The sequence below is a fragment of the Candidatus Comchoanobacter bicostacola genome, assembly GCF_024172705.1.
GTDB lineage: Bacteria > Pseudomonadota > Gammaproteobacteria > Comchoanobacterales > Comchoanobacteraceae > Comchoanobacter > Comchoanobacter bicostacola.
Map to the genome: position 1 here is coordinate 344,449 of NZ_CP092900.1, position 230,686 is coordinate 575,134.

The 230,686-nt window shown below is 38.5% G+C and carries 210 protein-coding genes and 13 tRNA genes (2 of these 223 running past the window's edge); 108 read left to right on the plus strand and 115 right to left on the minus strand.

From position 1 onward, the window contains the following. The 4 genes from MMH89_RS01670 to MMH89_RS01685 form a co-directional block, all read left to right on the plus strand. On the plus strand, window positions 1-17 hold the final stretch of the coding sequence (locus MMH89_RS01670; RefSeq protein ID WP_258568646.1) for a queuosine precursor transporter. The gene continues 661 nt to the left of window position 1, outside the view; only the last 17 of its 678 coding nucleotides appear in the window; its start codon lies beyond the left edge, outside the window; its stop codon occupies window positions 15-17. Further along, window positions 7-1,134: a tRNA guanosine(34) transglycosylase Tgt gene (gene tgt, locus MMH89_RS01675; RefSeq protein WP_258568788.1), complete on the plus strand. Its 1,128-nt coding sequence runs from the start codon at window positions 7-9 to the stop codon at window positions 1,132-1,134. The genes MMH89_RS01670 and tgt overlap by 11 nt, the downstream gene beginning before the upstream one ends. A gap of 11 nt (window positions 1,135-1,145) precedes the next feature. Further along, window positions 1,146-1,520, plus strand: a complete 375-nt coding sequence (locus tag MMH89_RS01680; protein ID WP_258568647.1) for a MazG nucleotide pyrophosphohydrolase domain-containing protein — start codon at window positions 1,146-1,148, stop codon at window positions 1,518-1,520. A 149-nt stretch (window positions 1,521-1,669) separates the two neighbouring features. Continuing rightward, complete coding sequence (locus MMH89_RS01685; RefSeq protein WP_258568648.1) at window positions 1,670-2,494, plus strand: hypothetical protein; 825 nt, start codon at window positions 1,670-1,672, stop codon at window positions 2,492-2,494. On the opposite strand, the gene mutM is transcribed toward MMH89_RS01685, so the two are convergent. Beyond that, window positions 2,491-3,291, minus strand: a complete 801-nt coding sequence (mutM, locus tag MMH89_RS01690; RefSeq protein WP_258568649.1) for a bifunctional DNA-formamidopyrimidine glycosylase/DNA-(apurinic or apyrimidinic site) lyase — start codon at window positions 3,289-3,291, stop codon at window positions 2,491-2,493. The genes MMH89_RS01685 and mutM overlap by 4 nt on opposite strands. 145 nt (window positions 3,292-3,436) lie before the next feature. Between mutM and MMH89_RS01695 the strand changes: the two genes are divergently transcribed. The 3 genes from MMH89_RS01695 to MMH89_RS01705 all read left to right on the plus strand — a co-directional run bounded on the left by MMH89_RS01695 (window position 3,437) and on the right by MMH89_RS01705 (window position 8,134). Continuing rightward, window positions 3,437-4,966, plus strand: coding sequence for a cryptochrome/photolyase family protein (locus tag MMH89_RS01695; protein WP_258568650.1), 1,530 nt, complete (start codon window positions 3,437-3,439; stop codon window positions 4,964-4,966). After that, the gene (locus MMH89_RS01700; RefSeq protein ID WP_258568651.1) at window positions 4,963-5,106 is read left to right on the plus strand and encodes a DUF2256 domain-containing protein; all 144 of its coding nucleotides are present in this window, start codon (window positions 4,963-4,965) and stop codon (window positions 5,104-5,106) included. The genes MMH89_RS01695 and MMH89_RS01700 overlap by 4 nt, the downstream gene beginning before the upstream one ends. Window positions 5,107-5,473: 367 nt before the next feature. Next, window positions 5,474-8,134 carry a hypothetical protein gene (locus MMH89_RS01705; protein ID WP_258568652.1) on the plus strand — a complete coding sequence of 887 codons (2,661 nt, stop codon included), beginning with the start codon at window positions 5,474-5,476 and terminating at the stop codon, window positions 8,132-8,134. Window positions 8,135-8,168: 34 nt separating this feature from the next. On the opposite strand, the gene MMH89_RS01710 is transcribed toward MMH89_RS01705, so the two are convergent. The 3 genes from MMH89_RS01710 to MMH89_RS01720 all read right to left on the minus strand — a co-directional run bounded on the left by MMH89_RS01710 (window position 8,169) and on the right by MMH89_RS01720 (window position 14,271). Next, on the minus strand, window positions 8,169-10,802 hold the full coding sequence (locus tag MMH89_RS01710) for an ankyrin repeat domain-containing protein (RefSeq protein ID WP_258568653.1): 2,634 nt from the start codon (window positions 10,800-10,802) through the stop codon (window positions 8,169-8,171). A 305-nt stretch (window positions 10,803-11,107) separates the two neighbouring features. Beyond that, on the minus strand, window positions 11,108-12,883 hold the full coding sequence (locus tag MMH89_RS01715; protein WP_258568654.1) for an ankyrin repeat domain-containing RING finger protein: 1,776 nt from the start codon (window positions 12,881-12,883) through the stop codon (window positions 11,108-11,110). A 305-nt stretch (window positions 12,884-13,188) separates the two neighbouring features. Beyond that, window positions 13,189-14,271, minus strand: coding sequence for an ankyrin repeat domain-containing RING finger protein (locus MMH89_RS01720; RefSeq protein ID WP_258568655.1), 1,083 nt, complete (start codon window positions 14,269-14,271; stop codon window positions 13,189-13,191). A gap of 510 nt (window positions 14,272-14,781) precedes the next feature. On the opposite strand from MMH89_RS01720, the gene MMH89_RS01725 reads away from it, so the two are divergent. The 3 genes from MMH89_RS01725 (at window position 14,782) to MMH89_RS01735 (ending at window position 19,451) form a co-directional block, all read left to right on the plus strand. Next, window positions 14,782-16,593, plus strand: coding sequence for an ankyrin repeat domain-containing protein (locus MMH89_RS01725; RefSeq protein WP_258568656.1), 1,812 nt, complete (start codon window positions 14,782-14,784; stop codon window positions 16,591-16,593). A gap of 371 nt (window positions 16,594-16,964) precedes the next feature. Beyond that, a complete protein-coding gene (locus tag MMH89_RS01730; protein WP_258568657.1) occupies window positions 16,965-18,848 on the plus strand; it encodes a ComEC/Rec2 family competence protein in 1,884 nt (627 codons plus the stop codon). An 84-nt stretch (window positions 18,849-18,932) separates the two neighbouring features. After that, the gene (locus MMH89_RS01735; protein ID WP_258568658.1) at window positions 18,933-19,451 is read left to right on the plus strand and encodes a hypothetical protein; all 519 of its coding nucleotides are present in this window, start codon (window positions 18,933-18,935) and stop codon (window positions 19,449-19,451) included. A gap of 43 nt (window positions 19,452-19,494) precedes the next feature. Here the strand turns inward: MMH89_RS01735 and MMH89_RS01740 are convergent, their stop codons facing one another. The 3 genes from MMH89_RS01740 to MMH89_RS01750 all read right to left on the minus strand — a co-directional run bounded on the left by MMH89_RS01740 (window position 19,495) and on the right by MMH89_RS01750 (window position 23,448). Then, window positions 19,495-20,301 carry a thymidylate synthase gene (locus MMH89_RS01740; RefSeq protein ID WP_258568659.1) on the minus strand — a complete coding sequence of 269 codons (807 nt, stop codon included), beginning with the start codon at window positions 20,299-20,301 and terminating at the stop codon, window positions 19,495-19,497. A gap of 108 nt (window positions 20,302-20,409) precedes the next feature. Next, window positions 20,410-22,107, minus strand: coding sequence for a hypothetical protein (locus tag MMH89_RS01745; protein WP_258568660.1), 1,698 nt, complete (start codon window positions 22,105-22,107; stop codon window positions 20,410-20,412). 12 nt (window positions 22,108-22,119) lie between these two features. Further along, complete coding sequence (locus tag MMH89_RS01750) at window positions 22,120-23,448, minus strand: coiled-coil domain-containing protein (RefSeq protein ID WP_258568661.1); 1,329 nt, start codon at window positions 23,446-23,448, stop codon at window positions 22,120-22,122. Window positions 23,449-23,751: 303 nt separating this feature from the next. Between MMH89_RS01750 and MMH89_RS01755 the strand changes: the two genes are divergently transcribed. The 3 genes from MMH89_RS01755 (at window position 23,752) to trhO (ending at window position 25,930) form a co-directional block, all read left to right on the plus strand. After that, on the plus strand, window positions 23,752-24,138 hold the full coding sequence (locus MMH89_RS01755) for a hypothetical protein (RefSeq protein ID WP_258568662.1): 387 nt from the start codon (window positions 23,752-23,754) through the stop codon (window positions 24,136-24,138). Window positions 24,139-24,188: 50 nt separating this feature from the next. Beyond that, a complete protein-coding gene (locus tag MMH89_RS01760; RefSeq protein ID WP_258568663.1) occupies window positions 24,189-24,965 on the plus strand; it encodes a hypothetical protein in 777 nt (258 codons plus the stop codon). Window positions 24,966-25,042: 77 nt separating this feature from the next. Further along, on the plus strand, window positions 25,043-25,930 hold the full coding sequence (gene trhO / locus MMH89_RS01765) for an oxygen-dependent tRNA uridine(34) hydroxylase TrhO (RefSeq protein ID WP_258568664.1): 888 nt from the start codon (window positions 25,043-25,045) through the stop codon (window positions 25,928-25,930). Here the strand turns inward: trhO and MMH89_RS01770 are convergent. Further along, window positions 25,927-26,307 (minus strand): hypothetical protein, encoded by a 381-nt coding sequence (locus MMH89_RS01770; RefSeq protein ID WP_258568665.1) that lies wholly within the window; start codon window positions 26,305-26,307, stop codon window positions 25,927-25,929. The genes trhO and MMH89_RS01770 overlap by 4 nt on opposite strands. Window positions 26,308-26,436: 129 nt before the next feature. Between MMH89_RS01770 and sdhC the strand changes: the two genes are divergently transcribed. The 8 genes from sdhC to sucD are packed head-to-tail and all read left to right on the plus strand — an operon-like array spanning window position 26,437 to window position 35,424. Then, on the plus strand, window positions 26,437-26,808 hold the full coding sequence (sdhC, locus tag MMH89_RS01775) for a succinate dehydrogenase, cytochrome b556 subunit (RefSeq protein ID WP_258568666.1): 372 nt from the start codon (window positions 26,437-26,439) through the stop codon (window positions 26,806-26,808). Beyond that, window positions 26,796-27,128 carry a succinate dehydrogenase, hydrophobic membrane anchor protein gene (gene sdhD, locus MMH89_RS01780; protein ID WP_258568667.1) on the plus strand — a complete coding sequence of 111 codons (333 nt, stop codon included), beginning with the start codon at window positions 26,796-26,798 and terminating at the stop codon, window positions 27,126-27,128. The genes sdhC and sdhD overlap by 13 nt, the downstream gene beginning before the upstream one ends. Further along, window positions 27,128-28,879: a succinate dehydrogenase flavoprotein subunit gene (gene sdhA, locus MMH89_RS01785; RefSeq protein ID WP_258568668.1), complete on the plus strand. Its 1,752-nt coding sequence runs from the start codon at window positions 27,128-27,130 to the stop codon at window positions 28,877-28,879. Before sdhD ends, sdhA begins: the two co-directional genes overlap by 1 nt. Beyond that, on the plus strand, window positions 28,879-29,574 hold the full coding sequence (locus MMH89_RS01790) for a succinate dehydrogenase iron-sulfur subunit (protein WP_258568669.1): 696 nt from the start codon (window positions 28,879-28,881) through the stop codon (window positions 29,572-29,574). The genes sdhA and MMH89_RS01790 overlap by 1 nt, the downstream gene beginning before the upstream one ends. Beyond that, the gene (locus MMH89_RS01795) at window positions 29,574-32,240 is read left to right on the plus strand and encodes a 2-oxoglutarate dehydrogenase E1 component (RefSeq protein WP_258568670.1); all 2,667 of its coding nucleotides are present in this window, start codon (window positions 29,574-29,576) and stop codon (window positions 32,238-32,240) included. The genes MMH89_RS01790 and MMH89_RS01795 overlap by 1 nt, the downstream gene beginning before the upstream one ends. Next, window positions 32,237-33,388 carry a 2-oxoglutarate dehydrogenase complex dihydrolipoyllysine-residue succinyltransferase gene (gene odhB / locus MMH89_RS01800; RefSeq protein WP_258568671.1) on the plus strand — a complete coding sequence of 384 codons (1,152 nt, stop codon included), beginning with the start codon at window positions 32,237-32,239 and terminating at the stop codon, window positions 33,386-33,388. The genes MMH89_RS01795 and odhB overlap by 4 nt, the downstream gene beginning before the upstream one ends. Before the next feature lie 9 nt (window positions 33,389-33,397). Beyond that, a complete protein-coding gene (gene sucC / locus MMH89_RS01805; RefSeq protein ID WP_258568672.1) occupies window positions 33,398-34,555 on the plus strand; it encodes an ADP-forming succinate--CoA ligase subunit beta in 1,158 nt (385 codons plus the stop codon). Continuing rightward, window positions 34,555-35,424 carry a succinate--CoA ligase subunit alpha gene (sucD, locus tag MMH89_RS01810; protein WP_258568673.1) on the plus strand — a complete coding sequence of 290 codons (870 nt, stop codon included), beginning with the start codon at window positions 34,555-34,557 and terminating at the stop codon, window positions 35,422-35,424. The genes sucC and sucD overlap by 1 nt, the downstream gene beginning before the upstream one ends. Here the strand turns inward: sucD and der are convergent. The 10 genes from der to MMH89_RS01860 all read right to left on the minus strand — a co-directional run bounded on the left by der (window position 35,421) and on the right by MMH89_RS01860 (window position 41,913). Further along, window positions 35,421-36,731: a ribosome biogenesis GTPase Der gene (gene der / locus MMH89_RS01815; protein WP_258568674.1), complete on the minus strand. Its 1,311-nt coding sequence runs from the start codon at window positions 36,729-36,731 to the stop codon at window positions 35,421-35,423. The genes sucD and der overlap by 4 nt on opposite strands. Further along, entirely contained in the window at window positions 36,728-37,300 is a 573-nt protein-coding gene (locus tag MMH89_RS01820) for a tetratricopeptide repeat protein (RefSeq protein WP_258568675.1), read from the minus strand. Before MMH89_RS01820 ends, der begins: the two co-directional genes overlap by 4 nt. Then, on the minus strand, window positions 37,297-38,529 hold the full coding sequence (gene hisS, locus MMH89_RS01825; protein ID WP_258568676.1) for a histidine--tRNA ligase: 1,233 nt from the start codon (window positions 38,527-38,529) through the stop codon (window positions 37,297-37,299). Before hisS ends, MMH89_RS01820 begins: the two co-directional genes overlap by 4 nt. Window positions 38,530-38,538: 9 nt before the next feature. Further along, window positions 38,539-38,946, minus strand: a complete 408-nt coding sequence (locus MMH89_RS01830) for a helix-turn-helix domain-containing protein (RefSeq protein WP_258568677.1) — start codon at window positions 38,944-38,946, stop codon at window positions 38,539-38,541. Between the two features lie 54 nt (window positions 38,947-39,000). Then, window positions 39,001-39,699 (minus strand): hypothetical protein, encoded by a 699-nt coding sequence (locus MMH89_RS01835; RefSeq protein WP_258568678.1) that lies wholly within the window; start codon window positions 39,697-39,699, stop codon window positions 39,001-39,003. Between the two features lie 73 nt (window positions 39,700-39,772). Continuing rightward, the gene (locus MMH89_RS01840; protein WP_258568679.1) at window positions 39,773-40,231 is read right to left on the minus strand and encodes a L,D-transpeptidase family protein; all 459 of its coding nucleotides are present in this window, start codon (window positions 40,229-40,231) and stop codon (window positions 39,773-39,775) included. Then, entirely contained in the window at window positions 40,231-41,421 is a 1,191-nt protein-coding gene (locus MMH89_RS01845; protein ID WP_258568680.1) for a hypothetical protein, read from the minus strand. The genes MMH89_RS01840 and MMH89_RS01845 overlap by 1 nt, the downstream gene beginning before the upstream one ends. A 28-nt stretch (window positions 41,422-41,449) precedes the next feature. Further along, a tRNA-Asp gene (locus MMH89_RS01850) sits at window positions 41,450-41,527 on the minus strand. A 10-nt stretch (window positions 41,528-41,537) separates the two neighbouring features. Beyond that, window positions 41,538-41,610, minus strand: a tRNA-Val gene (locus MMH89_RS01855). 51 nt (window positions 41,611-41,661) lie between these two features. After that, entirely contained in the window at window positions 41,662-41,913 is a 252-nt protein-coding gene (locus MMH89_RS01860; RefSeq protein ID WP_425491982.1) for an HU family DNA-binding protein, read from the minus strand. A gap of 193 nt (window positions 41,914-42,106) precedes the next feature. Between MMH89_RS01860 and MMH89_RS01865 the strand changes: the two genes are divergently transcribed. Beyond that, window positions 42,107-42,970: a hypothetical protein gene (locus tag MMH89_RS01865; protein ID WP_258568682.1), complete on the plus strand. Its 864-nt coding sequence runs from the start codon at window positions 42,107-42,109 to the stop codon at window positions 42,968-42,970. Here the strand turns inward: MMH89_RS01865 and MMH89_RS01870 are convergent. Next, window positions 42,956-43,843 (minus strand): TIGR01777 family oxidoreductase, encoded by an 888-nt coding sequence (locus MMH89_RS01870; RefSeq protein WP_258568683.1) that lies wholly within the window; start codon window positions 43,841-43,843, stop codon window positions 42,956-42,958. The two genes, MMH89_RS01865 and MMH89_RS01870, sit on opposite strands and share 15 nt — an antisense overlap. Before the next feature lie 486 nt (window positions 43,844-44,329). Further along, entirely contained in the window at window positions 44,330-46,225 is a 1,896-nt protein-coding gene (locus MMH89_RS01875) for a DEAD/DEAH box helicase (RefSeq protein WP_258568684.1), read from the minus strand. A 153-nt stretch (window positions 46,226-46,378) separates the two neighbouring features. Between MMH89_RS01875 and MMH89_RS01880 the strand changes: the two genes are divergently transcribed. The 3 genes from MMH89_RS01880 (at window position 46,379) to MMH89_RS01890 (ending at window position 49,334) form a co-directional block, all read left to right on the plus strand. Continuing rightward, the gene (locus MMH89_RS01880) at window positions 46,379-47,671 is read left to right on the plus strand and encodes an alanine/glycine:cation symporter family protein (RefSeq protein ID WP_258568685.1); all 1,293 of its coding nucleotides are present in this window, start codon (window positions 46,379-46,381) and stop codon (window positions 47,669-47,671) included. A 246-nt stretch (window positions 47,672-47,917) separates the two neighbouring features. Then, window positions 47,918-48,667, plus strand: a complete 750-nt coding sequence (locus tag MMH89_RS01885; protein ID WP_258568686.1) for a hypothetical protein — start codon at window positions 47,918-47,920, stop codon at window positions 48,665-48,667. A gap of 4 nt (window positions 48,668-48,671) precedes the next feature. Further along, window positions 48,672-49,334, plus strand: a complete 663-nt coding sequence (locus MMH89_RS01890) for a hypothetical protein (RefSeq protein ID WP_258568687.1) — start codon at window positions 48,672-48,674, stop codon at window positions 49,332-49,334. On the opposite strand, the gene hemW is transcribed toward MMH89_RS01890, so the two are convergent. The 4 genes from hemW to MMH89_RS01910 are packed head-to-tail and all read right to left on the minus strand — an operon-like array spanning window position 49,318 to window position 52,546. Then, complete coding sequence (hemW, locus tag MMH89_RS01895) at window positions 49,318-50,460, minus strand: radical SAM family heme chaperone HemW (protein WP_258568688.1); 1,143 nt, start codon at window positions 50,458-50,460, stop codon at window positions 49,318-49,320. The genes MMH89_RS01890 and hemW overlap by 17 nt on opposite strands. Continuing rightward, window positions 50,444-50,992 carry a GNAT family N-acetyltransferase gene (locus MMH89_RS01900; RefSeq protein WP_258568689.1) on the minus strand — a complete coding sequence of 183 codons (549 nt, stop codon included), beginning with the start codon at window positions 50,990-50,992 and terminating at the stop codon, window positions 50,444-50,446. The genes hemW and MMH89_RS01900 overlap by 17 nt, the downstream gene beginning before the upstream one ends. Window position 50,993: 1 nt before the next feature. After that, window positions 50,994-51,989 (minus strand): tRNA (adenosine(37)-N6)-threonylcarbamoyltransferase complex transferase subunit TsaD, encoded by a 996-nt coding sequence (tsaD, locus tag MMH89_RS01905; RefSeq protein ID WP_258568690.1) that lies wholly within the window; start codon window positions 51,987-51,989, stop codon window positions 50,994-50,996. Then, the gene (locus tag MMH89_RS01910; protein WP_258568691.1) at window positions 51,971-52,546 is read right to left on the minus strand and encodes a glycerol-3-phosphate acyltransferase; all 576 of its coding nucleotides are present in this window, start codon (window positions 52,544-52,546) and stop codon (window positions 51,971-51,973) included. The genes tsaD and MMH89_RS01910 overlap by 19 nt, the downstream gene beginning before the upstream one ends. 87 nt (window positions 52,547-52,633) lie before the next feature. On the opposite strand from MMH89_RS01910, the gene MMH89_RS01915 reads away from it, so the two are divergent. Beyond that, window positions 52,634-53,851, plus strand: coding sequence for an MFS transporter (locus MMH89_RS01915; protein WP_258568692.1), 1,218 nt, complete (start codon window positions 52,634-52,636; stop codon window positions 53,849-53,851). A gap of 62 nt (window positions 53,852-53,913) precedes the next feature. Then, window positions 53,914-53,987, plus strand: a tRNA-Arg gene (locus tag MMH89_RS01920). A 1-nt stretch (window position 53,988) separates the two neighbouring features. Here the strand turns inward: MMH89_RS01920 and MMH89_RS01925 are convergent. The 6 genes from MMH89_RS01925 to MMH89_RS01950 form a co-directional block, all read right to left on the minus strand. Further along, window positions 53,989-54,612 carry a phosphoribosyltransferase gene (locus MMH89_RS01925; protein WP_258568693.1) on the minus strand — a complete coding sequence of 208 codons (624 nt, stop codon included), beginning with the start codon at window positions 54,610-54,612 and terminating at the stop codon, window positions 53,989-53,991. Then, window positions 54,539-55,426 (minus strand): hypothetical protein, encoded by an 888-nt coding sequence (locus tag MMH89_RS01930; RefSeq protein WP_258568694.1) that lies wholly within the window; start codon window positions 55,424-55,426, stop codon window positions 54,539-54,541. The genes MMH89_RS01925 and MMH89_RS01930 overlap by 74 nt, the downstream gene beginning before the upstream one ends. Window positions 55,427-55,499: 73 nt before the next feature. After that, entirely contained in the window at window positions 55,500-56,444 is a 945-nt protein-coding gene (locus MMH89_RS01935) for a hypothetical protein (protein WP_258568695.1), read from the minus strand. A gap of 30 nt (window positions 56,445-56,474) precedes the next feature. Further along, on the minus strand, window positions 56,475-57,614 hold the full coding sequence (locus MMH89_RS01940; protein WP_258568696.1) for a DNA recombination protein RmuC: 1,140 nt from the start codon (window positions 57,612-57,614) through the stop codon (window positions 56,475-56,477). Window positions 57,615-57,649: 35 nt separating this feature from the next. Then, the gene (locus MMH89_RS01945; protein WP_258568697.1) at window positions 57,650-58,303 is read right to left on the minus strand and encodes a glutathione S-transferase N-terminal domain-containing protein; all 654 of its coding nucleotides are present in this window, start codon (window positions 58,301-58,303) and stop codon (window positions 57,650-57,652) included. A gap of 18 nt (window positions 58,304-58,321) precedes the next feature. Further along, window positions 58,322-58,981 (minus strand): GDSL-type esterase/lipase family protein, encoded by a 660-nt coding sequence (locus MMH89_RS01950; protein ID WP_258568698.1) that lies wholly within the window; start codon window positions 58,979-58,981, stop codon window positions 58,322-58,324. On the opposite strand from MMH89_RS01950, the gene MMH89_RS01955 reads away from it, so the two are divergent. From MMH89_RS01955 to MMH89_RS01970, 4 genes are read left to right on the plus strand one after another with little or no spacing between them, the layout of a single operon-like run. Then, on the plus strand, window positions 58,956-59,606 hold the full coding sequence (locus tag MMH89_RS01955; protein ID WP_258568699.1) for an ABC transporter ATP-binding protein: 651 nt from the start codon (window positions 58,956-58,958) through the stop codon (window positions 59,604-59,606). The two genes, MMH89_RS01950 and MMH89_RS01955, sit on opposite strands and share 26 nt — an antisense overlap. Then, window positions 59,603-61,903: an ABC transporter permease gene (locus tag MMH89_RS01960; protein ID WP_258568700.1), complete on the plus strand. Its 2,301-nt coding sequence runs from the start codon at window positions 59,603-59,605 to the stop codon at window positions 61,901-61,903. Before MMH89_RS01955 ends, MMH89_RS01960 begins: the two co-directional genes overlap by 4 nt. 5 nt (window positions 61,904-61,908) lie before the next feature. Continuing rightward, the gene (locus MMH89_RS01965; RefSeq protein WP_258568701.1) at window positions 61,909-62,184 is read left to right on the plus strand and encodes a hypothetical protein; all 276 of its coding nucleotides are present in this window, start codon (window positions 61,909-61,911) and stop codon (window positions 62,182-62,184) included. Between the two features lies 1 nt (window position 62,185). Further along, the gene (locus tag MMH89_RS01970; protein WP_258568702.1) at window positions 62,186-62,764 is read left to right on the plus strand and encodes a cytochrome b; all 579 of its coding nucleotides are present in this window, start codon (window positions 62,186-62,188) and stop codon (window positions 62,762-62,764) included. On the opposite strand, the gene MMH89_RS01975 is transcribed toward MMH89_RS01970, so the two are convergent. From MMH89_RS01975 to MMH89_RS01995, 5 genes are all read right to left on the minus strand, one after another. Beyond that, window positions 62,765-66,520, minus strand: coding sequence for a hypothetical protein (locus tag MMH89_RS01975; protein WP_258568703.1), 3,756 nt, complete (start codon window positions 66,518-66,520; stop codon window positions 62,765-62,767). A gap of 386 nt (window positions 66,521-66,906) precedes the next feature. Further along, on the minus strand, window positions 66,907-70,605 hold the full coding sequence (locus tag MMH89_RS01980; protein ID WP_258568704.1) for a hypothetical protein: 3,699 nt from the start codon (window positions 70,603-70,605) through the stop codon (window positions 66,907-66,909). 591 nt (window positions 70,606-71,196) lie between these two features. Next, window positions 71,197-71,739 (minus strand): hypothetical protein, encoded by a 543-nt coding sequence (locus MMH89_RS01985; RefSeq protein WP_258568705.1) that lies wholly within the window; start codon window positions 71,737-71,739, stop codon window positions 71,197-71,199. 2 nt (window positions 71,740-71,741) lie between these two features. Next, window positions 71,742-71,984, minus strand: a complete 243-nt coding sequence (locus tag MMH89_RS01990; protein ID WP_258568706.1) for a BolA family protein — start codon at window positions 71,982-71,984, stop codon at window positions 71,742-71,744. After that, entirely contained in the window at window positions 71,965-72,504 is a 540-nt protein-coding gene (locus MMH89_RS01995; RefSeq protein WP_258568707.1) for a septation protein IspZ, read from the minus strand. Before MMH89_RS01995 ends, MMH89_RS01990 begins: the two co-directional genes overlap by 20 nt. A gap of 141 nt (window positions 72,505-72,645) precedes the next feature. On the opposite strand from MMH89_RS01995, the gene MMH89_RS02000 reads away from it, so the two are divergent. The 7 genes from MMH89_RS02000 to MMH89_RS02030 are packed head-to-tail and all read left to right on the plus strand — an operon-like array spanning window position 72,646 to window position 78,008. Then, window positions 72,646-73,455: an alpha/beta fold hydrolase gene (locus MMH89_RS02000; RefSeq protein ID WP_258568708.1), complete on the plus strand. Its 810-nt coding sequence runs from the start codon at window positions 72,646-72,648 to the stop codon at window positions 73,453-73,455. Between the two features lie 21 nt (window positions 73,456-73,476). Beyond that, window positions 73,477-74,190, plus strand: coding sequence for a pseudouridine synthase (locus MMH89_RS02005; RefSeq protein WP_258568709.1), 714 nt, complete (start codon window positions 73,477-73,479; stop codon window positions 74,188-74,190). Beyond that, window positions 74,166-74,777 carry a hypothetical protein gene (locus tag MMH89_RS02010; protein WP_258568710.1) on the plus strand — a complete coding sequence of 204 codons (612 nt, stop codon included), beginning with the start codon at window positions 74,166-74,168 and terminating at the stop codon, window positions 74,775-74,777. Before MMH89_RS02005 ends, MMH89_RS02010 begins: the two co-directional genes overlap by 25 nt. After that, window positions 74,774-75,466, plus strand: coding sequence for a cytochrome c biogenesis protein CcsA (gene ccsA, locus MMH89_RS02015; RefSeq protein WP_258568711.1), 693 nt, complete (start codon window positions 74,774-74,776; stop codon window positions 75,464-75,466). Before MMH89_RS02010 ends, ccsA (MMH89_RS02015) begins: the two co-directional genes overlap by 4 nt. Next, a complete protein-coding gene (locus MMH89_RS02020) occupies window positions 75,459-75,845 on the plus strand; it encodes a cytochrome c maturation protein CcmE domain-containing protein (RefSeq protein ID WP_258568712.1) in 387 nt (128 codons plus the stop codon). Before ccsA (MMH89_RS02015) ends, MMH89_RS02020 begins: the two co-directional genes overlap by 8 nt. Then, complete coding sequence (ccsA, locus tag MMH89_RS02025) at window positions 75,842-77,539, plus strand: cytochrome c biogenesis protein CcsA (protein WP_258568713.1); 1,698 nt, start codon at window positions 75,842-75,844, stop codon at window positions 77,537-77,539. Before MMH89_RS02020 ends, ccsA (MMH89_RS02025) begins: the two co-directional genes overlap by 4 nt. Then, on the plus strand, window positions 77,529-78,008 hold the full coding sequence (locus tag MMH89_RS02030; RefSeq protein WP_258568714.1) for a TlpA family protein disulfide reductase: 480 nt from the start codon (window positions 77,529-77,531) through the stop codon (window positions 78,006-78,008). Before ccsA (MMH89_RS02025) ends, MMH89_RS02030 begins: the two co-directional genes overlap by 11 nt. Here the strand turns inward: MMH89_RS02030 and MMH89_RS02035 are convergent, their stop codons facing one another. The 3 genes from MMH89_RS02035 to MMH89_RS02045 form a co-directional block, all read right to left on the minus strand. Then, window positions 78,009-79,352 (minus strand): citrate/2-methylcitrate synthase, encoded by a 1,344-nt coding sequence (locus MMH89_RS02035; RefSeq protein ID WP_258568715.1) that lies wholly within the window; start codon window positions 79,350-79,352, stop codon window positions 78,009-78,011. 79 nt (window positions 79,353-79,431) lie between these two features. Continuing rightward, window positions 79,432-80,391, minus strand: coding sequence for a hypothetical protein (locus MMH89_RS02040; protein WP_258568716.1), 960 nt, complete (start codon window positions 80,389-80,391; stop codon window positions 79,432-79,434). Window positions 80,392-80,729: 338 nt separating this feature from the next. Next, the gene (locus tag MMH89_RS02045; protein WP_258568717.1) at window positions 80,730-81,356 is read right to left on the minus strand and encodes a rhomboid family intramembrane serine protease; all 627 of its coding nucleotides are present in this window, start codon (window positions 81,354-81,356) and stop codon (window positions 80,730-80,732) included. Between the two features lie 72 nt (window positions 81,357-81,428). Between MMH89_RS02045 and tilS the strand changes: the two genes are divergently transcribed. After that, window positions 81,429-82,622 carry a tRNA lysidine(34) synthetase TilS gene (gene tilS, locus MMH89_RS02050; protein WP_258568718.1) on the plus strand — a complete coding sequence of 398 codons (1,194 nt, stop codon included), beginning with the start codon at window positions 81,429-81,431 and terminating at the stop codon, window positions 82,620-82,622. A gap of 34 nt (window positions 82,623-82,656) precedes the next feature. On the opposite strand, the gene MMH89_RS02055 is transcribed toward tilS, so the two are convergent. Both MMH89_RS02055 and MMH89_RS02060 read right to left on the minus strand, forming a co-directional pair. Further along, on the minus strand, window positions 82,657-84,870 hold the full coding sequence (locus MMH89_RS02055; RefSeq protein WP_258568719.1) for a hypothetical protein: 2,214 nt from the start codon (window positions 84,868-84,870) through the stop codon (window positions 82,657-82,659). Window positions 84,871-84,967: 97 nt separating this feature from the next. Further along, window positions 84,968-86,368 carry a hypothetical protein gene (locus tag MMH89_RS02060; protein WP_258568720.1) on the minus strand — a complete coding sequence of 467 codons (1,401 nt, stop codon included), beginning with the start codon at window positions 86,366-86,368 and terminating at the stop codon, window positions 84,968-84,970. Window positions 86,369-86,549: 181 nt separating this feature from the next. On the opposite strand from MMH89_RS02060, the gene MMH89_RS02065 reads away from it, so the two are divergent. Then, entirely contained in the window at window positions 86,550-86,984 is a 435-nt protein-coding gene (locus tag MMH89_RS02065; RefSeq protein ID WP_258568721.1) for a hypothetical protein, read from the plus strand. On the opposite strand, the gene MMH89_RS02070 is transcribed toward MMH89_RS02065, so the two are convergent. Then, complete coding sequence (locus MMH89_RS02070) at window positions 86,985-88,382, minus strand: ATP-binding protein (protein ID WP_258568722.1); 1,398 nt, start codon at window positions 88,380-88,382, stop codon at window positions 86,985-86,987. 2 nt (window positions 88,383-88,384) lie between these two features. Next, the gene (locus MMH89_RS02075) at window positions 88,385-89,050 is read right to left on the minus strand and encodes a response regulator transcription factor (RefSeq protein WP_258568723.1); all 666 of its coding nucleotides are present in this window, start codon (window positions 89,048-89,050) and stop codon (window positions 88,385-88,387) included. Between the two features lie 139 nt (window positions 89,051-89,189). On the opposite strand from MMH89_RS02075, the gene MMH89_RS02080 reads away from it, so the two are divergent. Continuing rightward, the gene (locus MMH89_RS02080) at window positions 89,190-93,917 is read left to right on the plus strand and encodes an NAD-glutamate dehydrogenase (RefSeq protein ID WP_258568724.1); all 4,728 of its coding nucleotides are present in this window, start codon (window positions 89,190-89,192) and stop codon (window positions 93,915-93,917) included. On the opposite strand, the gene MMH89_RS02085 is transcribed toward MMH89_RS02080, so the two are convergent. The 3 genes from MMH89_RS02085 to MMH89_RS02095 all read right to left on the minus strand — a co-directional run bounded on the left by MMH89_RS02085 (window position 93,907) and on the right by MMH89_RS02095 (window position 96,286). Beyond that, entirely contained in the window at window positions 93,907-94,365 is a 459-nt protein-coding gene (locus MMH89_RS02085; RefSeq protein ID WP_258568725.1) for a thioredoxin domain-containing protein, read from the minus strand. The genes MMH89_RS02080 and MMH89_RS02085 overlap by 11 nt on opposite strands. A gap of 547 nt (window positions 94,366-94,912) precedes the next feature. Continuing rightward, window positions 94,913-94,985, minus strand: a tRNA-Ala gene (locus MMH89_RS02090). A 56-nt stretch (window positions 94,986-95,041) separates the two neighbouring features. Further along, window positions 95,042-96,286, minus strand: a complete 1,245-nt coding sequence (locus tag MMH89_RS02095) for a cation:proton antiporter (protein ID WP_258568726.1) — start codon at window positions 96,284-96,286, stop codon at window positions 95,042-95,044. Between the two features lie 65 nt (window positions 96,287-96,351). On the opposite strand from MMH89_RS02095, the gene nhaA reads away from it, so the two are divergent. The 8 genes from nhaA (at window position 96,352) to MMH89_RS02135 (ending at window position 103,458) form a co-directional block, all read left to right on the plus strand. Continuing rightward, window positions 96,352-97,494 carry a Na+/H+ antiporter NhaA gene (gene nhaA, locus MMH89_RS02100; protein WP_258568727.1) on the plus strand — a complete coding sequence of 381 codons (1,143 nt, stop codon included), beginning with the start codon at window positions 96,352-96,354 and terminating at the stop codon, window positions 97,492-97,494. Between the two features lie 37 nt (window positions 97,495-97,531). Further along, complete coding sequence (locus MMH89_RS02105) at window positions 97,532-98,305, plus strand: hypothetical protein (RefSeq protein ID WP_258568728.1); 774 nt, start codon at window positions 97,532-97,534, stop codon at window positions 98,303-98,305. Window positions 98,306-98,318: 13 nt separating this feature from the next. Then, window positions 98,319-98,777: a peroxiredoxin gene (locus tag MMH89_RS02110; RefSeq protein ID WP_258568729.1), complete on the plus strand. Its 459-nt coding sequence runs from the start codon at window positions 98,319-98,321 to the stop codon at window positions 98,775-98,777. A 43-nt stretch (window positions 98,778-98,820) separates the two neighbouring features. Beyond that, window positions 98,821-99,741 carry a tRNA (adenosine(37)-N6)-dimethylallyltransferase MiaA gene (gene miaA / locus MMH89_RS02115; protein ID WP_258568730.1) on the plus strand — a complete coding sequence of 307 codons (921 nt, stop codon included), beginning with the start codon at window positions 98,821-98,823 and terminating at the stop codon, window positions 99,739-99,741. A gap of 92 nt (window positions 99,742-99,833) precedes the next feature. Next, window positions 99,834-100,142, plus strand: a complete 309-nt coding sequence (gene hfq / locus MMH89_RS02120; protein ID WP_258568731.1) for an RNA chaperone Hfq — start codon at window positions 99,834-99,836, stop codon at window positions 100,140-100,142. A gap of 21 nt (window positions 100,143-100,163) precedes the next feature. Further along, window positions 100,164-101,177 carry an FtsH protease activity modulator HflK gene (gene hflK / locus MMH89_RS02125; RefSeq protein WP_258568732.1) on the plus strand — a complete coding sequence of 338 codons (1,014 nt, stop codon included), beginning with the start codon at window positions 100,164-100,166 and terminating at the stop codon, window positions 101,175-101,177. After that, window positions 101,174-102,049, plus strand: coding sequence for a protease modulator HflC (hflC, locus tag MMH89_RS02130; protein WP_258568733.1), 876 nt, complete (start codon window positions 101,174-101,176; stop codon window positions 102,047-102,049). The genes hflK and hflC overlap by 4 nt, the downstream gene beginning before the upstream one ends. 107 nt (window positions 102,050-102,156) lie before the next feature. After that, complete coding sequence (locus tag MMH89_RS02135; RefSeq protein WP_258568734.1) at window positions 102,157-103,458, plus strand: hypothetical protein; 1,302 nt, start codon at window positions 102,157-102,159, stop codon at window positions 103,456-103,458. Window positions 103,459-103,477: 19 nt separating this feature from the next. Here MMH89_RS02135 and MMH89_RS02140 read toward each other — a convergent pair. Next, window positions 103,478-103,554, minus strand: a tRNA-Glu gene (locus tag MMH89_RS02140). Window positions 103,555-103,694: 140 nt separating this feature from the next. On the opposite strand from MMH89_RS02140, the gene MMH89_RS02145 reads away from it, so the two are divergent. After that, entirely contained in the window at window positions 103,695-104,051 is a 357-nt protein-coding gene (locus MMH89_RS02145) for a hypothetical protein (RefSeq protein ID WP_258568735.1), read from the plus strand. A gap of 308 nt (window positions 104,052-104,359) precedes the next feature. Further along, the gene (locus tag MMH89_RS02150) at window positions 104,360-106,243 is read left to right on the plus strand and encodes a hypothetical protein (RefSeq protein WP_258568736.1); all 1,884 of its coding nucleotides are present in this window, start codon (window positions 104,360-104,362) and stop codon (window positions 106,241-106,243) included. A gap of 92 nt (window positions 106,244-106,335) precedes the next feature. On the opposite strand, the gene MMH89_RS02155 is transcribed toward MMH89_RS02150, so the two are convergent. Further along, window positions 106,336-107,724, minus strand: coding sequence for a leucyl aminopeptidase (locus tag MMH89_RS02155; RefSeq protein ID WP_258568737.1), 1,389 nt, complete (start codon window positions 107,722-107,724; stop codon window positions 106,336-106,338). A 91-nt stretch (window positions 107,725-107,815) separates the two neighbouring features. Between MMH89_RS02155 and rnr the strand changes: the two genes are divergently transcribed. Next, window positions 107,816-109,900, plus strand: a complete 2,085-nt coding sequence (rnr, locus tag MMH89_RS02160; RefSeq protein ID WP_258568738.1) for a ribonuclease R — start codon at window positions 107,816-107,818, stop codon at window positions 109,898-109,900. Here rnr and MMH89_RS02165 read toward each other — a convergent pair. Genes MMH89_RS02165 through rsfS form a run of 6 tightly spaced genes read right to left on the minus strand, consistent with a single transcriptional unit; the run spans window position 109,897 to window position 116,105 of the window. Beyond that, window positions 109,897-111,567, minus strand: a complete 1,671-nt coding sequence (locus MMH89_RS02165; RefSeq protein WP_258568739.1) for a tetratricopeptide repeat protein — start codon at window positions 111,565-111,567, stop codon at window positions 109,897-109,899. The genes rnr and MMH89_RS02165 overlap by 4 nt on opposite strands. Then, window positions 111,564-112,526 (minus strand): lytic murein transglycosylase, encoded by a 963-nt coding sequence (locus MMH89_RS02170; RefSeq protein ID WP_258568740.1) that lies wholly within the window; start codon window positions 112,524-112,526, stop codon window positions 111,564-111,566. Before MMH89_RS02170 ends, MMH89_RS02165 begins: the two co-directional genes overlap by 4 nt. After that, complete coding sequence (gene rodA, locus MMH89_RS02175) at window positions 112,526-113,623, minus strand: rod shape-determining protein RodA (RefSeq protein ID WP_258568741.1); 1,098 nt, start codon at window positions 113,621-113,623, stop codon at window positions 112,526-112,528. The genes MMH89_RS02170 and rodA overlap by 1 nt, the downstream gene beginning before the upstream one ends. Further along, a complete protein-coding gene (locus tag MMH89_RS02180; protein ID WP_258568742.1) occupies window positions 113,620-115,293 on the minus strand; it encodes a penicillin-binding transpeptidase domain-containing protein in 1,674 nt (557 codons plus the stop codon). Before MMH89_RS02180 ends, rodA begins: the two co-directional genes overlap by 4 nt. A gap of 54 nt (window positions 115,294-115,347) precedes the next feature. Then, entirely contained in the window at window positions 115,348-115,800 is a 453-nt protein-coding gene (locus MMH89_RS02185; protein WP_258568743.1) for a 23S rRNA (pseudouridine(1915)-N(3))-methyltransferase RlmH, read from the minus strand. Then, complete coding sequence (gene rsfS / locus MMH89_RS02190; RefSeq protein WP_258568744.1) at window positions 115,797-116,105, minus strand: ribosome silencing factor; 309 nt, start codon at window positions 116,103-116,105, stop codon at window positions 115,797-115,799. The genes MMH89_RS02185 and rsfS overlap by 4 nt, the downstream gene beginning before the upstream one ends. Window positions 116,106-116,405: 300 nt before the next feature. Here rsfS and MMH89_RS02195 point away from each other — a divergent pair, with 300 nt between their 5' ends. The 6 genes from MMH89_RS02195 to tsaE all read left to right on the plus strand — a co-directional run bounded on the left by MMH89_RS02195 (window position 116,406) and on the right by tsaE (window position 120,204). Further along, window positions 116,406-116,855, plus strand: coding sequence for a hypothetical protein (locus MMH89_RS02195; RefSeq protein WP_258568745.1), 450 nt, complete (start codon window positions 116,406-116,408; stop codon window positions 116,853-116,855). Window positions 116,856-116,917: 62 nt separating this feature from the next. Next, window positions 116,918-117,598, plus strand: coding sequence for a hypothetical protein (locus MMH89_RS02200; protein ID WP_258568746.1), 681 nt, complete (start codon window positions 116,918-116,920; stop codon window positions 117,596-117,598). 3 nt (window positions 117,599-117,601) lie between these two features. Further along, window positions 117,602-118,078, plus strand: a complete 477-nt coding sequence (locus MMH89_RS02205) for a hypothetical protein (RefSeq protein WP_258568747.1) — start codon at window positions 117,602-117,604, stop codon at window positions 118,076-118,078. A 98-nt stretch (window positions 118,079-118,176) separates the two neighbouring features. Next, window positions 118,177-118,854 (plus strand): hypothetical protein, encoded by a 678-nt coding sequence (locus MMH89_RS02210; protein WP_258568748.1) that lies wholly within the window; start codon window positions 118,177-118,179, stop codon window positions 118,852-118,854. A 410-nt stretch (window positions 118,855-119,264) separates the two neighbouring features. After that, a complete protein-coding gene (gene orn, locus MMH89_RS02215; RefSeq protein WP_258568749.1) occupies window positions 119,265-119,807 on the plus strand; it encodes an oligoribonuclease in 543 nt (180 codons plus the stop codon). Beyond that, window positions 119,797-120,204, plus strand: a complete 408-nt coding sequence (gene tsaE, locus MMH89_RS02220) for a tRNA (adenosine(37)-N6)-threonylcarbamoyltransferase complex ATPase subunit type 1 TsaE (protein ID WP_258568750.1) — start codon at window positions 119,797-119,799, stop codon at window positions 120,202-120,204. Before orn ends, tsaE begins: the two co-directional genes overlap by 11 nt. Here tsaE and MMH89_RS02225 read toward each other — a convergent pair. Beyond that, window positions 120,201-122,057 carry an Rne/Rng family ribonuclease gene (locus MMH89_RS02225; RefSeq protein WP_258568751.1) on the minus strand — a complete coding sequence of 619 codons (1,857 nt, stop codon included), beginning with the start codon at window positions 122,055-122,057 and terminating at the stop codon, window positions 120,201-120,203. The genes tsaE and MMH89_RS02225 overlap by 4 nt on opposite strands. A 215-nt stretch (window positions 122,058-122,272) precedes the next feature. Here MMH89_RS02225 and MMH89_RS02230 point away from each other — a divergent pair, with 215 nt between their 5' ends. The 3 genes from MMH89_RS02230 to MMH89_RS02240 all read left to right on the plus strand — a co-directional run bounded on the left by MMH89_RS02230 (window position 122,273) and on the right by MMH89_RS02240 (window position 125,134). Beyond that, the gene (locus MMH89_RS02230; protein ID WP_258568752.1) at window positions 122,273-123,154 is read left to right on the plus strand and encodes an RluA family pseudouridine synthase; all 882 of its coding nucleotides are present in this window, start codon (window positions 122,273-122,275) and stop codon (window positions 123,152-123,154) included. A gap of 146 nt (window positions 123,155-123,300) precedes the next feature. Then, window positions 123,301-124,569, plus strand: coding sequence for an MFS transporter (locus MMH89_RS02235; RefSeq protein ID WP_258568753.1), 1,269 nt, complete (start codon window positions 123,301-123,303; stop codon window positions 124,567-124,569). Next, window positions 124,559-125,134: a transglycosylase SLT domain-containing protein gene (locus MMH89_RS02240; protein WP_258568754.1), complete on the plus strand. Its 576-nt coding sequence runs from the start codon at window positions 124,559-124,561 to the stop codon at window positions 125,132-125,134. The genes MMH89_RS02235 and MMH89_RS02240 overlap by 11 nt, the downstream gene beginning before the upstream one ends. Before the next feature lie 4 nt (window positions 125,135-125,138). Here the strand turns inward: MMH89_RS02240 and MMH89_RS02245 are convergent, their stop codons facing one another. The 4 genes from MMH89_RS02245 to MMH89_RS02260 all read right to left on the minus strand — a co-directional run bounded on the left by MMH89_RS02245 (window position 125,139) and on the right by MMH89_RS02260 (window position 128,027). Then, window positions 125,139-125,369, minus strand: coding sequence for a hypothetical protein (locus tag MMH89_RS02245; protein WP_258568755.1), 231 nt, complete (start codon window positions 125,367-125,369; stop codon window positions 125,139-125,141). Then, window positions 125,369-126,199 (minus strand): septum site-determining protein MinD, encoded by an 831-nt coding sequence (gene minD / locus MMH89_RS02250; protein WP_258568756.1) that lies wholly within the window; start codon window positions 126,197-126,199, stop codon window positions 125,369-125,371. Before minD ends, MMH89_RS02245 begins: the two co-directional genes overlap by 1 nt. 31 nt (window positions 126,200-126,230) lie before the next feature. Further along, the gene (gene minC, locus MMH89_RS02255) at window positions 126,231-126,908 is read right to left on the minus strand and encodes a septum site-determining protein MinC (protein WP_258568757.1); all 678 of its coding nucleotides are present in this window, start codon (window positions 126,906-126,908) and stop codon (window positions 126,231-126,233) included. 591 nt (window positions 126,909-127,499) lie between these two features. After that, the gene (locus MMH89_RS02260) at window positions 127,500-128,027 is read right to left on the minus strand and encodes a hypothetical protein (protein ID WP_258568758.1); all 528 of its coding nucleotides are present in this window, start codon (window positions 128,025-128,027) and stop codon (window positions 127,500-127,502) included. A gap of 148 nt (window positions 128,028-128,175) precedes the next feature. Between MMH89_RS02260 and MMH89_RS02265 the strand changes: the two genes are divergently transcribed. The 10 genes from MMH89_RS02265 to dapA all read left to right on the plus strand — a co-directional run bounded on the left by MMH89_RS02265 (window position 128,176) and on the right by dapA (window position 134,272). Continuing rightward, window positions 128,176-128,260 (plus strand) — tRNA-Ser (locus MMH89_RS02265). A gap of 26 nt (window positions 128,261-128,286) precedes the next feature. Beyond that, window positions 128,287-128,949, plus strand: coding sequence for a response regulator (locus MMH89_RS02270; RefSeq protein WP_258568759.1), 663 nt, complete (start codon window positions 128,287-128,289; stop codon window positions 128,947-128,949). Then, on the plus strand, window positions 128,949-130,712 hold the full coding sequence (gene uvrC, locus MMH89_RS02275; RefSeq protein ID WP_258568760.1) for an excinuclease ABC subunit UvrC: 1,764 nt from the start codon (window positions 128,949-128,951) through the stop codon (window positions 130,710-130,712). Before MMH89_RS02270 ends, uvrC begins: the two co-directional genes overlap by 1 nt. Window positions 130,713-130,721: 9 nt before the next feature. Further along, window positions 130,722-131,294: a CDP-diacylglycerol--glycerol-3-phosphate 3-phosphatidyltransferase gene (gene pgsA / locus MMH89_RS02280; RefSeq protein WP_258568761.1), complete on the plus strand. Its 573-nt coding sequence runs from the start codon at window positions 130,722-130,724 to the stop codon at window positions 131,292-131,294. A gap of 12 nt (window positions 131,295-131,306) precedes the next feature. Next, window positions 131,307-131,379, plus strand: a tRNA-Gly gene (locus MMH89_RS02285). A 12-nt stretch (window positions 131,380-131,391) separates the two neighbouring features. Beyond that, window positions 131,392-131,462: transfer RNA gene (locus tag MMH89_RS02290), tRNA-Cys, on the plus strand. Between the two features lie 11 nt (window positions 131,463-131,473). Then, window positions 131,474-131,557 (plus strand) — tRNA-Leu (locus MMH89_RS02295). 18 nt (window positions 131,558-131,575) lie between these two features. Then, the gene (locus MMH89_RS02300; protein WP_258568762.1) at window positions 131,576-132,730 is read left to right on the plus strand and encodes an ABC transporter permease; all 1,155 of its coding nucleotides are present in this window, start codon (window positions 131,576-131,578) and stop codon (window positions 132,728-132,730) included. Next, on the plus strand, window positions 132,723-133,391 hold the full coding sequence (locus tag MMH89_RS02305) for an ABC transporter ATP-binding protein (RefSeq protein WP_258568763.1): 669 nt from the start codon (window positions 132,723-132,725) through the stop codon (window positions 133,389-133,391). Before MMH89_RS02300 ends, MMH89_RS02305 begins: the two co-directional genes overlap by 8 nt. After that, complete coding sequence (gene dapA / locus MMH89_RS02310) at window positions 133,388-134,272, plus strand: 4-hydroxy-tetrahydrodipicolinate synthase (RefSeq protein ID WP_258568764.1); 885 nt, start codon at window positions 133,388-133,390, stop codon at window positions 134,270-134,272. Before MMH89_RS02305 ends, dapA begins: the two co-directional genes overlap by 4 nt. A 4-nt stretch (window positions 134,273-134,276) precedes the next feature. Here the strand turns inward: dapA and MMH89_RS02315 are convergent, their stop codons facing one another. Beyond that, complete coding sequence (locus MMH89_RS02315; RefSeq protein WP_258568765.1) at window positions 134,277-137,297, minus strand: UvrD-helicase domain-containing protein; 3,021 nt, start codon at window positions 137,295-137,297, stop codon at window positions 134,277-134,279. Further along, window positions 137,284-139,416: a PD-(D/E)XK nuclease family protein gene (locus MMH89_RS02320; RefSeq protein ID WP_258568766.1), complete on the minus strand. Its 2,133-nt coding sequence runs from the start codon at window positions 139,414-139,416 to the stop codon at window positions 137,284-137,286. Before MMH89_RS02320 ends, MMH89_RS02315 begins: the two co-directional genes overlap by 14 nt. Window positions 139,417-139,556: 140 nt before the next feature. Between MMH89_RS02320 and MMH89_RS02325 the strand changes: the two genes are divergently transcribed. After that, entirely contained in the window at window positions 139,557-140,087 is a 531-nt protein-coding gene (locus MMH89_RS02325) for an RsmD family RNA methyltransferase (protein ID WP_258568767.1), read from the plus strand. 13 nt (window positions 140,088-140,100) lie between these two features. On the opposite strand, the gene rsmG is transcribed toward MMH89_RS02325, so the two are convergent. Beyond that, a complete protein-coding gene (gene rsmG / locus MMH89_RS02330; RefSeq protein ID WP_258568768.1) occupies window positions 140,101-140,691 on the minus strand; it encodes a 16S rRNA (guanine(527)-N(7))-methyltransferase RsmG in 591 nt (196 codons plus the stop codon). Between the two features lie 230 nt (window positions 140,692-140,921). Here rsmG and MMH89_RS02335 point away from each other — a divergent pair, with 230 nt between their 5' ends. From MMH89_RS02335 to MMH89_RS02345, 3 genes are all read left to right on the plus strand, one after another. Further along, entirely contained in the window at window positions 140,922-141,128 is a 207-nt protein-coding gene (locus tag MMH89_RS02335; protein ID WP_258568769.1) for a hypothetical protein, read from the plus strand. A 140-nt stretch (window positions 141,129-141,268) separates the two neighbouring features. Continuing rightward, window positions 141,269-142,354, plus strand: coding sequence for a hypothetical protein (locus MMH89_RS02340; RefSeq protein WP_258568770.1), 1,086 nt, complete (start codon window positions 141,269-141,271; stop codon window positions 142,352-142,354). A 41-nt stretch (window positions 142,355-142,395) separates the two neighbouring features. Next, entirely contained in the window at window positions 142,396-142,638 is a 243-nt protein-coding gene (locus MMH89_RS02345) for a hypothetical protein (protein WP_258568771.1), read from the plus strand. A gap of 33 nt (window positions 142,639-142,671) precedes the next feature. On the opposite strand, the gene recD2 is transcribed toward MMH89_RS02345, so the two are convergent. Then, entirely contained in the window at window positions 142,672-144,786 is a 2,115-nt protein-coding gene (gene recD2, locus MMH89_RS02350) for an SF1B family DNA helicase RecD2 (RefSeq protein WP_258568772.1), read from the minus strand. 122 nt (window positions 144,787-144,908) lie between these two features. On the opposite strand from recD2, the gene MMH89_RS02355 reads away from it, so the two are divergent. Then, window positions 144,909-145,337: a SixA phosphatase family protein gene (locus MMH89_RS02355; RefSeq protein ID WP_258568773.1), complete on the plus strand. Its 429-nt coding sequence runs from the start codon at window positions 144,909-144,911 to the stop codon at window positions 145,335-145,337. Window positions 145,338-145,351: 14 nt separating this feature from the next. On the opposite strand, the gene MMH89_RS02360 is transcribed toward MMH89_RS02355, so the two are convergent. From MMH89_RS02360 to MMH89_RS02370, 3 genes are all read right to left on the minus strand, one after another. Next, complete coding sequence (locus tag MMH89_RS02360; protein ID WP_258568774.1) at window positions 145,352-146,752, minus strand: hypothetical protein; 1,401 nt, start codon at window positions 146,750-146,752, stop codon at window positions 145,352-145,354. A gap of 23 nt (window positions 146,753-146,775) precedes the next feature. Further along, a complete protein-coding gene (locus tag MMH89_RS02365) occupies window positions 146,776-148,338 on the minus strand; it encodes an APC family permease (RefSeq protein ID WP_258568775.1) in 1,563 nt (520 codons plus the stop codon). Between the two features lie 344 nt (window positions 148,339-148,682). Then, a complete protein-coding gene (locus MMH89_RS02370) occupies window positions 148,683-149,654 on the minus strand; it encodes a hypothetical protein (protein WP_258568776.1) in 972 nt (323 codons plus the stop codon). A 1,380-nt stretch (window positions 149,655-151,034) separates the two neighbouring features. Here MMH89_RS02370 and MMH89_RS02375 point away from each other — a divergent pair. Genes MMH89_RS02375 through MMH89_RS02390 form a run of 4 tightly spaced genes read left to right on the plus strand, consistent with a single transcriptional unit; the run spans window position 151,035 to window position 156,095 of the window. After that, the gene (locus tag MMH89_RS02375; protein ID WP_425491987.1) at window positions 151,035-153,860 is read left to right on the plus strand and encodes a ribonucleoside-diphosphate reductase subunit alpha; all 2,826 of its coding nucleotides are present in this window, start codon (window positions 151,035-151,037) and stop codon (window positions 153,858-153,860) included. A gap of 19 nt (window positions 153,861-153,879) precedes the next feature. After that, complete coding sequence (locus MMH89_RS02380) at window positions 153,880-154,965, plus strand: ribonucleotide-diphosphate reductase subunit beta (RefSeq protein ID WP_258568778.1); 1,086 nt, start codon at window positions 153,880-153,882, stop codon at window positions 154,963-154,965. A gap of 12 nt (window positions 154,966-154,977) precedes the next feature. Next, window positions 154,978-155,550: an ABC transporter ATP-binding protein gene (locus tag MMH89_RS02385; RefSeq protein ID WP_258568779.1), complete on the plus strand. Its 573-nt coding sequence runs from the start codon at window positions 154,978-154,980 to the stop codon at window positions 155,548-155,550. Then, entirely contained in the window at window positions 155,523-156,095 is a 573-nt protein-coding gene (locus MMH89_RS02390) for a hypothetical protein (protein ID WP_258568780.1), read from the plus strand. The genes MMH89_RS02385 and MMH89_RS02390 overlap by 28 nt, the downstream gene beginning before the upstream one ends. Before the next feature lie 258 nt (window positions 156,096-156,353). On the opposite strand, the gene MMH89_RS02395 is transcribed toward MMH89_RS02390, so the two are convergent. After that, window positions 156,354-157,412, minus strand: coding sequence for an ATP-grasp domain-containing protein (locus MMH89_RS02395; RefSeq protein ID WP_258568781.1), 1,059 nt, complete (start codon window positions 157,410-157,412; stop codon window positions 156,354-156,356). Window positions 157,413-157,634: 222 nt separating this feature from the next. Here MMH89_RS02395 and MMH89_RS02400 point away from each other — a divergent pair, with 222 nt between their 5' ends. The 3 genes from MMH89_RS02400 (at window position 157,635) to MMH89_RS02410 (ending at window position 158,867) form a co-directional block, all read left to right on the plus strand. Beyond that, a complete protein-coding gene (locus MMH89_RS02400) occupies window positions 157,635-157,757 on the plus strand; it encodes a hypothetical protein (RefSeq protein WP_258568782.1) in 123 nt (40 codons plus the stop codon). Between the two features lie 533 nt (window positions 157,758-158,290). After that, a complete protein-coding gene (locus tag MMH89_RS02405) occupies window positions 158,291-158,557 on the plus strand; it encodes an ankyrin repeat domain-containing protein (protein ID WP_258568783.1) in 267 nt (88 codons plus the stop codon). Window positions 158,558-158,564: 7 nt separating this feature from the next. Continuing rightward, window positions 158,565-158,867 carry a hypothetical protein gene (locus MMH89_RS02410; protein WP_258568784.1) on the plus strand — a complete coding sequence of 101 codons (303 nt, stop codon included), beginning with the start codon at window positions 158,565-158,567 and terminating at the stop codon, window positions 158,865-158,867. A 166-nt stretch (window positions 158,868-159,033) separates the two neighbouring features. Here MMH89_RS02410 and MMH89_RS02415 read toward each other — a convergent pair whose 3' ends face one another. Then, the gene (locus tag MMH89_RS02415) at window positions 159,034-159,429 is read right to left on the minus strand and encodes a hypothetical protein (protein WP_258568785.1); all 396 of its coding nucleotides are present in this window, start codon (window positions 159,427-159,429) and stop codon (window positions 159,034-159,036) included. A gap of 276 nt (window positions 159,430-159,705) precedes the next feature. Beyond that, complete coding sequence (locus tag MMH89_RS02420) at window positions 159,706-159,966, minus strand: hypothetical protein (protein WP_258567862.1); 261 nt, start codon at window positions 159,964-159,966, stop codon at window positions 159,706-159,708. Between the two features lie 747 nt (window positions 159,967-160,713). On the opposite strand from MMH89_RS02420, the gene MMH89_RS02425 reads away from it, so the two are divergent. From MMH89_RS02425 to MMH89_RS02435, 3 genes are all read left to right on the plus strand, one after another. Further along, on the plus strand, window positions 160,714-161,721 hold the full coding sequence (locus tag MMH89_RS02425; RefSeq protein WP_258567863.1) for a hypothetical protein: 1,008 nt from the start codon (window positions 160,714-160,716) through the stop codon (window positions 161,719-161,721). Between the two features lie 151 nt (window positions 161,722-161,872). Further along, window positions 161,873-162,373 carry a hypothetical protein gene (locus tag MMH89_RS02430; RefSeq protein WP_258567864.1) on the plus strand — a complete coding sequence of 167 codons (501 nt, stop codon included), beginning with the start codon at window positions 161,873-161,875 and terminating at the stop codon, window positions 162,371-162,373. Between the two features lie 292 nt (window positions 162,374-162,665). Further along, a complete protein-coding gene (locus MMH89_RS02435; RefSeq protein WP_258567865.1) occupies window positions 162,666-163,481 on the plus strand; it encodes a hypothetical protein in 816 nt (271 codons plus the stop codon). Window positions 163,482-163,511: 30 nt separating this feature from the next. Here MMH89_RS02435 and MMH89_RS02440 read toward each other — a convergent pair whose 3' ends face one another. Further along, window positions 163,512-164,408, minus strand: a complete 897-nt coding sequence (locus tag MMH89_RS02440) for a hypothetical protein (protein WP_258567866.1) — start codon at window positions 164,406-164,408, stop codon at window positions 163,512-163,514. 205 nt (window positions 164,409-164,613) lie between these two features. On the opposite strand from MMH89_RS02440, the gene MMH89_RS02445 reads away from it, so the two are divergent. From MMH89_RS02445 to MMH89_RS02455, 3 genes are all read left to right on the plus strand, one after another. Beyond that, complete coding sequence (locus tag MMH89_RS02445; RefSeq protein WP_258567867.1) at window positions 164,614-164,892, plus strand: hypothetical protein; 279 nt, start codon at window positions 164,614-164,616, stop codon at window positions 164,890-164,892. A gap of 191 nt (window positions 164,893-165,083) precedes the next feature. Further along, entirely contained in the window at window positions 165,084-166,370 is a 1,287-nt protein-coding gene (locus MMH89_RS02450) for a hypothetical protein (RefSeq protein WP_258567868.1), read from the plus strand. A gap of 148 nt (window positions 166,371-166,518) precedes the next feature. Next, window positions 166,519-167,205 carry an outer membrane protein gene (locus MMH89_RS02455; protein WP_258567869.1) on the plus strand — a complete coding sequence of 229 codons (687 nt, stop codon included), beginning with the start codon at window positions 166,519-166,521 and terminating at the stop codon, window positions 167,203-167,205. A gap of 111 nt (window positions 167,206-167,316) precedes the next feature. On the opposite strand, the gene MMH89_RS02460 is transcribed toward MMH89_RS02455, so the two are convergent. Continuing rightward, window positions 167,317-168,798, minus strand: a complete 1,482-nt coding sequence (locus MMH89_RS02460) for a hypothetical protein (RefSeq protein ID WP_258567870.1) — start codon at window positions 168,796-168,798, stop codon at window positions 167,317-167,319. A gap of 211 nt (window positions 168,799-169,009) precedes the next feature. Here MMH89_RS02460 and MMH89_RS02465 point away from each other — a divergent pair, with 211 nt between their 5' ends. Together MMH89_RS02465 and MMH89_RS02470 are read left to right on the plus strand one after the other, a co-directional pair. Next, a complete protein-coding gene (locus tag MMH89_RS02465) occupies window positions 169,010-170,347 on the plus strand; it encodes a hypothetical protein (RefSeq protein WP_258567871.1) in 1,338 nt (445 codons plus the stop codon). A 251-nt stretch (window positions 170,348-170,598) separates the two neighbouring features. Beyond that, window positions 170,599-171,294, plus strand: coding sequence for a bacteriorhodopsin-like (locus MMH89_RS02470; protein WP_258567872.1), 696 nt, complete (start codon window positions 170,599-170,601; stop codon window positions 171,292-171,294). A gap of 2 nt (window positions 171,295-171,296) precedes the next feature. On the opposite strand, the gene MMH89_RS02475 is transcribed toward MMH89_RS02470, so the two are convergent. From MMH89_RS02475 to MMH89_RS02550, 16 genes are all read right to left on the minus strand, one after another. After that, window positions 171,297-172,730 (minus strand): hypothetical protein, encoded by a 1,434-nt coding sequence (locus MMH89_RS02475; protein WP_258567873.1) that lies wholly within the window; start codon window positions 172,728-172,730, stop codon window positions 171,297-171,299. 239 nt (window positions 172,731-172,969) lie between these two features. After that, a complete protein-coding gene (locus MMH89_RS02480) occupies window positions 172,970-174,127 on the minus strand; it encodes a hypothetical protein (RefSeq protein WP_258567874.1) in 1,158 nt (385 codons plus the stop codon). Window positions 174,128-174,207: 80 nt separating this feature from the next. Beyond that, the gene (locus tag MMH89_RS02485; protein WP_258567875.1) at window positions 174,208-174,924 is read right to left on the minus strand and encodes a hypothetical protein; all 717 of its coding nucleotides are present in this window, start codon (window positions 174,922-174,924) and stop codon (window positions 174,208-174,210) included. A 182-nt stretch (window positions 174,925-175,106) separates the two neighbouring features. Beyond that, on the minus strand, window positions 175,107-175,355 hold the full coding sequence (locus MMH89_RS02490; RefSeq protein ID WP_258567876.1) for a hypothetical protein: 249 nt from the start codon (window positions 175,353-175,355) through the stop codon (window positions 175,107-175,109). 69 nt (window positions 175,356-175,424) lie between these two features. Next, window positions 175,425-175,589 carry a hypothetical protein gene (locus MMH89_RS02495; RefSeq protein ID WP_258567877.1) on the minus strand — a complete coding sequence of 55 codons (165 nt, stop codon included), beginning with the start codon at window positions 175,587-175,589 and terminating at the stop codon, window positions 175,425-175,427. A 72-nt stretch (window positions 175,590-175,661) separates the two neighbouring features. Beyond that, window positions 175,662-176,096 (minus strand): protein-export chaperone SecB, encoded by a 435-nt coding sequence (locus MMH89_RS02500; protein WP_258567878.1) that lies wholly within the window; start codon window positions 176,094-176,096, stop codon window positions 175,662-175,664. A 77-nt stretch (window positions 176,097-176,173) separates the two neighbouring features. After that, entirely contained in the window at window positions 176,174-176,428 is a 255-nt protein-coding gene (locus MMH89_RS02505) for a glutaredoxin domain-containing protein (protein WP_258567879.1), read from the minus strand. A gap of 3 nt (window positions 176,429-176,431) precedes the next feature. After that, a complete protein-coding gene (locus tag MMH89_RS02510; protein ID WP_258567880.1) occupies window positions 176,432-176,851 on the minus strand; it encodes a rhodanese-like domain-containing protein in 420 nt (139 codons plus the stop codon). Between the two features lie 142 nt (window positions 176,852-176,993). Continuing rightward, window positions 176,994-177,203 (minus strand): hypothetical protein, encoded by a 210-nt coding sequence (locus MMH89_RS02515; protein WP_258567881.1) that lies wholly within the window; start codon window positions 177,201-177,203, stop codon window positions 176,994-176,996. 41 nt (window positions 177,204-177,244) lie between these two features. Next, window positions 177,245-177,331, minus strand: a tRNA-Ser gene (locus MMH89_RS02520). A 47-nt stretch (window positions 177,332-177,378) separates the two neighbouring features. Then, on the minus strand, window positions 177,379-177,603 hold the full coding sequence (gene csrA / locus MMH89_RS02525) for a carbon storage regulator CsrA (RefSeq protein WP_258567882.1): 225 nt from the start codon (window positions 177,601-177,603) through the stop codon (window positions 177,379-177,381). Window positions 177,604-177,816: 213 nt separating this feature from the next. Further along, entirely contained in the window at window positions 177,817-178,737 is a 921-nt protein-coding gene (locus MMH89_RS02530) for a glycoside hydrolase family 3 N-terminal domain-containing protein (protein WP_258567883.1), read from the minus strand. A 2-nt stretch (window positions 178,738-178,739) separates the two neighbouring features. Then, window positions 178,740-179,393 (minus strand): 4-hydroxy-tetrahydrodipicolinate reductase, encoded by a 654-nt coding sequence (locus tag MMH89_RS02535; protein ID WP_258567884.1) that lies wholly within the window; start codon window positions 179,391-179,393, stop codon window positions 178,740-178,742. Then, complete coding sequence (locus MMH89_RS02540) at window positions 179,362-180,054, minus strand: amino acid kinase family protein (protein WP_258567885.1); 693 nt, start codon at window positions 180,052-180,054, stop codon at window positions 179,362-179,364. The genes MMH89_RS02535 and MMH89_RS02540 overlap by 32 nt, the downstream gene beginning before the upstream one ends. Then, a complete protein-coding gene (alaS, locus tag MMH89_RS02545; RefSeq protein WP_258567886.1) occupies window positions 180,041-182,611 on the minus strand; it encodes an alanine--tRNA ligase in 2,571 nt (856 codons plus the stop codon). Before alaS ends, MMH89_RS02540 begins: the two co-directional genes overlap by 14 nt. Window positions 182,612-182,814: 203 nt before the next feature. Further along, complete coding sequence (locus tag MMH89_RS02550) at window positions 182,815-185,832, minus strand: ankyrin repeat domain-containing protein (protein ID WP_258567887.1); 3,018 nt, start codon at window positions 185,830-185,832, stop codon at window positions 182,815-182,817. A 157-nt stretch (window positions 185,833-185,989) separates the two neighbouring features. Here MMH89_RS02550 and MMH89_RS02555 point away from each other — a divergent pair, with 157 nt between their 5' ends. Beyond that, on the plus strand, window positions 185,990-187,951 hold the full coding sequence (locus MMH89_RS02555; protein WP_258567888.1) for a hypothetical protein: 1,962 nt from the start codon (window positions 185,990-185,992) through the stop codon (window positions 187,949-187,951). Between the two features lie 371 nt (window positions 187,952-188,322). Here MMH89_RS02555 and MMH89_RS02560 read toward each other — a convergent pair whose 3' ends face one another. The 19 genes from MMH89_RS02560 to MMH89_RS02650 form a co-directional block, all read right to left on the minus strand. Continuing rightward, window positions 188,323-189,450: a hypothetical protein gene (locus MMH89_RS02560; RefSeq protein WP_258567889.1), complete on the minus strand. Its 1,128-nt coding sequence runs from the start codon at window positions 189,448-189,450 to the stop codon at window positions 188,323-188,325. A 143-nt stretch (window positions 189,451-189,593) separates the two neighbouring features. After that, window positions 189,594-190,499 (minus strand): N-acetylmuramoyl-L-alanine amidase family protein, encoded by a 906-nt coding sequence (locus tag MMH89_RS02565; RefSeq protein ID WP_258567890.1) that lies wholly within the window; start codon window positions 190,497-190,499, stop codon window positions 189,594-189,596. Between the two features lie 30 nt (window positions 190,500-190,529). Next, window positions 190,530-190,603: transfer RNA gene (locus MMH89_RS02570), tRNA-Pro, on the minus strand. A gap of 4 nt (window positions 190,604-190,607) precedes the next feature. Next, window positions 190,608-190,913, minus strand: coding sequence for a MerR family transcriptional regulator (locus MMH89_RS02575; protein WP_258567891.1), 306 nt, complete (start codon window positions 190,911-190,913; stop codon window positions 190,608-190,610). A gap of 1 nt (window position 190,914) precedes the next feature. Beyond that, window positions 190,915-191,313, minus strand: coding sequence for an integration host factor subunit alpha (locus MMH89_RS02580; RefSeq protein WP_258567892.1), 399 nt, complete (start codon window positions 191,311-191,313; stop codon window positions 190,915-190,917). A 344-nt stretch (window positions 191,314-191,657) separates the two neighbouring features. Then, entirely contained in the window at window positions 191,658-192,929 is a 1,272-nt protein-coding gene (locus tag MMH89_RS02585; RefSeq protein ID WP_258567893.1) for a leucine-rich repeat domain-containing protein, read from the minus strand. A 301-nt stretch (window positions 192,930-193,230) separates the two neighbouring features. Beyond that, a complete protein-coding gene (locus MMH89_RS02590; RefSeq protein WP_258567894.1) occupies window positions 193,231-195,441 on the minus strand; it encodes a leucine-rich repeat domain-containing protein in 2,211 nt (736 codons plus the stop codon). A 201-nt stretch (window positions 195,442-195,642) separates the two neighbouring features. Next, window positions 195,643-196,488 (minus strand): leucine-rich repeat protein, encoded by an 846-nt coding sequence (locus MMH89_RS02595; protein WP_258567895.1) that lies wholly within the window; start codon window positions 196,486-196,488, stop codon window positions 195,643-195,645. A gap of 276 nt (window positions 196,489-196,764) precedes the next feature. Then, entirely contained in the window at window positions 196,765-199,080 is a 2,316-nt protein-coding gene (gene pheT / locus MMH89_RS02600) for a phenylalanine--tRNA ligase subunit beta (protein WP_258567896.1), read from the minus strand. Then, window positions 199,077-200,072 (minus strand): phenylalanine--tRNA ligase subunit alpha, encoded by a 996-nt coding sequence (gene pheS / locus MMH89_RS02605; RefSeq protein WP_258567897.1) that lies wholly within the window; start codon window positions 200,070-200,072, stop codon window positions 199,077-199,079. Before pheS ends, pheT begins: the two co-directional genes overlap by 4 nt. 2 nt (window positions 200,073-200,074) lie before the next feature. Then, window positions 200,075-200,440 (minus strand): 50S ribosomal protein L20, encoded by a 366-nt coding sequence (gene rplT / locus MMH89_RS02610; RefSeq protein WP_258567898.1) that lies wholly within the window; start codon window positions 200,438-200,440, stop codon window positions 200,075-200,077. Window positions 200,441-200,452: 12 nt separating this feature from the next. After that, window positions 200,453-200,680, minus strand: a complete 228-nt coding sequence (gene rpmI, locus MMH89_RS02615; protein ID WP_258567899.1) for a 50S ribosomal protein L35 — start codon at window positions 200,678-200,680, stop codon at window positions 200,453-200,455. Window positions 200,681-200,833: 153 nt separating this feature from the next. Beyond that, window positions 200,834-201,343, minus strand: coding sequence for a translation initiation factor IF-3 (infC, locus tag MMH89_RS02620; RefSeq protein WP_258567900.1), 510 nt, complete (start codon window positions 201,341-201,343; stop codon window positions 200,834-200,836). Continuing rightward, window positions 201,343-203,202, minus strand: a complete 1,860-nt coding sequence (thrS, locus tag MMH89_RS02625; protein ID WP_258567901.1) for a threonine--tRNA ligase — start codon at window positions 203,200-203,202, stop codon at window positions 201,343-201,345. Before thrS ends, infC begins: the two co-directional genes overlap by 1 nt. Before the next feature lie 19 nt (window positions 203,203-203,221). Then, window positions 203,222-203,296 (minus strand) — tRNA-Val (locus MMH89_RS02630). A 190-nt stretch (window positions 203,297-203,486) separates the two neighbouring features. After that, on the minus strand, window positions 203,487-203,906 hold the full coding sequence (locus MMH89_RS02635) for a hypothetical protein (protein WP_258567902.1): 420 nt from the start codon (window positions 203,904-203,906) through the stop codon (window positions 203,487-203,489). A 33-nt stretch (window positions 203,907-203,939) separates the two neighbouring features. Next, window positions 203,940-204,212: a leucine-rich repeat domain-containing protein gene (locus MMH89_RS02640; RefSeq protein WP_258567903.1), complete on the minus strand. Its 273-nt coding sequence runs from the start codon at window positions 204,210-204,212 to the stop codon at window positions 203,940-203,942. Window positions 204,213-204,344: 132 nt separating this feature from the next. Then, window positions 204,345-205,142, minus strand: a complete 798-nt coding sequence (locus MMH89_RS02645; protein WP_258567904.1) for a leucine-rich repeat domain-containing protein — start codon at window positions 205,140-205,142, stop codon at window positions 204,345-204,347. Continuing rightward, complete coding sequence (locus MMH89_RS02650) at window positions 205,129-205,263, minus strand: leucine-rich repeat domain-containing protein (RefSeq protein ID WP_258567905.1); 135 nt, start codon at window positions 205,261-205,263, stop codon at window positions 205,129-205,131. The genes MMH89_RS02645 and MMH89_RS02650 overlap by 14 nt, the downstream gene beginning before the upstream one ends. 299 nt (window positions 205,264-205,562) lie before the next feature. Here MMH89_RS02650 and MMH89_RS02655 point away from each other — a divergent pair, with 299 nt between their 5' ends. Then, entirely contained in the window at window positions 205,563-206,654 is a 1,092-nt protein-coding gene (locus MMH89_RS02655; protein ID WP_258567906.1) for a S41 family peptidase, read from the plus strand. Window positions 206,655-206,857: 203 nt separating this feature from the next. Further along, window positions 206,858-207,118 (plus strand): NAD(P)-binding domain-containing protein, encoded by a 261-nt coding sequence (locus MMH89_RS02660; protein ID WP_258567907.1) that lies wholly within the window; start codon window positions 206,858-206,860, stop codon window positions 207,116-207,118. A gap of 35 nt (window positions 207,119-207,153) precedes the next feature. On the opposite strand, the gene MMH89_RS02665 is transcribed toward MMH89_RS02660, so the two are convergent. The 3 genes from MMH89_RS02665 to MMH89_RS02675 form a co-directional block, all read right to left on the minus strand. Then, a complete protein-coding gene (locus tag MMH89_RS02665) occupies window positions 207,154-208,416 on the minus strand; it encodes a leucine-rich repeat domain-containing protein (protein ID WP_258567908.1) in 1,263 nt (420 codons plus the stop codon). Window positions 208,417-208,806: 390 nt separating this feature from the next. After that, the gene (locus MMH89_RS02670) at window positions 208,807-209,445 is read right to left on the minus strand and encodes a leucine-rich repeat domain-containing protein (RefSeq protein WP_258567909.1); all 639 of its coding nucleotides are present in this window, start codon (window positions 209,443-209,445) and stop codon (window positions 208,807-208,809) included. A 259-nt stretch (window positions 209,446-209,704) separates the two neighbouring features. After that, a complete protein-coding gene (locus MMH89_RS02675) occupies window positions 209,705-210,406 on the minus strand; it encodes a leucine-rich repeat domain-containing protein (protein WP_425491972.1) in 702 nt (233 codons plus the stop codon). Window positions 210,407-210,741: 335 nt separating this feature from the next. On the opposite strand from MMH89_RS02675, the gene MMH89_RS02680 reads away from it, so the two are divergent. Beyond that, window positions 210,742-211,479, plus strand: a complete 738-nt coding sequence (locus MMH89_RS02680; protein WP_258567910.1) for a hypothetical protein — start codon at window positions 210,742-210,744, stop codon at window positions 211,477-211,479. Window positions 211,480-211,553: 74 nt separating this feature from the next. Here MMH89_RS02680 and MMH89_RS02685 read toward each other — a convergent pair whose 3' ends face one another. The 3 genes from MMH89_RS02685 to MMH89_RS02695 all read right to left on the minus strand — a co-directional run bounded on the left by MMH89_RS02685 (window position 211,554) and on the right by MMH89_RS02695 (window position 213,849). Beyond that, window positions 211,554-212,414, minus strand: coding sequence for a leucine-rich repeat domain-containing protein (locus MMH89_RS02685; RefSeq protein ID WP_258567911.1), 861 nt, complete (start codon window positions 212,412-212,414; stop codon window positions 211,554-211,556). 320 nt (window positions 212,415-212,734) lie between these two features. Beyond that, window positions 212,735-213,523: a leucine-rich repeat domain-containing protein gene (locus MMH89_RS02690; RefSeq protein WP_258567912.1), complete on the minus strand. Its 789-nt coding sequence runs from the start codon at window positions 213,521-213,523 to the stop codon at window positions 212,735-212,737. Continuing rightward, window positions 213,496-213,849 (minus strand): leucine-rich repeat domain-containing protein, encoded by a 354-nt coding sequence (locus MMH89_RS02695; RefSeq protein WP_258567913.1) that lies wholly within the window; start codon window positions 213,847-213,849, stop codon window positions 213,496-213,498. The genes MMH89_RS02690 and MMH89_RS02695 overlap by 28 nt, the downstream gene beginning before the upstream one ends. A 259-nt stretch (window positions 213,850-214,108) precedes the next feature. Between MMH89_RS02695 and rsmI the strand changes: the two genes are divergently transcribed. After that, on the plus strand, window positions 214,109-214,912 hold the full coding sequence (gene rsmI / locus MMH89_RS02700; protein WP_258567914.1) for a 16S rRNA (cytidine(1402)-2'-O)-methyltransferase: 804 nt from the start codon (window positions 214,109-214,111) through the stop codon (window positions 214,910-214,912). Between the two features lie 59 nt (window positions 214,913-214,971). Beyond that, on the plus strand, window positions 214,972-216,987 hold the full coding sequence (locus MMH89_RS02705; RefSeq protein WP_258567915.1) for a lipase family protein: 2,016 nt from the start codon (window positions 214,972-214,974) through the stop codon (window positions 216,985-216,987). 13 nt (window positions 216,988-217,000) lie between these two features. Here the strand turns inward: MMH89_RS02705 and MMH89_RS02710 are convergent, their stop codons facing one another. After that, on the minus strand, window positions 217,001-217,123 hold the full coding sequence (locus MMH89_RS02710; RefSeq protein WP_258567916.1) for a hypothetical protein: 123 nt from the start codon (window positions 217,121-217,123) through the stop codon (window positions 217,001-217,003). Window positions 217,124-217,189: 66 nt separating this feature from the next. On the opposite strand from MMH89_RS02710, the gene MMH89_RS02715 reads away from it, so the two are divergent. From MMH89_RS02715 to MMH89_RS02750, 8 genes are all read left to right on the plus strand, one after another. After that, complete coding sequence (locus MMH89_RS02715) at window positions 217,190-217,459, plus strand: hypothetical protein (RefSeq protein ID WP_258567917.1); 270 nt, start codon at window positions 217,190-217,192, stop codon at window positions 217,457-217,459. A gap of 3 nt (window positions 217,460-217,462) precedes the next feature. Continuing rightward, window positions 217,463-219,127 (plus strand): DNA primase, encoded by a 1,665-nt coding sequence (gene dnaG, locus MMH89_RS02720; protein WP_258567918.1) that lies wholly within the window; start codon window positions 217,463-217,465, stop codon window positions 219,125-219,127. 32 nt (window positions 219,128-219,159) lie between these two features. Continuing rightward, window positions 219,160-220,857 (plus strand): RNA polymerase sigma factor RpoD, encoded by a 1,698-nt coding sequence (gene rpoD, locus MMH89_RS02725; RefSeq protein WP_258567919.1) that lies wholly within the window; start codon window positions 219,160-219,162, stop codon window positions 220,855-220,857. Between the two features lie 52 nt (window positions 220,858-220,909). Next, window positions 220,910-220,993 (plus strand) — tRNA-Leu (locus MMH89_RS02730). 25 nt (window positions 220,994-221,018) lie between these two features. Beyond that, the gene (gene secD / locus MMH89_RS02735; RefSeq protein WP_258567920.1) at window positions 221,019-223,670 is read left to right on the plus strand and encodes a protein translocase subunit SecD; all 2,652 of its coding nucleotides are present in this window, start codon (window positions 221,019-221,021) and stop codon (window positions 223,668-223,670) included. Next, entirely contained in the window at window positions 223,667-224,419 is a 753-nt protein-coding gene (locus tag MMH89_RS02740; RefSeq protein WP_258567921.1) for an inositol monophosphatase family protein, read from the plus strand. Before secD ends, MMH89_RS02740 begins: the two co-directional genes overlap by 4 nt. Further along, window positions 224,416-225,072: an RNA methyltransferase gene (locus MMH89_RS02745; protein ID WP_258567922.1), complete on the plus strand. Its 657-nt coding sequence runs from the start codon at window positions 224,416-224,418 to the stop codon at window positions 225,070-225,072. Before MMH89_RS02740 ends, MMH89_RS02745 begins: the two co-directional genes overlap by 4 nt. 48 nt (window positions 225,073-225,120) lie before the next feature. Continuing rightward, on the plus strand, window positions 225,121-226,389 hold the full coding sequence (locus tag MMH89_RS02750; RefSeq protein WP_258567923.1) for a hypothetical protein: 1,269 nt from the start codon (window positions 225,121-225,123) through the stop codon (window positions 226,387-226,389). A gap of 1 nt (window position 226,390) precedes the next feature. On the opposite strand, the gene ndk is transcribed toward MMH89_RS02750, so the two are convergent. From ndk to MMH89_RS02765, 3 genes are read right to left on the minus strand one after another with little or no spacing between them, the layout of a single operon-like run. Then, window positions 226,391-226,795, minus strand: coding sequence for a nucleoside-diphosphate kinase (ndk, locus tag MMH89_RS02755; protein ID WP_258567924.1), 405 nt, complete (start codon window positions 226,793-226,795; stop codon window positions 226,391-226,393). Between the two features lie 36 nt (window positions 226,796-226,831). Then, a complete protein-coding gene (locus MMH89_RS02760) occupies window positions 226,832-227,236 on the minus strand; it encodes a hypothetical protein (RefSeq protein WP_258567925.1) in 405 nt (134 codons plus the stop codon). Window positions 227,237-227,239: 3 nt separating this feature from the next. Next, window positions 227,240-228,292 (minus strand): rod shape-determining protein, encoded by a 1,053-nt coding sequence (locus tag MMH89_RS02765; protein WP_258567926.1) that lies wholly within the window; start codon window positions 228,290-228,292, stop codon window positions 227,240-227,242. Window positions 228,293-228,410: 118 nt separating this feature from the next. Here MMH89_RS02765 and MMH89_RS02770 point away from each other — a divergent pair, with 118 nt between their 5' ends. The 3 genes in view from MMH89_RS02770 to gatB are tightly spaced (at most 8 nt apart) and all read left to right on the plus strand, a layout consistent with a single transcriptional unit that may run on beyond the window. Then, complete coding sequence (locus MMH89_RS02770) at window positions 228,411-228,731, plus strand: Asp-tRNA(Asn)/Glu-tRNA(Gln) amidotransferase subunit GatC (protein ID WP_258567927.1); 321 nt, start codon at window positions 228,411-228,413, stop codon at window positions 228,729-228,731. Window positions 228,732-228,738: 7 nt separating this feature from the next. Continuing rightward, complete coding sequence (gene gatA / locus MMH89_RS02775; RefSeq protein WP_258568789.1) at window positions 228,739-230,196, plus strand: Asp-tRNA(Asn)/Glu-tRNA(Gln) amidotransferase subunit GatA; 1,458 nt, start codon at window positions 228,739-228,741, stop codon at window positions 230,194-230,196. A gap of 8 nt (window positions 230,197-230,204) precedes the next feature. Further along, window positions 230,205-230,686, plus strand: the start of a protein-coding gene (gene gatB, locus MMH89_RS02780) for an Asp-tRNA(Asn)/Glu-tRNA(Gln) amidotransferase subunit GatB (RefSeq protein WP_258567928.1). 961 nt of this gene lie beyond the right edge of the window; 482 of the gene's 1,443 nt are visible here — the first part of the coding sequence; its start codon is at window positions 230,205-230,207; its stop codon lies off the right edge, out of view.

Here is a 230,686-nt window from a genome sequence, read left to right on the forward strand (position 1 = left end):
GAAGAGATAATGTTTGAATTTGAATTGATTCATCAATCCAAAAAATCTAAAGCGCGTGTTGGACGTATTCATACGCCTAATGGGTCTTTTATGACGCCTGCATTTGTAGCAGTTGGAACCAATGGAACGTTAAAGTCGGTTGATCATGTTCAAATTAGTGATTTAAATTTACCCCTTGTTTTTGCAAATACCTATCATTTATTGCTGCATCCTGGACCTGAGGTGGTACAAAAAGCAGGAGGATTGCATCAATTTAGTGGGCGTAAAGGGCCAATTATTACAGACTCTGGTGGATTTCAGGTGTTTTCACTTGCTTATGGATCTGTTGCTGATGAGATCAAAGGTAAGGGGCGAAAAAAGCATGGCAATAGTGTTTTAAAAATAAACGAAGAGGGGGTTATCTTCAGGTCTTACCGTGATGGATCGGCTGTACATTTGACGCCAGAATCCACCGTTAATGTTCAAAAAAAGCTCGGGGCAGATATTATTATTCCACTCGATGAGTTACCTCCTTATCATATGGGAGAGCGGGCACTTGTTAAAGCATTAGAGCGTACACATCGTTGGGAAAAACGTTCACTGGATACGCATCTAGCAAACCCAAAAAATCAGGCGATGTATGCTGTTTGTCATGGTGGGTTGTCTAAAGAACTTAGGGAGAAAAGTGCACGCTATTTAGATAGCTTACCTTTTAATGGATTTGGGATCGGTGGTAGCTTGGGTAAAAATACTGAAGATTTATGCCGAGTGTTAGACTATACCGTGGGATTTTTGAGTCCAGATCGCCCGAGACATTTATTGGGGATCGGTGATACACCATCGATCGATGCAACGGTTTCTTATGGTATTGATACTTTTGATAGTTCATATCCGACTAAAGCTGCTAGGCATGCCGTTGCACTCACAGCAAATGGACCGGTTCGTTTGCGTCAAACGGCTCATAGAGAATCATTTGTTCCTATTGAAAAGGGTTGTCCTTGTTATACCTGCAAGCACTATACGCGTTCTTGGCTGCATCACTTATTTAAAGCACATGAGGCTTCTGCGCATACATTAACAACGATTCATAACTTAAGTTATATGATGCGTCATATGAATACGATTCAGCAGCATATTTTGGAAGATAGAATTTAGGAGTCATTACTGTGTCTGATTTGATTGAAGAAATGGTAAAGGTTGAAGCAGATGCTCGCTCATTTGGTTTTTCATACCCTGATTATAAAGAAATTATTAAACAGATTCAGAGTGAATGTGCTGAGGTAGCTGCTTCTATTGAACAGGGGGAGTCTCTTGCAAGACAGCAAGAGGAAATTGGGGACTTAATTCATGCAGTTATCGCTCTGTGTTACCATCAAGGATTTGACGTAGCGCAAACCATGGAGCAGGCTACCCATAAGTTCTCAAACAGAATGACGGCTTTAAAGCAAGTAGCAAAAAAAAGAGGGCTAAGCAACTTAGAGCATCTATCGCTAAGTGAGTTGTTGGAGTTATGGCAAGAAGCTAAGACTAGCTCAAATTAATTAGCTTTAGGTTTTAACGCCCGTATCGCTTGTATTGATTTTAATTGAGGTAGTTACTTTAAATTCTTTATAAAGTCTTCTTTGCATTTGCACAAGTATGGGTTTATCGGTAATCTGAATGTTGTAATCAGTCAATACAGGGAAGTAAGATGGATCATTTATTTTTAACTCAGTTTCAGCAATGTGTTGCTACTATAAATAATATACTTGATGATTCTGACCAGGGTAGCGAGCAACGGAAAAAAAGTATTGCGGCTAACGAAGGATTAATTCAGGAAGAAATAAAAGCCTTGCATGAATTGGATCAAAAAAGTTGGAAGTCTTGGTTTTGTTATTTGGTCTTGCTTAAACCAAAATTAATTCATGAGCTGAGCCTTTCAATGTTGGCTTTAATTGACTATCGGGCGACATTCTCTGAGTTACCAGCCGATACTGATTCTGGTCTAGGTGTATTAGATCCTGTTCTAAATGATAGGGTGGGAAAACAGTGCCATAGGCATATGCAATGTTTTATGGATGTCATTCATGGATATGTAAAACCCCATGTATCCAGAGGCTTGGGTGAAGAGGTTACTTGTTCAGGATTATTAGAGAGCATGCATAATCATATGGGTGATATTTTTGAGAAGGAAAAAGCTAAATCTATGCGTGTGCATATTATCATTCAGATAGTGGCTTTAACCTTTGCTGTGGCTGGATTATCGGTGATGGGCTCATTATACTTTTTGCATGCTAAGTATTTTGCAGAGTACTTTATTGCGTGCTTGAGTGTTGTTGCTGTTTCATTATTAACCATGACTATAGATTATTTTTGTATTTATAAGCGTGTTAAAAAAGATTTTAACATTATGGAGGGAGCTAGCCGTGTGCGAGCGCCGTCAGAAAGTTCTCAAGATGGTTTTGATGAAGTTTCATTATTTGATGGGGCTAATTTGCCAGGTAATAATGCGGTATTACAGGCTCATCGTTTCTAAAGGGATTGGCATTCAGGGCAGTAAAATGTGGAACGGCCCGATAACTTTAGGTTGATGATTGGGGTTGTGCATTTTAAGCAAGGTTGACCTTCACGCCCATAGACATAAAGCCGTTGCTGGAAATACCCCATGGTATCACTTGCTGTGCGATAATCTTTTAGTGTGGTTCCCCCTTGTTGAATAGCTTGATCTAATACTTGTTTGATGCAAGTGACCAGTTGTTTACACTGTTCTTTTGAAAGAGAGTGAGCAGGCAAATCAGGCTTTATATGAGCATGAAATAATGCTTCACATACATAGATGTTGCCAACGCCAACAACACATCTTTGATCCATGATTAGGTTTTTAATTGGAGTCGTTTTCTTGTGGGTGTAGTTTTTTAAATATTCAGCATTAAATGCTTTAGAGAGTGGTTCAATGCCATAGTGTGCGAGTAAGTCAGTTGTACAGGTATGCCAAGAAACCATGCCAAAGCGCCTTGGATCATTGTATACCAATAGCTTATCAGCTAGGTGGAAGATAACATGGTCATGTTTAATCGGTTGGTAATTAAGTTCTTGGAGGGTTAATTTACCACTCATGCCTAAATGGATGATCAAATCTACATGGGTTTTAATCACTATAAACTTAGCACGCCGCGTGATACTGATGATTTTAGCACCACTAAGCTCGGAGGCTAAATCTTTTTGCAGGGGTTTTCTTAACTTAGGGAAATTAACAGTAACATCGGTGATCGTTGACCCAACAATGGGTTGTATTCCGCTAACAACAGTTTGTACTTCAGGTAATTCAGGCATCATATCATTTATAAAAAGTATCTTTATTATAGTCTGTTATGGGTAAATTGAAATGGCTGTGCGTATCTTTTAATCTTTTGAGCTCGCTCACATTGCAATATTTGTGAGAACATGATTTATTAATCCAAGGTAGTAGGATAGGCAGATGGATCACAAAGTATTACATATTATATTATGGGATCAGTTGACTCAGCACAACGCTGCGTTAGCTAACTTTAATAAAGATTCTGATCATATTCTGATGTGTGAGTCTTTAGAGGAGCTTACTTACGTTAAGCATCATAAAAAAAAGTTGGTTTTTTTAATCTCTGCTATGCGTCATTTTGCGCAGCATCTACAAGATACTAAGTACCCGATGACATACATTCATTTGGATGATCAGGATCACTTAGGCTCATATAGTGCTCATATTCAGCAACTTGTGGGTGCACATAATTTTACAAAAATAAAGATCATGCAACCCAGTGATTATTTTCAAAAGGAGATGGTTGAGCAATGGGAAAGAGAGTTAAATATTCCTATTGAACAGGTCGAGGATAATCGATTTTTGTGTACGCGGGCTTCATTTGCTCACTGGGCATCAAATCGAAAGCAACTTAGAATGGAATACTTTTACCGGGAAATGCGTAAGCGGTATAAAATTTTGATGGATGGTGATCAACCAGAGGGGGGAAAGTGGAACTATGATGCTGAAAATAGAAAGCCACCTAAAGATGGGTTATTGGTTCCTAAGCCATACCATGGAGTAGTTGACGTTATTACCAATGAGGTTATGCGGTTGGTTGAAGCTAGGTTTTCGGATCATTTTGGAGACTTATTACCTTTTTATTTTGCGGTGACTCGCACACAGGCGTTATCAGTATTAAATAAGTTTATTAAAGAGCGTTTATCGGTGTTTGGGGATTATCAAGATGCGATGATAGAAGGAGAGCCTTGGATGTATCATGCACATATTGGCTTCTATTTGAACTGTGGGCTTCTGGATCCTTTAGAGTGTATCAAAGCGGCTGAGAAGGCTTATTACTCAGGCAACGCACCATTGAATGCGGTTGAGGGTTTTATTCGTCAGGTTCTGGGATGGCGAGAGTATATATGTGGTATTTATTGGTTAAAAATGCCTGAGTATAAACAGCTAAATTATTTTAAAGCAAAAAGGTCTTTGCCAGAGTTTTACTGGACTGCAAATACTAAAATGAACTGTTTAAAGCAGTGTGTCACTGAAACCAAGCAGCATGCTTATGCACATCATATCCAAAGGTTGATGGTTCTGGGTAATTTTGCATTGATTGCTGGTATAAACCCGGATGAGGTTAACGAGTGGTATCACATTGTCTATGCTGATGCTCATGAGTGGGTTGAGCTACCAAATGTGTCAGGGATGGTATTATTTGCCGATGGGGGTTACCTTGCGAGCAAGCCTTATGCTGCAGGGGGAAGTTATATCAATAAAATGTCTAATTATTGTAAAGGCTGTACCTATTCACCAACTAAAAAAAACGGGGAGGGTGCATGTCCCTTTAATTACTTGTATTGGGATTTCTTAGTGCGTAATCGTGAAAAGTTAGCAGACAATCATCGTATTGGAATGATGTATCGTACTTACGATAGAATGGATGATGAGAAAAAAGAAGCCATTGCTCAGGATAGTATTAAGTTTTTAAAGGGGATTGAATGAAAAAGAAGGATCAGTTGCCGACTAAAATTTGTCCAGTTTGTAAGCGCCCCTTTGTTTGGAGGAAGAAGTGGGCGCGTGACTGGGATCAGGTTAAGTATTGTTCCAAGCGATGTGCACGGTTGGCTAAGTCGCTTGACTAGAGAACTACCTATCCAATTATTAGGCTTGTAATAGGGTTGATAGGATTTTCCTTATTGCTTGGTTGGTATTGATTATTTAGTTCAATAGCTCGGTATATTATTTTAATACACTAAAGCATACATTATCTTGATTCATATAGGGGTATGGTGTGCTGGTAGCACTTTTTATATATCTACTGACAGTTATGCTTGGGGCTATCTCACTCTATTTAATAGTTATGCTTGTTCCTTTTTTTTCTATCAAATACTCTAGCCATTAAGTCTAGAATGCCGTGAAAAAGATATATATATCAGTCATTAATTAGGTTTCTTGACACAAGGGGCGATGATGCAATATAATTTTAAATAATCAATAAGGATATTAAGAGTGATTTTAGGAAGTATTATAATTGGAAGTGGAGCATTCTATGCTGGGTATTGCATACAGCAAAATCTCTCCGACTATGCTACCATGTCTGTTGGCAACTCACCTGACCCAAACCGTAGATTAGGTAGCTTAATTGCTGTTATGACGGTCTTTAAACTGATGTTTGGTGGACTGATTTGGGTTTATATGCTTCCGATACTTTGTATTGTGGGTATGGTTACTTTACATAGCTATATGAGCTATGGGAAAACACCTGACATACTGATGACAATCTATAACATTGTCGAAAGATTTCAAATTAAATTGCTATCCTTTCTTATGGCGCTAGTTACATACAACCTTAGGGTTAAAAAGTTATCTGCAGCGGTAGACTATACACACTGGGAAGGTGTACAAAGTAAATACCCGAGAATTAAAAAAGGACTAGGTGTATTTTTGAACCACTTGCACTGGATTTGGTATATAATTCTTGTAGTTGCTTTGGCCCAATGTATTGTGGCTAATATAGTAAGCGTACAGCTGATTACGTTCTTTAGTGCGATATTTCTCTTTGAGTTGAGCGCACATCCAGGACTGCTTGGTGACTATACCAGAAGTGGGCTTGCTCAGATGAGCATCTTAGCCAACAGCATTGGGTTTCCCATCCTGGCATTGGTTAACTATGCCCTCAATGACAAGCTACCTAATATTAGTGCTTTCCTGCAATCTATTATCAAGGCGTTTGCCATACCTTCTTTTAATTTTTTAGAAAAAGTTGATGCATTCTCCTCACGTAAAACCAAAAATGCTGAAAGCAAAAGCTCATCTATTTCTGAGGCCCTATCCTCAATCCATGAAATCAAAAATAAAGCCAGTCAAGATACAGCACCATTCACTCAGCATAAAACATTCACCCAGAAAGCTTATGATAAATTTGCTAAAAAATCACCTAGAGCAGCTAATTTTCTTCAGAAAAAAAAACTCATCTTTGCCGTGGCTTTTGGCGCTTCTATTCTTTATATACCATTGATATCAGCAGGCTTGTTGCTTAGTTGTTTTATTTTTAAAGAAATTTTAAACAAAGCACTCTCAAGCACTCCGCTCTTTAGTAGACAACAGCAAGATCCGCGTACTTACTTCAATCAACCCACTGGCTATACCAATCAACATGATCAAAAAAACTATGCCTGGAATCTTGATAAGCTTCGAAAAGTTGCTAAAACAACCATGGATAGAACTAGATTTCCAGAAATTAGTCAAATGAGTCAGAATGAACTTTGTAAAGTTATTGATGAAGACCTCACCCGATATGTAGATCCTAATAATAGTTATTACCTGGGTAAAACTGAAGATGCAATAAAGGATGATTTAATATCAATATCTCAAAATTTACATCAATTAAAAAAAGGCAACCGAGGGGTGAAAGGTAGTCAATTACCAGTTAGAATCATTAAAGATGTTTTTTCTCGTATTGATGATGTCGATACGATCAGCAAAGCTCACCAAAATGTACTCAAAGCAATTGCAACACTCTTAAAGGAACCAACATGCAGTGCTGGGCTTGACCATCACTATAATGCAATACAAAGAGTATGTGCCAGTATAGACCCAAATGATGCCCGCCAACAGCATTTTGAGTTTGCTGCTGAAAGTTACCTAGCAACCTATTGGGCAAATGAAAACCATGCTATTAGTTATTTTTCAGCAGAATCTAATAAGACATATAGTGCAGAAAGACGTCGCTGGCGTGGTGTAATGCGTGCGGTAATCGGTATCAACTATAACAACCAGGATGTACATGGGTCTAATGAGTTTCACCTGATGTCTGCTAGGAAGCTACCTTCTACTAGAACACTGCTTGCAACAAATGAGATTTGCTCCACAGACAGTGAACTTATCTCAAACTTAGCAAATGCTCTGAGTGTTCCAGTCTTAGATCATGCATATGACAATGATTGGCGTAAACTATATGAGCACATTGATCCTACTTATCTATATCACTATTTCCTCAAGCTGAAAAAAGGTCCTATAGATATTTCAGATTTTGAAGCAATACAATTTTTAGACACGAATCGTAGTTTACCATTCCACCCCCCTGAGTTCTTAAATGAACTGGTACAAAATAGCTTGATCAATGCTGCACTGAAAAAGCTGGGATATGACGGCACTGGCAAAGCACCGACTCCTGATGAAGTACGCAACTATTTAAAAGAACATCTGCCCAATTTCCAGCCAGTATGCTGCCTTACCGATGAGAGTATTATAGAAAGTATTAAGCTTGTGTCAGAAAATTATGAGGAATATCAAAAGGAAAGCCTTGATAATGCGTTCTTTCATTGCATAAAAGAGTATGTAGAACAAGCAAGTCTTGATGATGCGTTATTCACGCATATCATGCTAGAAGCTCAGCTCATCGTACCTATAGAGAACGTAAAAGAATTTAAAGGCTCTAGCTTCTTACAAGGTTTGTTACAATGCATAAAGCTACTTCCCCGCATCATACTTGATTTACCAACCATTATATATAATACGATCAAGCTAAGTGCTTATCTGAGTTATGATCTCATCTGCCTACCAGTGAGCTCTGCTAAGCTTGCATATCAATCCTTCAAGCCTAGAAAACAGCCTAAGCCTGCTAAATCTGAATCTGGGAAAACAACTAAGACTGTATTTGCAGCCTAATCCATTGATGAGTATGCGTAGGGAAGCATTTAAGCTAAGTTAGTCTTATCCATATCGAGTTTGTTATGTCTACAAGTGCAGACCCATCATTATTAATTGCCGCCATAACCACATCTTCATCAGCCCTCAGTAAGTCAGATGCAAACTCAAGTGCAGACCCATCATTATTAATTGCCGCCATAACCACATCTTTATCAGCCCTCAGTAAGTCAGATGCAAACTCAAGTGCAGACCCATCATTATTAATTGCCGCCATAACCACATCTTTATCAGCCCTCAGTGAGTCGGATGCAAACCTAAGTGCAGACCCTTCATTTTTAATTGCCGCCATGACCACCTCTTTATCATCCCTCAGTGCGTTAGATGCAAACTTAAGCGAGTAGCTACTATACGCTAGTGCAGCGATCACAATTCCCTTATCTCCTTGAAGCTCATTAGATACAAATTCTAGGAAACCTAAAGCACTTCTGTCATGTATTAGCTCAGACATGACAAAATCACGGTCTGTGTTGAGTTTTGCTGTTTTTTTATCTGATAAACGAAGATTATGTCTTTGAGACATTAATAATAAATTGAAAATATTGCGATAATTTGGTGAAAATGATTTCACTGAGCTTTTACCATACAGCTCAAACGCTAGTATTTTATCCGCAACGGCTGAAAGCATTGACGGTATTGTCGTCCCAGTCCCCGCCTTTTTTATAAGACTCTCAAAATAAACTTTATCAAACTGTGCGTACCTCAGTATTGTTTTTAGCAAATCAATTCGATTGCTGGCATTCTCTAGGTATTTGCGAAGATCACTTTCCTTATAAAAGCAGAAATCAAGGGCCCTAGATAAAGGTATTTTCTTTAATAATGTTTGCACGCTGATGGCTAAATTATGAATACCTTCTCTGGATATAGGTATTTTCTTTAACCCTTTTTTCACGCTGATGGTGGGCCGTTCCAAACCCCCTATATAAACGCATTTCTTAATAAGAATGGTATAAAATTCCCGGTTATCCCAATATGTTCTAATAAGAGCTCTCTCTCGTGTTTCCTTTTCCTCATTATATAATGCCAGAAATCTCTCAACTGCTGTGGCCACATCCCCTTCAGATATGCGAATATCTAGCTGCGATCTCAGTGGAAAAATTGGCGCTGGATAAACACTTGCTTGTAGCGCAAATATACAGCATATATCATTTATATTACTAGATATTATTTTGTGCATCAGCTCAGGATCGCTGGCATTTTCTATCTCTATCTGCAGTCTATCCTTTAGCGATCCTAATGAGACTCTTATATTGACAGCTGCATATTTTATAAAAGATATTCGGTGAAGAAGGCACCGTTGCATTCCCTTTTCGGTCGTCTCAAATTCCACCAATAAATTTACATTACATACATAAGGAGAAATCGAATAAGTTGAATCAAGCTCTTGAAATAGTGAGGGCATGATGTCTGATATTGCTATATTAAGATCATCCATAAACCTTTTTTTAAAATTGCGACTAAATACCCCACCGGCCATAATGATTAGTTCGCCAATAAGCATCAATTCTCTTTTTTCCGCTGCATCTAAAAGGCTTTCCCCGGCGGCACGGCCATCCCATGCCGAAGATTCAATACACTTAATAATGGCCATTAGTAATCTAGTATTACTCATTATTGCAGTAAAAATTTGTTCTAAAGCGGATTTATCTTGACAAAGAAGAATTGTGAAATCGCCACCTGCCTCAATCAGCGCCGCTATAACCCCCATGTGCCCCATTGTTGCAGCGATAAAGAGCGGGCTTATGCCACTTCCAGTCGCTTGATTAACATCAACACCTGCAGCAATTAGTGCATCAACAGCCTCTATGTTACCATGTAGTGCAGCCATATATAGTGGGGTTATGCCATTATTTGTAGTCGCTTGATTAATATCAAAACCTGCAGCAGAAAGGACACTAACAATATTTGCATGTCCCTTTTTTGCAGCGACTAAGAGCGGGGTGCTACCATCATCTGTGGCAGCATGATTAACATCAGCACCTTCAGAAAGAAGTGCATGAACAACATTTAGGCGTCCTTGTAGTGCAGCAGCTAATAGCGGGGTTTCACCATTATCCATAGCCTGATTGATTTTAGCACCTGCAGAAAGAAGTGCATTAACAACATTTAAATGTCCATTTAGTGCAGCGTCAAAGAGTGGGGTTTGGCCATTACTCATAGCCTGATTAACATCAGCATCTGCAGAAAGAAGTGCATGAACAACATTTAGGCGTCCTTGTTGTGCAGCGATAAAGAGTGGGGTTGAGCCATCATCCCTAGCCTGATGAACAATGGCATCTGCAGCAAGAAGTGTCTTAACAACCTCAAGGTGTCCTTGTCCTGCAGCGATAAAGAGTGGGGCCATAGCCTGATTGATTTTAGCATCTGCAGCAAGAAGTGCCTCTACAGTATCTGCGTGTCCGTTTTGTGCAGCGACATAGAGAGGGGTTGCGCCAACAATATTAGCCTGATTAACAGAAGCACCTGCAGTAAGAAGTGCATTAACAACATCAAAGTGTCCATTGGCTGCAGCTATATAGAGTGGGGTTATGCCACTAATCACAGCCTGATTAACAGAAGCACCTGCAGTAAGCAGCGTCGCCACAACCTCAAGCTGTCCTTGTTGTGCAGCGATAAATAAACTATTCATTATGATATTAGATTATATTATTGATTATGAACTACTTTATCACAGCTGTTGCCATTTTGCAAATAATACAACATCAATGCTGTAGTGAGCCACAGGATCAACATACTCCCAACAACAAATATCTTTCATAACCGCTTATAAGACCAATCATTGCAATATAGGTGCTTAAATTAGGATCATTAGGCCTAAGAAAGTTACTTCAATCAACAAAACATAAACAGACAATTAAATACTATATTACTATAGATAACCTAGATGCTACTCGTGTGCAAACCCTCTCAGGACAACATGTTTTTTATCCCGCTTTATTGTTTTCCTAATCTACGTATTTTCCCAGGTGCTTCCCCCCCCGCTCCTCGGGGCTTTGGTTCTGATTGAAACATTGAGGCATCAGCCAATGGAGCGCTTCTGATCATCTCTTGATAGAGTGCTTCTATTTCCATCCATAATTTTTCATTTGCTTCTTTTAATGTATAGTTCGGACAAGCAGATGTAATCACCTTTCTAGTTTGCGGACATAGTGGGGCGGTATTTGATGCCATTGCTACGCTTTCTATGCTTCTCCAGCTTGATTCCTCGATTGAGTAACCACTTGGAACTAATACGAGGGGATTATATAACGGTTCAAGCATTACAGGGCATTTACTGATAAGTGATTCTATTTTTCGGTACCTATCTTGATAATCCGCATTAGCTTCTAAGCTTTGAGATATAAAAATATGCCATGATTGTCTAAGCTTAAGTTCGCACTCTTTTAGTCCTTTCTTTTCAGCATAGGCGCGTGCACTTTCATAATCCGCACCGTTGCTAAAGAGGCTCTCTATAATATTAACATGCCCATATTTTGAGGCAATATATAAAGGGGTTCTACCTTCTGCATCTTGATGGTTAATGTCTGCTCCATGCTCAATGAGTGCCTTAACAACCTCAAGGTGTCCGTTTCCTGCAGCGGTAAATAGTGGGGTTGCGCCATCAGTCCTAGCCTGATTGATTTCAGCACCTGCAGTAAGAAGTGCCTTAACAGCCTCATGGTGTCCTTCTTCTGCAACTGTATAGAGTGGGGTTTCGCCAGTATCTGTTCTGGCCTGATTAACATCAATACCAGGAGCCGCAATAAGCACCTTAACAACCTCATGGAATCCTTCTTCTGCAGCGGTATAGAGTGGGGTTTCGCCAGTTTCTGTAGTCGATGGATTAATCACAACACCGGGACTTGCAATCAGCGCCGCCACAATATCATCGTGCCCTTGTTGTGCAGCAATAAAAAGTGCAGTTACGCCATAAGCTGTGGCCTGATTAACCTCAATGCCCTCTTTCTGTAAAAGTGTCTTAACAACCTCTAGGCATCCCTGTCGTGCTGCGACCATGAGTGGGGTTTCGCCCTCAAAGCCCGCCCGATTAATTTCAGCACCTGCAGTATAAAGTGCATTAACAACATCAATGCTTCCCTGTATTGCAGCGCCAAGCAGCGGGGCCGAGCCAGGATTATCCGGATTAACCTCAATGCCCTCACTCTGTAAAAGTGCATTAACAACATCAATGTGGGCACTTTGTGCTGCGAGATAGAGTGGGGTTAGGCCATCATTCGTAGCCTGATTAACATCGGCACCTTTAGTAATAAGTGCATTAACAAGCTCAAGGTGTCCATTTTGTGCCGCGATGTGGAGTGGGGCTCTTCCATATTTCGTAGCCTGCTCAACAGAGGCACCTGCAGTAAGAAGTGCATTAACAACATCTAGGTGTCCATTTATTGCTGCGGTAAGGAGTGGGGTTAGTGGGGTTGCGCCATTATTCATAGCCTGATTGACAGCGGCATCTGCAGTAAGAAGTGCATTAACAACCTCAAGGTGTCCTTGGCTTGCAGCGATAAGGAGTGGGGTTGAGCCATCATCCCTAGCCTGATGAACAATGGCATCTGCAGCAAGAAGTGTCTTAACAACCTCAAGGTGTCCTTGTCCTGCAGCGATAAAGAGTGGGGCTCTGCCATCATTCATAGCCTGATTAACATCGGCACCTTTAGTAATAAGTGCATTAACAACATCAATGTGGCCATTTTGTGCAGCGATAAATAAACCATTCATTATAATTTCCAGCTATATTATTGATTATGAAAAACTTTACCACAACCGCTGCTATTTTGCAAATAATACAACATCAATGCTGTAGTGAGCCACAGGATCAACATACTCCCAACAATAAATATCTTTCATAGCCGCTTATAAGACCAATCATTGCAATATAGGTGCTTAAATTAGGATCATTAGGCCTAAGAAAGTTACTTCAATCAACAAAACATAAACAGACAATTAAATACTATATTACTATAGATAACCTAGATGCTACTCGTGTGCAAACCCTCTCAGGACAACATGTTTTTTATCCCGCTTTATTGTTTTCCTAATCTACGTATTTTCCCAGGTGCTTCCCCCCCCGCTCCTCGGGGCTTTGGTTCTGATTGAAACATTGAGGCATCAGCCAATGGAGCGCTTCTGATCATCTCTTGATAGAGTGCTTCTATTTCCATCCATAATTTTTCATTTGCTTCTTTTAATGTATAGTTCGGACAAGCAGATGTAATCACCTTTCTAGTTTGCGGACATAGTGGGGCGGTATTTGATGCCATTGCTACGCTTTCTATGCTTCTCCAGCTTGATTCCTCGATTGAGTAACCACTTGGAACTAATACGAGGGGATTATATAACGGTTCAAGCATTACAGGGCATTTACTGATAAGTGATTCTATTTTTCGGTACCTATCTTGATAATCCGCATTAGCTTCTAAGCTTTGAGATATAAAAATATGCCATGATTGTCTAAGCTTAAGTTCGCACTCTTTTAGTCCTTTCTTTTCAGCATAGGCGCGCGCACTTTCATAATCTATACCTATGCTAAAAAAATACTCCATAATGTCTGTATGCTCCATTTTTGCAGCTAACAAGAGTGGGGTTTCGCCCTCATTATTTGATTGATTAAGGTCAGCACTAACCTCAATTAATGCAGTTACAACCTCAAGATGCCCATATCCCGCTGCAACCAGGAGCGGGGTTAGGCCCTGAGTATCAATTTGGTTTACATCAGCTTCAGCTTCAATTAATGTACTCACAGCTTCTAGCTTTCCATTTGCAGCTGCTATACAAAGTGCTGTAGTACCATTGCTTGATTGGTTAACATGAGCTCCAGCTTCGATTAATGCATGAACAACCTCTTGGTGTCCTCCTTTTGCTGCTGTACAGAGTGGAAGCCAAGCACGATTATCATCTAATGGGTTAACCTCAGCTCCAGCTTTAATTAATGTGCTCACAGCTTCTAGCTTTCCATTTATTGCTGCCAGAGAGAGTGGGCTCAAACCATCCTTATTTGGTTTATTGACATCAGCCCCTGCCTCAATTGATGCACCCACAGCTTCTATATTTCCAGCTACTACTGCAGCATACAGGTCACTATTTAGGTCATCATTTAAGGTATTCATAACTGTCTCTTGTTTTACATTACTCTCTTTATAGCCACTTATTAAAGGAAAACAGATTTTCATTATTAAACAAGGCGTAATTTAATGTTTGATTAAAAACCCTCTAGAGGTGATAACTCAAAATAATAGCACAGATCGCATGCTAGTGGCTGCAGAAATAGCGAAGATGTCTATCAATGTTATAGGAATATAATCATGGACCGTCTGTGCTCATGTATAGAAGCGACATGGAGTAGGTAAGGCCATCATTCGTCTGGTGGACTAGTGATGAGAAAACTTCAAAACATACTTTCTCATATCATAACTATTCCACTCGAAATCTTAGATCACAGAGAATAACTAAGCGGTATACCTTATGATGGCGTACTATATTTTGCGTGTCGTGAGCATCTAACACTTTTCCATAATGCTTAACGCCATCGACCCTAGAGCTAACACTTGAACACCTCTATCCAGTTTGCTATTAACCTGTTTTTCTATATAGTCAATGCATATATATGGAGTAAAAAAATGAAAAACAGCGCTATGTTGCTAAAGAGCGAATCTGAAAACCCTGGATTTATTGCTGGTTTAGAATATGAGGAATTAACTAACTGGGCAGAATCTGGTGCTTTTAGCGCTTTAACGCCCGAAGAGTTTTCAACTATCGTAATCGCATCACCATGGACGATTAGCTATTTAGCAGATGCTACAGAAGCTGGTCACCCTGAGGCATTAAACCAACTGGTAGCATCAAATGCTTTTAGTGGTATTACACCCGAGGACTTTGCCAGAATCGCAAATGAATCATTCACTACGATTATCAATTTAACGTATGCTGCAGTCAAGGGTCACCCTGAGGCATTAAACCAACTTGCAGCATCAAATGCTTTTAGCAGTATTACACCGGAGGCCTTTGCCAGTATCGCAAGTGAATCATTCCATACAATTAACTATTTAACGTATGCTGCAGTCAAGGGTCACCCTGAGGCATTAAACCAACTTGCAGCATCAAATGCTTTTAGCAGCATTACACCCGAAGACTTTGCCGGTATCGCAAGTGATTCACTATTTACGATTCACCATTTAGCAGATGCTGCAGTCGAGGGTCACCCTGAGGCATTAAACCAACTTACAGCATCAGGTGCTTTTAGCAGTATTACACCTGAGGCCTTTGCCAGTATCGCAAGTGAATCAGAAGATACGATTAGCTCTTTAACGCGTGCTGCGCGCAAGGGGCACTCTGAGGCACTCGAAAAACTCATGCAAACAGGGGCAATCACACTTTCAAGCACCCGTATCAATTGGCTGGATATCTTCAGAGAATCATTGAAAAGTGATACCGGCAAAGGGCTAGCACTTCTAAATGCAGCTTACCATCAAGGCTACAGCGTTGGGGAGGTATGTGATAATCTTGATATTCTTAAGTTTGTAGGAATAGAAAAAACAATCAAAATAGCCAACTATCGACGACAAATGCATTGGACTACTCCCGCATTAAACCCTGTAGTTGCAGAAGATGACCTTCGTAACATTCATCTGTCCATAATTCCAAGTCAATTACTGCTGGCAAAAGTACTGTTGGGGCGTTCTATCCCTAATGAAATAGCGATGAAAGTTGCACAAATGTGCCGCTTCCAGGAGAAGGCTACCTTAGACACTCCCACCTTTACACAATACTTCCAAGAAACGCTTCCCCTCCATCATATCGCCCACTCAATTGAAGTTGTCGCAGCAGGTGTGGTACAGCAATTATACTTTTCTATTCCTTACATAAAGTACAAAGCAGTAACCCAGTATCGAAAAAAATTATTTACCGCACTAAAAGCATTCTTACGCGGCATCAATGCATTAGATAGTAAGACAGACAACTTAACCATTAAAGGGGGTATAACAAGTAGTTCTACCCCAGTATCTCGTAGTAATGCAGTCTCCTATATACATAAAAAACTGATAGTTCAAGATATCGCAGATATTAACCTTTCCTTACTTTGGAAATTATTGGGAAGTTACTTATTTAATGCTTATACACTGACAGACACAAAGCTACTTGATGTGGATGCTAGGTATATTTTCCCGGACTATTCTGAGTTAAAGCATAGCTCAGCCGCAGGGGATATTATTAAGTGCTGGGCGTTTAATGTCAATCAATCTAACTCCTGCATCATTTCTGAGAAAACCCATTTACTTCAATTAGCACTCACGAACCATACGCATAGTGCTAAGGCATTCAATAGCGCGCTAATAGAAAGCCCTGAAGAATCCATGCAATTCATGGAGTGTGATATGACACAACAAGGCCTTCGTGAGTTTGTTGGAAAAATGTCCTTGACGAGAAAATAGGAACCACTACTCGTCAAAGGACTAACAATGGTGTAACCTCAAATCATATTTTCACAGACGATCACCAAGCCACTTATAAATTGTGATATGAGCAAGTATACTGAGTGATATATTTTATGTTGAGGTACTACACACTTTGTGTAACGCGAGCATCTAGCCCTTTTTCACAATGCTTAACGCAATTGACCTCACAGTTTTTTTAGTGGTTAGCTATTTAAAAAACCAAGATGGCATACAGCAAAAAGCCTCCTAGTATGAGATGTAGGATTTTCCTTATTACTTGGTTGGCATTGATTATTTAGTTCGATAGCTCTGTATATTATTATAATGCACTAAAGCATACATTATCTTGATTCATATATGGGTATGGTGTGCTGGTAGCACTTTTTATATATCTACTGACAGTTACGCTTGGGGTTATCTCACTCTATTTAATAGTTATTCTTATTCCTTTTTTTTTTCTATCAAATGCTCGTATGGGTGTCTTGTGTGGGTTAGTGACATTGATCTTAACTTTTTGGCCTAAGACGTTATTAGATGGAAATGAAGATTTTTATATTCAAGAACGGTATGGTGACCGGGTACTGGCAAAAACAAGATCAAATGTAATGGTATCTGGTGTCCTTCCAGGGCGAGAAAAATATTGTTGGGTGAATCTTGATTTCCATATTAAAAACCAAAAAAAAGGTAGGTATCACTGGTTGTATGGTATTGACTATGATGTTGATTTTGAGCATAAGGAGTGTGTAGCGTGCTCCTTGAGTATAGCAGATAGATATCAAAGGTGGGTGAGTGGCTATATTACTAAGTTGGATTATGATCATGCTGATTTAATCACTACATTATTATTTTCAGAAAGCTCGGGAACGCTATGGTACTTCTGGGGTGTGTCATATTTACTCAGTCTACATCAAGTGCATGTAAAGTATATATTTTGGGTGACACGCAAAAATACCTATTGGGCTTTACAGAGTTTGGTAATTGTAATTGGTGGATTATATTACGTATTATCGGGGTATAGCGGGAGTATTCGTCGGGTATTATTTATTTATATATTACCATTAATATTTAGTTGTTTGGGTCGATCGATTAACTCCATAAGCACTTTTTTGTTAGCCACTGCCGTTGAGGTTGCGCTGGATCCATTTTGGGTAAGACGTCTTGGTTTTTGGCTAACGAGTGCTATGGCGCTTTTATCGATGCAGACGTTTAAGCACAAAGGGTTTAGAGGGATAGTTGTCAGATCAACGGTAGCCACAACAATACTCAGTTTATTTAATTACAAGACGCATATATTGAGTTTGGTTATGAGTTTTTTATTATGGCCGATATTTAGACATATCATTTATCCTATGCTCACTCTTGGGTTAATGTTGCTCGCTTTTTTACCAAAGGTTTCATTATTTTTATGGGGTAAAGCATTATCAGTGTTGCTCATTATAGAGCAGTTCATGGACTATTGTGCCCAATACCCAATTCAAGTACTGGTTCCTATCAGTAAGATCCATACAGTCATATATGCATTGTGGGTAATGATTGATTGGCGAGTATTTGCGCTTCAGTTATTATGGTTGATCCCGCAAACAACGGATATAAGTCCTGGTGAGGTAGAAGTTCAGGTGCTAAATGCAGGGCATGGGCTATGTGTTTTTCTAAGAACCAAGCATTATACAATGTTATATGATGCAGGGTCCATGCGTAAAGATTTTATATCTAAAACCTTACAGCCATTTTTGCATAAGGAAAAAGTCAGCAAGTTTGATGCGATTGTTTACAGCCATGCAGATTTAGACCATTACTCAGCAAGTGATTTTTTAAAGCTACATTATCCGGTTGAAACGGTGTGGGTTTCGGAGCCACTGTATTTACGCAAACAGCAGTTGTGCAGGGAGGGGGGAGCATGGGAATGGGATGGTGTTCGATTTTCTTTTTTGCATCCAGATAACCAATCATTATACAAAGGGAATAAAGCATCCTGTGTATTATATGTTGAATCAAATCATCAGAGCGCTCTATTTCCTGGGGATATTGATAAAAAAATAGAGCACGAGATTTTAAAAAGATATCCAAGCTTGGAGACTTCACTGTTAGTTGCTGGACATCATGGATCCGCTACTAGCTCATCGATTGAGTGGGTGGAGCAGTTAAAACCATTGTATGTAGTTGTTAGTGGCTATAAGTCTCAAGTAAAAGCACCAGCTTTACTGGGTTTGAATAAGCTGAAATATCCTCCTTTTAAATTATTTTTGAGATGAGATCTTACAGCTTAATATTTCTTTAACTTGACGATATGTGCGTTCAGTATGGTATATTCCTAACAAAATAAATAGGAAACAAGTATGAAATTTAGAAGTTTATTATTATTGGGTGTAGTTTCTCAACTAGCTTTAGCATCAACTGTTGAAATAAGTGCTGGTTTAGCACAAACAAGTCAAGCAAGAAATGCAGTAAAGCTAGGTGTAAGTCTAGTTAATGATACCTCTGAATCAGCACAGGTATACGGATCATTAAGTACATATTTAGATACATCGGAGACACACGAAGCGACTGATGTTATCGAAGCTTCTGTTGGTGGATTGTTTAACTCTGCTTCTGAGAGCTATAAGTATAAGTTAGGTGTTGCAGCTACCAGTGTTCAGTCTAACAATCTAAACAATAGGTATGATTACAATGAAGGTTGCTATGATTGCAGATATTCACCATCAGCAAGATATGCATTAGGATTCCAGTTGGGTGCACGATATGAGTTTGACTCAGCTACCCACTTAGATCTAGATTGTATACTAACACATTCGGATGAAGATGTGTTTGCTTCATTATCACTGGGTTTTGTAAAAAGTATGAGTGAGTCATGCTAGTTATTTAACGCTAATCATTAAAGCCTCCTTATGGGGGCTTTTTTTATATGGCTACGGTTGCTTTAATGGTGGGGTGATGTTGATAATTGTGAAGCTGAACATGCTCATAGGTATAATGATCGATTGATGCTGCATGATTCAGGCTTAAAGTAGGCGGTTGATAAGGATTACGAGTAAGTTGCTCTTCTACTGCATGAAGATGATTTTCATAAATATGGCAGTCGGTACCAGACCATACGAACTCTCCTGGCTTGAGGTCACACTGAGCAGCAATCATATAGACGAGTAGACTGTAGGAAGCAATATTAAAGGGTACACCTAAGAAAAGATCAGCAGAACGTTGGAATAGTTTACAGTTCAGCTTTTGGTCATTGGTTACATAGAACTGAAAAAGAAGGTGGCAGGGGGGGAGTGCCATTTCATCGATTGCACCTACGTTCCATGCATTGATGATATGTCGGCGTGAGTATGGATTGTTTTTGAGGTTCTCAATGAGGTTGGCAATTTGATCAATATGCTTACCATCTGAGGTTGGCCACTTACGCCATTGATGACCGTATACAGGACCTAGATTACCGTTAGCATCTGCCCATTCATCCCATATTCTGACTCCATGTTGTTTCAGGTATTTGATGTTGGTATTACCTGATAAAAGCCAGATAAGCTCGTGCACTACTGCAGGCCAATAAATCCTCTTGGTTGTGAGTGCTGGGAAGTCCTGAGAGATATCAGCACGCATTTCTCTGCTGAATGTGGATATTGTTCCTACACCTGTACGGTTTGAACGCATCGATCCATTAGACAGGACGTCTTTGAGTAGATCTAGGTATTGTGACTCAAATGATTGCATGGTATTTACTCAAGCTACTTAGTTACTATGGCACAATATGTGTTTAGAGTCGATAAAAAAATGGCGCATCCGTACGCCATTTTTTGGGTTATATAATACTATCTAGGGCTAAAGGCCAGCGGCTGGACTGGTAGAAGGAGCACTGGTAAAGCCCCCTAGCATTTTAATTGCTGGATGACTTTTGGTTCCTATAATCTTACATACAGCGTTTCTATAAGCTTCTTCCTTGCATTCAGCGTAGCACTCCTCTAGACCTTTTTTAATTTCAGCTCTAAGGAGTTTGAGACATTCAGCTTTGAGGTGTTCTTCAAACTCTGGTGAATGCATAGCTTTAAATTTGTGGCTGTCTTCCACTATTTCGTCTAACTGATCATTAGTTGGGTTATTCGTAAAGAGGCTGACAGCTTTATCACTAACTGAGGCTATGCAGTTAGCCTTGATATCAGGACTAAGGCCATTTTCAATTATGCTTGAATACCTTTGGCAACTTTTAACTAATTGAGTAAGCTGATCTTTAGTGCATTCTTGTGCTAATACCGTGGAGTATAACCAGCGACTGTTTGTTGCTGCTGCTGCAATAGATCTGACTGCAGTAGCATCATCATAGCCAGCTATTTGATAAACGGAGTTTTCACTAAATTTAGTTTCATTACCAAAACCTAGGTCGTCTAAGTCCTGACTCGGATTACTTGCGCTATCAAATGCTGAAAGAGCGTCTGCTGTTAGGGGTGTAACACTTGGGAATGTTTCTGCTTTACACCAGTTATCGAGATCATCTTTGTAGGCATCACCCCAAAGTGTTGTTACAATCTTGTGTATATCAAATGTCGATGGGGTAGTTAGAGACTCACTAGGCTCAGCTGTACTCATACGATCAAGTGCATCCAAGACAATCTGATGGTCTTTGTAGCTAATAACGTTAGCTTTAAATTGAGCTTTAGTGACATCGCCGGAAAATTCGTCCTCGGGAAGCGTGTATTCTTCTATTTTCACAGCTGATCGGTTGCTAATATCTGCAGTTTCATTGATGACTCTTTGGTAAAAGTTACATTGTGCGTAATGTAGTAGATGCATTGCTGGGGTAAAAGCCCATCGCCCTGGGTTCCAAGGACTTTCAACATCATTAAATGCCTTTGTTAGATCTTGTGCTGATATGTCAGTTAACTCATTAAAGTCTAGCCCTAGCACATCAGTAGTGATAGCATATGGTTGGTCACTGTTTGCAACCATATCTATGAAATCACGAGAGGCTTTGCTAATACACTCGTAAGCATTTTGATTTCTATCAAATAATGCACGATCAAAGGGGAGTTCATTCTTGAACTTAAAACCGATAGCTGCATCCCAGTAAAACTTATTTAATTTTAATGGTTTTTCGAAAGCGATATTATAACTATCTTGGCTAATTGCAATGGGTCCTGGATTTGCGCCGTCTGTTTTAACTATATCAACTACTTGAGGAGCTTCTTCTTTCGCGAGTTTAAGTGCTGAGTCAGCTTTCCGTCCACTTTGTAATCCATCGGTCACAGCTTTTTGGATCTCCTCTAGTAAATGAGAATGCTCAGGGTCAACTGGTGCAAGTGTTTTTGGAAGCACTTTACTTTTTGTGGTGCTGATTTTTTTCTCTAGGCGTCTAATCTCTTTTCTGTTTTTTGATATTTTAACAGCGTAAACAATCATTTGAGTTATTGATAAAACAATTAGCATGCAGAGAGCTGCTAAAATGGCTGTAAGAGGTGTAATTGCTGAAATAAGCGTGCCAATCCCTGCTGTGGCACGCGCTATGTAGTTTAGTATTATATTCATTTTTTTCTCCGGTTAAATAGTTTGACTATGGGTTTCGAGAGCGGGAGCACCTTGTCCTTGGGTTGAGCTAGTACGAGGAGTTGGCGCTACAGAATCAGTGGTTAAACCTAAACCAAAAGAGAGTTCAGAGCCAATTTCAGAACCAATTTCAGAACCAAAATTTGATTGAGTAAAGCCACTCTGTTGTAATTTTTTAATGTAGCTCTTAACTCTTAATTTATATTTCGAATATTTTGCTAGCAATAAACTTTGTCCTTCTGTTTTTGCAAATACTTCGTTCCTTAGGTTTTCAATTGTACTTGTTTGCGTAGATATTATAGTCTTTAGTCTTAATACTTCCTCAGACCTCACCACTGTTACTGGTGTTGCTGGCATGCTATCAGCTCGAGCCCTAGTAGGAGTAGCTGGTTGGTCGCTAGCTTCTGTAGTCGCTCCAGCAGATTCTTGGAGAGTAGCAATCTGCATTTTAGCTTCTACTAACTCTTTTGATAGTTTAAGGATGCGCTCGTCTCTTAGCTGAGAGAACGCTTGTCTCTGTGCTAAGGTGTGCGCTGCAACCCTTGGGTTTGCGTAAGCTGCTTGCAATTCTTCTACATTTCTTTTGTCACTGAGCTGTTCGGCTATTAAGTGTTTCAAGACGCAAGCTGGCGTTGTTGCCGCCTCAGGGATTGTTGTTGCAAGCGCTTCAGCTTCTTTATCGAGCACCGCCTTGAGTTCTTCTTCTGATAGAGGCTCCACCTTGACTCTTTGTGCGTCAAGCTGCTCTTTTAAACTGTAGTTTTCTTCATATGCCTTTAGCTCAGCCTCATAGCTAGTAGGTTGTTGCAATGACAGATACTTATTCTGTGCTGTTTCTTTAAGTAATACAAGTGTGCGATAGGGCTTTTCAGCACTTTTTGGGTGCTTCGCTATATCTGTTTCTAGCGTCTCTATTTCTGCTTCCAAACGTCTAATCTCTGAGCTTAACTTGCCTTTTATTTCACCAGGCATGACTGGATGCGCTGGGGGTTTTGGGGCTCCACCAGTAACATCTGCTGCCCCAGAGCCTCTAGTATCTTTTGCCTCAGCGCCTAGAATATCTTTTTCCTTAAGTCTTTTTGCTTCAGCCTCGAACCACGTTTGTCCTGCCGACTCAGCCATTACCAGAGTTCCTGTTCCCTTCTGCTTTTTAAGACGGGTATTTCGAGCACGTAACATATTATTTTTTACATGAAGCACATCCTTCATCTGTGACTTAGTCGCGTCTGGCATACTAAGATATTTACGCATCTCTTCATCGGAGTACTGAGTAAAAGGTTTTCTTACTTCAGCGCTGCTCATTTTGGAACCATTTCCACCCATAATTATTCTCTCTGTTTTATTACTCAATTTGAATTAAACATTAAGACAATATTAATGTCAATGAGCGGCTTAATGTTAAATTAACTTTTCATTAAAATATAGGTTCTTAGTTTGTCTATTGATGAGCTAGATTATTAGGATTCATAGTTTATGGGGCTGATTTGTGAATAAAAAATGCTTTGTTTTTATCAGTAGGGTTGAGTTTTTTTTGAAAGGTATTAGATTCTTTACAACAAAAAAATCTGACAAGATAGTTAGACTGTTTATAAAAACGATTATGTAGAGAGAAAGGAGAACAAAAATATGTTGGTTTTAAGTCAAATATTTGCACTGTTTTTAACAGTGGTAGGGTTAGGCATGATCATCAATGCCAAGCTATTTGTGGATGCGTTTAACGAGATTAAGTCTAATCCAGGGTTGCGTCTTATTACGGGGTTGATGCCAATATTGCTGGGCTCTGTAGTTATTGCTATGCATTCAGTATGGGTAATGGCATGGCCAGTGCTAGTAACATTAATTGGTTATACACTATTTATTCTTGGGTCATTGCGTTATCTATTTTGGAAGCAGTGGGTCAATATGATGGCGCGTGTTTTATCTAAGTCTGTCGTTCGCTCTATGGGTGTTGTGGCTCTTGCCATAGGGCTTGTCTTGGGTTACTATAGTATATATATGATATTGTTGATTTAGTTGGTTTCAATTATGACGCTATCTTTTTAGTATAATTACAAGGTAAAAAAATGTTCGTATTTTTAAAAAAATTAGCTTTGCGTTTTTGGGCTTGGTTAAAGCGTTTGTTTAGTCGTACGCCTAAGCCAGAGCAAGTTTCGCGTGAAGCAAAAGTTGCTGACGTGCAGACAGAGGATGAAGTAAAACAACTAGCGCAAGTGGTTAAGTTATTTGAAAGGCTAAAAGACCCAGCAGACTGCTACAAGGATGATAATCTTGAAATAAAGAGTTTCCTAGAAACTGTTTATAAGGGCAATGAGTATCAATTTGGGATGTTAGAGTTACAGGCGGAAGTTGCTAAGCTGAAGAGTGATCCAAAGGCGCTGCGTGTGTTTTTGCAGCAGAATATTATGAGGCATAAAAGAGGTCAAAAGGGATTGGATTGGTATTTTGCACCTCACTTTAGAGGGAGTGTTTGGAATCTGAATGGTAGGTCTAAAGAAGTAGTTGCAGCTATTTCTGATAATAGGGTGGTTCGCAATAACTTCCGACTGATGCTTGAAATTATCATGAAGTTGCATACAATTTATCCAGCTCATAAATTTTATAAAGTTAGATTAGATAAGTTTTACTGGTCAGCATTCCAGTTCTTTAATATACATAAAGGCGTTGCTGGCAGCGGAAAAGAAGAGATTGCATTTTATAATGATGTCTACATGAAGAAAGTAGGTGGGGCAACTAAGTCAGAATACTTACATAAAGCAAAGTATGAGGAGTGTTACTCAGGGCATGAGAATACAGATTTATCGCGCGAGTCTTTTATTAAGCATGTGATTGGAGCTAAGTAAGCACCTCAGAGCCCAGATCTGGCTTTATGATGGTGTTTGTGCTACTGTTAAGGATATGAATAAAAAGGGGTAAAGACATGTTTAAGGTGCTTGCACTCTATCAGTTTCGCTCAGTAAAGAATCCTAATCAAGTAGTAGCAATGATAAAGTCAGCTGCTCCATCAGATGTCTGCGGCACATTGATTGTGGCTCATGAAGGAATTAATGGTACGATAGCGGGTTCTGAGGCCAGTATGAATGTAATGTTAGACGTGCTTAATACACTAGGATTTGATCAAATGGAATATAAGTTTTCTCATGCGATTGAAAAACCGTTCTTGCGTTTCAAGGTTCTAGAGAAAAAAGAGATTGTTACTATAGGCTGTGATGCTAACCCATGTTCAGTTGTTGGTACCTATGTAGCGCCTAAAGATTGGAATGATTTAATTACGCAACCTGATGTTTTAGTCATCGATACTAGGAATGATTATGAATATGCGTTGGGGACATTTTCAGGGGCTGTGAACCCCAATACGGAATGTTTTCGTGATTTCCCTAAGTATGTGGCCTCCATTGATCGGAAGCAGTTTAAACGGGTTGCTATGTTTTGTACGGGCGGTATTCGTTGCGAGAAGGCCTCTTCATATATGTTGTCTGAGGGGTTTGAGGAAGTATATCATCTGAAGGGTGGGATATTGAAGTATCTAGAAGAAGTAGATCGTTCGCACAGCTTGTGGGAGGGGGCCTGTTTTGTATTTGATAGAAGAGTTGCCTTGGGTCACCAGTTAGAAATAACAGGTCATAAATTATGCTTTGCTTGTCGGCATGTTCTGTCCCCAAAAGACAGACTGGTTGACTATCAAGAGGGTGTGCATTGTCGTTATTGTATTAATAACTTAACTGCGTTAAGAAGAGCGAGATGCATTGAGCGTCAGAAGCAGACTGAGATCGCGCAGTCGCAAGACAAACAGCATATTGGTGCTTAATAATTGTTGCTCAGTGCAAAATAAATGAATACTAAACCGTAGCTCATTAAGAATAAGCCAACCAGTTTAATGTATGTTTCGTCACCAATTAGATTGATGAACTGAACCCAAATAGAGGTAAATAGCATTTTTACACAACCAATTAAGAAGGTTGCATAGCCAAGAAGTAGCATAGGATCAGCATTAGGTGTATTAAAAAATAGTGAAATGAGAGCACTACCTATAAATACAAGTGATAATGATGCAAAAAGTTGGTTTTTTGAGCTTGCAATGATATCTGTAGCAGCATCTTGAATAATTTCTTTATGTGTTGTCATCCCAATGCCTATGATACAGAGCACCGGACCCATGATTTGCGCAAATATGTTCGCGTCCATTGATATTCCTAATGTGTTTTTAACGATTCTGCCATATAAAATACTGATTGCAAGCTTTATTCATATAAAATTCATAATTGAATTTAAAGTCGGGTAGCGTTATAATCAAAGAGTTAAAAACGCAATGGAATGTATATGCGGCAACGTCCTGTTTTTCTTAACTTATTTAAGATCCACTTACCTTTACCGGGTTTTGTTTCAATATTGCACCGAATTTCAGGGGTTTTTAATATTTTAGTATTCCCCCTGTTGATTTATTTGTATGCTTTGTTACCTCAAGGCGTTGAAGCGGAGAAGTTGCTCAACTTTTTCTGGGTTAAATTGATGCTTTGGGCAACCATGACTGCATTTGTGTATCACTTTTTTGCAGGTCTTCGTCATATGTATTTTGATTTTACACACATCCATCATTTGTCTACCGCAAGAAGATTGGCTTGGTGTGTGTTAGTTGTATCGGTTTTAAGCTCATTATGGATTGGGGTACGAATATGGTTTATTTAAAGAACTCTGGGCTTAGAGATTGGTGGATACAAAGGATTACGTCACCATTAATAACGATTGCATTCATGCCGTTAATTATGATGTGGCTGATGGGATATTTGCCGACGCCTTATGATTGGTATGTGCTGCTATCTGAACCGATGTGGCGAGGGCTCACATTAGTTGGCTTGGTTGCATATTATTTTCATGTGCGTATTGGTTTATGGGTGGTATTAACTGATTATATTCCACGCACCTATCAGGGGTATGCTACGTTCTTGGGTGAGTTCTTGTTGTTGGCTCATTTGGTCGTGGGTCTTTATTTTATTTGGAGCTTTTAGTGACGGTATCTACTCAAGTATTTGATGCAATTGTAATTGGGGCTGGTGGAGCTGGTATGCGAGCATCATTGGCTCTTGGCGTTGAAGGAAAGCGTGTAGCAGTCATTTCCAAGGTGTTCCCAACGCGTTCACATACAGTGGCGGCTCAAGGTGGGATTAATGCTGCTTTATCTAATTACGACGCTGATGATAATTGGAAGTATCATTTTTATGACACCGTTAAAGGATCTGATTTTTTAGGGGATCAACATGCAATTGAGTATATGTGTCGAGAGGCCCCCAGGTCAATTATAGAGCTAGAGCATTGGGGTATGCCTTTTAGTCGTGATGAAAAGGGTAAGATTTATCAGCGTGCATTTGGGGGACAATCTCGGTTTTATGGTAAGGAAAAGGTGCGGCGTACGTGTGCAGTGGCAGATAGGACGGGACATGCACTGTTACATACTTTGTATCAGCAAAATGTAGCGCATAACACTCAGTTTTATAGTGAGTGGTTTGCATTGGAGCTTGTCAAAAATAAGCAGGGACACTTTGTAGGTGTAACTGCAATCAATATTTCTGATGGATCTAAATGTTTTTTTGCAGCGAAACAAACGATTCTGGCAACAGGAGGTGCAGGTCGTATTTATGAGCAGTCTACCAACGCATATATTTGTACGGGTGATGGATTGGGTATGGCGTGGCGTCATAATATTGGGCTACAGGATATGGAGATGTGGCAGTTTCATCCAACAGGTCTATACGGGACAGGGATTTTAATTAGTGAAGGTACACGTGGAGAGGGCGGTCGGCTTAGGAATGCTCAGGGTGATTATTACATGAGTGGGTACTCTAAAAATGCTGATCTGGCCTGTCGTGATATTGTAGCGAGGTCTTCTGTTCAGGAAATTTTAGCGGGCAGGGGATGTGGTCCAGATAAAGATCACGTGCATTTAGATTTAACTGATTTGGATGAAGACACGATTCGGAATAAGTTACCTGGAATTACTGAAATTGCACAGGTATACGCAGGGGTCGATCCACGTAAGGAGCCTTTACCGGTGGTGCCTACTGTGCATTACTTAATGGGTGGTATTCCAACGACTGAATACGGTCAGGTTATTGAGCATACACCTGGTGGTGATAAAGTGATTCCAGGACTCTATGCGGTAGGTGAGTGCGCGTGTGTATCGGTACATGGTGCTAATCGTTTGGGTGCAAACTCATTGCTTGATTTAGTTGTATTTGGTCGTGCTGCAGGACATCATGTTGCACAACTAGATGAAACGCAACCCTTAGTCTATGATCAAGATGATATTGATCAAGGGTTTGCTACTTATACACAAATGATGAAACGTACTTCTGGAATTGCACACTCAGTCATCCGTTCTAAATTACAAAAGATAATGCAGCGTGATTTTGGGGTATATCGTAATCATAGTGAAATGCAATCGGGCCTTCAGGCGTTAAAACAATTAAAGCATGATTATGATCATTCCTGTTATTTTGCAGATAAGTCTAAGGTCTTTAATACGAATAAAATAGAGGCCCTAGAAGTTGGAAACTTATTGGATGTTGCGTTATCTACCGCTTATGCATCACTCTACCGTACGGAGTCCAGAGGGGCGCATAGTCGTATGGACTACCCTGAACGAGATGATACGAATTGGTGTGTTCATTCGGTAGTGTATGCTGATGAATCTACAGTTAAACGACCGGTTAATGTAGCGCCAAATGAAGTAAAGCCTGTTATATTGGAGGTAAGAGACTAATGCAGTTAAAGATACAAAGGTATGACCCTGAAGCAGATGTTCGTCCTTATTTGAAAGCTTATACAGTTGATTTAAATCAAGTCCAAGGCATGATGTTGCTGGATGTATTAGAGTATATTAAAGATCATCTTGATCCGACATTGAGTATCCGTAGATCTTGTGGTGGTGGTGTTTGTGGTTCAGATGGTATGAATGTTAATGGTAAAAATGTATTGGCATGCCAAACACAGTTAGCAACATTACCAGAAGATGTCACGATTTATCCTATGCCTGGTATGCCAGTGGTTCGGGATTTAGTGGTTGATATGAGTCAGTTTTATAAGCACTTTGAGTCAGTAGAGCCTTACTTGCAGCCCAAGCAGCTACCTAAAGATCATGAACAGATTCAGTCTATAGAAGATAGAGCAAAACTGGACGGACTTTATGAATGTATCATGTGTGGCTGTTGTACATCAGCATGTCCATCTTCGTGGTGGAATCCAGATAAATTTGTAGGGCCACAAGGGCTGCTAACGGCGGCGCGTTTTGTTGCAGACAGTAGAGATGGGCAAAAAGAAAAGCGTTTAGATAACTTATCGGGTAAATATAAGTTATATCGGTGTCGCGGGATATTTAGTTGTACAACAGTATGCCCTAAGGGACTGAATCCTACACAAGCTATTGCAGACTTAAGGTCAGCGCAAGAGGATGTATAATGAAGGATAAGGGGTATCGATATTATCGAGATACAGAATTGTTTAACCCAAACTCCATGGCTTATGTGGAGCGTGATTTTGAGTCATCACAACAAGGACAGTCAGTGGGGCTCAATATTAAAGTAGAAGGAGCGCTGACACAGCATAGAGCGATATGTGATCAGCTGAGATCAGGTGCAGATATATTAAATGTTGAGCAATCTGCAGAGGTCTTAATTGCGCACTACCGTCATTACGGGCACTTTGCTGTAGACTTAGGGTTATATCAAGACGAACGTAGGTTTCCAGCACCACCTGATGTTAATGGTGTGTTACAAGGAATCTTTAAAGGCACTTCACATTCATTATCTATAACTGATTGGCATCAGTCTTTAAAGCATCTATATGGCAACCAAATTGCATTTGAGTTTATGCATGCAGATGTTGAGCAGAGGGATTGGTTTGTTGGGGTGATAGAGTCAGATCAATATCAACCAGATACTCAAGAATTATTGGATGGTTATACGGATATCGTGCGCTCGTGTAAGCTTGAAAAGTTTTTAGGGATTAATTTTGTTGGACAGAAAAGGTTCTCATTAGAAGGATGTGAAGCTCTGGTTCCAGTACTTGAACGCACGATTAAAGATCATGTTGCGTATGGGTATGATGATGTGGTTCTAGGCATGGCGCATAGAGGGCGGATTAATGCGCTGATTAACGTGCTAGGTCTGCCATTAAAAACCATTGTCTCGAAGTTTGATGGAAATTATCATACTAAGGATTATACCGGGGATGTGAAGTATCATTTGGGTCATTCAGTAGACCGTATCATTAATGACAAGCATATACACATAGCGTTGTGTTATAACCCTTCTCATTTAGAAGCTATAAATTCAGTTGCTATGGGCAATGTTCGTGCACGTATCGATCATGGGGCTTCAAAGCCTTTTGCTATTCTCATACATGGAGATGCAGCGATTGCGGGGCAGGGTGTAGTGATGGAAACAATGTCCATGTCAAAGGTTAATGCCTATGATGTTGGTGGTGCCATTCATATCGTTGTTAATAACCAGATTGGGTTTACGACTAATCCTAGTGATGCGCGTTCAACTCATTATTGTACGGACATTGCTAAATTAATTGGTGCCCCAGTTATGCATGTTCGGGCAGATGATCTGAGTGGCGTTTTGCGTGCGGCTAAAATTGCTGCTGCATATAAACATCGGTTTAATGCTGATATATTTATAGATGTGATAGGGTACAGAAAATATGGCCATAATGAGGCGGATGAGCCACGTGCTACGCAACCGGGTCTGTATCATTTTATAGCTGATAAGCCTCCTTTATTAGAACAGATTGAGCAGCAGCTCATAGAGCAGCATATCACTACAGAAAAGTTAGCAAGTATTAAAGCATTGATAGATGGCCAGATAAAAGCTCAGTCTTCACTGATAGAGGTTGAAAGCGATAGGGGTTCTATTCGATCATTAGCCTGGAAATCTTTGCAATCAAGTGATTGGCGTGAACCTGCTAATTATTCGTTAGACTTAGCTTTGATAAGTCAAATTGCCCATCAATTGGTTACGTTGCCAGAGCAGATAAAAATACAGGCTCAAGTTAAAAAGCTTTATGAGCAAAGAAAAGAGATGGCAAAGGGCTTAGCTCCTGTTAACTGGGGTATGGCTGAGTTATTAGCTTACCAGTACTTGGTCTCAAAAGGCTATTCAGTGCGTTTAGTTGGCCAAGATTGTATTCGAGGGACTTTTGCACATAGGCACGCTACCATTTATGACCAAGAGACTGGGGATGCCCATTCTTTTGTAAAGTCTAGTGATAAAGCTAGCTTCGAGAACTACAATAGTATTTTATCTGAATATGCTGCACTGGGTTTTGAATATGGGTATTCAGAAACCAATCCAAATACGTTGGTATTATTTGAAGCGCAGTTTGGTGATTTTATTAATGGTGCACAAATTATTATTGATCAATTTATTAGTTCAGGTTTTCAAAAGTGGCAGCGAAGTTGTGGCTTAGTCATGCTATTGCCTCATGGCTATGAAGGTCAGGGTCCTGAGCACTCATCAGCACGATTAGAGCGATTCCTACAGTTAGCATCCCAGGACAGTATCCAAATATGTGTTCCCTCAACGGCTGCACAAATCTTTAAGTTATTACTGAGGCAAATGTTTCGACCTTACCGTCGACCATTGATCGTGATGTCCCCTAAAAGCTTATTGAGGCGAGCTGAGGCACAATCTGATATTGATGAGCTGATAGGAGACTTTTCAGTGATACTTGAAGATGATCCAGAGTACTTTGGGGTAAAGGAAGTGGTGTTGTGTTCAGGTAAAGTTTATTATGATTTATATGCTTACCGAAAAGCACATAAAAAGCAGGTGGCAATTATACGTTTAGAGCAGTTATATCCTTTCCCTGATGTTGAGTTAAGCAAGGTTTTAAAGCGATATAAGCAGTTAAAAACGATTATATGGTGCCAAGAGGAGCCAAGAAATCAGGGTGCATGGAATGGTATTAGGGATGATTTAATGGGTCAATTGACTGATGAGCAGAATCTACTGGTTAAGTCTAGACCTGCAGCAGCTGCGCCAGCTGTAGGCTATGCTTCTGTGCATCAAGATCAGCAAAATAGATTAATAGAAATGACTTTTGAAGGAGTGGGTCGATGAGTTTAGAAATTAAAACCCCTATGTTGCCTGAGTCGGTGACAAGTGCAACAGTGGCTGTTTGGCATAAGTCAGTAGGGGATTCTTGTTGTGAAGGGGATGTCGTTGTTGAGTTAGAAACCGATAAAGTGATGTTGGAGGTAACTGCAACTACGGATGGTGTTATGGCTCAGCAAATGGTGCCAGTGGGTTCTGAGGTAACCTCTGATCAGGTGTTGGCTTTATTATCAGAAGGCAGTGTTGCATCAGTTGAGTCTACGGTTTCATCTTTAGATCCTCAAGAAGAAACGGTCACTGATCGTCCACTAGCTCCGTCATTAGTTAGTGAGTCTAGTCAAAGAGATAACGATCGCATATCACCGAGTGAACGGAGGCGTCAATATGAGGTAGGAAAGCCTGATACAGAGGTAAAAACGACGCAACCTAGGGTTCAGCAAGCAGATCCGGATGACGTAGACTACATGCGAAAACCGATGTCTGGATTACGTAAAAAGATTGCTCAGCGACTGGTAGAGGCCACTCAAGAAACAGCAATGCTTACAACTTTTAATGAAGTGATTATGGATCCGATTATATCTATCAGGTCTGCACATCAGTCTGCATTTCAGGAAAAGCATGGTGTTAAATTAGGGTTTATGTCCTTTTTTGTGCAGGCAGTAGCAAAAGCTTTAGAAGATTTTCCAGAGATAAATGCCTCAATTGATGGGAATGATATCCTATATCATAGTGGCAAACATATTGGGATTGCTGTCTCAACTGATCGTGGGTTAGTGGTTCCTGTCTTGAGGGATGTACAAGATATGAGTTATGCACATGTAGAGCAGTGCATCGTTAAAATGGCTAAAACTGCTAGAGCTGGTAAATTAACTCTGGATCAAATGCAAGGAGGTACTTTTACGATTACTAATGGTGGCGTATTTGGTTCTATGCTTTCAACACCTATTTTGAATATGCCGCAGAGTGCAATCTTAGGGATGCATGCGATTCAGAAAAGAGCAGTTGTCATTGATGATGCAGTTGTGATACGTTCAATGATGTATTTGGCTTTATCTTATGATCACAGGTTAGTGGATGGTCAGCAGTCTGTACAATTTTTAGTCAGGATAAAGCAGATTCTTGAGGATCCAGACTGTTTGTTACTCGATTTATAGGAGGGTGTGATGGATTTACACGAGTACTGTTCAAAAGAACTTTTAATGCAACACGGAATTCCGGTTCCGCATGGTGTAGTTGTTTCTAGCACCCAGTCAGTTACAGCTGCATTGAAGCAGTTAGGCACACAAGATATTGTCGTTAAAGCACAAGTGTTGTCTGGTGGTCGAGGAAAAGCAGGTGGTGTAAAATTAGTTTCTAAAGCAGAAGTTGAGCCCGCAGTACAAGCGATGCTTGGCTCACGTTTAGTTACCAAGCAAACAACTGATGCAGGGTTGCCAGTTGAGCGCGTTTTGTTAGAAGAAAAAACAGAGATAAAGCAAGAGTTTTATTTGGCCATGCTATTGGATCGTGAGCATAAATCAATTACAGTGCTTGCCTCTAAAGAGGGGGGCGTTGATATTGAGGCGGTTGCAGCATCAAATCCAGAGGCTATGGTTCAAATCGTTATTCACGATGCAGTATATTCATATCACATACAGACGCTCGGTAGAAAGTTAGGGCTAGATAAATCTTTATATCCAGCATTATCTGATATAGTGATGAAAATGTATGGTGTATGTATGAGCTCGGATGTGATGATGCTGGAGATTAATCCGTTAGTGCTCACACAGTCTGATCAGTTAATTTGTTTGGATGCAAAGATAAATATAGATCAAAATGCATTAACAAGACAAACCAAGTTATCTGCTATGAGAGATTTTTCTCAAGAAGACAAGGATGAGGTTGAGGCTGACAAGTATGGTTTAAGCTATGTATCCTTGGATGGGAACATCGGTTGTATGGTTAATGGTGCTGGTTTAGCTATGGCTACAATGGATATGATCAAGTTTTGTGGCGGAAATCCAGCAAACTTCCTAGATGTTGGAGGTGATGCTACAGAAGAGCGGGTCATGCATGCTTTTAGAATTATTGGTCAGGACCCAAATGTGAAGGTGATTTTAGTTAATATCTTTGGGGGAATTGTTCGCTGTGATTTAATTGCCCAGGGTATATTATCTGCACTAAAACAAGTGAGCTTAAATAAGCCTGTCGTAGTGCGATTAGAGGGACATAATGCTGATTTAGGAAGGAAGTTGCTTCTACGATCAGATCTACCTTTATACGCCAATGATTCATTCAAAGAAGCAGCAGTACAAGCTGTTCAATTAAGCAAGGAAGCATGATGTCAATATTATTAGATTCAAAAACAGCTGTTATTTGTCAGGGAATGACCGGGAAGCAAGCGACGTTGCATTGTAAACAAGCGATTGATTACGGTACTAACATTGTTGGTGGTGTAACACCTGGAAAAGGTGGGATGGAGCATTTAGGCTGTACTGTTTATGATTCGATGATCGAAGCTAAAGAACAAACTGGTGCTACAGCAAGTTTGATTTTTGTTCCAGCAGCATTTTGTCTTTCATCATTAATGGAAGCAATTGATGCAGAGATGGAATTGGTCGTTTGTATTACAGAAGGCATTCCATGTTATGATATGCTCAAAGTTTGGAAAAGACTTAAGGGCTCAAAAACAAGACTGATTGGCCCCAATTGTCCAGGGATTATTACTCCTGGTCAAGCTAAAATGGGGATAATGCCAGGAGATATTCATCAGCCTGGTTGTGTGGGTATTGTCTCTCGCTCTGGAACGCTTACTTATGAAGCGGTCTTGCAAACAACACAGTTAAGGCTTGGGCAAAGCTCTTGTATTGGTATTGGTGGGGATATGATGCCAGGGACTTCTTTTGTTGATGTTTTACAGCTTTTTGAACACGATGAGCAAACTAAAGTTATTGTTTTGGTGGGAGAAATAGGTGGTGATGCAGAAGAGCAAGCTGCAGCATATATTAAATCTAATGTGACAAAACCTGTGGTTGCATATATTGCGGGTGTAACTGCACCTCCGGGTCGTAGAATGGGACATGCCGGAGCTATTGTTTCAGGTGGACAAGGTACAGCTGAAGGAAAGTGCCAAGCCCTTAAAAAAGCGGGCGTGATCGTGGTTGACTCTGCTGACCAAATTGGAGCAGCTGCACAATCCTGTTTGGACTAAGCATAAGGGTTGTGATCTGACTTGAGTTTGATCTTAATGATTCTAGCCTTTAAGTTTAGCTGCCGGATATATCCATTTTGTAAATATCTGACATAGGACTTAGGTAGGTAATCGGTTCTTTTTCCATGTATGGTGATTTCAAGTGGATTACTTCTTGATTGATTAGCCATTCTTAAGTTGATAGGTCTACCCAGCCGTGTTGGTGGTGCTGTATTTTTAACCAACCGCTCTAAAATGCGCGTTAGCATTGAGGTAGGGTAATCTTTGTTATGACTTTGGCATAAGCTACAGGCAAGTTGAATAAGTTTTTGAGTACATCGCCCTTGGGCAGCTGATAGTTCAATGATAGGTATTTGTGGTAAATGATTAAGAGCAACTTTGATATCGGTTTGTAGTAATTTTCTTTCTTTTTGATTTAATAAGTCAATTTTGTTAATTGCAATGATCACTGATTTTCCCATATCTAGGCATAAATGTGTGATTCTAAAGTCTTGCCGGGCTATATTTTCTGAGGCATCAATCATATGAATAATGGTGGATGCACTTTCAATAGCACGCAGAGTATGTGCAGTGGCATAGTGTTCAATTTCTTCATTGATTCTAGCTTTTCTACGCATTCCAGCTGTATCAATAAGATGATACATTTTTCCTTGGTGCTCATGCTCAATTTTGATAGAGTCCCTGGTTGTTCCTGGAATAGGAGATACAATGCAGCGTTCCTCCTTTGCATAGTAATTTAAAAGTGTTGATTTACCAGCATTTGGTTTTCCTACAAGTGAAATAGTTGGTGTATCACTTTCTTCAATGCTAATGGATTCTGGCATATGATCTGCTATCATCGTTTTGAGATCATTTAAACCTGTTTGTTGAGTTGCAGAAACAAGTTGTACTTCTTTAACACCTAAAGATGCAAACTCTTGTAGTAGAATTTCAGGGTGCTTGGTTAAATCACATTTATTAATGAGGAGTATAATAGGTGTTTTTTGTTTTTGGATTTTACGGATAATCGTAACATCATTTGGGTGTAATGAGTCTGAAACTGTGAAGAGTACAAGATCTGATTGGCCGGCTGCAGCCCATGACTGTCTGAGCATAGAGCTAGATAGCTTATCTGATTCATCACCTAATCCGGCAGTATCAACTAGCCATATGTCACTTTGATTAATGCTGATACGTGTAAATTGACGATCCCGGGTTACCCCTGATTTATTGCTTACAATTGCAGATTTTTTATTGGATAAGGCATTAAATAAGCTAGATTTACCAACATTAGGTCGACCAATAATTGAAATAATAGGTAAACTCATGCTGAATCCTTAAATGATAAATATTGATCAATCATCTTTATTTCTGGATACAAGCTGCTTTGTAACGTTTCTTTGTGATTGTCGTAAGGGGCCCCAGAGATAACTAAGGATGCTGCAAGTAATGGGTCTTTAATCTCACTCTCTGCTAATAACTGTTGAGCGCTCAGCGTGTTATCTTGGTCGATCTGGATCATCGCGATGCGATAGGATGCTACTGCATTGATGGCTCTAATAGGGCTTTGAGATTTTACCCATTCTAGTTTTTGAATTGCACTTTGAGTTTTCTGAGCATCAAAGTCTTTCTTTGCCAAATCTAGCATGACTAGATGCGTCTGAATTTGCTTGGGGTAGCTCTGTTTGAGGTTTTTGGCAATGCTTGCCTCTGGTGTTACCAAGTAGGTCTCATAAAGTGTCTGTGCCTGAGTATGGCTTTTTTTAATGTTTGATTCTCTATACTCCCATGCCCCTGCAATTATTAGTAAACAGGCAGTTAATGTCAGTATTTGGCTACTATGGTTTTTAATCCATTGTGTATAGTAAGCATCTTGGGCATCTATGTGATCGTTCATAATGTACTCGGTAAATCTTTCAAGGTTTGCAGTAAGGTATCTAATGAATTACGTTTTGAATAGCCATCACCATGGTTGACTAACTTAAAAGCTTCTTCAAACAGTATCAATGTATGCGTAAAGCCTTTTTCTTTGTGTTTTTCAATATTTTTAACTTTTTTGCAAGACATGTCAATGTAAAGCATGATCTTTTTGTTAGACTGAATGGCGCTCAGCTCATGGAAATAAGTATGGAGTGTATCTTGGTGAGGGCTGCACACAAAAACTTTTACATGGTTAGATACTGCTGGGGGAACTAATTCTGCTAATCGATCTATTCCAATTGCAAAACCAGTAGCGCTTGTTTCACACCCCATTTGTTTGGTTAGCATGTCATAGCGTCCACCACCACAAATAGCATCTTGTGCGCCTAGGCCTGTACTAATCCACTCAAAGATAAAGTGACTATAGTAGTCCAGACCTCTTACTAAGTAGGGGTTCTCATGGTATTTAATATTGAGTGCATCAAGCTGAGACTTGATGAGCTGGTAACACGCTAGTTCGTCTTTAGATAAACAATCAATTATCTTAGGAGCTGCTTGAATTAAAGGCTTTAGATCAGGGTTTTTGCTATCAAGTAATCGCAGAGGATTGTTGAGCATTCGTTGTTGTTCTGCGTCTGTTAGCTGATGTTGATGTGTTTTCCAGTATGCGAGTAATTGATTTCTATATTCGGATCGGGTCTCAGCAGAACCTATAAAGTTGGTGGTGAGTGTAGGTTTTATGTTAAGTGATTTCCACATTGTATGAGTTAAGTTAATAAGCTCAACATCAATGAGACCTGTTTTAAATCCAAAAACCTCAACACCAAATTGAGTAAATTCCCTATAGCGACCTTTTTGTGGGCGTTCACGTCTGAACATGGAACCCGTATAAAATAGTTTTTGCTGGTCGCGTTGAATCAAGCTATTGGAAAGACACGAGCGAAGACAGCCAGCAGTCCCTTCAGGTCTTAAAGCAATTTCAGTTTCACTTTTATCAGAAAATGCATACATTTCTTGCCCAATAATATCAGTCTCAATTCCAATAGACTTCTGGAAGAGCGAAGCTTTTTCTATGATAGGAAACCTGATTTCTTGATAACCAAATTTTTGAGCAGCGTCCATGAGTGTTTGCTCAATATAACGCATGTGTTCTGCATGGTCGGGCTTGATGTCGCGCATCCCCCTTAGGCATTGGTTGTCTGTCATTCTATCTTCCTATATTTGATTAAATGGCTTTGCAATGGTGTCTTCTGGGCTCTTTTGAGGCGTGGAGCTTCTGTTTATAATGCTGCTCAAGAGTATGAAAGCAAGGATAAGATAACCAATTATGCGAAAGTTATTTCTAGTATTTGTTTTTTTAATCGGTGACTTTGGTTTGGATAAGGTATACCCCTTAGCTTCTAATTTGTTCAGAATAAGCTGGCTATCCATGTTGAGCATTCTGCAATATGACTGGATATAACCAATTTGGTAGATGTCTAAATGATTGCTTGGATACTGGTCCAGTTCAATTTCAGTAAGTTGACTGATCTTTATCTTAATCAGCTGGCTAACTTGCTCTATGCTAAGGTCTCTTTTTTGCCTGGCATCTGCCAAATCTTTTCCAATAATTCGTTGGTTCATCGCGTATGTTTGTTAAATAATATTATTTTACAACCAACTATTTAGTGTGGCAAGCTAAATAGGAAGAAAGCGCGCTGTTATCATCAGTCGTGCGTCTAAATAATCTAAATTAATGTTCTGAGTAGCGTCATTAGGTGCCTCTACCTTGAGTTGTTGATCAAATGTAGTCAGACACTGAATGGTGATTCCAAAGCTATTATTAATTTCATAGTTTGATTGTATCCCGTAGCTATATACCGTATGCAGTTTTTCGAGTGCTGAAGTGCCATACATCCCACTTTTGTTTTGGAGTATATTTGCAGAAAACATAGGGCCTATAGCATATTGCTTAGATATGTTGAGCATGAGTGCAGCAGTAATACCAATATCTCGATCTATTGTTGCTAGATTTTTAATTGCGCTAGGGTTCTTTACCTCATAGCTTGTTTCTTTCAAATCTAGTGAGGCCCCACCTTCGATAACAAAGTAGTTCTCAATTGGGAAGGTCATTCCTATTGATGGCGCAAAAATGAAATTTTGCTTAAGCGTATCGTTACCTTCTAGAGAAATTCTATTTGCAGCCGCATCGGCGCCTGCCACATTAAAAATTGTCTGAAGTGTAGTTGTTGGGCTTGTGTTCTCTTCAGGTAAAATAGAGGTAAGCCTCGATCCTAGTGTGCCTCCAATATACAGGTGGGGTTGCGATGCATGGCTTAGCGCGACCGTTAAAATAAGAGGAAATATCCTATAAAACTGTTTGGCCAATTGTGGCATGTTATTGCTCCTTACCGTCATATCTATCCTAACCAATTGTATGCTCGATATCAATCTTTGATGGTCATTTAATTTAACATTCTTGAATCAATACTTTGCAATATTGAGGTATTTGCTGAGTAAGCGCGGCAATGTCTTGATTTCGCATATTAATACAGCCCTTGCTAATGGGCCGCTTTAAAAAAGTATTTGGGGTTCCGTGTATATAAATATACCGCCTAAGTGAGTCCTGGTGGCCATATTTATTTTGCTTTGGGGTAAGTCCTTGCAGCCAAAGGATGCGGCTACTGATTTCAGACTTTTTAAGCGTAACTCTGCGCCTAATGTATCCTGTGTTGCAGGGGTTTCCTCTGCCGATTATAAAGCGAATATAATGCCATCCTCTCGGTGTTTTGAAGCTATCCTTCTGTTCGCCAAATCCATTTTTTGCGGTAGATATATGATAGGTTGTTGTTTTTTGCTTGCTGATTAAGTAAAGGATTTGTGTTTTTCCGCAAACATAAATAAATGCCTCGTTTTCTTTTAGATGCATTATTGAGCAAGTAGGATGCGCTCTACCATTAAGTTCTCTAGAGGAGCTTCGGTAGTCGTCCCTGGTTGTGCATTGATCAGTTTTATCCAGTGTATGTCACCTGATCCGTCTGTATAAGTGCTATCATGTGTTGAAGGGAAGATGATGTCGCTTTCCTCTGTGTTTTTTTCTAACGTTAGTTTACGTTCATTAGCATAGTTTTGGATTTCAGATTCACTTTCATACGCACTTAATTGAGATATGAGCCTTGGGAGTACACGTGATTCAAAGTAAGCTTGCTTTATGGTTTCCTGGCATTCTTCAAGTGATAATGTTTTCTGGGGTCTAACTTTATGAATTTGCATGATGATCTTGTCAGAACCGTGTGGGATTACATCTGATATATAGTGATCTTGCACCCAGCTTTGTTCAAGTATATCTTCTGTTAAATAATCTGGTAGTGGGCCCTTGTATGACTGCAGACGAGCGTCGAAGTGTTTAGCCAACTGGTCGATACGGTCAGGGTTTTTGAATCCGTATTTACGTATTGCCTGTATATCTGTGCTTGAGTATTCCTCGCTGCTAAGTTGAACATACTCAAATTCTAGGATAGGGGGGCTGGTTGGTTTTGTTTTTAGTGTATTGTAGTATTTTTTAAGTTTTTCAGGGTTGATCTTGGGTGTTGATTTTGAAAGATTGATATCAAGTGTGTGCTGTTTCTGCGTGGAAGCTGTTTGCTTTAGAGTCGTTCCATGTTGTGTAGTGATCTCTGAGGTTGCAATAGCACTTCTCAGCATTGCTGAGGCTTCATTGTCACTGATTTCCTGGAGTACATCTGTTACAGTAGCTTGTTTGGTTCTTGCAATCTCTTCAAGCGTGAGATCCTGCTCTTTGAGTGCTTTTTTGATTCTTTTAAGTGCCTCTTTAGATGGGATGAGTCCGGATTTCTCAATTTCGTAGGCTACTTTATGTTTCTGGTTTTGTTGAGCGATTAAGTGGTGATAAATAGTCTCTATACTATGATCAGGGTTTTGGGTATGCAGTTCCTGTGCATGGTTGAATATGACCTTGGGGTTTATATGTCTTCTACCGTAGTTTGTTTGCTGACTGCTTTGTCCGCCACCGAGAAATAAACCTGCTGTAAAAAATATAGCAACTATTGCTGTTACTGTACGAACCAAGCGTGGCTGTTGTCTAATATATTCAATCATTGACTTTGCGTTCTTTTGCCACAAAATATGGCGGAGTGGACGGGACTCGAACCCGCGACCCCCGGCGTGACAGGCCGGTATTCTAACCAATCTGAACTACCACTCCACAACTCACTTGGGTGTTGAGGGATTTGAACCCCCGACATTCGCCTTGTAAGGGCGACGCTCTACCAACTGAGCTAAACACCCGATGACACGCATTATATTATTTAAAATAGCGCGCGTCCAGCACTTTTTTCATTAACTATCAGCAGCCTCTTTTAGCTCGCTACCAGCTTTGAATGATGGTACATCTTTTTCAGCAATTTGAATTTCTGCGCCAGTTTGTGGGTTGCGACCCGTTCTAGCTTTTCTGTTCTTCACAACTAAGGTAAAGAAGCCTGGAATTGTAAGCTTACCTTTAGATGATACGGTTGTTTTCATAACCTCAAGAATTGCCTCTAGCACTTCACCGATTTGTTTTTGGTTCATGCCTGTTTTATTTGCGACCATACGTATTAGTTGGTTGCGTCCTATATTTACCATAAAATTAACCTCAGATTTATTTAGACTAGATTTTTATACCAGTTGGTATGTGTTGTGGCAAGCTTTAAATCAAATAAATTAAAAATAGCAAATTATCTTGATGTCATCATTGTCTATAAGGTATTGTCAACTAAGTGAGGTTAGTACATGGAGGTGCGTCATGGGTATAGGGCAGGAGAGCTTAGATGTTGAAAAAAGTTATTTTCCAACGTTAAATATTAATTTTGATTGTTTAAAGTTGCTGGTAAATTGGAAAAATAGATCATCAACTATATATTTTTCTTTAATAATTTTCAATGTTTGCATGTTTCGTCTATCTTCTTGTGAGATAACGTTACTGGGGTTGTGTATTGGCTTCAAGCGTAAACTGTCGTCTTCGAGGTTTGTTTATACGTTAGAGGCGCTATTACTTAAAATTTATGCTGCTGTTGAGGGCGTTTTATATCTATTGAATAAACCAGGCTTTTTATCCTACTTTTTAGTGAGTAAGAAATCATCTCTAATCAACCGAATAGGGATGTTAGCAGGATGGTCTGTTATGCTGAATGGTGCTATATTGCTTGCAGCAAATTTAATTGCGTTAACAGGTATTGCTCAGAAAGGGGCCTGGGGTGAAGTTACGTTGCGTACTATTTTTTATAGTGTGCTCCATCCACGCTGCTTGCTTGCTATTTTGTCTGCGGCGGGGTTTGCACTGAGTAGTTCTGTGCAGCCCTATCTTTGGCTGGGTTGTCTAATCGCGGTCCCTGTAATGCGTGTATTAAATAGTACGTTTGCTAATAAGTGCTTTTATGACAATATATTTTTATTCTCATGGTCATATTTATGGTGTCATTTTTGGGCGGTAGATAAAGGTGGGTTAAATGATTCTTTTAACTTAGTAAAGATATCCATTGACGATTCAGAGTATCTGAAATCCTCTGATTTCCAGAATGAAAACTGCTTTGATGACATACAGTTAGCAGCCGCGTCAACGCGCTTTAGCTCTAGAAATGCAAGTGCTGAACCATTAGCTAACTTGTAAATATGTTTTGATAGTTGGGTGTTTGAACTCAAATCCTTCGGACAAGAGTTTTTCAGGTATAACTGCTTGCCCCAACAAGATTGTATTACTGACTAAGCTAGATTGTTTTGCAACCCAGGTTGGAATTCTTATTCTTGCTGTTCGGTTGAGGCTTTTGCTGAGTGCGTGTGTAAATTCACCATGTGTAGTCGGATTGGGTGCGCATAAGTTATAAGCGCCTGCTTGTGTGCTCGATTGAAGGTGTATCATCGCATTAATGACATCATCTAAGCTAATCCAGCTCATGGGTTGCTTTCCGTCACCAAAAACAGCCCCTATAAATAGATAGTGCGGAAGTTTCATTAATGGAAGTAGCCCGCCATCATTGCTTAATACAACACCGATGCGTAGATAAAATGTATTATTTTTTCTATTCTTTGAGAGTGAGTTCTCTACTGCGTGTGCAATGTGTGAAAGTGCGTTTTTATTGTGAACAGTGTCGAGTTCAGTAAATGGCGCTGTATGCTCTGTAGAAGGGTGACCGTAGTAACCTACACCGCTGGCAATATAAATCCTGGGGTTGTGATTTATTTTGGTTAGTAACTCATCCAGCATTTTAATTGGCTCAGTCCGACTATTAATCAGCTCTTCTTTAAACTTTTGAGTCCAAAGTCCAAGCAGAGATTTGCCACATAGGCTATATATGTGCTCAGACGCTTTAAGTATAGAAGGGTTTGCTATCAGCTGGTCCCAGCTATATGCCTGGTGTTTGCTTGAGGCTGGTGTCTTTGGCTTTCTTGAGATTAATAAGACTGGCTGATTAGCTAATTTCTTTGCTAATGCTCGAGCTAAAAATCCATTAGCACCTAAAATGACGATTCGACAGTTATCCATTATCTTAATTTAAGTTGCTTACATGATTAACTATAACTTTTTTAGGGTTAGCTCTACAATAGGTGATAAAAGTTTGCACAGCAATTACTAGCTGGCTTCAACAGCATTGCTATGCATTTATAACTTATAAATACTGCATGTATTCGCTGAGCAGCATTATTTGCAAATTAGGTATCACTATGATTTTTAGAGGCTGTTTTTATACTTTTACAAGAATCTTAGGAGTGCTTCACGTTGATCCCTTAGGTCAAAACTACTGATAGATTTAATAGGTTATATTTTTCCTTTTGGCTTCGTTAAAGGTTTGGTGCTCACAATGGCAGAGAGCGGGGGCTAGAAATAGCATGCTTAGTGTGCTGGCTATTACATTCATAAGAAATAAGCTTGTGACAACTAATCCAATTAAGCAGAAGTCCAGCATTAGTAATTTGAGCAATAAGTGCATATCAGTTCTCCATTTGATAGTGCACTTATATCATTAAAAAATTATTCGTCAGATTTTTTAAACACTCTTTTTTTATTTTCTCTCGGTGAGCTTGAATGAGAATTAGCGTGCTTAGACCTTTTATTGCTACCGCCATTATCTTTCCTGTCCGACCAGCTGCCTTTTTTATTTCCACCTCTATCAGACCATGAGTCGTTTCTACGGTCAGATCTGGATCCCTCTCTTCTATCAGACCATGAGTCATTTCTACGGTCAGACCTGGATCCCTCTTTTCTATCGGACCATGAGTCATTTCTACGGTCAGACCTGGGTCCCTCTCTTCTATCAGACCATGAGTCATTTCTACGGTCAGATCTGGGTCCCTCTCTTCTATCAGACCATGAGTCATTTCTACGGTCAGATCTGGGTCCCTCTCTTCTATCAGACCATGAGTCATTTCTGCTGTCAGACCTGGATCCCTCTTTTCTATCGGACCAAGAGTCGTTTCTGCGGTCAGACCTGGGTCCCTCTCTTCTATCAGACCATGAGCCTCTCTCTCGAGGATTACGGTCCCATTTGTTACCATTATCTTTCTTGAAATTCCCGGGTTTGTTCCATTTCTTTGGCTTCCGGTTTGAGCTGTGAGGATCATCAGGTAGTTCACCATTTTTTAAGAACCTCTGTATAGCACGTAACTTAGCTTGCTCAGAAGGGCTAACTAGTGATAGTGCGCGTCCAGATCTTCCATTTCTTCCTGTTCGGCCAATACGGTGGATGTAGTCAGAAGGGCAATCAGGTAGGTTGAAGTTAACAACTAGCTTAATATGGTCAATGTCAATTCCTCGCGCAGCAACATCGGTTGCAACCAGTATTTGGAATCTTTCTTGGCTGAATTGTTTGATGATGCGCTCTCTTTTGCTGTGACGAATATCTCCGTGGAGTGCCATCGCTTTAAAATCTTTTTCATAAAGTTGTTTAACAAGGCTATCAGCTCCAAGTCTTGTTCGGCAGAAAACAATGATACTTCCTTCTTCACTTTCAATGGTTTGGTTAAGTTTTTTCAGTTTTCCTTTTTGATCCACATTAACAAATGATTGCTCAATAGTCTCGGATACAGCCTCAGTTCCATCAACAGAGATACGCTCAGGCGCATCTAGTAGTGCATTAGCCATTTTCATGATATTTTTTGGCAGTGTCGCTGAAAATAAAAGTGTTTGTCTTTTTTCAGGCAGGACATCAGTAATGGCATCAATTTGTGATTTAAAGCCCATATCCAGCATTCTATCAGTTTCGTCTAAAACCAGCATGTTAATATCTTGGGTGCATAGGTGTTTGGTTTTAATTAGGTCTACAATCCTTCCTGGGGTGCCGATAATTAAGTTAGGCTGTGCACGTAAACCAATACGTTGCTTATGAATTGGAGCTCCTCCAATCAGTAAAATTGAGGAAACTGATTTTGGCGAGGTAACATGTAATGCTGATCGAATTTGAGCAGCAAGCTCTCGAGTAGGTGCAATAATTAAAGCTTTAGTAGCTTGTTTGGTTTCAATTCTAGACAAAATTGGGATACCAAATGCAAATGTTTTACCACTTCCAGTTTTAGCATTGGCTAAAATATCTTTTCCATTTAGCCCATGTGTGAGGGTCTCAGATTGGATTGGGGTCGGTTCGACAATGGATTGAGCCTCTAGCTTTTGTAAGATGCTTAATGGGACTGGATATTCGGAAAAAGGCTTATTGCCTGTTATCTTTTCGCTTGTTTGTGTTTCTATCATGTTTTCATCGCTAATTTGATCGGAAAAAGACTTATCACCTGTTATCTTTTCGCTTGTTTGTGTTTCTACCATGTTTTCATCGCTAATTTGATCTGTTTGTGTTTCTATCATGTTTTCATCGCTAATTTGATCGGAAAAAGATTTGTTGCCTGTTATCTTTTCGCTTACTTGTGTTTCTATCATGTTTTCATCGCTAATTTGATTATGTTTCTGATTATATTTCATTTTTTTGCAAAAGTCACTGTTTATTTTAAGTATTTTTTCTCAGGGCTTGAAACATGTTTGACATTAGCGCATTGATTTTGACATACTTATTGTAATTATGAAGGCCAAGACATGAACTCAGCATATTTAACGTTTATCGATGATTTTTTATGGGCATATATTGCGATTCCTGCAATTATGCTTATGGGATTTTATTTATCTTATCGATATGGTTTTAAACAAATTACTGAGTTTCCAAAAATATTTAAAGAATTTTGGGACTGTTGTTACACTCAGTCTAGTGAACGCTCGGAAGGTATACATCCCGTACAAGCTTTTTTTACGACCATGGGTGGGTGTATTGGTGTTGGTAATTTAGTTGCAGTATGTACTGCGGTTAGAATTGGTGGGCCTGGTGCATTATTTTGGATGTGGATTACTGCGCTTATTGGAATGACTGTAAAGTATGCTGAAGTTTCGCTGAGTATGAAATCTAGAGTTATAGATTCAAAGGGTGGTTATAATGGTGGGCCAATGTATTATATTAGTCATTCATTAGCCCCAGCTTTAGGAACGCTTTTTGCAGTATTATTAGCTATTTACGGTATTGAGGTTTATATGTTTAAAGTGGTGGTGCAAACGATATCAAACACTTGGGCTATTCAGATTAATTATGTGGTGGCAGCGCTACTTGCTTTAGTGATTTATGCAGTGCAGGGCGGGGCAAAAAGAGTCGGTGAGCTATGTAGTATTTTAATTCCAGTATTCGTTGCTGTATTTTTATTTATGTCTTTATGGATTATTGCTATTAATTATCAATTAATCCCGCAAATGCTACTCATGATCATACAATCTGCCTTTAAGGGACATGCTCCTATAGGTGCATTTGCAGGTAGTACAGTAGTTTTAGCTTTATCTCAAGGTGTAAAACGTGCTTGCTATACCGGTGACATTGGGGTGGGGTATGCAGGTGTAGTTTGTGCTCAAGCCCATGAGGACCATCCTGAGCAGCAAGCTCGATTCACCTATCTTGGGATATTCTTAGATACATTTGTGGTGTGTACTTTGAGCATTCTATTAATATTAGTCACGGATACATGGGTATTAGATATTCCAGATTCCCAGAAGGTTATGTATGTTTTAGCAGAATACTTCCCTGCTGTTAATGTGTTCATGCCGCTCTTCATCTTTATGCTGGGTTATTCGACAATTGTTGCGTTCTTTCACGTTGGGTTGTGTTGTGCAGACTATATTTCTGAGCGTTATGGTCGTTATGTTTATTATTTTTATGCATTGTGTGCGTTCACAACATTTTCATACTTGGATGAAGGTTATGCGCTATTAGTGATGAATATTTGCGGTGCACTCATGTTGATTCTTAATTTACTCGCTATTTATAAAAAGCGTTACACGTTATCAATGTAGTTGGGTTAGATTTTCGAATTATTTACTGTACTACGTCATTTATGTTTTGCTCGCAAGCGGGTTCAACCAGAGTTTGTTTAGGTAACTGCTACTCTTTTTGAGTTTGTGACATAACAATATGACTCGTAGTATAAACTTTTTTCAGCCCTATCATAGGCCGAAAATATTTGTGTTAGTAAAAGTCAATTGATTAATGAAAGGTAAATTGTTAGGTTAAGAGAACATAGTTTAATAGGGAGGTTCTTTATGTTTGCAATACCTTGGTTTGCTTGGCTAGGTCTCGTAGCATTAGTCTCGTTCTCATTGGTGGCTATAGTCATAGTGATCCCTAGGATTAGAGATAAATATACCACGCGTAAGGAACAAGTCATAAATATGGAGCAAATACGCTTAGAGCAGGATCAGTTTGATACCTTAGCAACAACATTTAAGGATCTCTTTTACATGTGTATTAGCCTTTATGTTCGAGCGACACCATACGAGGGCATTGATGGAGATCTACACAATGAGATGGTGCGTATTAAAAATAAGTACATGCCAGGAAATGGCGCACCTATGTCTGAGAATTTTAGCTATGCGCAGTATGTGCAGAATGGGATTTCAACGTTAAAATATAGCTCACAGTTGATTCGCTCAACCTCATCTGATGTGACTGACGCAATGAAGCAGGCAGTGTGTGTGGCGTGTAGAGATTTTAATTTTACTTTTAAATCTGATTTAGCTAGAGAAAACCATAGAAACAATAAATTTCTAAGTGATGAACGCTGGACAGTTTATACGGATGATAAAATCAATGAAGTGACTGGATCATTGTCTACATGCGCTAATCTAGAAGCTGTATTAGCATCAAGAGACCTACTGACTGGCAAGATGTTTTGCGTGTTGGCTAATAAAGGTGGGGGTGGATATGAAGCTATGTTAAGTATGGAGGATGACTTGAAACAGAAGCATGATGATATTTTAAAGGATGAAGGTTTTTTTAGGTACGGAGTGTAATATAATGTTAAATATATGGATGGTAGTCGTGGGCATATGTGTGCTTGCATCAGTTATTTTAGGCGCTGTTTTTATAGGTAGAAGGCACTACGATAAGGGAACGCCTGATGATGAGTCTGCTAATGATAAGAAGAAGATTAAAATTTACAGTGAGTATGTACCTTTGTTGACTAATATGAGGACTCATGCGGAGAAGAGAAATGGCAAGCTAGTACGTGTTGAGGGGTTGTTAAGAGCTTACTGGGCAGAGATAGATACTACTGAAAAATGCCAGAAAATGACCTATGAGTCATATCTTAAGCGTTCTCTTAATTTGTTTAAGATGTGCTATATTAATTTTACGATTAGCAATATTGCGTTTCCTAGGGATTTGAAATTGTCTCTAGGTCGTCTGAGTCAGGTATTGTATAAGAATCTTTCAAAGAGTGATGTAACTAATCATCTCTACCAGTGTGCTATGAACATTCGTTGGAATATCGGTGTCACTAAAGCCCAGGTCTTATCAGGAAATCAAGATCAAAAACATTGGAAGCAAGTGTGTGTTCTAACAGGCCAAACATTTGCACAACGCGCAGTTGAATTAGGTCTTGAGAGTCAAGTAGTAATACCAGAGAGGATGCGATCTGAAGGTGATGAAAAGGGGTTTGGTATTAAGATTGCTCACTAAGAGATAGGCAGATATCATTGAAGTTTAGCCAACCTTTCTTGGTCGTTTGAATGTAATCATCTCCGTATTCAACGAGTTTGAGTTCAAAGGCTTGATTAAGCGCGCTTTTTAAATAATGCTCATTGAGCCCGGTCTTTTCTTTGAAGTCAGTGAACGAAAGCTTATCTCGGGTTCTAAAGTAGCCGATTGCCAGCTCAAGTAGTCTTTCTGACTCAGGTACAAATTGATCTAATTGGATTTTGGTGTCTGTCATGTATGCTTTAGGGTGTTTATGTTTGATAAGACGCTGGATATTAAAAGGGTGAGTATGTGTTATTTTACTATGTGCACCACATCCAATACCCAAGTAATCTCCAAAGTGCCAATAGTTTGTATTATGGGTTGATCGTTTATTTTTTGTCCAAGCAGAGATTTCATATTGCTGATAGCTATGGGTATGCAATAGTTCAGTGCCAAGCTCTTCTATGGTAGTTATTAAATGCTCTTTGGGTAGTATCGGTTGTTTAGCCGCAAATAATGTATTAGGCTCGATATTAAGCTGGTACCATGATAAATGTTCAAGCTCATATGATAAAAAGGTCTCTAGGTCGTAGAGTGCTTGATCAAGCGTTTGGTGGGGTAGTGCATACATAATATCAAGATTAATACGTTCAAACCCACAGGATTTAGCCTCACGGATTGCCCAATGTGTCATAATGCCTGAGTGTACGCGACCGAGGTTGCTTAGCATATCATCACAAAAGCTTTGCCCTCCAATAGAAATACGATTAATGCCAATTGCGTAGTAGCCAGAAAATTGCTTGAGGTCAATGACGCCAGGATTAACTTCAATGGTGACCTCCATGTCAGGATCATGAGGGAATGCTCTAATTGCACTGAGTAATGGTGAAAGCTCTTGTGCTGTAAATAAACTAGGCGTTCCTCCGCCAATAAAGATGGATTGAATATACCGATTATGTAGCAATTCTGAGTGACTGTTTAAATCTTCAATTAAGTGATTAATATAGTTTTCTTTAGGTATTTCACCTTTAACTGGGTGCGCGTTAAAATCACAGTAGGGACACTTTTTAACACACCATGGGAGATGAATATAAAGGCTTAGAGGTTTGTTATTGTTGTATGTCATTTTGAGTGATGCTAAACATTGCAATGTCTGTAGGTTTGCCATTAAACATTCGGTACTTTCTTAATACGCCTTCTTTTTGAAAACCAACACGGGTAAGTACACGCATTGACGGGTGATTGTGTGTTAAAGTGAGTGCTTGGATACGTGTAGCCTTTAATGTTTTTAGTCCAAATTCTGTAATATACTTTAGGGATAAAGTCATTAGACCTTGTCCTTGAAAGCGTGGGTGTAATTCAAATGCAATTTCATATCGATTATTAATTGAACTCCAGCTGTCAAAGCCAGCAGTGCCAATGAGTGAGCCATGTGGGTCGCATATTGCCCAATATGCACCTTCATTTCTTGAGTAGAGTTGCTTTCTTTTTTGGATGTGTCGAATGCTGTCAAACACATTTTTAGGTAATATTTCAATAGGGACGTAAGGTGAGATCTCTGGGTGATTTAAAAGCTCAAATAATGCCTCAGAGTCTGTTATGTTAAATGCTCTGAGATGGAATCCTTGTTTGTTAAGTATGTGTTTACCTACTGTCATTTTAAGCCTTATTAGGAGGGGTTAAAGATTCGAGCGGCCAACGCGCACGGACTAAAAATGGTTCATGAGAGTTTCGGCGAAGGTAGCCAAGATATGCAATCATTGCAGCATTGTCGGTACAATGCTCTTTTTCTGGGTATAAGACTTGTGCAACATTAGATTGTGACAGTCGGTTTCGGATATAGCTATTAGCACTTACTCCGCCAGATACAATAAGCTTGTTTACAGGGTGCTCATCAAGTGCAAGGGCTAGTTTTCTATACAGCTGTTCAGCGATACACTGTTGTAATCCGTTAGCTATCTCGGCTTTTAATGCTTCTGAGGGGGCGTTTTCATAGGCCTGTCTAGCTGCTGTTTTAACACCACTAAAACTCATCATGCAGTCTTTACGTCTCAGAAGAGCTCTTGGGAGTGGGTATGCTGTTTCAGTTGTTTGAGCAAGTTGTTCTATTTCTGGGCCCCCAGGGTAACTAAGGCCCAGAATCTTAGCTGTTTTATCAAAAGCCTCGCCGGCGGCATCATCTAGGGTTTCACCCAATAGCTGATGTTGGCCTAGTTGATGCGTTAAAATAATCTGAGTGTGTCCACCAGAGATAAGTAATGTAATAAAGGGTTCGTTCGGGAACGCTTCTCCAATAAATGGTGCCGCTAGATGGGCCTCTAAATGATTAATAGGTATCAATGGAATATTTAAACCTTTAGCAAATCCTGATGCAAAGTTGGTGCCAACGAGTAAAGCGCCTATAAGCCCAGGCCCGCTTGTGCAGGCTATGTGGGTTAGTTGATCAGGTGTTATTCTTGCTTCTTTTAAGGCTTTGTTTAGCACAAGGGGTAGTAGTGTTAAGTGCTCACGGGCAGCGAGTTCAGGGACAACCCCTCCGTATTCATTGTGTTGTTCTTGACTATGGATAATATTTGCTAGCAGCTTGCCTTTGGAGTAAATAGCAACTGCTGTTTCATCACATGATGTTTCAATGCCTAAAACAATGGGTTCCATATCTCGGACACCTGTATTTTTTGAAAATTATCTTTGTGGCGAGTAAGAATAAATAATGCACAAAGACTAACCATAATTTCTGAATACCAAAGCCCAGTGATTATTAGAAATGAGCAGGTAGCGATACTTGACAGTCCTGGGGTTTGTGTTGATAAATAGCTAATGACCCAAATACTAAAACCAAAAAGAGCGTAGTTTGGATAGCAGGCTGCTAGTATACCTAAGCCAGTTGCAACACCTTTGCCCCCTTTGAATTTGCAAAAGGGTGAGTAGCAGTGCCCGAGTAGTGGCATAAATATAGTGATTGGATTTTTAGCTATGAAGAGTAGTGGGATAAAGCTCTTTAAAAAATCAAAAATAAACGTTAGTACACCAGCGAGAGCGTTTTGCCTTGCAACATTCGTTGCTCCAATATTTTGAGAGCCATATGTGTTGGGGGGTTTTAGATTAGAAGCATAACAAATGATTGGGCCAAAGGGTATTGAGCCTAAGAGATATAAAAGAAGTGATTCTAAGAATAAGCCCATGCTATTTGTATATTTAACTCGATTAATCATAGCACTTTGCTTGTGGGGAGTAAATGATGACTTTGACAAAATGTGGTGTTTGTAGTAATATGTATCGATAAAATAATTATTTTAGATATGAAAAGTTATTGGTTAGTCTTGTTTTTATTGGCCGCAGTTGTGCTGCCACAAATGTCTGAAAGCGTTTTCTCACCCTATGTTTTGTTAATTGCTAACGAATATAGTGTTTCAGTGGGGTATGCAGAACAGGTGTTTTCTTATTACCTAATAGGGTATGCGTTAGGCGTTTTATTTTGGGGTATTTTAATCGATATGTATCCTGCTTTAAATATATTTAGATCGGGTTTAATATTTTACATCGGTGCATGCTTATTGTGCTGGAAGGCGCCTTCTATTGGATTTTTACTGTTTGCTCGAATGCTGCAAGGATTTGGGGGAAGTGTATGTACAATTGTTGTCATTGTTGTTAACCGATTATTATTTCAAGGCAAAGAACGTGCGCGGATGCAAGCTAATATTTCAATGGCTTTATCCGCAGGCCCGGCTTTAGGACCTATTATGAGTAGTATGGTTGAGTATGCCTCTAGTTGGCAGATGATTTATATTCCATTGATTATCTATGCATGTGCTTTGGTTATACTAAGTTACCAGCCAGAGCCTGTTCATGAGCCTTCCCCCGTCTCAATGGATATCATTATTGAAAGTTTAGTCGATATACGTATTTGGTGTTATGCAGCAATGATTGGTTTGTCGTGTGGTATTGGGTTTAGCTTTTTTTCTGAGGCTCCATTTTTGTTTATAGAAGGCTTAGGTATGTCAAAAGATTTATTCACATACTGCTTTATTGGTGTTGCTGCTTCTTGGTTTATAGGGGGCCGGCTATCTAGGTATTTATTAGCTTATTTCCCGATAAAACGAGTGATTACAATAGGTGTTGTGGGTGCAGTTTGTACTACGCTTTGTTTTGCGTACCTAATGATGTTTTTTGCTGCTGAGGGTTATATGCTGTATATTGCTTTATTACTGGCATATCTTGTGATGGTTGCGGTTGGTTTGATTATTGGTAATACTTATACACTAGCTTTAGAACCTTATACAACAAACATAGGCACTAAAGCCTCTATACTGAGCTTTTTAAACTATGTGTTTATTGCTACATCTGCTCACGGGATGTCTGTTGCCCATAATGGTCAGGTAGATGCAATGCCTACGTTTTGGTTTAAGCTATTATTTATAGTGCTTTTCTTGCATGCTATTTTACATCTGGGTAAGAGAGGCCTTATTGAGCATATTGTTGAAGAAATTGAGCAGATTACTGAAGAAAGCAAGACCTGATAAGTGCTGTTTAATTGAAAAACTTGCGAAATGTTAAATGCTAATGTACAATCAACTTGCTCGCGCCCGTAGCTCAGCTGGATAGAGTACCTGGCTACGAACCAGGTGGTCGGAGGTTCGAATCCTTCCGGGCGCGCTTAATCTTTAATATCATTGAGTAACTTGATTACCTCTGAATCTTCAGTTTGTGGGAATGATTGGTAATATGCCCCAACAGAAGTTAGGTTTTCATCAATGATCAAGGCTTCTATCCTACAGATATCTTTGAGCTTAAGGTATGCGTGTTGAGAGGCTACAGGTACAGCAATCACCAAATTATCAGTATATTTGGACAAATAATTTGCGGCAGCTAGCATCGTGTATCCAGTTGCAATGCCATCATCTACCAGAAGGATTGATTGATTATTGAAGTTTTGATGTTGCGTCTGAAATTGTTTTTTTCGTCTATCTATCTCCAGTAGTTGATGCTGGATTTCAGATTTAATATAGCTTTGCGTAATTGATAAGCGCTCAATCGTCTCATGATTTAAATAATAGGTATCTTTATCCATGATTGCTCCAAAAGCATACTCAGGGTTTTGAGGCGTTCTCAATTTTCTTGGGAAAATAAGGTCTATTGGCTTTTTTTGCTGCAAGGCAATCGGGTGTGCTATTTCAACACCACCTCGGGGAATTGCAACGATGATATCAAGGGGGAGTGAGAGTTCTGGGCAAATTGTCCGCTGTATCTGTTTTCCTGCTTCCTTTCGGTTCACGAACATGATCTACTCCTTTATCTGGTTGCTGTTCAGGCAGCGCATTTTGAATAACGGAGCCACTGGTATACATAGTGGTGAATGATTGCCCAAGACGACCAATATTACAATTGAGGTAGCCTAGTATCGGTAATATCTTAGGGGTCAATACTGATATGAATGTTAAGTTATTTAGGAGTAATACAATAAGGTTTGTAATACTTGCGGCATTATAAACCTTTGTAGAATGTGCTTGCTCACCTTTATAGAAGTAGAGAGCAAAGATAGTGAAAATAGAAACGATTTGAAAGATAAGCAGCACATGGCCAGTAAATAGTTGTTGCATCATAGTATGCGCAGCACTAATGATCATTACAAAGGGATTGAAGATAACATCAGCTGCATTAGGACCAATAAGGCTACAACACCATATATAACCAAATATAAATAGCCCAAGTGAGGGCGCTGCTAAAAGTAGATTTATTTTTAAATATATGAGTATGATGTAGCCCATAGAAAACGTACATATCGTTTTGGAGAAGCTCATAACATTTGCAAAGGTCAACTTCAGTTTGCTCCATAGGTGGCGGATTGAGGTCATCATTCTGAGTTTAGTGGACTGATTAAGATTGTTTTGGACCTTCCCAGGTAACGAACTTGTTAGATAGAGTGCATAGAGCAACATGAACTGTGTGGAGGCAATTGTTGGTATAAATAATGCTTGAAGTCCAATGTTCATGACTTTGAAAAAACCTTGGGCTAGAAAAAAACCGATAGCAGATGACGCAATTAAGTGCTCAAAGCCTTTACTGATCTTTTCTGTAATGTAGCTATAGTCCATTAAAACTTCCTATTTCATATACTTTAAACACTATATGAAAATGCGCAGGACGATGCAATTACAGAGTATAAACTTATTTAGGTTTTTTCAGATCTTCTCTAACCTTAGCAGTACGTTGGTTGAGTCTGACGGTTTTCAATGCGGTATCGATTTGGGTATTGGGTGGTGTCGTATTTCTCATTTTGTGGCTAGGGATTAGACGCGATAGATGTGGTGCAATCATTAATGAACTTGTTATTATTCGGTATAAAGTATGAAGACGCGATAATATGGGTCTTAATAAGTGCAGTAACTCAGAACCTAGTTGTGATGCTTTAAATACTGGAATACCAAGAAAAATACCTGTTACACATAAAGCTGAAAATAATAATTGAGCAATGAACTGTAAGCGTGAATTGAGTTTGAAAATAGGGTGGATGGGCTGATCATAGGTTTGATACTGATTGGTTTTTCTCATTAGTGATAGCATTGTAATTGATTCAACAAGGATAGATATCAGTAAAAAAAGCTGAGGAATAGGGCCAAAAAAGCTCAGGGTTGTTAACAGCATGAATGATATAAAAAGAGGTAGGGCATGGTTTTGTAATGTGCTATCCCATTGCTTTTTTAATAGACCTTGAGTATTGGGTTGATGAATGATTCTCCCAACCTCTAGCTTAGAGATTACAAACAGGTTTGAAACTGCTAGAAAAGAAAATATAGGCGTGAGAACGGCCATAGGCGCTATACCTAGAGAGAGTAATGTCAGCATGGTAATTATGCCGATAGTAACCATGCTGTTCCAAATATATTGACCATAGAACCCTATTTTCGCGTTGTTTATTGCAAGGTGTACTAAACTAGGTATGATCATTCGTAATAGGGCGGCGACTAGAGAGACACCTGCTGCTGCTAATAATACATAAAAAGCAATGATGGGTAGGAATAAGTATGCCATACCAACGCATGCTAGGAGTAGTGCTACAAAGATAATATCTTTTGTGCTAATCTTCTTTTTTTCTTTTTTATTGGTATCCATGATATTTTTCAGTGTTTTTCTAAAAATAATTTATGTAATTGTATCATACTCTTCTTCTAAAGGCAATTCGCACCCCTCTATCGTCTTGAATCTTTGGGATATTTTCTTTGATGAGGTTTGGATTAAGCCCACATCATTATGCGCTTGGTCAATGTGTCTAGCAAGTTGGTGCATGCGTTTGTCAAATCGGCTAAAGTCTTCAGAAAGTGCAACAAGGTGTTTTTTGATAATGCCAACTTGAGATTTAGTAGCATGGTCTTTAATAACGCCTAGCGCGGTGTTTAATACGGCCATTAGTGTGGTGGGAGAGCATAACCATACATGCTGTTTTTGAGCATACTGTACTATTTCTGGTAGATGGGCGTGGATATGTGCAAAGACGGCCTCTGCGGGGATAAACATAATAGCGCCTGCAGCAGTATCACCAGCAATAATATATTTATTACTAATGTCATCAATATGCTTTTTGATATCGTTTTTAAACAATGTGCTAATCGATTTTTGATCCTGTGCATTTGAACTGGCGCATAACTTTTGAAAGTTTTCGAGAGGGAACTTTGCATCAATTGCCATATTTCCTGATGGTTTTGGAAGTTGAAGTAAGCAATCAACACGTTTCCCATTCGAGAGTGTTGCCTGCATTTTATAGTGTTGAGGAGGGATTATATTGCCAACCAATTGCTCCAGCTGAACTTCTCCATAAGCACCCCGGGATGATTTATCAGTTAATATTTTTTGTAGGTCCACGACTTGTTCTGATAATGCGGTTATGTTTTCTTGTGCTTTGTCAATAAGTGTTAACCTTTTGATTACATCTTGTATAACATCTGTATTTTTATCAAAGTTCTTTTGTAGCTTTGTATCTACACGGTTACTAATTTCATTAAGACGGTTATGTACGGACTCGGTTAAGTTTTTAATGTTGGTAGCAGAAGTGTCATGTTGATGTTTGAGCGTTTGAAGTAAGTTTTGTAGCACTTCTGTTTTGAGCTGAGTATTTTGTAATGAAACAGTTTTTGAAAGATGATCAATTTGAGTATGCGTATCTTTTGGGATTTGTGCTTCAATATTTTTTATTTGTGCAAGGTTTTGGTTTTGTGACTGTTTAATCCACAGTAATCCGAGTAAATTACACAGCAATAACGTGATTGCGAGTATTTCTAAAAACATATTTTATCTGCGCATGAACTGGCTTGCAGTTTAGCTTATCTACTACAGATAGTCATGCCTTTTTGTAATCCTTTACGTGAAAGCAGCTCTGTGCACCATCGATTGATATGGTTAAATTGATCCAATCCCAATGATTCTCTTGCATGATAAAATCCATCTAAACAAGTAATCCAAGGCAAAATAGCAAAGTCTGCGATTGAAAGCTGATCACTGGCTACATAGGAGTGTTTGCTGAGTTGGGTATCAAGTACGGTAAGTAATCGAATAGCTTCAGTTTTATATCGTAGCTGTCCATATGAGAGATCATGCTTTTTATCCGCATAAACAGTAAAATGGCCAAATTGTCCAAACATGGGTCCTGCACCTCCCATTTGCCAGAAGAGCCATTGAAGCTCTTTTGAGCGAGTAGCAGGATCAGGGGATATGAATTTTTTGTATTTTTCTGCCAGGTAAACAAGTATTGCACCTGACTCCATAATGCAAAGCTTTTTTCCTTTATCACCCGTGGGGTCAATAAGTGCTGGAATCTTAGAGTTGGGATTGATTGCAATGAACTCAGGAGTGAACTGGCCACCTTTGCTAATATCAATTAAGTGTGCTTCGTAGCTTAGTTGTAGTTCTTCAAGTAATATCGATACTTTTTGCCCATTAGGCGTGGCAAGTGAGTAAAGTTGATAGAGTGTTTGCATATTAAAATCCATTTAGCGCTATTTATATTGAGGTATTTCATATTTCAGGTCAATGCTGTCAGAGCAGAGTGCTTTAATATAAGGGATCATTATCTCTGAGATGAGCTTGTGACCTTGCTGTGTAGGATGTATGCCATCATTTTGAATATATTGCTGTTGCTCAGGGTAGGGTAGATAAATAACTGGAGTATTGTATGTTTCACTAAGGGTTTTGAAAATGGATCGATAAGCTGATTTATATTTAGGTCCATAATTGTTGGGTAGATCGGTTTCAACTAAATAGGTTTGTGCTTGGGTACTTTGTGCATGCTCAATCAGTTTAGAGAGCCTATTCTTGATGCCATCAATACTTAACCCTCTAAGCGCATCATTCCCTCCTAGTTCAATGATGATTTGGCGTGCTTGATGTTTTTTTATAAAGCCCTCAAGTGCTGTAATTCCGTCTTGTGTAGTAGCGCCTTGAGCGCTTAGGTTTAGATGTGTAATTGAACATGGAATTGCATCAAGTGTGATAGGCAGCCAGCTAAATTCATAGGGTACACCATAGCCGGAGCTAATACTGTCCCCCACAATAACAAGATCATAGTTTTTAGCATAGCTTGTAGAAGCAATCAGAGTTATAATAAGTAAAGTTAGGAAAGGTAATCGAGCAATGGAAGGTGTATTATTAGAGCGCATTTCTAAATCATATCATAAAGATGGTCAAGTTATTGATATCATGGATCAGGTAACGCTGCAAGTACCTGTGGGGACCCATTTGGCTATTCAAGGGCCCTCAGGCTCTGGGAAAACAACGCTATTAAATTTAATTTCAGGTTTAGATAGTGCGGATAGTGGTAACATATGGGTCTGTGGTCAGAATTTATCACTCATGCCTGAATATGAGCGTACCGCATTCCGCAATAAGCATGTGGGCCTTGTTTTTCAGGATTACTGTTTGCTACCAGGGCTAACAGCTTTGGAAAATGTCAAATTAGTTTGTTCTGGAGATAATCAAGTAGAGTTGGAACGTGCGAAGATATTGTTGGTCGAGATGGGGTTAGGATCACGACTTAATTTTGTAACCAGTCAGTTATCAGGTGGTGAGCAGCAAAGGGTTGCTATTGCAAGAGCGCTGGTTAAGCAACCATCTATTATCTTGGCTGATGAACCAACGGCACAGCTGGATCGTCGCTCAGCAGAATTAATTATGGATGTTATTATCCAAATGCAGCGACAAGAGCAGGTAACGATGGTAACAGTAACGCATGATGAAAACGTGGCTAATAAGTGTGATCACATTAACTATATGGATCGGTTATGATTCAACTCGTTCATTTAATACAAGCACGCAATACAACTGCATTTTGTACTTTTTTGCTTTTAATTTTATCAGTATTTCCGGCTGTGCTTTTAGATGTACAAAAGCAGTATGCGAATGCATGGTTGGCAGCAGATACAGTAGTTGTAAGCACAAACAAATGGACTCATGAGGCTGCTCGTTCAGCAAAAAGTATGAGTTTTAAAACAGCTACAATGCTTGCTTATCAAGACCAGTTTATTTTAACGCACCTTCAATTATTAGATCATCAATATCCAGTTAAAGGTGCATTAAAGTTAACTTATGGTGAAACGCTTAAAGCAGGCCAGGTATATATTGACCGTTCATTAGCAGAAAGAATGAGTATTGAAATAGGAGACCAAGTTGAGATTGGTTATCTTACTTGCGAAGTTGTAGATTTTGTTGTGTCTCAGGATGAGCAAGTCTTTTCAGTAGAGGCCTTCAGTGAGGGGGTTTATGGATCTATTGATGATTTAGAGCGTTTTGGCATATTCAACAATGCTTCTCGGGGTTCATGGTATTATTATTATGATGCATCAGAGGGTATAAGCATCGAGGAAACGGCTCAAAAAGATGGCCAGGTGCGAGTGATTGATTCAAATGAACGCTTGGGTCGCTTGGGACGTATTTACCAACAAGCTCAGGATACAGTAGGTAGTTTGCAGATTGCTATTTCATTAATTATTGGTGCAGCCTTGTATTTGTCCTACTCATTGGTTCATCAACGCAATGCATATTTATCGGGTGTCCTGACAGCATTGGGTTTTTCGTTTAAAAAGCGAACGATTCTAATGATCCAGCCTATTATATTTAGTCTGTTGCAAGGAGTGTTTTTTGGATTAGTGCTCGGGTTGCTGGTTTTAAATATCTTATTGAAGATGAGTGATGTATCATTTTCGTGGGGGAACCAATTTGAGCTAGCTAGCACAACTTCATTGATTATTTTATTGTATGCAGTTGCGTTATTGTGTACACAACATGTCTCAATGCAAAGAAGTCCAGTATTAAGCTTATTGAAAAAGAAATGCTTTAAGGATAATTATTGGGTGTCTGGTGTTTTAATTCTCACGGTTACGGCCTATTTTATACCTGGTTGGGAGCAAGGTACGGTATGGTTAGGACTATTGAGTGTCACCACGGTATTTTTAATCATCTATTTATCTGTGCATGTACTTTACAAGCTGGGGGTTTGGCTTTTATCAAAGGGGCGTCAGCGGGGATTGATTGTTTTGAATGCACTACGTCAATTTGAGCAAGACTATAAAGTGTTATTGATAGGGTTGATATTGCTGCAGTCTGTGCTACTTTTTTTATGGCATGTGAATACACAAACACTTAATCAGTGGCGGTCTCAATTACCATCAGATTCACCAAATTACTTTTTAATTGGAATGGATCAATCAGATGCAGTTGATATGCAAAAGTATGAATGGTTTGCTGATACCGTTGTCTATCCAGTTGTAAAGGGACGGATGGTAGCGGTTAATTCTGAATCAGTAGCTGAATATGCAGACGGATTATATGCGGGTCATGAGGTTTTTAATCGTCAAATTAATTTAACAACATTTACACAGCTTCCGAGTCATAATCAATTGATAGAGGGTGATTTAGACAATGGAATTTCAGCTGAGCAGGGCATCATGGATCGACTTGGGTTAAAGATAGGGGATGTCTTGACCTTTGATATTATGGGAGCTAGCATTTCCTATCCAATCACTAGTGTTCGTCAAGTTAAGTGGCAAAGCTTACAAGCAAGCTTTTATTTTGTCTTTCCAAGTTTTGTTCTTGAGCCTTACCCCAAAACCTACATGAGCAGTTTATACATTGATAAATCCAGACAATCAGGTTTAATTGATGTATTAAAAGCGAGACCCCATATTTCATTAATTGATTTGGCAGCGTATTTGGTAGCAGCGCAAAACTTATTACACATCTTCACATCATTGTTGTTGGGTGTTGTTATCTTTATGGGTCAGGGGTGTTTTGTGATTGCAGTAATTTTATTAATACGCCAGGTAGAAAGCAGAAAAATAGATGAGCAAAGCTTGAAGCGTTTAGGTGTTAATTCTAAGTATAGTATGCTGATAGAGTTTTCTAGTCTGCTAGGTATTAGCTTGTTGTTAACTATAGGTATTAATCAGTTTCTCTTGCTACGATATTTTAATATTATATTTTTCCAATGGACACTAGACTTATGGGGTGTTGCTTTATTGGTGGGCTTTGATGTGCTAGTCATCGCTATGGTCGCATGGTATAGTAATAAGTATCTTAAGGATTAGATTATATGACCCGAGTCATTGACTTATTAATGATTATTGTTTTCACGTGGCTATGTACGGGGTTATTGGTTCAAGAAAGTGGTGTATGGACTTATATGAGGCTACATCATTCTAATAGGGTAGAGCAAACGCATATAGATCAATTGAAAAAAGAGTTATTTTATTTTAATCGCTTATCTGAGGTTTTAAAGCAAGATGATGCTTATGTTATGATGTTGGCACGTCAACATTGGCATTATCAGGGTAAGCAAGAACGTAAGTTATATTTTGAGGATGAATGAGATGTTATGGAATACGGTATATGGTTATGGCACAGTGAGTCGCTTATTTCACTGGGTAATTGGTCTTATGATTATAGCGCAATTGGCGGTTGGTTTTTGGATGGTCGGTTTACCCAATGAGGTGAAGGGAGCTATTTATGCAAACCACAAAATAGGTGGGCTGTTGGTTTTGTTTTTAGTGTTATTTCGGTTGGTATGGCGCTGGGTGAATGTTCTACCTAATCTTCCCGAGAAAACACCTAAGTGGCAAATTTTTGCAGCTAGAAGTTTACATCGTTTCTTTTATGTTTTGATGCTGTTTATTCCAATATCTGGCTGGGTCATGTCAACTGCATCGGGTTTTTTCCCAAAAATTGGAGGCGTTGTATTGATGTTCCCATGGGTGTCTGCGCCAGAGTTGTGTATTTTAGGGACTTGTTATACAAACTCAATGATAGCTGTTTCTTCTAATACCATACATTGTGTGTTAGGTCTTGTGCTTGTCGGTGCACTATGTATTCACACTAGCATTGCAGTTTGGCATGCTTATCTAGCCGATGGGGTTTTCTCACGTATTGTCATAGACAAAACTCAATCGTAATTAATTCAAGTTTAGATTGCCGTTTTCATGAGACATAGCTCGATTTAGTGGGGCAAGGGCCGATCTAGGGGGCTTGCGTGTAAATATGCTGGGACAGGGGCAAGACTGTGTTCGGGTAGGCCTTATTTGTGAGGAGCCATCTTCTGCGTCAGTAGATTTAACCTCTTTGACTTCTGGTACTATGAGTAGAGTGCATACTGCTTGTACTACTCCACTAGACTCAGCTATGAGCTTTTGTAGTGTTTTCCCTGAGCGGTTAGTTAGTGTATTGTCTAATGTAAGCTCAAGTGAGGCAATATGTTTAATCATTTCTATGTTTTTATGAATGACAGCAAGCATTAATAGTGTGTTCCCACATGAGTACTGAGTCTTATAAAGAGCTTCATCAGGGGCAACTTCTTGATAGACTTTGTCATATTTTATAAATTCGCTAATAACTTCGCTTGCAGCATGCTTTATTGCTAACTGCAGTATAGATTGCCCTTGGCTATTAATCGTAGTGAGTAAATGAGTAGCATGAGGCCTAAAACCTCCACTATCTTCAGATATCTGCTCTGCCCAACTCATCAGTTTAACCAATGTTAGAGGCTTTTGGTATTCCATGGCTAAATACCAGTATTCAGGGGTTTCTACAAAATGTGTAATTGGATCTGTCAAAGACTCTGTAAAATCTTTCATTGCAGTAAGTGCTTCTTTTAAATAATCAAGCGCAGTGCGTACAGCAGTAGGAGCAGATCTTGAATAATCATCATCAAAACTCGTTTCCGCAATTTTATGTATTGAGTCTATCTTGTCAAGTATTTGCACACAGTGGTCGTCGCTTAAGCTATGAACCATTCTAGCGAACATGTATTGTTTATGCTTAGGGTGCTTATAAAGTATAAGCGCAGTTTTCTTGATGATCATAAGCTTCATGTGATTAGCTATTAATTGGTTTCTCAGTACAATGTTACACAATATAATCAACCGTTCTATCAACGTTTTCTGTTTCTGATCTTCCAGCTTCACAATATCTTTAATATTAATGCATAATAAAGATTGAAGGCAGCTATATGTAAGGCCTGATATGTCAAGTCCCTCAGTAGTAAAGTAATGTTTATTTAGTGATAAAATGCAATCTCTAAAGGGGTTGGTAAGCAGCTGGTAACGTGTCATTTCTTCTGGTAATTTCTTTGTGCCTTCAGATTTGATACAGTGATCTAGAATTCTTGACTTACTGTCATCTTCAGACATGAAGAGTGTCATAATGGACCATTCTTGCTCTGAACTAAGACCCATTTGAAATATGTCGGTTGCACCGGCTTTATTGATGAAATTATACAATGATGCAAAACCAGAAAAGGTTGCCTTCTTTAGATATGTATCTAATTGCTTAGAAAAGTTTCTTGCAGCAATGACTGGTACACTTGAAGCACCTAACTCAATAGCACGTAATCCGATTGCTCTAGTAGGGTAGACTTTCTTGCTGCGTACAGCAAGATCAAAGGGTGTATGCCCATCCACTTGACGTTGATTAAATAGTTGAGGAGCTAGTTCTGGGCATAAGTGCTCACATATGACACTAACTAACCAAAAGTTTTGTTGGTAAACAGCAATATGTAGTATATTTTCACCTTTATCGTTAGTTTCTTGAAGAGTTAATTGGATGGGAGTAAGTGTTACTCTTTTAGACTTCTTTGCTTTAGACTTCTTGTCTTTGCTTTCACTACCATCTTTGATGAGTGCTTCTATTACTTCATTTTTTTGCTGTTTTGTAAGTAATGTGCAAACTGTTTCTTTTGAGTGTGGTAAGTAAGCCAAGGTGTCGCTATTAGTCATTTGCATGAGCTTGATAATTATGTAAGCCTCTAAGTCATGAATAGACAATAGCTTTTCGAAAAATAGCTCGAAGTTACCTGGGGATAGCTGTGAAAACCATTCAGTGAACTTTGGTGTATCTAGAACATCTTCAAGTTGCTCACCTGAGAGTGAATAAATAATTTTATCAAGATCATTAGGATTTGTTTGAGTAATGAGTTGCGGCTCAACACTAACTAATTGAGCGATATCAGCATACTGTTTGGCATGTGTATATATTTGAATCATATGCTCAGGGTGTTCGTCACAAAAGGTTGATATCTGTTGTGGGGATAATTCAAATGCATGTTGTAAAAATAGTGTTGGATTAAAACTTTTTTCACAACATATATCAAATTCTGCGTCATACTTAATTAGCGCTTCACAACCTAATTTTGTCAAAACTGATAGCTTGGCTTTATTAATCACTTCATTGAGTACAGTAACCAGCATTGGTGCAGAGTATTTATACTTAGGTAAAAGTGCTTGGATAGAACTTATATGACCGTGTGTAATTAGGTTAGCCAAAGCGCTTCTTTTTATGGGTTTAACCCGTGTGTCTGGCTTAAGTTCCCCCTGATCTATGAGCTGAGTTATCTCTAAGTCAGTCAATGTTTCGATGTCAATTAGCTCCTTAATACTAGGAGCTGGAGCTCTAAGCAAAGAAGTTTCTGCTGTTGGCTTTTCAGCTTCAGGAGATAATAACTCTTCTTCGATAAGTACTCGCTTGGATTCTAGATTTAATAAAGATCTATTCTTTTTTAAAAATGCTTTGTGCAATTTTAAAGCTTCAGGAGTTAGATTATTACTAATAAGCTTAAATTGAGCATGTTGTACGGGTGTGATATGGGCTATCACCCGGGAGATAAGTTCTAAGTTAGTATTAATTTCTCTAGAAAAACCCTCAAGCAACACGGCCTTGTTACTAGCCAGGGCTCGTTGAATCATGATTGCTTTATGCTCGATATTTGCACACGCCCAAAGAGATTGTGTTACATCAGGAGTGACAAAGGGGTCTAGATCACTTGCTTGTGATAAATAGGCTAGGAATAATGAGGGTCTTTCAATAAGTTGAGGAATTAGATCTTCCTTTGGTAGACTCATACATAGCGCTGCATAAAATGTAGGATTGTATTCATCTGATAATAATGACTCTTTGATAGCAAGAACATGATCAATATTTATTTTTAATCTAATCTCGTCAGCTCCTATTCTATATCTCAAGGGCTCTATAAACTCTAAAGACGCACGATTTCTATTTAGTACCTGTGAAAGTTTACATAGTACTTCTCTGTATTTTTTAGTTTGACCGGGTTTAAGATTTCTAAGGCTTTCGGCAATAGTTGCATAATTTGTTGGCGATTGTGTTCTTTGTTTGGGAGAAGACTCTCGTTTTACTTTAGGAGAAGGGGTACGTGAGCCTCCTTCTGCAGCACCACCACCACCCCTGGCTACTTCAGAAACTTCTTTTAACGCCGCATAATCACATGTTTTTTCGTGAAGAGCTGTTACAAATGAACGCTCATCTGATGATAGCTTGCTTCGATCTTTGCCAGGTTTTTCTACATAGTCAATCAAGCTTGTGGCAAGCGCTACAGCAGGACGAAAGTGTTTTGCATGTTCATTTATATCATGATGCCTTCTTGCGCCTTTAACAACATAGGAACGAACCGGTATACAAATGTTTTTATATTTAACAATACAAATACGATTTTCTCCTTTCACTGGATATTGTGTAGAGTTAATCTTGAAAATAGAGCATGTCCTGATATCCTTGTGTAAGTCATACAGGTTTGACATTGAAGATAAGTCAAGAGGCTGCTCATCTACTTGATCAAATGTGCATGGTGTTTCATGAAAGCTGGCAAAAATTTTAATACTTGTGCCTGAGAGTGTAGTTTTTTGATTTAATGTAGACATATTTGTTATTGTTTTTCCATAAGTTTTGCATGTTTATTATTGTTTGTCAATACTTTATGGGTAGGAGTCTATTTTGGGCGGTGTTTTAGGAGATTAATTTAGGTTTTTGATACTAAATTATAATGAATGTTCTGAAGTTGGTTTGCTGATGATCTATGCCATTAAGCAATTAATAAGATTGGATCCTGTGGAGTATGTAAAAGTAGCCCCAGTGTTTAAGAGATGCGTTATGCTTTTCAGGTTATCGATTTGGGTGCTGTTTCTAGAGAAATACTGTTATGGACTCATGGGACTATGTCACCTAGAGTGCCCTATTTAGATAGGAGTGATCTGCTCTAGGCTATCAATAGTAGTCCTTATGAAACTAAAAAAATATTAATTCAAGTCTAGAGACTCTTTCCGGCTGCTTTCCTGTCTGGGTGCGCTTGTTGCTTCACCACTTCTTGTGGCATAGCGTCTTCTCCAAATAAAGATAAGCTTTGTGTTCGGACAGGTTTAAGCATGAAAATATGTGGCTGATATTTTTTAAATAACGCTTGAATAGTTGGATTTGCTTGTTCTACTAGATCAGAAAGTCTTTTGCTTTGCTTGTTAACTTTTAAATTGTTTAATGCGGATGGTTTAACTAGGTACTCTACTAATTCAGAGCAGTTATATTGTACCGCTTGCATAAGAAGGGTGTTCCCATCCATGCTTTGATTATCATTAATAGGGCCAATCATTTCTTGATCACTTAGTGGTTCAAGTGATATGAACCAGTGAATGATCTGGGGGTCATCTTGTTGCTGAATTGCGCGACTGATTATGCCCAATTTATCAGTACATTCTCGCAACATTATTCGACATGCAATATCTTCACGTTCATTGCATACAAAGCAGTTTAAAATCACAACCATAAGATCAGTCTTATTTTTAGCAAAAGCAGATAAACAAAATGACATAATTTGTTCAAGCGGGATTGCTTTTAAGATGATTCTACTGTCAATCGCTACGATAGATTCGATTACTTTAAGAGAAATATCTTCACTCAATTCTTCAAGTAGTAAAAGTAGGTAACCACTTGGGATATATTTGCAAAGATACCTAGTGTTATTTATAAAGTACTCTGCTAGTTCTTTGATAGTGGTATCGTGCGCAAAAGGGCATGTCCTTGGGTTGTTAAGAATGAGTTTGTTTAAATAGAGGTACCTTGTTGTCATTTTGGTTAAATAGGCACTAACTCTATCAGCGGGTGTAGCTTTATCTATACCGATTTTTTTATGCTGAATGTCGTATATGTATTGTCTTGCAAATGTATATAGTGCAGGAAAATTAATGATTGAATCATCAAAGTATGTGGCGGGTAGATTTACTAATTCTGCTTCTAGGTACTCAAATGGATTGGCTATGAGCACATACTGTGTTTGTTTTATTAAGTTAAGAGACTGTCCCAAACTTATACCTCTTAATATAATTGCACGTTTCCTACTATCTAGATTTAAACCATGAGCTAGCATGTCGTCAATCAATTCTGGTTGAACAGTGTCCACTATGTTTCTAATTTTTTCATTTTTAGGTCCAATGGCCTTTTCTAGTAGAGCAATTAATATAATATGCCGTGTCAATTCTGGGTTTTCTTTATACAATGAGAGTGCTAACTCGATTGCTTCTGTGCTGAAATCCTCAGAGCTGAATGTAATGTGTGCATGAATAGCATCTAAATTGGCATCAGTAATAGCTTTCGTAATTGATTTTGCTGGTATTTTGCTGCTTTTTCTTGCTAGGAATAATAGTTTATACTCATTTTGGGCCATAAGAAAAGTCATGTGGCTATGATCTAGATCTAATTCAATTGCAATACAGTAAGGGGTCTTTTGATCAATGTTTTTTTGCCTACAAAGTGTAGCAAATAATTTTGGGTTATTGCTGAGGTCAAGTGCTAGGCCATAATCACCAGTTAGTACTGCAATATGTAAAAGGTTTTCACCTCTGGAATTAGTAATTTCCCAAACATGAGGTATTTGAAGTTTTGTATTTTTTTCAATGCGGCTTAATACTTTGCATACAATAGGCCCGTAAAAATTTTTTGCGATCAAGGTTAACCCATTTTCTTCTGAATAAGGCATTTCTATCTCTAGCACTTTATTGGCATAAATAGCTACTTTCTCAATAGCCGCTGCAATCTCATCGGATTTAGCTGAGGGTAGTCTTTTATACAACTCAGATAATATATTTATAAGGTTCTCAAATAATTTTATATCAACTGCTGTGAACCAGGCTTGATAGCTTGCTGTCGACAATTTATGACGTGGAATAGTGCGTAAAAATGATGGTCCGAGTACATAGTCTGTTAATAGTAGGATTTCGTTATAGTAGGCATAACCCAATAGTTCTATAAACTCATCTGGTGTGATTTGCCTTATTTGTTCAGGGTGCGATTTGATCGTTGTTAGAGCTCCTGTTTCATTACTACTTAACATGTGAATAGATAATGCGTAAGCTGGAAATTTTCTAATAAAAACGGCTGCCTGTTCGGTAGATATGATTGAGTTGAGATTAATGACTAGTTCAGGGTGAAAACCTTCAAGTTCACAGATAGAAAAGTGTGCATCTTGGGCAATAATTAAGTCAAGAGCATTTAGAGCTTCATCACTGGGTCGCTGCTTTGAGGATTTTAATTTAAGGAGTTCTTTGAGTAACGCTTGAGGTGTGCAGAGCTGGGGCAGTGTTTGCGTAATGACCTCAATGGCTTGATAGAAATTAGCATTAAAACATGCGGATAGTAATGATTGATTGCTAGTGAGCTTGGTGTCCTTGGTGATATGCCCGTTATTAACCATGCGTGCTACCGTTTGATCACCAAGGATATCAATTCTAAGCAAAGAGCTTTTTTTCTGATCAGCTGGTAACAGAAATATCTTTTTATCACGATACTGTTGATGGTCGGCATGAGGGATCAGGGATCTATTTTTTTGGAGGTAGAGTGTATGTAGTGCTAGAGCCCCTTCAGTAGTTATCTCACTCATAGAGTATAAGATTTTATATTGATCATAACGAGTAATTGTAGATAGGACATTAGCTATTAAGTCTACACAGGTGCTTAGATCATCCGCAACTAGTTTAAGGCAATCTAGCTGCTTTTTTTCTAGAGCGTTAACGGCAAGTGATGTTTTCTGATCATTGTTTGAAACGCCCCAGAGTAATGCAAAAACATCGGGTATAAAGAGTGGAAATTCCTGTACCTGAGTATATTCTATGAACAGCTGGGGTAGTAATTTAATTTCCGCTACCAGCAGGTCTTTAGGCAAGCTCATGCATAGTGCAGCATAAAAGACATGATGTTTTGGGTCAGATATTAGTATATCTCTAGCAGCTGCCAACTGCTGTGATCTTACTTTTAATTTAATTTCATTCGACCCTATCCTGTATTGGTATTGAGATATGTACGCTATAGTCGCACCATTTCTCTCAATTAAGGTGCTTAGTTTGTGTAGTTCTTCAGTTTGATCGGTTAATGATGCGAGGGTTTGAGCAATTGATGTGTAGCTGGGAGGTGATGGTGTTCTTTTTTGTTTGGGTGAAGGTGTGTTACTATTGGATAAAGTGACAGGTTCGGTAGCAGCAGAAGCAGCACCACCGCCGCATGCATTGAGTTCACCTTCTAGCTCACTCTCACTGACCATCTTCTTAAGTGATGTTATGAACAAATGGTCATCTGAAATTAGCTTGCTCTGTTCTGCAGTTGGCTTTTCAAGCTCTTTAATTAAACTGATAGCATGAGTCACTGCTGGTTTAAAATGTCTGGTGTGTGCCTCTATCTTATGCTCTCTGCTAGAAGCAACATAAGAACAAACTGGTATATAGATTTCTCTATATTTAATGACACAAATACGGTTTTGTTGTCCAGGAAGCGGGTAGTGTGAGGAATTAATTTTGAAAACAGATATGTTTCTGAGACCTTGATATAGCTCACGCATTTGTATGACAGGTGTGAAGTTCGAACTGTGATTATTTATTTGATCGAATGTACACCCAGGAATGTGGTACTGAGAAAAAGTACTAAGATTGTTACCGAATAATGTTGTGTTTGGTGTCATTGAGTGCATATTAATATTATTTTTTTTACTAATTATTGAGCTGAGGTTATAATATTGTAATTTGAAAGTCAAAAATATTATGGTTAATTTTTTTAAAGGTAGTAGGGGATAGTTTATTTATTTTAATTAGATTAATATTAGCTAGGAATGTACAGTGACCCTTCCTAGCTTTGGTTTGTAATTGGGTTTAATAGTGTATTATAAATTCACTTATAGGATATGAAAAAATAATTTACAATACGGTAGGGTTTAAATATGAAAAGAAAATATAGTCATTACTCAAACAGGAAAAATAAAGCAGCTTAGATTAGGAAGCCAGTGGCCAGTATTTACAGTCACTTGATGCTGCGCATGCTTTGTTTACTTTATGGCTTGGAATAGAAAGTGATATTATAAATGGTGTACAGTTTGAATCTTGCGCGCCGACCTTAGGGTTAAAGCAATGAAGGATTGTTTTTTAAATTTCTTAGAGAGCGACTTCTGGTTCTGCTTGCTATTGGCCCGTAGTTTGTATGGAGTTGTGTTGGCCTAAACTCAAATCTTGGGGCTGATCTTAATACATTTCACCTCTGATGATGATTTTTATTTAGCGGAGTCTATTCACTCAGTGGGCTTTCTTAGATAATGAAGTGATATTTCAGGGGTTAGTTTGTCTTTATGATGATTAAAATGCTTTAAAAGATCTTGAGCATTATATGTGATATAGTCAACACTTGGGTGCTCTAGATTGCCAAAGGCTGGTGTTTTAATGTTGGGTAGGTCTATAGTTATTGCAGGATGAGCTTTGTTTTGAGTCACTGCTTGTTGATAGACTTGTCCTTTTCTAGCTTCTAGAACAATACGATAATCATCATTTTCTGGGACTTTGTCTTGAATGATCTCGAATGCAGAGAGGCTGTAAACAGAGCAGTTGGTAGCTGCATGTACACCTTGAGTAAAAGCGGCTGCAGATCGAATGCCTGAATAGCGCCCTGGACCAGAACAGATAATAATGGCCTCAATTTTTGTATAATCAAGATCTGAGAGCATGTCTGAAAGGGTTGTTTGTACATCCTCCCATTCGTGGGTAATTAACTCTCTACTATTACCTTGGCTTATGGCAATGCTGTATGTCATTTGACTGGTATCAATAGCTATAATCATGTTTATATGTTGTTTATTTTAATGGACAATGCATGAATAGGCATCAGGTTAAATGCAATTTGTTTAATTTGACGGTGAATGCTGATTCGGTGGATAGGACCTGACATCGTGATGATGATTTTTAGATAAGCTTTATGTTCTTGAAAAGATTTGTGCTGTGTATGTAAAGCAGACTCATCTATAATTTGGGTATCTTGGACATTGGGTAGGTTATTAATTTTAGTTTTAAGCTGGGTTATGTTCATTGTCTTCTACGATGTATTGTTGTAGATGATAAGCAAGACCTACCATCATTGCAAAGATAAATAAAAATGCGAAGGCTTTAAATTTTAGCCAATTGTCTTCGCCGAACTGATAGTAAATTGTGATGTTGGTTAGTGCAAGCATTGAGCTTAAAAAAGAGACGGTGATATCGGCTTTAATCCATGGATAGTTATGGGTGTGCAGAGGAATGTTACTCACAAGCTTTTGGATGATGCTTTGTTTGGTATAGAGACGATATCCAGATACCATGATTGGGATTAGGCAGTACATAACGGTTGCTTTCCAAGCTAGGAATACGGGATCTTTTTTGAATAGCGTGAGCCCACACATTAAAATTAAAAACCAGGTATTGGCATGTTCGGTCATCTTTTTTTGCTGTCCCTGATAGAGTTCAGCTAAGTAGATAACAAGTGTTGTAAGTGCAAGTGATTGAGTCGCAACGATAATGTCATAATTCAAATAGAAGAAGACAAAAGATGCAAGCGGTATGAGCTGAGTCATGATAATCACTGTGTGAACTTGTATTATGTTACATGAAATAAGCGATTAGGTCTATTATATCTATGAAAATTTACAGCAATTCATCATAAAAGCTTGTATGATTCTAGGAATAATATTAATGAGGTCGTTATGGAGGATCATATGTCTGAACAGTCTATTTACTACACCTCAAGAGGGAAGAAGGTGCATGCTCTGCATTGGTCATTTGGACAGGAGGGGAGTATTATCTTTATTCATGGTGCGATAGCTAATGCTTACTGGTGGCGATGGGTTTCTATGGGACTCGGTCAAGGTCAACTCTATTCAGTTGACTTAAGTGGGCATGGTTTAAGTGAATGGGATGCACCATACTTTTTGTCTCACCATGTTGAAAATGTACTTGATTTAATTACCAGTCAAGATTTAAAACCACCTTATTATTTAATAGGGCATAGTTATGGTGGGTTGGTGGCAATTGCTGCATTACATCAATTACAGCAAGCACAGGCAGTTATGGTAGACACCCCTATGTATTTGCTGAATGAAGCTTATCAATCGTCTAAGCGTCGGTATATGAAGCCTACCTATGCAACTTTAGACGAAGCCGTTTCTCGGTTTAGACCTTTACCTAACCAGCCGGTTACTAATGCTGAATACTTATCTTGGCTTGCACGGCATTCTGTTAAAAAAATACAAGGTGGGTATACTTGGCAATTTGATCCAGGTTTTCATCAGCGGGTTATCTCATTAGAAGATCAACAGTTAATCCATCAGCTGTGTAAGGGTCAGTTCTATTGGTATGGTGAATATTCACCATTTGCTACAGAGCATGGCTTGTCGGTAGCTAGTGAAGCTGGAATGAATTTATCATGCATTCCAGAGGCTTATCATGCTGTGCCCGTTGACAACCCCGATTATGTGGTTAAGCTAATAAGAAAGTTAATGAGTAGTCAACGGCTAAAAGAAAATTGAGTTAAATATTGGAAAGATAAAGTGAAGATACATGTTTATATAGCTAAGAATCACCCAGTGTCTCGTCGTAAAGCTGAGCAAAGGGTTGAAGAAGGGCGCATCACTGTAGATGGGGTGGTCGCACATCGTGGGCAGGTGATTCAGGGAGATGAAGTTGTCAAGATGGATGATGAGGTGATTGCTGCTAAACAGGTTGATCAGCGGTTGTTAATTTTGAATAAACCGGTTGGTTATGTGTCTAGCCATGTTGATCAGGGATCGGTGCCTTCGGTGATGCAGTTGCTGCCAAAGTTGAGTGAAGGTCGTTGGATGTTGGTGGGGAGATTGGATATTGCGACCTCTGGTTTATTACTGGTCAGTAATGATGGTCAGCTGGTACAAAAGCTAGCACACCCGTCATCAGGTTATGAGCGCATTTATATTGTTAGAGTCAGTGGGTTATTAACAGACGGAGAGATCAATAGGTTGAAAAAGGGATTGGAGTTTGAAGAAGGGCGCGTGGCTTTCAAGCATATTACACCGCTTAGAAAAAAGAGCTCAGGACGTAACCATTGGTATCGTGTTTCCTTATCTCAGGGAAGATATCGAATGATTAGAAGGATGTTCGCTGAACTTGATATGGAAGTTAGTCGATTAAAGCGGATTCAGTTTGGCCCGTTTATATTAGCTGATCGATTGAAAGAAGGTACTTTTGATGAGGTGGATCAACAGTGGTTAGCTCGTATATTGAAATAATACTGGCATTGACACTTTTATTTGTGTGCTATTTTTTTTATACGCTCTTCCAACCTGTTTTGCTGTCTAGACAGCGTAGCTTACTGCATGCTACTTCATTAACATTGATTATCGTATTGGCTATTTGGATTCAGCTCGGTGGGTTTATTCAGATGCATCATAATATAGGCAGTGCTCAGTCTATGAAAAGTCAGTTATCTAAAAAGTGCGGAGTATCTTATGCTGCTTGTATATTGAGTGCGCGGATGGCTGCGACTGACCATCAGTGGAAGCGGGTTGATTGGTTTCTTAAACAGGCTGAACAGTTCGAGGTCAATGATGATGCTCGGACCCAACTAAGCTTATTGAGTCAAATCAATCAGGAGTCAAATTCAGCGTTAGTCGTAAGGCGTGTGAAAAACTGGTTAGCCAGTCATCCAAATGATATGGTAATAATGGAAGCAGTCGCAAGACGGATGATTTTTGAAAATAGATTAGAAGCTGCTGGTGATTTATACCAGCAGATGAAAAACAATTGCTTGGATATTAATCAGTGTAGTAAGTTGGAGGAGATTGAAGAAATGCTATTAAGTCGGATGAAAGTATGATTCAGTTTTTGTCTCCAAGGTTTGCTAAAGCGTTTGCGTATTGGACGCATAGCCTATCTAAATATTTGTTTGCGCCTTATGCTTTTTGTGTGTTAATGATGGTTTTGTTTGCACCAGTGGATGCTGTTCAGGGTAGTGTGTATCGTATGATTTATATTCATGTACCATGTGCCATTATATCATTAATGGCGTGCTTTTTTATGGGTGTCTTTAGTATCGTATATTGGGTGTATCATTTACGTATTGCACAGATCTTATCTTATCAAGCTGCACGAGTGGGTTGTTTGGCTGCATGGCTATCCATTATAACCGGTGCTTTTTGGGGTTATTATACATGGGGTACATGGTGGTTGTGGGATATGCGGTTAACCGCGCAGTTTATTTTGGCATTACTTTATACGCTCTATTTGCTCGCATATCGTGCAAGTACTTTGCGGATGATATCCTCTAAGGTAGTAGCATTGATTGCAATTATCGCAATGATTGATATACCGATTATTCACTTTTCAGTAGAGTGGTGGCAATCGCTGCATCAAAAATCAACATTAATGTCGTTAACGAATCATACCATGCCGTATAGTATGTATATGCCATTATTAGCCGTTATTATAGCGGTAGTTTGGCTTAACTTATGGTGGAGTGCTGCTTACTTTATGCATCATTATCCTATAAGAAATGCGCATGAATAAGCTTAAACCGTATCAGATACGTTATAAGTCTATGTTACAGACTTTGCTATTTATCGTTGGTGGGGTTGGGGTATTGATTCATGCATTATGGGATGGGTTACATGTTTATCAATTGCCAGGAGATTTGGTCGTTAATAAACCCGTGGGTCATGTATACGTAGGTGGCGTCGTTAAGCCTGGATCTCTGTCCCATGGTGATCAAGTCTTTTCACTATTTCATGAGTCGGAAGAAATTTTAGTACATTTTCACATGCCTTTGCCACCCATGGTTAGAGAGCAGCATGCAGCTGTTGTTATCGGTTCTTGGAATGGGACTTATTTAGATGCTTCTCGGGTATATGCCAAGCATGATGAGTATTATAGAGATAATAAATCATGATTGTTCTATTGGGTAGCGTGTGTTTGCTGGTGGGGTGCTTACTATCAACATTGGGTGCTTGCATCAGTTGTGACAGGCTAACGAAGCGTATATTTGATCGACTATGTGTTAGCATCTATTTACTTAATATTTTAATCTTGGTTGCATTAGTACGTAGTGATTTTTCATTATCATATGTTTTTAATCATTCGCACAGTCAGTTGTCCTATGGAATGAAGATTGCCGCATTGTGGGGAGCAAGCTCTGGTACGTGGTTGCTTATGATTGGACTATTTACCCTATGGTGTCATGCGCTCAGTTCAAAGCTACATACGTTTAATTATCTGTGGTTGCGTTATGTCATGGGGTTTTTAGCTTTAATGCTATGGGGGTTGTATTTAATTGACTCACCGTTTAGTGCAAACATGTTGCCTGTTAGCCAAGGGTTGGATCTCAATCCATTACTTCAAGATACAGGGATGATGATTCATCCGCCTATACTGCTAGCGGGTTATGTCGGCTCCATGGTGCCATTTTTTTTAGGTAAGGCAGGAGATAGTCAGGAGATAAGAGTTGTGCTTAGGCAGCAGCTGCGCATTGCTTTTTCTTTATTAACCCTGGGGATTCTTTTAGGGGCTTGGTGGTCTTATCGTGTGCTTGGGTGGGGTGGTTATTGGGCTTGGGATCCAGTTGAGAACGCTTCACTGCTACCATGGGCTATGCTGCTTATTATGCTACATACCCTGAAACAACGACTGGATGCAAAGTTTTTGTTTTTAGCTTGGCTATCTGCTTGGTTAACACTGATTGCGATGATGACGGTTAGAAGTGGTATGCTTGAATCTGTTCATGCTTTTTCTCTGTCTACTATGGCGGGTTTGTTTTTTACAGGGCTGGTAGTTGTGTTTTTTGCGGTGGGTTTGTTTGATCGTGATGCATGGCCAAATGCCAGAGCTATAGTGCGTTCTGACCCAGTAGCAAAGTTATGGTTGATATTTGTTTGTGTTATGCTTTCAACATTATTACTACCACCCATTCTTTCATCAAAGGGCCTTTATATTATTGCGCCCAGCTTTTATCAATATGTCATTCCACTATGGCTTTGTTATTTGTTATCTGCGTTACAATCTATGCAAAAAAAGAGGGTGATATGGACTCTATTGGCTTTTGTGTTTCTTCTCTTTTGGTATTACGCTAATTGGGTCTTGGGTGCGTTTGTTCTGACATTGGCTTTGGGTGCATTGGTAGAATTAAGGGCGCAAAATTGGCGAATGCGCTTAGTCCATGGTGGATTTATTTTAATGTGTATCTTTATTTGTTTGCATGCTGTGACCCAACAGTCTGTGGTATATACGCTAGGAGCTGGTTCTGAGGTGGCTGTTGCACAAGATATAGATTTGCGTTTTGATCATCTAAATTATTATGAAAATGGGCATGTGTCTGTGTATGAAGCGCAACTGAGTTTGTTTGAATATGGGGATCAGTTATCATTAAAGCCTAAGCTTCGTTATCATCCGAGCCGGGATATGGTGGTTGCAAAGCCAGATCTCTTTGTGGGTCTATTTAGAGAGTGGTATGTCACTTTAAATGAGGTGGATGAGCAGGGTACAGCGATTATTACGCTACAAAAGCATTATTACTTGAGGATTGTTCTGTTATCTGTTTTATTTATGATATCGGGTTTATTGTTGAGAAGGAATGCATATGAAAACTAAGGTCTTGGGGTTTGGAGCCCTATTTGTGGTGCTGGCATCAGTCTGGTATGCCAATTTAAAGTCAGATTATGTGCCTAGATTTCAAATTGATGATCTTTCAGGTGTGCGTGTGACTGAGTCTGTTTTTAAAAATGGCGGGGTTCTTCATTTCTTTAGAACCAGCTGTGGTTACTGTGTAAGAGAGCTTAATATTTGGGATGATATACAAAATGAATACCCAGATTTAGCAGTAGTTACTGTGATTCTAGGCGAGTCTGAACAAAAGGCTCGATTCTTTTTTACGGATTACAATCCTTTTACCCATGTGGCTATGGATTCTAGCGATGCACTTTGGAGCTCACTAGGTAGTGATTATGGTTATATTCCATTCACGCTGGTTGTTGACAAATCTAGACGTGTCGTGGCCCGATTCGGGTCTTTAAATGAAGACAATATAGAATCATTTAAGCAGCATTTAGATCAACTATGATTAGGGCCAACCAATAGGACGGAACTTCCAACCTGTATAGTATTGGTTTGGGCGATAAATACTTGCACCAGACTTTCTACATTCTTCAATATGGGCGAGCCATCCTGAGGTTCGAGCTGTTGCAAAGATTAATGGGAATAGGTTTGTAGGTATTCCGAGTGTCATCATTGCCAATCCAGAATAGAAGTCAACGTTAGGGAATAGCTTTCGATTAATGAAGTACTCATCTTTTAAGGCGGCTTCTTCTAATAGTATGGCTGTTTTTAGAATATCACTCGGTTTTTCTTCATGCGACTCTTTAATAATGTTCATTGTGAGTTCTCTTAACACTACGGCTCTGGGGTCCATAGCATTATAAATTCTGTGACCAAATCCAAATAGTTTGAAAGGATCTGAGGGGTCTTTGGCACGATTGATAATGTCTGGTATTTCATCAGAAGTGATGCCTTCAAGCATTCTAACCACTTCCTCATTGGCGCCACCATGTAGTGGTCCGGATAAGGCGGTAAGTGCTGCTATAATGCAAGAAATAGTGGATGTTCCACAAGATGCAACAGTTCTAGCAACAAATGTAGAGGCGGCAAATGAGTGCTCTGCATGAAGCGTTAAAATCATATCAAGAACTTTAATATGTTTAGGATCACTGACTACCTTTTTTGCTTGGGTTGAAAATAGCATGTGTAGGAAGTTAGCAGCATGGCCTAATTCTTCATCTGGGGATACTGTGCGTTGATCTTGTTGGTGCTTTAAAATATGGGCTGTGATGGTTGGCATTTTGGCAATCATCCGTATGGCTAGCTCTTGTCTGTCTTCGTCGGATGCCATATTGTATTTGTCCTCATAGCGAGCCGCGAGGGATGCTAGTGCTGCTGACATGATCGTTGTCGCATGTGTTTGTCGATCAAACTGATTGATAACTTCTTCTGTTTGTTTGTCAATAATTCGATTGGCTTTAAGTTCATCAGAAAACTGTTTGAATTCTTCTTTGCTAGGGGGCTCCCCATTTAAAATAAGGTAGCTGGACTCTAAAAATGTTGAGTGTGTCGCTAGCTGTTTTACATCAAAACCTCTGTAAAGCAAGATGCCTTGTGGCACTCCATTATCATTGTTTCCACTGGGCTTTATATAGGAAATTTTGGACTCATCAGCTGCTGTGTTGCGCATGCCTTTTGTATCTTTGAACAGTATTCTAGTGTTACCTAACTGGTTGATTGAATCTGCATCAATAAATAAGTTTCCATAAGAATCCTCCGAAAGCTCTAGCTCATATTCTTGGTGAGGCTTTTCGGGGTTATTATTAACTGGAATCGTTAATTTTGCAGCTACTTGAGTCATTTCGCTCATACTTTACCTTCCATCGATTAACTAGAGCTATAATAGCATACTTTTACTTTTTTGTATAACTTTACCATGCTGGCTGTATTTAATGAGTCAGTCGGGCACTATTTTCATGGCTAGACCGGGTCTTGATATAGACGCATAGGATAGGAACCGTGACGATTACTGCTGGAATAGCTACTGGAGCTATGAATTTGAGCTGTTGCAGTATGGATGTTTGTGTAAGCGTCAGTTTACCAGTGATTATTCGACTAAGAAAACGGGTAGTGAGCCAAAAAAAAGTTTCAATAAGTAAATAGGTTGAGGTGAGCGCTGTTAAGATGTTGGTTAGTAGTGTATTAGCTAATCCACATGCATTTTTGTTAGACTGATCCTGGAAAAGAGGATGCATAAAAAACTTTTGATTTTTGTATTCTTGGTATTTTTCTTTAATTGTAATCCCTAGCTCGTTTATGATGTCAGCATGTTGTGCTAATTGTAAGAAAAAGAATATGGAAACAAGAAAAAAGCTAGGTTTTAAAAATAACAATAAAGGTGTTAATATGTTTAATACTCTTTGTATTGTTATTGTCCAAAAGAGCCCGACCTTGGGAAATTTTTTCGAGAATTTAGTCGTTATGCCCATTGTGCACGCTGTAATCATAGTTACTAAGGAAAAGGGTATTAAAAAATAGATGTTTTTAACCCAACCATGGGTGAAAAAGCCAATCCATGTTAGGGGGTGCTCTGAACTTACGGTTGCAAAGGTTTGTCTAAATAGATGCTGTGATTGCAGAAAACAGCTAAGAGAGGCTGTAATTAATGCCATTGTAGCACTTGTAATACTTCTTAGTAACGCAGCTTGTTTGGCTCTACGTATAAACACCCCTGAACAGATTAGAAAAGATACCGTAAAGAGATAAACTGTTAATGAATGCCCAAGTAAGAAAGCATTAATAGCAGGATTAGTAACCAGAGTAATGACACTAATGATACCCATTAGTCCATTTAGTATATAAGTATGTAAGCCCTTTCCCTGCTGTCCTTTCTTCAGTTCTTTCATCATTAAATAATTCCTTTTTTTGATCATATCAGTTGATCTGGGTGTGTCAAGACAGTTTCGATATTTAAGTTATGCACAGGAGCTGTGGATAAGTTTGTGGATAAGTCCAGCTTGCGGCTTCTAAGTTACCTGTTTTTTATGGTCTTTATTAATATTGTTCATATTTGATACAGGCTTATGTGGTTGATAATTAGGGTTATATTTTGGACTCCCTTATGTTTGCTCTTAAGTCTAATAGATGTTTTTTTTAGAGCGGTAGATGTTGATAACTTGCTATTAATTAGCATTATTGATGATAGTGAATAACTTAATTATGTTTAGGTCTAAATAATGGCTTTTATTTAAAATAAGTTGATTGTAGTTATGAGCTGGCTAATTAGTTGGGCAAGTGATTTGAAGAGAGGGATGCAGCCCGTATAGCCAATAGCTATTCCAGATACTAGGCCAAAAAAATGTCCTTCAAAAGATACTTTTTCGTCTTCGGGTAAAAATGATAGAAGTAAAGAACCAAAGTAGTAGACAATGACGAGTGCAACGGCGATTGAGGATATGCTTGGGCTTGTATAAGCTTGATAGAGTAAATAGCCCATCAGCGACATGACGAGTGCACTGGATCCTATGTGACAGCCTGTTCTTGCAAATATCCAGGTCAGAACACCTGATAGGTATGCGCAGCTGATCATGATACATAGTGCGGGAGTAATGCCTTTGCTGAATAGAATACTGGTGAGGATTAGAAGGGGAAAGCTGTTGTGTGCAAGGTGGGTTGCATCGGCATGGAGTAATGGTGAGAAGAAGGGTCCAAGGGGTAGGCTGGGCCAAAATCTGGGGATGATTCCGAGTAGTGATAAACGGTTCATGCTGAGCATATTAAATAGGTGTATGATCCATAGCAGTAGGGTAAAGCTGAATGCAGCGGGGAAATTTTGAATGATGATTTGGAGAAACTGGTTAAGCTGGGTAATCATGTTTGATCCTGAGTGATGTTTCTATGATTCAATTTTTTGACATTTTATGCAAGACCATGCATGATGTTCATCATGAATAATATATTAAAATCAATTAAATCAACGCTTATGGGTCAACAGAATATATGGTTGGCTGTGAGTGGTGGTTTGGATTCTATGGTCCTGTTACATGCAGTGATGCAGTTATGTGCACAAGATGGTTTGTGTATTAAGGGGGTAATACATGTCAACCATGGGATTCATGCAGATAGTGATCACTGGGCGAAAGTGGTTGCTGATCAGGCAGCAGAGTATGGCATTTCGTGTGTGGTTAAGCCTGTTACTTGTTTACCCGGTGCTCATTTAGAAGAGCGAGCGAGGGTAGCGCGTTATGCGGCTATTAAGTCAATAATTGGAGCGGAGGGTGTGGTTGTTACAGCCCATCATCTAAATGATCAGTATGAAACATTTTTGTTTCGGGCATTAAGAGGCAGTGGGGTACATGGTTTAACTGGTATGTCTGAGGTGACTTCGGTTATGGGGGTAAAGGTGGTGAGGCCTTTGTTGGCAGTGAGTCAAGTGATACTGAAGGATTATGCTCATGCACATGGTGTCGTGTGGGTGGATGATCCAAGTAATGAATCGGTGGCGTATGCTCGGAATGAGATCCGTAGGCAGTGTTCTAGTTTGTTCAATAAAAGTGCTCTATCACTTACGATGCAGCATTTGAATCGACAATCTGGTTTGATTAAAGAGCAGACTACGTTGTACTTAAAACAGGTATTGATTGATAGGTATACCATTGATTTAGATTTATTGCGTCAATTACCTAAGGGTTGGCAGTTAGAGGTCTTCCATTATTGGGTTGATCAGCAAGCAGGTGTTAAATTAGCCTTAGAGCGGACACAGCAGGTTTTACACTCGTTTTTATCTGCAGCGGAGGATAGGCAGCCTGAAGAGAGGGTGGGTGCTTGTATCATTAGGCGCTATCGTCAACGATTGACGAGTTATTCTTATGAGCAACCTCCTAAAGTAATGCTAACTTGTCAGAGGGAGATTGTTGTGCCTATGGGGACTATAGTGAACCCTGAGCGAAAGCGGTTGCGTATATATTTAGGGGTGCAGTTTCCTGGTGGGAAGAAGCAATATCAGAAAATGGGGGTTGCGCCTTGGTTAAGAACCGCAGTACCATGGGTTGTGGTCTTGCCGAGTCATCAGCCTTATTTAATTGGAGATAAGTACCTAACGGATCAAGGCATTGTTTTGGAAAAAATGGCTATGTGTTGATAGTATATTCTGATCTGATGCGGTTCTATTATGATTAAGGTTGGTTCTTTCCAAATGTGCTACGAGGGGTTTTAGAGGAGGGATCCTGCAAATTTTGTTTTTGTCCTGGATTACCCTGACCTACGCTTACTGCTTTGACGCCAGTAGTGCTATGTTTGGGTACGACTGTAATATTTGGGCCTGGAGCTACCTGATTTCTCTTGGTTTTCAGCGTTTTGGATTTTCCTATTAAAGCTGTTTCGATCTCGTTGAGAATAGTTTTCTTATCAACTGTTTCACCACCATCTTTCTGCTTTTTAAGAGCGATCAGTTTGTTACAAATGGTTTCAGCGTCTGCTTCATTGCGTTTAGATTCAAGTATAAGAAGCATTAGCTCTCGGTCTTGAGGTGCGATCTGCTTAGCTAGATGAATAGATAATAAAGTTTGTGCCGAGTTTATCATGTTTACTGTCGCTTCTGGGTCAGGTTGTTCTAGTTTTTTTATTACAGATAATGCTACATCATGAGCAATTTTAGCATCTGTAATGCCAGCATCAAGAACTAAGCTTAAATTCCTTACGTATTCATCTGCGCTAACAGATATAACTTTTGTATGGTCAAGCGTCTTACCGTTACCCACTTTTTCTGAGTCGACTTGCATAACCTCTAGATGGAGGTCGATGAGTTTTTCGAGTTTATCTTTTGGCTGCGGCAAGGCATCTGATGCGTGTGCCTTTAGATCTTCAGAAGATATAAATAGCTGGCTACTTTGCGTGGTTTTTTCTGATGGGACAACACTCCAGTAAGCATTAGTATTTAAAGTTTCTATACTTAGACCAGACTGTTCCCAAATTTTTTCTGCTACTTCAGCTGGAATCTCTCCCTGTAGGGTAGTTTTCGCTTCTTTTGTTTGCTGAAGCATACGCTTATATTGAATCTGTTCTACATCCTTCTCAATACCCTGTTCTGCAGCAGTGTATTTGTCTAGTAGAGATTCAGCTTCATCAGCATTAAGTAGAGTTACTTGATTACGAGCATCTGCTTTTTTACCTGAAAAGTAGGCTCCTGCTATAAGTAGGGCGGGAATTAGGAAGGAGATAGTAGTGAAAACCACTATAAGCACTTTCGTGGGTCGGTGCGTATTTATCCATTGTTGATAAAATGTTAACGCCATGCCAGTCTCCTTCTTAGGTTTGTTGTTAACTATGCTTTGGAGTTGCATCTTTAGCCTTTCTTTGTTTAATGCCGATAATGAGTCTGCATCGAGCAATGCCTCCATACTCGAGTTACTTATCATTTCTTCAATGGTTGTATCTGTTAATGTACCCTCTAAAGTCTCCAAGAATTGCACTGTATTTGAAAAATTTATCTTATTATCGATGTATTCTTTTAATGCTGGGTCAATGCGGTATAATAAATCCATTAATTTTAGTTTTTCTCTCACTTCTATATTCAATCTTCTATTTAAACTTAAAGAAGCATGTGTTATTGCATTTGCTAAATTTTTTTCACCGAAGTTTAAGGGTGTGGGGGGTGTTTCTTTACTACGTAATGCACTTATAGCGCTCCGTAAATAATTGTGTTGAAGCTCATATGTTAGAGATTCTGCATCCAAATCGGTTAATTTATCGTCTAGAATTTTAATAAGTGCTTTTTGGGGATCATAATCATTATCTGCACTAAGTTCCAAAGTCCAGGTGGATGCTTTTCCGTTTTCCCCAAAATCATTTAATTCTTTTATGCGTGCTAATGCTTGATCGAAGTTATTTATCCCCCCGCTTGGCTCTGTAACAGAAGGGTTAAAGACTTTTTGTACACTATCTACATCCCATCCAGTGTTGGTATCAGATTTAAAGCTCTGTAGTTGCTCTGTACTAGCTGTGATTCTGTGGCAAGTTATCTTCTGTTCTTTAAAGTCACAATGAAAGACTGTACGAAGATTCTGGCCAAATGGATCTAATGCTGTAGTCTCGGCTAGTAAATTCGCAAGGTCCATCTCAGTGCCAACATTTGGTGATAACATTTGACAGAACTTCTTAAGTTCCGTACGGTTATCCTCACTCAGTTGAAGTGCATTAATGATGTTTTGAAAGTTAATAGGATCACCTATTGAGAGACTTGTAGCACTTGTACTGTTTAGAGAATAATTGTATCCTCCTTCGCTCTTCATCTCTCGTGTTAGCTTATAGTCATTACCTTGTACGTCTGTAAAAAAGATCATAGAACTCTCTGCGGATCTTTTTAAGTATGGTTGGATAGGTTTAGCCATGTGTATTCTCCTAATTTGGATTATTTATAATTAATAAATTCTAGTTGTCAGATTTTTTTCAATAATACAGTTATTTTCGTCAAATAAGGTGGGTTCGCTAAGGACGGCGGCTGTTATTATGGTCTTCACTAGAGTCATTACTAGGTCTAGGTGCGTTATTAGGATGTATTTGCTTTGTACTCTCTAGAGATTTACTGCTTGTGGTCTGCAATGTGTTACTCCTTATACTAGGAGGTGTTGCTCTAAAGTTGGCTATGGCATCAGATGCTGAGGCAGAACGGGTGTTTTCTCTATTATGTATAACGCGGCCTATTCCAATAAGGATAAGAGGAAGGAGGGTAATTCCAATAATTATTTGTCCCACGAGTGCTGTATTTATAAACTGCTCATAAAGGTCGTTGCAGAATTGAGCTATAAAGTTTGGCTGATTGTCAAACCCATATTTTTGTATTTCCATTAGCTTTTCCTGGATATCCTTTGGTAATTTAGCCCTCGCCTTTTGATATTCAGGACTGATTGCGTCCAGAATATGAGCAATAGTAACGTTATTCATTATTTCTTTGACCTGTTCACCCAGTGATGCTGAATAGTCTGTACTGAACGAATTCTGATTGAGTATCTTGTCTCGATACAGCAAAGCCATGAGCTCTATTCGCATTTTTTTTCCTTTGCTCAGTCCTGGGGCTGCGGCTGCAGCTAAGAGTAGATCGTGGCTGATTGCAAATGGGGGCAATTTCACGTTTTGAATTAATTTTGCGATGCATTTATTATAATAAGCATATCTAAATGCATCATAAGGCTGTTTTGTATCCAGTTTATTTATTTTTTCTTCTAGCGTTTTTATGTAAGGATTAAAGTTATTCGCATGAGAGAAAGTTAAGCGTACAATGTCTATTTGTTTATCTTGTGTCGGCGCATCGCTCGTTTCTGAAGCAGTCGCTTTTTTGGCCTGAACACTTTTAGCTTTTTCTGCTAATGAATGTGTGGTGGCTTGATAACCATCCGGTAGGTTTTTGATACTTATCAGCTCTGTATCAGCTGGTTTGAGTTCCTCTTCTTTAAACGCACTTGGTGCACAGAGCGCCATGGTTACTTCGAAGGTGTTTAATTTAAAATCAATGTGGTATACATTCCTTGGAGAAGTAAATCTTCCTGTTTCTGCGCCAAGTACACTTTGGCTGGAAATTAGTGCCTGTAGTTGTTCCTCAGTCTTATCAGGCTTGAGTAATTGTGTATACATGGTTTTTTCTAAATATTGATCTATTTTTTCACCATGCGCGGAATTATACTCTGCTAATTTTTGAGCTATTTGTTTATAGCTGAGGTTCTCTTCAAGTCCAAGTTTTAACCGTGTAGGTTCTTGAGGTCCCTGACTGTCTAAGTAGTAGTCATTACCACTTTGGGACAGTTGCCATTGGTTGCCCATTAAGTCAGTAACAAACAGTCGTGCATTGCTTGCACTGCGCTCTAAATCTTTTCTTGAGAGTTCATTTAACATATTATCTTTTTTCCGCTGTTTTTATGCTTGTAGCTCAATAATCTATGTTGTCAGATTTTTTCCCGGTATTTAGTGTTTTAGCCTTAAGTATCCAATTATAAAATAACTTCACGTAGGTTTAAGTTGACTAATTGTGGTTTTCTCGGTATAACTAGTTGAATAAAAACTATAAAGAGGTTATATGTGCAAGACAGGTAAAGAAAAAAAAACAACACTTAAAAGCGCTTTTAAAGGCGTACAGTCTGCTGGAGCAGGAAAGAAGACGCTAAGCTGGAGTAAAACCATTGCTACCAAGTTACTTACATATGAATTAGGCGCTGATTTTAGAAAAGGGCAGCTATACCGTCGTGAATGGTCGTTTGAAGATGCTTTAGCAGTGGCAAATAGCTTAAGTGATGATAAATTTACAGAAGATCAGCTTAAGTTGGCAGGGAAGTACAAAGAGCGTAATGCTTCATTATTCAGACCATCGGCACCTAAAGTAGCACAAGCTAAAGCAGTACATGCTCTTATAGTGATGCCCCCAGTCTCCATGAACCCTTTAGTAATGAGAAGAGCTAGAAAAAAAGCAGAAGCAGAAGCAGCAAGTGAAGCAAGCGCTGGTGCTAAGAAATAATTAATTATTTGCAGGGAGGGTTAGCTGAACCGTTAACCCTCCAGCAGGTGTGTCAATCAGCATCAACGTTCCATCTAGATGCTTGACGACTTCTAAAACAATATTAAGGCCTAATCCACTTCCGGATACTTCAGTGCCATAGACCCGTTTAAATCTCTGAGTCACGGTTAATTTATCTGAGTCTGAAATACCAGGGCCATGATCAATTACTTTAATTATGATCCCCTCATAATTCGTATCTAGTTTTATGATAATGGTATCACCTGGGTACGTGTATTTAATCGCATTATCAATGATATTAGATAACATAACGGAAAACACATGAGAGTTTATATTCTTTACGATCTCACTATTTTTACACTCAAGTGCAACTTGTATTTGTTTTTCGTGCGCAGATGGTACAGCTTGAGCAATCACGTTTTGCGCTAAAGTGACAAGATTACACTTCGTATGCTCTTTAAGTCCTGACTCTGAAATGGTTCTACTTAGAGATAGTAGCTGTTTGATAATATGATCATATCGGGTAATGATGTCTTCAATACGCTTTAAGGTTTTTCGTTGCTCAATAGGATCTTGTCTATGGGCAAGCTGAATATGTGCTTTCATAGCTGCTAGGGGTGTTTTTAGCTCGTGAGCAGCATCTCCTGCAAATCTACGCTCACGTTTTAATGTTTGTGAAAGCTCAGACATTAAACGATTTATTTCATTAATTAAGGGCACGATTTCATCAGGCGTATCTTTGGTGCATATCGGTTTTAAATGCTTGGTGTTTTGTGTTTGTAGCTTTGCAGCTGTCATATCTAGAGCATATAAACCCCGTTTAAGAATGGTTCGGGTAGACAGTACTAGAATAAGAGAGATTATAGAAAGTGCACATAACGTTTCATAAGCAAGGTCTTGCTCGTAACGAATACGTAGCTCGTGCTGTTGCATGGTTGTTATTAAATATTGCTGGTTGGATGTTTCAATAGAGAATGTTCGCCAGTTTTGAGATAGGTGCGTAATAGTGTGGTACCCATAATCAGGATTGATTAGGATGGGGGGCGCTGAGGGTGAGCGTAAAATTAAGCGTTTGGTTTTCTGGTCCCAAATTTGATACTGTGTATTATTTTTCAAGCGATGAATAATCTGGCTTTGTCTGTCATTTTGACTGGTCGTCCGAATGGTTCGGTTCGGTATTTCATTTATTTTTCTTTGGATGAGGGGTAATGCTTCTGGTTCAGGATTTAAATGTAAAAACGCTTCTAGTTCATGTGCTTGTAATGCTAGCTCAGTATCTAGATGAAGCTTAATATGCCGATGTTTTAAATAAATAGCAGTTGTCACTCCAATTAGAATAGAGCTAGATACCGCTATTAGGATATTTATTATTAAAAATCGGTGGATTGAGCGTTTCATTGTTATGCTATGATGTAACCCACACCACGAATTGTTTTAATCGCTAAGTGAGGCTTGGTTTTTTTTCTAATATTGTGCATATGCACTTCTATGGTGTTACTATCAACGTCATCACCCCAGCCATAAAGAATTTGAGTTAAATTATCGCGGCTGATCACTTTATTTCTACTTTCCATTAGCTTATGCAATATTTTAAACTCCTGACGAGAGAATGGAGTTGTTACGTCATTAACAATAACAGTATGTGAAACAGGGTCTAATATAACATTGCCGATGGTAATGTTTGAGCTTGATGCATCTGCATTTCTTCTACGCAGTAGAGCTAAAATTCTGGAATTAAGTACATCAAAGTCAAAAGGCTTGGTTAAATAGTCATCAGCGCCTGTATCTAATCCTAAAATGATATCATTCTTCTGATCACGTGCAGTTAGAATGATAATGGGTACTTTATTTTTCTGGGCGCGGGTTTGTTTGATTATTTCTAAACCATCGACAGTAGGAAGGCCTAGGTCTATAATCACAAGATCAAATGTTTCACCACTTTGAGTCAGGGCATAAAGTGCTTCCTGTCCATTTTGTAGCCAATCAACGGTATACTTTTTTGTCTTGAGTAAGCTGGTTAATGCAAATCCAAGATCATTATCGTCTTCAATTAATAATATGCGCATAGCTTCAAATTCTGTTACTTATTGCCTGCAATATACTATAAATTCGATAATTAATCAAGTGTTAAGGATTGATGTGGTTTTTTACATGTTTGGGTAATTATGTTAGACTTAGTTTAAGTCCAAGGAGGGTGAATTCATTATGCCAACATCAGCTCAATTAAGTCAGTATAGTATCAATCATTACAAGAAAATAAAGGGCGCTTATTTAACGGGTTTCAAACAATTTGCGGATCTCTATTTTAATTCAACAGAATCTGCTTATGAGGTTGAAGATGTTTATGAGTATGTCGCTCAGGTTACCAGTGGACATTATAAATATATTATTAAGAATATTGATAAAACGTTAGCCATTGATTTAGCAAATGTACAAGTTGAAACCGGTTATGCACGTCAATTAGTTAGGGTATATATTGTCTATGATGATATGCCATTTATTCCTGAGTCAATACGAGCGACTTTAGAGCGTTTAGGATATAGTATTTTTAGGAGTGCATTGGTAGCGAATCAAGCAATTCACATGGATGGTAAAACATTATCTTTGGAGCATGTGCAGTCAGGAGGCAAGACATTTTATTGGTTAGATATTGAAGCAGGGAATCAGACGCTGACGTTGAGAGCTATGAATCAGGCTTTATCAGCTACGGTACATGATGTTACAACAGTTGTTAAAGATTGGCGCCGTATGCAAGATGCGCTTAGGTCTGTGATCTACGCTTGGCAAGATAACGAAGGTGCAAATATTCCTCAGCCTGTTATTCGAGAGAATGTTTTACTGTTGGAGTGGTTGTTACATCAATTTACTTTCCTGGGTTATGCGGGTTATCGCCATAATAGCGGCAAGTTGCGATCCATTGGTAAAAAGTGGGGGTTACCTATTGATGGAATTAAGGAGCTTAGTCCTCATTTGGCTACCTTCCCTAGTCATGGTGAGGGTTTGAAAGATTCACTCTTTATGATGACTAAGTCTATGATGCGCTCCAAGGTGCATAGGAATGTTTATCCAGATATCTTTATCTTTAATGTATATAGTAAAGACAGTGAGCTCATTGAACAACATTACTTTATGGGTATGCTAACTGCAGATGCGTATAGTCATGATCCAGAGCAAATCCCTGTTTTACGTACAAAGATAGATCGTTTGTTATCCCTGCAGGAAAAACCGTCTCGATATATGAGTCGTAGATTAAAGCACTTAATTAAATCCTATCCAAAAGAAGACTTGTTTCAGTCTGATATCCAATATTTACATAAAGAGTTTTCTCAACTTTTATTAGCTGAAGATAATCAAATATCTGAGGTTTCTGTACGGGTAGATACGCTAGGTCAGTTTTACTCAACGATGATTTATGCGCCTAAAGTTTTATTTAAAACAAGTCTTAGGAATCAAATAGAGCAGGTATTAAAAGATATTTATAAAGGCGCGATTATATTTTATAGCCCATATTTTGCTGAGTCATATTTAGTACGTATGCATTTTATTCAAGCCATTGAAGGAGATGTTGTCAAAGATACTCGTAGGTTATGCCAAGAGATTAGACAGTTGTGTGTATCATGGGACAAAAAGCTAACGTTAGGGCTGTGTTTAGAATATGGTCAAAGACAAGGTTATTTGCATGCGAAAGCATTCATTAATACTATATCTGAATCCTATCGTGTTGCACATAGTTATGAGCAAGCGGTACAGGATGAAATCTCAGTAGCAACACTCTCTTTAGAAAACTCTAGGTCTGTTCGATTATCTGTGGATGACCAGACGTTCATGATACGATTTTATCAATTGACATCAGGTAGTGATATCACATTATCAAGTATTTTTCCTATTTTATCTAATATGGGTTTAAATATAGTACGTCAGCAAAATTTTGATGAGTGTATGTCAGGACATACCGTTTCAATATCGGTATACCAGTGTGCTTTTTCTGGAGGGTTGATTGCAAGTGATAACATCATCAGTCGTGTTGAAAATGCGCTCTTGATGATTATTAATGGGGTCGCAGAAGATGACGAGCTGAATCGATTGTTAATTTCATCCAGCTTAGAACTGAAACAGATTCACTTACTTCGGTGTTACATTGCATATATGCATCAAATTAACTTTGCTATCTCTAAAGTAAGGGTTAAACGCTTTTTAAGTGCAAACAGGGACTTATCGCAGCTTTTTGTTAAGTTGTTTAATATCAAGTTTCAATATGGGCTGTTGAAAAGGACGCAGCTGGTCAATAAACAAAGTCACTCAATCTGGAGTTTATCAGATCAGCTGAAAACCAGTGATGATGAACGTATTGTTTCAATGCTTATGCATTGTATCACGGCGACAGTTAGAACTAATTATTGTATGCTGGATGAAGTGGGTGCATTGGTCTTAAAGATTCAGGCTGGAATGGTTCCGGGTGTTTCAAAACCAGCACCCTTATATCATACCTTTGTTTATCATCCTGATGTGATGGGGGTACATATTAGGTATAGTTTGATTGCGCGTGGTGGTATTCGACACTCTGATCGATTAGATGACTTTTATGAAGAGGTTGGGCGTTTGGCCTCAACCCAGCGGTTGAAGAATACGTTGACTGTTCCTGATGGTGCTAAGGGTTGCTTTGTTACGCGTAATATTCAAATGATACCCGATGCTGAGCATTTAGAGGAAGTTAAGCGTTGCTATCAGATCTTCATTGAGTCATTACTCAGTATCTCAGATGGATATAAGGAGGGGCGACTTTGCCACTATAAAGGCTGTAAAGTATATGATGAGGTAGATACCTATTTAGTGGTCGCTGCAGATAAAGGGACAGCCACTTTTTCTGATTATGCAAATGAGATTGCCAGTAAACAAAACTTTTGGTTGAAGGATGCCTTTGCCTCAGGAGGCGCTAATGGCTATGATCATAAAAAGATGGGTATTACTGCGCGTGGCGCCTGGGAGTCCTTTAAATGGCATAGCAGTAAGATGGGTCTGGACTTAACGAAAGATACCTTTACAGCTGCTGGAGTAGGGGATATGAGTGGCGATGTCTTTGGTAATGGTATGCTTCTTTCTGATAAAATTAAGTTGGTGGCAGCGTTTGCACATAGGAAGATATTTATTGATCCCAATCCAGATCCTGAAAAAAGTTATACAGAACGCTTAAGGCTATTCAGGATGAAAGGTGGAACATGGGGCGAATACGATACGAGTCTAATTTCTCAAGGTGGCGGCGTATTTGATCGCAGCCAAAAATATATTGATCTATCTCCCCAAATGAAGAAAATGTTCTCGTTCTCTAAATCAAAGTGTGAACCTTTTGAGTTAATTCAAGCCATTCTGAAAATGCAGGTTGACTTATTTTGGAATGGAGGCATAGGTGTTTTTGTTAAATCCAAGGATGAGTCAGATTTTAGTGTAAGAGATGTTCAAAATGATTTGGTGCGAATCAATGGTTCTCAAATGCGTGCCAAGATTTTTGCAGAGGGGGGTAATAATGGGTTTACTCAAAAAGGACGGATAGAGTATGCGCTGCATGGAGGTATGCTAAATACTGATTTTGTAGATAACTCTGCTGGGGTGAATTTATCTGACTATGAGGTTAACTTAAAGATCTTCCTGGACGGATTAATTCAAGAAGGAGTGCTCGCTCAAAAAGAACGAAATCCGTTGCTGCGCCGATTGTCAGCTGAAGTGAGTGGAATGGTTTTATGGAATAATTTGAGACAAAATATTCAAATTGATCTGGCTATTTTGGAGGCTCAGGGGCAGCAAAATCAATATTTGAGGTTTATAGAGTCCTTATCTGAACAGGGGTTAATGAATCCACAGTTAGAGTCTATGCCTACTAAGCAAGAGCTAAAAGAGCGATTGCTACATAATTTGCATTTTACACGTCCAGAAATTTCAGTGTTGCTGGCCTATAGTAAATTATACTTAATTGGATTGATTGAAAAAATCGAGTTTGAGGACAGTCAAATAACTAAAGATATTCTTGTTTCATATTTTCCAGGTTATATACAATCTAAGTATGAGGGCTTTATTTATAAACATCCATTGCAAAATCAGATCTTTAAAACACAGTTGGTTAATTTACTTGTGGGTGAGATGGGTCTATTGTTTGTGTCTCAAATGATTGATGAGTGTGGTTGTTTGCCCAAAGATGTTGTCATTGCTTACTTGGTTGCTAGACGTATTTTAAATGTTAGTGGGCTATTTGATGAAGTCTATCAACTGAAAAAAATAGGCTATAAAGTCAAATTAGAGATTTCAAGCTCAATTAAGCGTAGTCTATATTTATCGACCCGGTGGATTTTACGTCATGAAGATAAGTTAGATGTGCAGAAAATTATTAGTAAGTATCAAAACCTGAATACATCGGCTGAGCTGATGATTGCGGCTTTACCACGTAAGTATACTAAGCGCACTGAGTATATCCAGTCTGAGCTTAAATCTGCTCGTGCTTCTAAAGCATTAATTGAAAAGGTAGGCTATGCTCGTTATATGTATCAGTTGTTTAATATTCGTGATCTTCAAGTTAGAACTCAGGTGGGTGAGTCTGATGTTATTAAAGTCTATTATCAAACAGCAGGGTGGATTAAGTTTTATCAATTGAGAGATAGTTTGTTGAATTTGCCAGAAGCATCTTATTGGGATCATATTCAAAAGTATGTATTAGAGGATGATTTGTGCATTGTGCTTTCTAAAATATCTTCAGCAGTGTTGATCAGTAATCATAAAAAGCGCTCTTCTTATGATAGTGCGGTTCAAAACTGGTTACAGGATAATGTGGAGTTCAGTAAGGTTGTTAAACAGTCTTTGCACGAGTTGGTTGAAATTCGAGGAGGGGATTATGCCATGTACTCAGTTGTGTTAACGCGTGTTAAAAAGTATGTGTCTATTTTATAGTGTGTTTGATGTACTGGGTCATCTTCTCAACTGAGTCATAGGGGGCAAAGCGCTTGATGTGTTGTTCATTAGGATGAATGATAAATTTTGTGAAGTTCCATCCAATGCGTTTTCCTAAGATACCTGGTGCATGATGATTGAGGTATATGAAAAGTGGATGGGCGCTTTTACCATTAACATTTATCTCATTCTCTATAATATATTGTGCATCAAATTGGGTCTGGCACCACTGAGTATTATCATCTATTGTTGCATCATGTTGATGGAACTGACTGCATGGAAATGCAATGACAACGGTGTTTAACTCCGGATCTAGCAGTTGATTGAGCTCAGTTAATTGCTGATTAAATCCACATTGAGAAGCAATATTGACTATAACGATGGTTTTATGAGTGTATGTGCTTAGGTCAGGTATCTTTTGGCTGATGGGTATCTTATAAATGCTCATAGGATCTTTCATGGTATCTATCTAAGCTTATTGTAGCAAAGTAACGGGTATAAAAAATAGTAGATTTTATGCTTGAGTGTCTATTTGTTCAAATTGTATAGGATTTGATCATTCACAACGTTGTATTGCAAATTTAGTCTTTGTATGCTTGAATCACGGATAATCAATTTCGTCATGTTTTGCTTTTGGCAAAATTTTTGCGACAGTCTTGCTTTCATATTTAAGCACCAATTCTCTCATAGTAGGCTTAAAGACTAATTGAAGTTTTGAAGCTAAGAAATAATCAGGCTGTAAGAAACAAAGCTGAGCGTCGCTGATAATTGATTTAAAGCCTAAAAACGTTTTGAATTAGGCCATGCCGCAGGAAAAAATTGGTTAAGATTGAGATATATATCTTGTGGTAGTTCAGGAGCAGCTACAGTTTTATATGTTTTGTTAATGCCTGTATGAAGAAGTTGCCTAGGACTGACCAGGCTTTATGGTGGGTATAAAACGCCATTTTGATGCAGGATCTTGGAAGACTTGAATGTCATCAGTTATACGTTTGTGGAGCTAGGCGGGTTCGAACCGCCGACCTCTTGCGTGCCACGCAAGCGCTCTGCCAACTGAGCTATAGCCCCTCGATAAATATTGTATCGATTATAATTATGTGGTCAACAAAAATATAGGAAAATAGTTATTGAGTAGATGTACTACCTGGTTGGATTAAGTATCGAATTGTGCTGCCTTGTATAAGATTTGTAAAGCATACAACAGCATAGGTCGCAATCATGATCCAATTATGATAAGGGCTATAAGGTATCGATAAAGCTAGGGCAATTGCAAGACCGCCTCGTAGTCCGCCCCAGATCAAAATACGCTCAGCTTGCTTTGAAACCTTTTTATGTCTAAGCAGCGTTCTAAATGGCAGAATTACGGTAAAGGAGCGTGTTAGTAGTGCGAGAATAATAATACTTACAGAAAGTATTATCTCCGGTGTTCCCAGAGACATATTAATTGACTCAAATCCAATGAGTAAATAAAGGATCATATTTAAGATCTCTTCAAGTGTTCCCCAGAAATGTCGGAGAACACTTTTTGCATGGCTGTGTTTTTCAATATGGTGGGAAATAATTAAGCCACATGCAACAACAGCTAGAGCGCCAGATATGTGCACTAAGTTACACAGTGTGTAAATTCCTGTTACAACAAATAGACTGATTAATAAATTAGTATGTGTGTCTGTATCTTGTAAAATCATGATCCTTTTGCAGACTAAACCACTCACGATTCCAATACTTAAGCCACCCAATACTTCAGTCAAAAATCTTAATAGGGTGCTAGATAGTGTCACGGCTTGTGACTGATCTTCAATCAGTTGTGCGATTGTTAAAAACATGACAATCCCAATGCCATCGTTAAATAATGATTCACCAGCTACTTTGGCTTCTATTTCAGGCTCGATATTGGCATGTTTGAGCATCCCAACAACAGCAACAGGGTCGGTTGGTGAGATCAGAGCTCCAAATAAAAAGCAGTGAATGAGTGGTATCGGATTATTGAGTGCATTGGTGATCCAATGGAGTCCGAAGCCAATTATGATCATGGATAGTAATGTGGAAACTATTGCCAGCATTGAGATTTCAACAGCTCTCTTTTTTATTAGGTTAGTGCGCAATGATGCCGCACCCGCAAATAAAAGCATAGGGAGCATTAAATCAATAAGAACACTGCGAAAGTTAGCAGCATTAACCAAGTTTGATATATGCTGTAAATAGATGATAGGAGCAAGCGTGGTGTCGATGGTTTTTAGTGCTATTATTGAGATAAGCGACATGCAAAGAATAGCAACACTAGGCTGAACGCGTAAATGTCGTGCTGAGATATAACCGAGTAAGGTTGAGAATGAGATGAGTATCATTACCGTTTGAAGTGCGTTCATAATATACATTGATTAAAGTTAATGTTGTCTTTATAATAGTTATTAATAATGCTTGTGTCTAGTTTATGGATGATAATGTAAGTGTGTGGCCAGGTTTGGCTGTGCTTTTTTCAGCAGCGGTTGCTCTGCTTGTATGTAATGTAGGGTTTGATTCTTATTATGATACCTTCTGGGGTTCTGAGTTACTCAATTTACACAATCATGATATTTCAATGCGTTTTGTAGTTAATGAAATACTCATGGTGTTATTTTTCTTTTATATAACATTAGAAATAAAATACGAGTACTTATATGGTGTATTGCAGTCACCCAAAGAGCGAGTAATGCCTGCATTGGCTGCACTAGGTGGAATGGTTGGTCCTGCGTGTATTTACTTATTAGTCGCTGCTAGGGTCTATACGCATGGGTGGGCTATTCCTGTTGCTACAGATATTGCTTTCTCATTGGCCTGTCTGATGTTAGTAGGGCAGCGCCTGCCTGTGTCATTACGCGTTTTCCTTATGTCGCTTGCTATTTTTGATGATTTAGGTGCAATAGCAATTATCGCAGTCTATTATACAGCACACTATTCTTGGTATTTATTAGCGGGCACATTTGCCTCTATAACCTATTTAACCATTATATCTCGGTTAAGGGCGCATGTTACATTGTATATCTTAGGTGGCTTGATGCTGTGGGTGCTTTGTTTTCTGAGTGGGGTACATATGACCTTAGCTGGAGTAGCTATTGCTGCATTTCTTCCCATGAAAAATGATATGGGGCTTTGGGCTATGCGTATTCATCACGCATGTGGCAAGGTTGTTCAGTATTTTATTATGCCAGTTTTTGCATTTGCCAATGCAGGGGTTGCTCTTCATGAGGTAGCCGGGTCTTTAAATAGTTCTTTAGCACTAGCGATTGCATTGGGACTGCTGATCGGCAAGCCGTTGGGTATCTTATCTGTCTGTATCTTATCAGAGTACTTAGGGGTTGCACAAATGCCAAAGTCTATGCATAAGAGACACCTGCTAGGGGTTTCATTTTTATGTGCAATCGGTTTCACAATGAGTCTCTTTATTGGAAACTTAGCTTTTAAGTCTATGCCAGATGCAGTGCTTGATATTGTACGAGTTTCAGTTATTGGTGCATCAACACTAGCAGGTATAATTGGTATTCTCATTTTATTATTCTGTGTAAAAGTAGACAATAATGAAAAAAGAAAAATATGAAAAACGGTATTCAATTTTATGTTGAATAGGGGGTATAATGGGCTACAGTGTAGAATCTAGTGAGGAAGGAGCCGTGGAGAGATCCAGCGATCAAACATTAAGTTTGCCATGTCATTACAAAATTTCTATGAATGTTTTGTATTCAGGGGGGTATGAAGAAGAGCAGATTAGTAACATGCCTTTAACTTTGTACACAAGCTTTGCCAACCCTTATTTTTATGGTAATCGATTATATGCGTTATTGCAGTTTTTAAGTAAACGTGATAATCCAGTGGTTATTGTGACGCCGGGACATTTATACAGACATGTGTATATGGCCCAAAATAACACCTCGGAAGAAAAAGGCTATGAAATTGCCCTTAACAAGCAGAAAAGTTACATGGAAGAGGAGTTGCTTCCTTGCCTAGAGAATTTTCCAGGCTTGAATGTTCGCTTAGTGAATTGGATTGATTACTATAAACGAGAGTCGTTTCAAGAAATCTTGGGTCAGTTTTATGCTGCATATGAAAAGAAAGGCGGTTTTTCTAAAGAAATTGATCAAAGTGTGATGAGTTTTTTAAGGGTTGGAAAGGGAGAGCGGTCAGAAGGGCAATGTGAAAAGGACTTCAACTGTTCAATAAACTTTATTCTAGAGGAGTGTGCCTTTTTAAGTTACGCGGTTCTTAATGGGCACCCAGCAATGATATATCCTGGACGCGTATTTGTTGATATGGACAAACTTGCTCAGTTAGATGGATGTCCTCCATTGTTTTTAAAGATGGTGTATTTGTCTGCTGATTTTAAGCGAAAAGGTCGCCGCCGTCGTATTTAAACTAGGGGGAAGTATGATTGATTTAAATCAGGAAGTTATAATTGACTCTGGTCAGCCTGTTAAATTAGGTGCCTTATACTCAGATAAGCTTTTGATATATTTTTATCCTAAGGATATGACCAGTGGCTGCACAAAGCAGGCGGTCTTGTTTCAAGAGCAACAAGAGCGATTTAATTCGCTAGGGTGTAAGATTGTGGGGGTGTCTAGAGACAGTATCAAGCGTCATAATAAGTTCAAACAGACGTATGGGCTAACTTTTGATTTAATCGCTGATACACAAGAGCAGTTATGCCATCAATTCAAGGTTATGGCTGAAAAATCTATGTATGGAAAGACTTATCTAGGGATTGTCCGCTCTAGTTTTTTGTTGGATAAGAAGGGTGCCATACTTAAAGAGTGGCGTAATGTAAAGGTTGCCTCACACATGGTGTCATTGTTGAGTGAGGTTAAGGTGTTGATTAATGTTGAATAATATTGGTATTTTTGCTAGATTATAGTTTTATTGTGCTAGCTTAATGACAGATTATATTTCGATACTTGGACCGACTGCGACCGGAAAAACAGAGTTAGCGATATCTTTAGCGCTACATGCGCCAATTGAAGTTATTTCAGTCGATTCAGTAAGTGTCTATAAAGGCTTGGATATTGGCTCCGCAAAGCCAACATTAGAGGAGCAAAAAGGTGTCCCGCATCATCTGATTGATGTAGTCTCTTTAAATGAATTATTTACAGTATCTGACTTTGTTAAATCTACAAGTCAGTTGATCTCTGAGATTAAAGCGCGTGGCAATATGCCAGTTTTATGCGGTGGAACAATGATGTATGCACATAGTTTTATAGGTGGTTTTGATCAGCTTCCTCAGGTTCCTCGAGAGGTTGTTTTAGAGCTTCAGCAGCAAGCAGAGCGCAAGGGGCATCAATTAATGCATGAGTTGTTAAAATCTGTTGATCCATCGAGTGCATCAACTATTAAAATAAATGATATGCAGCGAGTCATACGTGCATTAAGTGTTTACAAATATACGGGTCGATCAATGAGCAGCTATCATACAAAACCTATTAGACCTAAGTATAAAGGAGCAAATTTTTTTATTACAGTAGAGGATAGAGCGGCTCATAGAGCATTATTATCAGCTCGTATTGCGAAAATGTTTGACCAAGGTTGGGTAGATGAGGTGCTTCAGTTACGGGATGAGTATGGTGATAAAATAAACACGCACCCGGTCATGAAGAGTGTCGGATATAGACAAATACTGGCAAACGATTGTGAGCAATTGACCACAAGTTGCGTGCGACAACAGATTGTTAATCACTCCGCTCAGTTGGTTAAAAAACAAATGACATGGATAAAAAATTGGAAAAATGATTATGTATTCAAGGGGGCTAAGAATGAATGTGCTCAATTAATTCTAGAAAGTCGATATTTTAGTACTTGAATCAGTATAGTGAAGATACTATAGTTAGTAAACAAAGCTGATTTAACGTCGGTGATTTACGAAAACAACATAGGAGTCAAAAGATGACGACAATGCAGAATACAAGAGTGCAATCCTTACAAGACCCATTCTTAAATGCGCTAAGAAGACAGAGAGTCCCCGTTTCTATTTATTTAACAAATGGAATTAAGTTACAAGGTCAGGTAGATAAGTTTGATAAATATTGTGTATTACTCAAAAATAATACAAAGCAAATTGTGTTTAAACATGCAATAGCAACTATTGTTCCTTCTAGAAATATTATATTTAATGAAGACACTAATGCTGCAGAGGGTAACCAGTCATTAGATTCTAACCACGCGTTGCAATCAGAGGAAGATGATCAGATTGAGAACTTTTGATTAATTTAGTAGGGGGTAAGGATGCCATTTCGAACACTTAGGATGAGTGAAAAAGATCCTTGGGATCGCAGTCGTCATGACGAGCCCCCCGGCTTAGATGAAGTTTTTAACAGTATTTTCGGTTCTGGAGGGTCGGATAAGGGACCAGCAGCTGCGATTAGTTCATTGATCATGGGGCTGATTATTGTAACTTCATTATTGTTTCTTGTTTCGGGTTTCTTTATTGTAGCACCAGCAGAACACGGCGTTGTGCTTAGGTTTGGTCAGTTATATCGTACAGCTATGCCAGGACCTAATTGGAGCATACCCATTGTAGACAAGCGTTATATTGTAGATGTATTTAAGGTTAATGAATACACCTACACTGCTGAGATGCTGACTAAGGATGAGATTTATGCTGAGGTTTCTGTTTCGGTGTATCATAGAATAGGGAATCCAGAAAATTATTTGTTTGCTTCAGTTGATCCACTTAATGCGCTAACTCAAGCAACGGCAAGCGCACTTAGGCAAGTTGTCGGAAACTCTAATTTAAATGCATTACTTTCCAAAGACAGAGTTGAAATCAGAGAGGAAATATCCAGTCAGCTCAAACAAATATTAGATAGTTATAAGATTGGGATTGAGATCACTGATGTGAAGTTGCAAAATGCAAGGCCCCCATCAGCTGTAAAACCTGCATATGATGATGTAATTCAAGCAAGGGAAGATCAACACCGTTACACAATGCAAGCTGAGGGTTATAGTAATAAAGTTATCGGTTTAGCAGAAGGTGAAAAAAGGCGTATAATTAATGAGGCTGATGCACAGTATGAGCGAATCATTTTAGAGTCTAAGGCAAAGGTTGCTACATTTGATGCTCTAGTGTCACAATACAAACGTAACCCTGATATTATGAAGAACCGGATGTATCTAGATACTATGGAGCACATCTTTAGTCAGGTAGCTAAAGTATTTGTGCCTAATGAAGGAATGCTTAATGTGCTTCCACTAAGCGATATAATATCAAAAGAGTCTCAGGCCAGGGAGAAGGAATGAAGCAAACAGTAAATATTTTATTAGTCATCTTATTGGGTGTCTTGTTTGCGCTAGAGTCAATGTTTGTGATTACTCCGCATAATAAGGCTATGTTGTCTTATTTAGGGGACTTAAAGTCAGATGGTTCTGGAACTATTGTGTATGATGCAGGTCTTTATTTTAAACTGCCTTTTTTTGAAAAAGTAATTAGAATTGATCAAAGACTTCAGTCATTTGATGTGCCTTCTACACGTGTATTAACAGCGGATTTAAAAGATGTCCATGTCGATTATTATGTGAAGTGGCGTGTTAAGGACTATGAGTCTTTTTACAAATCACTTAACAATGGAAACTTTGACTTAGCCTCTGGGATTATTAAAAGTAAATCAATTGATGCATTAAGGGCAGAGTTTGGTGTTCGTGTATTGAGTGAGATTATCGCGGGTGATGATAGAGACGCAATGCTAGACAGTATGATGACTAGGACTGCAAATAGTGTGTCTGATATTGGTATTGAAGTGGTTGATGTTCGGCTTAAGCGAGTTGATTATCCGCAGGAAGTAACGTTGTCTGTCTATGAGAATATGAGGTCCAGTAGAGAGCGTGATGCAAAAAAATATAGAGCAACAGGTGTTGCTGCGGCACAAGAGATTAGCTCCAAAGCAGATAGAGATGTTATTGTCATTATTGAGGGCGCAAAGCGCGAGGCTGCAGAGCATGTAGCGCAGGCCCATGCTATTGCTGCCGATGTGTATGCAAACTCATTTAAAAAGGCTCCAGATTTTTATACATTTTATCTTAAGATGATTGGTTATAAAAACTCAGTGAATGATAAAGACTTCTTTGTGCTTGATCCAAATAATTCTGAATATTATCGTGATCTAGCAACATAGAGCAAATTATCAAAATAGGAATATAATTAGTGAAGAGTGGTGTTATGTATAGCCCAGTAGTTCTTTTGTGTAATATTTATTCTATATGCATACACAGAATAAAATATATGGTTCAGTGGTTAGTTCTAAGGTTCATGAGTATTGGTGTGCTCGTTCCTACAGTAGTGATTCATAAGGAAGGTTATTCTCCACTTAAGAAGAACAACAGGTTTAAGTCAGTTTTTTCAATTATATTATGCCTCTTGTTTTTAGCTAAACGTTTATTAATTGGTTATATGTATACCAGGCTTATGTTATTAGTATATCTGGGAACTCATGTTTTACGCTTCATCTACCCATATGGTATTGGAGATAAGCTTAGGTATTTAACCAAGCATGCTTATCAGAGGGTTAATGGGGTTGCATGTCTTTGCTTTCAGAACGCAAAGGTTGTTGATTTTTCTTTGTTGAAAGCAGCACAGTTTGATCAGGTTTTTATTCATGTTTTAGGCTCTTCAGATAATATTTCAACGTTTGTGAGCCGTATGCTGGTGAAAAGTAGTCAGTGGAAAGGTTGTGAAAAAGCACTACATGTCTGTATTGAGCAACCTGGAATTTCTGAGACACGTATATCAGAAAGGTTTCCTTTTCTTAAAGTTTGCTTCAACATGTATCTTATTTTAGCACCTTTGGTTATTAATGCACTTGGTTTATTGTTATACCTGATGTTTTTATTGCCCTTGTTGCCCCTCTTTTATGATGCGTTCAGTGTTAAGAATTATGCAAAAAATATCAATAAGGTTGTTTCTCTCTGTCGGAAAAAAGGTGCTAAAATAAAAAATATGTGCGTTACTGGATATTCGCTAGGAGGGCTTTCAGCTCTTTGCTGGCGTGCGATATATGATGTGTCTAGTACGATTAAGCTGGTTGTTGATCGTAGCCCAGATCCTGAGTATCTTGCTAAAATTGGTGCAGCATCATTTAACCCTTTTTTGTTGTTCGCATTTATGATTCCTGTTTGCATGAGTGCTTATTTACTAGTTTATACCTTGGGCGTTTATAGCCTGGCTTATGCAGCTTCTGCTGCTTTTGCTATATTGTTGCTTTTTAATTACACGTTTAGATTGAAAATACTGGAGTGGTCGTTAACGAAGCTTGATATTTTGCCCTCAATATTAAGAGGGTATGTCAGCAGGCTCTCTACTAAGTCTAAAAACTTAAGTGCTGCAGTAGCTTTAAGTGATCAAATAGTTCAGAGGGAGTATGTATTTAGTCCTAAGGGTTGTACATCATTATATCCTGGGGATCACTTAAATCTTCCCATATATGACTTAAACAAGGGAAAGATTGAAGGCTTTGAGCAGCCTTGCGAAGATTTTTGTAATGTACTAAATACGTATACTGACATTATGAATAAACTAAGAGGGTAAAGCATTCTGTCAGGAAGACTGGCGTCCCCTAGGGGATTCGAACCCCTGTTGCCGCCGTGAAAGGGCGGTGTCCTAGGCCGACTAGACGAAGGGGACAGAATGTTAAAAGAATATTGCCTTAATTTAATATAAAATGCAATACTTAATTTTGCTTTATTAAAAACTTTTACCAAAGTGATTTGACTTGTTTTTTATACGGATTAGAAATATGATAATTAAAAGTTTAAGGAATAGTGATGCAAGGATCCCTAAAGATAACCACTCACGACATTGAGGGGCTTCAAAGATTTTATCAAGAAGTATTGTCAGCTAGGCTTATTGATAAGGGAGATGAGTTTGCATCGCTCCAGGTTGAACAGTCTTTTATTGAGTTGTACTCGGGTGTGTCAGATCCAATCATTGCTGCAATTGATTATCGCAGCGTGACATCTATCATGGATGTCACATCGAATCATAGTCAGTATATTAAAAAGCCCTTTAGTGTATATGAACAAAAAAATGGTTTGCAGCGTTTTGAAACAGCCATTCAGGATCCAGAAGGAAATCTTGTATACCTAGTGTGTTGTCAGGTTGTAGAGATCAATGTTGATTAATTTGAGTGATTTACCTTGAGTTGAAATGAAGTGCTCTATTTTGCTTGGTTTGTAGGTGAGTTATAGTCAAGGTGAATTTGCATTAATTCCCTAATGATGATAAGGTAAATAGATTAAAATTATAAATAAGTGAATGAATATAGAATATATTTAAAAAAATTTGGCAATTAATCGTAAGCTTTTGTTTTGCAATAGGGCGTTTCTTTTCTAGGCTATGTCGTTTCATCTTTAGAATTAAGCCAACAGGCAAAGTAGCTACCAATAAAGATGTATCAAATAAGTCTGCCCAGGTTAGCTCTGAGGAAGGCATGCAAGCGGAGAAGACGGCTCATAGGCTACTTGACCCTCAAGTGAAACAAGTGTCAGAACCTCTTAATCAGTTTAGAGGATTGCTTTCACAGCGCTTAGAAATCGAATTTGCTGGTTCTCCAACTAAATTGGATCACTTATCATGGAGTTCAATGACTAAAAGTTATAGGTGTGCACACTGTGGTGTTGATCTATTTGATGATCAATCTATTGTTGGTCATTTTAAATATGCGAATCATCCTGAGCATACACTGGCTACCTTAAAAACTGGTATGGAGAGTAATAACCACACCCTAAAGCATCACTTAAATGCAATATCTTTTTTGGATCAGCATCCTGAGATGGTATCAGATTTGACTGATAAAAAACGTGGGTATAATCAAGCGTATATAGAAAAGCGCTTGAATAGCATGATGCCTGGCTTTGTGGGAGCGGTTGCAAAGTCTCAAGCTAAAATCAAGGTTGATGGTAGAGTGAAAACAGGTGTTGAACGAGTTGAGTATCTAAATGCTAGGGGTAATCTACTCACTAAAATGCATCCAGAGGAATACAGTAGTCAAGCGACAGCATTCCCTTCTGTACCTAATGCTTTTTTGAGCATATTGCAGCAGCTAACTGACCTTAGTTACAGGCCTTGTCCTAGAGATAATGATTCTAGAGCGCCTGGAACTAGCGGCCATAAGAAAAAATTCGATCCTGCGCAAATGCAATGGTTAGACACAGGTTTTGGCGGGAAGTCAGGGCCTAAAGTATTTAAGTCAACCACGTGTTCGATGCAAAAAAACTCAACAACCTTGGCGTCGCCTTTTGGTTTTGATAGTTTTGGGGCAGGTAATTACCAGACAGGGTTTGCGTTCGATGCTAATAAATGTAATATCGATGACCAATATACTTGGTTTGGAAATGGAGTTACATATACTAAGCCTTGGTATACAGCTAGTGCGGTGCAAAATCCCCGATATCTGCCAGCAAGCTTTTTTGGTGTACAGCTTAATAATGTATTCCATGCTGCTCATCGTTTAAGTGCTCCTCAAAATGAAATTCTAGCACGACCGACCCTTGAGTCAGTGGTTGCAGTGCTTGCTGAGGCAGATAGTTTTGTAGCTAGACTATCAGCATTGGTTCAATGTCATCTGGTTAATATATATAAAGTAAAACAAGCGCTCCCAACAGCTGTAGTGATGTTAAAAAATATGAGACAGAATGTTTATCAAGCATATACAGCTGAAAAGATTGCTGAGGATTTGATGTATTTGTTCAAAAAAGCACTTGGAAAATATGGAATAAGCCATTTTGGTTGTTTAAGATCAATACCTGATGCGAAAAAGTTATTAAGACAGGTTTGGGTGGTCAAATTGCCTGAGACTGTTTCTATAGAGTTAAAGCGTTTGATTGATGCGGAAGCTATCAGATGGGACGGAAAAATTGATGAAACTAAGCGGTCGGAGTTTTTGAATTTAGCTAATAGCTTTTCTGATGTCTATAACGAAGTAGGAATCTTAGCTCATTGGGCTCCCACAAACTGCTTGGAGATCCTATCTGTTAAAAAGGGAGAGTCAGTAGATGCTATTAAGCGTTATTTGCGTGATTTGTCAGGCCGTTACGAAGCAAGTAAAGAAGTAAGTGATACAGAGTTAAATGCTGTGAAGGATATCATTATGAATAAACCTTTCAAAGGTTATTCTCCTCAGGATGTCATATCTGCATCAGCTATTCTTGGAGAAGATGTCATGGACCGTATGATTTCGCAGTTAACGCCTTTAAATATTAAAAAGCTTAAAGCAGAATGTAGTGGCAAGATAAGCTTCTTTGGTCTATTTAAGTCGCCGCCTAATGCTGTTGATAGGGCTATTTCCCAAAGGCTTGATGTTTTGAGTCCCTAGAATAAATAGTAAACCCTAGATTTCCAATGAAGCGCTCGTATGCTGAGTTTGTGTGCTCTGTATACGAGCATAAACAGATTGGATCACTAGCTTTAAGCTTCTAGGTGCTTGCTAACCCAGTGGTTAAGTAATTGTACACCAAAGCCAGTTGCGCCTTTAGGAATATGAGGTTTTCCACTTTCTTCCCATGCAACACCTGCAATATCAAGGTGTGCCCATTTGGTTTCATCCTTGACAAAGCGTTGAATGAACTGTGCAGCAGTAATTGATCCAGCCCAGCGTTTGCCTATATTTTGCATGTCTGCAATATCAGAGTTTATTTGTTTGTCATACGCTTTGCCAAGTGGTTGCTGCCAAACTTTTTCATGGCTTTTCATTCCAGAGTCAACTAGCTGTTGGGTTAGTTTAGCATTATTACAGAATAGTCCGGCGTATTCATTACCAAGGCTGACTACAATAGCACCAGTTAGTGTAGCCAAATCAATGATGGTATGCGGGTTGAACTCTTGGTAGCTGTATGTAATTGCATCAGCGAGTACTAGACGACCTTCAGCATCTGTATTGAGCACTTCAATGGTTTTTCCAGACATTGACTTCACAACGTCGCCAGGATTTTGAGCGTTTCCATCAGGCATATTCTCTACTAATCCTACAATACCTACGACATTAGCTTTAGCTTTACGTTTTGCCAATGTATACAACAAGCCTGTGACAGCAGCAGCTCCGCCCATATCATATTTCATATCATGCATTCCATTAGCAGGCTTTAGTGAGATACCTCCTGTATCAAAGCAGACACCTTTCCCAATAAATGCTGTAGGTTGTTTTTCGTCGCTACCTTTCCAATGCATGCTGACTACAAAGGGTGGCTTTCTTGAGCCACGTGCAACGCCATGTAGGGCGTTCATGCCGAGCTTTAAAATCTCTTTCTCATCTAATATCTTTACCTCTACACCAAGTGGTCTAAGCTCTTTTACAATGATGTCTTTAAAGGCCTCCGGTGATAATGTGTTACTAGGCTCAGAAACCAGGTCTCTTGCCAATGTTGTTCCGGAGGTAATGGCATCACTGGGTGCATCATGCTCATTGATTGCGTAGACATCAGCAATTTGGACTGCTTTTGGTGGTACAACCTTTGGGTTTGAATAATACTTATTGAACCGGTAAGCGCCTAGCTTTATTCCAGTTAAAAAGTCAGTTAGTTGATCTTTTACTGATGCAGGAGGAATAATCAGAGCATCGTGGCACTCATGCTGCATAATTGCAGAAATCATTGCCCCACCAATTTCTAGTGCAGATGCATCACTCTCTGGTGCTTTTAGGCATAGCGTACTGCCTGATTCGTTGGATAAAAAATGAGTCTTGTTAGTTACAGGGCTCTCTGTTCTAGATATTTCCCCAGGCAGATCTAAAGACTGAGTGTCAGTCATATAGCAGCAGATTTTTGCATTTTTTTGATAGCTTTGAAAGTTTATCTTCATGATGGCTCCTTGTATCTATTTCATCTATCGTTTATAATAAACCATACTTTACAGTGCCGCAAGGTGCGAACAGCAGGAATATGAAATTATAATGAGCAATCCTATAGACAGAGACAGTGAACATAGTTATAACAACTATGATTATCCCATACCATCCAGAGAGATTATTTTATCTGTTTTATCTAGTAAGCCTATGCTTTTGGAGGATGCCCTAGATGCTTTAAATGTAAAAGGGTGGGCCAGAGATGCTGTTGGTAAGCGACTAGAGGCAATGTGGCGTGATGATCAGGTTGAAAAATCAAAAGAAGGATACTTTATATCTAGTGAATCAATGTTGGTTGAGGCGCGCATAGAATCAAGTAAGTCAGGAGACTTGATGGTTCAGATAGGTGGGTGCAAACTGCTGCTTTCATATCGCCACTCACAAGGGATTTTTCCTCATGATAAAGTCATGGTTCGAGTGCCTAACCCTGTCACGGAAAAGTCAAAACCCATCCCAATTAAGGTGCTGGAGTCATGTTCACGTCATATCGTATGTCATGTATCTTCGCACAAAGGTCGTAAGCGTTTGCTGCCTTTTGATAAGAGAATTAAGCACTTTTTAGATCTTAAAAAAATTAACACATATAAGGAAGGTGTAATCCTTTTGGTTAAAAGAGCAGAGAAACAGCCTAACAGAAGGCAGATATCTGTAGTTCCAGTATCAGAAATAGGATCTGCTAATACCCCAGGTATTGAACGTGAAATAGCTAGAAATCTCTTTCACTTACATGGTGATTGGGATAGTAGTTTAATGCCTAATTTGCAAGATGAAATTGATGAGCAGTTGGCTACGAGAACTTCATGGGTTGACCTTCCGTTCGTAACGATTGATGGCTCAGATGCTAAAGACTTTGATGATGCTGTTTATGCAACGAAAACTAAGAGTGGTTATCAACTTTATGTAGCTATTGCAGATGTTGCTCACTACATTAAACAAGGGTCAGAGATTGATATTGAAGCTCGATCAAGAGGTAACTCAGTTTACTTTCCTGGCTTTGTAATCCCTATGTTGCCTGAGTATTTAAGTAATGAATATTGCTCATTAAAACCAGATGTGAATCGTTTGGCTATGGGTGCCTGCATGGATATCGATCATAAAGGCAATGTAACGAATTGCACAGTTCAAAGGGTTGTGATTCGGAGTCATGCGCGCTTAATTTATGAAGATGTTACTGAAATGATAAAAAATGAGCAGTATCCAGATCATATCTCTCAGTCAATGAGTGCACTCAATGAAGTTGCACATTTGTTACATAAGAAACGTGTTGAGCAAGGTGCAATTGAGTTTTCAAGCTCAGAGCCTAAGTTTGATTTTTCAGAAGACCGTACGGTTTGTAATATTAGAAAGGTACAAAGAGGGTGGGCTCATCAATTAATTGAAGAGTGTATGCTTTGTGCCAATCAGTCTATAGGTCAGTTTTTGAATGAGCACAATCAACCCTTTATTAAGCGATCACATGATGCGCCTAGTGCGGACCGTGTTGAAAACTTGAGAGAATATTTAGCTTTTCATCGAATTGAAATGCCTTTGAATCCAAAGCCAAAAGATTTTCAGCAGGTGCTAAATCAAGCGCCGAAGCCTATGAAATCAGTAATAGAGCCGCTATTGTTGCGAACCATGTCGCAAGCGCATTATAGCGCTGAAGATGATCACCATTTTGCGCTATCTTGCACTAATTATACGCACTTTACTTCTCCAATTAGACGCTATGTGGATTTGACAGTGCATCGTGCATTGCTGTCAGTACTAGACGGTCAGCAGGGTTTAGAAGATCTAGAGTCAATTGCCAGTTCTTGCTCTCAAACTGAGCGCCACGCAGATGAAGCATCATGGTTTGCGCAAGCATGGCTAAAGACTCAGTATATATCAAGCCACGTGAATCAAGTCTTTACAGGCCGGGTTATCTCGGTAACGCACTTTGGTTTATTTGTGGAGCTGGATAAGTTTCCTATTGAGGGGTTAATTCATATCTCTAATTTAGGGAGTGAGCGTTTTGTCTATGATCAGGAGAGCCTGGTGCTTAGAGGAAAGTCTTCGAACAAGGTCTATATGCAAGGTAAAAGTATTAAGGTAGTTGTTGTTCGTGCAGCAGTGCTTACTCAGCAAGTTGACTTTCATCTAGCAGAGAATTAAGGCTTTTGAGCAACTATAATGGCGCCTGCAACTGATTTATTTTGATTGGATCTCAATGTGCACGTGTGTACTTCTTCTACTGTAAACCCAATTTGTTCTAAAGTTTCTTTTATCCATGCTGAGTTATGTGCATAGCGTGCATGTTCATTTAGTGTGTACGTTCCATCGGTGAGTAGTTCAAATGAAAAGAAGAGTAGACCTTTAGGCTGTAAGCACCTAAATGCATATTTAAATAATAGACTCGGGTCAGAAATATAAGGGAGTAAATCAGCTGCAACTATCAGAGAACATTCAGGTTCGTCTTTGAGGTAATGGATACAATCGCTACATACTAATTCTGTATAACAAGCTTTAGTGCGTGCTTGCTCAATCATATTCTCTGATAGGTCGATTCCAGTGATGTGCCGGCTATAAGGCTGCAACCTGCTAGCCATAATCCCAGTGCCGCATCCTAAATCAAGGGTTAGGTAATTATTATGTTTGAGGTGAGTAGAGAAGAGAATTGATAATTCTTCAGGGACTTGATACTTAAGTACGGTAGTGAGGTGGGTTTCATAATAGTGGGCATATTGGTCAAATAAGTTCTTCACGTATTTTTGAGGCGGTGCGTTTTTATAATCATCTTGATTTAAGGCTGCTAATAAATAGGAAACCTCCTCATTATTAGGCTCTAATTTTTGGACATGATTATAGTGTACTTTTGCCTGATTTCTTTCATTTGACTGTAGTGCAATAGTAGCAAGGTTGAGATGCGTATTGATGTGGTTGGGTTCTTCGTCTAAAACAGAGGTAAAATATTCTTTTGCTGTGCTATGTTTACCCATAAAATGATAGGCAACGCCAATATTATAGTTGATTTCGCTTGGTGCACAATCTTGAGGCAGGACTTTTGACCAATATTCAATTGCATTGACATACATTCCTTTTACATGAAAGTAACTTGCAATATTCTGCATTAAATAGGGGAGATATGGGTTGACTCTTTGTGCTTGAACAAAGTGTTCTAAAGCTTCTTCATCTTCACTGAGTGCTAATTTAACGCGTGCCAAGGCATGGTGGGCGTCGGCATAGTCTGGGTTGTTTTCAAGTGCTTGTAATAAGTATTTCTTCGCCTCAGCAGGCTCAGATTGCTCCAGACATATGCCCAGTTGAAAGGATGCTATTTTATGACCTTGTTTGCTACTGGCTTTTAAATAATTTAGTGCGCTTTTTAGTTGATCGGTGCGGATAGATAAAATACCAAGATTGAATAGTGCATCGGCATAGTTGGGGTGTAGCGTGAGTGCTTTGAGGAGCTTGTTTTTAGCTTGTGCATATTGCTCTAGCTGTATGTGGGTGCTAGCTAAGTTATTGTAAATAGATAGATGTGTGGGTTGAGTTTTTAATATTTTCTCCCAGAGTTTAATTGCTTTTGGGTGCTTTCCTGATTTTTTGTAGCAGAGTGCTAAGTTACTGTGAATAGATGTTTTACTGGGGTTATATTTCAATGCTTGCTTAAGGTGATTCATCGCATTGGTTATATCACTACTTTGAGCGTATGCAATCCCTATGAGCTCATGTGCTTCAGCATCATTTGGGTGTAATGAAAGCCAGTGTAAATACCCCTCAATGGCTTCGTTTATTTGTTGGTTTTGATGTTTGCTAATTATTTCTGTTAAAGTATTCATTTTTCTGCCTCAGAAAGGTTAGCCAGTATACCTGTGGAAAGTATATAATTGGGCCTTGGATTGTATGCTTTAATAGCAGATTGATTATCGAATACGTACCAATAAGTTGTTTCATTATTGAGTTCTGCTTTAATAATTTTGTTAGGGGTATGCAGTGTATCAGATGGGCATATAACAGGTGTGCATTTAAGCTCATATTTTTGATTCATAAGCTGGTGTATGTGAGGGGTGCTAGGGACTTGTGTGACAATGGGTTGGCCTGTGCGCCATCCATGTTGGATGAGATAATTTTCAATACTTAAAATTGCATCTTCTAGTTTAAACAGGTTGGGGGTGTCTTGGTTGTTACTAATGGCGTATTTCATATATGAACTCGGCATAAACTGTGCTAAGCCAATGCCTCCATCCCAGGACCCTTTGAGTGTTTCGGTGTCAACGATACCATAATAGTCTAGTGCTATAAGAGTGCCAAGTTCGTTTGTCATGTAGCCATGTAATCTATGCCGAGTATCAGGGTGGTCATTGGCAACTACATTGGCAAGCGCCTTGATTGTACTGTATTTCCCTGTATAGTCACCACATAATGTTTCGATACAAATAATACTTGAAATCACGTGGGGATCTACTTTTTTTGCCAGTGAATGAAAGGTTTTTATGTGTTTAGAATAAAATATCTTTTGTTTATCGATTCTGTCTTGGGTAACAAATCTTTGGACCCCAGCAAATGGGTTGGGTGATTTTTTATCTTTCTGCGCGGTGATCTTGCTAGGAACTGTTTTATTAGGTTCAATACACTGCAGTTTTTCATAACTGTATTTCATAGGAACACTGTATTTTTTTTGTGCATATAAAGCGGATTGATATAAAGAACGGTTTGTCCGAATATCAATATAGTCACTGGTCAAACATTCATTAGCTATACTGAAGTTAAATAGCATAAAGGCTAAAATAAGAATCATTACCATGCTCCTTGTTTTCTAGGATCTGGGTTCCCTAGCTTCAAAACGATAGCGAATCCAAGCAGGGTCATTACAAAGCTCGTTCCACCATAGCTGATGAGTGGTAACGGTATTCCCACTACGGGTATAATGCCAGTTACCATAGCCATGTTAATCCATGCATTTAGCATAAAGTTGCACCCCACTGAGATACAGCATAGCTTGCTGAATAAACAATATTGTCGATAGCCAAGCAGAATTGCCCGAACACCAATAGCGAGAACAAGTGATAGCCAGAAGGTTGCACCTATAAAACCAAGCTCTTCACAAATAAGAGAAAAAACAAAGTCAGTTTTGTGCTCAGGTACAAACCCTAGCTGGTTTTGGGTGCCGTTTAATAGTCCTTTACCAGTCATGCCACCGGATCCGATTGCAATTTTGGATTGATGTGTATGATAGCCATGATGTTGAATATCATCTTCTGGATTGAGCAATGTAATCACACGCTGTTTTTGGTAGTCATGCATTTGGCTCCAGATAATGGGTGAGGAGATACATAAAAGTGCACATAAGCTGAGTATGATCATTCTGGATAAGCCTGATAGGAACAAGCATAACCCTCCTATAGTTGCAATAATGAGGGCAGTTCCAAGGTCAGGTTGTTTAAGCACTAGAATAAATGGGAGTATGATTAACAGACTTGATTTGATGATGCTATAGTTTTTTAGAGGCAAGCCATCTTTGGCAATAATGCTAGCAAGCGTTAGGGGTAATGAAATTTTCACTAACTCAGAAGGTTCAAATTTGAATAACCCAAGGTTAAGCCATCGTTGTGCACCATTAGTCATATATCCCAATAGAAGAACCATAATAAGTAATATAATACTGGCAGTGTATATGATAGGTGTTAGGTCTTGAAGCGTTCGTTTATTTAATTTAAATAAAATAGCGGTTGCTATCAAAGCTGGTGTAGCACGAATTAATTGTTTTGTGATTAACCCCCAGTTTTGATGGTCAGCACTATATAAGCTTAAAAATCCAAATAGTATAGCGGACAGCAGTAAATATATAAGTATAGGGTCAATATGATCATATCTAGATGATCGTATGCGGCTCATTTTTGTGTTACCTCCCAATAATAGTCTAGCATACTTTTGGATACTTTAACTGCAAGTGGCTCATGTTCTATAATCGTAACAATCGCTACTTCAGGGTTTATAACCGGTGAGAATCCGATAAATAGGCTATGGTCTTTTTCATATTGTTTAAGTGTATAGTAGTCTGCTTTTTTATCGATAGCTTTAACCTGTGCAGAGCCAGTTTTCCCAGCTACTGAATATGAGCTTCCTGCAAATTTTTTAGCAGTTCCAGTTTGCGTGACGCTAGATAGAATGGTATGTATAATCTCCCAGTTTTTATCTTGAACCTTGAGGGTCGGGGTCTTGGCAATACTTTGATTAGATTTGTTGATGTGTAGCTGGTGATCATAACCTTTATTCGCTAAGAGCATAGTTGCTCGAGCGAGTGATATTGGGGTAACAGCTAAGTCTCCCTGCCCAATAGCTGTAATGATGGTATGACCATCATACCACCCCCCGCTGCGTGCACGTCTGTACTGTGCAGTAGGAATCAAATTGTTTTTTTCATTAGGCAAGTCTATTTGAGTCGCTTGGTTGAATTTAAACAATGATAAGTAGTTAACTAGGGTATCAATACCTAGTCTATGTCCCAGCATGTAAAAGTAAGTGTCACATGACTCATTAATGGCCTTATTCAGGTCAACTTCACCATGTCCTTGTCTCTTCCAGTCTCTAAATCGTTTATTACCAACTAAATAATATCCTGGGTCATGAATTTTATCCTGTACGCTGATATGTTGGTCCTCGAGGGCGAGAAGAGAAAATATAGGCTTAAGTGTTGATGCCGGTGGGTAAGTGGCTTGAGTAATACGGTTTAATAAATTACTGTTTTTATAATCAGCGGATTTAATTGGGTTTTTTGGGTCAAAGCTAGGTGTGCTAACAGCAGCTATAATCGCACCAGTGTTGGGGTTAAGCATAATTACCGTACCGCTGTGCCCATCAAGTAAATAATGTGCTTTTTTTTGTAAATTACTATGAATCGTTGTGTAAATGTCCTCTCCAGCTATTGATTTAGACAGAGTGTGTGTTTGTTGTATGGTGCCACTGGCATTGATGGTGTGAACTTTTTTTCCTGGGTAACCTTTGAGTTGGTCATCATAGTAAGATTCAATGCCGTTTACACCTGATTGATGTGTACTAGCTTGCTCATTAGACAAAGGGTTTATGCTAGCATGACTGGTATAGCCAATTAAATGTGATAATTTATTACCCTGAGCGTATTGTCTGGTTAAGTGTGTCTTTAGAATGATTGCATCATTATTCCAGTGATTGATATGTGCATAGTCCCAAGATTCAACTTCACTGCATTGGTGTGTTTTAGATGCTTTACGTGTAGATAGGGCACTTTGTTGAATGAATTCTTGTTGATCTAAGGGGAGTTTTGGGTAACAAGCAATAAACGTTGTTTGATCAGTGGCTAAAACATGCTTGTTTGCATCATAAATCTTTCCTCTCTGAGGTTCAATTCTCACATTTCTAGTATGATACTGAGTAGCAAGGCCTAGGTAATATTCGTGTTTTTTGATTTGTATGGTGTAGAGATTAGAAAGCAAAAGTATATATGCACATACAAATATACTGACAACAATAACTAAACGCTTTTTGGTAATCATGCGTTCTGTATGAACGTTTCGAAGCTTGCTCATTATAAACCATCAATTTGATGTTATAGTACTACCTTTATTATATCTGATCAAATCTTAAGCGATATGATAAGGGTGATTGTTTAGATAGCTTAAAACTCGGTAGATTTGTTCACATAAAATAAGTTGAGCGACTTCGTGTTGTAACGTTAAGTCAGATAGTTTGATGGTTTGGTGCTGTTTGATGAGTGTTAAATCAAATCCACTTGCAGGTCCTATAATTAAACAGATGTGACCTGTTGCTTGCTGTATTTGATCAAATTTTTTTGCTAGTTGCTCAGTAGTCAGGTTTGTTCCACGCTCATCGCATATCAAAACTTGGCATTGTTTAGGTATTTGGTTGAGTAAATTTTCCGTGTTGCTTTGCTTAGCGGTGGGTGTGCTTAATACAGGTTTGACATTGATATGTTTAATTTTTGCAAAACGGATGCATTGTTTGATGTATTGAGCAGAGAGTTCATTAATTGCTTTAAGTGTACGCTTGGAGCAAGTAATGATTGTAACATTCATCGCTTAGACCAAATTTCTTCCAAATTGATTGTATTCCGTGCCTCTGGGGTCATGATGTGCACGATGGCATCGCCTAAGTCAATCAGTGTCCAGTTTTCATCAGTTTCAGCATTAGATTGCATACGGTCTTTTTTAAAGTCACGTAGTAATGTTTGTGCGATAAACTGCATTTGCCGGGAGCTTTCAGCGGTTGCTATAATCATAAAATCACAGATTACAGTTTTGCCTTCTGTATTGATGACTAAAATGGATGATGCCTTGCATTCTTCAAGTACTTGGCATATTTGGTTTTGCATTGAATTCATAGTTAAGTATTGATTATTGATATTTAGTTTATCATATAAGTCATTTGGTTTGCTAGATAATTCTTAATAAATGGTATATGCTAAATGCATCGATAATAAAGACTTAGGGTGAATTATTATTAAAATAAAGACACTTGAGCTCGAGATTGATGAGCTATTGCCAGAATTTGACATGGAGAATGCATGCAGTGCTGCATTACTCATGATTTGGCGTAATAATTTATTAGGCGATTCATTGCAAGATAGAGAATTAAGGAACCCGTTAGCCATGAGGCACAGGTTTTTGATTGTTTGGATCACTTGCCTGAGTTTAAGGCTAGGCTGCAAGAGAGCTTGAAACCAGGGTTTAAGGCTGCAGAAGATAAGGTTGCCGGCGTTCCTGTCTGTTCTGATGCGCTTGACTTGCATAAATCTATGGAAAGAGTGAGTAGTTTGCTGCAAAGTATCTTATTGCCAAGTGGTGATGTGCGCTCTAAATTATACCAGTTTGTGATGCTGGTAGAATTACTTAATAAGGCGGTGCAAAGCGCAGAGGGCCTGGTGTTATTGCGTCAACATGTACAGGGTTCTAAAAATAAGAAAAAAGCGAATAGAAATACAAAAGAAAAAATAAAGACGTTATATGTTATTCGTAATAAAATTGTGCACCCACGTTCCTTTGACGGGGATTTAAAAGACATCTGCTCAACTATGCTAGATATGCTGATACGTGAAGCTAATCCTATGTTAGAGCATATCAATCGCCCCTAAATACTAAGCCGCTAGATAAAGCCAGGATCGAGACAGAATATAAACGGCTTCAATCTTTATGGGTGTCGAATATAGAGTTATTAGATCAATTGAAGCCTATTGTTTCAGAATCCCTTTATGTAGAGCTGGATGAGTGTTTGCAGGTTCAGGGTGGTGGTAGCGCTACATCTATAGGTTCTCTTGAAGGCAAGAATCAGTGGCTAATAGATAATGCAGATAGGATTGAGAAAACATCAGCTGACTTTAGGGGATTGCTGGTCAGTGAGCAGATGCGTTTGCAAGGAGGCGCGCTTCTTAAGTTTAATCAATTGGTTTACCCGGTAGTTCCTGAAATTAAGCTTGACTGGCCTCTGATAAAGCATAAACGCTATGTTTCTGATTCTGAATTAAATGATTTGCTATTTGACTATCTAAGTGATGATATAATTCGTTCAAAAATAGATATTAAGAAGTTTATGCAATCAATGATAGTAGACATGATCAAGCTTTCAAAAGAAGATCAGGTTGTTTTAAAGCGGTATTTGTCTATTATTGAGTTGTTTCAATCTAAAGATACCAGTAAATGTGTGGCAAGTATTGTTAATGAGAACTTGATGCATGATCCGGCGGTTAATGTTAATCGTCAAATAATTATTGATATCTTATCTGCCCCAAATTGTTTAGAGATTTTATCTTGGTTGGTATTAGTCGCTGAAGATTTAAATGCAGAGGGTTATCAATTGTTTGAATACTCTCTGATGTAGTTTGTGTGGAGTGTTGATTCGGATATTGATTTTGACGCTTTATTTGCAGTTTATGAGAAACTCACAGGTTGTGATGAGAGTGCTGCCTATATGTTGTATTGTGGTGCAATTGGCCACTCTATGTTGAGATCTTCCTATACTGCCAACTCCAAGGATATGCCTATTAACTTTGGGCTGATAGAAGCTTTAGATAAAAAGGGACATAATTTATGTGTTTATGCAGGAGGTAGAGGGCCTGGGTCTGCAGTTGTTCGGTTACTTATAGCAGACTCTTTTTACGCAAGTGCTAACACTTCCGAATGTCGAGAAGCTTTGTATCATTTGGATCTATATCTTATGAAGGCACTTAGTGGAGAACTGGGTCCTTCTGAGACTTTAAATGCTGGCGACTGGAGGCACAGTAAATCATATGGGCTTATTCAAACCACAATGAGTGTGCCATCCTTGCAAAAAAAGCAACTGGCGAAAAAAAGAAAGTAAATGGGGGTTGTGAGATTCTACTTGATATTCCTTCAGAGTTAGCTATTTTTAGAAGACGACAGGGCGAGGGTGCCTATAAGAAGCAGCCTGTATTTTTATTGGATTTAGAGCAAAGGCGGTTTCCTTATGTGATTAGAAGAGGCGCCGAGAAGGTTGTTTTGATTAAGAATCCACCTATGTTTTATAATCGATTTATGCTTAAGTCGTTATTTTCTGCTGGTAAGCATGCTATCACAGTATCTTTAATAACGCCTGTTGATTATATGTTATCATCATCTTATCTTAATAACCTTGGTTTTAAGTATAAAATTAAGCTTCCAGATCATTTGTCACGGGGCTCAATCCCTTTGTATGTTTTATACTATCTGTTGATGAGCATAGAGTATGACTCTCATATCCCTAAAGACTTTTACTTGAAGTCTAGTGTAAGGTGCGCTTTGTCTTATTATTATCAGTGTATTCTAGATTTCGCACTCAAGGAAGGTTGTGTTCTTGAGTATAATGCTCCAACAACACGTCATCAAACAATTTGGTTCCATTATTTGTATATGCAGCACGTTATGGAGTGGAGGAGTCTAATCATTGAATTGAAAGGCCAGCCAGTAACAGATGTATTGCGAGAGGTTTATCTCACAGGTTTAAGAATGTCATCTGAGTATGTACCTTTGTTAGATTATATAGAGCTCTCTACAATTTTACGAGTCTTCAATGTTGATCAGTTGTGTCCAGATTATATAGGTTGTGTTGCAACTATTAAGCATGTAGGGGGGAAATAGGGGCTCTGGCTCAACCAATCGTTGATGTGGTAGCTTCTGTTCGATTAAGACTGATTCAGTCTTACAAAAAAATACCCGGCGATAATAATAGATTGTTGTTTAATTGGGTTAGACAAAATATGTCACTTTGCAAAACAGTTGAGATATTGGAAGACCCTAATAGATATAGGGGTGCTCTTCTTGAGCCTATGTTAGGAGAAGAAACAGGTATTGAAGAGCTAAATGCTTTAGAAAAAGATGAGGCACAAATCTTAAGGAGTGGAGGAGGGGGCGCTGCGTCTATATGATGTATACTGTGTTTATATTGAAGGTTTGTACTCTGTAATAGCCGTATGGTATTGCGCCTTATCTTATCTTGACTTGTCTAGTGGCATGTTGAATAATGCGAACAAGTTATTTGAGTAAGTAGGGTGTCTCAAGAAGTATTGGTTTGGTTAGATTTAGAAATGACAGGGCTGTCAGAGCATGATGAAATTATTGAAGTTGCATGTATTCTGACTGATATGGATTATAATCAGATTAGTGATGATTTTACACGCACTGTGCATGTGCCTTTAAGCAAGCTAGAAGCTATGTCAGATGTCTGTACCCAAATGCATCAAGCATCAGGATTATGGGAAGATGTATTGAAGTCAACTAATGATATTACTCGTGTTGAAAGAGACTTAGTTACAGAGATCACTAATACAACAAGTGCTGGTACAGTACTCTATCTAGCGGGTAATTCAATACATGTAGATCGGATTTTTGTTAAAAAGCAAATGCCGCTCTTAGATAAGTTATTACACTATCGTATGCTTGATGTTACAGCAGTTGGTATGTTCTTAAAAAATGGATTTTCACTTCCCAATTATATTAAGTCTAAGAGTCATCGAGCGCTAGATGATATCAAAGAATCAATAGGTGAAGTTACTCATTACCATAAATGGGTGGTAAAAGGCCATGCTGATTAAGTCATTAGCGGATACAGAGCGTATAGCTAAGACTGTATTCAAAAGTGCTTTAGAGCAGCCTAAGCCTTTTATCTGCTATCTAGAAGGGGATCTAGGGGTTGGTAAAACTGAGTTTGTTCGCTTAGGGCTCAAAAGTTTGGGTTACACAGGTAGTGTGCTCAGTCCAACTTATACTCTTTTTAATGAATATACGGTAGGTGAGGTTTCCATAGTGCACGCGGACTTTTATCGTGTAAAAGACCCTGAAGAACTCGATTATATCGGCTGGGATATAGCGCTTTCAAAGGCAAGCCTAGTGTTTATTGAGTGGCCAGAGCACGCAACCTTAAAGCCTAGCAAAGTAATTTGTCTTGAGCTTAAAAAAGACGGAACACGTAGGCTTAAAGAGATAGACTAGTCGTCCATTCTATCGGGGCTATCTTGTGACTTGTTTTTATTTTCACCATGCGGGCGCTTCCTGTTTCCTCTGCGCATATGAGCATTGCTGCGAGTTCGCTTGTTTCTGCGCTCAGATTGGTCAGAGTTTTTATGATGGTTTGAACGATTGTTGTGCCCTTGTTTATTAGCTGAAGGACTTTTGCGTTCCTCTTTTTGCTCAGGAGTATTGCTACTCATGATTTTATCCATGATTCTCTGTAGTACACCACCGCTTCTTGTATTTGGATGCTCTTTGTAGAGTTGATTAGGTACAAGGGGCTTGCTTTGCTGTTGCTTGCTCCACTTGGGTCTAGTGTTGTTTTGTGGCTTAACTGTTCGCTGTTGGTAGCTTCTATTACTTTCAGATACTCTTTTTATGCTATACTTTTCGTTGATTAACGCAGTAGAGGGGATTATGATTGCTTTGATATTGAAGCGTTTTTCTAAGGTCTCAATTTGCCCCCTTTTTTCATTGAGGAGGTAACAGCCAACATCATCTGATGTGTGGATTACAAGTGTTTTACTTGCTTCAGAGGCGCAAATTTCTTCTATTTTAAATAGGATATTACTAGCTACAGAGTGTATAGACCTGGTATATCCTAGTCCGTTACAGTGGGAGCATTCTTCATAATGTTGATCAACAATGGATGGTCCGGTTCTTTGTCTAGATAAGAGCATGCAGCCAGTCAATAATGAGATAGGTTCAAATCGTATTTTTAGTTGATCTTTTTGTATTTTTTGCGCTACAAGATCCTCAATCTTTTTCCGATTATCTTCATTAGACATGTCAATAAAGTCAACAGTAATGATGCCACCAATGTCTCTTAGAGACATTTGCCTGATGATTTCATATAGAGCTTCTGAATTAGTAGTAAATGCTGTGTCTTCAATGTTTTTTGAACCTTTAGAGCGAGCAGAGTTCACGTCAATGACAGTCATCGCCTCTGCGTAATCAATAACAATTGAGCCTCCTGATTTGAGCTCTATTTTTCTAGCAAACAAAGACTGGATTTGTCCTTGCAGCCCGTAGTGACTGAATAAAGGTACTGTTTTAGCATTAGTATATAAGCTAATTCTTTCTTCAAATTCAGGACGTGTCTTTTGCAGGTAGTCTTTAAGTTTTATAAATGTAGGTTCATGATCAATGACGATTGAGTCAATGTTTTTTCTTAAGCGGTCTCTGACTGATCTAATAAGCGCATCACTTTCTTCATGGATAAGTGTAGGCGTCTTAACTGTTTTTGCTGCTTCATGTACTTTATTCCAGTGATGTAAGAGGCACTCCAGATCCCAGGCAAGCTCTTCTTTGCAGCGATTAAGTCCTTCTGTTCTAACAATAATTGAAAGGCTTTCAGGGATGTTAAGCTTGGATACAATTTCTTTTGTTTTGAGGCGCTCTGCAGCATCAGCTTTTTTGGAGATGCCATTGTTTTTTTGGTTGTTGGGCATGAGCACTAAGTATGCACCAGCAAGTGATATGTATGTAGTTAATGCAGACCCTTTGTTAGGCTTTTCTTCGCGCGTTACCTGTACAAGTACGGTTTGCCCTACTTGGATTAAGTCGTGAATTGTTGAACTTTCGGTTTTTTCTGCCTGATAGCAAGAGGGCATAATTTCTTTAAATGGTAAGAACCCATGTCTTTGGCTGCCAATGTCAACAAAAACGGCATCAATGCCTTCTTGGATGCTAGATATCACTCCTAAAATGACATTCCCGCATGAGCGAGTATGGTCGTATTGCTGTGTTTCTAGGGAAATAAGTCGTTGATTTTCAACGACTGCTATCCGCGGCTCATTCTCTTGAGTCGCGTTTATGCACATTAATTTTGTCATCGTTACGTAACCTAATATTTAATCAATTCTTCCTATGCCAGCCATGTCGATCTTGGACTATCTGATAGATTCTTTTCAAATATCCTGTAGTTAAGGATGATATAACTTCAGTGTAGTTTTTACCTAAGCAATATATTTGCATGACTTGCATAACTAATCTACAATAACATTTATTTATATATTCTTCAAGAAAATTTATTATAGGTTCTATGGTTATGGTATTAAAAGTTATCGTTTTGGATCGTGAAGGTCAGCGGCTTGACAATTATCTTTTCAATATTTACAAGCAAACACCAAAACCTCACATTTATCGTATGGTTAGAAAGGGGCGGATTAAGGTTAATGGAAAGCGATGTAAGGATCATATGTATCATCTTAAAAAAGGTGACGAGTTGATCATGCCTAACCCTAGCTCGGATCCTGAAAAACAACCACCTAATCAAGAGTTGTGTAAAATCATATCTTTGTCAGTTGTAGCTGAGAATGATGATTTTTGGGTTTTGAACAAACCCCCGGGTTTATCTGTTCATCAATCTAATGATGAATTACATGGTGTAGTTGAGGTTATGCGTTATTTATATCCAGATGCACATTTAGTTCATAGGATTGATAGAGGTACGTCTGGTTGTTTGGTTATTGCAAAAACTTATCAAGCGTTAGTGAGTCTCCAGAATATTTGGCGCGATAAGCAAGTAGAGAAGGTGTACTATGCAGTTGTTGAGGGCGTTCCGACCTGGACTCAGAAGTCTATTAGGCATCCACTGAAGCGATTGGTAAAGGGTGCAGCATTGGAAAAAGTTGTTGTATCAGCAAGTGGTCAAGATGCTAAGACTAATTTTATAGTGAAAAAGCGAGGGGTTGGCTGCTCATTATTAATGGCTTCAATTGAAACTGGGCGTACACATCAGATTAGGGTGCATGCGCAGTCGACAGGGTATGCAATTTGTGGAGATAAGCGCTATGGTGGTCCTGAAGCTAAGCGGTATCCACGCATGATGCTTCATGCTTATTCTCTACGTTTTAAGTGGGCTGGTGTTGAACAGTGTTTTAGCACGCCGTTGCCAGATAGTTTTTCGGAGCTTACCTTGGACAGGTAAGCTGAATTTGACAATAATCGAGTCTTAGGTTACGATTGCACCTGTATTTGTAGTTTATTTAAGTGCAAAAGACGGGTACAAGATAGTGCCAATAGGTTTGATACAATAATTAAAATGTAATTCAATTTTAAAACAGGGATAGTTATATGCAAGGAATAAGAGGTAAGGTTGATTATAGTGTAGCAGCATGGTTGATTGTGGCAGTGAGTGCAATTTTTTACTCATATGACGTGTTGCTTCGTGTGGCGCCAAGTGTTATGACATCAGAATTGATGGACCACTATTCAATCAATGCATATGCATTAAGTGGTGTGACAGCAATGTACTTTTATATTTATGCGCCCATGCAGATGCCAGTAGGTTTCTTGATGGATCGTTATGGTCCTAAGCAGTTGCTCACTATGTCGGGTCTTATATGTTCTGTGGGTATTTATCTCTTCTCCATGACAAACGTAGTTTGGGTTGCGATGTTAAGTCGTGTTTTGATTGGTTTTGGTTCTTCGTTTGCATTTGTAGGTGTGTTGAAGCTTGCAAGTTTACTACTTCCTTCCAGTTATTTTGCGTTTGTTTCAGGATCTACGATGGCTTTAGGTATGCTGGGTGCAACGCTAGGTGACCATGTTTTGGCGTATTTCAAGTCCAGCGTGGGGTGGCGTAATGTATGTATTGGTGCTTCAGGTATTGGTTTGGTGTTGACCTTTCTAATGTTGATTAGCATTCCATCGCGATCCCGTATGAGTGAAGGCCTGGATGTGACATCCTCATTTGACCAAATAAGAAGAGATTTGATGAGTGTTGCTAAGTCGCGAATAATATGGATTTATGCATTGGTAGGGTGTTTGACTTATACGCCACTGATCTTGTTCGCAGAGCTATTTGGTATTGATTTTATTCAGGTAAAGTTTGCGTGTACTCATGTTGATGCTGCAAAACTTAACTCGCTTATTTTTATGGGGTGGTTAATTGGTGGGCCGCTCGTATGCATGTTATCTGATTTCTTTAAAAGTAGAAAGCTGCCCTTGTTGGTTGGAACGATAGGTTCGTTGGTGTGTAGTTGGTTGATTATATACGTGAATGTCCCTATAGTATTTTTGCCCTTTTTGCTCTTGCTATTTGGCGTTTTGAATAGTGTTCAAGTCATTGTTTTTCCGGTAGCAAAAGATTTGAGTGCAGCGAGTACAACAGCATCTGCTGTTGCGCTGATGAATATGGTTTGTATGCTTTCAGGAATGATGCAAACCTTGGTAGGGCGTTTGCTAGAGTATACCCATTTTGTTTTGGAACGTAATTCAGGTGTTTCTGCGTTCACCGTTGTAGACTATCAAATATCATATCTTACAATTCCTATCTTTTTGTTTATTGCTGTGTTACTATTAATCAGCGTTAAGGATAGTTACAAAGAAGATGAATTTTAATATATTATTCACATTGTGTAGTGTGTTAATTTTATCAGGATGTTCAGATCGTCAGTTTCAAGCAAATGTTTATGAAAATGATATTTGTCGAGTGATTCATGCAAATCCTGGGTGGGCTGAAAAGTTAAAACAGGTGCAGAAGCGCTATGGAATAGAGCCTAATGTTGTTTTATCTGTAATATCCCATGAGTCGTCATTCAGATCCCATGCAAGGGCTCAGCGATCTTATTTTTGGGGGGTGATTCCATATCGTCGTGAGTCATCGTTTGGGTATGGCCAAGTTAAAGATGAAACCTGGCAATGGTATTTATCTAAAAACCCAGGTTACTTCCGATCTCGTACCAGTTTTCGAGATACTTCAGTGTTCATTGGTTGGTATTATCAACAGTATTTGAAAAAGGCACCTGAAAGCCGTGTTAGTGCATATGATTTTTATATTGCATACCGTAATGGTTTGGGGGGGTATGAGGACGAAAGCGTTATGGATGAGTGGATGATTGGTAAATGCAGCTCCGTACAGGAGCTTTCTGATAGATACCGAACTATGTTGTTAGAGTGTATGTAGTTGTTTACTTATTGATTTGCTGTATTTGAGCTTCTACGACCAATCGTTTGTTATTGCTGTTTAAATCTACTGTTATGCTATCTATCTTCAAAAAGTTATTCAAGACGCCTGTTATTTCATCCTCAATTTTCTGGAGTGTTTGATTTGATAGTAGGCTGTTTGATCCAACGATATTGTTTAGGCGGCTGCGAAGAGCATCTGCAGAGCTTGGTTTTTTACTAAATAGTCTGAACATTACGCCTCTTCTTTGCTTTTAAATCCCAAGACCCTTTGTAACAAAGACTTCTTTATTGAAGGGATGGTAACGCTAACTTTCTCCCCTAGTAGTCTACGTACAGTTTCTGCATAAGCTTTTCCTGCGTCACTTTCTGTGTTGAATATTACAGGCTCTCCTGTGTTTGATGCGTTTAGAACAGATTTAGACTCTGGTATGATGCCAATGAGGTCAATAGCAAGTATCTCTTGTATATCATCATGGGAGATCATGTCTTTAGTTGCAACACGTTGAGCATCATAGCGTGTTATCAGCAAGTGCTCTGTTATTTCCTGGTTTTTCATAGCTCTTAAGGTTTTGCTATTTAATAAACCAAGAACGCGGTCTGAGTCTCGAATTGAGGAGATTTCAGGGTTTGTGACAATGATTGCTTGGCTTGCAAAATGCATTGCAAGCTGTGCACCTTTTTCTATGCCCGCAGGGGAATCGCAAATTATGAAGTCAAATCGTTTGGATAGTTGCTCTAAAATATTGCCTACTCCTTCTAATGACAGTGCATCTTTGTCACGAGTTTGGGATGCTGGCAGTATGTATAAATTATCTGATCGTTTATCTTTGATGAGCGCTTGGTTTAAGTTTGCTTCACCTTGAATTACATTAACAATATCGTAAACAACGCGGCGCTCACAGCCCATGATTAAATCAACATTTCTAAGTCCTACGTCAAAGTCGATGACAACTGTTTTTTTTCCTTTCAATGCAAGACCGCCGGCTATTGCGGCACTACTGGTGGTTTTTCCTACGCCGCCCTTACCTGAGGTAATTACAATTATTTCCGTTGCATTTTTCATGTGTTAGAGCTCCGTGCTTTGCGAGTTTATACTATAGTTTTTCTTGAATCAGTTGTCCATCGTTTAAATAAAATACGTTTGGACCATGGGCCGTAGAAATATCTTCAGCCAGCCAAGTTATTCCAGCAACACTTACAAGTTCTGGGTAGCCTTGGGTGATGTATATTCGTGCGTGTGTGTTTCCATTTGCGCCAGCAATGATTTTTCCATTGGCTTTTCCATAAATATAAATGCTATTTTTAGCAGCGGCTTCTCCGCCATTACTTAAGCTGCCTTGAACGATTAGGTCTCCATTTTTTGCATAGACTTGCTGTCCACTTCTAACTGGTTTGGTAATTATCGTAGACTTTGAATGATCGCTAGATATTCTCTGAGCTAATGAGGTGGGGCTGTGGGGAGTGGTCTCAGATAAAACAGGGATCTTGAGTGATTTGCAGATTTCTAAGTTGAGTTGAGGGTTGAATACGCCGATTAAGTCTAGATTGTTTTGCCTCAGTGTGGCTCTAATTTGTCGAAGCCATGCTGGAGACTCAAGTGTTTTAATGTTGATTAAGTCAAGAGTAGCAGCGATCATTTGAGATCGGTTAGGAAGCTTGCTCAATGCCTCTATAAGGTACTGGCTTTTTACATTATGCGGAGTAATTGATATATAGGGTAGGTTTTTTTCCTGGGTATTTAAAATTGTACCCGAATCTAATTCTATGCTCATATACACCTCCATGATATTCAATCAGCAACCATTCTATTTTATCATATTTCAACTATAGTTAAAGTATATAAAGCTTAAGCCCTGATATTTATTGAATGGGGCCAAGCTTATCAAGGATAAATGAGGGGCTAGGTGACTGCATTATTTAAAAATATAGTGATCCTCTAAGAAAATGCCTCATAAAATGAAAAATACAGACTCTTGTTAATTTATATCAAGGGTATTACGGTGCTCTGGTAAGTCACTTAACTCCAGTTTTTTTTATAAAACGTCTAAAGTTTATACTTGCAAGGAAATGTAGTATATTTAGGGTGTTCGACAAATAACCTTAAAGAAACCTATAAGGCACAACCTCATTTCAAATATCTTTTATTAACGAATCAGGAATGCTTATTCATGGATCTAACCCTGTCATTTGTAGTGCAAGTAGTTGTAAGGTGCTGTAGCACCTATTCTTAATGGGTCATAATAAAATGGATTGTAAATCATTGGGCCTCATGGCCCAATGGTCTAGGTTTTTTTCTAACAAATATGCTTCAATCTATGTATCAGGTAGTTGGGTTTTGTTAACTTAAGACTGTTAAAATACGTTTAAGGTGACCCACTGCCTCGCCTGTGTGCTGATACTGCTCCTTTTAAGGACTTCTGAATAAGCTCTAGAGCATTTACTTCTTGTGTTAATTCAGTCTTTCCTCCAAACATAGAGCTTTTTGATAATGACTTTGATTTCTTCAAAATTGACTTTCGATCTTTTAAACGCTGTTTAACAGATTCAATTGCTGTTTTTCCATTTACTTTAACATGGAGCGCTTGATATACATTAATGTCCCGATTATCATTTGCCCATGCTAATAGTTCTTCAGCATAACCATGCGCTGAATGTTGTATTAATTGATTAAGCATAACTGCGATGTTCTCATGAATGTCGCTTTCATCGGGTAGTACAGTAACCTCATATAGAGCTCGGTCAAATTTATCTATTGAAACTGTACCCTGAGCTGCTAAATTACTTATTAACTTGATTGTATCCCGATCGCCATGTATGAGTGCACGAGTTGCAAGTGCAGCTGTAAAGTCATGGTCTTCCATCTTGTAGTTTTTATATTCATCTGCTTTCATATTTTCTCTCTTATCTTTTATTTTGAGACTATTTGTAGCTATTCTTTTATTTATGTCAGATTTTTTTTAAACTAAAAATAATGTTGTAGTGATCAATTGCTTTATCATGTTGACTATTTGACTTATTTAGAATAGATTGTGTCGAAAAGGAGAGGTGGCTGAGTGGTCGAAAGCGGCGGTCTTGAAAACCGTTGAAGGGCAACCTTCCCAGGGTTCGAATCCCTGTCTCTCCGATTTAAGTTTTCTCAGGGGGAATAGTTTGACTTCAGATTTAATCAAGGTTGTCATCATAGATGATGAAGAGCTAGTAAGGGCTGGTATTGCGGCTATATTATCAACAGTCTCTGGTATTGAAGTTGTAGGACAAGGTAGTTCTGGAGAAGATGCAATCAAAATTTGTAGGCAATTAACCCCAGATGTTGTGCTATTAGATATCAACATGCCAGGAATTGGTGGTTATGGCGCTGTCAGAACAATGGCTAAAATGCACTCTGAGTCTAAGATTTTAGTTTTGACTGCTCATTCAAACGATGTTATGCCTGTTAGGTTATTGCAAGCCGGTGCAAAGGGTTATATCACAAAATCGTCTACGAAAGCTGATATGGTTCGTGCGATTAAAATGATCCACTTAGGTCAGCATTATATTAGCCCAGAGATTGCAAGTAAAATTGCTCTCAATCAAATTGACCGTGGAGGCAAACAGTTATTTGATACTTTGTCTGAGAGAGAAATGCAAGTTTGTATAAAGATAGTCTCAGGGGTGCGGCCGCAAGATATTGCTAATGAGTTTCACTTGAGTGCAAAAACCATTAATAGCTATCGGTACCGGATTTTTGAAAAATTACAAATATCAAGTGATGTGGAATTAACGCATCTTGCAATTAAGCACAAAGTGATTAACTTTGACACTGAAGAGCTCTAATGCGGTTTTCCAAACTGATTCAAGGGTTGGATGAGAAGCCTGGTGTGTATTTTATGCTGGATAAGCAGGGTCGCTTTATTTATATCGGCAAAGCTAAAAATCTAAAAAACAGATTGCGTCAATACTTTTCAATGCAGGCCAAGCAGCCAAAAGTGTATGCTATGCTTAACCAAGTAGCAGATGTTAAAGTATTAATAACCGCTACAGAATCAGAGGCATTGTTGCTTGAAAACCAGATGATTAAAAAGCATCAACCTACGTATAACGTTTTACTTAAGGATGATAAGAGTCATCCATACTTACAGTTATCTCAGCACGATTATCCTTCACTTAAGATGGTAAGGGTTAAAGCAAAGAAAATAACAAAAGGGCGGTTATATGGTCCTTATCCTCATGCAGATCAAGCAAGCAAATTGCTTGATATTACACAAAGAATATGCTTATTAAGGAATTGTTCAGATCAATTTTTTAGCAATAGGACAAGACCCTGTATTCAGTATGAAATTAAGCGTTGTAGCGCACCATGTGTAGGTAAAATTTCAAAAAAAGAATATGCTCAATCTGTCCGTAAGGCCAGTAGTCTCATGTCAGGCAATGGACATAAGATTAGGGCTAACCTTATGGAAGCAATGATGGCTTACTCTAAACAACAGGCTTATGAACGCGCAGCTGCTTGTAGGGATGCTTTAAAATTAGTTGCATCACCCGACAGTAAAAGAGCAACATCTGATCATCGACATATTTTTGTATATGAAGAGTTGGGTGATGTTTTGCATGTGTGTATTGCGCATTTTGTGGGTGCTCAGATAGAAGATTTGCAGCATGATTTAATCGAGATTATGCATAAGTGCTCTCTAGAGGGCTGGGCACAATCTTATGTTTGTCAGTATTATGCATTATACCCAACATATCCTAATTTAGTGATTGTTCAGGATGCAGAGGATGCCACGGTGCTATCTAGTTATCTCCAGGATAAGAAAATCAAAATTAGGTCTGTTAACTCTAGTGATGCACATGATTTAGAGTTGGTTCAACAAAATATGCAGGCATATAGGCAAAACAAAATTGAAGGCTCAGAAGATTGGCATGCGTTCTGGCAACAAATATCGGGGCTGTTCGGTCGTAAATTAACTAAAATAGTATGCTTTGATGTTAGTCATCATCAAGGTGCTAGTACTTATGCTTCATGTGTCGTTGCGACACATATGGGTATGGATAGAAAGCAGTATCGTTTATATAAAGTGGACTCAGGTGGTGATGATTATGAATCTATTAATCAAGCGGTAGTCCGCTGGGCGAAAAAGCAAAGCGGTTTCGATGAAACGGTCGTGGTGATTGATGGGGGGAAGGGGCAAATGAAATCTGCTATGCAGGCATTAGTTGTTTCGGGTCAGCCTCCTGTTTTGACATCAATAGCTAAAGGTGTTGAGCGTAAATGGGGGCGTGAAAAATTTTTTATCGAGCAAGATGGAGCGGTTGTACCTTTTCAATGGCCGCCAAGTATTGTAAGAACGATACTGTATATCAGGGATCAAGCTCATGATCATGCAATTACAGCACATAGAAAGTCAATTAGAAAAGCTGCATTTCGTTCAGTATTAGATGAGGTTTATGGTCTTGGTCCAGCAAAGAAAAAATTATTGTTGGCATACTTTGGGGGTTTGGAAGGGGTTAAGCAAGCAACACTTAAGGATTTGAGGAATGTGCCACAAATTGGCCCAGAACTCGCAAAACGTATTTATGAAACGATCAGATTGTGTTAAGGTGTGAATATGAATACACCAACTAAGATTACATTGCTGCGCTTTATTTTAACGCCAATAGTAATTATAACTTATCTTTATGAATCTAACTCAAACCATTGGGCGAGTGTTTCACTTTTCATCATTGCAAGCCTGAGTGATTGGTTTGATGGTTACGCTGCGCGTAAGTCAAAGCAAGAAACCCAGTTGGGCAGGCTGCTCGATCCCATTGCTGACAAATTTTTAGTGATTAGTGTATTGATGATGCTTGCATTTGTGTTAAATATGTGGGTGTTTCATTTATTGGTATCATTGGTTGTTTTAAGAGATTTGTTGATTACATCACTGCGAGAATGGGCTTCAGAGCATCAGTTTTCAGGAGGTTTAAGCCCAACAATGGTTGCAAAGGCAAAAACAGGTGCGCTGATGGTTTCTATTACATGTCTTATTGCGTATGTTCCTGAAAATACAGCATTGTTAAACCAGACGTTTATTCATTTTGGAATGCTCCTATTCATTTTCGCAACATTATTAAGTTATGTATCATTGGGTCAATATATAAAAATTATCATTCCTGTGTTGACTTCTCACAGAAAAAAGTAATAATAGATACGTGCGGGAATAGCTCAGCTGGTAGAGCACAACCTTGCCAAGGTTGGGGTCGCGAGTTCGAATCTCGTTTCCCGCTCACAAACCCATTGGCTGGGTGGCAGAGTGGTTATGCATCGGCCTGCAAAGCCGCGGACACCGGTTCGATTCCGGTCCTAGCCTAAAAGTTGCCAGCCCAGGTGGCGAAATTGGTAGACGCAAGGGACTTAAAATCCCTCGAAGGTATCTTCGTGCCGGTTCGAGTCCGGCCCTGGGCATTTTTTTAGTGAGAAAGTATGTCTTTGTCATTTTATCTTGCATTAAAGTTATCCATCCTGACTGCTAAAAATCGATTTGTCGTAATGAGTAGTCGTTTAGCATTGGTGGGTATTTCGCTTGCTGTAGCGACCATGATTGTTGTTTCAGGTGTGATGCAAGGATTTGAGCAGGCCTTGCATTCAGCGATGGGTCAGCAAGAAAACGATGTATTTGTTTATACTTATGCAAACACTGATGATCAATATATTTTAGACACTATTCATGAGTTGTCTTATGTGTCGGCAGCTGATCCATTTGTTCAGTGTTATGGATTAATACGTTTTAATAAAATGTTTCACCCTCTTTTATTGAATGCATTCAAATCAAGTGGCTTCTTGAATGAAAAAAAAGGAGTTCGTCTCGATCAAGGGCACGCATACTTATATGAGCAGGGTCAAGATGTAAATATTATCCTTCCCGGGAAGGGGGTGCTACCTAATCGATATCTGATGCAGTTTGAAGGAATTGCTGGATACCGGACTCACATCTCTAATCATATTTGGCAAGCTGAGGCGCCATATGAGTTACTGCTAGAGGAAGATAATAAGCGAACAGGCGTTCATTTTCAGCTAACTCAATTGAGCAGGGCTCAAGATTTACGTGCACATTTAATGGCTTTAGATATAGGTGGTATTCATATTGTGAGTTGGTTTGATCGTTTTCAACCTTTTTTAGAAGCGATTGCTATTCAAAGACGGGTTTTGCTATTATTACTTTCATTAATTGCGGTTGTTTCAAGTTTTAGTCTTCTCTCTGGGTTGATGATGCTTGGGAGTGATAAGGTGAAGCATATTGCAATGTTAAGAACGATGGGTATGAGGAGACATCAAGTTGTTTCTATGTTTTCTATTCAGGCTGCTATAGTGAGCTTAGTGGGTTCTATACTGGGATATGCAATTGGCTATACAGTTTTATGCTATGCATCAAATATTGTGCAGTGGATTGAGTCTTGGATAGATGTGTCTTTAATTAATTTTGAGGTATATGGTGTCAGTGAGTTACCGGTTGTTATCGCGCATTCAACTAATCTAATGATTTGCCTATACGTATTTTTATTCTCAGTATGTGTTGCAATGATACCAGCGTGGATTATTACACGCCATCATCCAGCGGAGGTATTAAGGCATGGATGAGTTAGTTAGGGCAAAGTTATTATCATACCAGGTGGAGGGGGCTTCTCCCATTCTTCGTAATATAAATATACAGGTTTTAAGAAAGGAGCGGGTTGCAATTTATGGTAGATCGGGTGCTGGAAAAACATCGCTCTTACATTGCCTGTCAGGTTTGGCGCTACCATCATCAGGCGAGCTTTCATTATTAGGTAAAAATATTAGCCTGTTTAGTGCGAGTGAGCTTTCTATGTTGCGCAGAGAAACGGTTAGTATCGCATACCAATCGCCTTTTTTTATGCCTGAGTTATCTATTTATGAAAATCTAGTTTTGGCTTTTAAGGTGCGCTCACTGCATATGGATGATCAATACCTAAGTGACTTATTATCAGCTTTTCATTTGTGTGAGATGCATTTAAATCGAATGCCTGGCGTACTCTCAGGTGGTGAAAAAACCCGGTTGAGCTTGATTAGAGCTCTATTAAATAGGCCTAAAATTTTATTTGCTGATGAACCCACTGCTGCTTTGGACCCTGAAAGCAGCTTAGCGGTATATAAAAAACTATTCGCACACTCACAATTAGAGGACTGTGCACTGGTTGTGGTAACGCATGATAAAGATATACTCAGTCAGTTTGATCGCGTATACTGCTTAGATAATGGAATATTAAAGGAAGTAAGATGATGGATGATGGCCCTGCAAGTATTGTGGCATTGGTTACACCACTAAATTATGATCACGAAGTAGATTTATTAGCATTGAAACGTATTTTAGATTTACATGTAGCGTCTGGTACAGAAGGTATTGTTTTATTTGGCTCTACGGGTGAAGGCGTTTTGCTTTCAGCAAAGGATAGGCAAGAGATCTTTAGCTATATCTTCGAGGAATACCATTTGAGCATTCCTGTTTGGGTTGCATGTTCACACCCTTGCGTTTCTAGTGTGTTATCGCTCATTGCTGAAACTAGAGAATTTCCGATAGAGGGCGTAATGGTTGCATGTCCAATGTATATCAAACCGAGTCAATCAGGACTTATTCAATATTTTTCAATGATTGCAGATCAAGCTCATGTGCCTGTCATGCTGTATAATATCCCAAGTCGTACCGGCTGTTCGCTTTTACCTGAAACAGTAATGATATTAGCGCAGCATAATAATATTTCGGGTATAAAAGATGTGGAAATAAGTGAAGAGCGTATGCATGCGTATCATAGTATTGTAAAAGACTTTCACGTTTACTCTGGTGATGACCAACAAGTCATTACATGTCTGCATAATGGGGGGCGGGGCATCATTTCTGTATCTGGAAATATAGTTCCTAAATTATTGAAGCAGTTGTGTGAAAGTAACCAACAAGGCGAACATCACATCGCATATTTAATAGAAAAAAAGCTATCTCCTTTAAATGAGATATTAGCACGGAATAATAACCCATCAGCAATCAAATGGCTAATGGCTGAGCAAGGGTGGCTTGTAAATATATTAAAACCACCCTTGTCTACAATCAGTCTTGATGAGCAAGAGGGCTTGGCTTCAGTGTTTAGTTCTTATGAAGAATATACCTAGTTAACTATACTTCAACCCATTGGTCATAATAAGGTAAATACACGCCGCCGCGGATTTTATACTGTGGGTAGTGAGTTTGTACAATTTGCATATATTCCTGAACCTGTTTTTTGTATAAATCTTGTATTTTCTCATTATTGTGAAAAGTATTTGGGAACTTATAATCTATGACCCAAAATGTTTGGTCTATTAGGATCAGTCGGTCAATAACGACTCTATTTAAACCAATACACCGTCCGTCAAAGCTAATTTCATTATAGGCAGATGGGGCTTGAAGTAACCATTGATTCTTGCTAGCTACAAGGTTTTTGGTTATTTGTAACTTGGCTTGATTTAACTCATTAATTTCATCATGGGAAAAGGCATGATTTTTTAGATGTAACTGCCAGATCATCTCAATGTTTGCATGGGTGTAATACTGCATAAACAAATGCAGCGCGGTTCCTTTATCTGCTTGTGAGTGCACTTTAGACTCTTTGAGTGTTACTGTAGGTGCTGATTGCGCAACTAGTGGGGTTATTGTGCGAGGGTGGTACGGTTTAATATTTGCTTCCGAATGTATTTCTGTGTGATTGGTAATTATGTGGGTATGTTTAGCACTTTCTTTTTTGAGCATCATTGCTAGCCAGCTATTGGTGGGTGCACCTTGCTCAAAGTGGCCTACAATATGCAATGTGTTTTTTGCACGAGTTGCTGCTACATACAATAGTCTAAATGATTCTAATGTGTCTCGTTTTTTATTTAAGGATTTAAAGTACTCACTATTTTGTAGGTTATCTAAAAAGTTGGGTTGTAAAATGGGCCCAAATGCGGACTCAGTGTAAAACAGTGGTGTTGAGGCAGGTGCTTTTCGTTTCTCACAGTGAGGAATGATGACATGATCATATTCTAGGCCTTTTGATTTATGTGAAGTGAGTAATGACAGCTTGCAGTTAGGTTGCGTAATACTCATAAATGATCGGCTAAAATAGTGACCAATACTCATACGATCAAGTGGGTGGTGCTCTGATTGTAGTTGTAGCAAAACATCAAACCACTGTTGAATAGCATGGTGCTGACTGTGATGATAACGTTTGTAACCTTCTAGCAGTGACCAAATCATCCATGCTTGGCTTACTGGTGCTGCTGGGTGTCTTAGTTTTGCATGTGCTATGTATTTTCGTAGTGTTAGGACATGAGGGTGCTTAGCATGATTACTTTGTGCATATAGTTCTTGAGTGCTTAAGCCACAGAGTGGTGAGCGTAGTATGCTAAAGTAAGCAATTGTATCACTGGAATTGGATAGGTAGCCAAGTAGAGCCGTTAAGTCTGATACTGCACTAAGCTGCATGATGGGGTATATATCTATTGCATTAAAGCCAATGTTCTTTTGTTCAAGTAAGGGGATGATTTTAGATAATTGACCACGTGTTTGTCCTAAGATAGCAATTGAGCTATTTGGGTTTTTAAGTTGTAGTGACTGTATGATACTGACAATACGGGATGCTTGTGCAACTGGATCAGGATTGAGCTCTTGTTGGATATAGATGCCATCATCTTCATTACTGCCTTTAGTAGGGATTGCTGGACGATATTTGATTGCTGAAAATAGTGGGTTATCAGACTCTGGGAAGATCTCTTGAAAGTGCTCATTAACTGCTTCTATCATCTTTTGATTGCTTCTAAAATTGCATGTTAAGCTTAATGGTGTGAGCTGAATATGAGCAATTGGTTTTTTCTGTGCAGAGAGGAACAGTCCAACTTCTGCTTGTCTAAATCGATAGATAGACTGCATAGGGTCACCTACAGCAAAAAAAGTATGATGTGCATGTTTATCCCAGGTGCTAATAATACCTTCAGCCAGTTGGTATTGACCATAGGCAGTATCTTGAAACTCGTCCATGAGTATATGTTTAATATTTTTTTTGCAGAATGTCTGAAGCGCAGTGTCGTGTTTAATCGCGTGGATAGCTTGGTGGCTTATTTGTGTGAAGTCTGTTTGTTGGGTACTGGTAAGTAAGTGGATAAGCCTCTGGTTTAAGTCTCGTAGAATAGTTGTGAGATGCTTGAGAAAGTTGACTTCATCTGAGTTGTGCTGTCCTGGTAAAAGGCTGACCGCAGATAGAGCCTCTAATGCTTCGGGTGATGTTTTTAAATATTCAGATAATGTTTCAATCGTTTGTTGGCTTTGTTTTTGTAGATGCTCAATATCCGGGTACGCGCTTATGAATGCTTTTGAGTAGATCCCTTGTTTTTTATTTTGTTTTTTCCGTATTTGTTGGGTTGTTGTGAGTAAGATGTGATGAAGAGATTGGTAGGTATGGAGCGTACTTTCATTTGGGTAGAGGGTGGTCGATTCAAATCGTTGAGTCACATGGTTTATATTAGCAAGGAGTGCTTGAATGTCTGTGCTATAAGTTGAGAAGTAGCGCTCACATTGGTGGGTATAATATGCGATGAGTGCTTGGATCCCCTGTTGACTGGTGCCTTCTATGGAAGAGTCTAGACACGACTGCCATTGGTCTCTGCTACTGAGTAAATCACAGAGCATGGTTTCTAGTCGTTGATATTGACCCTCTAAGGTTTTTAAAAGTATATGTTGAGCTTCACACCAGTTGTCTTGCTGGAAGTATTGATAAACAACTTGACGATACAATAACCCCGGAGAAGCGCTAATTTTACCTGAGATACAGGGTGTGCCTTGATCCAGTAACCATGCTGTAAATGAGTCAATGGTCATGATGTTTAGTTTGTGGGTATTGTTTAAGATATCCCAATTATTTATTTGGCTGTGTTTGAGTGCATTGATAGCAGGTTCTTCTTGAGCTTCAGTTAGACATTGAATAAGTCTGTGTTTCATTTCAGCAGCTGCTTTTTTTGTGAAGGTAATAGCGATTACCTCTTCAGGTTGGTCGCAGTGAATGAGTAAATTTAAAATTCTTCGAGTTAATAAGTAGGTTTTCCCAGACCCTGCAGGCGCACTTACAATTGCTGATGTAAAAGGATCCATAGCTTGTTGTCTAATGGCGTGATCAACGGGTTTCATAGTGCTCATCCTTTAGGTGATAACGACAAAGTGATGCAAAGTCACATGTTTGACATGTCAGTGCGTTTGCAGGTTGCACAGGGTATGCGCCTTGATGATATGCATCAATGATTTTAAGTAAGTCCTGTGTCCACTGTTGCTTCAGTGACTCTGGTGTATGGAGTGGGTATTTGCGTGTTTTGAGTTTTTTACTCAATGTTTCAGCACAGCTAAGATCAAGATCTTGAATTTTGGGTTTTTGAGTGATATTTGCATACGCAACAATGGGAATTATGTCTTGCGTAAGAGAATAAATGGGGAGCTGTGGCTGTGTGAGTTGTGGGTTCAGGGCATCAAGGATCTGTGTGCTGCCTGTTTTATAATCAATCAGTATGGGTTGATTGTTACTGGAGTCAATTCGATCGATTCGAACATTGATGCTGTATTGTGCGCTTAGGTGTATGGTTTTTTTAGATTCTAATGCCTTAATGTTGAAGTCTGGGCGCGATTGATCCGCTTCAATCCATTGTCGAATGCGGTTGTATAGTGTTTCTTTAAGTATATGAGTTAACGCTTCATGGCCTTCAGATAAATGCTTCTGCCAAACGATATTAATCATAGATTGTATACAATTTTTTGATAAGTTTCTGAGATCGGATTGTTGTTTAATGTCTTGGTATAAGTTTTCTAGCACATCATGAACAATATTTCCGTATATGTTTGCTGCAGGTTGTAAGCATTCAGGCTCTAGGGCGCTTAATTTAAGCCTATGCCTAGCAAAGGATTTAAATGGACATTGTTGAAAGTCTTGAAGTTTACTGGCACTTAATGCTTTCACTTCGTTGATGGGTACCTGTTGGTCAGAGTAGTGACTCCATTGAGGTTGTGTTTTCGGTTTAGGATAGGATTGCTCCTCAATACTTCCTAAAATGTTGACGGGGGTATTGCTCGTCCCATCAGAATTGATTTTAAGCGCTGAGGTGATGAGGTGTTTACATAGTTTGGAGAGGCTATTAATTTCACTTTGGGGTTTGGGTAAGCTAGGGAGCCATTTAGGCGGTGTATACTGACCAGCAAGTTCAAGACTGCATCCTATGACCCATAATTCATTATAGATACACCCTTGAACTTGCTTGAGCGTAGGAATTGGGGGTAGGTCAGGTCTATTAACTAGCTGGGTAAGTTGGTGATGCCACCATGAGTAAGGTTGTTTGTGATAAATGAGGCTCAGTGGCGATAGCTGATCTATCATTTGGGAGAGTTCGAGACAAGTATTTGTTATAACAATATCTTCCTCATTAAATCTAATTTCAGCTAACTTTGATAATATATGTGCTTTAAATGTAGCATGTGAAATAGTTTCGGATGGGTTTGTGCTAGGCAGTGGTGTATAGGTTGTTCTAGGAATTATTCGGGTGTCACTGTAGTCAGGATTAATTATTTGCGCTAGTGTGTGATATAATTTGGGGTTAGGTCCAAGGAACTCAGATAGATACTGAAGTAACTGATGGTCGTGGCTTGCTATAGTTGGTGTAGCGCGCCATAATGCATTGGCATACTCTGAGAGGTTGAGGCCAATAACCATCCTATTTTTAGGGTCCTGTTCTTGCCAGTTAAGAGCTGCTTCCACCTCTAAGTCATAGCTATCAAACCCATAATGTTTATGGCTTGATATAATGGATAAATCTTGATGATTAGTAATTGAGCATTGTGCTAAGCGTGCGCTCATAGCCGGACTGTAATGAGACAAGCCAATATGCTGTGTAGGTTTATGCAGACTGTTGAGGGGGTTTATTTCTAGGTGAGGTAGTACGCATGGGTGGTATAGCCCTAAGGTCTTTAATGAAGTATTTAGTTGCAGGTAATGCTGATAAACCCAAGATTCAGTAGTAAGTTGAGGGGTGAAGTTTTGGAGCCAGTCTGGTGATTGGTTAAGGAGCTGTTGTATGTGTTGCGCCAGTTGTGGTGCATGATCTTTATGGCTTTGCTCTGCAAGTAATGCGTGAATAACTGCTGGTGGTGTAGCGCACTCAGGTACTGTTTGTGTGATTTGTGACAGCCAGTCATCAAGCATTGTGAACTGTTTATTTTTGGGAACAAAGGGGATGACTGAGTCACGAGCAATAAGGATCATAAGCATTGTTCTTTTGTGTTTTTAAATATAGCTAATTTGCTTAAGATAGGCAACGGTAATGATTAAAGAGTTATCGGTTCGATGCCAGGGTTTGAGGTTAGCTATGATTTATGTCATGATAGCATTGTAATAATGGTTTGAACTCTATGGAAAAAAGTCAGCTTAAGATCAACGGCGGTCGTTATCATAATCGTAAAATAACTTGTTATGTTTCTGATGAGATGAGACCAACGGGCGTTAGGGTAAGGACAGTCTTATTTGACTGGATTAGAGATATACTTCCAGGTGCGCATTGCCTCGATCTCTTTTCAGGATCGGGTATTTTAGCATTCACAGCCCTATCTTGGGGAGCGAGTAGCGCTCACTGTATCGACCTAGACGCATCTAACTGTCAGATGATTGCTTCTGAGGCTAAAAGAATAGGTGCTGAGCATTTAAAAACAGAGTGTCTCAAGCTGCCTGCACCGATTATGGGTGATTATGACGTTTGTTTTATTGACCCGCCATTTTCTGATGAGGGCTTGTGCCTGGAGTTGCTCAATTTATGCTGCAGCAGCTTCTCGAATAAAACCTTTATTTATTTTGAGTGGAAGTCAGTGATCACAGATAATCGTTTTCAGGTGATTAAACATAAAAAAGTATCTAATGTGTATATGCACCTACTGCGTGTTATTTAAGCCTGTGAAAGATCTAAACAGAATTGTGTAATAAATACAGCCAGTGTGTTCGGTTAGATTCAGGGACATTTAACTCGATAATCTTAGCCTTCTCAGTACCCGGACAATTTTTACTTACATAGAGTATGTACGCTTTGGGATTTAAGTGTTGTGTTAAGTTAATGATTGTTTTGGGGTCAGCAACGGCTCTAGCGGTGACTGCATCAATATTTGGAATAGGAAGCTGCTCAATTCGCTCATGATAAACTGTTACATTGTTTAGACCAAGATCAAGTATTAAAGCTCTAAGGTAGGCTATTTTTTTACCATTTGAATCAACGAGGTGAAATGACTTATTTGGATGCATAATAGCAAGTGGAACTCCTGGAAAACCAGCTCCGGTACCCACATCAAGTATCGTATTTGATTGTTCAAAATAGTGACTAGCAGAAAGTGCATCTAATATGTGATAAATTTCTTGGTCGCGTTTCTCTGTCAGCCTGGTTAAGTTATGCTTTTTATTCCAGGTTCCTAGGAACGCTAGCATCTGATCGAGTTGATTGATTTGTTGATCACGACACTTTATTCCTAATAATTGTATGTTCTCTTTAAGAAAATGATTCATAAAATTCCACTTAAAATTTAGTTAACTTCAGTTCAGTATAGTATAAATGCACTAATAACTATAGTGTGACGGTTAAAAGCTAGCTGATAGGCCAGTTATCTATCTTTATGAATAGTTGATAGGAATTGATTTAGACTTAATGTAGTATTGGATTTCTTGAAGTGCAATTGGGTGGATTAAAGGCATATTGCGTTTCAAGGCGCATGACTTTTAGGGCTTCGTATGATCAGATGAAAGAAAGAAGAGATGATCCTAAGTTTATAGATGCATGTAAAACGCTGGAGGCATATTCCGAGCGTAAGTCTATTTCTAGCAATAGAGACGCTGTTCAGTGTGATCATAATGAGACGGTATCTCCTAGTCCTGAGGGCCCACGGAGCAGATTTTTTTGCTCATTACAATCTCCGCCATGCTTTGGCTATGAGGGGGTGCGCTAGAAGTGCATGATATTTAGTCTAATATTTTGGCATAGCGTAATTGGTTGTTATATTCAGTTAGTGTCAGTGTATGGTGCTTATGGTAGACAATTTAGATTGAGTAAGTTAAGCTTTCTGTAGGTTTCAGGGAGCTAATAACTATGAGCGTTTTAAATCTTTTAAGACATTCAGCTAATACGACTAAGACTGGTACGAGCAAGGCTGGCAATAAGTCAGAAAAGGCTCATAAAAATATAAGTCATCAGATTAAACATCTTGAACAATTACTTGAGAGCATTAGAAGCAGGGCAAAGACCGTAAAAGGTTTAATGGCAGGGATCTTACTGTTAGGCTTTGGGTTGGGTCCTTTAATCATCGTTATTCTCCTCTCTATTATCCAAAGTGTTTGGTGGGTACTATTTGCTGGGTGTATTACCCTTTCACTTTCTGCATTCTGCTACTATTGGGTTGAACGGCATTTGAATGCAAAGTGTAAAAAGTTCACTCAAAATATTGGCGTCCTTTATCCAGGTAAGCTACCGTTTGATTGTTTGGTCAAGGTACAACACCAGTCTGAAGAATTCAAAAAGATAATAGCCAGGGATGTATTAGGGTGTTCTGTCTTTTTTTCGTCAAAGTATAAGAGATACGCTAGACAATGTGATCAGTTCAGCTTTAATTCTGATGAGAAAGTTCTCGATCATGAAGAGATTGCGTTTATAAAAACATTAAATGAAAAAACAACAAGTCAATCATTCAGAGATACAGTTGATAGTAAGACGCTGTCTATAATTCAGGGGTTAATGCCTAAAAGTTCTATCATTACAAAGCGCGAAGGATGGCTGTCATTGATTGCTTTTGCAACGGGTGCAACGACTATAACTAAGAGTTATTTGCAGCAATTTCAACTCTCATTGGATGACGTTTTAACAAAAAGTCATATTAGGTCCTGGATCAGTTTTCAACAGGAATTTAATTTGCTTAGGCTTTCTTGGTTGAATTACCAAGTCCCTAAATATGATCAATTATTGAAAAATTATCTGAGTACACTCCGCTTTAGTAAGGAAGGCAAGTTGGTAGACTATAAAACTATTCTCAGAGCAGTAGATAATTTTTTATTGGATCGCTGCACAATTCGTAAAGCTTTTGAGTGCGTGATAAGTTATTCTCAAAAGGCTCATGAGGAACTTTACTTTACTTTAAGGGAAAACTTTGTCAAATATGGATTTGTTAAAAGGGGGCCTTAGAAGAGAGAGAAGTTTTAGAATTTTGTACAGAGAAGAGGTTGTTGTACAAGCCTAAATTTGATGAGTTAAAAAATGCAAAACTTAGTACACAAACGGCTGACTCAGAGCATTCTTTTATAGGGGCATATCAACACCTAGAGGAATATTCCAAGCGGCAAGCTATATCTGATAATAGAAAAGACTTTATACGTTCAAGCTTTAATGTGCGTAGTATTCATGATCTATTAAATAGTTTGCCTGAGCCTGGCTTTCAGGACTTTAATAGGGGAGGGGTAGGACTATAGGCATGTTTTTTAGACGTTTCATAGGGTGTGAGGCTATAGACTAAACTTAGTGGTATTTCTTTTATGACTTTTTTTATTGCGTATCGCCATATTGAGTGCTTTTAAATCGCCAATAATAATGACCAACTTTTTACCCCTCGTGACAGCAGTATAAATTAGATTTCGCTCGAGTAGGGTAAAGTGTTGCATTGCAAGAGGGATGATAACTGCAGGATATTCAGACCCCTGTGATTTATGAATGCTGATGGCATAGGCAAGTTGAATTTCATCAAGTTCAGAGAATAAGTAGCAAACGTATGAATCATTGAAATTAATAGTAACTTCTTTTCGATTAGAGTCTATTTCTACAACAAAGCCTATGTCGCCATTAAAGACATCTTTATCATAATTGTTACGTGTTTGTATGATTTTGTCTCCAACCCTGAATTTAAAAGATGTTTTATTGTGTTGCGGGTTTAAGATATCTTGAAGTAGCTCATTTAGTTTGCCAGTGCCAAGGTCTCCTTTGTGCATGGGGCTTAAAATCTGTACATCAGACATGGGGTTAAGTGAAAAACGTTTTGGTATCCTCTGCGTGACTAGCGTATGTATTCGTTGGTGGAGCGTGTCCGGGCAAGTCTCACTGATAAAATAAAAGTCAGATAATTGGTCGAGTTGATTGGGCAGGAGGGTCTTTCCTTGATTAATTCGGTGTGCATTTTGAATAATCATTGAATCTTGCCCTTGCCGATAGATCTCGGTGAGATAAGCTGTTTTGTCAGGATTAAGTTGAATCATATCATTTAAAAAAGCACCGGGTCCAACTGAGGGCAGCTGATCGATGTCGCCTACTAATACAACATTGGCATAATCAGGTATTGCTGCAAATAAGCTGCGTGCTAGAAATACGTCAATCATTGAGCACTCATCAATAAGAATAATGTCTGCTTGCAGCGGACTATTGTCATTATGCTTGAATTTTTTCGTTGCAGGGTCAATTTTAAGCAGTCTATGAATTGTTTTGGCTGAGTGGTTGGTACAGCTTGAGAGTTTTTTCGCAGCTCTGCCTGTAGGTGCACACAACAAAATGCGTAATTTAGCTTCTTTAGCAAGTTGTAATATAGCTTGAGTGATGGTGGTTTTCCCGACACCTGGCCCACCGGTTATAATCCCTATTTTTTGACTAAGCGTATTTTGAATGGCTGATTGCTGTGATTGAGAGAGTTGGTGTCCTGAGCATGATAAATCAGATAAGCTATATCTTTGTATTGAAAGCGGCCATGCATTTTCACCTTGATTGAGTCTTTGAATAGATTGAATTAACTCTTGCTCAGCCTGGTAGATCTTTTTTAGATAAAGTTTTTGTTGCTCATGTACAAACAGGTTGTCATCTTTAATGATCGCTTCAAGTTCTGGGGTTGAAATGACGACTTCAATGTGTTGTTCAACTTTTTTAGGGACATCGGCAAAGGGTAGGTAGCAGTGCCCCTGCTGTGATGCTGAGTCTAAAATAAAGTGTATGCATGCGAGTATCCGACATGGTGCATCTTGGGCAATACCTGTTTTACAGGCAATTTGATCAGCAAGCTTAAAGCCTATTCCATGGATATCTTGTGATAAGCGGTAAGGGTCTGATTGTAAAACGGACATTGTGTCCATTTGGTAGGTTTGAAAGATTTTATTTGCTCGTTTAGGGCCGATTCCAAAGCCTTGTAAAAACATCAATACCTCGTGGCTTGCACGGTGCATTTGCCAGTGGCTTAATAAGGTTTCAATTCTTTTTTTTCCAACCCCTTTGATTTCATAAAGAGATGCAGGGTCTTTATCCAGTACTTCAAATAATTGAGTGCCAGCAAAGTCGATTAGTTTTTTAGCAAATCCTTCACCGATGCCTGGGATCACTCCTGAAGATAAATATTGCAACATGCTGTGTTTGTCTTTAGGAATGATAGGAATGATAATGCTGCTATCAAGTTGCTTTCCGTATTTGGGGTTATTATTCCATGTGCCTGTTATGCGTAAGTTTTGTTTTTCTTTAATCAGTGGTGACGAGCCGGTGCATGTTATCGTAATGCCTTGATCAGTATTGATTTTGAAAATGGTATATCCATTCTCTTCGTTGTGATATATAACGCGTTCACAGATGCCAGATATTGTTGCTTCAGTCATTTAATTCTCCGTCTGAGATAGAATACATGCTCATTTAAGTGAAGTCTATCTCAATGGTATAATGTTGGACATTGAGTTTATATTTTGTCACATTAATAGTTATATACAGAAAAGGAAGTACGGTGATTGGATTATTTAGGCATGGTAAAGCGCATACAGATGGAGATGAGTTTAAAAGACCATTAACAGATGAGGGGATACAGTGGCTTAAAGCGGTGCGGGGACGATATAATACTCAGTGGGATTGTTTATTAACATCGACAGCAGAGCGTACACAGCAAACAGGGATGATCCTTTCTGATCAGGTTCCCGTTGTATTAGATAAACTCTATGTTAATGGGTCTCCTAATAAGAAAGACTTGAACGAGTTGATGGAGGATCTAACGCCTTATCTCAGTCAGCATAAAAATGTAATGATTGTAACCCATCATCCGATGATGCAGCCACTGCTTCAAAGGCTAACTGATCTTCCGCTTAAAGAAGTAGATTTTAAAGCAGGTACAGGTGTCCTTATTAACTCAGATGATTTAGAGTATGTTCTAAAAGATTAGTTACAACCCTCTTTCTACAGGCTGTTAGTCATTGTAATCGCTAGATGATTATGTCCTAGATGATTATGTGTTTGGTTAAAAGGGTGTTCAGTTTCAGTGGCTTGTGGGTCTTGTAGTTCAGTGCTGGCTTTAGGTTTTCTACTCAACCACTTTCCTTTGATGAGCATGAGTAAGGAAAGTAAAATCATTCCTGGCATAATGTATTGCCAGTACATTCTTTTTAAAAGCCCAACTACTAAACCAGCTCCTGATGTAACTAAGATACTTAATACGAGCCATATTTTTGAACGTTTAAACGGCTTTTTAATAACAGTTTCTTCTGGAGCTAGTGCGGAAGATTCTTGTAGTGGACCCGGGCGCCTAAGCTCGAGTCTTGTAATTGCTCTTTCAGTCTGTTGGCTTGAAAGCGCTTCAACAGGAATGCTGCTGTAAGCGAAGGGGGGATTGATCGTTAATAGTCCTGGGTGTGAGGATATGATCATGTACCCACGCTTCATAGAGTTGGGTTCACTGCTGTTTAGGACTTGTACTGTAAGGTTAGCATAGTCCTCTGATCGTTGTATATGGTGTTCTTCAAGAACGGGTATGACCGTAGGATTTTCTTTGGTAATGGCTATGTGGGGCCATATAAAATCTTGTGTGTTAAGGCCAGGAATTAAGCTGTTCAGCACAGCGTAATAGCTTTCAGTATGTCGGTCATGAATAATACACTCTATTTCTGAAGCCCAAGTTGCGCCGGTTAACTCCTCTTTAATACTTTTAAAGTCATTTCCAAGTTTGTGGTAAAACTTTCTATTGCTCGTGTAGGATAGATAAACATCATCAGTGGTTTTAGGTTGGTTTACAAATAGCGTAATACCTTCGACAGGGACTGACTCAGCTGTTTTATGATCTGTGAAATGCCAGTTTTTACTTTTAAAGCGATTAAACCTCCAGGTTTTAATGGATGTAGTTTGTTCGCATTTATCAACTTTGCCTAGATACGTTGTGAGACTTTGTTCTATATTTTCTGTGCTTGGTATTTCTTGTAGCGGAGGATTGCCAATCATAAGTTGTATATAGGGTTGAATGATTGGGGGGACAGGTTCATCTATTGCTGCATCACTCGTGTACCGACTATCTATAATAGCCCGTGTTATCCTATTGTGTGTGTACTCAATATATAGAGGGTTTTTGTCTTGATCTTTAAAGTATTGAACAACATCAAACTCATCAATTTCAATTGGGGCATCAAAGCTCAGTCGAGTAGACTGGTTCTCACTATATTGGTAAAAAGCGTCTATCTTGATGTGTCCGTTGCTGCTCGAATAGCTACGTTGATCTAAAAAAGAATGTGCTTTTAGCGGCTCAATATGTTTGAACTCAAAGGGTATCAGATTAATTGGAGTTAATTTATCTGTGCGTGATCCTGGCATACTTGTTCATCCTTGAAAGCTATCTATATTGCATCATAATAGTTTGTTTCTTTATCTTCAATATATTTAGTATATTGGTCAGTATTGATTCGTTGCTTAACACCGAAATACATAGCTAGGATGCTACCTATGAGGAGTATGAGCGACTCTTGCCAAATATTGAGCGCTTCTATTCCACCAAAAGTACCAAAGTAGCCAGTGATTCCACAGGTTGTCAGTATGATCATAAACCACTTAGCATGCTGCATATCTTCTGTTCCTGAATGTAGGAAATAGATAAAGAGTCCTGCTAGGCAGCTGATAATTATAGCAAGCACATTCTCCCAGCTGGACCAGTGAATTAATAAAAAGCAAATATAAAGTGTTACCGTTGAGAAGAAATAGGCATAAGGTAGTTTAAATGGACGCTTAAGTTTGGGAGCGGTTGTTCGCAGTGCTAAAAGCGCGATAGGACCAATTGCATAGGCAACAACAATTGCAACTGATTGAAAACGAACCAATGCTACCCAGTCTTCAAACGGCGCTAAGAGTGCAAGTCCTACAAGTCCATTGACTATTAGAGCAAACTGAGGAACTTGATTTTTGTTTAGCTTTTGAAGTGCAGGGGGTAAAAAGCCGTTTTTACTAATGGCTAGTAGCAGCCTGGAGGTTGTTGCTGTATACACTAATCCTGCACCCATAGGTGCGATAATGGCATCGATGTAAATGATAGTTGCTAGCCATTTGAGCCCTAGCATTAAAGCAAGTCCAGCAAAAGGCCCTGCATCAAAATCGAAGCTAAGCGCACCCCAGCCAAGAGAGAATGCATCTGGGTTCATGGAGGCAATAAACACACTTTGCATAATGACGTAAAAAACGGTGCAATATAATACAGATCCGATAGCAGCAATGGGAATGGATCGCTGTGGATTTTTTACTTCCTCAGCCAGAGAGGTGCACTCCCTAAAGCCTAAGAATGAGAAGATAACAGTGGTAGATAATGCTGAAAGAACACCATTCATACCTGAAGGCATAAAGCTTTGGTCAGTGAAGTTACTGGGTATAAATTGATGATAAGCGAGTACTGTTAGTACAAATAATGGGACACATATTTTCCAGATCGTCAATATATTATTATACCGGATCATCATTTTAATTCCTTTTTGGTTGATCCAAGCCATGATAAAGACCAGTACTGCAGCGTAGGTTAGTCCAAGGTTGGTTAATAAGAAGGTGTCGTTTACTTGATAGGTTAATCCGTCAAAAAAGCGTGATGCGTATTGTAATATCGCAATGGATTCAGTTGGTGCTACAGCAACACATGATAGCCAAGCCAGCCAGCTGATAATAAAGCTAATGCATTTTCCGTGGCTGAATTGACCATATCGTGCAATACCACCAGCAACAGGAAAGGCAGTTGATAGCTCAGAAAAGCACACCGCAATAAATGCAATCATGATCCCACCAATCAACCAGCTTAGAACAGCAGCAGGACCGGCTAGCTTGGCGGCTACCATTGAGCTGAGTAGCCAGCCAGATCCGATCATGGCGCTTAATGAGGTCATTAGGAGGCCAAAAGATGAAATTTCTTTTTTCAATTGTGACATAACACTATGTTTTAAAACTGTTGTAATCATGACATATTTAAAGTTTTTAAGCAATTTTATGTGTGAAGACAAGTAGATAATTTATCAGGATGTATAGAGCGGTCTATGATCTATCTATCAGCGTGTAAAAACATAATTTTAATAGCAGTTAAGCTTATCATGAATGTATTGATGGTAAGCTTTCCTCTATTTTAACATAGTCCAAATCGTAAAACTAAAGGGTATTAAGTGTAGTAACTGATTGTTTGGTTGATACGTATGATCAGGATTACAGTAATGAATAACTGTGCTCACAAAATAAACATGTCGATATATCAACTAGATTGTTGCCTTGAATATATAATCTATTTAATACACATGAATGTAACTTGAGGGGTTGTTTTTCCATTTTCTTCATTGATCAGCAGCTCTCCACCAGGGTAAACTGTATCATTACTACCAATATAGTTGGGTGCCTCGTGACTACCTTGAGTGTGACACCCCCAGTAAATTAGTTTAGAGGCATGTTTGTATTCATCAAAAACTTGCTTATCATCTTCTTTTTCTGAATGCCACCCATCAAAGCAATCTTTTAAATGTTCTTCAGTTTTTCCACCATCCCAATGCTTTGAGATTTTGCTAAAAGCACCAATCAGTGATTTCTTAAATCTTTGACTACTAGTCATCCCATCGTTTATACGTTTTATATACTCTGGTCTCTCTAAATTAATATCATCATTAATCATTGATGCAGCCGTCTTTGCCTCTTTAGTCATTTCTTTTGAAAGTTCTTTATAAAGTGGGTCAGGGTTTACACTACCTCCATGAGCATAAATAACATGTACACAATGATTGTTTGGTGTTTTCTTATGTGCTTCATCGCGCATGATTTGATTTATACCTTTTTCATCATTGAAGTGTCTAATATAAATGTTGTATTTTTTAGACAACTTTCTAGTTAAAGCGTATATTCCAGCTACGCCTAAGCTGCTAACGATATATCCGTTATGATCATCTTCATGAATATGAATCATGATGTTTTTCTCATGTTTTTTTCTTACTTCCAATCGGTTGTAGTATTTTTGATAAAATTTCAGAATAGACTTTTTTAGCTTAGTATAATCTTTTTTGTCACTAAGTATGAATATTCCATATAATATAGCATGGAAGATTGTGTCCAATATAAAGCCTACGAGAATAAGTGGAAATAGGATTATTTGTACAGCTAAAGGTATTTTTCTTACAAATCGAAGATATAAGTAAGATACACAATAAATAAAGATGTACTTAAGTCTTGATACTTTTTTGTGGTTTGCTTGTTTATTTTTTGTTTTCAAACTCATCTCGGGTGCCTGGTTATGCAGTTGATTTATAATAACATTTTTACGAAAGAATGTCAATTCTGAAGTATGTGCTTGTTTTATTTGTTTAATTGTAGTGGTCTGACGTTTTATGGTCAGTATACTAGTGAATGATGATACTCATAGAAGAAGCCTGGCAGCTATACTAAACAGCTGCTGTTATCTATATAAGTAAGTGCCCCAATCTATTTGATACACATGAATGTAACTTGGGGGGATAATATTCCATCTTTTTCAGTGATCACTAACTTTCCTCAAGGCATAACAATATCATTATCACTTATATAGATAACAACACCGTTAGAATGGGCGTGGGAGTCTTCTTGTGTTGCTAATCTTTTATAATATCTTTGGTGAGATTTTGTAATCCATTTTTTTAACTTGCTTGTGTATTTATCTTTGATTACCTGAGCTAATGAATCAGATTTTTGATCACTACTTTTGCTAATGAATGCCTTGCTCTTTTATTAGTATATCAGCCTGATGAGCATATGCTTGGGTTATAGCTTTAGCATACACAGTCTTTATGGGCTGAGGCTTGGTAGGTGCTGCTTAATCTTGTCTTCCACTTCGGGGTAAGTCTATCTATAATCATATTTTAATTATCATTTATTGTACATATTTTTCATATTTAAAACAATTGCTTGTGGTTCTTTTATATTAGGTGTGCTCAAGGCTTGTTGGTTAAGATATGATTTTGTTGGTTATTTTTTCTTCCTCTAATTATATGCATGATAATTATATACTTTATTTGGGGCTCACCGCATGTTTTTGTAATTTAAGAAAAAGCTCATATATATTTAAAATTATGTTGAGCTGAACCATTAGGGGGCTATATATTGTGTTTAAGAGAGCCAGTTAATCAATATATGGTGTTAAAGGAGATTTTAAATGTCAGAAGTGGTAAAAGATAAACAAGAGTTTTGGCAGGCGTGGCCAAAGGATTTACAGGATTTGTGTTCTGTCATCCAGATAACAGTGCCAGCACCCCTAGTCAAGCAAATAAATGCTGCGCTAGAGGCGTGTGAGAACGAGGATGAGAAGCGTCTTGTGCAGCCGCTAAGTCTCTTGCACAAAATGCTGGCAGATGTAGCTTACATCCAGCTTCATGAGTTTTTATACAGAGTAATGCTATATATTTGTAGCAAAATGCCAGGTGAGCAATACCCATCTGGACAGAATGTGCCTAACGAGTTTCTGTTGGTAGCTATTGATAGAACAACTTTTGATATCCGCGTTCTAGCTCAAAATTTAGTTATAAGTGAGCAGCGCTTATTAAATCCAATAACTAAAAAAGCTTTCCACCTGAAAGATCAGCAGCGTGTCTTCGCATTGATTCAGGGTAAAGGGCTTGAAATGAGTGCTTCGGAAGATCAAAAAGGTAATGATGAGCCAACTTATTATGCGGGTTTTAGTCCTGATCGTTATGAAGTGATTAAACGAGATGGTGCTGTAGTATCCTTTGATCAGGAGCGTATTAAAAATGTGATACGAAAAGCATTGCTTGCGTCTGATGTGAATACAGAGTCCTTGGATGAGGTAGCAACAGATGTTGCATTTCAAACGATAAGGGCTATTAAGGATTTACGTCCAAATGGTGGTGTTGTTCATATTGAGGAAATTCAAAACTGTGTTGAACAGGCGTTTGAAGGGTCCGGCAACCGTGATGTTATGTTTAACTTCATGGAGTATCGTAAAAAGCGTGCTAATGAACGTGATGAAATTCAAACAGGCTACGAGCCAGCAATTAAGATTAAATCTCCGGATGGCACCGTCAAAAGTTTGGATAAGGCTGGATTATTATCATTCTTGAAAAAATTAGCAACTGGGTTAGCGGGTATTGACTGCGATATAGTTGTTGATATGGCCTATAAAAATCTTTATTCAGGCATTGATTATCACGGTGTAAATAGTGCTCTTATTATGGTAACTCGTCCATTGGTAGAGCAAGATCCTAACTATTCATACTTTGCTGCAAGACTTTTGAAGCACAAGTTAAGCGAAGAGGTTTTGAGCTTTTTCCAAAATAAGGATATTCAACTAAAAGATCCAGACTTTGATTATAGTAAGCTCTTATCTGACTATGTACATAGAGGAGTTGAGCATGGTTACTTATCAGAAGATCTTTTGAAGTTTGATTTAGTCCGTTTGTCTAAAGCAATTAAGTGTGACAGAGATAATCAGTTTTCATTCTTTGGGCTGCAAACACTATATGATCGTTATTTCATTCACCATAAAGGAACACGTATTGAGATGCCACAGATACTCTTTATGCGGGTTGCTATGGGACTTGCTTTGGGTGAGGGTCGAGCAAAAAATAAGCGTGCTATTGAGTACTATAACCAGATCTCAACGTTCTCTTATATGTGTGCAACACCCACATTGTTCAATTCAGGAACCCAAAGACCTCAGCTGTCGAGTTGCTTCTTATTAGATGTAGAAGATAGTATTGAAGGTATTGGTCAGTATATCCTTAAGCAAGCTAAAATCTCACAGTGTTCAGGAGGTGTAGGGACTTCTTGGACTAAGGTACGTGCTAGTGGTTCATGGATTAAAGGCACGAATGGCCGTTCTTCAGGTGTTGTTCCATTTTTGAATATGGCAGATGCTACAGCTATTGCGGTAAACCAAGGTGGCAAGCGTAAAGGAGCTGTGTGTGCTTATTTAGAAACATGGCACCTGGATATTTATGATTTCTTAGACCTAAGAAAGAACTCAGGTGATGACAGAAGAAGAACACATGATATGAATACAGCAAATTGGATACCTGATTTGTTTATGAAGCGTGTGATTGAAAAAGAGAGCTGGACACTCTTTTCACCTGATGAGGTCCCAAATCTAATCAATACTTATGGTACAGACTTTGAAGCAGAGTATGTGAAGTATGAAGCGCTTGCTAGAGAAGGCAAGATTATGTCTAAAACTGTAGAGGCTAACCACCTATGGCGTAAAATGCTTTCCATGCTATATGAGACAGGCCATCCCTGGATGACGTATAAGTGTCCTAGTAACATTAGGAACCCTCAGTCTCATGTTGGTGACATTCACTCATCTAACTTATGTACTGAAATTACACTGAATACCAGTAAAGATGAGGTAGCTGTATGTAACTTAGGAAGCATTAACTTAGAGCGTCATGTATTAGCCCAGCCGGTAGAAAATACACAGATTACAGCTGCAAATGGTCTTATTAATGAAGAGATGTTGATTAAGACGATTAGAACAGCAGTTCGTATGCTAGATAATGTAATCGATATGAACTACTACTCTGTTCCAGAGGCAGAAAACTCAAATATGAAGCATAGACCTGTGGGTATGGGAATGATGGGTTTCCAAGAGATGCTTTACCGTTTGGGAATCTCTTATGATACAGATGAGGCTGTTGAGTTAGCGGATCAGTTAATGGAGTTCATTAGTTATCATGCGATTGATACATCTGTAGAGCTAGCAAAAGAGCGTGGCTTCTATTCAACGTACCGTGGCTCACTTTGGGACCGTGGAATCTTACCCATCGACTCAATTGAGTTACTAAGAAAGCACCGTGGTACGCTTTTGGATATGGACAATAAGAGTATGCTTTGCTGGAAATCTTTACGTGAGAAGATGAAGCTCTATGGTATGAGAAACTCTAATGTAATGGCGATTGCACCAACTGCTACAATTGCAAACATATCAAATACGTCTCAATCTATTGAGCCGACCTATATGAACCTTGCAGTTAAATCAACACTATCAGGTGAGTTTACGGTCGTAAACAAGTATTTAGTCGCTGATTTAAGAAAGCTTGGGTTATGGGATGATGTGATGGTTAAAGAGCTGAAATATTACAACGGTAGTATTCAGCAGATAGACCGAATACCTGCAGAGATCAGAGCTAGATACAAGACAGCCTTTGAAGTTGATCCATTGTGGTTAATTAAGTGTGCATCTAGAAGGCAAAAATGGATTGATCAAAGTCAATCATTAAACCTATATGTAGCTAATGTATCGGGTAAGAAGTTAGATAATATCTATAAATCTGCATGGCAGATGGGTTTGAAAACGACTTATTACTTGCGTGCAGTGGGGGCAAGTGATGGTGAAAAATCAACCATCCATGATGGAAAGTTAAACAAAGTGAAACGTGAAGATGAGCCTCAATTCTGTTCGGTTGAAGATCCAGATTGTGAAGCTTGTCAGTAAATTAAATTGGAGTACATAAATGAATGATGTAAAAGATGTTGCCGGTCTAGGTGAGATAAAACTAGGCGCTGGTCGAAAGAGTCTTAAAGACACGATGGTTATTAATTCACATAAGCGTGCAAAAGACCAAGGTGGTGAAAATGATGTGAATCAATTATTCCCAATCGTACATAAATTTGCGTGGGATAAATATCGTGATACCTGTAAGAATGCATGGTTCCCGTATGAAATAGCCATGGTTAGGGATATTGAGCAGTGGTCAACACTGGGTGAGCATGAGCGTGAGATCTTTGAGCGGACATTAGGCTTTTTAAGCACAGCAGACTCATTGGTTGCTAACAACCTTGTGTTAGGTATGTACAAACATATTACTAGCCCTGAGTGTCGCTTGTTCTTGTTGAGGCAAGCATTCGAAGAAGCGGTTCATATGGAGTCTTATACCTACATTGTACAGTCTTTAGGACTTGATGAAGCTAAGATTTTCAATATGTATCGTGAGATTAAGTCCATGGCAGATAAGGCAAACTGGTCTGTTCAGTTTACACGTGCATTATCTGATCCAGGCTTCCAGACTGGAACATTAGAAAACGACCAAAAGTTGCTAAGAGACTTAATCGCATTCTACTTAGTATTTGAAGGTTTATTCTTCTATGTAGGGTTTGTTCAAGTACTGTCATTAGGTCGACGAAACTTAATGCCAGGTTCTTGTGAGCAGATTCAGTATATCTTCCGTGATGAATCAATGCATTTGAACTTTGGTGTAGACTTGGTTAACCAAATCATCAAAGAATGCCCAGAGTTATGGACTGAAGACTTCCAGAAGGAAGTGAGACAGATCATTAAAGAAGGTGTAGCGCTTGAGTATGCATATGCTGAAGATACAATGCCAAATCCGGTTCTGGGTTTGAACAAAGAAATGTTCAAAGATTATTTGCAGTATATTGGTAATAGACGATTACAGCAGGTTGGTCTAGAAGAGGAGTGGCCAGGTGCAGAGAACCCATTCCCTTGGATGAGTGAAATAATTGACCTCAAAAAAGAGAAAAACTTCTTTGAAACTCGAGTAACAGAATACCAAACAGGTGGCGCACTTGAGTGGGATTAATTCACTTACTTTGTGACTGATTACTTATTAAAAGCAGCATGTATTCCATTGCATCCAACACAGGAGGCAAGACATGCTGCTTTTTGTCTTTATCCCGGTGAATGTATTCATTTAAAAGGGCGAAATGGTGCAGGAAAGTCAACATTCTTAAAAGCACTTGCTGGCTATTATCATGATGAGTTGTTTTGGCTGGATAGTGATCAGAGCCTATGGATTCCTGACAATGATTATATTGCTAGTGGGTTAACTGCACGTAATTACTTAAAGTATATGCAGTATTTTATGCTGGGTGAGAGTGCTGAGGATCCACTATATACGATTATTAACTTTGATTTAGATGCGGATGTTGCACAATTGTCTTTAGGTCAAAAGCAACAGTTAAATTTATGTCAGTTATATCTATCAAAAGCAAAGGTCTGGCTATTGGATGAGCCTGATCGTGGTTTAGATCAGGATGCTTCAAATATACTTGAGTCTTTGATTGAAGGCCATATCAAAAAGGGTGGTGGCGCAGTTGTCTCAACACACTCAAATAATCTTTTTAAAACATCGTCTCCATGTATACGTTTATTAAACTTGAGCTAGTACATATTCGTCATTATCAGTGGCAAATAGCATCACTGATTATGCTGTGGTGTGTGGTGTTAGTGACATTAATAGAAGAGGTAAGGTATTCATTTAACATTATTTGGATGTTATTACCGTTATGGGTATTAGCCATGCAACCGCTTTTATCACAATTATATAATGGTAGTATGCAGCAGCTTATTTTAGCTTGTGTTGATACGCGTCTTATACGTTATAAATCTTTGGTGCACTCTATGTTTTTGTCGCTACCATTTGCGGTCATATTTGGGATTGGTACATTTCACTTAGTAGGTGGGATCACTCTTTTTTTGGTACTTGATCTTATGCTAAAGATAATGACAATCATTATGAGTGCTACACAAAAGATTGCACATTTACTTTTTGCTCAAGCATTATTTGTGCCATTGATTTTCCCTCTGATTTTACTGGGGATGATGTCTTCTCAATCTACGCATGTCTTAGAGTTATTATTTGGGGTATGGTTATTATGTTTAGGTTATTATCCTAAATTTTTACGTCTTGCTATTAGGGTAGGTCTCTAAAGATTATAATGCACATTTATGCCATCATCATTAGATTTATTTCAAAAATATAGCAGTAAGTGTGTGGGGGGGCTGTGTCCCGTTAAGGGTATGTTTTATTACTTAGCAGAGTCAACTCATGTTAACGGCAGGTGTTTCCTATAGCCACAACCATTTGTTTGATGAAAACAAGCCTGATTCAGTCGGTAGCTTTGAGGGACATCTGGGTATTAGAAAGGCGGCTTAGGTTGTTCATATTTTATGCGGATTTCTTACTATCTATAATAGACGGATTTGGTGCTTATGAAGAATATCAATAATTTCTCTTTGCTCTGAGTGATTACCTGCAATTAATATATTACAGTCTAAATCTTGTTTTTTTGTTTCCCAGTGTACTACTATGATACCTTTTTGTGTCTTGGGGCTGTAAAAAATATTATGACTCTTATTCACAGATTCAATTTGTTTCAGGGTTTTTACTCTAAACTTTCGATATACCCACTGTGTTATATTAAGCCGGTGTGCAAGCATACAGGGGTATGTGCTTCCTCCAAACCTAGGATTACATTCTAGGACAGCAAATTTTCCTGAATCCCGCTGTAACAGATCCAAACTTAAAGGGCCTCTAAGACCCTGTTTATATAACCCTTTAACTAGATGATTGTATTGTGTAAGTGTATGCTTATCAATACGGGCAGGGCAGCAACCTGCCCATGAAAAGTCTTCATTAATAAACATGGTTGTTGCCCCTATAAAAGTGTAGCCTTGTGATGTTATTTCATACTGTAAACTCAGACTTGATTGAATATCCTCAATCAATTCTTGTACATGTAATGGCGTATGTGTCGGAATGCTTTTTAAGCAAGCTAATGATTGAACATAATAATTTCCACTGCCTGCGGAACTGGTATTTGTTTTCAACATTACCGGGCGATCTATGCATTTAATTTGTGTCACACAGTCATAGTATGTAGTATTAGGGTGCTCAACACCGTGTTTTTTTGCGAATTGTAAAAAGTTTTTTTTGTTATCAAAGTATGCAGCTGCAAAAGAATCGTTTTTTTTGCTGTAGTTAGATAATTCAAATCCATTGGGTAAAGTTTGCTGTTGATCTGCATAGAAAATATTCTGACTAACACTTAATCCGCAGGCCTTATAATGCTGCTTTAACCACTCATAGTCAGATTTTTTGCCAGGTGATATTTGTACAATATCTTGTGTTTTAGATAAACACAGCGCAGTAAGTGTAAAATCTTTGACTTTTGCTCTAGCATTGCTGTTTATATCTGAGTGCTCCTGATAATAAGGCTTAGAGTTGTGATAGAAATAAGTGTGCATGATAAATTCCCTTTCAATAGTTTTTATTTTATACAAATATAATGTTTGTCAGATTTTTTTTGCAAAAGTCAATGCAGCATTCGACACAGAGTATGTGTTCCTTCTTAGGGTAAGCTAGTTTCTAATATTTTTGTTACTGTATAACAGTTAAAACTACAAATAGAACTGCATAAGAAATGCTCAAAGGTTCCTTTACCTCTTGTTAAAGACGAAATTAAGACTATGATGCTTAAGCAAAGCATTGCAGCACTACGATGTGTACAAAAAGGAAAGTGGGATATAAGTCAGTTTAAAGGCGAAGCTGAAATATTACTTGATGAGCCAATAAAACGAATAGAGTTTTAAAAGAAAGCTTGAGGTTAAGCGCTTTAGTGCTAGATAGATAAGCTTTTCAAGATTCAGATCCGTGCTTCGTATCTACAAATACTCATCCATATACGCACTTCTGTTGGGTAGTTTAGTATCTACTGTATAAAAAGCAATATGTTCTCTATCTCAAGAGATAAGCGGGGAGGGGGCTCATTATCATTAGAGCTTACAGAATTGCACAACTACATAGGTTTATTTTCCTAAAAAGGGCATTAATCGTAATCTTACTCTTTCAATTAACCTCTTAATCTCATGAGCATATATTTTTAAGTTAGTAAATCAAATTAAACTGACGCTAAAGTTCTCCCTAGTTTTTTAAACTGTACCGAGAATGATTAAATGTTATAGAGGCCAACTACTCAGCGTCTATATCCATGACGTAGCATCAATAAGTCTACTGATGAACGCTTCAATAGACTAGAGCCAAAGGATTTGTTATTGTAATTACATATAATAAAGGTATAGGGTATGAGAAGAAGGCCATTAAAAGAAGAAGTGAGCGTCAAGGTTTGCATGCTGCTGCTCGTCAAGGTAGTTTAGAGGCTGTTAATAGCTTAATTAATGCAGGTGCTAACATTAATCTAAGCGATGTCCATGGTCAAACCCCACTCCATATCGCAGCAGAAAGAGGTAGCCGAGAAATCGTTAAAGCGCTTATAGATGAAGGTGCTAAGGTTGATCAGCCAACTACAAGTGGTACAATCTCTCTCTATATCGCAGCACAGAAAGGCTACGTAGAAGTCATTAAAGCGCTTATAGCTGAAGGTGCTATTTAAACATGCTATGGCTCTCTTAAGAACTGAAGTAAAAACTGAAGATCTTTCAGAATACCCCAAGTCCTTATATGCAAGGTTAGATGCATTATCTGTTGTGCATAAGATATGGACGTTAAGTCGTAACAAGAAGATACTAATAACTGATATAGGCGCGGTTCATTACTCAGATGTAGAAAGAGAAATTCGGGAGTACATCGAAAAAAGGAATGCCTTGAGACATGATGAGGTTGTACTAAAGAAAGTTGCAGATATTGCAAAAGACTTACTTTCAAGACTTTTTGTAAGAGAGGGCGCTGCTGCGCCCAAATAACTAGGGAAGGTTAGGGGGAGTATCTATGCGCAACACTAGAATCATCGAAGAAAGTAACTCAAAACGATTGCGATTTAGAGGTTGTTTTGACCGATCAAATGTTATCCTCTAAAGGGTGTAAATAACGACTTAGCCCTCTGGAACGATTGTTGCATCAAAGCCTGTATTATAATGCTGTTAGCGTCAGCTCTTCAGATTGCGCTACTAGTGCAGGTTTTTCGCTAGCAACTTCTTCTTTAACCACTGTAAACGCATTCAAAACATTAGCTGCTGCAAATCCAACATCCAATTTACATTGTAGTTTATTGATCAACATATCCTGTCGGCGATTAATTCCTATCTGAGAAATATTAGATATCTTAATCTTAGTTGCACTAACTCTTGCCATCTTACGAGTAATAAATTGTTTCTTAAATTTTGGTAGCGTGAGCATGTTAAGATAAGCTTCTACTGAAAGACCTTGCAAATATTTTGGCAGATCTTTACTTTGCATATAAGATAAGTGCCAACGAAGACACTGAAATGATTCAGTGGCTAATTTTTCTTCAACCAATCTCTTCATTGTTGCAAGAAGCATAGGAAAAGAAGTTGCATTAGCAACTGCAGAGCGCTTTTTAAAAGCTTTAATACCGGCGGAAACTTCTTTTTTTAATTGTATTATTTTTTGATCTTGACATAATTATTTCTATTATTATTAGTAGTTTACCCTACTATAATAAAATATAAGGGACTTGTAAAGTAGAAGAGGGCAGTTTGCCTAGCGCCTAATGAATTAAAGTGCAGCGACACTGGCTGATATTTACTCGTGAACCAATATTGGTGAATATGCAGAGTGCATTTAGTAGCTATAAAACTGATTCCTATGCGCTCTAGCGGATAGTTGAGGGCCCACAGCATAACGATAATAGTATATGTGAGCAATGTGTTCTCTTATCTCAATAGGTAGGCGAGGAGGGGGCTCGATTTCATCAGTTTTTAAAGAGTTGAATAACCTAATAGATTTATTTTCAAACAATAGTGTTAATCGTAATCTTACTATATCAGCTAACTGCTCAATCTCGCTTATACCCTCTGTTAATATATCTTTTCTACCTTTCAATAGGCTAACCAATGGTAATTTATTAATGCCTGTTAATTTAAGTTCTGCTATAGACTTCTCAAATTTTTTAAATTGTTTATAGAGTCAGCGAATGTAACACTTTTGTCGCTTAATGACTCTTGAATGCTAGGGTTGGCTAATATTGCTTGAAAATAAGGTTTTCTTATTATGTTCATGGTTAAATTTGGAAGCAAGTGCTTAGTCTCAAAGTACAGCATCAAACCAGGTGTTTTGACTGTTTGACAAATTTGATTTTGAGACATTGTATGAAGTAAACTATCGCGATTAAACAAGTCTGAAAATGGCAAATAATAGCTATTGGTAAGCATACGGTGTACAGCTAGTCCAGCCCGCCCATTAGTCCTTACAACATTTTCTAATTCTTTGCATGCAAAAGTTCTTTCAGCACAAAATAAGAAGATAGATTGCGCTCTTAGGAAAGATAATCAAAAGTTAAGCTATAATGTAGTAAGAAACAGTGCGTTACAGTAAATAGTGCTCGTGCATCGAAAAATGATGCAAAATAATTAATCTCGATCTCACGCCTTATGAACAATTCGTTGAAAGCAAGGACAATAAGGGGAGAAAATGCGGATATGATATGAATGCCAATAGCGCCAGTAATTTATATTACCGGCATTAATATTGGAGGCTTAATTCTTTTTTATTACCTATTACTTCATTTATTGATTTTAGTTATTAGTTTTATTAAGCTATTGATGATTACAGATAAAAGAGAGAAAGTTTATGGAAAAACTAAAAATTTGGAGCTGTGTTAAGCAGTGGCTATTGTTTACACTTAAGAATTATTTTCGTATATGGGGATGCATTTTATTGCTAGCGGCACCATGTATCATACTTTTGGGGATGTGGGCATGGCTTAGATTTTTTGCAGCTCAATTTACGATGCCTGTAATTGAAGGTGTAATAAAAATGATCTTGGTTCTATCTATAATGGCTATTGGCTTTGGAAAGGCTACCTTGTACATTTACCGGGCTGAAAAAGGATTCGTTAAAAGTTGGGTTTCGAATACGATTCGAAAATATGCAATCGATTGGAAGTATCATTTACTCGTTTCTACACCTGTCGTATTACTAACATCTTATTCTGTGCTATTTTTAGTGGCCTCTATACCATTACTTCCTATGCTAATTTTATTCGCTATACCATCACTTCTGGTTGCCCTAGGGCGAATGATACTAAAAATATACCGCTCAGAGCCTGTCATGTTAAAAGAAGATATTAAGTTTGCATTCAAAAATGATATGTGGTGGAAGTCAATTGTATTTTATATAGTGTTGATTATAGGCGGTGCACTTTGTGCTTTGACGCCTGGAAGTTTCATATATTATTTGAGCGGCATGCTAATTGATAATGATGTTATAAAGATTTTACCCCTCGGCATGGCTGTTTTAATACTTGTTTATTTGTATGTATCTTGGTTTCCTGCAATGATATTTTTAAGCGATAGTAAAGCAGGTCCTATTGATGCTTTAAGCAAATCTACTTGGTCAGTCAGAAAAGCAGGATTCTTTCGTATATTGAGTGTTTTTCTTATAAGTATTGCCGTTGCAATTGCTGTAAGCCAATTCTTGACCGTTCTATTTAAGCTATTGGCAATTAAACATGATAAAGTTGATCTAGCTAGTTTAGCTGTAAAATACTTAATGCTCCCTCCTACTATTGCGCTACCGGTAGTTATTTATGAACAAATAACACAGAAACAATCTAATGAGCTAAGCTCTAGTCAATAAACATTTAATCAACTGTGCTCTATTAAAGGTATCGTATGCCCTAATGTGTTAATCAGGGTTTAAATTAGCTCTGTCTAAATAAGAATCTTGTTGAGAAAATGAATACCATTATTAGCTGCAAGGTACACAAAATTGACTTTTAGAGCCTTAAATGTTTGTATCCGACAAAAATGACTCCTTTTTTTCAGATAATAAAAAAGAAGTTTCTTTTTCAAACAAGAAACAAGATGAGTCTGTTATGTTTCATCTAGAAACAAATCAAACTAATCCAGGTGCTTACCTTAATGCATTAGAAAAACAAATTAGGGCTCAATACAAACAAGTATCTGTCACTAAACGGATAGAACAGACAAAAAAGACATGTAGATATGCACAGGTAAGTTTTACTTATTTGGATGGTAATCAACCTACTGCAGCAACCGTAACATTAGTTTCTAACCAAGAACAGATGATTGTCGTAAATGCTCAGGCAGAAAAGACATCAATCAAAAAGTCTTTAAAGAAGTCAAAATCTTTAGCTAGATCAGCGCTGTTTTTTAAAGTTAAAGAACTGGGCTTATCTGAAATTGTAGTTGCTGGAGCAATTACAAGCGCTTTTGGGCTCGCACTTTTATTCAATGCAATGAGCAACTTTTCTATGCCAATGCAATGAGTCAGTCAGCGCAATGGATATAAACATACCATCACAAATGGAGTGAATAATATGCATCCATTGTCCGTGGCTTCTAGTTCGCTGTTGCCAAATAGGTAGTGCCCACCCATTATAGACGCAAGAAATGATGTGGTAATGGCAGATAGAAGTGTCATGTTGTCATCTCAAATTCTTTACAACTATATTTAGTTTAAGCGTGGCTATTAATAGTTGTATGTTTTTTTAATGACTTATTAAATCTGACAGGTTGAAAATGAGTGTTATAACGTTTGCAGTAATTTAGGAGATACTTATGAAACGTTTTTCAATGAAAGAAGCAGAAACTAAAGAAAAAAAATCAAATGCTTTTATTAGGGACTTAATACCTAAATTTTATTTTAATGGACTCAAGTACACAGGAATGGCTTGGTCACTGATTGGTTTAAATTTATCCATTAACAGCTTTGATTCAGATGAAGTATCTGGAAATAAATATGGAATTACGATAAAACTATTAGGCACAGGTATTAGCATAGGTCAAGGCCGCTTTATTATCTCTATTTTAGGCTTTAGTATTGGATATAAAAATAAGCTTATTATCAATGCTGATATTAAAAATCTTGCAGGTTTACATGGAAGCGCTCGTCTTAAAGAGCGAAAAACAATTATAGCATTTAGTAAAAGTGCTAAAAAATATGATATAAAAAATTTTCATTCACTTTATAAGTTAGATCAAAACAACCCCGATAGAGTCGCATTATTCAACTTCTGCTATACAAGGCGACTATGTAGTCTTTGGAGACATGCCAGTAAGGAAATCTCTCTAATCTCTCAACCAGATTTTGAGAAACAGTATTTTGAACAATCCTTGAGAAAAATGGATGAAGCTTTAAACGATGGATCGCCTCTGATTATTAATAAAAAAATGCATCACAGTTTTTGCCTTCCAGTATTTACCGCTACCTTTTCCAGTTTAAAGGCTTTACTGGCTCCTAAATCGAGCATAGGAAATAGAGTACCATCTACTCGTTCATCCAGTATCGTTGATCAAAGAGAAAGCGGTATTACGCAAAGTGGACGTTCTGCGGGCGCGGCCGGACACAGGGGTCAGCCTCCACCATCACCATAAGGTAACAAGTAGTGGGTCAAAAGGATATGACTAAGCTGGTTTCGCAATAAAGTCAGGGAAGTAAGTATGATCCCCCCTAAACTTATAAATTTCAATGTTAGAAGGCTTTTCAGTTGATATACGATCTGCTAATCTTGTTCCTGTTTGTATCAGCGAATCATCCATAGCTTGGTAAATCTTTAGGCTAGCATTTGATAAATCTTTTTGAGAAAATGTATCTGCAGCTTTCCATACATTATGATTTGAGTCCATTAACTTCATTAGATAATTAGATACCATTTTAAAGCAACCCCCTTTTACCCTATCTAGCAATTTTCGCACAGGTTTAATGATCATTATTTTCTCAATAACAGCTGTTATTAATGCTACTGCGTATAAAACCGGTGCACAAATAAGAACCATAAGCACTTCAGGTAACTCTAGTGGGTTCAATCCAATGACTAATAAGAAAGGTAAACTTATAGCATATAGAATAGGAAGTACTATTAAGTTTAATAGTACTTGTTTAGAAACAACCTCTGACAATGACCCAAAGGTACTTACGATTTTAATATTGATTTTTTTACCAGATAACTGCTTTTTTGTTAACTGTGATACTGCCAACATTAATGCTGCTCCTCCCATGGACCAACCCACAACATCAACTTCATCATTGTGTTTTAACGCGTGACTTATATGTGCATAGACATTTCTTTGATAAGACATAAGTGAGAAAGCATCCTTACCCTTGTAATATGCAGGCGCAGGTAGAAATTTTCTTTTATGACAATAAGTTGAGCCTAAAACTTCACCATTTCCAGGGATGTATAATTTGTTTGAGTCATCAAACTTAGCTGAGGTCTCTTCACTACTATGACTAGCAGGATATAACAAGCTCCCAAGTAATGATCGAATTGGTTTTAATATTGTTTTTGAAAATTTATTCATTTTTATTTTATTTACTATCTATAATAATGCCATATTTATGGCTTTTATTCAATAGCTTATGCAGATTTTAAGTGTGTTTTTAGTGCTTGAACAAATAAATATGCAACAACCTAATATAATGCCTTAAACCCAATAAGATTCATTGTTTCAATACCTTATGATAAGTTTCTATAAAAATCCAATAATCTAAAAATAGAGTCAAAAAATGAAAAAAATAAAACGATGTTACTCTCTGGTATTTATAAATATACTAAGCCCTATGTGTTCACAGGCTCTAGGTGCAGCCCCATATTATGCGCTATTATTTTCTGTGCTAGATGAAAATAATAAGCAGTATGAAGATGAGCAAAAAAATCTTGATGAAAGTTATAAAAAAGAAGCGCAAGAAATAAGGAAATATGAAAAGCGAAAACAAAATCGCCAAATAATTAAGTCAATGATAGATTTAATTGTGCAAATGGATAAAGCCAGTAATAAAAACTAAGCGAATGAAAGTTATAAGCTAGCTCAAAAAGTATAACTCACAACTATCAAAAACATTCCTTCACAAATATCCTGATTGATGTAACCAAAGTTATTGGATGTAGATCTGAAATTATCAAACTCTAAACTGAATCATCTACATATCTAGGTTAAAATAGTATAAACTTATATTTTATACTTTGGTTAGGATTATTGGACCTTTTTACACATCAAGACTGGTTCACGCTTAAGGATGAGCTTGGGCAAAATACTGCTCCTGAATATTTAGACCTTAGTAACCGTTATATTGATTACAAATACATTGATGTCATATTTGCAGCATTAAGATACTCAAATCAATCCGTAAAACGTATTAATCTGTCCAATACAGGGTTAAATAATTTTGGACTTATGTTTATTACAGGGGCCATGACCCGCGCGGATAGTCCAGATATTGATTTGATTGAGATTGACTTAACCAATAACCCCGATTGTACTGACCAAGACTTGATTGATAAAATTAATGCAGCAGTTGAAAGAAATAGAGCAATAGCAGGTGCCGCTATCATAACTAACACTTCGCATAGCATGACTTCTACTACAAAAACACTAACGTCACAAACTGCTACATCCATTACGACTTCAACACTTACTGAAGCGAGTAACCTAACCGATCCTGATCTACCGACAATGACTGATGACGCTGAGCTTGAAATTGAGCAAGTAATGAATGATGGAATAAACAATGATGATAATGATCTAAACATTTCAGCCTTCCCTTCTCTTCTGGCCACAACACCCCCACCCATTCTGGTTGATGATATTCATCAAATTGAAGTAAGTCATATAGCCCCCTATGCTACAACTGTCTCTAGCCTTCTACCTATAATAACAACTGCAAGTATAGATTTTGCTCATAACAATGATACAAACACCAGTAATACAACTGGCTCAAAATTACCGGATAAATTACAAGTCCACTCAGAAATTGCTATGTGGTCACTTATTATAATTGGAAGTATTGCATTTATTGCACTGATGGTTAAATGCTATTATTCACGATGTAGGGCTAAACAATTACCTGACATTCTATTTAATACCTCAGTGCAGTCGCAAGAGAATCCAATGTATTTTGCCTCTGCGGCCTCAGTTGTAGTAACCTCACACTCTTTTGACCCTAATTATGAAGCTAATGCTATGGCTATATATGCAGTCCCCTATGAAAATAGTGATAATGAGCAGAGTCATTATTTAGCACCTTGTGCACATTATGATGGCTTCTCAAGTGATTCAGGGTCTGATGATGATTCACAAGAAAATACTGAGCAATACGAAACAATTCTCGAAAAAAATCCATCAAACTACGAGCAGCCTTGTGCACATTATGATGGTTTTTCAAGCGATGAAGGATCGACTCATTTAGATGATAATACAGACGAGAACGGTTATCAAATACCCATAGAATCATCAAATCAACACTATGCCACAAGTAACATTTAACAGCACTCTATATAGGGTATTATCTAATCAGTGAGATGGAGGGCAAGCTTATCACTTAGTGAATGATAATTCTGCATGACACCGCCCATGTAATCTATACATTGTACCAGCGTGGTGTTACACTAATTGTATTTCAAATGGATTTGTTATGCGTTATCGTTCACTTTTGCAGATTATTCCTTTACTTGCTTGCCACCTACTCTTAGCAGATTCCTTTAAAAGTGGCGCGTTTTTAAAAGCTGGAGCGGGACAAAATAACGCTCAACTAGAAAGGACTGTTCTTATTGAAAATAATATTGATGTTACGGAATCACTGCAAACGGCATTATCAGGATTTACTGCCTCGGTTGCTGTAGGGTACACATACAACTACAGTAATATATGGGCAACTTCAGTTAGTCTTTCCTTTGAGCCGAACACAATTGATGTAACTGAAACGATTACTTTAGATAACAGTAATACCAATAATTTATCCGAAAAAACAATCATTGAGCTGAATAATACGTTAGGTGCTATGGCAACTATCGGCTATGCTATTTCTACCGATACCATACTTTCATTATCTGCTGGTTACTCTAGAGCCTCATTGAATGTTCATTATAAAGAAACTTTAAAAGCAATTAATATTGATAATGAACAATCAATTAACGGCTTTTCCTTCGGACTTAGTATGAGCACTCAAATTAATGAGCAGCTTATCTTAGATCTGTCAGCGGAAATTAGACATTATGAGAAATATGAACTAAATGGTACGGGAAATGCTAATTATACAGCTAAACTATCTATTGAACCCTACGTTTCAAATATATCCGTAACAGCAACTTATTATATTTAAGTACAAAGATCCAACCAATAGCCTAATCTGATTCAGACAAGTCTAAACAGATCATCAAGGTAAACATGATGCCTTTTGCAACTTTATATGGAATTTCCTATGATCCATCTGCTAAGCTGTGACATAAGTAGGTACACATTCGAGTATTCTATCAAATAATCGGCCGTGCTTTGCTTCTTCCAATAATAATTTAGCTCTGGTTTCTTCACTTGCACACCTGAAATATCTGTTTTGCTGCTCAAGTTCCTTAACTGAAAATATCTTACTAGAAATAGCAGTAATCTTAGAATTGGCAGTTTTTAGCTCTCGATCAATAATGTCAAAACTTAAACCGGCTATTGGCTTACGTTTAGCAATAGCACTGGTTACTTCTATAGCTGTAAGGGCTCTTGAAGGTTTCTTCCTCTTTTTATCAATTAGTGTTAAGGCTGAAAAAGCACTAGCTTTACTCAACTTGTCTAGTTTATAGTAAAAATGAAGTTTGCGACTAACAGTAGGATAAGCTGTAGCGTACTGTTTTAGTGCTACAGAAAGATCCGGGTGCTGTACCTGACTCTTTGTATAAGCATTAACCAACTTTTCTTCGTTAGATAAACAACTCCCGTCAACATACTTATTTAAAAAATCTATGAAACCTTGGCAATTACTATATATTAATTCCACATTTGCTTTTAGTGGTTTATTCAAATCTTTAAAATCCCCACATGCTTGTACAAGACTTGCAGTAGCTGTCTTTGTAGCATCAGTTACGTTAACATCTGTTGTCCAGTGAATATCAGATCTATGAAGAACATCATTATTTCTCATACTAAACATAGTAGCATGAGGACAGCTATACAAGCCAAGAGAACAGTCTATTGCATAGCTATCAACCTCTTCTTGAGTGTCAAAACATGTAATCATACAATACTTATTATCCATAGGTTTAGATAAGTTAACGCTGCTGTAAGTAACATCTGGAATGAATGACCTACTGTTTAAAATATCAGATACTCTGATAATTGGCTCAGGAACTGCTGTCATCATTAATTTTTTATAAGTAAAGGGCTCTATCCCTGATAGTGCACAAAAAAACATAGGATTATGCTCTCTTCTTCCTACCATACAAACTGTAGAACCTCTAAGAGCACCTTCATCAATAGCGGCTTTACCTTTTGAAACACTACTGCGGACTTGTAGAGCACCAAAAGTGTTTAATGCCTTAAATGTGTATGGCCAGTCAGAGCTCCCTAAATGATTAACCGGATCCTGTACTAACTCCCGTAATGCCCTACCTTCATGCTCAAGCTTGACAGCCGCAAAAGCACATATCTCATCTGGGTTTGAAGCAGCATCCGCTTTACACATATGATTTATTTTTACTACTTTTTTATATCTTTGTAGCTCCTGACGTTTCAAGTATCTTTCATAGAATATAGCCGGCACACCCAAAGCAGTTAGGGGGTTCTTAACTTTAGTACGGCTGAGCGCTTGCTCTGTACTATTAGACACACTAGAAGGGCTGATATCAACCAATGCTTCTCGCTTAGTTTCTGTATAACTTGCTTTGGGAGACTGTTCTTGTTTTCTTTTATTTTTTTGTTGGCCTAGCATTTTATTCTCTTGTTATTGTAATTATATTAAGCTTAAGTTAATTATACGTAATTTTATATATTTGTCAACCACTTAACGCACTTGCCCAACAGCTGTTCATCCATGTAAATGGTTTGTCCTATCAACCTGTTCAAATAGGCCTAAACTTCTGCTTTGTAATTATTCATAAATCTTGTAATAATGAAGTACAAATTATATGGAGAATATTAAAATGAGTTTAATAGATACAATGAAACTGCGCTTTGGTTATAACGATAACAAAACAGATAGTAAGCTATATTTAAAAGGAATACTTAGTTTTTTAAAAAGTACTGATGGATATGAGGCCTATGATAAAATAATAGTGGGTAAATTAGACTCCATAGCTTTTATCAAATTTAAGGATGATGGATATCAGCCGCTTAAGACAACGCTTGTGGCCCTTTTTAAAAAATATAAAGTCGATTATCAACCAAGAAATATTGCACCTTACGGCATTCATATAAAGAACTTTAGTGAGCAAACAGCTAAGCTATATGACCTCTATAAGGAGTTTAATATAGCTCATGCGGAGCAAGAACTAGCAACAGGTATAATTAACTTGGGAATCACCACCTACCATCTGAAAATAAGAGGGCATGATATTGTAATTAAGCGCACGCCAACACAGATTGAATTGACTATTGGTGGGTGCAAACTTATAACGGCTGCTAGTCTGACCAAAAAAGATATAAATGGTATTAGATTACAAAGAGCTTTAGAGTTAAACATTAATATGAGTGAACCAATATTTGCCTCAGCAATATATCAGGCGGGTATCAACATCGTAAGAGTAGTGCCCATGTCATTCCCTGGGCAGCGTCTATTTAAACACTTTACTGAACAAAGCACACTACTTGTTAGTGACGTCATTACTTGGATAAGCAAGAATGCTTCAATGCTAAGTCCGAGAATCAATATGTTAAATGCAGCACTTTTAACGCTACAATCTGAGCATTATCTCATTCAAGGCATGGCATCTCTAGGACCTTCTGTGTCTAGACGTTCTCAAAAAGCAAGGGAGTGGGTATTGCACGTTTATCAGTGTTTCAACAGAGCGAGCAGTGTTTTTGATGCCCACATACCCTATGAGATTATGGAAAAAATATTAAGCTTTTTGGATCCACTGAGCAAGGGTCACGAGCTAAGAACACAATCGTATGCGCGACAAACCTATGCTGCCTTCCGAGCACAAACAGATGCTAGAATGTGTAGAGATAAGACTTGCGTAAATTCCGCAGATCAAATGACAACTGACTTCAAGGGTTGGATAGGAGGTGTTTTTTCGACCTGGGCAACAGGACGTGAAGATACTCGTAATCGCAAATTCGCAAAACAAGCACTTGATCTCTTTGTCAACTGTCCACCTGAAGATTACCAGCCTTGGGAAATGGCCTACTCCAGCGACCAGACACAATCTGGTGATTTATTTAAATCAGAAAAAAAGTGTAAAGAAATAGTAGTAGAAGAGCAACAAGCCTTACAAATCTTTATACTTGAGCAAAATTCTAGCCTAGTTATCAAGGTATAATACATAGCATATATTGAATGCTCTTGGAGACAGAACCTGAGAGCATTCCACTTCAGTCTACCTACGTATATAGAAAATAACGTGATCTTATAGAAAGAAGCTAAAATTAAAGAACTTTTCTAATATATTCGGATTTAATAAATGTAGTGCCCCTGGGTTTTTAATTTAAACAAAATCTATGAATTATATACATAGAGCATAATAATTATGATAGGATAAATTTAATTTACTTACGATAAAAGGAGTTTGAAATGGAATACGGATACTTATCAGCAACAGACTACGTTGGCATATCTTTCTGGCTTGCAACAGCGATGATGTTAGCATCTACTGTTTTCTTTTTTGTTGAGCGACAAGATGTTGCCTTGAAGTGGCGAACATCAATGACAGTTGCGGGGTTAGTAACCGGTATGGCTTTTTGGCATTATTTATATATGCGCGGTATGTGGATCAATGTTGGAGAAACACCGACTGTTTTTCGTTATATTGATTGGCTAATCACAGTTCCGCTTCAAATTATTGAGTTTTATTTAATAACATCTGCAATCATCAATGTTCGATCCAGCATATTTTGGCGTTTACTAGTAGCCTCCTTAGTCATGTTAGGCTTTGGATATTTTGGTGAAACTGGATTAATGGATACAACCCATGGCTTTATCATTGGAACACTCGCATGGTTATATATCATTTATGAGATATTTTTTGGTGCAACTGCAGCAGCAAATAGAGCAACAGCTAATAAAGCCAGTCAACTAGCGTTTACCTATATTAAGTGGATTGTAACTGTAGGTTGGGCTATCTACCCTATTGGTTATGCGCTAGGTTACTTGAGTCCTTATGGTAACTTAGACTTGCTAAATATAACTTATAACTTAGCAGACTTAGTTAATAAAACAGCATTTGGATTAGCAATTTGGTATGCTGCCAAACTTGATTCAACAAGCTAGCCTTACAGCTCTATCTTGTGACTGGAGCTTGGCTTAACAGCCGGGCTCCTTGTCTTTTGACTAGAAACATTTGTGGCTATTGATGCTTGTTCTAATAACATCAAACTAATATTTTCAGCGTTTATATCATGAGCTCTTAGAGGTTGTCTAAAAACATATTTATAAGGAAATCTAAAAAAACTGTAGACCTTATATGGGAATATTAAAAAGCTGAAGGTTAATTTCACATTCATGCAAACGATATAAAAAAGAACACTTAGAATAAACCTGGTTTGCCGCTCAGTGTAATGTGTCGAATATAGCTTTAGATCTTGACAGGTATCGGGCAACACTCCTTTGAACGGATGAGAATTAGCAGTAGTAATGAGCCACTCACTTCTAGTTGGCGGGAGAAAGATAAACCCATAGACTTCGCGTTTAAGATTAACATCCCTCCGACCTCTGATATTATAGCTCCAATCTATAGACTCTGTCGGGTTGTACCCCCAATCTATAGATTGCACATCATGAACAATGAGGTTGCCGTGGCTATCTTGATGTACAATTTTCTTATTATCGTTTAAGAAGCCCGCCCTCTTAAGATTGAATGGAGTGTAACGTTCTGCAAACTCTTGAGCAGTGTACATTACACCACTCATATTAATACTTGCCCCCTTTTTAAAGGAAACGTATATCCTGTAGATATCACGCAAAGATCCCGCAAAACAGTCACCATTAAGTTCCTTCACATAATCAGACAGTTTATAATTTAGCTGAGTTTTAGACCAACATTTTCGTGTTATCACCCATCCCTCAGGCTTCACCCCCATGCCGAATAATTTTCCTACTGGCATCGTAATCGCATAGTATAAAGAGCGCATGTGGCCATTGATATAGTATTTTAATGCTAGCTGCATATATGGATTTTTGATCATCTGAAAGTTTTGATTCTCCATGCCGTTAGCCAACAAGCCATACTTGTTAAGTGTCTTGCACACTTCATACGTAAAGAACCTACCCTTCTCTAATGCGTTGCAATTCTTTTTTCTAGGGCAAGGGAGATCCGAGAATATCGCAGCCTGCATATCTTTGGTCTCGATTTGATGAAGAAGTATGATAAGCTTGAGAATATCGATTTTCCAATAAATTGGTATTTGTGCTAGACCATCTTCACCTTGATCATTACTGAAGAGATCGGGGTTATTACTGACAATTTCAATGTCACGTATATCAATAAAGTTTACAGAGGGAAAAGCTCCTTGAGTATTAGCAATCTGTACTGAAGTGCTAATTTCACTATCATAGTAGAGATTAATATCACTATTTTCGCAATGATTATCACACCACTGAGCTATTCCTTCACTCGCTTCTTCAAAGGCATAAGCATGCATTAGGTATTTTTGATCCTTATTTATTTTATCTTGCAACCATAGAAAGTTTATAGACTGCTTATTCATAAATATCTCTTTATTATCAATAGCAAGAGTATCATAAGCGATCATTATTATCAATATATCCTAAAAGATAGCATTTATTGTAACTAAGCAAATGTTTGCATATATAGTATTATCAATTTAGAGCACCCTACTTATTGGTTATACACTAGGTTAAGCCCTTATATAATTAACCTATAACTTAGCAGCCTATTAATCAAATAGCAGTTGGATGAGTAACTTGGTATGCTAGGAAGCTAGAATCAACTCGCCAAGCTGACACCTATCCCTGCTCCTTGGGCGGGGCACATTAACCGGGGGATTATTGTTTGTTGAATCGAAATATCCTGGGCTGCAGTGGGACTTATTCTACGAGCACTTTTATAATTTGCTTTATGACGCAGTTTTCTACAAACATATTTATAAGGAAATAAAAAAATGTTGCAGATTAATTTCACTAGTAAACGCACGATATAAAAAGGAATGATAAGAATAAAGCCAATTAGTCTTACCAGGTGGTATGTGAAATAGGCCAATGGTGTATTGATTTTTTTATTGTACTCTGCACCGGTGTAGGATTGCGCACCTGCTATAGCACAACCACACTGTGTATGCGTTAGTAAACTCCTCCATGAACTCCGTGGCAGATTGAGGTCTGATACATACACCTTAGCATTTAGAGGAGCGCGCCCCCCTACTTTGCTCACAGGGTCGCCTTTATTAACATATATGTTAATTGGTATGTCACCAAGCTTAGGTGTCATGATGGGTAAAGCTGGGTTGTAAAAATTAGCAGATAGCTTAACCCTTGCTTTATGCAAATGCTTTAACTGTGCTAGACCTACTGCACCACCTAAGCTTTGTCCAGTAACTTCAATGTGCTTTTGCTTCATGGCCCATGACAGAAGTTTTTGGGATTTAAAACTGAGTAACCATCCTATTGATGTGAAAGGGAATAAGTCAGCAAGAATAGTAGTCAATGAGCCTTGTGTACTAGGAGGTGCTGTACCCATACAAATAAGTTGTGCAGGGTGTTCTGGATTCCTTGGAGTTAATGCAAGAGTATGATACTGGTCTGAGTTAGGCAAAATTTTAGCTGTTAAAGGTATTCGACTAATATCATATTGAGCTTCGCTATAGCCCTGATTAGCAAGAATAGGCAGAACTATCTTTGTTTCATTAGTTAGTGCAAAAGGTATAAAGTTAATAAGAAATTTGATTGCAGCTTCTTTATTATGAATACTAGCATCAGTTGGGATTGCGAGTAACTTAATCTGCAATTTATTAAAGAATTCTTGCTTAAGCTTGGGGTCTGAGTTCATGAACAGCTTTAAATTACTCAATTTGAAAAACTGATTTGAAAACTTTCCCTCACTATCTGCAAACAATGTATTTATAAGGTCGTCTATTATTTTTGTCATTCTCATTCACCCAATAAAATTTTCTAATATATAATAATACCACATAAGTAATTATTATTCAACGCAGATACTTAAATTCTCTAAACATGAATTATAACACCATATTGCAGACTTAATGCAGAAATATTAATACTTGGTCCTATTAGGTCTGCTAAGTTTATACCCTGTATTAATAAGTTTAGCGGCAGATAGGAAGATGCTAGATTTGCGTCAGAATTTTTATGATCCGTAATTTTATCTAGTAAGTATAGAGATCTGACCAAAAAATAAAAGCTAATATGAGGCGTATAATCTAAATGAGCGATCATTTGAGGCCCAAACATGAATTGAGATTTTGTTTTGTAATGAATCGTATTAGGGTTAAATAAAACGCTGGTCATTTTAAGCCGAGTATCTAATGGCGTAGCCCGCCATGCAAACCCTATAGCTATATTGCCCCAATTCTTATTTAACCAGGCGGTATAATCCGGATTAATCGCATGACTAGTCTCTGAAGATTTAGCATTAAGTTGATGAATATCTAAATACCGCGAGATAACTTTCTCAGGCTCTGGAAAACGCCACTCTATCCCTGCAGAATAATTGAAGTCTAGCAATTTAAACTGGGCACCTATTACTGGTGATGAATACAGTAATGAAGAAGTAGCATGGTTGCCTACATTGACAGAGCTAAGAGCATTGATATCTTGCTCTAGTGCTCCATTAATGGAGAACTGGGCTACCCCTAGTGGCGTATTGTATGACAAAGAAACTGAAGGCAAGAGGAACAAGAATAGGTGAAGAGATTTAATTTTCATATGCAGCCTCAAATTTGATATTGAAAGAATATTTGCAACTGAATGGTATTAAACTGAGTCTTATTAAACTCCTTATATGCTGTAGTCGTATACTCAGCAGCATTACTACTATTCGTCATAGTTTGAGCCTTTAAACCACTTGCAAGCGTATCAGGACCATATAGCCTACATCCAGAGAAGCCTCAAGAAAGTTTATTACTCAGTGCTGAATGATATGACAGCTTTAAACCATAAAATAAACTAGAGTCTAAAGCATCACTTATCATAGGTACTTCATAGAATCGATACCTAAGCGTGTAGTTTTTAAAACTAATAATGGGTCCTAACCTATAACCAGATGTGCTTACCCCTGATCCTAAAGAAAAACTGCCTTTATCTACAATTTCAATATCGGATGATGTAGCGCTTAAAGGGTCGTTATAATTACTCAATATATTTTTAACACCACCTTGACCTACATCATAGCTTACCTCAAGGTATCCATAGTAAGAATCAGATAGCTACTGCTCAACAACAGCACCTAGCCATACAGATTCAGTTTCAAATGAATGAGTACTAACAGGAAATTTAATGTCATCTGCATATTCTAAGGTGGGGTGGTATTTATCAAGCTGGGTAATAGAGTTAGCCAACCCAAAAAATATAAATAGTAAATCAAAAACCATATTTAGAAATCCCTATCTAAATTTAACTATAACCTGTTAAAGCCCCTCCCCTATTTATTGCAACAAACTAAACTATGATGCCTTGCTGGTCTCACTTAAAGCTCTATAACGTGCATCAAAGTCTACTGGAGAAAGATGTAATGGAGGATATCCTGCATTTGAAACAATAGATGATACCTTCTCACGTGCATACGGGTATATAATTCCTGGGCAGAAGCTATTTAAGATTTGATTTAGCTCATCGCCTTCATAGCCATTAATATTAAATACTGCTGTATGTGTTGATTCTAGGTTGAAAACTTCGTTATTTTTGATTTTAACGTTTACAGAAATGATTAATTTCACAACATGCTTATCGCCATGCTTTTCTGTTTGAACATCTAAATCTAAATTAGCAGCAGGTTGCCACTCGTCCATAAGCTTATGTACAGGTGTTATTGCATCAAATTTGACGCTGGTTGACCAAATACTTTCAATTACAAATTCTTTTTTTGCCTCTGCAGCCATTACTGTCTCCTAATTGATTAAAAACTTATATCTTAATAATAGCGCCCACGCTTGGACAAATCAATAGTTTCTACCCTCTAAGATACCATTTTACTTAATTCACCAGAATCATGGAGCCCCTTAAGGTCATCATACCCTCCAATGAGTTGATCATTAATGAATATCTGAGGCAGCGTGCGCATTCCTGTGCGCTCAACCAGTGCTTGAATGGCCTCATAATCATTTTTTAGCTTAACTTCCTCAAAAGATAGATTTAGGTCATTCAGCAAATTAGCAGCATACACACAGTATGGGCAATGACTTTTACTATATAATACAATTTTAACAGACATAAGTTACTCAGTTTCTACGGGTTTATGTACACAATATTTAGTTACCTGATCATAAGCCTCATCTAGCCCTCCTACAAGCCAAAAAGACTTATGATTACGCTGAATATGTTGAAAATATCGTTTAGATTGTTGGCCATCATCACAGTAACACAATACTGGATATTTTTTCTTTTTAAGCATCATGTAAAACGCATCAGGATCTGTCTCCATAATATCAATATGGATGGCACCCTTTAATCGACACGTTTCATAAGACCCTTTGCTTTGAAAAGAAAAGATTTGAATACGTCTACTGCTGCTCATCAAACTTGATAGGTCATTAGGGTAGATATTACCGACTTCTGTTTCTGTCATTTCATACATATGCATTGCCACTATTATTACTATTGGCAATACAATTGGCCATAATGACAATAAATCCATAGCAGTCTCTTTTACGTATTACTTACTAGATCTTATCATGTTAAAAAAAAGAATTAAAGCCAAGCTTTCATATACATCCATGCAAAGGATCAATCATTCATATAGTAAATACTATCCACTAAACGGATTTAAAGATCCACGCTTAAATTGAGTTTTCTTTACCTGAAAATACCTGGGCTGATTTTGAAGACGACCGAATCGCAATTACTTGAGGACTTACACTTAATCTAATTAGTTCTGCTGCTGCAAGCTTCTCCTGTGCAGTGGGTTCAGTATAATAGTTTTTAAACGCTAAGCGTGTAGCACGGTTAAACATTCCTCTGGATTTTTTTCTATTATTACTTTTACTCATTGATTTTACCTTTTTTGTTCTTTAATAATTATTCTAATTCCCGGAGAGAGAGGGATTCGAACCCTCGATGAGCATTAGCCCATACTCCCTTAGCAGGGGAGCGCCTTCAGCCACTCGGCCACCTCTCCAGTCAGCAACATACTATCATTGATTTATTGTATGCGCAAGTATCTGATTAATCGTCTAGTGCATCAAATGATTCAGCATTATGATCGATATCTTTGCCTTCATCAGCATCTGGATTATTAATCTTATTATAAATTTCTTCGCGATGAACACTAACATCTTTTGGTGCATCAATACCTATGCGTACCTGGTGCCCTCTTACACTTAGTACAGTAATGGTAACCTCATCACCGATTTTTAATGCTTCGCCTACTCTTCTTGTTAAAATTAACATATTTTTCTCCTTTCTTCCTAATTACTGCATTTTTAAGTAATTCGTTAGTTATTATAGCACTGTAATATAAAATGTCATATTTTTTTTGTCAATACTTAATAAACAAATGTTCTGCATAACTAAATTATGCTTATTAATGACCTATAAATCTATTTCAATCTCTGGCTATCAGGCTTAAATCTTACAAACAAGTAATCGTTATAACCACGAAGACTATTTTAAAAAGTTAGAGAGCGGGTCTTGTTGGTGCATACATATTACATAGTCATTACCAGCACTATGCGCACTTATCAGAGTATCACTCAATGAACCTTTAATTGCTCTCATAGACAGATCATCCGTTATAATTGTTACAGGCTGTACACTTTCTAGTCTAAGAAGATCAATCCATTTCGCAGACAAGCTAACCGGAAGTGTATCTACGCATGAATATATAACATGGCTTGTCATGACCCAGCAAGGTTTATTTAATAATTTAAAAAATGGAGAAGCCGAAGCAAGCACTGCATCTTTATCTCTATGATCATACGCAGCTGACTGATGCGTATCCGCTTCAGCATAACCAATGCCTGGAAAATGCTTTAGTACGGTTAATATACCAGAGCTATGCACCCCTCTTATAAACTCAGAAGCTGCTGTTGTAATCTCACTTATATCAGCACTAATTGCTCGACGAGCAATTGCATGCCCCTCGACACCCTCATCAACGACTGGTCCTAAAAGTATATCAATTGATAAATCGCGTAAACAACGCCCTACTTCACACCCCCGATTATAAGCAAGTGATAAATTTGGATGATACTTCATAATTGGCTGAGTTATTGTTGATTTAAAACGGATAATATCGCCCCCCTCATGATCGATCATGAGTATCAAATTAGGGTTAATGCTTTTTATTTCCTCTGTGAGTGATTTTAATTGATGATACTCATAATAAGCTCTACTGGTAACATCAACAGCTCCATAGTGCAATGTACGGTTCAGCACCACACCGGCAACCCAAGGATGCTTTAACATCCATCGTTCTTGGGTAGAAAGCTCCAAACCTTTAATATCCATTATAATCCAAGGTTTAATAGGAGGATGCACATAACTTACTATTTGTTTTATCATACATGTAATCAGCCATATCATTTTTAACTCCCTGGGTAATATATCTGGGCACTAGGCTTTGAGCTAATATATTCAATAGCGTGTAATATTCCTGGGATAAAACTGCTTTTGTCTGTTACTTCATGTGAAATAGTTATTAATGAGCCCTCCATGCAAAACTGAATCTCATGTTTAGCAATATATCTAGGCACTCTTATTGATTCAATAGTCGTGTCGAGCCTATCAGCTAGAAACAAACTGCTTCCTGAAGGACTATCTTTTTTCTGATTATGGTGCGTCTCTATTATTTTAGACACTTTATATTGGCTGCTAAGAATAACAGCTTGTTGTATCAGCGTTTTAAATCCCATTGAGAAATTAGGAACAATTAACAACGGGAACGGAGTAGCCTCACACACAAGACGTGCATCAACCGGGCTAATACCACTTGTACCGATGATAACAGGTATTGCATGTCTCTGATAGATAGCAATATGCGCTAGGATGTTAATATGAGAAGTTACATCAATAATTAAATCAGGCTGATGTAATGCAATCACAGTAGATAAATCCAGCCCTCTAACATGCTCAATAATCTGGTAATCGGCACTCAGTCTTGTGCATATAACAGACCCCAACCTCCCTCTAGCACCACTAACCAATATTTTATGATAAGGCAGCATGCGCTTTTGGCCCAATATAAGTTCCTGGTTCTGACTGCCGCCAATGCCCAAAATAAATCGGATGATTATACTGCTGAGCAACTTCTACAGCCCTTTTATTCATGGGGCGCTGCCCATCTAATAGCTGGAGGAGAGACTGATAGGTAATACATTCTAAGTTATTCATATCCGAATCATAAATATGGGTTACATCTGAATAAATATAACATGCTAGCTGTAGTGCAATAGCTAAGTGCACAGCCGTCTCATCAGACCCCCCTCTTGAAAGAATAGCTAATTGGTTGGTTTCTGTCTTTGCTTGAAATCCAGGCACAATAGATACAATACCATTTGCGACATTCTCTTTAATTTTATCTGGCTGAGCTTTTACAACACAACCACCATGTAGTTGATTTGCTACGAGCCCCATATTATCAAAGCTCATAATCTCAGATTTTACAGAGCGCTCTGCTAACGCCAGCTGCATGGCATAACAGGACTCAAGCTCACCTACTGCTAATGCGCGGTTACGAGCCTCTGAGCTACTAAAGTGCCTAAAACGTTGATATAGCTCATCCGTTCGTCCATAAGGTGCAGAGAGCACAACTACATCGCCAGCCTCGATATTGCTTGCAATACAAGAAACTTGATCAGCTGTTATCAGTGAGCTTCCACCGTACTTTTTAACCTTGCCCATGGCTTGTTTCTATCCATGAAATAATATCCTCCTCAATAGATGGTTCTACACTTATATTGAGAACACCTTGAGCCTGTTTTGGCTTGCCACCACCCTTCCCACCAAACTGATCAATTAACTGATTAAAAATTTTAGCGCAGCTATACTCAGTATTAAAGGAGCTCATGAAAACTTGAGTCTGCCCCTGATTTTTACTGAGTAAAATTAAAACGGTTTGATTAGCCTTAGACTTTAACGCACCAGATATGGAGCGTAGTGTTGTAATATCTAGACCATCTAACACTTGTATAATTGCTTGACCATGCTTGAGTGGGTGCGCCCTTTGTAGCCAACTAGCTGACTCAAGCGTATACACTTTCTGCAAAAGCTTGCTTTCTTGCTTCCTGACTTTCTTCAAGTCTTGTATTGTCTGCTGTGCCTTATTAACGAGCGTATCAGAGTTCGCTTTAAACAACCCATTAAGCTTTGAGCGCTCTGAGCGCATTGACTGCATCCAATGATAGGCAGCCTGGCCACTCAATGCTTCAATTCGCCTAATGCCTGAGGCAATTCCAGTTTCCTGAATAATAACAAACAAACCAATTGATCCCGTTGCCGAAACATGGAGCCCACCACATAGTTCTGTAGAAATTGACCCAAACTGCATCACACGCACTGTGTCTGCATACTTTTCATCAAACAAGGCCATAACCCCTTGCTTCTTTGCATCTTCTAGAGACATCCACTGCTCTGTTTGTGGAATATTTTGCTGAATCTGTTGGTTTACAATCTGCTCAACCTTCGCTATTTCATCCCGAGTCATTGGTGAGGGATGTGCAAAATCAAACCGTAAGCGTTCTGGCGCTACCAAGGACCCTTTTTGTAACACATGCTTACCCAAAATAGATCGTAGTGCTGCATGTAATAAATGCGTAGCCGTATGATTTTTTGCTGTTTCTTTTCGTGCGTGATCGATACGGAGCGCTACATCCTCACCAGGGCTAAGCGTACCTGAAGCTACATAGCCAATATGACCAATGGCCTGATTAAACTTTTGTGTATCTTGCACAATAAACTGACCATAAGGACCTTGTATAACACCCTGGTCTCCTACTTGACCGCCTCCCTCAGGATAAAAGGAGCTTTCATTAACAAAAATAATGGCCTTATCATCAGATTTTAACTGCTTTACAGGCTCACTATCTATATAAAGCTTCAATATTTGTGCATCATTCTCCTCACGTTGATAACCCAAAAATTTTGTTTCTAAGTCTATATCTAGGCCGCCGATATGAGCTGAAAACTGCGCATTGGATTTAGACCGCTCCTTTTGCTCTTGCATATGGACTTTATACGCTTCTTTATCAACCGAAAAACCACGCGCTAATGCAATTTTCTTTGTCATATCTAATGGAAAACCATAGGTATCATAAAGCTTGAATGCATCTAATCCAGAGATTATTTTCTTAGAATCACTAAGCAACTGCTCTAACAGAGCCATGCCTTGCTTGATCGTAGTTGCGAAACGACCCTCTTCATCTGCTATAACCTTGTAAATAACATCTCTTTTTTCATTCAAATCAGGGTATGAAGTTGCATAAATATCATAGACAACATCAGATAGTTCAGCAAAAAATTGGTTTTTTACACCTGCATTATATGCAAAGCCTATTGCACGTCGCATGATTCTTCTTAGTACATACCCCCTACCTTCATTACTTGGATAAACACCATCAGCAATGAGAAAGACACATGATCTGATATGATCTGCAATGACTCTAGACGTCGTTAAATCAACGCCTTTATTTTCTAGTGTGCTGATTATAGGCATAAACAAATCAGTCTCAAAATTATTATGGACATCTTGTAATACTGCGCACAAACGCTCTAATCCCATCCCGGTATCCAGTCCTAGGCTGGGTAAATTAACTCGGCTACCATCAGCTTTCATTTCATATTGCATGAAAACTAAATTCCAAATTTCAACGTATCGATCTCCGTCCTCGTCTGGTGTTCCAGGCATACCTCCAGGCACCTCTGGCCCATGGTCATAGAATATTTCAGTACAAGGTCCACACGGGCCAACGTCGCCCATTGACCAGAAATTATCTTTTTCCCCGCAGTCAATAACTCGATCTGACGCGAGCCCAATCACATTCTCCCAAATAGATCTAGCCTCTTTATCATCATAATAAACAGTCACAATCAGGCGATCTGCAGGAATCTTATAAATCGCTGTCAGTAACCCCCAAGCCTCTTGAATAGCCGCTTCTTTACTTGCATCTTTAAACACAAAGTTACCTAGCATCTCGAAAAAAGTGTGATGCCTTGCGGTAAAGCCTACTTGTTCTAAATCATTGTGTTTTCCGCCTGCACGAACACATTTTTGTGCAGTGCACGCTTTTGTGAAGTCATTCACCTCAGTCCCTAAAAATGCACCCTTGAATGGAACCATTCCTGCATTAGTAAATAAAAGTGTTGGATCATTAGCAGGAACTAATGAGTATGAGTGTTTTTGAGTATAACCCTTGTCCGAAAAAAATTTCAAAAACTGACTTCTAATCTCTTGGCTTTTCACAATACATTTAAACCTATCATTAACGTGTATATAATCTATATGATTTAATACAGTATCACTAGATTTTTTTGAAAATCCTAGGTAATGAGCCCGTACTTAGCATTTTTTACGGTTTGATGATTATTTCAGACTATCATACAACTAATTATGAGGAGCTCTTACTTAAAAGAAAAGTATCATAGAAAGTGTATTTTAAAGGTATATCATTTATCTTTGCTTCCCATCGGGCCTTTATCTATCTTTAACTTACCTTCCTCTGCTTTTGATAGTTTTTTTTTATACATCTGAGAATTAGAAAAAATACTTACCTCTTTTTCTTGTACTATTGCTAGTGGCTTACGACCTTTAGACCCACTCATTAATAAAGCATGCATCTTCTTGTGAGCTGGCTCTGAGCTTAGGGCTGTCATTTTAATAACTGTGTTTCCATTACTATTAATCTCAGCTAACATACTCTGCTCAAACTGTGATAAATCAAGCAAGTACTTGAGTAGTGTAAATGAGCCTAGTTTAACTGAATAAAACATTAAAAAGATAATATCCTCAGGTTGTAACTCAGCTACATGATCACTACTGAAAAATTTATGCAACAGAAACTCATTATTAGTTCTAGACGCATATGAAACACAAATAATAGCTATAGCTTTTGACTCGCCCGCGTATTCTGATAGTAAATAGTCCGCCATTATTTCACCACTGTCACAGACCTTAGAAAACACCATCGCTAACTCTTTATATCCTTTATATTGATAAATTTGATCAACGAGGTCTCTTAACACATTCTCAGGTTCTTTTTCCACCATTTCTAACATCATAGGCACCTTCATATTACTTATCAAAGACCTCAAACAAGCACCACTCTTATATTTTAAAACTAGTGATACAACTGTATCACCCTCTTTAGAAGCCACAAATAGATCTGCTCCTTTATCTATAAGCAACTTGAGTACATCATCATAGTTATATTTTACAGCAAACATAAGTGCAGTATGGCCCATACTGTCTACACTATTTATATCAGCACCCGCTTCTAGCAGCATTTGAATATATGCTACATCGCTTGTTGCTACAGCCAACATTAATGATGTTTCACCACTACTATTTTTTACTACCGATAAAATAGGTAAAAGCAGCTTCATTGCGTATTCGTCTTCATACTTTGATAAAATCTTCATTAACTTTTGTAAGGGATCAAAACCGATATTCGGATACTCAATAATTTTTTTAACTATCGGGTAATTTTTTTCTTTAATTGCTCTTTCAAATAATGGATATAGTTTTCCATCAGACCGCCTTATTTCAGCACCTACAATTATATCACATATCACTGCTTGTGACATTGCATTGGATTTAAATGTTACATCCACCAATCCTTTAGAAGATAATGCGTGAATCAGCATCTTCACCTTGAGCAGATTTGATGAAGCAATTAATACATCTAACAATGCCTCCTTCCCATTTACGATACAGTCAGCCCCCTTGTCAATTAAATGAGCAGCTACTTTGTAATGATTATACTCAAGAGCTAATTCCAAGGGAGTCTTTTTACCTTTTACTGCTAATGTAGAAGCCTTATGTGTAAGCAAAGCATCTAAGCATGCTATATCTCCTTGCTTGACTGCATGCATGAGCAATGATTGTCCTGAGCTGCATACTAAGTCTGGATTTAAGCCTGAATCAAATAAAGCATTAAGTGAATAACCGTTTTGATAAGTAACCGCCATGAATGCTAATTTACTTAAGTTTGTTTCTGAGGCATAACTATCCACTTCATGACGGAGAAACCATGAGATAACTCCGGTGTCTTTTCCATACTTTATAGCTTTTAACAAAGGTGTTTCATCAAACATGTTGACTGAATCAGTCGCCTCACCCATGGATGCAAGTATTGGTAGAATATCAGCCCTAATACTTACTGCTGCAAGGTGCATTAACGTATCACCATGCTTTATTATAAATCCTTCTTTCTGGATAGCAGCTAGTAAGTCAACGGCTACAGACTGAACCAATTGAAATACGGCTTCTGGCAGTCTGTTTAACCCCGTTATAATTTCTCGGTTAGAATGATTCTCTTTAGGAATCATAGCAGCTATAGCAGGTAGTTGATTTATACATTCCATTAACAACGGCACATCTGAATAGATTCGTTTAGCTACAAAGAGCCACTCATGCTTAGTACCTCTTCGAGCTATAGCTCTAATTATATCTTTATCTACAATCAATTCATGTCCTCTAACTTGAGTCTCAGCATACATTCTTTGAACAACTGCTAGCTGCTCTAAAAAACTCAGCCCTTGCCAATGATATAATTCATATGCAGACTGGGTACTCATTACGCCTCTATGGCGTATATCTGCGGTAGGGTATGCAATAGATAACGGTAAAGCGCAGGGTGGAAAAGTTGAGTAAATATCACCAGATCCCACCCGCCTTCTAACCTGACTAGAAGTATTAAAAGTGTAATTTTGACTTCCTTGAAATAATTCAATTAACGCAATGACATTAGCAGAAAACAAGCCTTTAACTTCATGAAACTTATCATCTGGCAACACCTGTGGCCCACCTCTATTGAATGTATTAACAACCCCTTCTGCAACAGACTTCTTCTGTAGATCTGCCAATATTTGTAGCTGTACATAGAATACATTGCTGGCTTTAGTAACAGACCCATATTGAACAATTAACTCTCTTAAAGCAAGGCTTAATCCATAGCATACACCCTCTGAGCTCACCTGTTCCAAATGAGGCTTTCCTACATTTATAAAAGCAGCCAAAAAATAAAAATAGTCCTTTTGAGGAATCGCCACACTCAAACTTGACTCTAAACCTTCAGATTCTGGTGGATGAGTAATTATGGAGCTAGATAAGGTAGCTAACCAAAGTGGCGCTTTTGATTTGAGAGCACCACTAGAACCTTCATTAATTAACGTTGAAGTATTGTATGAAAAAATCTGATCAACAATACTCTTTAGTTCTAACGTACCTACGTTTAAGTTAGGATTAACATCATTAGGATCATAAAAAGCATAATCCGCGCCTTGTTTAATAACAAGCATTGAATGGTTTAGGGTTAAAATCTGACAAATATCACCATCCTCAAGATGATTTAACTCATCAAATAGCTCTTCTCGTCTAAATATACCTTTTTTAATATTCATGTGCTCATTTAGTGCAGCACAATATGTATCTAAGCGCCTTTTTAAATAGTCATTTCTTATCATTATTCTTTTACTTTTTCTACTGTTATCCTTTGTAACTAAAAACCCATAAATATCAGAAATTTATTTCCATTATTATAATAAGAGCCCGGTGTGATGTTTTATCTGACAAAGATGAGTTTAGTGTTATAAAAAAAGCAATTAAATAAAAGAGAGTAATATGCTTACACCAAAAGATCTAAAAAAAGATAAGGCCGCAAAAATGGAAGTTATTGCGCATGATAATGTTTGTGACAGAATACTTGCACATCCTATGTTAACGCGCAGTTTCAAATATAATCAAAAGACTCGCAAAATAGAAATAATCGTTAAACCACTATTGAGTGATACGATTAAGAGAATACAATCAGGAGTTTGTCATGGGTTATCAACGTTATGGTTGCAGCAAGTTGATATGCATGCCAACGTCAAAAAAAGTGAAGGGGCAAAATCAATACAAAAAGCGACAGAATCATTTAACAAACTGATGAAAGACCCAGCGGAAGATCTAGTGGAAGGCCATGTGGAACAAAGAGCGAAAAAAAGATCTAATCCTAATTCCTTTCCATTTGAGAATATAATGGATCAAGAAGCCTGGGTAGAAAAGAATCTTTCAGAAAAGTTAGAAGAAAAATTTAATCTAAAAGAAAAATTTAATGAAAGTGAAAATATCCAGAAATGGATAGATCAACAAATTGAATTAATGTTGAGAAGCACTGGACAACGCGGCGGTTTAGAACATATCTTAAACACTCAAGACATGACACTAGAGTATCATTTTGGTAGAAAGGATATAGATAAACCAAAAAGACAACTGTATCTGGCTCAAGAGTTTTTTAATAGTACAAACCAAGCCCACTACCACAAAAAAATTGCAGTCCCTAATATTCATAGTCACATAGTAGATCTACTTAAGTGTATCCCAGAGAAAACAATGTGTACCTTAAGTGTTTCATGTGTGCACGCAACTGGCATTTATAAAATAGATAACAGGTTATATTGGTACGATTCAAATCGAGATAACGTAGAAGTAGTCGATATAACGAACAGTGCTGAATTAATGGGAATCACGAGCAGTCTTAAAAGATATGGCGAAGATATAGTAAATTCTACTGTGAAATTAAACGCTTTCTCTAAAAAAACAATTTCATTTGAAGGACAACTAGCTAAGTTGAAAGCAACACTCTTAAAAAAGTATATGGCCTCACTAACAGATGGGGTCGATTATGTTGAGTTGATGAGACTACTAGAAACAACATTACTTCCAACGCAAGAACAACTATTTTATAATAAGGTCAATACCTTAGCAAGTAACCGAAAATCTAACCTAGAATTTCGACTAAGATTAATAACAGCACTCGAGATTTCAGAAAACCCGCGCACTATTTTACAGAAAATGTGGCTCCATAGCAAACCTGAAAATAAAGACTCTATAGCAGGTTTTATAATAGATGCAATTAAATTAATAGATAAGCCTAAGGAAAGTGACTATGTAGAACTTAATCAAGTATTATCGACACCGCACCCACGGCCATCATTAGCAAAGCTACATCTTTTAGAACCTACAAAGCACCGAGACCTTTTAATTAAGTTCCTTATTGCATCTGATCAACCTGAATTATCATTTGAAGAGAAGCGAAAACACTTTAAAAAAAGTTATTCAATACTGACAAATAGAGATTTAGAGTTTTGCCTTGAGAAGGGGGTTAACCTTGGGATAGATCTATTTAAAACTATACTCGATCCTGATGACAATACTAAAAATACTCAGACAAGAGTAGAAATCATGGGTTTACTCGGAAGTCATGGCAAAGGTCCAACTGATTTTATCTTTTTACAAAAATTACAGCACGCCTCCCCAGATGATCTCCTCAAATCACTCAAAATCATCCTAACACACAAAGGAATAACAACCACTGCTAACCATGTGGCTGCAAATCGTATTAAAAAAGATCTAATAGAGAAGATTTGCAGGGCTGAATCTTCACCTTTAAGTCCGGAAGACATTCGTATAATGAAAGATAATTTAAAACAACCAGCCATGGCTGCTCTGGAACAGAGTAAGGCTAAATATAACAAAACAACTAAAGATGGCAGTCCTCCTTCTCTCCCTCCAAAACCAGATCATTTCCAACCTAAATAGCAAATATAGAGAATAAAATCAATCCTATATACTCTTTTGAGACAGCAGAATTTAACTTCACGCTATAAGCAGCGCAAAACAGAGTTACCAGCCTTTTCTATACTGAAGTGTAATACACTCTCATCCTTAGCGTTTACTAAATTAATATTTTCTTACCTAGAAAAAATCAAGGGTCGCCAGCAATTGCAGGTGTTATAGCTCCAAAATATCTCTGTTTAACAGATGTTTCAAAAAATATCAATCTCAACAAATAATTTCCTAGTAACATCAATCTTCAAAGCCCTGAGCTATATGGGGATTATCTAATGCAAGTGACAAAGCAGGATAAAAAGAAACCGTTCGCACCCCCTTCAAAAAGAGCCTCTACCGCCTCACCGAGCAGGGCTCCTTTTACTGGAAAAGGTAGCAGATGACTGTTTAATCTTAACAACCACAAATAAAACAGCTATCGCCTCTGATACCTCAAACATATGGTCCGTTAATAGTGCTAACGTTAAATAAGTCACTTTATAAATTTCAGGAAAATTGAAAGCACTCAATAGAGCTGGGATTGATAGATATGGATCCGTAAACATAAAGAAGGGACCAACGGATAATATAGATGCAATCGTGCTAACCCCGTACCCTTCAATAGTAGCCGAGTAAATAGGAAAAGCTAGGTTTGCAAGCTCACCCACCCAAGGAAAACAAATAACAACCAAAGTAATGATTTTAGATAATTTAAGGTCTTCAGGGTCACTCTTATTAGCAGCTGCATGCGCAATCATAGGAATAGCTGCAATACTATCCCCTGCTAGAAAAGTCATAAAGACAGCTGGAGCAACTAACGTCCCATACTCTGATAAAGGAACCCACAGTACATATCTAAATAACAGAGGTAACATAACAATATTAATGAGTAGTACAAATGAAACAGCTAACAAGAAATAATTAATAGCCATGATCGAATGATTAAAATCAGCAACCATCAAAAACTTTATAATTACAAAGAAAACCAATACTGGGATCAAATAAAAAATGTAATCAAACAGTATTGCAACCTGATTCTGTATCGACTGAATCGGCTCAATAAACCGGTGTAACCGCTGATTTTTTACTATGATAAAACCCAATATTATAGAACACAGCATAACCAGAGGGATTAAAATAGTCACGCCCATATTCTGATGGTTAAAGGTTGGTAATGTAGTGCTTGTAACACCTGAATTTGAAATTAACAACCATAATAAAAATAAGGTAGCGATCACTACCCCCCATAGTATCCCAACTGCTTTTAAAAAGCCGCCTACTGCTAACCTCAAATTATCTTTAGACAAGGTAATGATTGCGGTCAATAAACTAAAAAATGCATTAGGCACTATTGCCGTTTGTAATAATGATAGAATACCTGAAACAACTGCTTCAGAATTTAAGTCATTACCCGGAAAAAACCACCACCATGTGGCCGCCGAGATACAACTTATCAAACATAAATATTGTGTTACTTTATAACGGTTCAAATGCCTACCCCTGTAGAAAATTTAAATATAAGAACAGTCATATTGTATCGATAAACAACAAAAACTCAAATAAAAAATAACGATCCAAAGTAGTAGTTATATATGAATAGACAAATTGTAGTTATCTATAATAAAATCCCTTGTTATGCTGCCCAGTGCTTTTGCATAATCGCATGCGCGACCTCAATACTTAGTGTTTTTAGATAACTTTTATTTGCTAACAATTTAGCTTCATCCGCATTAGATAAAAAGCCTAGCTCTAGTAACATTGATGGGATTCCTGGCGCTCTTAGTACCACTAAAGGTGCTGTTTTTGCTACATCAGCATGTAGCTTCACTTTATTCTTTAGCTGCTTAATGATCGCATTAGCATAACCAGTGCTATCTGTATAATTAGGAACCCCATCAAAAGGTTCTAATAACTTGATTGAACGCATAGAGGCAGACTTATTCTGATCCAACACAAAAACCCCAAAACCACTTGGCAGATTAGAAGTGGATGCATCCGCGTGCACTGAAATCACTAAATCTGGTTGCGCATCTAAAATTATCTTTAACCTATCATATTTACTCAATGTCGTATCATTAATCCGCGTATACATTAAATTAACGCCTCTATGCTTAAGTAATGATTCTGAAATCAACTTCACAAAGTCTAGAGTGACATCTTTTTCAAACATCCCAGATTGAGATAATGCACCGGGATCATGCCCACCATGTCCCGCGTCTAATAATACTGTAAAATAATCACTTTTTTCAGACTCATCATGCACAGTAATTTCAACATGCTTAGCATCTAGTCGCTTTGTGCGAATAAAGCTTCCTTTATTGACAGACAACAGTATCGATGACTCATTCGTATCTAATATTGAGCTATTCTCAGCATAAGCAGGAATTTCAGCAAGGCTAAGACTTGAACTAGCGCGTAAATGATAACCAAAGTCTGTCTCATCGATGACTAATGATTCATCTGATGATAGCGTATACGTGTCAGTTGCGCACACTAAATGAAATAATAGGAAAAAAGTACAAAAAAAACTTTTAGTCAAAAACTTCTCCATCCTTTGAGAATACAAAAATCGGGACGACTGGATTTGAACCAGCGACCTCTTGCGCCCCATGCAAGTGCGCTACCAAGCTGCGCTACGCCCCGTAAATCAGCTATCTTCTTCGATTATGCTCGTAATTCGATTCAACAAAGAGTCTACTGATGACTCTTTACCAACCTTTAATTTCATTGCACTAGCAGCACCATCAATGGTAAACTTTTTTTCTATAATTAATTCTCTTAGGCAAAGGATTGTATCAATCATCTTCAATGTGTAATGACGTCGATTGGAACTTAATCGTACTGGCTCTAAATCAGCAATACGACTTTCCCAGTATCGTAAAGTATAGGGCTCTACACGACAATACTTACAGACCTCACCAATTGAGTAATACCTTTTCTTGGGTAATTTCACTTTAGGATTCCTCAGCTTCTCTCTCTGACAGTACTTCCTGTATCATACTCTTAAGCTTGTTCCCTGCTTTAAACGTTACTACTCTACGTGCATCTACCAAGCACTCCTCTAAGGTCTTTGGATTTCGACCTGGGCGCTCTTCTTTATCAATTAACTTAAAATTACCAAAGCTAGAGATTTTAACTTCTTCCCCTCTTGCTAATGAACTGGTCATTAGATTAAGTAAATTATCAATAAAGCGTTCGCTTTCCATCCGGGTCATACCCATCTGGGCAGATAGCTTTTCTGTTAAAATAGCACGTGTCAATGTCTTAGCTTTAAGCTCTGACTCCAAATCATTTTGAACATCAATTTCTTTCAAGCTTGAATTAGATAAATCTGATTTTTTCGTTGCACTCATTACACACCTCAAAATTCTTAATAATTACAATTTTATAGCAAAATAGAATAAAATTATCAAGTTTTTTATTGAGTTTTTATCATTCAGGTCATTATAATGCTTAATCTTTTTCACCACTTCACTACTTATACTTTAAAATTAATTATAACTTAATCTAATCCAGATTCTATCAGCATTATCTATTACTATATAAACACCTCAATTAAATAATAAACATGTCTATTTTATGAGCACTTCTCACCATTAGTGTAAAAACTAATAAATGCTATACATCTAGGATCACTTTAGTTACTAAAATAACCAGAGATAATAACATTTCTAAGAGAATGTATCATAATAAAAAATTAAAACTCAATCCCATGCCTGCCCAGGCTCTTAGTGCCTATACAATTTAGACTATTACCAGCAGAAAGGGAGTAGGTACACTCACCTAACTCTGTAAAATTATATACACAAAATACTAGATCACTTCCTTGCATTGGTCCAATCTCTTCACTATTCTCATCATCAAACGCAGTAGCACGCCATACTCTGCCCCATCTTTCCATACATAGTAAAAATGTATAAACGCTTTTCCTAATAGCTATTCCAATACCCAATGTATTTGTAATTGACGAAGGAATTTCCCGCAGAATTGGACGAATAACTAACAGATGTTCACTGATACCTTCCATATCTAAACAAGATTGTATAATTAAGCCCCGCATAGTGGCTACTTTTGATTTCAAAGTATCTATCAAGGGTTCATCTGTTGGATAACAGGCCTCTGAAGCCAAATTAGTCTTTGTTGTCACATCACTAATATTGCAGTACGCGAATGCATGCTCACCAATACTTGTTACACTATCTGGTAATGTAACTGAGGTTAAGCCAAGGCAGCAATTAAATGCATAACTACCAATACACGTAACGCCATCAGGAATAGTAGCAGATGTTAAGCCTTGACAAAACATAAATGCGTTATCACCAATGCTTGTTACACTATCAGGTATAAGAATAGTTGTTAAACCTGTGCACCCATTAAATACACCCTGACCAATGCGCGTCACACTATCTGGAACCTCAATGGAAGGTAGACCTGTGCAGCCCATAAATGCATAATCACCAATACTGGTGACACTATCTGGAATCACAACTGAGGTTAACGATGGGCAGCATGAAAATACAGAGTTTCCAATACTATGAACACTACCAGGAAGTGCTACTGTTTCTAACAATCTACATCTGCTAAACACCCCATCAGCAATACTTTTTAAACCATAAGGAATATCAATAGCTGATATGCTGTAGCAGCACATAAAGGCTTCTGTATCTATTTCATTTAAAGTACTAGCAAAAACAACCTCTTTTAAGTTTTTACAATCGTAAAATGCCCTTGATTCTATACGTTTTGTGCCTGCTTTCATTACAACACGCTCCAAACTATCAAAACCCTCAAATACTCGAGGAGGTATGACTTCTACACTACCTGGAATTGTCACCATTTTTAAGCGGCTGCATTTTGTGAATGCCTTCGATCTAATCTTAGTAACCTTGTCTGGAATAACGAGGCTATCTTGATCTTCATGTAAAGTTACAGACTTAAGAGTATTTTTTATAATTTCAAAATTTAACATTATTTTTAATTGTTTATAATAAAACTACTATACCATAAACATATATTTTAATCAAATATTGACAACCTCTACTTAGGTGATCCTGGAGTAACACCCTTACTCTCATTTATTTCACTCGCTTTTAATTAAGTTAATTTGTTTGTAGCCCATATTTTATATTTATCAAGAATATCTACTTTCAAATAGTCTTAGTAACATATTTAAACATATATTTAAGATCATCAATAGTGACCTTGTTAACGCTCTTATTTTACCATAGAGCACGATGGGACTTAATAATCATAAGATAGAATATAGAAGCCTACGGCCCTCGTGGAGCACCTTGTGGCGTGCCCTCAGACGCTATTGCATCAGCATCAGGTCTTGCCGCCCCACTAGCAAAGAACCCGTGCGCTGGATGCTCTTCCGTTACTTCATGTTCCTCTTCTGCATCATACCACACATCAACCTCCGAACACACTGCTTCATTAGCCATTCTCTTTATAGTCTCGGGGACCCTCTTACCACGAAATGCTGCCAATCTTAAGCTTTCATGTACATCATGATCATATTGAACACGTGCAACATCATGGAATAACTTTTGTATCTCGCGCTTTTCGTCATCAGACCCACTATCTAAAACTTTTTGCAACGCTTCTAAACAATCTGCCCAGTCCACAGAGTTATTAACCCACAAGGACACCCCCCCCTGAAAAAATTCATAGTGGGGCATGCTTAAGTCAACAGTACTCAGATAAGCAATCATATTTAATCGCGTATCATCACTTACCATCAACGCATCAGAATCTTGCGTTTTTGTTTTTCGATACAACGCCAGAGCTGCATCATCACATATTTGTGCGACAGCTTTATTCATTTGACCTAACGATAGCACTTTATCTAGCTGATCATACAGTGCTCTATCGCTAACACCTCTGCTGCGATAATTCAGGCAGGTCATCACAGCCTTAACAACCTCAATATCATTACCTAAAATAATTGGCTCTATAACGCCCTTACTCTTTAAGTAGTAATGGATGACCTTTCTACATTGTTTACCAATGTCCAAATCCTTAAACATTTTTCGCTCCGTCTCACCATCACTTTCTTTCGGCCAATATTCATTAAATAATAATTCATTGTATAGCCTCATTTTATGAGATCCTAGGCATTGTTTGTATTCATCCCCCGTTAAAACAGCACCCGCAAAGGCCGGATGTTCTGTTAAGAAACTAGCACGCATCTCACCGGTTGGCATCATTATATTGCTTATATCCAAACACCCTGAAAATGCCTCAACAAGATTGCCAACTCTTTGCACACTCTCTGGAAGCGACACAATCGTTAAACCTGTGCACCACTTAAATGCACCCGAACCAATACGCGTCACACTATCTGGAATCTCAACTGAGGTTAAACTACTGCACTGAAAAAATGCAGACTCACCAATACTTGTCACACGATCTGGAATCTCAACTGAGGTTAAACTACTGCACTGAAAAAATGCATACTTACCAATACTTGTCACCCCATCGGGAATCACAACTGAGGTTAAACCTGTGCAACCACTAAACACACTAAAACCAATGCTTATCACTCTATCTGGAATCTCAACTGAGGTTAAACTACTGCACTGAAAAAATGCATACTTACCAATACTTGTCACCCCATCGGGAATCACAACTGAGGTTAAACCTGTGCAACCACTAAACACACTAAAACCAATGCTTATCACTCTATCTGGAATCTCAATTGAAGTTAAGCCTGTGCAGCCCGCGAAAGCGGAGTCACCAATACTCGTCACACCATCTGGAATCACAGCTTCGGTTAAACCTGTACAGCCAGAAAATACACTATTACCAATACTCGTCACACTATCTGGCATCACAACTGAGGTTAAACCTGTACAGCTCTCAAATGCCCCAGCACCAATACGTGTCACACTATCTGGAATAATAATAGATGTTAAGCCTGAGCAATACTTAAATACCCAACGACCAATACTCGTCACACTATCTGGGATAGTAACAGATGTTAAGGCTGTGCAGCCCTCAAATGCATCATCACCAATACTCGTCACACCCTCTGGAATCACTACTGAGGTTAAACCTATGCAGTTCTCAAATGCCCAGCCACCAATACTCGTCACCCCATCTGGAATCACAACTGAGGTTAAACCTGTGCAACCACTAAACACACTAAAACCAATGCTTATCACTCTATCTGGAATAAAAATATGGGTTAAACCTGTGCAACCACTAAACGCACTACGACCAATACTTATCACACTATCTGGAATTACTACTGAGGTTAAGGCTGTGCAGCGTGCAAATGCAGACTCACCAATAGCTTCTACACCTTTTGGAATCACAACTAAGGTTAATCCTACACAACCCTTAAATACTTTATCAGCAATACGCGTCACACCCTCTGGTATCAGTGCATACGAACGATCGGCAGCCATCTTAAAGTTTACTAAACTATTATCATATATACTATACTCATTACCATACTGGTCCGTTTCTACTCTCATTTATTTCACTCGCTGTTAATTAACTTTATTGTTTTTAGCATATAATTATTCATTCCAGGGCTTCACACCGAAAAGAATTATCTATATGTATTACAATATATTTTACCCCTTTTTTCAACTAATATGATTTTATTGGGCACTTATTTTACATACGTAAGTACACAAAGACTGCAGGCATATATTCATGCGATAAAGTATAACCTACGGCCCTCGTGGAACACCTGTCTTATCTTCTGGTGCAGCATCAGGCTCTTCCGGCTTAAACGCTATTTCATCAGCAGCAGGTTTCACTTTGTCACTCGGTGCCCTCTTAGGAGCAGCAGCACCCCCTCCTGCTCCGCTAGACTTTGTTCCTATGATATGGCGCCATAGGTTTGAAACTCCAGTTCCTACCGTCGATATTGCTTTTCCAACTATACACTTCTGAAAATATTCTAAATTAATACAAATTGGTCCGATTTCGCTAGTATCATAATATAAATAAATTAGATCCGTAGCTTTATCATCCAATAGTTTAACAGGGGAATAGTGCTTACTATTGATTGTGATTATTCCAACACCCTCAGATTTAGCTACATCCTTCTCAGAAGCTTTTTTGAGCAAATGATAAAGGCCATCAAAAGACCTCTGTGCCAATAAAAAATTGCTATCTTCTGATAACTTAATCACTGCAGGTAATTCACTAGATACCTTGGACATGACACGGAACAAAGCCTCCTGACTATCGTCGTCACCAGGTTTTATTCTCTCAACCCTGATTCTATAATTATTGAAGATACCAGTATCTTTAGGTATTATTAGCGCATCACCAGACATATCTTTAATCGTTAGTCCCGTATCACAAAACCTGCCAAATGATGCAGGTAAGATATCTTTAAAAGCATACAAACCTGCAATCCGTGTGATACTGGCGTCATTCACATATACACAATCTAATTTTGTGCACTCCCAAAATGAACCCCTACCAATACTCGTCACACTATCTGGAATCACAACTGAGGTTAAAGCTGTGCACCACGAAAAAGAATCACCCCCAATACTTGTCACACTACCTACATACGCTAATATCTATCCGTCTAGTTCTAAAAATACATCAAGTGACATATCTGTTATCATATTATGATTCTCACTTATCATTCAAAAAGCCTTGACGAGCCAAAGCACACTATTTTCATTTATTATATATCACTCTAATACTCCTGTTCAATAATTACATATCTTAGCAATTCAGATCATTTAACAGGATAAATGATATAGCGTCTTAAAGATAATAATACGCCCACCCCAAGCATCGATATCCAGCCTAAATAATTAGGCTAGGCACTACTTAGCAAACTGTTTGCCAAGTAGGTTTATTAAACGCTCAGTTTCTTGAGCAACTTTTTTATCTGAACATGTCTTATCATAAGATTGAAACTGAAGTGCTAATGTAATATTTGCGCCTGATTCTGTCTCAAAAGTATCTACATGAGACACACTCACTAAGTTCTCGATCCCTTGCTGATTACAAAATTCAATAATCTCATACACCGCTAAGCCTGATGCACATGAAACGGTTATATCCCTATGAACTGATGGATACTTAGAAGGCATTTGAACTTTAGGGCTAGGCAACTCAGGTAACACATCAATATTGATATCAAATACTATTGTTAAACCTAAACCCAAATTGCGGACTAACTGTGGGTGCATACGTCCTACCGAACCCACACAGATATCTCCAATCATAATGGATGCAGCCTGAACATAATGGAGCCCTGGTATGCTCACCGGCTTAAACACAACCTGTTCGTACCCTAGGTTTTTAAGGAGTGATACTACTAGTGCTTGCCCATCATAGTAATTATACTCACGCTCTGCATTTAAAAACTGCTTACTCTGGCGACCTGATAATGCACCGCCTATAACAAGCTGTTCATATAAGTTACCATCTGAATCCTTAAGATATACATGACCCGACTCAAAAATACGAAGATCACTTTGTTGTCTCGCATGATTATACTGTAGTACCTGAATCATACTTTGCCAAATATGACTCCGCATATAAGGCGCATTCGCATTAATAGGGTTGCTTAACTTAACCGTACTCTGACTATCTGAGAAATAATTGAGTGCTTCACTGCTGACAAATGGGAATGACACTACTTCATTTAAACCATAAGCAGCAAGCGCTAATTTAATGCTTGTTTCAAGACTGTTTTGAATCTCCGGAACCGCTAATTCACAGTCAAAGGGCATCAATGGAATGTTGTTATACCCATATAACCGGGCCACCTCTTCTATTAAATCAACGTCAGAGCTCACGTCAAAACGGTAGCTGGGCACTAAAAATGTTAATGCATCTTTAGCTGCTGAGTCAAAGCCAAGTCTATGCATATAATTTACAATCTCTGGCTCAGTTAATGTAATACCTAAATAACTACTTACCTTCTCGACATTTAAACTTACTGTCTTTTTCGGTGTTGCTGTTGACTTAGACTGGTAAGCCATCATCTTCGCACCAACTAAGCGCTCCAGTAGCGTTACAGCCATAACCATTGCTTGCTCAGCAAGCTGCGGATCGACACCCCGCTCAAATCGATAAGAAGAGTCTGTGTTAATAGCACAGTTTCTGAGTGTCTTTGCAATCCCCTTTGGTGAAAAGGATGCTGATTCAATCAAAACATTTTTCGTATCACTGGTGATTTTAGATTCGTCCCCACCCATAACACCTGCAAGCGCATGTGCTTGATGTGCATCACAAACCACTAAATCATAGGGTTTAATATCATACTCAGACTCATCGAGTAACTGTATTGATTGTGCCTTTTTGACATAATTAATATGCAGGGGCAATGTTAGTGTGTCTGCATCATAAGCATGCATAGGCTGACCTGTGACCAACATGACATAATTCAAAATATCGACAACTGGGTGAATACTGCTAACTTTACACTGTCTAAGTAAATTATAAATATCCAGCGGTAAAATAACCCCCTGCTCAATTGACATATGCGCAAACTCAGCACCCGTAGTTTGCCCATCTAATGTATCTAATAGTTTATCTGAAGTCGTCTCTCTCGACTGATAAGTCGGGGCTTTGTAAGCAATATCCTGACTTGCTGCAAAATCTCTTACCACCCCCTCAAGACCAATGCAATCACCTCGGTTAGGGGTAATATCAACATCAATCAGATCAGATGTTCCCATTAGCTCGCCAACTGACTGGCCAGCAACTACATCTTCAGACTCAGGTATATGATAAATGCCCTTACTAGCAACCTCAAAACCAATCTCAGACAGTGAGCAGATCATACCACTAGACTTAACATTTCTTAATGAAACTTCCTCAATTGCACAGCCAGGTAGCTTGCTCCCTACTGGCGCAACCACCACATACTTTGCATCACTCACAGTGGAGCAGCCACAAACAATCTGTATTACCTCAGTACCCACATCAACTTGACACACATTTAATTTATCAGCACTCGGATGCTTTTCTACGCTAACGATTTTCCCGACAACTAAACCCTTATCTATTTTAAGCGGGTCTTGAATAAGCTCTGACTCAAAACCTGTAGCACTCAGTCTATCTGCAATCTCAGAAGCTGTTAACGATAAAGATAAACGGCTATTTAGCCAACTTGCTGGAATAATCATAGTGATGCATTAAACTGTTTTAAGAACTCAACATGGTTTTCATAAAGCACACGAAGATCTGAAATGTTATATTTCAGCATGGCCAAACGATCAATTCCAACTCCAAAAGCAAAACCACGATATTTATTATGATCAATGCCTGCCTCTTTTAGCACATTAGGGTGAACCATTCCACATCCTGCAAGCTCCATCCATTGATCACCCCATTTAATATCAAGCTCAGCAGATGGCTCAGTAAATGGGAAAAAGGATGGGCGGAAACGATAAGCTAATTCTTTTCCAAGGTAAGTCTCACAGAACTTAAGCAACAGCCATTTTACATTCGCAAATGAACAATTCTCACTAACAACCATACATTCTACCTGATTAAACATAGGAGAATGCGTCGCATCATGATCACAGCGGTAAACCCTACCTGGAGTTGCAATCCTAAATGGCGCCTGAAGCTTTTTCATCGCATGCACTTGAACGGTAGAAGTATGTGTTCTTAATAACCGATCTTCCTCAGTAAGGTGGAAGGTATCATGCATTGTAATTGCAGGATGATTTTCTGGGAAATTTAATGCATAAAAGTTGTGATAAGCATCCTCTACTTCTGGTCCAGTAACAACAGAAAAACCCATTTGAGTGAAGATTTTATTGATTTCATTATAAGCATGTGTAAGCGGGTGTAACGAGCCCTCTGGTAGCGGCCTTCCTTTTGCAGTTACATCAAGCGCTTGTGCAAGCTCAGCATTAATTTCCGTCTGCTCAGCTAAAATATAAGCTTCCTTAATAATTGACTCTAAGCCCTGGCGAACAATATTTAATTGCTTACCTGCATCTTTTCTCTGATCAGGAGCCAAGTCGCGCATACCTTGATATTGCTTACTTAACTCACTCTGCTTACCTAAATACTTAGATTTTACCTGATCAATAGTATGTGGCGTTAAGTTACCTGCGGTGTGCAGGGCATCCACTTCTTCCTGACACAACTGCAATAAATTGTTCATACTTAGGATTGTTTAGTTAGAACACTCTTAACTTTTTCAATTATTGCCTCAAACGCAATTGGGTCATATACAGCCATATCACTTAGCACTTTTCTATCTAATTCGATTCCAGCTAATTTCATACCATGCATGAATTTGCTGTAGCTTACACCAAACTGACGACACGCTGCATTGATACGAACAATCCATAAGCTTCTCATATCACGCTTACGGTTACGTCTATCTCTATATGCATACTGACCAGCTTTAATAACTGCTTGTTTAGCAACACGATAGACTCGACTCCGAGCGCCGTAATAACCTTTAGCCTTTTTAATAACTTTCTTATGACGGTGATTTGCTGTTACACCTCTTTTTACGCGTGACATAATTTCCTCTCTTTATCTTGATTTAGCAGATACGATCTTTTTACGTAATAGCTTAAACACTCCAAAAACCTTAGCTGCATTCACCACTAGGTTTGTTGTTCTTAAACGACGTTTTTGATTACTAGCACGCTTGGACAGGATATGACTTCTGTTTGATCTGCGTCGCTTGATCAATGTTCCAGCTGAGTTCGCCTTAAAGCGCTTAGCTGCTCCTCTATTTGTCTTTGCTTTTTTAGCCATAAGTAAATAACCTGATAAATTTGATACCAATTTATGATTTTATCCCACTGTTGTCAAGAACTTATTTCATTACACGGTCAATTATCAACTCAAAATAGACCTGTCTTTCATAAAATTGATTATGTTATGAATTGGATACTTAAAACAGCCTATCTACTTTTTCTTCAAAAAGTACATAATAGCTTGACGCATATCTGCTTTAGGCTCTGCTTCAAGCTTAGCATACTCTTCCAAGTCATTAATCACACGATCAACAATCTCAGGCCTCACACCCATAGTCTCTTGATCACGTCTAAAGCGAAAGCGTATAGATACTTTCACTCTATGTCCACTATCTATGAGCTTTATAACCTTCTTAATCTTTATCTGATAGTCATTATCCCCAGTAGTGGTCGCCATTTTCACTTCTTTATCTTTTTTAACAACCGCTGTAGACGCTGATTTCTTTTTACGCTTTTCAAACTGGAAGCGATTATAATCTAGCGCTTTACAGACCGGCGGACTACCGCCTGGGTCTACTTCTACGAGTGACAACCCTGCACCATTTGCAGATCTGAGCGCATCATCAAATGATTTGATACCCTGCTGCACACCTTTTTCATCGATATACCGTACTGTTTTTGCTTTGATCTGTCGATCGACTCTAAATTTAGGCGCTGCCATTATTGCTCCTCTAAGTTCTTTACGTACGCAACAAGCTCTTCCACTGTCATTGCGCCCAATCGTTTACCTTCACCTAAGCGAATGGAAACTGTTTTATTTTCGACTTCCTGATCCCCTACTACCGCAAAAATTGGAACTCTTGCAAGCGTATGCTCTCTGATCTTTAGGTTGATTTTTTCTGCACGTCTATCTGTTTCAGCACGTATACCTCCGGCAGACATCCTTTGAACTAATTCATCAACACAATCTGAGTGCTTATCACTAATACCTAAAACAAGCACCTGTACAGGCTGCATCCAAATAGGTAGCCAACCTGCTGTGTTCTCAATTAAGATACCCATAAAGCGTTCTAATGAACCCAGCATCGCTCTATGAACCATAACAGGAATACACTTTTCACCACTACTGTTTATATAGCTTGCACCCAGCCGCTCAGGCATAGAAAAATCTAACTGGACTGTACCACACTGCCAAACCCTTCCTAAAGAGTCTTTTAAGTTTAACTCTAATTTAGGTCCGTAAAAGGCACCTTCGCCTGGAGACAGTGTCCAATCGATATCTAGATCATTAAGTATTGTCTCAAGCACTGATTCAGAGTGATCCCATGTCTTATCATCCCCTACACGCTCATCTGGACGAGTTGAGAACTTGATCGATACATCATCAAATCCGAATCGCTTATAAATCTCTAGCGCATCACTAACAAACTGACCCACTTCAGATGCAAGATCATCTTCTGAGCAAAAAACATGTCCATCATCTTGGACAAATGCTCTCAAACGCATTAACCCCTGAAGTGTACCAGAAGGTTCATTTCGATGACAAGTACCAAACTCAGCAAGCCTTAATGGCAAGTCACGATAACTACGAAGTTTATCATTAAACACCTGAACGTGTCCCGGGCAATTCATCGGCTTTACCGCATACTGCCTTTTATCAGACTCAATCTCAAACATATTATCCTGGAATTTATCCCAGTGCCCTGATGCTTCCCACAAAGAGCGATCCAACACCATAGGCGTATTAACCTCTTGGTAGCCTCGTTTTTTATAGTAATCTCTAATAAAAGATATTATTTGCTGATATGCAAACCAACCCTTGGGATGCCAAAATACCATACCTGGCGCCTCAGGCTGAAAATGAAACAAATCTGCTTGCGCTGCAATTCGCTTATGATTTCTCTTCTCACGCTCTTTAAGCTGCTCTAAGTGTTTACTAAGAGATTCTTGATCTGGCCAGGCTGTGCCGTATACACGCTGTAACATAGGGTTATTTGAATCCCCTCGCCAATAAGCACCTGCTACCTTTGTAAGCTTAAATGCACCCAGCTGAGCAGTAGCGCGCACGTGAGGGCCTCGACATAAATCTTTGAAGTCACCTTGACCATACAGTGTCAACGTCTCACCTTCTGGAAGGTCATTAATTATTTGAACCTTGTAATCTTCACCTATCGATTGGAAATATTTTACCGCTTCACTTTTAGTCAAAACTGATCGCTCAACAGAGAGATTCTTTTTTACGATGCGTTGCATTTGCTTTTCAATCTTTTGAAAGTCTTCAGGTGTTAACTTTGTATCATCTGAAAATGCAAAATCGTAATAAAAACCCTCTTCAATCACTGGGCCGATAGTCACTTGAACATTTGCATACAATTCTTTCACGGCCATAGCTAACAAGTGTGCAGTTGAATGTCTAATGACCCCAACACCCTCCGGGCTATCAGCCATAATTGGCTCTAGCCCCTCAGCGCCAGCAACCTCTCTTGATAAATCAATGAGTTCACCCTCTAACTTTGCTACGACTGCTTTCTTCGCAGTCTTCTTATCTGCTTGCTGTAAATACTCAAATGCTGTCTTCATATAAACCTGGTTAATTAACTGGTAGACGCGAGTGGGATCGAACCACCGACCACCACCATGTCAAGGTGGTGCTCTACCACTGAGCTACGCGTCTAAAATATAATTCAAGATCAATGTTATCACCATTATTTTAGGATGGCAACCATACATTAAAATATGATAGCAATAAAGTCTATATCCCATCAATTTAAATAACACCTAAAGCTTGCACTCCTAGCATCTTAAAATTCGTATACAGACACGATTGAATCATTCAGAACAGCAAAAGAAGCACCCGACCCCGCTTACAACCCAATCCTATATTCATTAGAGCACTCTCTACTATCAAAGACCAGATCATCACCAGCAGTAACGCTATATCTATCCTCACATAACTCTGTAAAATTAAATATGTAAAATACTAAATACTCTGCATGAATTGCGGGTAAAGAAGGAGTATTCACAAACATAGCATTCTCACCTTCATCTTGACTGTGTTTATCCCAAAGTTGAGCTATTCTTTCACAACACAATAAAAATATCCTAACTCGCTCAATCATAGCCAATCTGGACACATTCATTAACCCTGTATCTGGGACAGGTATTAGAATCTTAATTGGGAACTTAGCTAATAAATGCTTAGTAATTTTTTCAATACTTAAGCCAGAGTTTAAAAGCAAAAGCCGCATTTTAGTAATTTTTCCTTTTAATTTATCCTTGATCACTTCATCTCCTAAAGAGCAGACTTCTGTAGTCAATCAACCCTTTATTGTAATCGACGTTTGCGGCTTCACATTACTTAAACCAGTATGAAGAAATGCATCCTCGTTAATACATGTCACACTACTTGGAATTACAACTTTGATTAAACTTGTGCAGCCCCAAAACGCCTGCTTACCAATACGTGTCACACTATCTGGAATCACAAGTGAGGTTAAACCTGTGCAGTCTTCGAATGCACTATCACCAATAGGCGTCATACTTTGAGGTATCTCTGCTTGTGTTTGGTCTTTAGCTAATATAAATTTCATTAAGCAATTATTCTATTAGCTGCAAGGAGTTCAGAAAAGTGCCCTTTTTATTAGCTGTAAGGAGTTCAGAAAAGTGCCCTATATCAAACCCAATCGATATATAATACGGACACCAATCATCAAAAAACTAAACTATAACTGAATAGTATGCATAGTTTTTTCCTTAACGCCTTGTGCTAGAAATTTTTGCCCTACATCAACGGCATAACACTGATTTTCATATACTCTAAAATCAAATATATTACAAAGCAGATCCGATGCTTCAATAGGCGGGACCATGTCTACTTCTGCTGGAATCGGATGGTTCTTTGGTGCTTCATCATAATAGTCTATTCTCAGCCTCTCCATACAAAGCAAAAATGTATGAACATGTTCTTTCGTTAATCCAACATAGCGAAAATTATCAGCACTAATTACGCTTTTTGCTCTCTTATGTTTGGCAATTAAGAACATATTTTGTAAGCTACCACCCATTACCTTATAAGCTTCTAGCTCTTTCAGATAACCGAGCACAAGGCCTTTATGAGAGATAATCTCACTAGGTGCTAAATACGCTTTATTGGCGCGCCTAGCCAATGTTTTAGTTGGCACAGATATTGATAGATCATTTAAGCTTGTACAGACATAAAATGCCGCATAACCAATACTTGTCACACTATCTGGAATGGTAACGAATGTTAAACCTGAGCAGCCATGAAATGCCCAACAACCAATACTCGTCACACTCTCTGGGATAGTAACTGAGGTTAAACCTGTACAGTACTCAAATGCCATACCACCAATACTCGTCACACTTTCTGGAATAATAATAGATGTTAAGCCTGAGCAGTCCTTAAATGCATCATCACCAATACCCCTCACACTATTTGGAATAGTAACTTGAGTTAAGCTTGTACAACCCTCAAATGCCCAAGCATCAATACGCGACACTATCTGGGATCGCAACTGATGTTAAGCCAGCGCACCCCCTAAATGCCCAAGCATCAATACTCGTCACACTATTTATCACCCAGATACGTTTGTACAATAAAATACTGTTCTGATTTATCATCTTCCTCTCTTCTTGTTTTTTCTACCATGATTATCTCCTTTAATCCAGATATCTTTAAGTTATAGCCTAAAAAACAATCCTGCAGATATTTTTATTGATGATGATTCAATGTATTCTGTATCAAAGGCTGATGTTTTCGGCTAAGCTGTGCCACAATCCTGCTACTGTACTCTGGATGTTCATCATCTTAATAACTAAATGATAAACCAAAGCAAATACAAGCATTGCCCTCCACCCCTAGTAACTGTATAATATATAGAACATTACTGAAGATTCAGATGACATTACTAGAGAAAAAAATGAAGCATATGGATAAAGTCTTGGTATTAGGCTTATGTATTTTAGGGCATTGTGCACCACAATATATTGAAGATATTGACTTTGCCTATCAAGAAATATTAGATAATCATCCTGGTGTGTACAATGAGCGAGATCCTTTGTTTAATCAGAGTTTAGATGCGTCCTATGCATCCGCAAAGGATAAATTGCAAAGGGTTACAACATCTGACGAGGCGGAGAACATACTTGAGGAGTTTATAGACAGCTTTGATGATGCGCACCTTAGGGTCAGCTGGCATCATAAGCAAGGAAGGTGTCGAAGCAATAATCATGCTCAACGCCTTGAGTTAACAAGCATTGCAAAAGATACCGTATGGATCACATTGCCCACCTTTGTTTTGAGCAAAGATCAAAGAGAGCAGTTTAGGACATTGATCGAGAAGGCTGAACAATTACCACCTCAAAGGCATATTATTTTTGACATTAGGGGCAATGGAGGAGGAAATTCATTGTTAGGCGAAGAAATTATGCAGGTATTTTTTGGTAAAAAGCATGCTGTTCAAAAATTATGTCATGAGCGAAAAAAGGGCCATATAGCATGGAGAGCTAGCCAAGGTAATGTGAACCACATATTGGATGCATATAAAGGATTGCTAGCTACTTTTAATTTAGACTCTTTACAGCTGAAGAATCTGGAAGAAATTAAAAGTGGCCTTGAGAATAGTTTAGCTAACGGTGAGGAATACTATATAGAATATCCAACACAGGTTTGTGAAGAGAAACTGATTGTGAATACAAGCCAAGACACTAAATTCACTGTAATTACAGATAGCGCTAATGGAAGCTCAGCATTAATATTTATTGATGAACTGAAATTAATGACTCAAAACATTGTATTATTGGGTAAAGAAACCAGTGCTGACACACTATATACAGAAATTCGTCACATCCCACTTCCAAGCGGTAGCGGTTCACTGGTTATCCCAATAAAGGTTCGTAGTTACAGAAAGCGTTTATCTAATGAAACATATGTACCAGATATCGCTTATGATGATATTCAGAATACAGAATCACTTAAAGTATTTGTTTTAGAAGCGACCCAGGATATGTAGGCTAATGATTGGATTGGGAAAACATTGTATCAGCATCACTATCTAAATGAGCAGGCACCAGTCTTTCGGCAACCTCCTGAAACCATTGACCAGTTCTTATCCTAAGAATTAAGTGATACCATCATAATCCAATGGTTTAATGTTAATCAAAGAACGGGAGGATAGAGCATAAAAAAAAGGTTACAGTAATTGGTTTAGGCCGAATGGGTGGTGCATGCGCCGATTCAATCCAAGAAGCGGTGAGTAGTGCAGATCTGGTGATTTCATTCTTGTTTGATGCTTCGGTTCTTGAAATGGTGGCAGGCGAACAAGGGCTGCTTCGTCATCTACCAGATGAGACTTACTATGTGAGCACCGAGACTATGTTGCCCGAAACTATCGATCAGCTATGGCACATATTTGAAGAAGGCAGAGCCATTATTTTTCTCCGTTTTTTAAATTTTGCCCAATACAATTACATATAGTCAATTCCTCCTCAAAATGCTATATCCAAACTTTATTACACTTTAGGGTTAAAACCCTCTTCGTCCCTCATGTACGGATATGCAAGAGCAGAGACAGCAACTGCTATAGCACCAATGATAATCACTGAGTCAATAACTTGTGCATCTTCGCTATCAACCATTTTAAATGACTGTTTATATTGATCTACCCTCTTTCTCTCATCATCTGTAAGCAGCAAGGCATCAGAACTAATAGGTTTTACTTTTTTAGGCACAGGTTCAATATAGACCCAACTCATTATTTCAAGCCATATCTCAGGAGGTAATGTAGGAAGTTTAGCTACTGATCTCACACCAAATAATTTAGCAAATACTCTTTGCATGCCCCACGGACCTTTAGTGGACATAGGAGAGGATATTTCTTCAGCACCATTAATTCTAGCTATCCTTTCGCCACAAAGAAACAATAGTTTAGCAAATTGCATGGTTCCTTTGCCCTTAATGCTTTTAGGAGAGTATCCTATATCAAGGTATAACTCCTCTCGTGTAACTCTTGGCTCAAYTTGAAATTCWGTAACACTTGGTAATACCCTCCTTAATCGAGCAAGATCAAGCCCAGCAGCAATTTGTATTGCTCTAATATTAGTACAACCCCTAAATGCTTCATCACCAATACTCGTCACACTATTTGGGATCGTAACAGATGTTAACCCTGCACAGTCAGCAAATGCCTCAGCACCAATACTCGTCACACTATTTGGGATCGTAACAGATGTTAACCCTGTACAGTCAGCAAATGCCTCAGCACCAATACTCGTCACACTATTTGGGATCGTAACTTGAATTAATTCACTGCAGCCATAAAAAGCAGAGTCACCAATACTCGTCATACTATTTGGGATCGTAACTTGAGTTAAGCTAGAGAAGCTATAAAATGCCGCATAACCAATACTTGTCACACTATTTGAGATCGTAACTTGAGTTAAGCCTAGGCAGTATGCAAATGCAAAATCAGCAATACTTGTCACACTATTTGGGATCGTAACGGATGTTAAGCCTTGGCAACAAGAAAATGCCTGCTTACCAATACTCGTCACACTATTTGGGATCGTAATGGATGTTAACCCTATGCACACAGAAAATGCATCAGCACCAATACTTGTCACACTATTTGGGATCGTAACTTGAATTAATTCACTGCAGCCATAAAAAGCAGAGTCACCAATACTCGTCACACTGTTTGGAATAGTGACAGCTATTTCACCAGGGTTTAAAATACATTTAAGTAGTACATTATTGTTTATTTGCAATTTAGCCATAATTCTTGTCTATTTTATGATAGGCTTATTATACCATATAAAACAAGGAATAGTAACAAAAACACGCACATTCAATATTTAAGCGGTGTCAATCTGTAGTGATACTATAACAAGGAAAGGTCTGCTGAAGGCTTTAAAAAGGTACGAGTTCATGGCAACAGGAATGATTTTAGATGCATTACCATAACAGTACTTATTAAACCATATACCATGATTATTGAGTCTAGCATATTATTTCTTATAAATTCTCCCTTTCCTATCTACCTATACGTGTCTCCCACTATAAATTCTTTGTTTCATCTACACCGGCTTAAAATCTTCTGATTAGCTTCTTAATGAATCGGTTGGTGATTGGTTTCTTCTATATGCATATTGTTATACCGTTTGTATTTATTTCATGTGCAAGACTCGCGTACTCCAGTCCTGCTTTAGTTTATCCATAGCCGTATTATAAGAAGTAACAGCCGCGTCCTGATTCTCATAACTACCAATTAATACGTCTTCATCTAGTCCTATCTGCGTTGTGGTAATATCTCGCTTTGGAAAATACTCCTGGTAATAGAAGCAGGCGATTATAGTCCACATTTCAGGAGGCAGATGTGGCAAAGTATTCCCAGGCATATCATGTGGTACAAGCTGTTGGCTTCTGGCTGTGATAACTTCAATTCTTCTTTGTATGAAAAGCAAAAGAGCACAAAAACGTTTGGCATAAATATTGCCACTTTGAGCAACTTTTTTACTTAGATCTATTGAAACTGCTCCCCTTATAAGTTGGAACCCTGACTTAGGCAAGATCTTTGATGCTTCTGGAGCTACATATTCTTCATCCTCATAATCCCAAATCCAAAAAGACTTTTGTAAGGCGGATAAGGCAATAAATCCAGGTATGCACAATGATTCCAAACCTCTGCAACCCTCCAATGCCTCCTCACCAATACTCGTCACACTATCTGGGATATCTACGCTTGCTTCGCCTTCTGCTAACTTACATTTTGTTAGAAGACCTTCTTCTATTGTAAATTGAGGCATGCATGTTCTCGATTCTTCTCAGGCAACGTTAACACTTACAATAATTGATATCAAGACTCCATATCACCTTAAATATATTAAAGACGCTATATCTAAACCTTACTACGCATTAGGGTAAGGCCCTCTTCATCCATCATGTACTGATATACAAGAGCACAAATACCAAGCCTTCTCACTGAGACGATAGACCTCCTCTTACTTGTTCCGAGCCAACTTGTATCTCGTCGCTAGTAATCAGTGCAAGCAACTGCTTATAACTTTATTCTTTTTCCAAGCTAACTAGTGTTACTTCGCTATTAAATGTTTCATGCGACTGTTTAAATGCTTTATATTGTTCAATCCTGCCTTTCTCACCATCTGTAAGCATCAAGGCATCAGAACTAATAGGTTTTACTTCTTCAGACACATATTCAGTATAGACCCTACTCATTATTTCAAACCATATTTCAGGAGGTAATATAGGAAGTTTATCTAGTAATGTACTATCTTCAGCCTTATTAATTCTAGCCATTCTCTCACTACAAAGAAATAATAGTTTAGCAAAGCCTCTTTGCATAGCTCCCTTACCCATAATGCTCTCAGGAGAGTGACCTACATCAAAGCATAACTGCTCTCGTGTAACTACGGGCTCTACTGTAAATTCAGTAGGCTCTGGTAACGCCAACATTAATTGGGCAAGATCAAATCCAGCAGGAATTTGTATTGCTCTAATATTAGTACAACCCCAAAATGCCCGGTCACCAATACTTGTCACACTATCTGGAATAGTAACGGATGTTAAGCCTGTGCACCCACTAAATACTCCCCTACCAATACTTATCTCACCATCTGGAATCACAACTGAGGTTAAAGCTATGCAGTCTTTGAATGCCCAATAACCAATACTCGTCACACTATCTGGAATAGTAACTGATGTTAAGCCTGAGCAGCTACTAAATGCATAACCACCAATACTCGTCACACTATCTGGAATGGTAACGAATGTTAAACCTGCGCAGTCCTGACTTGTAACAAGATATTATTTATTATCTCATAAACACTACCAAATTTATCTCGTAGGGTCCCAGAGATGCCACGAAGATCGATCTGTACAAACAGCATTCCACTTCCTTCCATCCATGAAGGCATTCGTGAGAGTAATTGACTTATTTTATGTATTGGTTTTTTTCATAATTATTTTCCGCTACTTAATTAATATATTTATCATCTACCAAAAACAGTATAAAAAACAAACAAACCATTGACTTTAGAGCAAAAAAGAATTAAAATAACCTTAATTAATATGTAAGAAAAAACATGCAAGATTATGATAGAAACACATTACTAAAGAACGCAATACACCACCATGTGTCATTAGTAGCTTATACTCAATTTTTACTAAACCTTCAGAAACAGAAAAATAATGTAAAGCGTTTTTATCACCTTGCAAAAAGTCAGCTGGCTGGTATAGCAACTATGCTTGCATCTTCAAAAAAACGAAGACAAGTAACTCATAAACTCATCCTAAATCTGCAAGGAGTCACAAACGACCTTGCTTGCTTATTTGAAAAAGAATCAGAGCCTACTCAAAAGCAAATTCAAGAGATATTCATTAAACATGGGATTGACCTATCATTCTTATCTCAAAATAATATTGACGTTCATGACTTTGCGGAATTTGTTGTCGATTTATCAGAAACACTTAGAAAAAGACAGATTAATGGCACGCTCCCACTCAATCCGGAAGAGCAAGCTGAGGCAATGACTCATGAAGCAATTACATTAATTAAAACTAGATATCTAAAACTAGAGCGTATTATTTATCATATACCCGTATTCATTAAGCAAGTTGGCAGTCAATCTGAACTACATACGATTGCAGTTGAGGTTAAAACTGTTTTGGCATGCGAAATCACCGAAACAATCAAGACAACATGTCAAGAAAACTGCTCAGCACTTGCGCTACCCAATGAGCATAACCGTCTCATTCATCATTCTAAAGACGCTTATAAAGAGTCTCTTGTGATAATTGAGAGACAGACTCAAAGCGCATAATGCGTGAATATATACTAATTAAATGCTTCATAACACCTCAAGTTAGTCCATTGTTACTAATATGCACTTAGCACCTAAGTAAGATGAGGAAAATGCACCTCCTTTATTGATATAGAGCGCCCTCCCTTCACTGGTTCGTAATGAGCTGCATTTCTACCAGGAGTACTCTTAACTGTATAGAGTTTAGTTTCAACCGTTAAAATAGGTGCGCAAATATAGGCCCATATTTCTGGAGGAAGCTGGATAGTCAACCTTGACTGGCATAATAAAGCACACCACAGCGCTTTACATAATGATGGATATTGATTAAGAAAACACTTATATTTACTTATCATAATCCGTGCCACCTTATGTTGATACATAGCAATGCTCATTTTTACTTTTGGCAGGAACCTTACCCAGTCACTCACATTGACCTGCTCAACCTCAGATTCATGCTCTACAGTTAAAGTAATGCATTGTATTGCAGTACAACGCCATAAAGCGCCTTCACTCAACTGGATATGATACGGGACCGAGATTTCTTCTAATGAGCAGCAATGTGCAAACGCATTCGATTCAACTTTTCTAACGCTTGCTGGAAGATAGATAAATTTAAGCGCAATACATTCGTAAAAAACACCCTCTGCAATCAACTTCAGAGAGCCTGACAAGTAGACATTGGCAAGTTGCTTACATCCTTGGAAACACCACGCGCCCATTGAATCTATATGTTGCATATATATAGACTCAAGACGCTTACATTCCCAAAATACTCGAGGCTCTAGTACAGTTAAGCTTCTAGGTAGACGCACTGACACAAAACCTAATTCACGAAGTGCGCCATCCTGCAATACCCTCAGATCATTTTTAACAACTATAGATTGACTGCTGCTATTTGCTATAAACCTAGATGAATAGCCAACTTTACGATCCTGACTATTAATGTTTCCCAAACATCACACTCCTGACTTATATTATTTAACCTTACACTAAAGGTATATTAACAGCACCCATGCATTGTATAGATAATAAATGCACCCCCTAAAACAATCAACTTCCTCTTATTTGTGCAGAGTAAGCTTATATCTCATTAACAGCAATCACTACTTGGCTTTACCCTTTTTTAAAGAGTAAAGCAACTTTAAGCCATAAACTTTTGAAGAACTTTTTAAGAGCATGCATTAACTTTACAATCATAGATCGTAATCTTTATTAATTAACAACAACTTATCGTAATGAAGGCCAATAATCAAATAAAACATCCTAGCGAATCTTACAAGCCGATCTCATATTGATTGGAGCTCTCTTCACTCTCAATTTCCAGATCATCACCAGCCGTAACTCTGTAGAGACCCTTACCTAATACTGTAAAGTTAAATACAATAAAGAATAATTCCGGTGGTAACGGGGGAACCACGCTACTTGTATCCTGCTTAGCCTCCTCATAAGCATCCCATTCATAAGCATCCCATACCTTACATAGTCTATTCATACATAATAAAAATGTTCTAACACAGTCCATCATAACCGATCCTGATATATACATTAATCCTGCAGCGGGGACATGATCAAAAGGCTTCACTAGGCGAACAACTAACAGACGCTCTGCAATCACTGCCATGTTTAACTCTGAACGTGTAAGCAACTCCCGCATTGTAATAACTTTTTCTTTTAACGCACCCATCAACGCTTCACCTCTTAGATAGCTAGCTTCTAAAGTTAATCTAGCCTTTGTTGTCACAGATGCTCCCGCATCTGCTAAACCTCTGCAGCCCTTAAATGCACAAGCACCAATACTTGTCAAACCACTAGGAAGCGTTACTTCTCTTAAACTTGTGCAGCGCCAAAATGCACAAGCACCAATACTTGTCAAACCACTAGGAAGCGTTACTTCTCTTAAACTTGTGCAGCGCCAAAATGCACCCTGACTAATACTTGTCACACCATCTGGAATCACAACTGAGGTTAAACTAGAACAGTCCAAAAATGTACCTCGAGCAATACTTGTCACACCATCTGGAATCACAACTGAGGTTAAAGCTGTGCAGTATGAAATGCCCACTTATCAATAATTATCACAGTATCTGGTATCACTACTGAGGTTAGACCATGGCAAAAGCTAAATACACCATACTCAATACTTGTCACACCCTCTGGAATCACTGCATGTGTTTGCCCCTCAGCCAGCTTAAACTTTACTAAACTATTATCTTTGATGCCGTATTCATTACCAAATCTATCAGTGTCCATAGGGATCTTTTTACTCGCAAGGACCTCAGATTGTTCTATACCACCACTTGGCTTTACCCTTTTTTTAAAGCGTGAAGCAATTTTAAGCCATAGACTTTTGAAAAACTTTTTGAGAACATATATTAACTTTATAATCACAGGCAAACCCTAATATTTGTTTATTAACAACGCCTTAACCGAGATCAGACTAATTGTCAAATAAAATATCCTAGCCCATCTTACAAGCCGATCTCATATTTGCGCACCGTACTCACATGGTCTAAATTATCATCGTCCGTAAGTGTATACCTATCCTCAGCTAACTTTGTAAAATTAAATATGAAAAACCCAAAAATTGTTTGAATAATATATATTAAGCTTTAAAGTAAATAGACACAAACTAACACCGTAGAAACTCATGAAAACATTAACTGTTGTAGCAACACCTATTGGCAACTTAAATGACATAACGCCTAGAATGAAACAGGCGCTGGAATCTGCTGATTTACTACTTGCTGAGTCAATCTCTGCGACACAACGTTTGTGTAGCCACTTAGGTATTCAAACACCACCTATAAAAAGATACTGGTCGAAAACAGAAAAAACCGTGCATACTTATTTAGAGAAAAGCCATGAAGCGCACATTGTTCTCATTTCAGATGCTGGCACACCTTGTATCTCCGACCCAGGATATCAAATCGTTAAGCTCTTTCATGAAAAAGGCTGGCTCGTTAAAACAGTTGTGGGCCCTTGTGCAGCAATAGCAGCACTCTCCATAAGTGGACTACCCTCTGACCAATTCACATTTTATGGATTTTTAAGCGCAAAAAGAGAAGCGAGAAAAAGTTTTCTTAATAACCTGAGCAAAGGCAGTAGCACATGGATTGCTTTTGAGTCACCCAGAAGAATATTAGACCTGACGAAAGATGTCTGTGACTTATTAGGTGATGATTATATAATTGCTATTGTTAAAGAGATCTCTAAAATTCATGAGACTGTATACAGAGGCACTGCTGAATCAGTACTACAACAGTTAAGTCAAAGCACTCTCAAGGGTGAATATGTCTTGATTGGAGCCCCTATTCAAAACAAACCAGATTGGGTTCCATGTGCAACAGCTCTCAATAAAAGGCTAGGCATCAATGAAGCAGCGTCCATTACTGCAAACATCTATAAAATTTCCAAAAATACAACCTACAACTACCTTAAAGAAAACAGTTAATACTTGACAAACAACTTAAAAAATCATATAATAATAACATTATTTAAACAAATTTAACTATGATTAAAGTACAACAAGAACAAACCCTTAAAGCTATACGTTACTTCCTAGAAAGAAATAGTGCACCAGATCAGACTGCAACCGGAGGCGCACCAGCTGCACCTAAAACAGAAGGCACTACATTAACGGACTCTACCAGCTCATTTGTAGATGTAGCTGCTGAGCACCCAGATGCATTGGCAGTATCTCCTGACCAATCTACCTTCGCCTCGTTATTATATAACTTAATGCCTAGTGATGCTAAACAAATTGCTGAATCTGGTGACTTTACCCTTGAGCAGATCAAGCAAGCTCAGCAAATAGCGATACAAACCACTGCTTTACTTACCGACCAACTATTAGAAGTTGCTGCTCCTTTTAGACTAAATATAAGCACCAGCACACCAAAAGCAGGATCCGTAGTCAGTGATCGCACCCGTAAATATCAAGCCTTTATGAGAGAGAATAATTTAGACACAGTAGAGTTACCAGGTGTGCTAGAGGCGCTCGAACAGTTAAGTGATGCAGGCATAAAATTCAACTTATTTAAAAAAAGAGACAGTAACACGATATGCATTAACTGTGTAGGAACAGACATTAAGGGTGAAGATCATGGAATCAGTATGGTCTTGGATTTGGACCCAAAAATGCCAGCTTTTTCTCTATTCGAAAACACTCTATATGCTTTCGCTATTAATGCTATAACAGAACATATATCAACTTATGATAGCATACAGATTGTTGGGCACAGCCTCGGGTCCGCTACTGGAACGTTATTGGTTTCAGCAATGCTAGAACACCCTGAATTTGATAACAAGCGGATTAATATCTACCATTATCAAGGCGCTCCTCTATCTAAATTATTAGTGAGCAGAATAAATGAACAGCTTGAGGCAAAAGTCAATGTAATACTAAACTCCCTTGAGTGGCGTGTACAAGGCGACTTTATCAATACACTATGCAAAGATACTAGCCTTTACAGCCCACTAGTCGGAGATAAAATTACAACCAACCTAGTCTATTGCCCTAGCACACTAGCCAGTAGAATAGTGCCAACCAGCACACATGCTAAAACAGCAATAACGCAAAAAATTGATAAACCATTTGTGTTCAATATGAAAGACGGAGGGTTTAAGCTATTTCACGGAGCTAGTGGCGTAGATGAGTTTCATAAATTAGTAGACACCGGTGCCGAAGCCATCTTTGGAAAAACAGTCCATTCAATAAAAAATTGGGTAATACTTCCAGTAGCAGGCCAAATAGCACAAATTCCATCCCAGTATTCAGCACCTGCGTTTACAGCATTGGGACTGTGTAGTAACATTTGTTCTACTGCAGCAAAAACAGCTAATGATCCAGTTGGAGCAGTATTCAAATGTTTCGACCCTAAGTTTATATCAGGTCTAACTGATGATGCAGCGGATGCTTATGGTGCAGTAAAAGATTTTTGCCATTACGTATCTATCTCTCCAGCCGGTGCTTCCCTGGCCTCACATAACGCTGCCACAAAGATTCAGTCAGCGTATAGAGGATATAAAGTTCATAAGAAAAAGAAAGCTGCTGCTATCAAGATTCAGTCAGTAGTTAGAATGCTTAACGCAAAAAAGGTAGTTGAAGCTAAGAAAAAATTGGCAGAGGATGCAAAAATTCAGGCTTTAAATGAAAAGGGCCTTGAGGCTGGGCAACAATTTAAACGAAAAAATGACGCTGCTATCAAGATTCAGTCAGTAGTTAGAAGAATGCTTAAAGCAAGAAATACAGTTAAAGCGATGAAAGCAAAAAATCATGCTGAGGTATTAAAAATAAAAGCAAAGTTTAAAGGGTTTAAAACTTGGCTTAAATACCTACTATCCCAAACTTGGAAGCTACTCCGTGGGTTCTTCACATTTAAGTTCCTAAGCGGGAAAACAGGCATACAAAGCTATAAAGATTACAAAAAATCACAAGTAATTGCGACCTGTAAGAAACAAGGTCTGATTTACAGTACAGATCAAAAAGTTAGCAGAAAAGATCCTGCACCAATCATTTCTAAATAAGCACCTATTAAAGCTAAGCATAGGCTACTTCCTGCCTTGCTTGGCTTTTGCTAATAACAGGTTGATCAAAACACTTTAAAGCATCATGCACTAAAAGTCTTATTTGATCGCTAGTAATGACAATATGATTTAACACAACTTTTTCTTGCAATGCAGAAAAATGATGTTAAAATAGTTTCAACTAATTAAGGTAACTATATTTATGGCAAGTATTGATGTAAGTCGGTTTGGCGGAAACCCAATCCCAGCTCTCAAAAAATTAAAAAGAATCTATGAGCGTCAAAACAGCACAGGCGGCTTTAAATCTGGTGGCAGACACATTAAACAAAGCGTCAAAAATCGCCAAAGTAGAATTGCTGCTAAGAAAAGAAGCGACAAACAGAGCTTAATTGAAGCTAGACACATTAAAGATACCTCAAGAAGAAATAGACACCTGACCATTAAACAAATCTTGGCATTGCTCAACCAATAAATCATGAGTAATGAACCAGGTGGCTCGCTTATCCAGGCAGTTATAGATGCTTCAGACATTATCTCAGAAGTCTCTAAACACGTTCAGCTCAAGCCAAAGAACAATGAGTATACAGCCTGCTGCCCTTTCCACCAAGAAGACACCCCTTCCTTTTATGTAAACCCAAGCAAACGTTTATTTTATTGCTTTGGATGCCAGGCGGGAGGCAATGTCATTAATTTTAGAGCAATGATATCTGGCTTACAATTCAAAGACGCCCTGGGGGCTCTTGCTCACGAGCTAAATATCACGCATACACAAAACAATAAGAACAAAGCACAAGAAACCCTTAAGACAGCTTCAAAGCTTTACCAAAGCCAATTAAAATCCACTCCTGAAGCTATAAGATACCTGTCAGATAGAGGCATTTCTCAAACCAGCATTGAACAATTCGAGCTCGGATTCACTCCAGATGAATGGCGCACAATAACCAATCACTCATTCATTAAAAAACAAGATGCACTAGACTCAGGCCTGATCATTCAAAAAGAGTCTAACACCTATGATCGCTTTAGAAACAGAATCACATTCCCCATAAGAGATCACCGAGGGTCACTGTGTGGCCTCGGTGGCCGAGTCATCAATGATGACAAGCCAAAATATCTTAACTCACCTGAAACCGAACTTTATCATAAAGGCAAGATACTATATGGACTCAACCAAGCTATTAGAAAAAATGCAAAACGTATTATTGTGGTGGAAGGCTATCTAGATGTTATTACCCTACACCAAGCTGGGTTTGAAGGAGGGGTTGCAGCACTCGGCACTGCCTTTACCACAGAGCACTTTGACCTAATCTGCCCCTATGCAACAGACCTGATTTTTTGCTTTGATGGCGATAGAGCTGGACATAGCGCAGCTAGAAAAGCCTTTGATGTATTGCTACCCAAACTTCGCGATCAAGTCGCCTGTTTTTTTGTATTTCTAAATGACGGCGAAGATCCAGATAGCATCATCAGCCAGCAAGGACCAGAAGCCTTCCAAGATAGACTGACCCAAGCTATGGGGTTCTCAGACTATTTAAAGAAAATTGCTACTGATGATCTGAACGCAAATAATATAGAGCACCAAGCACAAATCATTAAAAACTCAGCACACCTACTCAAGCAGATGCCTGACTCAATCTACAGCCGCCTCATCAAAAAAGACTTACAAATTAAAATACCTACAAATAACACACCTAAGGTGCCAACCCACAATGACAGCACCCACAAACACATCAAGCGATTAATTGAACTAATCTGCTCTAATAAAAAAACGTTAAAAGACAATCAAGCAGCATTAGAAAAGATCACTCACTACTTACCACCAATCATACAGAACACTATACAAACATTGAACAAACACCCAGAAACCAGTCTTGCAGAAATTTACGCTATGCATAATATCCAATACCTCCCGAGTAAGTGTGTAACTGATAGTGATAGCACAGCAGCAACCACCGAGCTTAGTGATCTACTATCTCACTTTTGCAACAACTATCTTTCAGAGCAAATTAAACAGCTATCCCACCAGGCACAACATAATTCATTAACGCCTACTGACCAGCAAAAACTTCTTTCCTTGCTTCAAGAGAAGAAACACTTGAAAAAAATAAAAATAATACTAGCCTTGAATGCAAATTCATGATTAAATTCAATTAAGTTTAAATAATAGATCTTATGAGCGAAAACGATTCACGAAACCTTGGAATAAACTTTGAGTATGATGGGAGCAGCAACCTTCCAGTAAACAATGAAAAAGCCAAACCTGCAGACCGAGGCGACGATACCGTTCTAATTTACATGCAAGACATGGCAAAGGTGTCATTGCTTAAGCGCAAAGATGAAATAAGAATTGCTATGAAAATTGAACAAGGAACTAAGCTTGTTCACGATGCAATCGTTCAGTTCCCCTTTGTAATTGAACACATCCTTGACCAATATGCCACCCTTAAACACACAGAAGATGAAAATGAAAATGAAAAGCCAGACTTCTCTTCATTGATTAACTCAACCTATGACCCTAATGACCCGCTAGAAGAAATCGTAGACCCAGAAGCGCCACTCTCTAAAAGTAAAAAAGAAGATGAAGTCGAGAGCGTAGAAAGCATCACAGAAAACGAAGACACTGAGCTACAAACTGATCCACTAGAAAAAATTGATGTAAACCTAGTTATTGAAACGCTCGACAAAATTCATCAAGCTTATGATGACCTGAAACAACATCAAGCACAAAATAAAAACACCCAAAAAAATAAAGAAGAGATCAAAGACCTTTTTGCATATCTTAAACTATCTAATAGAACTATAAGACACTGCACCAAGAAAATAAAAGACACTCAAAAATTAATTAAACAATTAGATAGCGAAGTCTTACAGATATTTAACAAAAAGCTACGCATTCCCAAAAAAGCATTACTAGAACACTTCAGAAATAATGAGACAAGCTACGAATGGGTTGAGAAAATTAAACAAGCCCACCCTGAATCTGAAAATAAAATAGACAGCTACAAGTCACAAACAAAGCGAATTGTTAAGCAATACAATCAAATTTCTAAAGAATTTGATCAAAGCATCCAAGAGATTAGAGCTATCATTAAAGAAATTACCCACGGTGAAATGGTCACTCGCCAAGCAAAAGACGAGATGATTGAAGCCAACCTTAGACTCGTTATCTCATTAGCAAAGCGCTTTACCAATCGAGGTCTTCAATTCTTAGACCTAATTCAAGAAGGCAATATTGGACTCATGAAGGCCGTTGATAAATTTGAATGGCGCCGTGGGTTTAAATTCTCTACCTACGCAACATGGTGGATCCGACAAGCGATCACCCGCGCTATTGCCGATCAGGCACGAACCATTCGAATCCCTGTTCACATGATCGAGACCATCAATAAGCTGCACCGCCTTCAAAGAGATATTATGCAAAAAACAGGCAAAGAAGCCTCATTAGAAGAGCTCAGTAAACTCATGGAAATGCCTATTGAAAAAATTGTCAAGATTATGAAAATATCTGAGCCAGTCTCAACTGAAACCCCTATTGGCGACAATAAAGATGAAGGCGGATCATTCTTAAGTGAGTTCATGGAAGACAAAAGTGACACACCAGTTGATAACTCTATGAAATCAGCGCTTCATGAATCTATTGTCGAAATGCTTGAAGGGCTAACGCCTAGAGAAGCAAAGGTGCTCAGAATGAGATTTGGTTTGAAAATGAATACAGATCATACACTAGAAGAAGTCGGTAAACAATTTGATGTAACACGAGAACGCATCCGTCAAATTGAAGCAAAAGCATTAAGAAAACTAAGACACCCTAGCAGGTCTCAAAAGCTAGAAAGTTTCAGAGACATGGGAGATATCGACGAACAGGAGTAATCCCTTGTGTTCTATACAGATTAATGATAGCCTAAACAGGCTTATAGCTTAAGCCGGAGTGGCGAAATTGGTAGACGCGCTAGACTCAAAATCTGGTAGGGTTTTCCCTGTGTCGGTTCGAGTCCGACCTCCGGCATGTTCTTGTTTAAATTGAGTGTAAAATGAATCCTAAAAATGCCATTGCTAGAAGAATGATTTTCCTAAGCATCACGCTTCTTATAGCTCTGATATATGCCCTACCTAACTTATATCCCAATGTCGCTGTTGTGCAAGTTACATCAGAACAGATTCAAACGGAGCAAATCAACATACTCCTAAACCAACACTCAATCAACTATCAATGGATCAACCCTGAAGCCATAGGATTCGAGAGCGTTGAATCTCAAATGCAAGCTAATGACATATTGTCTAACGCCCAAATACCAGATCATAGCTTTGCTATAAACTTACAATCAGCTACACCTAGCTGGCTGAGTGTATTTGGTGCAGAGCCCATGAAATTAGGCCTTGATTTGCAGGGCGGCGTACATTTTTTACTCCATGTACAAGAAAACACTCCAGAAACCACTGATGCCGAGATTAGCAAAATTGAGAACCTACTCATGGATGAAGGCATTCGTTACGATCATGTTCAGTTTTCAGGCGCAACCTACTTAGCACAAATAAAAGCAGAAAAAGACATACAGCGTGCAAAGATACTTATTGAATCAAGCTTCAATACTCAGGCAAACATGACATCATCTAGTCTTTCTTGGACAAACACTTCAGAAGATCGAGAACTACAAAGAGAGTATGCTATTGAACAAACGATCCAGTCACTTGAGAACAGGATCAATGAACTGGGTATTAGCGAAGCTCAAATTGCACGCCAAGGTTTAGAATACATCAGTATTGACCTACCTGGGGTACAAGATATCGCTTATGCAAAAAAAATTATTGGTAAAACCGCAACCCTTAGGTTCCACCTAGTCAGCCCATCTGCACAAACCGATGAAAGGGTCTATGACCAACATGGAAATGCCTACCCTTTAGAACCAAAAGCCATATTATCAGGTAATGAAATAATTTATGCTAATGCGCGCATGGAGCAGATGAGACCCGTTGTTGATATTAAGCTTAACGGTAAAGCCCACAACTTTTATGACCAAACTGCTGCTAGTGTTGGCCAGCCATTAGCTGTGGTCTACAGTGAACTCAAAAAAATTGAAGAGAGCTATATCAATGAAGAACAGGTCATTAGTGCGCCTGTAATACGTCAACCGCTTGGAGATAGCTTTTTCATCCAGGGACTCAGCAGCTTTGAGGAAGCACAAGATCTAGCCTTGCTTTTAAGATCAGGCGCGCTTGCAGCTCCAGTAGAGTTTGTAGAAGAAACCATTATTGGTCCATCACTGGGTGAAGACAATATTCAAAAAGGTATCTTATCTCTTGCTATAGGCACACTTTGTGTATCTGCCTTTATGGCCTATTACTATGGCGCGCTTGGCATGATTGCAAACATTGCGCTCTACATGAATGTTATTATCACCTTAGCATGCTTGTCTATTATTGGCGCAACACTCACACTACCGGGCATTGCTGGAATTGTATTATCTGTTGGGATGGCTGTAGATGCCAATGTATTAATCAATGAACGAATTCGTGAAGAATACGATAAGAAAAAATCGCTACGCACCATACTCAACAAAGGATATGACAACGCTTTATCTGCTATAGTTGATGCAAACATCACTACTTTACTGGTCACATTAGTTCTATTTTTCATGGGCTCTGGTGCCATTAAAGGTTTTGCAGTGACCACTTCTATCGGGATTTTGATATCTATCTTTACCGCCGTTTATGCAACTCGAATTATCAGCACCTATTTAATTGACAAAAATATATTAACCTCCTTTGGCAATAATAGAATGTGGTTTAAAAACATACCCCAAATAGCCTTCATGAAAATAAGACACAAAACATTTTTATTTTCTTCAGTATTGTTGGGCGCATCAATCCTGCTCATCCCTCTTAGAGGATTAAACCTAGGATTAGACTTCACTGGAGGAACACAGGTCGTCTTAGAATTTGCGCAAGATACCAATCAGGCACAAATCAACAGCATCTTACATAAACACAACATTACTGATGCACAGATTCAAACCTATGGCAGTAGTAATGTATTTATTATTAAAAGCGCTAATGCTGCAAAGCTCACTAAAACTACGCTTGCGGCTATTACCCAAGACTTACCGGGTAGCAAGGTACTGCAAAATGAATTTATTGGGCCCCAGGTTGGCCAAAAAATGTTAAGCACTGGAATAATTGCAATCCTATGCTCTTTGCTAATCAGTTTATTTTACGTCACCATTCGCTTTGACTTAAGGTTCGCTATTAGTGCCATCATTTCACTCATCCATGACCCAATCCTAATCTTAGGTCTATTCTCATTATTCCAGATAGAATTTAATTTAATTGCATTAGCAGCAATACTTACAACTTTAGGCTATTCAATTAATGATACTATAGTCGTCTATGACCGTGTACGTGAGTCCATGAAAAATGACACCCGTATTTCAACAACTCAAGCCTTGGATAACGGCATAAACCAGACACTGTCTCGTACCATATTAACATCAGGACTCACATTGTCAGTAGTCATCTCACTCTATCTGTTTAGTGGCACATACCTGCATGGTTTTTCCATTGCTTTTGCAATTGGGATTATTATTGGCACCTATTCATCTATTTATGTTGCAGGCGCATTAGCACTTAAACTAGGCCTGAAGCGCGAACACATCATAACCCCTATCAATAACGAGGCCATATCATGAACTATAACGCAATGCAAAATAAAGTATTTAAAGAAATAAGAGCGTGCTGCCAACATCTCCTTCAAGCCTATGATAAGCTAGGGAATAGCTTTATTGCACAAGAAAAAAGAGCCTCATTTACTCAACGTATTGATCAAGATTTACAAAGTGAACTGATTTCAATACTCAGCCAGACATATAAAGACCATGTATTTGTCGCAGAGGAACCTGATGAAAACGCCAGCCAAGAAATGATTGATGCTGAACATGTATGGGTAATAGACCCCATTGATGGCAGCCATAATTTTGCCAATCATATACCCTTTTTTGCTATATCCATTTGTTATTACTATGAAGGAATAGCAAGCGTTGCCTGGGTATACGATCCTATTCATGACGAGCTTTTTACTGCTATAGAGGGAAGAGGAGCTACTTTAAATCAAAAGAGAATTCGCTGCAGCTTACAAAGCCAACCATCTGAGACGATATGCGGACTAGAGCTTCGCAAACCATCTCAAATTAACGATCTTCCAAGCTTGGTTGCAACACAAAGAAAAATGGGCGCTACAGCACTTACTTTATGCTACGTAGCATCCGGTCGATTTGACATGGCCATCTGCGAACGACCCAGGATTTGGGATTATGCTGCTGGCGCACTTATTGCAAAAGAGGCTGGAGCAATCATCACTAACGAAAAACAGCAGCCCTATTCTGAACAAGATCAATTTTTATTAGTTGGGAATGGAAAACTAATCAAGAACACTCTATGACAACTATCATCTTAGAATGCCCTACCCACCCTGGAAACATTGGTGCCGTAGCTAGATCCATGTATACGATGGGCTTATCAGACCTTGCATTGATTAGCCCTTGTGAGATTACGGAAGAGGCACATACCCGTGCTCGTAGCGCAAGCACAATACTCGATAAGGCATCTATCTTTAAGAGTGAGAAAGAATGCACAGAAGAATTTGATATCTTAATTGGGACAACCTCGCGAAACCGTGCATTACATCTTCCTGTTTATAGCGCATACGCTTTCCCCCACCACCTTTGCCATACCAATAATCGAACAGGAATAATATTTGGACATGAAAAAAATGGTTTATCCAATGAAATTCTTAATAAATGCCAAGCAGTTATAGAAATCCCAACTGAAGGGAAAATGTCTCTCAACCTATCTCACGCTGTACAAGTCATTTGCTATGAGTTACAAAGGAATCAACAAAAGCATGAACTAGATCACTCTTCTGTTGCTGAGCGTGAGCAATTTATGAGCTGGCTAGATGAGTATATGGCTGGAACTAACTTTTTGCTTCCTCACACATCTGAACGGATTAGAACAATTATCAATAAATCCATGCTTTCTAAAAGCGAACTTAAATTAATGTATAGCCTGATAAGTTCAGCTGCAAAAAAATAGACATCAACTACCTATTCCATTAAGCTAAAGCAAAGGATAGGAGAAAAAATGGAATTGTTATCTAGAAAAATATTAGCGTACGACCCTAAGAGTCTGCATGATCTAGTAGAATACTTTAAAGAAGCACTGGTTCTGTATAAAGAATTGAAAAGTAAAAGTAAGAATGCAATTGATAAAGCAATAACGGCTGAGCTACATACAATATTTATTTCAGCTACAGGTGAAGGGGTTGCCAATGACTTACAAATAATAGAAAAATCTATCAGCTCATACATAACATACATATTAGCTCATTGCCTGACTAACAATCACTGCGATCCGATTTATCTCACTGTTATGCATAGAATATTCAATCATCCACCAAGACAATATTTTTATACTTGGAACCTACTCATCAGCCACTATTTGCTTCAGAAGGACGAGGGCATGAATCCTTCTGCAATAACTGCAGAGGAAATACTAACCCATCTTGCAGCCATTGCAAAGCAAGCAGCAGACAACCCTTATGTTGAAAACTGCGCTATATCACTAGCAGAATTTAAGCATAGACGAGACGAACGTGATTGCTTTCTAGGCTATGCCAAAGAGCATGTTCAAGATCGTCTTGACTGTCTAGTACAAGGCTATACTCAAGATAGATATGCAGGCTACTCCCCAACTACGCCGCTTGCCTTGTGCGATAAACACTATATCATTTCAAGAACTATTCTAAACTCTAGAAATTTATCACCTGAAACTATTAAGCGCGCTCATCGATTAACGGGTCTAATAATCGCAATTACGGCAAACCCAGATAGCTATTTGAGATACATTATACAAGAGCAGAGCAAAAAAACACACAATTTAAAATTTCTGAAAAATACGCTAATCCTTCATAGCGCTCTTGTAGGAGATATAGTGGACAACCCTCGTTGGTCCTGGAACCAAGCAATTAACGCCATACAACGTATTTTGAAAAAACAAACAGAGTACATGGTTAGAATAATTGCTGCACACAATGAAATTCAAAGCTTTGATATCACAACGACCGGACAAGAAACCGTAACAGGCTTTCATTGCCTGATCAGTAGCATTCCCTACATAGATTCACTAACTCAGCTAGCAAACATAGTAAAATATTGCTACTTCTCCCTAAGCCATGCATTAGCAATGCTTGAACCTCCTAGCGAGAATAGACTAGCAAAAATTAGTCACGAACAATTAAGTCATGCAATTAAAGAAAGAGGCGATGCTAACACATATGTGATTGGGAATAGACTCAAAATCGCTGCACAAGCTATCACCGCTCCTTCCTCTTATTCTTTTAAATCAATATGATTTAGCTAGCAAAAAAGAATTCAATTTCTATCTTTGCATTTTCTAAGCTATCAGAGCCATGCACTGCATTATTATCAATTGATGCACCGTATAACTTACGAATGGTACCCTCATCTGCTTCTGCAGGATTGGTTGCACCCATAATCTCTCTATGCTTTAATACTGCATTATCACCTTCTAGCTCTATAGCAACTACTGGTCCTGAAATCATAAATGAAACGAGATCATTGAAAAAAGGTCGCTCACTATGTATCGCGTAGAATGACTCTGCTTGCGCTTGTGTCAACTTTAGCATTTTCATATTATTAACTGTCAAACCTGCTTGTTCATACAGACTTACGATATTACCAATATTTTGACCTCTAACAGAATCTGGCTTTATAATTGATAATGTTTGCTCTACCATACTAATTCTCCAAAAATAAGAGTATTATAGTGACAATCATCGGTGAGGTCTAGCACAATCTGATGAGATTTTCTCACCTTTGACTCGAAGGTACGGACCCTCCTGTTCTTCAATGAGCGTAATCACGCCTAACTCAACATCAGAGTCAATAATTTTATCTAAGCCAGTTGTAACAACAACATCACACAACTCAACCGTAATATGCTGATCTATATAGGGTAACTCAAAGCCTTGATCGTCAATCCTAGCTAGAGTAATTAAATCCTCTCTTACAGCCACTGACAATAGCGTTTTGCTTTCATGCAGATCCTCAATAACGACATGACTTTCAACTTCCCTTCTTTTGATTCGCCTAAGTAGAAATGGAGTAAATATCAGACCAAATGCAGCAAAATAAACAATCACACGCACACTTAATTTCCGAGGAAACCTTCGGCGCATAGATTATTCCTCCTCGACCAAATGACGATCACTGGAGTGTGCCAATGTTTCTATAATTTTAGCACCACCTCGACCTACACAGGTCAGTGGGTCTTCTGCAATGATAACTGGAAGCCCCGTTTCCTCCGCAATGAGTAAATCTATACCCGTTAATAATGCACCACCACCACTTAATACAAGGCCGCGTTCCTCAATATCTGATGACAACTCTGGGGGCGCTTGCTCGAGTGCACTACGAACAGCATTAACGATACCCGACAATGGTTCTTGTAGCGCCTCCAAAACATCATTAGAGCTTAATGAAAAGCTTCTAGGAACTCCTTCAGCAACATGACGACCTGAAACTTGAAGCTCCTTAATATCATCAGTAGGGAATGCTATACCAATTTGTTGTTTTATTTTTTCAGCAGTCACATGCCCAATTAAACAACCATAATTTCTTCTGACATAACTTATAATGCTTTCATCAAATCGATCTCCCCCAACACGAATACTTTGGGCATAAACTATTCCATTCAATGAGATAATTGCTACCTCTGTTGTTCCTCCACCAATATCGACAATCATTGAACCATGGGCTGATTCAACAGGTAGATTAGCACCGATAGCTGCAGCCATTGGCTCATCAATCAAGTACACATATCCAGCGCCTGCACCCAATGCAGACTCACGAATGGCCCGGCGCTCAACCTGTGTTGATCCGTGTGGCACACAAATGATCACCTCAGGTCTAAATAACCGTGCAGGAAAAGAAGTCGGTAAGACTTGTTTTAAAAAGTGCTGCAGCATTGCCTCGGTCACTTGAAAGTCGGCAATAACACCATGCTGTAAGGGCCTCTTTGCCTCTATGCCTACCGGTGTCCTCCCGATCATAAGCTTCGCTTCCTTACCTACTGCACAGACATAAGCATCATGACCCGCATGGTGACTTTTGATAGCAACCACAGACGGTTCGCTCAATAGAATCTCCCCGGAAGACGATACAACTAATGTATTGGCCGTACCTAAATCAACTGATATTTTCGTTGTGTAGCGTTCTAATCTAAATTTCATCATTTGACACTAATCCTTTAGTAACCCTCAACACTCTAACTGAAATAGATAGTTGACACAATTATTTAAATCCTTATTATATTGAAGAAAGTTTAACCATTATTTCATCTTATTAGTAATTATGTCTAATCAAACCGAACAAGATAAGGCGCTGTGCGCCTCAATAGTTAGCAAGATCGCTTCCCTCTCAGCGCTGCAGTTAACCGAAGCAGAAAAAAGCGAATACAAGCAAAATTTTGAAGATCTGATTGCTATGTTTCATACCTTGGATAGCATCTCTGACCATGAGGTAGAAAAAAGCAACCTGATCATGAGTGCAAATCAGTGTAGAGAAGATGAAATTCAACAAGAGCGACCTCCTCTTGAGAAAATATGTAAACACTTTAACACTGATTCTGGATTATTTGATGTCCCACAATTTATAGATAGCAATGAAAGTTAATACACCCATACATGAGCACAGCCTCACTGAGCTCAGTGCAGCCATCAAAAACAAAACACTATCAAGTGTTGAAGTTACACAACATTTTTTAAACCGTATTCACAAACATGAAAACTTAAATGCATTCTTAGAAGTGCATGAGCAACAAGCACTAAAACAAGCTAAGTGGTGTGATAACAACCCTGAATCAAGTAAGGACAAGCCTTTATTTGGCGTCCCAATTGCACACAAAGATATTTTTTGTACCATAGATGGGCACACAACATGCGCCTCAAAGGTATTAGATAAGTTTCAAGCAAACTATGATGCAACCGTTGTAAAAAAGTGTGCGCATGCTGGGATGATTAATCTTGGGAAGCTCAACATGGATGAATTTGCCATGGGGTCTACCAATGAAAACAGCGCTTATGGGCCTGTAGCTAACCCCTGGAACCACGAGAACTGTCCTGGTGGATCATCCGGTGGCTCTGCTTCTGCAGTCTCTGCAAGATTAGCACCTATAGCCACGGGTAGTGATACCGGTGGATCAATCCGACAACCCGCATCTTTTACTGGAATTACAGGGATCAAGCCTACTTATGGACGTATCTCACGATATGGAATGATTGCTTTTGCCTCTAGCCTAGACCAGGCAGGCCCAATGACTACAAGTGTATCTGATGCTGCATTAATGCTCAACATTATGTGTGGTTATGACCACAACGACACTACAACTGCGCAAATTGCTGTACCCGACTTTACTAAAAACTTAAACAACGACATCAAAGGTCTCACCATTGGTATCCCCGAAGAGTTCTTTGGAGATGGATTGCAGGAAGATTGCAAACTGGCTGTTGAAAAGGCAATTAAAACCTATCAAGAGCTTGGAGCAATTATTAAACCTATCCACCTTCCTAACTTATCGTTTGCAATCCCAACATATTATCTACTAGCACCTATCGAAGCGGCATCCAACCTTGCTCGATATGATGGCATTCATTATGGTTATCGACATAAAGACGCAGAATCACTAGAGTCATTATACCAACTAAGCAGAGAATATGGGTTTGGAAAAGAAGTTAAGCGACGTATTTTGATTGGAACATTTGCCTCATCTACTGAATACTCAGCAGCATATTATAAGCAAGCTCTCATTGCAAAAAAGATAATCACTAATGACTACAAAAAAGCCTTTACTGAAGTAGATGCAATCTTAACACCCACTACAACCTCTACTGCGTTCAAACTCAATAATAAAGACCAGTCCCCCAGCTCTCTCTATCTATCAGACATTTACACCGTTTCAGTGAACCTTGCTTCACTACCAGCGTTATCAATCCCCGTTGGCTTTGACCACAAAAATTTACCTATAGGGATGCAGCTAATTAGCAATCGTTTCAATGAACAAACCATACTTCAGCTTGGTCATGCCTACCAACGTGCTACGCAATGGCATACCATGTATCCTGAATTATACAAAGGATAGGAGCAACCATGGCATTAGATTCCCAGAATATTTTCCTTAATATTGGCTTAGAAATCCATATACAGTTATCTACAAAAACAAAAGCATTCTCATCAGCCCCCGTGCAATATGGCAATCAAGCGAATCAAAATATCCGTATTGTAGACGTTGCTATTCCTGGAACACTGCCGATTGTAAATAAAGAAATGATGAAGCAAGCTATTATGTTTGGCAAATGTGTGGATGCACAAGTCAACCAAAAAATAACTTTTGCAAGAAAGCATTATTTTTACCCTGATCTACCAAAAGGCTATCAAATTACTCAGGACGAAAATCCGATCTTGGTCGGGGGAAGCATCAACTACGAGCTAAATGGCAAGACAAAACAATGTATGTTGCACCACGCACACTTAGAAGAAGATGCTGGGAAGTCACTTCATGGCTATAAAAAAGGCACCAGTGGTATTGATTTAAACCGGGCTGGCCAGCCTTTACTTGAAATTGTAACTGA

Excerpts from the sequence above, each read along its gene's own strand:
- MMH89_RS02465 (WP_258567871.1), top strand. The coding sequence starts at position 169,010 with ATGAGTTTAATAGATACAATGAAACTGCGCTTTGGTTATAACGATAAC.
- MMH89_RS02500 (WP_258567878.1), bottom strand. The coding sequence starts at position 176,096 with ATGGCTGCAGAGGCAAAAAAAGAATTTGTAATTGAAAGTATTTGGTCA.
- MMH89_RS02460 (WP_258567870.1), bottom strand. The coding sequence starts at position 168,798 with ATGCTAGGCCAACAAAAAAATAAAAGAAAACAAGAACAGTCTCCCAAA.
- MMH89_RS02740 (WP_258567921.1), top strand. The coding sequence starts at position 223,667 with ATGAACTATAACGCAATGCAAAATAAAGTATTTAAAGAAATAAGAGCG.
- MMH89_RS01955 (WP_258568699.1), top strand. The coding sequence starts at position 58,956 with ATGGAAGGTGTATTATTAGAGCGCATTTCTAAATCATATCATAAAGAT.
- uvrC (WP_258568760.1), top strand. The coding sequence starts at position 128,949 with ATGCGGTTTTCCAAACTGATTCAAGGGTTGGATGAGAAGCCTGGTGTG.
- rodA (WP_258568741.1), bottom strand. The coding sequence starts at position 113,623 with ATGAGCCGCATACGATCATCTAGATATGATCATATTGACCCTATACTT.
- MMH89_RS02540 (WP_258567885.1), bottom strand. The coding sequence starts at position 180,054 with ATGGGCAAGGTTAAAAAGTACGGTGGAAGCTCACTGATAACAGCTGAT.
- MMH89_RS02060 (WP_258568720.1), bottom strand. The coding sequence starts at position 86,368 with ATGTTAAATGAACTCTCAAGAAAAGATTTAGAGCGCAGTGCAAGCAAT.
- odhB (WP_258568671.1), top strand. The coding sequence starts at position 32,237 with ATGAGTTTAGAAATTAAAACCCCTATGTTGCCTGAGTCGGTGACAAGT.
- MMH89_RS02075 (WP_258568723.1), bottom strand. The coding sequence starts at position 89,050 with ATGCGCATATTATTAATTGAAGACGATAATGATCTTGGATTTGCATTA.
- MMH89_RS01860 (WP_425491982.1), bottom strand. The coding sequence starts at position 41,913 with ATGGTCGCAAATAAAACAGGCATGAACCAAAAACAAATCGGTGAAGTG.
- MMH89_RS02770 (WP_258567927.1), top strand. The coding sequence starts at position 228,411 with ATGTCTAATCAAACCGAACAAGATAAGGCGCTGTGCGCCTCAATAGTT.
- pheT (WP_258567896.1), bottom strand. The coding sequence starts at position 199,080 with ATGATTATTCCAGCAAGTTGGCTAAATAGCCGTTTATCTTTATCGTTA.
- MMH89_RS02495 (WP_258567877.1), bottom strand. The coding sequence starts at position 175,589 with ATGGTTTTTGATTTACTATTTATATTTTTTGGGTTGGCTAACTCTATT.
- MMH89_RS02400 (WP_258568782.1), top strand. The coding sequence starts at position 157,635 with ATGATGCTTAAGCAAAGCATTGCAGCACTACGATGTGTACAAAAAGGA.
- rpoD (WP_258567919.1), top strand. The coding sequence starts at position 219,160 with ATGAGCGAAAACGATTCACGAAACCTTGGAATAAACTTTGAGTATGAT.
- MMH89_RS02020 (WP_258568712.1), top strand. The coding sequence starts at position 75,459 with ATGAATAAGCTTAAACCGTATCAGATACGTTATAAGTCTATGTTACAG.
- rplT (WP_258567898.1), bottom strand. The coding sequence starts at position 200,440 with ATGTCACGCGTAAAAAGAGGTGTAACAGCAAATCACCGTCATAAGAAA.
- MMH89_RS02185 (WP_258568743.1), bottom strand. The coding sequence starts at position 115,800 with ATGAATGTTACAATCATTACTTGCTCCAAGCGTACACTTAAAGCAATT.
- ccsA (WP_258568713.1), top strand. The coding sequence starts at position 75,842 with ATGATTGTTCTATTGGGTAGCGTGTGTTTGCTGGTGGGGTGCTTACTA.
- MMH89_RS02055 (WP_258568719.1), bottom strand. The coding sequence starts at position 84,870 with ATGGCTAAACCTATCCAACCATACTTAAAAAGATCCGCAGAGAGTTCT.
- MMH89_RS02705 (WP_258567915.1), top strand. The coding sequence starts at position 214,972 with ATGATTAAAGTACAACAAGAACAAACCCTTAAAGCTATACGTTACTTC.
- minC (WP_258568757.1), bottom strand. The coding sequence starts at position 126,908 with ATGAGCATAGAATTAGATTCGGGTACAATTTTAAATACCCAGGAAAAA.
- infC (WP_258567900.1), bottom strand. The coding sequence starts at position 201,343 with ATGGCAGCGCCTAAATTTAGAGTCGATCGACAGATCAAAGCAAAAACA.
- MMH89_RS01940 (WP_258568696.1), bottom strand. The coding sequence starts at position 57,614 with ATGTTTTTAGAAATACTCGCAATCACGTTATTGCTGTGTAATTTACTC.
- MMH89_RS01975 (WP_258568703.1), bottom strand. The coding sequence starts at position 66,520 with ATGTCTACATTAAATCAAAAAACTACACTCTCAGGCACAAGTATTAAA.
- MMH89_RS01990 (WP_258568706.1), bottom strand. The coding sequence starts at position 71,984 with ATGAACATAACCCAGCTTAAAACTAAAATTAATAACCTACCCAATGTC.
- rpmI (WP_258567899.1), bottom strand. The coding sequence starts at position 200,680 with ATGGCTAAAAAAGCAAAGACAAATAGAGGAGCAGCTAAGCGCTTTAAG.
- MMH89_RS02305 (WP_258568763.1), top strand. The coding sequence starts at position 132,723 with ATGGATGAGTTAGTTAGGGCAAAGTTATTATCATACCAGGTGGAGGGG.
- MMH89_RS02340 (WP_258568770.1), top strand. The coding sequence starts at position 141,269 with ATGAGCGTTTTAAATCTTTTAAGACATTCAGCTAATACGACTAAGACT.
- MMH89_RS02000 (WP_258568708.1), top strand. The coding sequence starts at position 72,646 with ATGTCTGAACAGTCTATTTACTACACCTCAAGAGGGAAGAAGGTGCAT.
- MMH89_RS02760 (WP_258567925.1), bottom strand. The coding sequence starts at position 227,236 with ATGCGCCGAAGGTTTCCTCGGAAATTAAGTGTGCGTGTGATTGTTTAT.
- MMH89_RS01750 (WP_258568661.1), bottom strand. The coding sequence starts at position 23,448 with ATGGGTGGAAATGGTTCCAAAATGAGCAGCGCTGAAGTAAGAAAACCT.
- MMH89_RS02135 (WP_258568734.1), top strand. The coding sequence starts at position 102,157 with ATGGTTCAGTGGTTAGTTCTAAGGTTCATGAGTATTGGTGTGCTCGTT.
- MMH89_RS02260 (WP_258568758.1), bottom strand. The coding sequence starts at position 128,027 with ATGAAAGCAGATGAATATAAAAACTACAAGATGGAAGACCATGACTTT.
- MMH89_RS02590 (WP_258567894.1), bottom strand. The coding sequence starts at position 195,441 with ATGAGAGTAGAAACGGACCAGTATGGTAATGAGTATAGTATATATGAT.
- rsmG (WP_258568768.1), bottom strand. The coding sequence starts at position 140,691 with ATGAATCATTTTCTTAAAGAGAACATACAATTATTAGGAATAAAGTGT.
- sucD (WP_258568673.1), top strand. The coding sequence starts at position 34,555 with ATGTCAATATTATTAGATTCAAAAACAGCTGTTATTTGTCAGGGAATG.
- MMH89_RS01925 (WP_258568693.1), bottom strand. The coding sequence starts at position 54,612 with ATGTTCGTGAACCGAAAGGAAGCAGGAAAACAGATACAGCGGACAATT.
- MMH89_RS01770 (WP_258568665.1), bottom strand. The coding sequence starts at position 26,307 with ATGGACGCGAACATATTTGCGCAAATCATGGGTCCGGTGCTCTGTATC.
- MMH89_RS02245 (WP_258568755.1), bottom strand. The coding sequence starts at position 125,369 with ATGTTCAGACTATTTAGTAAAAAACCAAGCTCTGCAGATGCTCTTCGC.
- MMH89_RS02105 (WP_258568728.1), top strand. The coding sequence starts at position 97,532 with ATGGGCTACAGTGTAGAATCTAGTGAGGAAGGAGCCGTGGAGAGATCC.
- MMH89_RS02585 (WP_258567893.1), bottom strand. The coding sequence starts at position 192,929 with ATGTTAAATTTTGAAATTATAAAAAATACTCTTAAGTCTGTAACTTTA.
- dapA (WP_258568764.1), top strand. The coding sequence starts at position 133,388 with ATGATGGATGATGGCCCTGCAAGTATTGTGGCATTGGTTACACCACTA.
- MMH89_RS02410 (WP_258568784.1), top strand. The coding sequence starts at position 158,565 with ATGGCTCTCTTAAGAACTGAAGTAAAAACTGAAGATCTTTCAGAATAC.
- MMH89_RS02165 (WP_258568739.1), bottom strand. The coding sequence starts at position 111,567 with ATGAATACTTTAACAGAAATAATTAGCAAACATCAAAACCAACAAATA.
- MMH89_RS02365 (WP_258568775.1), bottom strand. The coding sequence starts at position 148,338 with ATGTCACAATTGAAAAAAGAAATTTCATCTTTTGGCCTCCTAATGACC.
- MMH89_RS02235 (WP_258568753.1), top strand. The coding sequence starts at position 123,301 with ATGCAAGGAATAAGAGGTAAGGTTGATTATAGTGTAGCAGCATGGTTG.
- minD (WP_258568756.1), bottom strand. The coding sequence starts at position 126,199 with ATGAAAAATGCAACGGAAATAATTGTAATTACCTCAGGTAAGGGCGGC.
- hemW (WP_258568688.1), bottom strand. The coding sequence starts at position 50,460 with ATGACATACAACAATAACAAACCTCTAAGCCTTTATATTCATCTCCCA.
- MMH89_RS02080 (WP_258568724.1), top strand. The coding sequence starts at position 89,190 with ATGCCAACATCAGCTCAATTAAGTCAGTATAGTATCAATCATTACAAG.
- MMH89_RS02375 (WP_425491987.1), top strand. The coding sequence starts at position 151,035 with ATGAGTGCTTCGGAAGATCAAAAAGGTAATGATGAGCCAACTTATTAT.
- MMH89_RS02745 (WP_258567922.1), top strand. The coding sequence starts at position 224,416 with ATGACAACTATCATCTTAGAATGCCCTACCCACCCTGGAAACATTGGT.
- MMH89_RS02480 (WP_258567874.1), bottom strand. The coding sequence starts at position 174,127 with ATGACAAAAATAATAGACGACCTTATAAATACATTGTTTGCAGATAGT.
- MMH89_RS01685 (WP_258568648.1), top strand. The coding sequence starts at position 1,670 with ATGGATCATTTATTTTTAACTCAGTTTCAGCAATGTGTTGCTACTATA.
- MMH89_RS01875 (WP_258568684.1), bottom strand. The coding sequence starts at position 46,225 with ATGATAGAAACACAAGTAAGCGAAAAGATAACAGGCAACAAATCTTTT.
- MMH89_RS01900 (WP_258568689.1), bottom strand. The coding sequence starts at position 50,992 with ATGACAGTAGGTAAACACATACTTAACAAACAAGGATTCCATCTCAGA.
- MMH89_RS01910 (WP_258568691.1), bottom strand. The coding sequence starts at position 52,546 with ATGATTAATCGAGTTAAATATACAAATAGCATGGGCTTATTCTTAGAA.
- MMH89_RS01760 (WP_258568663.1), top strand. The coding sequence starts at position 24,189 with ATGTTCGTATTTTTAAAAAAATTAGCTTTGCGTTTTTGGGCTTGGTTA.
- MMH89_RS02580 (WP_258567892.1), bottom strand. The coding sequence starts at position 191,313 with ATGAGTGCAACGAAAAAATCAGATTTATCTAATTCAAGCTTGAAAGAA.
- MMH89_RS02680 (WP_258567910.1), top strand. The coding sequence starts at position 210,742 with ATGCAAGATTATGATAGAAACACATTACTAAAGAACGCAATACACCAC.
- MMH89_RS02320 (WP_258568766.1), bottom strand. The coding sequence starts at position 139,416 with ATGCTTATGATCCTTATTGCTCGTGACTCAGTCATCCCCTTTGTTCCC.
- MMH89_RS02510 (WP_258567880.1), bottom strand. The coding sequence starts at position 176,851 with ATGGATTTATTGTCATTATGGCCAATTGTATTGCCAATAGTAATAATA.
- nhaA (WP_258568727.1), top strand. The coding sequence starts at position 96,352 with ATGGATGATAATGTAAGTGTGTGGCCAGGTTTGGCTGTGCTTTTTTCA.
- hfq (WP_258568731.1), top strand. The coding sequence starts at position 99,834 with ATGCAGAATACAAGAGTGCAATCCTTACAAGACCCATTCTTAAATGCG.
- MMH89_RS02640 (WP_258567903.1), bottom strand. The coding sequence starts at position 204,212 with ATGAAATTTATATTAGCTAAAGACCAAACACAAGCAGAGATACCTCAA.
- MMH89_RS02035 (WP_258568715.1), bottom strand. The coding sequence starts at position 79,352 with ATGAGCGAAATGACTCAAGTAGCTGCAAAATTAACGATTCCAGTTAAT.
- MMH89_RS01880 (WP_258568685.1), top strand. The coding sequence starts at position 46,379 with ATGAACTCAGCATATTTAACGTTTATCGATGATTTTTTATGGGCATAT.
- MMH89_RS01980 (WP_258568704.1), bottom strand. The coding sequence starts at position 70,605 with ATGCACTCAATGACACCAAACACAACATTATTCGGTAACAATCTTAGT.
- dnaG (WP_258567918.1), top strand. The coding sequence starts at position 217,463 with ATGAGTAATGAACCAGGTGGCTCGCTTATCCAGGCAGTTATAGATGCT.
- MMH89_RS02530 (WP_258567883.1), bottom strand. The coding sequence starts at position 178,737 with ATGATATGGCTGATTACATGTATGATAAAACAAATAGTAAGTTATGTG.
- csrA (WP_258567882.1), bottom strand. The coding sequence starts at position 177,603 with ATGTTAATTTTAACAAGAAGAGTAGGCGAAGCATTAAAAATCGGTGAT.
- MMH89_RS01755 (WP_258568662.1), top strand. The coding sequence starts at position 23,752 with ATGTTGGTTTTAAGTCAAATATTTGCACTGTTTTTAACAGTGGTAGGG.
- MMH89_RS02390 (WP_258568780.1), top strand. The coding sequence starts at position 155,523 with ATGTATACGTTTATTAAACTTGAGCTAGTACATATTCGTCATTATCAG.
- tsaD (WP_258568690.1), bottom strand. The coding sequence starts at position 51,989 with ATGGAACCCATTGTTTTAGGCATTGAAACATCATGTGATGAAACAGCA.
- MMH89_RS02325 (WP_258568767.1), top strand. The coding sequence starts at position 139,557 with ATGGAAAAAAGTCAGCTTAAGATCAACGGCGGTCGTTATCATAATCGT.
- MMH89_RS02550 (WP_258567887.1), bottom strand. The coding sequence starts at position 185,832 with ATGATAAGAAATGACTATTTAAAAAGGCGCTTAGATACATATTGTGCT.
- MMH89_RS01985 (WP_258568705.1), bottom strand. The coding sequence starts at position 71,739 with ATGATTATAGCTATTGATACCAGTCAAATGACATACAGCATTGCCATA.
- MMH89_RS02155 (WP_258568737.1), bottom strand. The coding sequence starts at position 107,724 with ATGAAGATAAACTTTCAAAGCTATCAAAAAAATGCAAAAATCTGCTGC.
- MMH89_RS02505 (WP_258567879.1), bottom strand. The coding sequence starts at position 176,428 with ATGTCTGTTAAAATTGTATTATATAGTAAAAGTCATTGCCCATACTGT.
- MMH89_RS02670 (WP_258567909.1), bottom strand. The coding sequence starts at position 209,445 with ATGCCTCAATTTACAATAGAAGAAGGTCTTCTAACAAAATGTAAGTTA.
- sdhD (WP_258568667.1), top strand. The coding sequence starts at position 26,796 with ATGGTTTATTTAAAGAACTCTGGGCTTAGAGATTGGTGGATACAAAGG.
- MMH89_RS02170 (WP_258568740.1), bottom strand. The coding sequence starts at position 112,526 with ATGATTCTTATTTTAGCCTTTATGCTATTTAACTTCAGTATAGCTAAT.
- hflK (WP_258568732.1), top strand. The coding sequence starts at position 100,164 with ATGCCATTTCGAACACTTAGGATGAGTGAAAAAGATCCTTGGGATCGC.
- thrS (WP_258567901.1), bottom strand. The coding sequence starts at position 203,202 with ATGAAGACAGCATTTGAGTATTTACAGCAAGCAGATAAGAAGACTGCG.
- recD2 (WP_258568772.1), bottom strand. The coding sequence starts at position 144,786 with ATGACTGAAGCAACAATATCTGGCATCTGTGAACGCGTTATATATCAC.
- MMH89_RS01930 (WP_258568694.1), bottom strand. The coding sequence starts at position 55,426 with ATGGACTATAGCTACATTACAGAAAAGATCAGTAAAGGCTTTGAGCAC.
- MMH89_RS02240 (WP_258568754.1), top strand. The coding sequence starts at position 124,559 with ATGAATTTTAATATATTATTCACATTGTGTAGTGTGTTAATTTTATCA.
- MMH89_RS02435 (WP_258567865.1), top strand. The coding sequence starts at position 162,666 with ATGAAACGTTTTTCAATGAAAGAAGCAGAAACTAAAGAAAAAAAATCA.
- miaA (WP_258568730.1), top strand. The coding sequence starts at position 98,821 with ATGACAGATTATATTTCGATACTTGGACCGACTGCGACCGGAAAAACA.
- MMH89_RS01960 (WP_258568700.1), top strand. The coding sequence starts at position 59,603 with ATGATTCAACTCGTTCATTTAATACAAGCACGCAATACAACTGCATTT.
- mutM (WP_258568649.1), bottom strand. The coding sequence starts at position 3,291 with ATGCCTGAATTACCTGAAGTACAAACTGTTGTTAGCGGAATACAACCC.
- MMH89_RS02655 (WP_258567906.1), top strand. The coding sequence starts at position 205,563 with ATGAAGCATATGGATAAAGTCTTGGTATTAGGCTTATGTATTTTAGGG.
- sdhC (WP_258568666.1), top strand. The coding sequence starts at position 26,437 with ATGTATATGCGGCAACGTCCTGTTTTTCTTAACTTATTTAAGATCCAC.
- MMH89_RS02425 (WP_258567863.1), top strand. The coding sequence starts at position 160,714 with ATGGAAAAACTAAAAATTTGGAGCTGTGTTAAGCAGTGGCTATTGTTT.
- rnr (WP_258568738.1), top strand. The coding sequence starts at position 107,816 with ATGAGCAATCCTATAGACAGAGACAGTGAACATAGTTATAACAACTAT.
- MMH89_RS01745 (WP_258568660.1), bottom strand. The coding sequence starts at position 22,107 with ATGAATATAATACTAAACTACATAGCGCGTGCCACAGCAGGGATTGGC.
- MMH89_RS01870 (WP_258568683.1), bottom strand. The coding sequence starts at position 43,843 with ATGGATAACTGTCGAATCGTCATTTTAGGTGCTAATGGATTTTTAGCT.
- MMH89_RS01795 (WP_258568670.1), top strand. The coding sequence starts at position 29,574 with ATGAAGGATAAGGGGTATCGATATTATCGAGATACAGAATTGTTTAAC.
- hflC (WP_258568733.1), top strand. The coding sequence starts at position 101,174 with ATGAAGCAAACAGTAAATATTTTATTAGTCATCTTATTGGGTGTCTTG.
- MMH89_RS01700 (WP_258568651.1), top strand. The coding sequence starts at position 4,963 with ATGAAAAAGAAGGATCAGTTGCCGACTAAAATTTGTCCAGTTTGTAAG.
- MMH89_RS01835 (WP_258568678.1), bottom strand. The coding sequence starts at position 39,699 with ATGCCACAATTGGCCAAACAGTTTTATAGGATATTTCCTCTTATTTTA.
- MMH89_RS01710 (WP_258568653.1), bottom strand. The coding sequence starts at position 10,802 with ATGAATAGTTTATTTATCGCTGCACAACAAGGACAGCTTGAGGTTGTG.
- MMH89_RS02445 (WP_258567867.1), top strand. The coding sequence starts at position 164,614 with ATGAAAAAAATAAAACGATGTTACTCTCTGGTATTTATAAATATACTA.
- MMH89_RS02430 (WP_258567864.1), top strand. The coding sequence starts at position 161,873 with ATGTTTGTATCCGACAAAAATGACTCCTTTTTTTCAGATAATAAAAAA.
- MMH89_RS01935 (WP_258568695.1), bottom strand. The coding sequence starts at position 56,444 with ATGGATACCAATAAAAAAGAAAAAAAGAAGATTAGCACAAAAGATATT.
- MMH89_RS02715 (WP_258567917.1), top strand. The coding sequence starts at position 217,190 with ATGGCAAGTATTGATGTAAGTCGGTTTGGCGGAAACCCAATCCCAGCT.
- MMH89_RS02085 (WP_258568725.1), bottom strand. The coding sequence starts at position 94,365 with ATGAGCATTTATAAGATACCCATCAGCCAAAAGATACCTGACCTAAGC.
- MMH89_RS02440 (WP_258567866.1), bottom strand. The coding sequence starts at position 164,408 with ATGAATAAATTTTCAAAAACAATATTAAAACCAATTCGATCATTACTT.
- MMH89_RS01820 (WP_258568675.1), bottom strand. The coding sequence starts at position 37,300 with ATGAACGATCACATAGATGCCCAAGATGCTTACTATACACAATGGATT.
- MMH89_RS02650 (WP_258567905.1), bottom strand. The coding sequence starts at position 205,263 with ATGATAAATCAGAACAGTATTTTATTGTACAAACGTATCTGGGTGATA.
- ccsA (WP_258568711.1), top strand. The coding sequence starts at position 74,774 with ATGATTCAGTTTTTGTCTCCAAGGTTTGCTAAAGCGTTTGCGTATTGG.
- MMH89_RS01840 (WP_258568679.1), bottom strand. The coding sequence starts at position 40,231 with ATGCATCTAAAAGAAAACGAGGCATTTATTTATGTTTGCGGAAAAACA.
- MMH89_RS01830 (WP_258568677.1), bottom strand. The coding sequence starts at position 38,946 with ATGAACCAACGAATTATTGGAAAAGATTTGGCAGATGCCAGGCAAAAA.
- MMH89_RS01950 (WP_258568698.1), bottom strand. The coding sequence starts at position 58,981 with ATGCGCTCTAATAATACACCTTCCATTGCTCGATTACCTTTCCTAACT.
- der (WP_258568674.1), bottom strand. The coding sequence starts at position 36,731 with ATGAGTTTACCTATTATTTCAATTATTGGTCGACCTAATGTTGGTAAA.
- MMH89_RS02065 (WP_258568721.1), top strand. The coding sequence starts at position 86,550 with ATGTGCAAGACAGGTAAAGAAAAAAAAACAACACTTAAAAGCGCTTTT.
- MMH89_RS02415 (WP_258568785.1), bottom strand. The coding sequence starts at position 159,429 with ATGAAGAGATTGGTTGAAGAAAAATTAGCCACTGAATCATTTCAGTGT.
- MMH89_RS02455 (WP_258567869.1), top strand. The coding sequence starts at position 166,519 with ATGCGTTATCGTTCACTTTTGCAGATTATTCCTTTACTTGCTTGCCAC.
- MMH89_RS02045 (WP_258568717.1), bottom strand. The coding sequence starts at position 81,356 with ATGATTACCCAGCTTAACCAGTTTCTCCAAATCATCATTCAAAATTTC.
- MMH89_RS02395 (WP_258568781.1), bottom strand. The coding sequence starts at position 157,412 with ATGCACACTTATTTCTATCACAACTCTAAGCCTTATTATCAGGAGCAC.
- sucC (WP_258568672.1), top strand. The coding sequence starts at position 33,398 with ATGGATTTACACGAGTACTGTTCAAAAGAACTTTTAATGCAACACGGA.
- MMH89_RS01865 (WP_258568682.1), top strand. The coding sequence starts at position 42,107 with ATGGGTATAGGGCAGGAGAGCTTAGATGTTGAAAAAAGTTATTTTCCA.
- MMH89_RS02150 (WP_258568736.1), top strand. The coding sequence starts at position 104,360 with ATGCAAGCGGAGAAGACGGCTCATAGGCTACTTGACCCTCAAGTGAAA.
- secD (WP_258567920.1), top strand. The coding sequence starts at position 221,019 with ATGAATCCTAAAAATGCCATTGCTAGAAGAATGATTTTCCTAAGCATC.
- MMH89_RS01890 (WP_258568687.1), top strand. The coding sequence starts at position 48,672 with ATGTTAAATATATGGATGGTAGTCGTGGGCATATGTGTGCTTGCATCA.
- MMH89_RS02360 (WP_258568774.1), bottom strand. The coding sequence starts at position 146,752 with ATGCCAGGATCACGCACAGATAAATTAACTCCAATTAATCTGATACCC.
- MMH89_RS01965 (WP_258568701.1), top strand. The coding sequence starts at position 61,909 with ATGACCCGAGTCATTGACTTATTAATGATTATTGTTTTCACGTGGCTA.
- MMH89_RS01725 (WP_258568656.1), top strand. The coding sequence starts at position 14,782 with ATGAAAAACAGCGCTATGTTGCTAAAGAGCGAATCTGAAAACCCTGGA.
- MMH89_RS02555 (WP_258567888.1), top strand. The coding sequence starts at position 185,990 with ATGCTTACACCAAAAGATCTAAAAAAAGATAAGGCCGCAAAAATGGAA.
- MMH89_RS02040 (WP_258568716.1), bottom strand. The coding sequence starts at position 80,391 with ATGATGAAAGAACTGAAGAAAGGACAGCAGGGAAAGGGCTTACATACT.
- MMH89_RS02475 (WP_258567873.1), bottom strand. The coding sequence starts at position 172,730 with ATGAATAAGCAGTCTATAAACTTTCTATGGTTGCAAGATAAAATAAAT.
- ndk (WP_258567924.1), bottom strand. The coding sequence starts at position 226,795 with ATGGTAGAGCAAACATTATCAATTATAAAGCCAGATTCTGTTAGAGGT.
- rsfS (WP_258568744.1), bottom strand. The coding sequence starts at position 116,105 with ATGAATTCAATGCAAAACCAAATATGCCAAGTACTTGAAGAATGCAAG.
- tilS (WP_258568718.1), top strand. The coding sequence starts at position 81,429 with ATGAATAATATATTAAAATCAATTAAATCAACGCTTATGGGTCAACAG.
- MMH89_RS02750 (WP_258567923.1), top strand. The coding sequence starts at position 225,121 with ATGGAATTGTTATCTAGAAAAATATTAGCGTACGACCCTAAGAGTCTG.
- MMH89_RS02380 (WP_258568778.1), top strand. The coding sequence starts at position 153,880 with ATGAATGATGTAAAAGATGTTGCCGGTCTAGGTGAGATAAAACTAGGC.
- MMH89_RS02110 (WP_258568729.1), top strand. The coding sequence starts at position 98,319 with ATGATTGATTTAAATCAGGAAGTTATAATTGACTCTGGTCAGCCTGTT.
- rsmI (WP_258567914.1), top strand. The coding sequence starts at position 214,109 with ATGAAAACATTAACTGTTGTAGCAACACCTATTGGCAACTTAAATGAC.
- MMH89_RS02300 (WP_258568762.1), top strand. The coding sequence starts at position 131,576 with ATGTCTTTGTCATTTTATCTTGCATTAAAGTTATCCATCCTGACTGCT.
- MMH89_RS01720 (WP_258568655.1), bottom strand. The coding sequence starts at position 14,271 with ATGAATACCTTAAATGATGACCTAAATAGTGACCTGTATGCTGCAGTA.
- MMH89_RS01715 (WP_258568654.1), bottom strand. The coding sequence starts at position 12,883 with ATGAATGGTTTATTTATCGCTGCACAAAATGGCCACATTGATGTTGTT.
- MMH89_RS01885 (WP_258568686.1), top strand. The coding sequence starts at position 47,918 with ATGTTTGCAATACCTTGGTTTGCTTGGCTAGGTCTCGTAGCATTAGTC.
- MMH89_RS02485 (WP_258567875.1), bottom strand. The coding sequence starts at position 174,924 with ATGAAAATTAAATCTCTTCACCTATTCTTGTTCCTCTTGCCTTCAGTT.
- MMH89_RS02660 (WP_258567907.1), top strand. The coding sequence starts at position 206,858 with ATGGGTGGTGCATGCGCCGATTCAATCCAAGAAGCGGTGAGTAGTGCA.
- MMH89_RS02765 (WP_258567926.1), bottom strand. The coding sequence starts at position 228,292 with ATGATGAAATTTAGATTAGAACGCTACACAACGAAAATATCAGTTGAT.
- pgsA (WP_258568761.1), top strand. The coding sequence starts at position 130,722 with ATGAATACACCAACTAAGATTACATTGCTGCGCTTTATTTTAACGCCA.
- MMH89_RS02515 (WP_258567881.1), bottom strand. The coding sequence starts at position 177,203 with ATGAGTAAAAGTAATAATAGAAAAAAATCCAGAGGAATGTTTAACCGT.
- MMH89_RS02095 (WP_258568726.1), bottom strand. The coding sequence starts at position 96,286 with ATGAACGCACTTCAAACGGTAATGATACTCATCTCATTCTCAACCTTA.
- MMH89_RS02230 (WP_258568752.1), top strand. The coding sequence starts at position 122,273 with ATGGTATTAAAAGTTATCGTTTTGGATCGTGAAGGTCAGCGGCTTGAC.
- MMH89_RS02335 (WP_258568769.1), top strand. The coding sequence starts at position 140,922 with ATGAAAGAAAGAAGAGATGATCCTAAGTTTATAGATGCATGTAAAACG.
- MMH89_RS02070 (WP_258568722.1), bottom strand. The coding sequence starts at position 88,382 with ATGAAACGCTCAATCCACCGATTTTTAATAATAAATATCCTAATAGCG.
- pheS (WP_258567897.1), bottom strand. The coding sequence starts at position 200,072 with ATGAACAATTTATTGCAGTTGTGTCAGGAAGAAGTGGATGCCCTGCAC.
- trhO (WP_258568664.1), top strand. The coding sequence starts at position 25,043 with ATGTTTAAGGTGCTTGCACTCTATCAGTTTCGCTCAGTAAAGAATCCT.
- MMH89_RS02315 (WP_258568765.1), bottom strand. The coding sequence starts at position 137,297 with ATGAAACCCGTTGATCACGCCATTAGACAACAAGCTATGGATCCTTTT.
- MMH89_RS01845 (WP_258568680.1), bottom strand. The coding sequence starts at position 41,421 with ATGATTGAATATATTAGACAACAGCCACGCTTGGTTCGTACAGTAACA.
- MMH89_RS02180 (WP_258568742.1), bottom strand. The coding sequence starts at position 115,293 with ATGAGCAAGCTTCGAAACGTTCATACAGAACGCATGATTACCAAAAAG.
- MMH89_RS01740 (WP_258568659.1), bottom strand. The coding sequence starts at position 20,301 with ATGCAATCATTTGAGTCACAATACCTAGATCTACTCAAAGACGTCCTG.
- hisS (WP_258568676.1), bottom strand. The coding sequence starts at position 38,529 with ATGACAGACAACCAATGCCTAAGGGGGATGCGCGACATCAAGCCCGAC.
- MMH89_RS01970 (WP_258568702.1), top strand. The coding sequence starts at position 62,186 with ATGTTATGGAATACGGTATATGGTTATGGCACAGTGAGTCGCTTATTT.
- MMH89_RS02225 (WP_258568751.1), bottom strand. The coding sequence starts at position 122,057 with ATGACAAAATTAATGTGCATAAACGCGACTCAAGAGAATGAGCCGCGG.
- MMH89_RS01945 (WP_258568697.1), bottom strand. The coding sequence starts at position 58,303 with ATGCAAACACTCTATCAACTTTACTCACTTGCCACGCCTAATGGGCAA.
- MMH89_RS01915 (WP_258568692.1), top strand. The coding sequence starts at position 52,634 with ATGAAAAGTTATTGGTTAGTCTTGTTTTTATTGGCCGCAGTTGTGCTG.
- MMH89_RS02470 (WP_258567872.1), top strand. The coding sequence starts at position 170,599 with ATGGAATACGGATACTTATCAGCAACAGACTACGTTGGCATATCTTTC.
- MMH89_RS01735 (WP_258568658.1), top strand. The coding sequence starts at position 18,933 with ATGAAATTTAGAAGTTTATTATTATTGGGTGTAGTTTCTCAACTAGCT.
- MMH89_RS02030 (WP_258568714.1), top strand. The coding sequence starts at position 77,529 with ATGAAAACTAAGGTCTTGGGGTTTGGAGCCCTATTTGTGGTGCTGGCA.
- MMH89_RS01790 (WP_258568669.1), top strand. The coding sequence starts at position 28,879 with ATGCAGTTAAAGATACAAAGGTATGACCCTGAAGCAGATGTTCGTCCT.
- MMH89_RS01695 (WP_258568650.1), top strand. The coding sequence starts at position 3,437 with ATGGATCACAAAGTATTACATATTATATTATGGGATCAGTTGACTCAG.
- MMH89_RS01995 (WP_258568707.1), bottom strand. The coding sequence starts at position 72,504 with ATGACTCAGCTCATACCGCTTGCATCTTTTGTCTTCTTCTATTTGAAT.
- MMH89_RS02145 (WP_258568735.1), top strand. The coding sequence starts at position 103,695 with ATGCAAGGATCCCTAAAGATAACCACTCACGACATTGAGGGGCTTCAA.
- tsaE (WP_258568750.1), top strand. The coding sequence starts at position 119,797 with ATGCTGATTAAGTCATTAGCGGATACAGAGCGTATAGCTAAGACTGTA.